This is a genomic window from Myxococcus sp. AS-1-15 (assembly GCF_020037055.1).
GTDB lineage: Bacteria > Myxococcota > Myxococcia > Myxococcales > Myxococcaceae > Myxococcus > Myxococcus fulvus.
Map to the genome: position 1 here is coordinate 114,907 of NZ_JAIQDF010000013.1, position 200,573 is coordinate 315,479.

Sequence of the window (200,573 nt, forward strand, 5' to 3'; positions counted from 1 at the left end):
CCTGGAAGAAGTCACCCCGGTCCTCGTCCGGCAGCTTCTCCGTGGAGAAGTGCCACGTGGCCGACGCGAAGGCGAAGCCCTGGGTCGTCTTCTCCACCACCACGCTGCTCATGGTCTCCGGCTGGAGCTCCGGCCCGGGCACCACGACCTGGTTCTTCTTCCCCGTGTACGCGTCCGGCGCGAACTCCATCCGCACCACGCGCGGGCCCACCGTCACCTTCGCGTCCTCGCGGATTCCCAGCGCACCCTCGGCCTCCAGGTACTTCACCAGCGCGTAGAGCGCCTCGGCCGTGGCCCGCGTGGACTTCCAGTGGTTGAGCTTCTTGTCGAGCAGCAGCCACTGCACCAGTCCCTCGCGTCGGGAATCCTTCGGCCGCAGCTCCGTCAGCGTGCGCAGCGCGAAGGCGTGCGTCTCCGTGGTGTCGTTGTACCAGAGCCAGCTGCGGTCCTCGGGGGCCCAGTACGTGCCCAGCTCCTCGCTCGTCTTCGCCGAGTCCATCACGCTGTCCCAGACCTTCAGCGCGTCCGGGTTGCGCCCGGCGCGCTTGAGCGTCAGGGCCAGGTAGCCCTTCAGGTACGGCGAGTGCTTCTTCCAGTGCGTGAAGCTGAAGGCGAGCATCGCCTTGCGCTCGTCCTCGGTCAGCGCGTCGCCCGTGTAGCTCGCGTTCGGATAGTTGGACGCCACGTAGTTGAGGAAGGTGAGGAACTCCCAGCCCACCCCCTTCTTCATCAGCTTCTCGGAGTACTCCTCGCGGTAATGCCGGGCCACGTACTCCCAGGCACGGCTCGTCATGTCCGCCGGGACCTCCACGCCGTACTCCATGGCGCGCGACAGGCCGTGCAGGATGTAGAGCGTCATGTACGGCGACGGCGGGCCACCCGGCCACCAGGGGAAGCCGCCGCTGGACGTCTGCGCCTTGCGCAGCTTCGCCATCGCCGAGTCCCGCTCCGCCCGAGCCACCTTCGGGTCCAGCACCTTCACCAGGCCCGCGTTGCCCTCGCGGCCGCCCTTGGCCAGCTCGAGCCAGGGCGTCTCCTCCAGGGCCATCTTCCGGTTCGGGTCCACCGCGTCCCAGGTCTCGAACTGGGTCTCCCGCTGGCTCATCTCCTTCGCCATCTTCGCGACGGCCGGGTACTTGTCGTAGAGGCTGCCCAGGATGCCGGAGGACACGAAGCGGTTGAGCGTCTGCTCCGAGCACTCGTAGGGGTAGTCCACCAGGTAAGGCAGCGCCTGGAGCGCGGAGTAGAAGAGCTGCGTGTCCACCGTGACGACGAGCTGCTCGTTCACCCGCGTGGAATCTCCGCCCTTCTTCAAGTCGTCGAAGCGCATCGTCTTCGAGCCCGGTCCCTTGAGCGTCACGAAGCGCGACTGCGCCAGGTGCACGCGGCCGGGAAGCACGGGCAAGGGCCGCAGCTCTCCGTCGCTCAAATCCCCGGAGCGGGCCTCCACGCGGAAGGCCACCTGTCCCACGCGCGTCGGCGTGGTGAGCGGGAAGCGCAGGCTGGTCCCCCGCCCCGCCGCCACCGTGAAGGCCTGCGACGCGTTCTTCACGCCGAACTCCGACAGCAGGCTCTTGCGAGTATCCGGGTCGACGATGTCCAGCGTGAGCGTGCCCTGCTTCTGCTGCTCGGAGGCGTTGTTCACCACCACCTCCAGCACCGCGCGGTCTCCCTCGCGCAGGAAGCGCGGCACATACGGCCGCACCATCAGCTCCTTGATGCTGCGCGTGGTGCGCTGGGCCGAGCCCCCCTTCAAGTCCCTCGTGAGGCCGTGGACCCAGACATTCCAGGCCGTCACCGAGTCGGGCACCGTGAACTCCAACGACGCGGACCCGTCGTTGCCCGTGATGAGGTGCGGCACCCAGAACGCCGTCTCCGCGAAGTTGGAGCGCAGCCCGCTGGACGGCGCCTCGGCCTGACCGCCGCCCGGGTTGGGCTTCTCGGCCTTCGCCTTCTGCTCCATCGGCGGCGCCGGAGGAGGCGGCGGAGGAGGAGCCCCCGGAGCATCCTGCTCGCGCATCACCCTCGACTCGTTCCGGACCATCTCCGGAGCCGCCGCGGACGGACTGGCGACCCCCCCGAAGCTCATGCGCGAGGACCGGTGCCGACGCCCGGGTCCTCCCACGCCGTAGCCGTCATCGAACCGCAGCCGGTCCGACGAAGGCTGCGTCCACGAGGAGAACTCTCCGTAACCCTGTGACACCAGCCACTGGGCATGCGACATGGACAGCGAGGTCCCCAGCTCCACCGCCGTCGCGCGGTTGGGATAGAGGCTGGAGGCGCTCGGCGGCGAGTGCGGCGCGAACAGGTCCAGCGACTGGTCGTACATATACGCGAGCAGCTCCGCGGCGCCCGCCTCCACCTTCGCGCCCTTCGGGCCCTTCACCGTCACGCGCCAGGTCTCCTTCGCGCCGGGGCGGATCTTGTCGCGGAACGTGGAGAACTCCAGCTGCAGCTCCTTGTTGTCCCACGGGACGAAGACGTGCTCGGTGAAGCGCACGAACTGCCAGTCACGCACGGCCACGAGCACCGCGGTGAAGCCGCCGCGCATCGCCTCCGTCACCGGAATCTCCACCACCGACGCGCCCTCGCCCGCCACCAGCGCCTTGCGCAGGATGCGCGTGTCTCCCTGGTACAGGTCCAGCATCAGCGGCTGTCCTTCGAAGCCGGACGTGGCCAGCAGCCGCGCCTTCTCGCCCACGCGCACCGAGGACCGCTCCACCACCAGCGCCGCGGCGAGCTCGGCCGGCGACTTCGTTCCGGCCACCAGCAGCTCGCGCGCCACGGTGAAGGTCTGCCCGAAGGCATCCTTCGTCTCGTAGTGCAGCCGATAGGCGCCCGCCTCGAGCGCGGGCAGCGTCACCTTGGCCACGCCGTCCTGACCGTGCTGGACACTGCCCTTGGCGCGCTCCGCGCCATCCGCCCAACGGGCCAGCACCGACTCGGGCTTGTAGTCCTGCGCCCAGCGCGGCTGGAGCGCGTCCCCCGGCGTGGGCGAAGGCGCGGCGGCGGGGTCTTCCTTCAGGTTCGGCGGCGTGGGAATCGGCTCGTCCGCCGGCAGCAGCGGCTGCGCGGGCTGCTTGAGCGCCACCAGGCGCCAGCGTCCCTCACCGGGCTGCGGCGCGCCGTCCAGCGTGGAGCGGACCAGCCGCACCTCCGACTTCGCGCCCTGGGAGAGGAAGCCCGTGTCCGTCTCCACGCGGCCCTCCACCGCGACGAAGCCCAGGCGGAACGCCCGCTCCGCCGAGCGCGTCTCGCCGCCCTCGTCGGTGGCATCCGCCTCCACGCGGTAGCGCCACGTCAGCCCGGGCGTGCTCGCGGAGCGCTCGTCCGCCTCCGGCGTGAACGTGATGTCGAAGCCGCCGTCCTCCTTCACCGACGACGAGCCCGCGGCGACCAGCTGCCGCTGCTGCGAGATGAAGCGCGTGTCGTACCACCACCACCAGGGCAGCACCGGCTCGCGGTACGCGCGCCAGCGCACCGTGCCGGACGCCACGGGCAGCCCGAAGTAGTAGCGCGCTTCGCCCTTGAAGGTCGCCGGCCGGTTGAGCCGCATCGGCGAGTCCGGGTCCTTCAGCGTCACCTCGAAGGTCGGCCGCTTGTACTCCTCCACGCGCACCGCCGCGCTGCCACCCGACTCGACCTGGACCTGCCACGCGCCCAGCAGCCGGCCCGTGGGAATGGTGAACTCGCCCGCCGCCGAGCCGAAGTCGTTCGTGCGGACCTCCTTCGACGCGACCTCCTGGTAGTTCGGGTCCATCAGCCGCACCTTCACCGAGGTGTGCGGCATCGTCTCGTAGCGCGACTGGCTCGTCTGTCCGCTGTACGCCACCACCTTCCACTGCAGCTTCTGCAGCGGCCGGTAGACGCTGCGGTCCGTGAAGACGAGCGACGACACGACCTGCTGCGGCTCCGAGAAGGGATAGAAGTTCACCCCGTTGAGCAGCATCAGCGCGGACTTCCCCTCGCCCAGCACCACGATGTAGCTCTGGTAGTTCTGGCCCTTGGGCGCGTCGAACGACACCTCGCCCTGGGCATTGCTCTTCGCCCGGGCCACGGTGCGCGGGCCCTGGCGGTAGTCCATCTGGACCAGACGCACGGCCACGTCCGGCGCGGCGACGCCCGTGTCGCCCTTCACGATGCGCGCGTCCACGCCCCGGCCGCGGATGTTGCGGGTGATGGCCACCCACGGCGTCACCGACAGGAACGACGCCTGGATGCGGTTGCCCTTCTCACGAAAGTCCTCCCGCGCGGACGCGACGATGACGTACGTGCCCACGTCCTTCAGCGGCGGCGTGACGAAGGTGCGGTGCGGCTGGAAGTCGGGCGTGGCGGGCAGCTGCGTGGTCCACGTGGCCACGGGCTTCGTGCTCCGGACGAGGCGCAGGAGCGCGTCCCCGTACGGCAGCAGGTTGTAGTCGTCGATCTTCTTCAGCCGCGCCTCGACATCCAGCGGGTACGCCCGGAAGTGGAGCGCCGGCACGTTGCGGTGCGTGACCTCCACCGAGCGACGGTTCGCGCCGTCCGACTGCATGGAGACGACACGGAAGTCCGGCGCCTCCAGCGACTCCACCAGCGTCCGGCACCGCGAGGCGCCCAGCGACTTGGGGAACGCCGCCATGCCCGCCTTGCCGAGCGCGTGCGCCCGCACCGCGTGGCCCGCCGCGTTCTCCTGCTCCGCCAGGAGCCCCTGCCCCATGGACCACCAGGGCACGTCCTTGAACCCCGCCAGGTGCGCGGTCAGGTGCTCGCGGATGCGCGCGCGGTCCTCCGCGTCGGTGATGTGCTGATGCAGGACCTCGTAGCGACGCAGCCGCGCCTCCAGCGCCGCCTCGCGCCGTCCGCCCGCGCGGTGCCAGGACTCCAGATCCCCCAGCACCGCGGCCACCTTCACCAGCGGGTGGATGTTCGGGTCCGTCAGGTCCACCACCGGCGTGCCCTCCAGCAGCGAGCGCAGGTCCAGCTTGAAGACCTCGTTGGCCTGCTCGGGCAACCAGTGCGTGCTGTCGGCGAGCAGCTCCACGCGCAGGTACGTGACGGCGTCGCGCAGCGTGGGCCGGATGCCTTCCGGGTACGTGTTCAGCTGCAGGTACTCGGACAGCGCCTTCACCGGCTCCTGGCCCAGCGCCTGCCGCTGCTTCCAGAGGTCCTCGTACGCGCGCTGCGCCTCGGTGATGAGCTGCGAGTACGTCCACGCCTTCAGGTCCACCGGCCCCGAGGACGCCACCTGCTCGCGCTGCCGGACCTCCCAGCTGTAGACGCGCGCGTACGTGACGAGCGAGTTGGCGTAGTAGAGGTTCAGCGCGGCGCGAGACAGCTGCCCCTTGGGCCAGGGCTCCTCGCGCAGGAAGCGCACCGCCGTCTCGTACCCGTGCAGCGCCCTGCGCAGGCGCACCGTGCGGAGCAGCGCGCGCGTCCACTCGGCCTCGTCCTGACCTTCACGCGCCTTGATGAGCCGGGCCTCCGCGCCCTTCGCGGCGGCCTCGTACTGCTGATTCGACTCCAGCGCGTCGATGTCCTTCCACGAGGGAGGCGCCTTCGCCGCCGCGGCGCCGAGCGCGGGCGGGGCGAAGAGCAGCAGGGACACGAACAACAGCGCGACAGTGGATGCCCAGGTGCGAAGGGTGTGGTGCATGGTCGGCACTCTAGACACAGGTGGCCGCCCCACCGTTCCACAATGCGGATCAACTCGCGGGGGGCGCCCCCTCCGACGGCGCCTTGCGGCGCAGCCCCACCAGGTAGACCTCCATGCTGGCGCCGCGCGTCGCCTCGGGGCGCACCACCTTCACCTCCTCGAAGAGGGCGCGCACCTGGTCGCGGAAGTCCTCGAAGTCGCCCCCCATGAACACCTTCGCCACGAAGGAAGAGCCGGGCCGGCCCCGCTTCTGGGCCAGCTCCAGCGCCTTGCCCGCCAGCCGCAGGCTGCGCGCCTCGTCCGTGGCCTTGATGCCGCTCGTCTTGGGCGCCATGTCGGAGATGACCGCGTCGAACAGGCCGTCATGCAGCGCGGTGAGCTTCGCGTCGAAGTCGTCCGCGAGCACGTCCAGCACCGCCGTGCGCACGTGCCGCTGGGTGAAGGGACGGATGGCGACGATGTCCACGCCAATCACCTGCCCCGTGCCTCCCACCGCGTCCGCGAGGATCTGGAGGAACCCTCCAGGCGCGGCTCCCAGGTCCAGCACCACATGGCCCTTCTTCACCATGGGGAAGCGTTTGATGAGCTCGTCGACCTTGAAGGCGGACCTCGCTCGGAGGCCCTCCTGCTTGGCTTTCTGGAAATAGTGGTCTTTAGGACGGTAGGGCTTGCCCATGTCAGGGGGGCTCCCTACCATCCGCTACTGTCTTCGGGAAGCCGGGGCAGGCGTGGGTGTCGAGGCCCGCGCAATGGCGATTCCGGAGGACGAGGCGATGGGCACCCGGAGCTTGACGCTGGCGCTGTGCTTCACCCTGCTCTCCTCGGGCGGGGCGGTCTACTGCTACACCCGGGCGGATGCGCTCCAGGTGCAGGGGCAGTGGCTGATGGAGCGCGGCACCGCCCAGGCCCAGGAGTACGCCCAGCGGCTGGACGACAAGGCCGCCGCCGCCCAGCTCAAGACGTTCTCCGAGCGCCGCGGGGTGATGGAGAAGGCGCACCTGTGGGAGCGCGGGATGATGCTGGCCGTGCTGGCCGCCGCCCTGTCCCTGGTGGGTGCCTACGTGCTGTTCCTCCTCAAGCGCCTGGATGACCAGCTCCTGGATGCCCTCGGGGAGCTGCGCCCCTCCGCGCCGCCCTCGCCCGCTCCCTCGGAGCGCACGCCGGCGCTCGTGTCCAGCCTCCAACGGTAGGCCTCCCGGCCATCACGCCACGCTGGCAGAATGTCCCCCCTGCTCTTTCGCGGAGGTGGTCATGGCCGGCTGTGCGCACTGTGGACACACGCTCGACATCATCGCCAACCAGGTCGGTCGCAGCGACACGTGTCCGAAGTGTGACGAGGACGTGCGCTCGTGCCGCAACTGCCGGCACTACGACGCGAGCTTCGCCAAGGAGTGCAAGGAGCCCTTCGCGGAGGTGCCCTCCGACAAGGACGGCGCCAACTTCTGCGAGCTGTTCCAGATTGGCGAGGGCGGCCTGCACGCGAAGGCGAGCCGCGACGCGCTCATGAGCGCCGCCGAGGCCCTGTTCCGCAAGCGATGAAACGCCCCACGGCGGGCCCGTGATAGACGCTCGGGCATGAACCGAAAGCTCATCGGACTGCTCGCGCTGCTCGTGATCCCCGGCTGCGTCACCGTCGCCGCCACCACCGCCGCCGTGCCCAAGGAGCGGGCCACGGAGTGCGTGAAGATCTGCACCGACCTGGACATGGAGTTGGGCGCGTTGGTCATCATCCGCAACTCCGCGGGGTGCGTGTGCTCCCCCAAGGGCAAGCCGGCGACCCCCGAGGACATGGGCGCGGCGGCGGCGGGAGCGGTGCTCGACGACGAGCAGCAGAGCGGCACCTACGCCTCGCAGCAGGGCGGCGTCCGCTGAAGGAGCACGCCCGGGCGGACCGGACACCACCGTCCGCCCGAGCCGTGCTCACGGCCTCCTAGAAGCCGTAGAGCTTGGAGATGATCTCCTTCATCACCTCGGAGGTGCCGCCGCCGATGGTGATGAGGCGCACGTCGCGCCACATGCGGGCGACGGGCGTCTCCTCCACGTAGCCCATGCCGCCGTAGAACTGCTGGGCGTCGTAGGCCACGCGCTGGGCCAGGTCGCCCGCGAACAGCTTCGCCATGGAGATCTCCTTCACCGGGTTCTCCTTCCGGTCGAAGAGGTCCACCGCGTGGTACGTCAGCCGCCTGGCCGCCTCGATGGCCGTCAGGTGCTCCACGAACTTGTGGCGCCACACCTGGAACTTCATCAGCGGCCGGCCGAACGCCTCGCGCTCGTTGCCGTACTGGATGGCGTCCTCCATCATCCGCTCCATGCCGGCCACCGCGGTGATGGCGCCCACCAGGCGCTCGCCCTGGAAGTTCGTCATGATGTGGTAGAAGCCCTCGTTCTCCTCCCCCAGCACGTAGCGCGCGGGGATGCGGCAGTCCTCGAAGTACAGGACGGCCGTGTCCGAGGACAGGTTGCCCACCTTGTCGAGCTTCTTGGAGACGCCGAAGCCCTTCACGTCCGTGGGGAACGTCACCAAAGAAATGCCGCCGTAGCCGGCCTCACCCGTGCGCACCGCCAGCGTGATGAAGTCCGCGCGCGTGCCGTTGGTGATCCACATCTTCGAGCCGTTGATGACGTAGTCGTCGCCGTCCCTGCGCGCCGTCGTCTTGAGGCTCGCCACGTCCGAGCCGCAGCCCGGCTCGCTCACACCCAGGGCGGCGATCTTCTCGCCCTTGAGCGCCGGCTCCAGGAACTCCTTCTTCTGCTCGTCGGTGCCGATCTCGTTGATGATGGGCGTGGCCATCTGGCTCTGCACCAAGAGCGCCATGTTCACGCCCGCGTTCTTGCTGTAGCTGAGCTCCTCGCAGAACGCCGTGACGTACCAGTAGTCCAGTCCACTGCCGCCGAAGCGTGGATCATGGTTGATGCCGAGGAAGCCCAGCTCCGCGCACTTCTTGAACAGCTCGCGCGGGAAGATGCCGGCCCGGTCCCACTCCAGCCCGTACGGCGCCATCTCCTTGTCGACGAAGGCTCGCACCGTCCTGCGAAACGCCTCGTGCTCCTCGGTGAACGGGTTCGGCATGCACGCTCCTCCCTGGAGAAATCCGGGGGGTACCTCGGGGGATTGATTCGCGAATCAATACGCAGCCCCGTCCGGTGGGCAACACCCGTGACGCAACCGGCAAGGTGACGCAGTGAGCCAACCCGCTCGCCCTCCGGGGCAGGTCCCGCAGAAAGTCCTGCTTGCCCGGTAAGCGGGCGTTAGGTAGGCGCGGCAGGAGATAGTCCGCATCACGGAGTATCCCCTTGACAGACAGTTCAGTCTCTGTAGTTTCTGGGGCGCAGACTTTCCATGGCATCAAGCCGGAGCAGCGACCTGGAGGAGTCCAGGTCACGCGAGCCGGCAGGAGCAGGACGATCGTGATTCGACGCATGTGGATGGCCGCGGTGCTGGCGGCGGTGATTTCGACGGGCTGCGGCAAGGGTGGAGCCCAGCCGACCCTGCCCCAGCAGACGGGCCCGGCGGCGATGGGCGTGAAGGCGATTGCGCCCGCCACGGAGCTGGAGGCCAGCGTGACGCGCGTCACCGGTCAGGTCCGCTCCAAGCAGGAGGCGACGCTCAGCCCGCAGGCCAGCGGCACCATCGCGAAGATGCTGGTGAAGGTGGGCGACAAGGTGAAGAAGGGCCAGGCGCTGGCGGTGCTGGACACGTCCAACATCCTCATCGGCGTGGAGCAGGCGCGCGCGGTGAAGGCGGCGGCGGAGGCCGGGCTGCAGCTGGCGACGAACAACCTGGAGCGCACCCGCAAGGTGGCAGAGGGTGGCGGCATCGCGGCGGCCGGCCTGGACCAGGCGGAGATCGGCCAGAAGCAGGCGGCGGCCCAGGCGGCCCAGGCCACGGCGGCGCTGCGCATGGCGGAGGAGAACCTGCGCGACATGACCATCGTCGCCCCGTTCGACGGCGTCATCACGGCCCGGCTCAAGAACCTGGGTGACTCGGTGGCCATGACGCCGCCCACCGCGGTGTTCACCCTGGTGGACACCACGGGCCTGGAGGTCCGCGCGCTCGTGCCCGAGTCCGTCGTGGACAAGGTCAAGCCCGGCGTGAAGACGCACGGCACGGTGAGCCCCAGCGGCATGCGCTTCGAGGTGCAGGTGGCCACGGTGGGCGCGGTGGTGGACGCCACCAACCGCACCGTGGAGGTGCTGGCGGACGTGGTGGGTGAGACGACCAACCCCCTGCGCCCCGGCGCGCTGGTGGACCTGGACTTCTCCAACGTCGCGGAGCAGGCGGACGACAAGGGCCTGTTCCTGCCGACGCAGGCCGTCTCCGCGCGAGGCCAGGACGGCTTCGTGTGGGTGGTGCAGGACGGCACCGTGCGCAAGCGCGACGTGCGCGTGGAGCGCGTGCTCCCCGGCTACGTGCGCGTCCTCCAGGGACTCAGCGCGGACGAGCGCGTGCTCGCCGACTCCTCCCTGGACGTGAAGGAGGGCACGGCCGTCCGCGTGGTGCAGTGACGCCCTGCCCTTCCCCTTCGAGACTTATAGGGAGCTGCTGAATGAGCCCACTCAAGACATTCATTTCACGACCCATCTTCACCGCCATGTTGATGATGGCGGTGGTCGTGTTCGGCATCAACGCGTACCCGCGCATCGGCGTGGACCAGTTCCCGGACGTCGACTTCCCCGTCGTCACGGTGACGACGGTGCTGCCCGGCGCGGACCCGGAGACCATCGAGAAGAACGTCAGTGATCCGCTGGAAGAGGCGCTCAACACGCTCAACGGCGTGGAGCAGCTTCGCTCCATCAACATGGAGAGCGTGTCGCAGATCGTCGTGCGCTTCACGCTGGACACGGCGGTCGACGTGGCGGCGCAGGACGTGCGTGATCGCGTCCAGGCGACGCTGAGCAAGCTGCCGAACGAAATCGAGACGCCCGTCGTCGAGAAGTTCGACATCGGCGCGGCGCCCATCGTCACCCTGTCGCTGTCCGGCGCGCTGCCCATCCAGGAGCTGACGCGGACGGCCGAGGACATCGTCAAGCCGGCGCTGCAGCGTCAGCCGGGCGTGGGCAGCATCGACGTGACGGGTGGCCGGGAGCGTGAAATCCAGCTCGTGGTGGACCCGGACCGCCTGCGCGGCTTCGGCATGGCCATCAGCGACGTGAGCCAGGCGGTCAAGGCGCAGAGCCTGGACATGCCGGGTGGTCGCACCATGGACTCGGGCCGCGAGCGCGTGCTGCGCCTGACGTCCGAGGCCAAGAGCGTGGACGACATCCGCAACATCATCCTCACCAACACCAACGGCGCGCCGGTGCGCGTGCGTGACGTGGCGGACGTGGTGGACGGCCCGGAGGAGGCGCGCGGCGCGGCGAAGAACGGCGACCGCAGCGCCGTGGCGCTCATCGTGCGCAAGCAGTCCGGCTCCAACACGGTGCAGGTGGCCGAGCTCATCAAGGAGTCGCTGGCGGACATCAACAAGCAGCTGCCCGAGGGCATCCTCATCGAGACGGTGTCGGACAACTCGCGGTTCATCCGCTCGTCCATCGCGTCGGTGCAGTTCGACCTGGTGCTCGGCGGTGTGCTCGCCGTGCTCATCGTGCTGGTGTTCCTGCGCAACCTGAACTCGACCATCGTCGCCGCGATTGCCCTGCCGGTGTCCATCGTCGGCACGTTCGCCGTGATGGCCGCGCTGGGCTTCACGTTCAACATGATCACCATGCTGGCGCTGACGCTCTCCATCGGTCTGCTCATCGACGACGCCATCGTGGTCATCGAGAACATCGTGCGTCACATGGAGGAGGGTAAGTCCCCCATGCAGGCGGCCATGGACGGCGCCGGGCAGATCGCCGTCGCGGTGCTCGCGGTGACGCTGGCCATCGTGGCGGTGTTCATCCCCGTGGCCTTCATGGACGGCATGATGGGCAAGTTCTTCTACCAGTTCGGCGTCACGGTGGCGGTGGCCACGCTCATCTCCTACGCCGTGTCCATGACGCTCACGCCGATGATGTCGTCGCGCCTGCTTCGTCACCACGGCCAGCCGACGGGCATCTCCGCGAAGGTGGAGAAGGTGCTGGTGGGCATGGAGACCGGCTACCGCAACCTGCTGGCGGGCATCCTGCGTCGCCGGGCGCTGACGCTGGTCATCGCGGTGGGCGTGCTGTTCGCCACCTTCGCGATGGCGCGCTTCCTGAAGTTCACGTTCATCCCCGAGCAGGACAACGGCAACATCAAGATGACGGTGGAGCTGCCCATCGGCTCGACGCTGCAGGAGACGCAGGCGGAGCTGGACCGGCTCGACGCCGTCATCCGGCCGTTGCCGGGCATCGCCTCCACCTTCGCCACCGCCGGCGGCGGCGTTCAGGAGGAGGTGCACAAGGGTGAGCTGCTCATCAACCTGGTGAACGTGAAGCTGCGCGGCTACACGCAGGGCGAGCTCAAGACGTACCTGCGCCAGAACATCAAGGCGCCTCCTGGCGTCCACCTCGCGGTGCAGGACATCTCGCCGGTGGCCGGTGGCGGCTCGCGCACGCAGGCGGTGCAGTTCAACCTGCGCGGCGACAACTGGCAGCAGCTCATCGAGACCGCCGACAAGGTGAAGGCGGCCATGGCCAAGAACCCGGGCCTGGTGGACGTCGACTCCACGTACCGCTCGGGCAAGCCGCAGTACGACGTGGAGGTGGACCGCGAGCGCGCCGCCGCCCTCGGCGTGCCGGCCGCGTCCCTGGGCGCCACGCTGCGTGCCTTCCTCGGCCGCGACAAGTTCATGGACTACCGCGAGGGGGGCGAGACGTACGAGGTGAAGCTGAGCCTGCCGCCCTCCACGCTGGCGTCCGCGGACTCGCTGGGCAAGCTCACGGTGCGCTCGCCGAGCGGCCAGCTGGTGGAGCTGCGCAACCTGGCGAAGATCACCCCCGCCGACGGTCCGGTGCAGATCGACCGCGAGGCGCAGAAGCGGCAGATCACCCTGCTGGCCAACCTGGCCAGCGGCTACCAGCTCTCCGAGGCCATCGCGTTCATGAACACGACGGCGCAGGAGCTGGCGCCCGCGGGCGTCATCCACGACTTCGAGGGCAACGCGAAGGAGCTCGGCAAGGCGGTGACGGCGTTCGTCTCCGCGCTGCTGCTCGGCATCATCCTCGTGTACATGATTCTCGCGGCCCAGTTCGAGAGCCTGGTCCACCCGTTCACCATCATGCTGTCCCTGCCCTTCGCCTTCATCGGCGCCATCGGCGCGCTGCTCATCACCGGGCAGGCCATGTCCATGTTCGCCCTCATCGGCGTCATCATGCTCATGGGTCTGGTGGTGAAGAACGGCATCCTCCTGGTGGACTTCACGCTGCAGCTTCGTGAGGAGGGCAAGTCGGCCACGGAGGCGCTGCTCGGCGCCGCCCCGGTGCGTCTGCGTCCCATCCTCATGACCACCATCGCGATGATCGCCGGCATGGTGCCGGTGGCCATCGCCCGCGGCGACGGCGCCGAGACGCGCGCGCCCATGGCCATCACCATCATCGGCGGTCTCATCACCTCCACGGTGCTGACGCTGGCCGTGGTGCCGGTGGTGTACTCGCTGCTGGATCAGCTCACGGAGAAGTTCAAGCGCAAGAAGGGCCCGGGCTCCGCTCCGGACCACGGCACGCCGCACGCCGTGGACCCGCACAGCGGCAAGCCCGCGGTGGCCGCCGCCGCGCGAGTGGAGACGGCCTGATGCGAGTGCCGGCCAACAGACCGGCCCTCCGCGTGCAGCCGACGGGCGCGGGCGAGGAGGAGCTGGAGTCCACCGAGGATTCGGGCGCGGCCTACGAGGCGCCCCCCGAGGAGGACACCTCCACTCCCGCGTCGCGGCGGCTGCACGACCTCATCATCCAGCTCGGGCGCTACCGCTCGTTGAGGGATCCGCTGCACGGAATCTGCGAGAGCAACCAGCTCACCCCCACGCAGATCCACGTGCTGATGTGGCTGGGCAACGACGGCCCCACGCACGTGGGCGTCCTGGCCCAGCGGGTCGGAATCACGAAGAAGACCATCACCGGCGTGGTGGACCGGCTGGAGGACATGAAGATGGTGGAGCGCACGAGGGACGCCGAGGACCGGCGCGCCGTCGTCGCGCAGCTCACCCCGGAGGGCGTCAAGCTCTTCACCCTCATCAGCCGCAGCGTGGACCAGGGGCTGCGGCGAATGCTGGACCTGCTTCCCCCCGATGACCAGGAGGCCCTCTTCGGCCTCCTGGAGCGGGTGCTGAAGCGGCTCGGGACCACGCCCGAGCAGGCCATCTAGGATGGACGAGCGCGCGTCGGTGGCGACCTCCGCCCGACGCGCGCTCCGTCTCCTGGCGTGCCTCCCCTGTCTCTTCTTCACCCCACAGGTTCGAGCCGAGCCCTCGCCGCTCGCGCGTGAGCTGGCATCCAGGTGCCGTGCGTGGGCCTCGGATGCACGGGCTCCGTGGGCGCTCGCGCATGGCATGGCGCTGGACGGGCGTACGTTCCGCGCGGCGGATGGACGGCTCGCCGCCGAGGTCGTGGTGGCGGACTTCCTGCGCCAGGCGCCCGCGCGAGAGCAGACCGCGGCGAGCCGGGTGGACGTCTACTTCGACTCGTTCACGTCCGACGGCACACCGGTGGAGCCGCACCCGGCGCTCCAGGTGAAGACGCTGCTCGCCTCCGGGTTGCCCTTGTCACAGCGCTTCAAGACGGACTGGGGCGAGGTGACGCTGCGGGAGCTGGTGGAGGACGTGAAGCGCGACTTCCGCATGGCGCAGGTGGAGTCCGGTGAGAGCGCGTGGATGTTGGAGGCGCTCTCGCTGAGCTCGCGGCCCGGGGATTCGTTCCGTGACTCGACGGGGCAGCGGGTGCGCGTGGATGAGGTGATGACCCGTGCGCTCACGGCGCTGGAGACGGCGAACGCGGAGCTGGCCGAGGGGATGAAGGCGAAGCGGCCCGAGGTGCCCAAGCGGGGCCAGGGCATCTACGCGCATCCGTGTGGCGGGCTGCACTACTTCCAGGCCGTGGCCGGCTGGGCGCGGCATGCCTCGGTGCGCACGGCATGGAGACGACGGCTCGCGGCCCAGGTGGACGTGCTGCTGTATCGGCTGGATTCGGAGACGCGGCAGTACGAGACCGCGTGGGCCTCGGCGCCCGCGGAGCGCGAGCGCGTCCTCGCGCAGATGCTGAAGTTCCAGGGGCATCTGCTGGAAACCCTCGGGCGATTGAGGGAGGACACGGGCTGGCGCCCTACCCCCGCACAGCAGCAGACGGTGGAGCGGGCACGCCGGTACCTGGAGAACACGGTGCGCCGGATGGACCAGACGGGCCTGCTCGCCGCCCCCGCGGCGGTGGCCGGGCGCGACCCGCAGCTCGCGCTCGACCTGGTGGGCGATACCTGTCACGCCGCTCGAGGAGAGTCCTTCTGGAGCCCCCGAAAGCTCACACGCCCAGCCGCGCCATCTCCTCCTCGGTGAAGCCCGCCTCCGCGAGCACCTCGCGCGAGTGCTGCCCCAGCGCGGGCGGCTCGCGCAGCGGCGTGGGCCCCATGCGCAGCGGCGTCAGCAGGTGCGTCACCTTGCCCAGCCTGGAGTCCTCCGCCTCGACGAAGAGCCCCCGGGCACGCAGCTGCGCGTCCTTCAGCACGTCGTCCCCTTCGGCCACCGGCTCCACGCACAGGTCCGAGCCGGCGAACCGCTCCGCCCAGTGCGCCAGCGGCTTCGAGGCGAACAGCTTCGTCAGCTCCGCCTTCACCCGCGCGCCCGCCTCCCCTGGCGCGTACGCGTCCTCCATCAGGTCCGGCCGCTCCAGCCGCTCGCACACGCCCGAGAAGAACTTGGGCTCCAGCGCGCCCACCGCCAGCCACCGGTCGTCCGCCGTGCGGTACAGGCCGTAGCACGCATACCCGCCGTTGAGCGCCTCGCGCCCGCGCTCCAGGGGCGCGCCCTGGTCACCCATGAAGAGCCGCGCCGCCAGGTGCATGTGCAGGAACGCCGTGGCCCCGTCCGTCATCGACACGTCCACGAACCGGCCCAGCCCCGTGCGCTCGCGCTCGTACAGCGCGGCCAGGATGCCCACCAGCGCGAAGAGGCTGCCGCCACCGATGTCCCCCATCTGCACGCCCGGGAACGCCGGCGCACCGCCCGCCTCGCCGCCGTACCCCAGCAGCCCCGCCCGGGCGATGTAGTTCAGGTCATGCCCCGCCTTGAGCCGGTCCGGCCCCGTCTGCCCGTACCCGGAGATGGAGCAGAAGACGAGCCGGGGGTTCTCCGCGCGCAGCACCGCCTCCCCCACGCCCAGCTTGTCCATGACGCCCGGACGGAAGCTCTCCACCAGCACGTCGTGCGTGCGCGCGAGCTTCTTGAGCGCCTCGCGCCCCTCGGGCGTCTTGAGGTTCAACGTCAACGAGCGCTTGTTCCGGTTGAGCCCGTAGAACAGCGCCCCCACGTCGTCACGCGACGGCGGCATCGCCCGGACGTAGTCACCGCCCTCCGGCTCCTCCACCTTCACCACCGTGGCACCCAGGTCCGCCAGCACCAGCGTGGCGTAGGGACCGGGCAACAGGCGCGACAAGTCCAACACGCGCAAACCCTTCAGCGGCAACGTCGACATGGGAGTCTCTCCAGGAGGTGCTCGGGGGCCCGAAACGACACGCGGCGCGCTCCCGAGGACGGGGGCGCGCCGCACATGACTCACTCAAACGGCCATCAGCCCAGGATCTTCGCCAGCTTCATCGCGAGACCCATGTCCATGGGCTTGAACTTCAGCTTGCCCTGCATGGCCGCCATCTGGGGGTTGAGCGTCTTGTTCTTGATCTTCACGAAGTCGTCGTTGCTCACGAGGATGGTCATCTTCGACGCACCTTCGTGGCCGGCGGAGACCCAGCCCTCGGACTTGGTCAGGTCCAGCGTCCACTTCCCGCCACCCTCACCGGAGACGTCGAAGTGGATGATGGCGTTGACCTCCTTCGCCAGCTCCGGCTTCGCCGTGAGCTTCTGCGGAATCTCGGTCTCGATGATTTCCTTCGCGGTCGTCATGGGGCGCTCCTTGGCCTGGTCGTTGATTGGAGAATCAAGACGGGGGGACCGTAATGTCGCCCCCCTGGCAGGTCAAGGCATCAGATGCGCCGTGTTCATCACGCGCTGGTCGTGTTCGCGGCCGACGAGGGCAGTGAGCGGCGCACCATGTTGAGCAGATCATTGAGCTCGAACGGCTTGGCCAGGTGCCCCACCGCGCCGATGTCCTGGGCCTTGCTGCCCACGTTGCGGTCCGCGCTGAGGACGATGATGGGGATTTCCGCGTGCGTCGTGGGCCGCTGGCGCATGCGCTGGGCGAACTCCCACCCGTCCATCACCGGCATCATCAAGTCCAGCAGGATGAGGTGGGGGGGCTCCGGCTCGAGGCGCTCCAGGGCCTCCTTGCCGTTGCGCGCGCGGCGGATGACGAAGCCCTCGGCCTCGAGGATTTCGGAGAGGGCTTCGAGGATGTCCGGATCATCGTCCACGACGAGGACGACGGGGGCACCATCAGGCTGTGTGTTAGGCGGAGTCAGGGCAGTCTCCCTCGGTGCGACGCTGGGGATTCTTCCACCATCCTCCCACCCGGCGGCGCAACAAAAACGCGCTCCCCGCACGCGACGGGGGTGCACGTTGCAAAACCGACAGTCACGCCCCACCCTTTCCGTGACCTGCTGGACGGGAGGTGGAAAACGTGAGGAGCCCAGGGGAGATGGGAGCTGGCAGCACGGCGGAAGCGCCTGGCCTCGTCCTCGTCCCCACGCAGGGGCCCCCGCGCCTGCTGGGCGGCCTGCTGCTCGAGCATCTGGGCCTCCAGGCGCTGCCCGGGGACGTGAGCTCCCTGGACGCCCTGCTGGGCGCCGCCGGCTTCCAGCGCCGCATGGGGGACGCGCGCCTCTGGGAGAAGGACGACGACCACGTCCTGCTCGCGGGCGAGGAGTCCCTGGGCGACGGGGGGCGCCTGTTCTGGACCTTCCCCGTGGCGTGGGACGAGGCCGACAACCGCCGGCGGGTGCGCTACCTGGGCATGGCGTCCCACGACCTGCGCGGCTCGCTGGCCAACATCCGCTCCTATGCCGCGCTGCTGCTCAACGGCCGCTCGCCGCTGGAGCCCAAGGTGCAGCGCGGGCTGGAGACCATCCTGCGCAACGCGGACCGCTCGCTGTCCTTCTCGCAGGACTTCTTCGACTCCAGCCGCGCCGACCTGGGCTCGCTCGCCTGCGAGCCGGAGCGCCAGCCCCTGTTGCCCCTGCTGGACGCGGCGGTGGAGCGGCAGCGCGCGGCGGCCACCGCCGCCAACGTGGCGCTCGTGCTGGACCTGGACCCGAGCGAGGCCCAGCCCGAGGTGAGCGTGGACGGCGCCCGCATCCAGCACGCCCTGGAGGCCTTCATCCTCTACCAGCTCTCCCGCGCCCAGCCCGGCGAGGTCATCCACCTGCGCATCCATCCCGGCGCGCCCCGGGTGCGGGTGGAGGTGCGCCGCGAGGGGGTGCCCCTGTCGGACGAGGACGCCTCGGCGGTGTTCCGGCGCGAGGAGCGGGCCTTCCGGGAGAAGAAGCTGGAGGATCCGCTGCGCATCTACCTGGCCCGCCAGGAGGTGGAGGCGCACGGGGGGAGCGTGGGGGTGGAGACGGATCCGTCCGGCAGCTCCCTCTTCATCACCCTGACGGCGGTGCCGGGGGCCACGCTCGCAGAGGCAGCGGCCCTCCAGGCATGACTCGTCCGCTCTTGCTGGCGGTCCAAGGCGCCCCCCGGTATGCTCCGCCCGTTTTCACGAAGGAGCCGTGATGCTGGGGCTGAAGCCGATGGAACTTCTTCTCATCCTGTTTGTGCTGCTGCTCCTCTTCGGGGCCACGCGGCTGCCGCAGCTCGGCTCGTCCCTGGGCAGCGCGATTCGCAACTTCAAGCGCGGCTTCGGCGGCGAGGAGGACGCGGGGACGCCCGGCGCCGACAAGAAGGGCGGCAACCTGGCCAGCGGCGGCAACGTGGACAAGGACGTGAAGTCCTCGTCCCCCAGCAGCCACGCCTGAGCCCCGCTTCCTGAAGCACCCTTGAAGCGCGACGCCCGCTCCACCCCTCCTCAAGGGGCCGAGCGGGCGTTGACGTTTCCACCAGCCAGCCGGGCCCCCGGTCGACCGCACCGGGGGCGAGCGGCCTTGAGCGCTACTCGACGACGGCCACGTTGTCGTACATGGCGTCGATCTGCGCCTTGTACTTCTGGCTGCACACCTTGCGCTTCACCTTGAGGGTGGGCGTCAGCTCGCCGGACTCCTGGGTGAAGTCGGCGGACATGATGGTGAAGCGCTTGATGGTGGCGTACGGCGGCGAGTCCGCGTTCACCTTGTCCAGCACCGCCTTCACGGCCGCGTGGACCTCGGGGCGCTTGGCGTTCTCCGCGTAGGTGCCTACCGGGGCGCCCTTCTCCTCCAGCAGCTTCTTCGCCGTGTCCTCGCCCACGGTGATGAGCGCCACCAGGTACGGGCGCTTGTCGCCGTACACCATGGCCTGGCTGAGGATGGGGAAGGTCTTGAGCGTGTTCTCGATGTTCTGCGGCGCCACGTTCTTGCCGCCCGCGGTGACGATGATGTCCTTCTTGCGGTCGGTGATGCGCAGGTAGCCGTCCGAGTCCAGCTCACCGATGTCCCCGGTGTGGAACCAGCCGTCCGCCTCCAGGACCTCGGCCGTGGCCGTGTCGTTCTTGTAGTAGCCCTTCATGATGCAGGGGCCGCGGGCGAGCACCTCGCCGTCGGAGGCGATCTTCACCTCGGTGCCCGGCATGGCGGGGCCCACGGTGCCGATCTTGATCTTGTTCGGGCGGTTCGCGTTGGTGGGCGCGGCCGTCTCCGTCAGGCCGTAGCCCTCCACCACCTTGAAGCCGAGCAGGTCGAAGAAGTAGCCGATCTTCCGCGACAGCGGCGCGCCGCCGGAGACGAACAGGCGCATGTTGCCGCCCAGCTTCTCGTCCAGCGTGCCGCGCACCTTGGTGAACACCAGCTTCTTGGCCAGGGTGAACGCCAGGCCGTCGTAGTCGCGGCCCTGCTGCTTCGCCTCGACGTACTCGTCGAACAGCTTGAAGGCCCAGCGCGCCATCCGGCCCTTGAGGCCCGGGGCCGACGTGCCGTTGGACACCACCGTGTTGTAGACCTTCTCGAACACGCGCGGCACCGACGGCAGCACCGTGGGGCGCGTCTCCACGATGTTCGCCATCAGCTTGTCCACCGACTCCGCGATGATGAGCCGGAAGCCCATGGACAGCCACGCAGCCTTCACCACCTGCGCGAACACGTGCGCCAGCGGCAGGAACAGCATGACCGCGTCGCTGGGCTCCATCATCCCGATGGCCTGCACCGCGTGCGCCTGGTACGTCCAGTTGCCGTGCGTGAGGATGGCGCCCTTCGGGTCACCCGTGGTGCCCGAGGTGTAGATGAGACAGTTGGTGTCCTCGGACTTCACCGAGGCCACCCGCTCCTCGAAGGACGCCGGGTTGGCCTGGTGCGCCTCGCGGCCCTGGGCCATCACGTCCGCCAGCGCGACCTCCTGGCCGCCCGCCACGGCGCCCTCGAAGACGATGACCTTCTGGACGGTGGGGCACTCGGCCAGCTTCTGCCGCACGCGCGTCAGGCGGCCCGCCTGCTTGGCATCCTTCTCGTCATTGTCCACGAAGACGAAGGACGTCTCCGAGTGCTTGATGACGTAGCGGAACTCGTCCGGGAGGTTGGACGAATAGATGGGGACGGTGATGGCCTGCGCCGCCGTGATCGCCAGGTCCGCGACGATCCACATGAGGCTGGTGTTGGCGAACAGCGCCACCCGGTCCCCGGGCTTCACGCCCTGCGCCACCAGGCCCGCGGACAACGCCTTCACGTCGTCCAGCACCTGCCCGAAACTCACGTCCTGCCAGCGGCCGTCCTTCTTGTGCGTCACACCCGCCTTGGAGGCGTTCTGCGCGCGCTGGATCAGCAACTGGACCAGGTTTCCCTCCTGCGCTCCGGCCGCCGAAGCCGAAGGTCCTACCTGATTCTCTGCTCTCACTTGAGCTCCTCCTCGATGTCGGCTTCGACCTTCTTCGCCCACTCCTGGATGCGCCGTCCCTCCGGGGGGTCGTACACGACGCTGCCCTGCTTCACCTTCTGGATGGCGTTGCGCGCCTCCTTCGCCTTGTCGTCCCTGAGGAGCGTCTCGGCCAGGAAGTAGTACGCGCGCAACATCTCCGGATGCTGCTGGATGGCCTTCTCGTAATACTCGGCCGACTTCTTGAGATCTCGCTTCGGCCAGGGCAGCTCGTAGTAGTAGCGCCCCTTGGCCAGCAGCGGCGCGGCGCCGTAGAAGCCGGAGTCCAGCTTGATGGCCGCGTCGAGCCGCTCGTTGAACTTGCCTTCAAGGCCCTCGCCCAGCGCCTTCATCACCCCCACTGCTTGAGAGTAGGCGCCAATCCCCGCCGCCGCGAAGTAGTGGCCTTCCACGCGGTTGGGGGCCAGCTTGACGGCCTTCTCCGCCACGTCCCACGTCTGCCGGCCGAGCACCTTCTTGAGCTTCTCGCTCGCGGCCCCGTCCGCCTGCCACTGGAGCTGTCGCGCCTGGCGCCACACCAGCTCGAAGTCGTCCGGCGTCACCGACAGCGCCGCCTTGAGCTCGGCCTCCAGCGCCTTGCCACCCTCCGCCTCGCCACGTCGCTCATGCAGGGCATCCAGCCGAGCGAGCAATTCCGGCTCCGCCGCCCGTGCCGAAACCGCCACGAACGAGCACAAGGCGAATAAAATCAAGCGCATGGCGGGTGGGCTTAGCACGCACGCTCGGTTGCACGCAAACGACCAGGACCGACTTTTCCACCAAACAGAAGGGGCGGGTCCAGCCAGGGTAGAAGACCCCGCCAGTCCCGCCCCATTCGAGCGCCTCCCCAGGTGGGAAGCGAGGTGGCTCAGGCCACGTCCTGCAGGGCCTGCTCCTCGTTCTCGTTGAACGCCGAGAGGTAGCGCTCGAGGAACGTCTTCGTCTTGAGCTCCACCTGGCGCACGCGCTCGCGCGACACGCCCCAGCGCTGCCCCAGCTCCTCCAGCGTCAGCGGCTTGTCCTGCGTCAGCCGCTCCGTGAGGATGTCCCAGCCCAGGTCGCCGATGCGCTTGCGCACCTTGGTGAGCGCGTCCTGGATTTCGGTATCCTGCTCGTTCGACAGGAACACGTCCTGGGGCGACGGCCCGTTGTCCTCCAGCCGGTCCAGGAAGGTCGTCTCGCCTTCCTCGTCGATGGAGGCGTCGAGCGAGAAGTCCACCATGCTGCCCCGCTCGGCCTCGCCGCCGCGCACCTGGCTGCGGTTGTCCTTCAGATAGCGGGTGATGTAGGCGCGAATCCACCACACCGCGTACGTCGCGAAGCGCACGTTCTTCTTCGGATCGAAATGCTCGATTGCCTTCATCAGGCCGACGTTGCCTTCCTGGACGAGGTCATCCAGGCGAGCGCCGCGATTGGCGAACTTCTTCGCGACGGCGACAACGAAAGCCAGGTTGGAGGTGGCGAGCGTCTGCCTCGCCGACTCGTCGCCCTTGCGAGCGCGCCGAGCCAGCTCGTACTCCTGCTCGCGAGTCAGTTGCTGGTGTCCCCCCAGCTGACGCAGGTATTGCGACAGGCCCTCCGCCGCAAACTTCGTCGAGTTGGCCATGATTTCCCGTCCTCCGTTCGATGCCGGACGCGCCGTCCCCGCCGACTCGCGTCCACCTGTCTCTAGGACGCCCAACGAGCGAAAGGGTTTCTCATTCCATCGCCGAAAGTCGTTTCGACTGTCGAACTTCGCCCTCACGCGGACGCAAGGCTTGCGCTTCCGCTGACTTGCAAGGTCGAGAAGCACCGACTCCCACGGCGATGGCCGCGACGCGGCCACTCACTCATCAACGTTTGAGCGCGGGGAAGATTTTCTCGGGATTGAGCAGCCCTGATGGGTCGAAGAAGGCCTTGAGCCGCCGCTGCAATTCCAGCAGCGCTGGCTGCTGTTCGAGCGCGAGAAATTCCCGCTTCGCGAGGCCCACACCATGCTCGCCTGTGATCGTCCCGCCCAGCTCCACCGTCATCAACAACATGCGGCGCAGCGCCTCATCCACCAGCGGGCGTTGATGCGGGCCTTCATAGAGGATGTTGGCGTGGAGGTTCCCATCGCCCGCATGGCCATACGTGGCCACGGTGAGGCCCAGCTGGGCGCCCATCGCCTTCAAGCGCTCGATGACCTCGGGGATTCTCGAACGTGGGACGACGATGTCCTCGGAGACCTTGCGCGGCTTGAGCGCGCGCAGCGCGGGGGAGATGACCCGACGCACGGCCCACAGTTTCTCGCGTTGGGAATCATCCTGCGCGACGAGTGTTTGACTGGCTCCCTGCTGTGCGCAGATGTCGCCGAGGCGTGACAGCTCCTCGAACAAACCCTCTGCGCCGTGGCCATCGACCTCGGCGATGAGGGCCGCGCCCGCGCCGGGTGGGAACTGGAAGCCGCGTCCGTCCACCGCGCGCAGGGCCACGTCGTCGATGAGCTCCAGGCATCGGGGCAACAGGCCCGCCGCGAGCACGGCCGACACCGCGCGGGCCGCGTCCAGCACCGACGGAAAGACGACCAGGGCGGTCAGCACTTTTCGTGGGAGCGGAATGAGCTGGAGGGTGATTTCGGTGGCCACGCCCAGCGTGCCCTCGGAGCCGACGAAGAGGCCCACCAGGTCGTAGCCGGCCACGCCCTTGATGGTGCGCCGCCCCACCTTGACGACCTCGCCGTCCGGGAGCACCCACTCCAGGCCGATGACGTAGTCGCGCGTGACGCCGTACTTCAGCGCGCGCGGGCCGCCCGCGTTCTCCGCGACGTTGCCGCCCAGCGTGCACGACTCCCAGGAGTTGGGGTCCGGTGGATAGAAGAGCCCCACGGCCTCCACGGCCTTCATCAGGTCGCCCGTCACCACGCCGGGCTCCACCACCGCGGTGAGGTCCTCCACGGAGATGGAGCGGATGCGGTTCATGCGCTCCAGGCTCACCGCCACGCCGCCGCACAGGGGCAGCGAGCCACCGCTCTTGCCCGTGCGCGCGCCACACGGTGTGTAGGGGACTCCGTGCGCCACGCAGGCCTTGAAGATGGCGGAGACCTGCGCGGTGTCCTCGGGGAACACGACGACATCCGGAGGGAAGATGCCGCTGTCGGACTCGTCCCGCGCGTAGGCGGCGAGCGTGGCCTCGTCGCGCTTCAGCTGCCCGGCGGAGAGCACCCGCGAGAGCGCCTCGCACACGCGCTCCACCCGCTCGGGCTCCACGCGGTCCGGCCGCGCGGACACGTCACTCATCGCCGCGCCCCGAGCCGCGCCCACAGCTCGCGTCGCAGCGCACCGTCGCTGCGCAGCTCGCCTTCATAGGCCTCCGCGTGGGTGATGGCGTCGCGCTGCTGGGGACCGCGCATGCGCAGGCACGCCTGCTCCGCCTCGATGATGCACGCGGTGGCGGGGCTGCCCAGCTCACGGGCCAGGGAGCCCGCGACCTCGCGCGCCAGGTCCTCCTGGAGGATGAGCCGGTGCGCGAAGCAGTCCACCAGCGCGGACAGGCCGCCGAAGCCCGCCACGTGCTTGCCCGGGACGTACGCCACATGCGCGACGCCCGTCACCGGCAACAGGTGGTGCGGACACATGGAATGGAAGCGCAGGCCCGTCACCACCACCAGCTCACGCGACGAGCCGCGCGGCGCGGAGAACGTCTTGCCCAGCACCTCTCCGGGCGTCTGGGCATAGCCGTCCAGGAACTCGCGGCTCCAGGCGTCGGCCACGCGCTTGGGCGTGTCCACCAGGTTCTCGTCATCCATCGGCAGGCCGGCGGCCCGGAGGAAGGCCTCCACCGCGCTCGCCATGGCGACGGGGTCTGGCACGCTGGCGAAGGACCTGGGGGCAGGGACTCCGCGGGGACGGACTTTGGACGAGCTCACGGGGCAAGGACTCCTGCGGGGGTGCGGGCGCTCAACGGCCGGGCACCCTATCCGATGCGGCGATGAGGATCTCCCCACCTCGCACGAGCACGTCGTAGATGCGAACCTTCGCCTCCGGGCGCCAGGGGCACAGCCCCGTGCGGACATCGAACGGCCAGGCGTGCAGGGGACAGTGCAGCAGCGTCCCCTCCAGATCTCCCTCATGAAGCGAGCCGCCACGGTGGGGACAGGTGTCCTCCAGCGCGTGCACCTGCCCGTCGACCCGCACCAGGGCCACCCGGGTGTCTCCCACCTGGACCACGGCGCGACCGCGTGCGTCCAACGCGGTGAGCCGCGCCACCGGAATGAAGCGTCCGTCCGGTTGTCCTTCCTCCATCCAGGTGTCTCCCTCGCCCGGGCCCACCGGGCCGCCCTACGTGAATGCGGTGACACGAGTATGCGTCCCACCACCGTGCTAGCCTGCCTTGACTCTCCCGGGGGCCGTCAGTAGAGCACCCGGGCCTCCCCCCTTCCCGCCGATGACCCAGCGCGCCCATACCTTCGCCCGCGGCACCGCGACGCTGTTGGTCGTGCTGTGGGCGTTGCAGCCGCTGGGGACCCTGCTCCATGCCCGGGACGCGCACGCGCACCGCTTCTGTCCCGAGCACCAGACCTTCGAGGAGACGGCCAAGGGCACGGGTGCCATCCAGGCCCGGCTCGCCCCGGAGAAGCTGGCGCAGCTGACCGCCGTTCCTCCCTCGGGCACGGACTCCAGCCGGCCGACCCACGAGACGTGCCCCCTCCTCACGTCGAGCTCGCGCGACGAGGGGTGGTTCGTCGCGCCCTCCTCGTGGGTCCTCGCGCGGCTCGTGGTGAGCCGTCCCACCACCGCGCCGCCCCACGTCACCCCTCCCCTCTCCGTCCTCGACACCGCGCCCAAGTCCTCGCCACCCGCGCACGCCTGAGTCGCGTCCGCAGTGAGCTTGCAGGTCCTGTGCTGTGGGGCGCCACGCGCACGCGTGCGTCCCGTCCGAGGAGCATCACCGGTGTCATCCGTTCCACGTCGTCCGCACGGCGCGCTTTTCGTCGTGTCCCTCTCCGTCCTGTTGTCCACGGCCACGGCCGCGGCGCAGGAGCTTTCCCCACCCTCTCCCGATGCGGGCGTCCCCGCGTCGGACGCGCCCACCGCCGAGCCCGACGCCGGCCCTTCCTCCGACCTGCCCGCCGGCCTGACGCCGGAGGAGATGGCTCAAATCGAGAAGGCCTTCGGCGGCGACACGCAGCAGGGCGTGCCCGCCAGCACCTCCGCCGCGCCGGATGCCACACCCGGCGGGGGCTTTCCGCTGTCCATCCCTGGCGCGAGCAGCGGCACCAACTTCCTGGACATGAGCTTCATCCTGGATGTGGCCGCGGCGGCCTTCACGTCCAAGGAGCCGCTGCAGGGCGGCGCGCATGACCCCACGCGCAACGGCTTCAACCTGCAGCAGTTGGAGCTGTCCATCGGCTCGGTGGTGGACCCGTACTTCCGCTTCGACGCGAACATCGTCTACAGCCAGTTCGGCGTCGAAATCGAGGAGGCCTACGGCACCACGCTGGCGCTCCCCGCGAGCCTCCAGGTGCGCGCGGGTCAGTTCCTCACCCGCTTCGGCCGGCTCAACGCCACGCACCCGCACGCGTGGGACTTCGTGGACCAGCCCTTCGCGATGAGCCGCGTCTTCGGCGGCGAGGGCAACCGGGGCCTGGGCGTGGAGCTGTCGTGGCTCACGCCACTGCCCTGGTTCGTCGAGGTGACGGGCAGCCTCACCGACGCCACCGGCGAGGCCACCGCGCGCAGCTTCCTGGCGTCCTCGGGCGACCGCGTGTTGTCGCCGTTGGACCTGCAGGCCACGGGCGTCGTGAAGCAGTTCTTCCCGCTGTCGGACGACCTGTCCTTCATGTGGGGTCTGTCCGGCGCCACGGGCCCCAACCCCACCGGCTACCGCAACCGCACGGACATCTTCGGCACCGACCTGTACCTGCGCTACCGCCCGATCACGGAGGCGAGCAACACGCTGGTGTCGCTGCAGGTGGAGGCGCTCTACCGACGCAGGCAGGTGCCCGGCGACGTGCTGACGGACTTCAACGCCTACGCCCAGCTCGCGTGGCGCTTCTCCCAGCGATGGGCCACCGCCGCGCGCTACGAGCTGGGGACCGCGGCCAAGGGTGAGGACGGCCAGGTGGCCGTGGACCCGTTGGACCCGGAGTGGACGAAGCGTCGCGACCGCGTCTCGGTGAACCTCACCTTCTGGCCCACCGAGTTCTCCCGCCTCCGCTTCCAGGCCGCGCGTGACAACGCACGGTGGCGCGACGAGGCGGACTACTCGGCGTTCCTCGCCCTCGAACTGGTCACGGGTGCCCATGGCGCCCATGCGTTCTGAACCTCTTTCACGGGAGCCCTTCCCCATGCGTTCTCTTCGATTCGTCGCGGCCCTGTGCGCCGCCCTCTGTGTGCTCGCCGCCGCCCCCGCGCTCGCGGCCGTCAATGTCGTCACCACGCTGCCGGACCTCGCCGCGCTGACCAAGGCGGTGGGCGGAGACCTGGTCAAGGTGCAGTCCATGGCGCTCGGGACGCAGGACCCGCACCGCGTCGACGCCAAGCCCAGCCTCGCGCTCGCGCTGCGCAACGCGGACCTGCTCGTCTGCGTGGGACTGGACCTGGAGGTGGGCTGGCTGCCGAACCTCCAGACCGGCTCGCGCAACCCGCGCATCCAGCAGGGCAGCCCGGGCTTCCTCAACGCCTCGCAGTTCGTGCGGCTGCTCGAGGTGCCCCCCACCAAGGTGGACCGCAGCGAGGGCGACGTGCACCCCGGCGGCAACCCCCACTACCTCTACGACCCGAGGCAGGGCGCGGCCGTGGCGCGCGGAATCGCCGAGCGGCTGGCCCAGCTCGACTCCAAGAACGCGGCCACCTACCGCGCCAACGCGGCGAAGCTGACGGCGGACCTGGATGCGGCGCGCGTGGAGTGGGAGAAGCGGCTGGCGGGCCTGAAGGGCGCGCCCGTGGTCGCCTTCCACCGGACGACGGCGTACCTGGCGGACTGGCTCGGCTTCGACGCCATCGCGTTCCTGGAGCCCAAGCCGGGCATCCCGCCCAACCCGTCGCACGTGGCCGGCGTGCTGGTGCTCGCGCGTCAGCGCAAGGCGCGCATGGTGCTCATCGAGAGCTACTACAACGACCGCGAGGCGAAGATGCTCGCCGGCATGATTCCGGCGCCGCTCGTCGTCCTCCACGGCGGCACGGACTTCCGCGCGGGCGAGACGTACCTCCAGCACATCAACGAGATGGTGGGCAACCTGGAGAAGGGCCTCAACGCCGGGAAGGGGGGCTGACGCCATGAAGCTTGGACGACTGCTTCCCCTGTTGTTGCTGTCCGGCTGCGCGCTGGACGCGGGCGAGGGCTTCGCCGTGCTCGAGCCCACCGTCCACGCGACGTATGTCCCGGCGGTCTCGCGCGATGCGGGCAATGGCTTCCAGCGCCTCGCGTCGGACTACCAGCTGCGACTGGACTCGGCCGCGCTGGGCGTCTCGCATGTCGAGCTGGTGGGTGGCTCGGGCGGTGGTGGGCCGACGACGTTCGACCCCGCCAATCCGCCTCCGGGTTACTCGCTGTGCCACAACGGCCACTGTCACAGCGACAGCGGCGCGCTCGTGGACTACGAGGACATCGAGGCGGAGCTGGGCGGCGGCGCGTCCTCGTCCGTGGTGGCCGCGCTGCACGTGGATGGCACGCTGGACCTGCTGACGTCGGCGGCGACCCCGGTGGAGTGCGAGCCGGACTGCGAGCTGCCTCGCACCGCGCTGTCCCGCGGCGTCTGGGAGGTGACGGCCGTCACGCTGACGGGCGTCGTGCGCGACTCGCGCGCAAGCCCCAGGCTCCAGGAGGTGCCCTTCCGGCTCACGCTCGAGTCCACGGGCGGCGAGGAGGCCGAGCCGCTGTTCACCGTGACGGGGGACGTGGACGTCCCGTCGGACCGGGAGCACAAGCCGCGCGTGAAGCTGGACCTGTCGCTCGCGGTGCCGCCGAGCATCTTCGACACCGTGGACTGGGCCCAGGTGACGCCCGGCGCGGACGGCGTGCTGGACCTGGGCACGGCCGCGAACGAGGCGACCCGCAAGGCGCTGCTCGCGGAGCTGGCGGAGCTGACACCCCAGGCGGAGGTCCGACGTGAAGACCGATGAGCCCGTGCCCTCCGAGGGCACCGCGCACGCCGTGTCGCCGACCTTCACCGTGGGCGAGCCGCTGCTCACCTGCACGGAGCTGGTCATCGGCTACAACGACAAGGCCATGCTGCCGCCCATCAACATGGTCATCCGCCGCGGCCAGTTCATCGCCGTCGTCGGTCGCAACGGCTCCGGCAAGAGCACCTGGTTCAAGACGCTGCTGGGCATGCTCGAACCGGTGTCGGGCACCATCTCCCGGAGCCATCCGACGATGCGCAGCGCGTACGTGCCGCAGACGTCCAGCATCGACTCCATCCTCCCGCTGCGGGCGCGGGAGCTGACGGCGTGGGGGCGGCTGCGCGGGTGGAGCTTCCTGTGGCCCTTCGCGCGCAAGCCGGAGCGCGACGCGGTGGAGGTGGCGCTGGAGACGGCGGGCGCGAAGGCCATCGCCAACAAGCCCTACCGCGAGCTGTCCGAGGGACAGAAGCAGCGCACGCTGCTGGCCCGCCTCATCGCCACCGAGGCGGACCTGGTGCTGCTGGACGAGCCCACCGCCGCGATGGACGCCGTCGCCGAGCGCGAGACGATGCAGCGGCTGTGCTCGCTCGCGCGGGAGCGGGGCCTGGGCGTGGTGGTGGTGTGCCACGACCTGGAGGTCGCCGCCGAGCACGCGGACGTGCTGCTCTTCGTGGACCGGGAGACCTCCGCCTTCGTCGTGGGCGACGCGCGCACCGTGTTCTGCCACCCCGCCTTCCGTCGTCAGTACGGCGACGAGTACTGCCACCGCGCTCCCGAGGGACCCCACCGTGGACCCGATGCTCGCTGAACCCTCCCAGTGGCAGCAGTTCGTCGAGGGGTTCGAGCTGTTCAGAGACCCGCTCCTGTGCGCGCTCCTGGCCGGGGGCGTGCTGGGCTTCCTGAGCGTCTACGTCGTGCTCCGGCGCATGGTGTTCGTCAGCGCCGCGGTGGCCCAGTCCGCCGGCCTGGGCGTGGCGCTCGCGTTCTACGCGGGCATCCACCTGGGCTTCGAGGTGGAACCCGTCATCGGCGCCACCGCGCTCGCCCTGCTCGCGACGATGCTGCTCATGATGGACCCCACGCGGCTGCGCCTGACGCGTGAGAGCCTGCTGGGCATGGCCTATGCCCTGTCCGGCGGCGCGGCCATCCTCGTGGGAGACCGCATCGCCCAGGAGTCTCACGACATCCAGGGCATCCTCTTCGGCACCGCCGTGCTGGTGACGCCCGAGCAGCTGCGCACCGTGGCCGTCGCGGGCATCGCGGTGATGGCGCTCCACCTGTGGTGGTACCGGGGCATCACCTTCGCGAGCTTCGACCGCATCGGCGCGCTGGTGCAGGGGCTGCCGGTGCGACTGCTCGACGGCGTGCTGATGGTGTCCATCGGCGTCATGGTGGGCGTGTGCGCGCGGGCCCTGGGCGCCCTGCCCGTGTTCGCGTTCTCCACGCTGTCCGCCATCGCCGCGCTGATGTTGGACCTGCGGCTGCCGTGGACCTTCGTCGTGGCGACGCTCGCGGGCATCGTCTCCGGCGTGGGTGGCTACATGTTCGCCTACTTCTTCGACTTCCCGGTGGGCGGCTCGCAGACGGTGGTCGCCGCGCTCCTGGTCGGCGTGGCCATGGGTGCACGCGCACTCATCCAGTTCGTTCTGCGCAGAGCCAGTTGAAACCCGTGCGTGCCGGGTGAGGGGTATCCCCCGGCGCGCAGATATGCACCCGCGCGAAGGCCGTTCCCCGTTCATCCCAGCGATGAATGACGCGAGGTTGCACATGGAGCCGCGAAGCGGGTGGTGGTGTCTTGTCTGGCTGCTCTTCGTGGGGTGTGCCCATGCCCCCCGCTCCGAGGAGCCTGACACGCCGAAGTTCGAGCACGTCTTCCAGAAACCCCTGGAGGAGGCGCTGGCCGTGACGCGGGAGCTGCTCGCCAACCGCGGCATGACCTTCGAGCAGACGGAGGACCCGCACCAGTTGCTCACCACGTGGGAGGTCCGTGACTCCATGCGGACGGCGAACAACACCTATACCCGCTACCTGGTGACGGGCATCGCCGTGGGTCCGCGCCAGTCCGTGGTCCGCGTGTTCAAGTCGACGTTCCAGTCGTCCGGGAACGACGCCAGTCGCGGCGACCACTGGTGGAAGATCCTCTGGGAGCGCGCGGAGATGGACATTCAGAGCCCAGCCCAGTTCCAGACGGGTCTCCAGCGTGCCATGCCGCGCAGAGGCGGTCCCATCGAGCTGCGCAACGCGCTCAAGGGGACCCGAGACCTGGACCTGGAGAAGGAGCTGACGCTGCGGCTGGAGTCCGGCCCGTCGCTGGAGGTGGTGAGCGGGAACGTGAAGGAGGACCCGCGTCCACCGGCTCCCGTGCGCGACTCGGACTTCTATCTCACGCGCTGGAAGGAGGACGGCGTGAAGGAGGGCCCCTGCGCAGAGACGATGCGAGGGCTGCATGAGCTCCTGGCTCCGGGGCTCACGCTGCTGGTGGGCGAGCAACTGGGCTCACGCGAGGCGCCCGCGGTGGTGGGCGAGCTGGTGTGTCAGGTGGCCGAGCTGGGGCTGCCCGTCGCGCTGGGCGTGTCCATCCCTCGCAAGGAGCAGGAGCGGCTGGACCGCTACCTCGCGAGCCCCGGCGCGCCGGCGGACCAGGACGCGCTGCTCGAGGGGCGCTTCTGGCATCGGCCCTATCAGGACGGCCGCAGCAGCAGGGCCATCCTGGACCTCATCGACCGCGTGCGCGCGATGCGGCTCGCGGGGCTCGCGGTGTCGCTGGTGGCGTATGACACGGACCTGAAGGGCGGCAGCGAGCGGGACCAGGCGCAGGCGGACCTCTGGAATCGTCGCAGGCAGGCGCTCAAGGACGAGGTGCAGGTGGTCCTCGCGGGCAACACGCACACGCGCACCGTCGCGGGCACGCCGTGGGACAAGGCCTTCACGCCCATGGCCCACCTGCTGAAGGCCTCGCGGCTCGTCGTGCTGGAGATGAGCTACGCGCAGGGCACGCGGTGGGGGTGTGACCTGGACCGCGCCGGGAAGATCCAGTGCGGCTTCGTCGGCGCGACGCCCAGCGGACGCGTGGCGGCACGGCCGGGCCTGTCGCCCCACATCACCCTGTTCGAGGCACCCACGCCCGAGGGCACGCATGGACTGCTCTACGTGGGCGAGCTGTCACCGTCGCTCCCGGCCATCTCGCCCCACAAGGAAGCACCGCCGCCCACGAACATCCGGCCGCCTCGGCCGATGCGCGACGACAAGCCGCCCATGTTCTAGGCGTCAGCGGACCGCGGTGGAGATGGCCTTGAACTCGGGCGTGCCCGCGCGCCCGAGCACGTCGAACAAGGCGGTCTCCACCGTCGCCACCACGGCGCCCGCGTCGCGGCACAGGTCCAGCCCCACCCGGCGGTCCTCCGTCGAGCGCGACAGCAGTGCGTCCGCCAGCAGCACGGGCAGCAGCCCCTTCTGCGCCAGGTCCCTCGCCGTCTGGAAGACGCAGATGTGCGTCTCCATTCCCGCGATGAGCACCTGCTTGCGCTCACCCAGCTGCGCGAGCACGTCCGGCACCGCGGCGCTGAACTCGAGCTTCTCCACGGCCTTGTAGCTCTTCAGGAACATCTTCAGGAGCGAGTGCGTGGGCCCCAGCCCCTGCGGGTATTGCTCCGTGACGATGATGGGCAGTCCCAGCGCGCGGGCCCCCTGGATGGCCGCGTTGGTGCGCGCGAGCATCCGGTCCAGCGCGTCGCGCTCCATGGCCGCGCACAGGCGCTCCTGGACATCGACGATGAGCAGCGCGGTCTGGTCCTGCGTGAGACGGAAGGTGGCCATGCCCCCTCCTCGCGCGAATGGCGCGGGGCCGTCAAGCACGAGGCACGACGGACGCCCGACGCCTCACGCTTCCGCGCGGCCCGCTTCGGGCGGACGACACTCGCGGCACAGCGTCCGGTTGCGACCATGCGCCACGGCCAACAGCACGCCGCCGCCCACGGTGAGTCCCACCTCCCAGGCCTCGTCCATGCCCTCGGGCACCAGGAAGGCCCCGGCGCCGAGCAACCCGAGCCCTCCCACCGCGAGCACCGGCACCCACGCGCGGCGATGCAGCCGCCACCCCGGGAGGAAGGCCGCGAGCGCGCCGAGCAACGCCAACGCCAGCAGCCCGCGGTGAGCTCCCTCCCCGCCCAGCCACCCCGCCAGCGCCGCGGGCAACAGCCCGAGCACCGCGGGGAGCACCAGGCAATGCACGACACACAACGCGGAGAGCAGCTGTCCCACGCCATCCCAGCGCGAGGGCGCGACGGCGCTCCGTTCAAGAGAGCTCAACAGGACACCTTCTCCAGGGGACGGAAGTCGGGAGGAACCGGGGGCGGCACCTCCGCCGTGTGGACCAGTCGCAGGATGCGCCCGCGGCCGGAGATGTACGTGCGCGCGCGCCGCAGCTCCGGCAGGTGCTCGTCCGCGTCACGCCACCGCTCCAGGAAGCGCTCGAAGTCCTGCACCGCGAGCACCCGCTCCCCCATCGCCACGTGCGTCTCCGCCAGGAGCAGCCGGTAGTGGCCACACGCGGGGCGCTCCTCCACCAGCGCGCGCGCCAGCTCCAGCGCCTTCTGCTCGCGCTCGCCGCGCAGCCGCGCCCGCGCCAGCGTCTCCCGCGCGGGGCGGGAGAAGGCCGAGGGCCCCGCGGTCCGCAGCCGCCGCTCCATGCGCCACGCGCGCACCAGCGTGGCCTCGGCGCGGCCACCATCACCCCGGCGTGACTCCAGCGCGCCGCGCAGCTCCTGCTCGGCCACCTCCACGACGCGGGCGACATCGCGCGGACACAGCTGCCGTCCCTCGGCGCGGCGCAGCTCGGACAGGGGCGCGTGCAGCAGCGCGAGCGCATCACACGCGCGCTCCACCTCCGAGAGTCGGCCGGCATCCATCGCGTTGATGCCGCGCGTGTACAGGCGCAGGCCATCGCGCAGGCCCCGCTCGGCCGCGGAGAGCTCGCCCGAAAGCTCCAGGGGCACGTCCGCCGCCGCACGGCAGAAGCCGAAGCGCAGGTGCGTGGACACCAGCGTGGACGCCGCGAACAGGAGCGCCTGGGGCTCGGCGCCCGCGGACTCCACGCGCTGACGCAGCCGCCGCGCCCACGTCTGCGCGTCGCTGTACTGCCCCGCCTCCGCGCAGCCCTGGCTGAGCAGTCGCATGGCCAGCTCCGCGCACGGCGCGAAGGACGCGGGCAGCGACTCCGCCGCCAGGTACGCGTCATCCGTCTCCACGACGGCCTCCAGCACCCGATAGGCCGCGTCCGTCTCCCCCAGCCGGCTCAGCAACCGCCCCGACGCCAGCAGCGCGGGGCTCGCTCCAGGCGCGAGCCGGGGCAGTCGCAGCGCGCTCTCGTGCGCCGCTTCGGGGCGGGAGCTCGGCAGCGTCGCGCACACCCAGGCGAAGTGGACGCCCACGTGGTCCGGACTCGTGCGCATCAAGTCCCGCAACATCGCCTGCGCGTAGGGCTGGCCCTGTCCGGGGCGGCCGTCCGGCTCGTAGCCGTCCACGAGGAAGCCCGCGAGCAGCAGCTTCGCCTCGACGTCCTCGGGATAGCGGTCGATGAGGCTCTCCATCTCGCGGATGAAGGCATGGCGACCGTTGGCGGGCCCCTTGTCCGACAGCAGGCTGGCCGCGACGATGTAGCGCTGCTCCAGGTCCGGCAGGCCCTCGCTCAGCGCGAGCGCGCGGGCCATGGCCTCGGCGCGAGCGGCCGCGAAGCGCGCTCCCGGCCCGCGCGTCAGGGCCAGGCCCCACCACGCCATGGCCAGCTCCGGGTCGTGCCTCGCCGCCTCCGCGAAGGCTCGGCGGGCCTCCGAGCCCCAGCCCAGGTGCAGGAGGCTCAAGCCCTGGTCGAACCAGGCCTGCGCCAGCGGCACACGCGTGCTCACCTTCAGGTGCGAGGCGCCCAGTCCCTCGCGCAGCCGGGGACGCGGAAGCGCCTCGTCCGCGACGTCCTCCCAGGCGGCCTGGACGTAGACGGATGGCTCATCGTTGCGCAGCAGTCGCGACAGCATGATGTCCTCCCAGTGCCCCGGCATCCGAGGCGCCACAGGCTTCGAATTCACAACCCAGTGAGCGAATGCGCGCGCCGAGCCGCCACCACGCGGCGGCCAGCGCTTCCGGTGGAACCGGAGACGCCTTGCGCCGCGACGCGACGCACGCACGCCTCCAGTCCAGTCCCACTTCCCGCAGCACCCAGTCCTCGTGCCCGGCCAACCACTCGGCGAGCTCCACCAGACACTGGTGGACCTCCCGCCGCTCTCCGACGGTGGCCGGAGCCCGCGAGGGGCCCAGCTCACTCGCCTGGAAGGCCGGACGCGCGGGCGCGTGCTCGAGCCAGCGAGGGGTGAAGCCGTCCCGTGGGACGAAGACGGCCTGACCGCACTCGCACAGCGCACCGAAGCCCCAGAGCGACAGCCTTCCGCCGTGCGCCAGCGCGATGGAGTAGGCGCTCTGCCCCTCCACGCCCTCGGGCCGCGCGTGACGCGTGAGCCCTCGACGCAAGAGGAGGTTCCCCTCAGGGCAGCGCACATCCTGTCCGAGACACCACATGGTGACGTCGAACAGGCGGTCCGCGTCCCGGAGGACGTCGCGGGGAAGCAGCTGAAGGGCCTCGGTTCCAGACATGGGGTCTCCGGGGCTCAGCTCGCGGACTTCTTCGCGGGGGCGCCGGAGCGGATGGCCGTGTCACCGAACAGGGCCTTGGAGTCCACCGCCGCGCCGCCCTTCTTCGACAGCACCGCGTTGATGGCCCGCACCAGCTTGCCGCGCACCTTGCGGGGCAACGGCTTGTCCTCGAGCGCCGCCTGGAGCTGCTGCGAGCTCACACCCCGGCCGCTCTTCGGCTTGGCGAGCGACAGCTCCGTGTAGCTCTTGCCCTGCGTCTCCTTGTCCCGCCGCTTCGAGGTCCGCTTGCGCGCGAGCGCGCGGCCATCACTCCCCTGCGCCTCCAGCTGACGGGACAGTCGCAGCAACGCGTCGGAGGCAATCTGCTTCTCGGTCAGGAACTGCTGAAAGGTACCCATGGTCTTCTCTCCAGGAGGGGCCGGCCGGAAGGCCGACCCCGGATTCGGTTGAGGCAGGACACGAGGCCCCTCGCGAGGCCCCGGACACGCGGCCGGCTAGTGCTCGTGGCCCTCGTGCGACGCCTCCTCGATGACGAGGTTCACGGACGCGGAGGTGGTGGGGCCGAAGGTGAAGGTGAACGTGCCGACGGACAGCGGGACGACGTGGCGACCCTTGATGTCGGTGCAGGACTCGGAGCTCTTGGCGCTCTCCTCGATCTCCACCGCCGCGCCGCTGGCGTCGGTGATGACCACCGGCACGTCCGCGCTCAGGTAGAGGACGTAGTCGGTGGCCTCCGCCGCGGCGAACGACACCGAGCCCCGACGGCCGCCCGCGCCATCCACCAGCGAGATGTCGTAGCGGCGGTGGTCGTTCGACACGGAGGGCGGCGTGCCCGTCAGCGTGGCGTTGACGGCCGTGGACGGGCCCTCGGCCAGGTGCTCGCACCCCTCGACATCGACGTCCTCTTCGTGCGGCTCGTCGTCACCGCAGGCGGTGGTCAGGAGCGCGGTGGACATCAGGAGGGCGGCCAGAAGCTTCTTGTTCATGTGTGTAGCTCCACGTGGATGGACTGCGGATACCCAGCCACCAACGCCGCCACGGACCCCACCCGCGAGGGCAGAGCCAAGACAGACATGGGCGACAGGGTGGGAATCGCGCGAACCGTGCGCGACACGGGGGGCGAGAGCGTGCACGCAGGGGAAACGAGTCATCCGGCGGCGCGTCGCGCGACGTCTGACGCGGGGCTCCGAATTCCGGAGCCGGACGTCAGGTGTCGACCACGGACCGCGGCCTTCTCACGGCATGGCTGTGCCGGGAGCGAGGGACGCGTACCCTGGGTGCTGACTCAGGCGCGAGGCGGAGAGGCCTTGGGGGCCAGGTGCAGACGGGCCACGGGCTCCGCGTGGAAGCGGAACACGGCCAGCGCCGGCGAGGAACGGGTGGGCACCCGGGTGACGACCGGGGTGACCTCTGTCGGAGGAGGACCCTCGCGACGGATCAACGTGTGGACGCAGTGGGCCTCGGAGCCGTGGCCCGCAGGAGCGTCGTCACGAGAAGTCAGCCGGACGTCGTCGAAGGACTCCTCGGCGACGGGGGCGGTGTGCGAGCCCCCCTCCTCCACGTGGACCACCTCACCGTGCTCCAGACACGTGGCGTGCTGGACCATGGCGAAGTGGAGCACCGTCCCCATGTACGCCAGCGCACACACAGCCGCGAGCGGCAGCGCCAGGAGGCGCGACCGGACGAGACGCGAGGGCAGCGAGTGGAGGGAGCGGCTCACGGTGATAGGGATTCCAGCGTTGAACGCAACGCGGTTGTAAGCCAGACGGAGCGCGCGTGCAAGTCACACGAGCGAGTCCGTGGCGCGCGCGGGCCCCGCTGCTTGTTGGCGCGCGCGCCGTGAGGGGCCGTGCAGGCGGCGCGCCGATGGACCGGTGAGCCTGTCCGCGCATAGGTTCGCCGCCCCGGGCAGGCCCCGGCATCTCGAGAAGGACAGAAACACCCGTGCAAGAGCTCATCGACGTGCTGCGACATCAGGCGCGCCACTTCGCGCCCGAACTCGCGCAGCTCGCGTACAAGCGCGGACTGGCCGTCACCCAGTCGGACGGCACCACGCGCCCCATCCCCATCACCGCGACGCCCGTCATCCTCGACGCCGCGGAGATCCGCCGCCGCGCGGAGCTGTCCGCGCACCTGGCCTCCGCCACGGTGAAGATGGCGCGCGCGTGGCTCGCCGCGCCCGACGCCGAGCTCCTGCTGGCCTCGCTCTCCCCGCTCGAGCGCGCGCTCGCGGAGCGCACCTGGCCCCAGGCGGTGCGGCTGGCCACCACGCGCGTGGACTACTTCGTCTCCGGCGGAAAGCCGTGGGCGCTGGAGGTCAACGCGACCATTCCAGCCATGCAGGGCTACTCGGACATCGCGGCCCGCACGTTCATCGAGGTGGTGGCGCGCCACTTCCGCTATCCGGAGAAGGCGCTGTCCTCGCTGCTCACGCTCAACGGCAGCAACGCGCTGGCGCTCTATCGCTCGCTGTTGGACGGGTACGCCGCCGAGCGCCCCGGCCGGTTCCCGGACACGGTGGCGCTGTTGTGCCGCCGCAACGACGCGCAGATTTCGGAGCTGCGGTGGCTGTGCGAGCGCTTCCGGGAGTTCGGCGCCGACGCGGACATCGTTCACCCGGATGAGGTGTCCGGCGATGCGGCGTTCGAGGTGCGCGGCAAGAAGTACGACCTGGTCTACCGCCACCTCTTCGTGCGCCGGCTGGAGCAGCAGCCCTCGCCCTGGGTCGAGGACTTCCTCGCCACGGTGCCCGGCAAGAAGGCCGTGTTCCTCAATCCGCCCGCGTCGCAGGTCGAGGTGAAGTCCACCTTCGCGCGCCTGTCGCAGGCGCTGGCGGAGCCCGAGCTCGCCGAGGCCGCGGGGCTCACCCCCACGGAGCTGGAGGCCATCCGCGCCTCCGTTCCCTGGACGCGGCTGTTCCGCGCGGGCCCGACGACGGGGCCGGATGGGACGAAGCTGGACGACGTGGTGGCGGAGGTGGCGCGCACCCCTGCCCGCTTCGTGCTCAAGCGGGCGTGGGACTACGGCGGCAAGGCCGTGTTCCTCGGCCGCTCGGCGGGCACGGTGCCGTACACCGAGCGCGTGACGGCGGCGTATGGCGAGCCCCTGGGCTGGCCGGAATTGTGCGCGCGCGCGGCGAGCGACCCGACGGGCGGCGGCTTCGTGGTGCAGGAGATCGTCGACTCTCCTCCCGAGGACCACCTGCTGGTGGAGCCGCATGGGACGGTGCTGCCCACGTCGTTCTTCGTGGACTACTCGGCCTACGCGTCCGTGGGGCTGGCGAAGCAGCCCGCATGGGGCGGCGTTTGCCGGGGCTCCATGGCGGAAATCGTGAATATCGTGGGTGGCGGCGGCGTGCTGCCCCTCATCACCACCGAGGTCGCCTCGAAGCTTTTGCTCGCGTGGAAGGCGATTTAAGGAAGGGCCTCAGCCAGGGTCCGCGCACGCCCGGGTCGAAGACGCTATAAGCAGTGGCGCCGCCGGGGCGGGTCCCCGGCGCGAAAGGATACGATTCAAATGGCCTGGGAAACTTCCGGATGGCAGACGGCCGAGAGCGACTCGGTCAACTCCGTCCTGGTGCAGGAGTCGAAGCGCGCGTTCATGACGCGCGTGCATGGTTGGATGTTCGCGGGGCTGCTGCTCACGGGCGTGATGGCCATGGTGACGCTGAGCAACGAGGCGCTCCTGCGCACGGTGCTCGAGTGGCGGTTCGGGTTCATGATCGCGCAGCTGGGCGCGGTGTTCGCGCTGTCGTTCCTGGCGCCCCGCCTGTCGGGCCCGGCGGCCGCGGCCCTGTTCCTGGGCTACTCCGCGCTCACGGGGATGACGTTCTCCATCCTCTTCCTCGTCTACACGGCGGGCAGCATCGCGCAGGCGTTCTTCCTGACGGCGGGCGTCTACGGCGCCATGGCGTTGTACGGCACGGTGACCAAGAAGGACCTGAGCGCCTGGGGCACGTTCCTCTTCATGGGCCTCATCGGCGTGGTGCTCGCGGGCCTGGTCAACCTCTTCATGCGCAGTGACATGATGTCGTTCGTCATCGCGTGCGCGTCGGTCCTCGTGTTCGCGGGTCTGACGGCGTACGACACGCAGAAGCTGCGGGAGATGCACGCCAACACCGGCTACAGCAGCGCGGCCACGGTGAGCATCGTCGGCGCGCTGACCTTGTACCTGGACTTCATCAACCTGTTCCTCGCCATCCTCCGTTTGCTCGGCCGCCGTCGGTAGTCAGGCAGGCGACAACCCTCCGTTCGCGACGAGCGGCGGCACGGCCCATGTGGGCACGTGTCGCCGCTTTTTTATTGGGGCGTGTTTGACCCGATTGCCGGCCCTCCCTGCTCCATCCGTGGGCACAGGAGGAAACCCCATGCAGAGGTCTCTCGCATCATCCCTCGTCGTGCTGTCCCTGTTGTCCTCGAGCCTGGCGTCCGCGCACGGCTCCATGGAGGTGCCGCTCAGCCGCGTCTACAGCTGCTTCAAGGAAGGACCGGAGACGCCCAAGTCCGCGGCGTGCAAGGCCGCCATCCAGAGTGGTGGCACCCAGGCGCTCTATGACTGGAACGGTGTCCGGCAAGGCAACGCCAACGGCCGCCACCGCGAGCTCATCGCGGACGGCAAGCTGTGCAGCGCGGCCAACGAGAGCCACCGGGGCCTGGACCTGGCGCGCACGGACTGGCCCGCGACGCTCATCTCTCCGGACGCGAACAACCGCTTCGACTTCGTCTTCCACGCGACGGCGGTGCACGCGACGGCGTACTTCCACCTCTACGTCACGAAGGAGGGCTACAACCCCGCGCTGCCGCTGAAGTGGTCGGACCTGGAGGCCTCGCCCTTCTGCACGCTGACGGCGCCGTCCGCCCCGCAGAACAACCGCTACCGCTTCACCTGTCCGTTCCCCCAGGGTCGCACCGGCCAGCACGTCATCTACGCCATCTGGCAGCGCTCCGACAGCCCGGAGGCCTTCTACGCGTGCACCGACGTGAAGTTCAGCAACACGCCCCCGCCACCCACCACGTGGAAGGAGCTGGGCGCGGTGCTGGCGCGCGAGGACCTGGCCGCGCAGAGCAAGGTGACGCTGCGCCTGTTCGACAGCGGCGGTCGTGACGCGGAGACGCACCCGCTGACGCTCTCCGCCGCGACGCCCGCGGCCACGTGGATCTACCAGCTGGCCCAGCAGGTGAACGCCACCTCCAGCCGGGTGCAGGTGGGTGAGCTCCAGACGAACGGCACCGTGCGGCCTGCCAACAGCGCCACCGCGAACCGCGTCTACTCGCGCGAGGCGAGCGACTCGTTCCAGCTCGACATCGAGAAGCCCACGGGCGGCGGCGGGGACCCGGCGCAGTACAAGTATCCCAATGGCATCGACAGCTACGTGGCGGGGACGCTGGTCGAGGGGACCAACGGCAGCATCTACCGGTGCAAGCCCTTCCCCTACTCCGGCTGGTGCAAGGGCTCCGCGCCGTACTACGCGCCCGGCACGGGCAGCCACTGGAGTGACGCGTGGGAGTTCGTGCGCTGAAGGAGCGCTCGAGGTCGGTCCCGACGCGATGACGCAGTGGATGGGCGGGGGGTTGCCGGGGGCCAGGTGCCTTGCGTCAGCTCCCCGCTTTCTCCTTGCGGGAGAACGGCATCAGCAGCCGCTCCACGGGGCGGCCGTTCATCAGGTGCTCCTCGACGATCTCTCGCACGTCCTCCACCTTCACGCCCGCGTACCAGGAGCCCTCCGGGTAGATGACGACGGACACGCCGAAGGCGCAGGTGTCCAGGCACCCCGCGGCGTTGGCGCGCATGCGGCCCTTCACCCCGCGCTTGTCGAGCTCCTCCTTGAACGCGGCGCGCACCTCCTCCGCGCCCTTGGTGGCGCAACACCCCTTGGGGTGTCCGTCCGGTCGACGGTTGGTGCAGACGAAAACGTGGCGCTGGAAGGGAGGAGGCATGCTGGCCTCCTAACGCGCCGGATGTCCGAAATCGACCCCCTCCTGGCCACCCGGCGACGGGACTGTCGAGCGGCGGGCGCGCGGATCATCGCCCCCACTTGTGGCATCGCGGATCCCATGCACAGACTTTCAGCAAACGTCCCCCAGTGATCACGCCCGTTTGCGTCGGAGTGACGATACATGTCTCGCACGCTGTTATCCGTCAAGGTAGAGCCTGGCTTGCGGTGCCGGCGCCAAGGGTCTAGATCCGCCCTTGCACGCCCTCCGAGCTACAGGTTGCTACGTCCTCTGCCCGCACGGACGGCAGCGGGATAGAGCCCATTTAGTTGTGTGTGCGACAAGGCACAGCACTACCAATAGGGTCTGAGCTGTTCCTTGATCAGCCGAGGCGAAGCGCGTATTGATCCCGGCCGCCCGGTCCTCGGCCGGGCAATCTCCACAACGGAAGTCCGGGGCCAGCAGCCCCCCACGCACCGCTCGCGAGCCTGATCCAGTGCCGCTCACGCCTGTCCGCGTGACGTCCCTGGAACCTCCGGAATCTCGCGCGTTTAGCGTTGCGCAAAATTTTGCATTCCAACTCAGAGTGAACCCGGAGGGTGGCGACATGGAGAAGGAACTGAGTTCGAAGGCCCTGATCAACGGCAAGGAGCGCCGTGCGGCACGCAGCAAGCCGAAGGGGGTTTCGACGGGGCTGGGCCTGGAGCGCTACTTCACGACGCCGGGCGTGGACCCCGCGGACGAGCTGGCGTGGGAGTACCGCAGCGCGAGCATCACCGGTGAGGACGGCAAGGCCGTCTTCGAGCAGAAGAACATCGAGGTCCCCCGCTCCTGGTCGATGCTGGCCACCAACGTCGTGGCCTCGAAGTATTTCCGCGGCACGCCGGGCACGCCCGAGCGCGAGACGAGCGTGCGCAAGCTGGTGGCGCGCGTGGTGGACACCCTCACCCGCTGGGGCGTGGAGGGCGGCTACTTCGCCACGGACGTGGACAAGGAGACCTTCCACGCCGAGCTGACGCACCTGCTCCTGCGCCAGAAGGCCTCGTTCAACTCCCCCGTCTGGTTCAACGTCGGCGTGGAGGCGCAGCCCCAGTGCTCGGCGTGCTTCATCAACAGCGTGGATGACTCCATGGAGTCCATCCTCACGCTGGCCCGTACGGAGGGCATGCTCTTCAAGTACGGCAGCGGCACCGGCAGCAACCTCTCCACCATCCGGGGCAGCAAGGAGCTGCTCGCGGGCGGAGGCACCGCGTCCGGCCCGGTGTCGTTCATGCGCGGCTTCGACGCCTTCGCCGGCGTCATCAAGAGCGGCGGCAAGACGCGCCGCGCGGCGAAGATGGTCATCCTCAACGCGGACCACCCGGACGTGCTCGAGTTCATCCGCTGCAAGTCCGCCGAGGAGAAGAAGGCCTGGGCCCTCATCGAGGCCGGGTATGACCCGTCCTTCAACGGTGAGGCCTATGCCTCGGTGTTCTTCCAGAACTCCAACAACTCCGTGCGCGTCACCGACGACTTCATGAAGGCCGTCGTCTCGGATGGCCCCTGGCAGACGCGCGCCGTGCGCGACGGCTCTCCCCTGGACACCTACCGGGCGCGCGACGTGTTCCGCGAGATCGCCGAGGCCGCGCACCTGTGCGGTGACCCGGGCATGCAGTTCGACACCACCGTCAACGGCTGGCACACGTGCTCGACCACCGCGCGCATCAACGCGTCGAATCCGTGCTCCGAGTACATGTTCCTGGACGATTCAGCGTGCAACCTGGCGTCGCTGAACCTGATGCACTTCCGCGACATCGCGGGTGACTTCGACGTGGCCGCCTTCAAGCACGCCGTCGACGTCATGCTCATGGCGCAGGAGATCATCGTCGGCTTCTCGCGCTACCCCACCGAGCGCATCGCCAAGAACAGCCACGACTACCGGCCGCTGGGGCTGGGCTTCGCGAACCTGGGCGCGCTGCTGATGGCGTCGGGCCTGCCGTATGACTCGGACGCGGGCCGCAACTACGCGGCCGCCATCACCTCGCTGATGTGCGGTGAGGCCTACGCGATGAGCGCGCGACTGGCCGAGAAGCAGGGCCCCTTCGCCGGCTACGCGAAGAACGCCGAGCCCATGCTCGGTGTCATCCGCAAGCACCGCAAGGCCGCCTACAGCGTCCCCCAGGCGGGCGTCACGGCCGACCTGCACGCCGCGCAGAAGGCCGCGTGGGACTCGGCGCTCGCCCTCGGTGAGGTCCATGGATTCCGCAACAGCCAGGTCACCGTGCTCGCCCCCACCGGCACCATCGGCTTCATGATGGACTGCGACACCACCGGCATCGAGCCCGACATCGCGCTCATCAAGTACAAGAAGCTGGTCGGCGGCGGGATGCTGAAGATCGTCAACCAGACGGTGCCGCAGGCGCTCGAGAAGCTGGGCTACCCCCAGACGCAGGCCCAGGACATCGTCGCCGCCCTGGACAAGGCCGACACCATCGAGGGCGCTCCCCACCTCAAGCCCGAGCACCTGTCCGTCTTCGACTGCGCCTTCAAGCCCGCCAACGGCTCTCGCAGCATCCACTGGATGGGCCACATCCAGATGATGGAGGCCTGCCAGCCCTTCCTCTCCGGCGCCATCTCCAAGACCGTCAACATGCCCTCGGACTCCACCGTGGAGGACATCGAGAAGGCGTACATGGAGTCGTGGAAGCGCGGCCTGAAGGCCGTCGCCGTCTACCGCGATGGTTGCAAGCGCACCCAGCCGCTCAACACGTCGAAGGCCGGCGTGAAGGACACGCGCAAGGCCGAGGCGGCCCCCGTGGTGGAGCCGGCCGTGAAGCCGGAGCCTCGCGCGGTGCGCCGTCGCCTGCCGGACGAGCGCCGCTCCATCACCCACAAGTTCTCGATTGGCGGCCACGAGGGGTACCTCACGGTCGGCATGTACGAGGATGGCTCGCCGGGCGAGCTGTTCATCGTCATGGCGAAGGAGGGCTCGGTGGTCAGCGGGTTGATGGACAGCTTCGCCACCAGCATCTCCCTGGCGCTCCAGTACGGCGTCCCGCTGAAGGTCATGGTGGACAAGCTGAGCCACACCCGCTTCGAGCCGAGCGGCTTCACGGGCAACCCCGCCATCCCCATCGCCAAGTCCATCACCGACTACATCTTCCGGTGGCTCGAGCTGAAGTTCCTGCCGAGCGAGGACCTGGTGGAGGACGCGGTCCTGTCTCCCGCGGAGGGCGCGTCCAAGCAGCCCGCCCTGCCCGCCCAGGCGGCCTCGTTGTCGCTCCCGTCGACGAACACGCGCGCGACGTGGCTCAACCAGGCGGATGCCCCGCCCTGCCACACCTGCGGCGCCATCATGGTCCGCAGTGGCGCTTGCTATAAGTGCGGCAACTGCGGCGCGACCAGCGGCTGCAGCTGAACCTCACGCGATGAGCTGAAGCACTCGAGGGCTCCGGAGCGCTGCTTCCGGGGCCCTCGCTGTTCTCGCGCTCGCGGCGGCGGCCACGCGGGTGGCGCGGTACGCCCGCCGTGCCCACTTGGGGCGCGAGGTCCGTGGATGCGGGACCTCGCGCGGGAGCGGACGATGCGTGGCTCAGTCCGCCCGGGTCGCGGGCAGCCGGTCGTAGACCTCCGAAGCCTTCGCGGACACTCGCGTCAGCTCGTCGAGCGTCGTGGTGGCCACCTGCGCGCCTCCCGAATCCGCGACGACGAACGCCACGGGACGCCCACGGGCGCGGATGGGGACGACGAGCAGGTGTGACGTGGGCCCACCGAGCGCGGCGAAGATGGCCTCGTCCTGGACGCAGGACGGAGCATCGAAGCTGCTGGGCCCCAGCTGGCCGAGCGCGGACACGAGCAGCGACGGGGCCTCCAGGTCCACCTTGAGCGAGGCCACCGCGGGGCTGTCACTCCCCGGCCCCCATGCATGGCCGACGCGCACGAGCCCGAAACTCTCCCCGAGCAGGAAGGCTCGCTGGAATCGACCCGCGCAGTAGGCGATCAACACCTTGCCGAGCACGCCTTGTGAGCCGACGTCATCGAGCGCCGTGAGGACCTGGTCCGCGGAGACCCTGGGGCCGTCGGGGCTCGCGTCTGGAGTGGACTCGTCCGCGGCGGCCAGCAGCGTCGTCAGTGCCTCCGAGGGAGCACGGGCCTGGGGCTGCCAGGGCTGCTGGATGAAGTCCCAGGCGGAGGCGAGGGGAAGCTCCGTGGTGGCGCCCGCTGGCGCCGCCGGACGAGCGTTGCCCTCGAGGTCCACCGCGCGGTCCTCCCACGTGTTCTCCGCGGAGTGACCGATGGTTCCGTTGCCTTCGGCCCCCTGCCACCCGACGAACTCCCACGTGGACGCGAGCTGCATCGGCGCATCGTCCGCCGCTGGAAGTTCGTCCAACTCGATGGCCGCGCGGCGCTGCGGGACGGGCCTGGGGGGCGGCGCCGAGGGCGTGGGCTCCGCGTCGGGCACCTGGGGCTCGCGCAGGGCAATCACCTCGGCGCCCGAGTGGGGACTGGGTGACGGTGGATCCACGGGAGCCGAAGCCACGGTCGCGGAGCCGGAGGACTCACCGTGGGACGCGAGCATCGTGCCCGCGGCCTCGAGGGTCAGGGTCTCCCCCACGTCGCCCTCGACGGGCACGGAGGACGACGCACCCGAGTCAATCGCGGAGGCTGGCGTGTCCTGGGCAACCGGGCTCGCGTCACCGAGCGTTGCCTTCATGAGCTTCCAGTGTTCGACCGACGGCGCTTCCGTGCTGTCGGATGCGGCGGCGCCCGAGTGCTCGGCCTCGGGGACCTCCGGTGACGACGGGACCTCGGAGTGAGGCTTCACCTCGGTTTCGTCGAGGTAGGCCACCGCGGAGGACGACTGGACCTCGGGAGCGCTCGACGTCTCCGCGTTGCGCGTCTCTGTCGCGTCGTTCGATAGCGCGGCGGTCTGGAGCGCTCGTGCAGCCGACCCGGTGGTCGATGTGAGAGGCACCTCAGGCGCTGCGCTGTCATCGGACTGCGCGGAGATGGAAGGGGCATCAACGCTCGGCTCGAGCGTGGAGACCTCGCTGGAAGACCGCGCGACGGTTTGGGACGACTCGTCGACAGCTCGGCGCTCTTCCGGCGTGGTCCTCGCCTCTCGCGCGGCAGGCTCCACATTCACGGAAGCCCCCGTGACCTTCGACTCCGGCTGCGCGACATCACCCCAGTCATCAAGCGGGCTCGCGTCCTGGCCGGTGATGCGGCCGTCCGCCCCGGAGACACCCTCCGCCACGGGACGCGCGGAAGGCGCACGGTCGGAAGCCGCGGCGCTCGAATCGACCTCGACCGTCTGGAGCGAACTGCCCTGTGCTGTCTGCGATTCGACCGCGAACGGCGCGGAGGCAATCACCGAGGCGAGGGCCACGTCCGAAACCGTCTCGACATCAGCTGGTGCGGCCCCGTCCAGCGTCGGCACATCGGAGCCCGTGGTGGACGGCGCCACCACCGCGCCCTCCCCGACTTCTTCAGGAGTGGAGAGCCGAACCGCCTCGGCATCCTCGGACGACGATGCGGCTGCGTCCTTGTCCGCGGGAGTGACGTGTTCCTCCAGTCGGGCAGGGACCGGCACATCGGTCGTCGCAGCCGCGCCCTCTCCTTCGAGCGGGTGGGCCGCGCGCGACGTGGCACCGGCCTCATGCGATGAGGCGGGCTCGACCCCATCGACCTGCGCGTTATCACGTGCCTCGATGCGTTCGTCCGCCACACGGGGTTGCGCGAGGTGCGTCTGCGCTCCGCTCAACGGCTCGGGGTGCTTGGCGACGGTCTCGTGCGAGGCGACTTCGCCGCTCGGCGCAGGCTCAGTTCGAGCACCCGCGTCACCCTCACTCCACGGTGACTCGGAGACGTCGGACGTCGTGGCCTGCGGCGACTTCTCCGCGGCACGTTCCCCAGGAGGGAGCTCCTCCTCGGACACGTCCCCCCGTGTCGGGTCGCTCGCGGCTTCGACGTTCAGCGCTGGAGCCGAGCCCGATGCCGTCGGAGGACTCGCTGCTGCGGCCGCATCGTCCAGCCCCTGCGTGTTCGACGACGCGAGCCCCGCCACTTGCGCAGGTCCATCGTCGAGAGCACCGAGCGCCGCTGGAGAGGCGTCACGTGCGTCTGCCTCGCGAACCGACGAGACCTCGGAGGCATCCGCGGCCTTCGCCGGCCCATCGTCGAGAGCGCTGTGCCCCGCTTGAGGGACCCCAGGTGCTCCACCCCCACGAACCGCGGAGACCTCGGAGCCATCCGAGGCTTGCGCCTGACTGCCTTCGCGAGCGCTGAGCACCTCGCTGGAGACTTCGAGCGCGCCTCCATCGAGGACCGCTCCGGCCACGGAGGCATCCGGGCCCGAAGCGGACTGGCTGTCCTCCGTGGAGAGAATCTCCGGACCCGACTCAGACTCCACGCGCGCATCGAGCGCGCTCGGAGGAGCCTGCGAGACATCGCCGACCGAAGGCGTTGCGGGTCCGATGCTCGACGGAACGGAGCTGGCGGCGGCGTGCGGTGGCGCTCCTCTTGGCGCCATCCCCGGAGGTTGTGGCGCGGCGATTCCCTTCATGCCCGGAGGCGGCTGCGGCCCCATCGACGGGCGCGGCGCTGCACCACCCACTTCGGGAGTCATGCCGCCCATGGGCTGGGGCGGACGCACCGTTCCTGGAGGCGGTGGCGCTCCGGGTCCTCCGGACATCGAGGGAGGTCGTCCCCCTTGCATTCCGGGAGGCATCGCACCGTGCGGTGGTCCGGGGACCGTGGGGAAGCCCGTTCCCGAGGGAGGGCGCGCACCCGACATGCCTGGAGGCACGGGGCCTTGTGGGGCCCCCATGCTCGGCATGCCCGGGTTCGAAGGACGCGTCCCCACGACACCCGGAGGCACCGGCCCCTGCGGTCCCGGACCGCCCGCTCCCTGCGGAGGACGAGGTCCCATCCCAGGAGGCACGGGCCCGGGCACCGTGGGAACTCCCGTACGCGACGGAGGCCGTGCCCCCGTCATCCCAGGAGGCACGGGCCCCGACGGAGGCCGAGCGTTCATCATCCCAGGAGGTGCGGAGCCAGGCCCCCCCATCGACCCCGGAGCAGGCGCGGCCCCAGGCATCGGCGGCGCCCCTGGTCCCGGAGGCGGCCCGCCCACGCCCTGCGCGGGTCTCGCCACCATTCCAGGCGGCAGCCCCTGACCTCCCGCTCCGGGTCCACCCGGAACAGGAGGCCCTCCCTGAACGGAAGGCATGCCGCTGCTCGACGGAGGCCGGGCCCCCATCATTCCAGGGGGCCCACCAGGTCCACCGGCGACAGGTCCACCTCCAGGCGCCCTGGGCGGAACAGCCCCCTGCACCGAGGGCACTCCACTGCTCGAGGGAGGACGCGCGCCCGGCATCCCAGGCGGCCCCAGGGGGCCCGGTCCACCCGGCATCCCAGGAGGCACAGGGCCAGGAACCACGGCCGTGCCCGCGCTCGACGGAGGTCTCGCTCCGCTCATCCCTGGAGGAACAGGTCCCTGCGCACCGGACACGACGGGAATCCCCACCCCCGACGGCCGGGCACTTGCGAGCCCCGGCGGGACAGCCCCTGGGCCCCCCGGCGCGCCGGTGTTCGGAGGAGGCCTTGCGCCTGGCGCGGCGGCCGGTCCCCATCCCGGTGACGCAGGCGGCTTCGCGCCTTGAGGCGCCGCGGACGGAGCCACCACCGGAGCGCCCAGGCCCGGCTGCGGCCGCGCTCCCGGTCCCGCCACGGGCCCCAAAGGCACCGCCCCCTGCGTCGCCACGGCCGGCTCGGCAATGCCACCCGCGGCAGCGGACGGCCGCGCCGCAGCCCCCATCCCCGAAGGAATCCCACCCTGCGGTCCCGAGGCAGCGGCCTCCACGACTCCACCGGGAGCAGACGGCGGTCGCGCGGCCATCGCCGGAGACACCGGCGCCTGCGGCTCCACGGGTGCGCCTCCGGCTCCAGGTCCACGAACCGGAGGCAGCCCCGCGCCACCAGGCCCCGCCGCCCGGGCCAACCCCGGAGGTTGGACCGGAGACCACTGCCCCGCGGACTGTCGCGACACCATGCCCGGCGGTTGAGCGGATTGTCCCCCCTGTCCCTCGGGGTTGCCGGCGAGCACCGGGCTCCTCGGGGCGGGAGTCTCCACCACCTCCTCCATCACCCCTTCGAGCACCTCCTCGGTGTCCACCACATCGAGCTCCTCGGTGGGCTCGATTTCCTCCGCCGCCTCGAACTCCTCCTCGGGTTCGATCTCCTCCGCCTCCTCAATCGGCGCGGGAGGAATCGCCGGAGCCAGCCGAGGCGGCTCCGCCGGCGCGAGCCGAGGCGGAGGCCCCGACGGCCGAGCCCCTCGCGCCGCGTCCACGGACGCCAACTGGGGCGGCCCCGGAGGCCGGGCCGACGCCGCGGGCCCCAGCACCGGTGGCCCGGACTTCGTCACCACCGCCGCGGGCGCCTCCGACGCATCCCCCAGCAGCCCCCCCGTTGGCGCCAGCACCGGGCTCGCTCCCGTCCACGGCGTCTCTTCCGTCGTCGCGTCGTCAGAGTCGTCACTCAGGAACTGCCCGGGCGCCAATCCACCGAACATCCCCTCCGTCCCCGGAGCGGCCCGCACGGGCGCGGGCGGGGGCGGAGACTCGGGCTGCTCCACCACCCCGCCCCGCGTCTGCACGGGCGGGGCCGCGGGACGAGGCGGCGGCGCCGGAGCCAACCGCCGGGCCGTCGCCATGCTCAACGAGCGCGACTCGCGCCGGATGCCATAGCGCTGGGCCTGGTAGTGGAACAGCCGCAGCTCGGGCGTGATGTGCGGGAGGATTCGCAGGCCCGTGATGAACCCCAGCGCGTCCGTGTGCTGGATTTCGAAGGGGCTCGCCATGGCCACCCTCAGCCGGCGCCCCTCCTGTCCCAGCGGGAAGGCCAGGTGCTTCTCCGCGAGCGCCGCCGGAAGCAACGTGAGCGTCGCGTCCGTGACGGCCTCGAAGTCGGCCTCCTGCGCCACCGGGTAGCGGGTCTGCTCCCCCAGCACCATCGCCAGGGTGTCGATGTCCAGCATCTCCAGCTCGACGAGGATGGAGCCCAGCCGCCCACCGTAGATGAGCTGTGCCTTCAGGGCTTCGTCGAGCTGCGCCTGCGAGAGGAGGCCCTTGCGGACCAGGATTGCTCCGAGCTTTTCGGCCATGCCTCCCGGAGTCTAGACGGCTTCGCCCCACACCGGACCGGCCCCCGTGCGCCCTCGCGTCATTTCGCCCAGGTCCGCGGGTACCTCGCACACAACCCGGCGGCAACAATCGCGCTCCGTGTGAAATCAGACGGGCGCCCAACCTGCCTGCCCTCCCCCCGAGACAGTGTCAGTTCCGCGTCCAGGACCCTTGCTCCCGGCAAACGCCGCCAGGCCCACATCCCATCGCCTTGTTGCAACCGGGTACTCAACTGCGAGTCGGGGCCCTACGTGACTGCCGCTATAACGGTGCGTGCAGCCCACGCTGCGAAGTCCCATCCCCTGCAGGAGAACCGATGAAACGATTCCAGCTCGCAGGTCTCGTCGCCGCGCTGTCGCTCAGCGCGCCGGCGGCGCTGGCCTCGGCGCCCGTGTGTGAGGCGACCGTGTCGCCCGCCTCCCAGCGCGCCACGAAGGTCGGCGAAGACGTGCACCGGCGTTTCGAGTCGGCCCATCCCTACGCCACCCCGGAGCTGCGCACACGAAGCGGTCCGCTCCACACCGACGTCATCACCCACCCGGGCGCCGCGTACATCGCCGCGCACTTCGAGCGGCTGGAACTCGCGGAAGGCGACTTCGTCGTGGTGCGCGCCCCGGACGGCTCGCGCTCCAAGCGCTACGACAACCGCCACCCCGGCGCGCGCGACGGCTTCTGGGCCCTGCACATCCCCGGCGACACGGCCATCATCGAACTGCACAGCGCGGACCACCCCGGCCGCCAGGGCATCCTGAACCAGCACGGCTACAGCATCGACCGGTTCGCGCGCGGCTACACCAACGAGGAGATGGGCTTCACCTCCGAGCTGAACAAGGCCGTGTGTGGCGCGGACGACTCGCGCTGGGCGCCCTGTTACGCCGCCAGCGACCCCACCCTCTATGGCCGCGCCCGCCCCGTGGCGCGCCTGCTCATCGGCGGCTCCAGCGCGTGCACCGGTTGGCTCGTGGGCAGCCAGGGTCACGTCATGACGAACCAGCACTGCATCGCCACCGCGAGCGACGCGCAGAACACCGACTTCGAGTTCATGGCGGAGGGCGCCAGCTGCGCCACGAGCTGCGGCAGCTGGTTCGGCTGCCCCGGCCACGTCATCTCCGGCGGCACCCTGGTCCAGGCGGACGCGCCCCGTGACTACGCGCTGGTGCGGCTGGCGATGAATCCCACCAACAGCTTCGGCTACCTGCAGCTTCGCGGCTCGGGCGCGGTGGTGAACGAGCGCATCTACGTCCCGCAGCACCCCGCCGGGTACGGGAAGAAGATCGCCGTCGCCTCCACGGACGCCTCGGACGCGTCCGGCTTCGCGGAGGTCTACAGCCTCAACGAGCCGTCCTGCCAGTCTGGCGGCCCCAACGACGTGGGCTACTTCGCGGACACGCAGGGCGGCTCCTCGGGCTCCCCCGTGATTGGCCATGGCGACCACCTGGTGGTGTCGCTGCACCACTGCGCCAACTGCCCCAACCGCGGCGTCCCCATCCAGGCCGTCATCAGCCACCTGGGAGCGAACCTGCCCACGTGCGCCCTGCCCGCCGCCGGCTGCCCCAACCCCAACGGCGACGGCACGCCGCCCCCGGAGGAGCCGCCTCCGCCGGCCAACTCCTTCGTGTACACGGCCTCCAACACCAGCGACGCCCAGCAGAACACGACCAACAAGCGCATCGTCCTCACCGCCGGCCAGACGCTCACCGTGGCCACCTGCGGCCTGACGGGAGCGAAGACCTCCGGGGACACCTATCTGCGCCTGCACAACCCGTCCGGCGCCTCCGTGGCCGCCAACGACGACGCCTGTGGAGGCCGCGGCTCCAGCATCACCCACGTCGCCACCGTCACCGGAGAGTACGAGGTGCGCGCGGGCTGCTACGCCAACGGGAGCTGCGGCGGCACCGTGGTGTGGGAGGTCTCCGGCGGAGGCAATCCCCCCACGCCCCCCACCTCCGGCACCTTCCAGTACAACGGGACGAACACCGACAGCGCCCAGCGCAACACCACCAACCGGGATGTCGTCGTCGCCGCGGGCCAGACGCTCCTGGTGGCCACCTGCGGCCTGCCGAACACGTCCTTCAGCGGGGACACCTTCCTGCGCCTCTACGGCAACGGGGCGCAGGTCGCGGCGAACGATGACGCGTGCGGGGGCCGGGGCTCCAGCGTGAGCTACACCGCCACCGCCAACGGCACGGTCCAGATTCGCGCGGGCTGCTACACCAGCGGGACCTGCAGCGGCACGGTGGTCTGGAACCTCCAGTAGCGCGGGTCCGGTTCCACGGCGCGTCGGGCCCTCGGAATTCCACGGCCCGGCGCGGGAGGGGGCCTCGGATTTCCGAGGCCCGCTCGCCCTCCCGACGTCAGTAGGCGTTCTTCGAGAGGAAGCCGCCGAGCGCGGTGCGCACGAGGATCTTCAGGTCCATCAACAGCGACCAGTTCTCGATGTAGTACAGGTCGTACTCGATGCGCTTCTCGATGCACGTCTGGCCGCGCAGGCCGTTGATCTGCGCCCAGCCGGTGATGCCCGCCTTCACCTTGTGCCGCAGGTGGTAGCGCGGAATCTGGCGCTTGAACTCCTCGATGAAGACGGGGCGCTCGGGGCGAGGGCCCACGAGGCTCATGTCCCCCGTCAGCACGTTGAAGAACTGCGGCAGCTCATCCAGCGAGTACTTGCGCAGGAACGTGCCGATGACGGTGCGGCGCGGGTCGTCCTTGCGCGCCATCATCGCCCCGGAGTGCTCGGCGTCCACGCGCATGGTGCGGAACTTGAGGATGGAGAAGGTGCGCCCGTCCATCCCCATGCGCTCCTGGCGATAGAGCACCGGCCCGCGGCTGGTCAGCCGCACGGCGATCGCGGTGGCCAGGATGAGCGGCGAGGTGGCGAGGATGGCCAGGAGCGAGAAGAGGATGTCGAACGCCCGCTTGGCCACCCGGCTCCAGCCCTCCATCGGGTCGCCCTGCAGCCGGATGATGGGCAGGCCGCCGAACTCCTCCAGGCCGCCATACAGGGTGATGTACTGGTAGAGGTCCGGGACGACGCGGACGTCCACGGTGCGCAGCGCCAGCTGCTCCATGAGCTGCTTGACGTGGGCCTGCTCCTGCAGCGGCAGCGCGAGGATGACCTGGTCCACCGGGTGCGCGTCCAGCACGCGCTCCACGTCGCCCACGTGGCCAATCACGCGCACGCCGTTGACGTACTGGCCCACCTTCTCCGGCCGCAGCGACAGAAGGCCCGTCACCCGGAAGCCCAGCTCCTTGTGGACCTCCACCGTCTCCACCACGCGCTGGCCCAGCTCCCCCGCGCCGATGACGAGGATGGACTTCAGGTTGTGGCCCCGCCGGCGCACCTCGCTGAGCACGTAGCGGAACGCCAGCCGGCTGCACGTGACCAGCACGAAGGCGTAGACGACGAAGATGACCAGCGTCAGGCGCGAGTAGCGCTCGCGCACGAAGTAGGTCACCGCCACCAGGATGAGCGTCGCGGTGATGGTGGACTTGAAGACCTCGAACACCTCACCGGTGTTCGTCCGGGAGCGGATGGCCGCGTACAGCCGCGACTGCTTGAAGGTCACCGGGAAGATGACCAGCAGCATCAGCAGGAAGACGAACGAGTCCTCCCAGGGAGGGATGCCCTCCGTGACGGGGACGATGCCCGAGAACCGCGTGGCGTACGCCAAGGCGAACGCCAGCGCGAGCATCACCATGTCCGCGACAACCTTGATGGACGTGTAGAAGCGCTGGAGACGACTGAACACGCCTAGACTCCTGTAACCTGGTCAACGGGGCGCCACCCCACTGCAAGACTCGCACCCTGGTCCGACGAGCACGCGTCCTGCCCGACTCCCTCTGACGAGACGGCCTCCTAACACGGAAAAACGCGTGAAACCAATGGGTTACCTCCACCCCGGCTGGACAATGGTGGGCAGAGGACACAGCCCGTCGATGAAAGACGGAGGTGGGGATGACAGCCGCGTCACACCGTCGTGGCGCGGGTTGTGGATTTCGTCGACAGGCTGAGGAGCGACTCCACTTCGCGGAGCATCGCCTGCTGGAAGGACTGGCGGCTGAAGCGCTCGGCCTGCGAGCGGGCCTCTCGGGGACTGAAGCTCGCTTCCCAGGAATCGAAGCGGCGGACGGCCTCCGACAACGACGCGGGTGTCTGTTCTGAAAAGAACAGTCCGGTGCGGCTGTTCACCGTCTCCAACGCGCCGCCCTTGGCGAAGGCGATGACGGGGCGGCCGGTGGCCTGGGCCTCCAGCGGGGTGATGCCGAAGTCCTCCTCGGGCGTGAAGATGAGGGCGCGGGCGTCCCGGTACAAGGACGGCAGGGCGTCATCGGAGACGTTGCCCAGGAAGCGGATGTTCGGCGGCGGAGCGCCGGAGGTGAGCCGCGCGGCCTCCTGGCCGGTGCCCACCACCCAGAGGGGAACGCCCAGCTCGCGGAAGGCCTCGAGCGCGATGTCCAGCCGCTTGTAGGGCGCGAAGGCGCCGAGCCACAGGAAGTATCCGCCGCGTCCCCCGCCCTCCAGCGGCGACCGGGTGAAGCGCTCCAGGTCCACCGGGGGATGCACGACGGTGGCCTCGCGCCCCCAGAAGCGCTGGAGCTTGGCGGCGACGTGGTGGCTATTGGCCACGAAGCGGTCCACGCGCGCCGCCGAGGCACGGTCCCAGCGCCGCAGCCAGGGCCGCACCGCGTGCGCCGCCGCGCGCACGGGCAGCCGGGCGCGGCCGGGGCCGAAGTAGTCGTCGAACAAATCCCACATGTACCGCATGGGCGCGTGCACGTAGCTCAGGTGCGGCACCCCCGCGGGCGCGCGCAGGCCCTTGGCCACGCAGTGGCTGGAGGACAGCACCAGGTCGTAGTGCCCCTGGAGGCGCAGCGACTCGATGGCCCGGGGCATCAGGGGCAGCAGGTGCCGGTAGCGGCCGTGGACACCGGGGATGTGCTGGAGGAACGAGGTGAAGATGCGCCGGGACTCGATGGCGGGGGACTGGGTGCCCGGCTGGTGGATGAGGGTGTAGATGTCCGCGTCGGGCAGTGCTTCGCAGAGCGCGTCGAGCACGCGCTCTCCCCCGCGGTGGGTGACCAACCAATCGTGGACCAGGGCGACCTTCACGAGGGCGGCTTCTAGCACCCCCCATGCCGTGCACGGCCAGCAACATGAAGCAGGTGGCTGCCTGCCCCCACGAGGGCCGCGCGTGTGGTACGCGGGAAGCGTGGCTCAAGTCCTCCTCGACCTGCGCATGGTGCGCGGCCGGCTGCATGGAATCGCTCGCTACGCGCTGGAGCTGGCGCGACGTGTGCCGCTCCTCGCGCCGGACCTGCGCTTCTCCGCGCTGGTGCCACCCGAGGGGCTCCCCTCGGACCTGGGGGTGCTCGCGCCCCGGATGCCGCTGCACCGCTCGCTCGCGGGCTTCCTCTCGCCGGTGGAGCAGGCCGCGCTGGCGGCGGAGCTGACGAAGCTGTCACCGGACGTCTTCCACGCCACGTCGTTCTCGCTGCCGCTGTTCTGGCGCGGTCCGCTGGTCGCCACGCTGCATGATGCCAACCACGTCGCGCTCGCCCGCGAGTACACGCCGGCGCAGGCGCTCTACTACCGGCTGGTGGTGGGGCCTCGCGCGAGGCGGGCCTCGGCGCTGGTGACGGTGTCCGAGTTCTCCCGCGAGGAGCTGGCGCGACACCTGGGGCTGTCGCCCTATCGGCTGCAGGTGATCCACAACGGCGTGGACCCGAGCTTCCAGCCGCCGTCCCCGGTGGAGGCCCGCGCGTTCCGCGAGCGGCACGAGCTGCCCGCGCGCTACGTGGCCGCGGTGGGCAACGCGAAGCGGTTCAAGAACCTGGAGCTGCTGCGCCACTTCGCCGCGGACCTGCCGGTGCCCATCGTCCTGCTGGCCGGCAAGGGCGCGGTGGCGCACGAGCTGGGGCTGCACGAGAACGTCCTGGACCTCGAGGAGCTGCCCGAGTCTCAGATGCCGCTGTTCTATGGCGCCGCGGCGGCGCTGCTGTTGCCCTCGAAGTACGAGGGCTTCGGGCTGCCCGCGCTCGAGGCGATGGCGACCGGGTGCCCGGTGCTCGCGGCGGACGCGACGGCGCTGCCCGAGGTGGTGGGGGGCGCCGCGCTGAGGCTGCCTCCGGATGACCCGCACGCCTGGCGCGAGGCGACGCTGCGAGTCCTGCGCGACGATGCGCTGCGCGCGGAGTTGACGGAGCTGGGACGCGAGCGCGCCGCGCGCTTCACCTGGGACGAGTGTGCTCGGCGCACCGTCGCCGTGTACCGGCGTGTCCTCGAGAACCGCGCGCCCTCCACGACCTGAGGAGTCGACCGACGTCACGCCTGCACGTCGCATCCCGCGGGCGGCGACACCTGTTCCTCACGCGGCCTCGAAGCAATTCATGGCGCGAGCCATGGAAAAGCCCTGACACGCGACGACGCGCCAGGCCGAGGCAGGGCGGCGACACGCAACGCCGCTCGGACCTCACTCGCGCGCGGCGGGCGCCGGCGCGGCGGGCCGACGTGGCGCCGCGCCGCGAAGCACCCCGCTCCCCTCGCACAGCCCCAGTCCCCACACGAGCGCGAACGACAGGTGCACGCTGGAGTGGAACGGCAGGTAGTGCACGAGCGCGAGGATGTGGAAGCCCACGAACGACAGCAGCGCGCCGGTGGCCGCGATCGACCCCGCGCGGTGTCGACGGATGAGCGCCCAGCCCAACAGGCCGTGCACCGTGAGCATCAACACCAGCCCCACCAGCCCCGTCTCGGCCCACACCGTGAGCCAGAGGTTGTGCGAGTCCGTGGCCAGCAGGTCCGTGATGCCCGACTCGTCCTGCCGCGCGAGCACCGCCGCCTTGTGGTTGCCGAAGCCCACGCCCACCCAGGGGTGGTCCTGGACGAGGCTCCAACCCACCGTCATCGCCAGCTCGCGCTCGCCGCCGTAGATGTTGTCCGCCGCCTTCCCCAGGCGCGCGCGCCACGCGGGAGACGCGAGCACGACGACAATCAATCCGGCGATGAGCCCCAGCCCCACCCTGCGCGCCAGGCCGCTCACGAGCAGCAGCAGCGCCACCACGCTCACCATCAACGCCGCGCCGAGCGCCGCGCGCGCGAACGCGTTGTAGATGGACACCAACATGCCCAGCACCACCACGCCCGCCAGCAGCCGACGGCGCGCGACCTCGGAGCCTCCGAGGATGGCCAGCGCGGGCCCCAGCGCGGCGATGGCGCCGTGCGCGAAGCGCAACCGGTGGAAGAAGATGCCGCCCGCCGCGTAGCGCGGTGAGGCCTCCGTGCCGAAGTTCTCGTGCAGCCGGGCCAGGTTCAGCTTCAGGAACGCGGGGGGCTCCCAGGGCCAGCGCACGCGGTTCTGGAAGATGCCCAGGCCCGCCGCGAACAACCACCCGCCCAACACCGTCCCGGCAAGCGCCAACCAGGGCACCCCCACCGAGCCCACGCACGCCACCGCCGCGCCCGCCACCGAGTCGAGCACCTGCCCGTAGCGGGAGCTCCGCGGCCACGCCGCCGCCGCGCCCGTCATGAGCGCGAGCGCGGGCGACACCACCTGCCACGCGCACAAGGCCACGCTCGCCAGGACATACGCGCGCACGTCCCTGGCGAGCACGAGCCTCCGCTTCGCCAACAGCACCAGCGAGAGCAGCACCGCGGCGGACGCGGCCACCTGCAGCACGACCTCCGCCAGCACGAGTCCCACGGCCCAGGCGAGCAGCACTCCGGCCACGACGCGACGAAGAAGAATCTCCAGCCGGGGCTGGGAGGGTTGGTCCATGAGGGGGTTCACGCTATCTCACGGCGAGCCAACGACGGGGCACGTGAAGAAACCCCTCCCGACGGAGCCAGAGCGCGGCGGCCACCAGCACGAGGATGACGGGGGGTGTCCACGCCGCCACCGGGGGTGACAGGCGCTCCGTCAGCACCAACGTGCGGCACACCATCATCAGGCCCCACATGCCCACCGCCACGAGCAGGCCCTCGACGATGGCGGCGGTGAGGTGGCCCTTGCGGCTGTTTCGCAGCGCCAGCCCCACCCCCAGCAGCGCGGCCGGCAGCGCCGCCAGCGGATAGGCGAAGCGGTTGTGCAGCGCGAGCTCGAACTGCTTGGTGGCGAGCCCCACCTCGCGCCGCGCGACGATCTGCTCGCGCAGCTCCCGCACGCGCATCTGCTCCGGACGGCCCGGGCGGATGCGGAAGGCCGAGGCGGCGATGCCCAGCTCGTACTCCGCGCTCTCCAGGCTCTTCACCGCCGTGTCCTGCTCCCCGCTGAACGTGCGCTCCACCACGCCCGTCAGTCGCCAGCGGTTGCCGTCCAGCCACTCCATGCGCGCCGCGTCCAGTCGGCTTCGCAGCTCGAACTCGCGCGACAGGGTGAAGATGGACACATCCTGGAAGCCCTCCTGCGCGCTGCCCGCGCGGAGGAAGAAGATGCGGTCCCCTCGGCGGAACCACTGCTTCGGCGTGTAGTAGAAGCGCCAGTCCCCCCAGCGGTTGAAGCGCTGGGTGGTGATTTCGTCCACGCGGCGCCCGGCGTGCGTCGCCACGACCTCGTCGAAGACCACCAGGCCCGAGCAGGCCAACAAGCCGAACGCCAGCACCGGCATGTACAGCGCGGAGGGGCCGAAGGTCAGCGCGCGGATGGCCGTCACCTCCCCCTGCTTGCGCAGCGCGGACACCGTGGTGCCCGCGGCCAACAGCAGCGCGGCCGGCCCCAGCTGCTGGACGGCCATCAGCGCCTTGTAGCCGTAGAGCTTCGCCGCGTCCGTCACCCAGCCCGGGCCCGTGTACGTCTTCGCCCGGTCCACGAAGTCCACCACCACGAACACGAGCACCAGGCCGCCGAGGATTCCCAGCGCGAAGCGCACGTACGTCCGCAGCACATAGCCGAAGAGCGTCAGTCTCACCGGACCGTCCCCGAGCGGCTCACCCGATACAGGGCCACCGCCCCCACCACCATGAACACGACATTGGCCAGCTGTCCCGCGAGCGCCGCCGGCAGCTTGCCCTGCTGTCCCAGCTGCTCGAAGGCCCGGCTGAGCAGGTAGTACAGGACGTAGCCACCCAGCGTCAGCAGGTAGCCCCACGCGCGGCCCGCCTGTCGCCGACCGATGGCCAGCGGCGTGCCCAGCAGCGCGAACGCGATGGGCGCCAGCGCGCCCCCCAACCGGCTGTGCAGCGCCATCCGGAAGCCTCGCGCGTCGCCGCCCTGCGCCTCCGCCTCGCTCGCCGCCTGCATCAACTCCACCGGCGTCAGCTCCTCCTTCGCGGAGGTGAAGCGGCCCCGCTTGCCCATGGACGCACCCACGCCCACGCTGATCTCCGCGCCATCGAAGTGGATGACGCTGTAGTCCTCGCTCGCGCGCCCGGAGCGGTGCACCTCGCCGTCCTCCAGCGCGAAGCGCAGCACCTCGCCGCTGTTGGACGTGCCCACCTGTCCGCGATGCGCCAGCACGAGCAGGGGCGAGCTCGCCTCGCGGTCATCGTGCAGCAGCACGTTCGTCCACTTGCCGTCCGCGGACACCTTCTCCGCGTACAGCGTCAGGTCACTCAGGTCCTCGTAGAAGGTCCCCGACTTCACGTCGCCCACGACGTTCTTGCGGATGACCTCGCTCACCAGCTCCTTCACGCCGGTGAGCCCCCACGGCTGCGCGGTGGAGGTGATGAGCAGCATGAGCGCGCTGAGCGCCACCGCGATGCCCATGGGCGCCGCGAGCAGCCGCGAGGGCCCCACGCCCAACGCCTGGAGCGCCGTCAGCTCGCGGTCCTCGCCCAGCCGCCCCAGCCCCAGCAGGATGGCCAGCAGGAAGGCGATGGGCAGCGCCATCATCAGGAAGTGCGGCGTCAGGTACGCCACCAGCCGGCCCAGGTCCGTCAGCGTCACGGACGAACCCAAGAGCACGTCCGTGCCCCGCAGGAACTGCATCACGAAGAGCAGCAGGAACATGAAGGCCACCCAGACACCGAGCGGCACCAGCAGCTCCTTGAGCAGATAACGCGAGATGCGCGTCACGACGTCGCCTTCAGCCCCTTCGCGCCGATGTCACGACGGAAGTGCATGCCCTCGAAGCGGATCGCCTCCACCGCCGCGTAGGCGCGCTCCCGCGCCCGCGCCAGGTCCTCGCCCCGGGCGCACACCGTCAGCACGCGTCCGCCACTGGTCACCAGCGCCCCACCCCGCTCCTCCGCGCCCGCGATGAACACCAACGCGTCCGCCGGCACCGCGTCCACCCCGTCGATGCGCTGCCCCTTGCGCGGTGACTCGGGATACCCCTCCGCCGCCACCACCACGCCCACCGAAGCGCCGGACGCGGCCACCAGCGGCCTCGACTCCAGCTGCCCCCGCGCGCACGCATCCACCAGCGGCAGCAGGTCCTCACCCAGCTGCATCATCAACACCTGCGTCTCCGGGTCTCCGAAGCGCGCGTTGAACTCCAGCACCTTGGGGCCGCTCCGCGTGAGCATCAGCCCCGCGTACAGCACGCCCCGGAACGCAAGCCCGCGCCGACGCAGCACCGCCAGCGTGGGCGCGATGACGCTCTCGCCCACCTCCGCCAGCTGCCGCGCGTCCAGGAAGGGCGCCGGGCTGTAGGCCCCCATGCCGCCCGTGTTCGGACCGGTGTCGCCATCCCCCACGCGCTTGTGGTCCTGTGACAGGGGCAGCATCACGTAGCGCTCGCCGTCGCAGAGCGCCATGGCGGAGACCTCCTCGCCCTCGAGCAGCTCCTCCAGCACCATGCGCTGACCCGACGAGCCCAGGGCCGCCACGGCCCGCACCGCCTCGCGCGCGGCCTCCACGTCATGCGCGACGATGACGCCCTTGCCCGCGGCCAGCCCGTCCGCCTTGACGACGATGCGGCCCTGCGCCACCGCGTAGGCCTCCGCCTCCGCCGCGTCCGTGAAGGTCCGGAAGGCCGCCGTGGGCACGCCCGCCTCGGCCATGATCTCCTTGGCGAAGGCCTTGGAGCCCTCGATGAGCGCTGCGCCCGCCACCGGTCCGAAGCAGGCGATGCCCGCCTTCGCCAGCGCGTCCGCCACTCCCGCCACCAGCGGCGCCTCCGGCCCCACCACCACCAGGTCCACCGACTCGCGCTTCGCGAGCGCCACCACCTCGTCCGGAGAGTCCGCCTTCACCGGCACGTTCGTGGCCAGCTTCGCGGTGCCCGGGTTGCCCGGGGCACACCACAGCCGCGTCAGGCGCGGGCTCTGCGACAGCTTCCACGCCAGCGCGTGCTCACGGCCTCCGGAACCCAGCAACAGGACCTTCACATCCACCTCATCTGTCCAACAGGTAGAGCATCCGTTTGGCGGGGAGGTACTCGGGGTCCAACCCCACCACGCTCACGAGTTCCTTGCGCGCCTCGGCTCGCCGCTGCGTGGACTCCAGCTCCGCCAGCCGCACCCTCGCGGACCAGAGCGTGGGGGACAACCCCAGCGCATCCCGCAGCGCGCGCTTGGCGGGCTCCACCTGACGGCCGTCCGCCAGCGCCCAGCCATGCGCCAGGTGCGCCACCGGGTGCTGCCGCCCCGCCGACACCGCGCGCGCCGACAGCGCCCGCGCCTCCGTGGTGTTGCCCTTGCGCGAGGCGATGAGCGAGCGGTACGCCAGCGCGTCCGCGTTGTTCGCGTCCGACTCCAGCACGTCGCGCAGGTGCCGGTCCGCCGCGTCCAGATCCCCCTGATGGAAGCGCAGAACCCCCTCGTAGAGGGAGGGGCCCGGGTCATCGGGGTTCTGCGCGAGCGCGAGGATGGTGCCCTCCACGCCCCTCACCGTCTCCGCGGGCCGCAGCCAGAAGCGCGTGCTCACGGGCCGGGGCTCCAGCCGCAGCGGGTCCGCCGCCAGGGCCTGCTTCAGCACCCGGAACGCCTCCGTGCTCCGCTTCGCCGCGGCCTCGGCCACGCCGGCCAGCAACTGCGCGTCCAGCCGCCGCGCATCCAGGCTCGTCGCCGTCTGGAAGCGCTCCAGGGACTCCAGGGGCTTCTTCTCCAGGAGCAGCAGGCGGCCCTCCAGCACCGCCTCCAGCGCGCGGTCCTCGAGCCGACCCTTGATGCCATCCAGGTGCTTGCGCGCCTTCGCCGCGTCGCGCTGCTCCAGCGCCACCAGGAAGACCTGCAGGTGCGCCTCGGGCAGCTCCTTCGCCAGGCCCAGCGCCTCTTCCGCGGCCTTCACGCCCGCGTCGCTGTTGCCCGCGGCGCGCTCTGCGGCGGCCAGGTGCACGAGCACCTGCGCCACGTCGCGGTGGTCATGGCGCTCGCGCGTCTTCAACAGCGCCCGCAGCTCTCGCACGCCCGCGGCGGCATTGCCCTCCGCCTGATAGCGCAGCACCGCGAGCGGCAGCAGCGCCCGCAGCTCCCCGGGGTCCGCCTTCACGCGCGCCTCGTACAGCTTGCGCGCCTCCTGCGGCTCACCGACCTCCTGGTAGATGCGTGACGTGGCCGCCAGGCTGTCCCAGTCCCGGGGGTCCGCCGTCAGGCGCTTGCGCAGCGTCTCCAGCGCGAGCTTGTACTCACCCGCGGACTCGTGCGCGAGCGCCCGGTAGTACTGGATGCGCTTGAGGTCCGGGGCGAGCTTCTGCGCCATGCCGAACTGCTGGTCCGCCAGCCCCCCGGACGACGACAGGTAGACGCGGCCCATCACCAGATGCGCCTCCGCCTTCTGCGCATCCGTCGCCTTCGCGTGCGCCAGCGACTCCTCCGCCAGCACCCGGGCCCGCTCACGCGGCGCGCTCTGCCGCGAGCGCGTCAGCAACAGGTTCGCCTCCGCCAGGAGCAGCTGGGGCACGCGCCCCGCGCGCGACTGGGCGGCCTCGACCAGCTCGCTCGCCTCCTTGAAGGCCCCGTCATCCAACCCCGCGCCGCGCCCCAGCGCGAGCGACTGGACATAGCCCGCGATGGCCTCGTCGCTGCGAGGGTCCAGCAACAACGCCTGCTGGAAGGACTCCTCGGCCTCCGTGTACGCGGAGCGCTCCTCGCGGGCCAGCTGCCGCCGGCCGTCCTCGAGTCGCTGCGCGCTCGTGCCCTCCAGCTCCAGGTACTTCAGCTTCCAGCGCGGGAGCACCGTCTGGATGACCTCGGGGATGGGCGCCACGACGGGCGTCGCGGCCGCCTGCCGCGCCTCTTCCTGATGCTGCAGGTAGAAGTAGCCGCCCACCCCCGCGCCACCGAGCACGAGCACCAGCCCGCCCACCAAGCCCCAGCGCCCCCCACCGCCCGACGAGCCCTGCTTCTGCGCGGAGCCCGAGCGCACGTTGGACGGCGGACGCGCCGCGGCGCGCTTGCCACTGCGCGGCTCCGCGCCCAGCTCCGGCGCGGGCGGGCCCCGCATCGAGCTCACGTCGTCCCGCATGCTCTGCCCCAGCGAGGCGTCCACCCCACCCTCCTCGGGCGCGGTGAGCGGGGGCAGGAAGTCCATGCTTCCCGGAGCAGCGACGGGCGCGGCCGACTTGGGCGCACTGCCCGCGGACTCGCGCTGACGGCACGCATCACAGATGCCGAGCGCCTGGTCGAACGGGTCGACGAGCGGCTTGTTGCAGGTGCGGCACCCCATCGTCGCCGGCTTCGGCGCGGCGGCAGCGGCGGGCGGAGGCGCGGCGGGACGCGGCGGCGCCACGGAGACAGGCACCGCGCCGGGCTCCGAGGAGATGCGAGCCACGGGCGCGGGCGGCGAGGTGGGCGCGGGCCCCAGGAAGTCGAGCAGCGGATCCGCTCCCGCCGAGGGCGCCGGCGCGGGCCCGCCCAGGTCGGCGAACGGGTCCACCGGCGGCGCGCTGCTCGGCGAGGGCTCCGGCATCGCACCGAAGTCTCCGAACAGGTCGGCCTCCGGCGCCGCGGCCTTCGCGGGCCGGGCCGGAGCGGCGGGCGCCTGCGCGGGCGTCGGCGCCGGGGCGCCGAAGTCACCGAACAGGTCATCCGCGGGAGGCGGCGCGGAGGAAGCGGGCGCCGCGGGACGTGACGGGGCCGCTGGCGCGTCCTGTGAAGGCGCGGCCGAGGGATCCCGCCGGACGAGCTGCAGGTTGCGGCAGCGGGGACATTGCGCGCGGACGCCCTTTGCCGTGATCAGTCGATCATCGATGGCATAGGCGGCGGCGCATTTCTGGCAGACGATGCGCATGAGTCAGTGCCGGAAGTGTCGCACTCCGGTCACCACCATGGCCATCCCATGTTCGTCCGCGGCGGCGATGACCTCCGCATCCCGAACAGAGCCGCCCGGCTGGATGACGCAGGTCGCACCCGCCCGGGCCGCCTCGTCCAGGCCGTCCCGGAAGGGGAAGAAGGCGTCCGAGGCCACGGCGCTCCCCTGGAGGGCCGCTCCGCCGCGCTGCATCGCGATCCGGACCGAGTCCACCCGATTCGTCTGTCCGCCGCCCTGCGCCAACAGCTGGCTGCCCGAGGCGAAGACGATGGCGTTGCTCTTGACGTGCTTGCACACCTTCCAGGCGAAGCGCAGGGCGCGCTCCTCGTCCGGTGTGGGGGCCCGCTTGGACACCACCTTCCACCCCAGCTCCGGCTCCACCGCGTCCCGGTCCATCAGCAGCAGGCCTCCGGACACGCTCCGGCCGTCCAGCTGGGCCCTTGGCCGCGCGGTCGGAGACGCGAGCGCCGCGCCCGCCTCCAAGAGCCGCAGGTTCTTCTTGGCCGCCAGCACCTGCAGCGCCGCCTGCGAGTACGAGGGGGCGATGACCGCCTCCAGGAACGTCTCCGCCATCGCCTGCGCGGTGGCCTCGTCCACCTCGCGGTTGAACGCCACGATGCCGCCGAACGCGGAGGTCTCATCCACCGCCCGCGCCGTGCGGTACGCCTTCACCAGCGCGTCATCCACTGCCACGCCGCACGGCGTGTTGTGCTTGATGATGACCGCGGCGGGCCGCTCGGCGAACTCGAGCGCCAGGCCCAGCGCCGCGTCCAGGTCCAGGATGTTGTTGTACGAGAGCTCCTTGCCCTGGAGCACCTTGGCGAAGCCCACCGTCGGCTCCGAGGGCGCCGAGTGCTCGCGGTAGAAAGCACCGCGCTGGTGCGGGTTCTCCCCGTAGCGCAGGTCCTGCGCCTTCTTGAACGACAGCGACAGCTCTCCGGGGAAGGGCTCGCTTGCCTGCGCGGACAGCCACGCGGAGATGGACGCGTCGTAGGCCGCCGTGTGCGCGAACGCCTTGCGCATCAGCTTGCGCCGCGTCGCCTCGCCCACCGCCTTGTGCTGCTCCAGCTCCGCGAGCACCGACGGATAGTCGTCCGGGTCCACCACCACGGCCACGTGGCGGAAGTTCTTCGCGGAGGCGCGCACCATCGCCGGCCCGCCGATATCAATCTGCTCGATGACGTCCGCCTCCGCCGCGCCCGACGCCACCGTCTGACGGAACGGATACAGGTTCACCGCGACCAGGGAGATGGGCTCGATGCCGTGTGCCTTCATCTCCTCGCGGTCCGCCTCCAGTTCCAGGCGGCCGAGGATGCCGCCGTGGATGCGCGGGTGGAGCGTCTTCACGCGGCCGCCGAGAATCTCGGGACTCTGCGTGTGCTCGGACACCTGGGAGGCGGGGATGCCGGCGCCCTTGAGCGCCTCCAAGGTTCCCCCCGTCGACAGCAACCGGAACCCCAGGTGAACCAGCCCCTGGGCGAAGGGAACCAGACCGCGCTTATCGGAAACGCTGAGGAGTGCCAGCACGTGTGCGCCTCGGTGTGCGGGAAGCGGCGGTACTAGCAACCACCCCCTGGGGTGTCAACGCAACACGTCGGCGCGACGTTGGCGGCACCAGGCCGCCGGTCGATTCAGGGCTTGCGGGCCGAGACAGGAGGCTCGGCCTCGGTGGCCTCGCGCAGCTTCATCAGCCCGCGCGTCTCCACCTGGCGGATGCGCTCACGGGTGAGGTTCATGATCTCCCCCACCTCCTCGAGCGTGATGCCGCCCTTCTCCGCCACGTCCAGGGCGCAGGTGTGCTCCAGCTCCCAGATCTCCTTGTCCGGGAAGTTGAGCTTGATGGACCCCGTCTCCGGGTTCACGTCCAGATACAGGTTGTGCTTGCAGGAGACGAACATGCACGGACGCGGTCCGTTCACGCAGTCCGCGCGCGTGCGCGGCCGGGTGTCGTCCATCTGCTTGAGCAGGTCCGCCTCTTCCGGGTCCACCTGCCCGGTGAGCCGACGGCGGCGCAAATCACGCGCCATCTCCTTGCGCGACATCGTCTTGGACCGTCGGCGCTCCTGCGCCAGGTCCTCTTGCGCCTGGTCTCCGCCCTCCTCCACTTGCTTCACTTCCGACATGTCCCCTCCACGTGAGGCCAGTCTAACCGGGTCCACCGGTTGCAGGGCCGGCATCTTATTGCGAACTCATCGTTTCGTCTTCGCGTGCGGTCACCGCGCTGCCCAGCCGGGCCACGTCCCGGACCAGATCCTGCGCTCTTTGCCGCAGCGTTGCCAACTCCGCCTCGAGCGAACGTCGATGCTCCCCCCCGAAGGCGCGCTCTCCCAACTCCTCCTGGAGCCCATCCAATAGACCGCCGAGGTCGCGTTCCACCTGGTCGATGTGGTTGCGGTGGAAGACGAAGGACTTCTTGATGTCCTCCAGGGTGTGCCCCTCCGCCATCATCTTCTTGATGACATTGATCCGGCGCACCGCTTCCACGGGGTAGAGCCCCAGGCTCCCCTGGTGCTTCCCCTTCCGCCCCACCCGGCGACTCCTCGGTAGCAACCCCGCCTGGACGTACTTGCGGAAGGTCGCCTCCGACAGCCTCACGCCCCTCGGACGAAAGATTTCAAGGATGGCGCTCGCGGGCAGACCGCCCGCGTTCTCGCGCTCGATCCGAGCAATCTCGTCGGGAGCCAACAGGTCCATCGGTTCCATTGAATATAAGCCACTCAGTAGAAGACACTGAGTGCCAGAAACGACCATTCGGTGTCAAGGCAGACAGCTACAGGGCTGTTGTGCTGTCGGCCTGTTCACGCTTTCGAGAAAGACGGCGGGTGCGCCCGCGCCCGAGCGAGCGGCGCTTCGAACGGAGTGCTCGCGGACCCGGAGGACCCCTCGGTTTTCCACGAGGCGACGCGCGACGCGGGGTGACGGGAGACCCGGCGTGCGACTCGGACGCGGAGTGATGCGGACGAAGCGAGGCTCCATCGCGCGTGGCGCGAGGGCGGAACGGGGATGCAGGCGGGCCGGGTCAGCTCACGGCGCGCGGCGGAGACGACGCGATGCTTCGGGGGGCGACGTCGCCGCGGAGGTTCAACGACCGCGCGGCGGTCGGAACTCTCGCGTCACCGTGCCGCCCGCGGAGAGGGTGATGACGAAGAGCTTCTCGCCCGCGGGATGATGGAAGAGCAGCTTGTAGGTGCCCGGCGCGAGCTTGAAGGTCGCTCGGCCGGAGACTTCGCCCAGCTTCCGTCCGTCGAGGAAGACCGTGGCATACGGCGTGGCCCGGACGAGCAGCGTGCCCGTGCTCGCGGGGACCTGCGACGAGGGCTCGGGGACGGAGTCTCCTCCCCTCGAGGGAGTCGGTCCCGCCGCGAGCACCTCCTCGCGCTTCATCCCCTCGACCTCGGCCTCTGAATCGGCGGACAAGGGCTCCACCACCGGGCTCGCGGCGTCACCGGTCTCCACGTCGGACTTCGGCGCGGTGGGAGCCTGCCCCGTGCCACCCCGCGCGCTGAACTCGCTCGGCGCGGGAACGGCCTCGGGCGGAGTCTTCACCGCGGAGGAGGAAGGAGTCTGCGCGCCCGTCGGCACCGGGCTCCATCGGTCCTGGGTCACCACGATGGCGGACACGAGCAGCGACAGGCCCAGGCTGCCGACGAGCAGCCACGCCCTCGGCCGCCCCGACTTCGAGGTCGAAGCGCTGCCCGGCGAGGAATCCGTGACGGTGGGGACCTCACTGCCCGACAGGGACTGTGGCCCCCCTGCCCGCGCATCGGGCACCGCGACGTGGTTCCCGCCCGTCGAGGTCCGCGCACGGCCCTGGCTCGCGTCTCGTTGCGCCCAGGCTCCCGAGTCTCCCTCACCGACGGGCTCCGGAGCACCCTCCGGCCGGGGCGAGGATGTCGCCGCCCCCTCGGACGCGTCGGAGACCGCGTCGTCATGCTCCGCGAGGGAGTCCCGTCGCGAGACAGCGGCCACGTCGCCCGGACGGCTCGGCGTCCGAGCGGGCACCGCCGACACGCCGGAGGTCTCCTTCTCGAGCGGCAACGCAGCCGAGGGGGTCCCCTCCGGGCGGCTCGGGCGCACCGAGGCCACGGGCGGAAGCGAAGACGGCGTGGGCCTGCGAGGCACCGGCGACGACGCCACCGCCGGCAGCGGCATCATCGGCGTGGCCATGGGCGGCAACGGGACGAGCGGCGCCTCCATCACGGCCTCGTCGCGCCGGGGCAGCACGAAGGTGGACGCGTCGAAGTCCTCGTCGGGCGAGGACGGCGCCCCACCCGTCCGCCCCGGCCTCATCACCGCGGTGGGCTCCCTGCGCGCCGGAGCCAGCGGCGCGACGTCCTCGTCGTCACCCTCGGGCCCCTGCTCGCCCGGCAGCACCTGCGTGCGCTCCTGCACCGCGGGCAGCGCCATGGTGGGCGTCGTGGGGAACAGCCGCCGCAGGAAGCCCGCCAGGTCCGTGTCATCCACGGAGCGGGCGTGCCGCAACACGCACTGCGCCAGGGCGCGCTCCAGTTCTCCCGCAGTCTGGAACCGCGCGGCCGGATCCCTCTCCAGCGCGCGCATCACCACCGCGTCCAGCTCCGCGGGCACCTCCGGGTTGAGCCGCGCCGGGGGCGGGATGACGCTGTGCTGCACCGCCCGCAGCACCGCCAGCTCCGAGTCCCCGTCGAACAGCCGCCCGCCCGTCAGCATCTCCCACAGCACCACGCCCAGCGCGAACAGGTCCGTGCGCGAGTCCACATCCTCGCCCCGCGACTGCTCCGGGGACATGTACGCGAACTTGCCCTTGAGCATCCCCGGCTGCGTGAGCTTCTTGCCCGCCTTGGCGATGCCGAAGTCCGTCAGCTTCACCGCGCCGTCGTACGAGAGCAGCACGTTGTGCGGCGTCACGTCGCGGTGCACCAGGTCCAGCGGGTGCCCGTTCACCTTCAGCCGGTGCGCGTAGTGCAGCCCCCGGGCGACCTCCGCGCCGATGTGCGCCACCAGCATCGGCGGCATCGGCTCCATCAGCTCCTTGCACTTGCGCCGCAGCTCCCACAGCGAGCAGCCGCGCACGTACTCCATCGCCAGGTAGTACGTGTCCTCGTGCTTGTCGAAGTCGAAGATCTGCACCACGTTCGCGTGGTTGAGCCGCGAGGCCAGCCGGGCCTCCGCGATGAACATCCCCACGAACTCCGGGTCGCTCGCCAGGAACGCGCGCACCCGCTTGATGACCACTTCCTTCTCGAAGCCCTCCGCGCCCCGGGCGGTGCAGAGGTAGATCTCCGCCATCCCGCCCTCCGCGAGCTTGCGGCGGACGACGTACTTGCCGATCTGCGTACCGGCGAGGAGCGTCAAGGGAGCTTCCGGAGCATGTGCGCTATTCGAACTTCACGCTCACGACGTTCAGGTCGATGGGCTTCACTTCGATACGTCGACTGAGCGTCTTCTTGAGGTCGGGATTGAAGAATTTGCAGTCGTAGCTGCCAACGCGCAGCTCTACCGCCTCGAAGGGCGTCTCGCCCAGCTTCTTCCCTCCACACGTCACCTCGGCCCACGGCCTGACGGCGAAGCGCACCTTCGCCATCCGCGTCTCCGCGCGGACCTCCTGCCGGGGCGGACGCGGCGGCGTCACCACCGGGGCCACCCTCGCCTCCGGCTGCAGCGTGAAGCGCTCCACCTGCTCCGGCCCCGAGCCCACCGTCACGGTGCGCTCCAGCGGGTGGTGCTTCGCGGCCTCCACCCGGACGGCCAGCGCCACGCCCGGCGCGGACTCCACCACCAGCGGCGCCGCACCCTGCTGGCGCCCATCCACGTACACGAGCGCCTGCGCGGGCTGCGCCTCCAGCCGCAGGCGGACCTTCTGGGCGACCTGCGCGGGAGGCGCCTCCACGGGCGCCTGCTCCGGCTCGGCAACGGGCTTCTTCTCCGCCGGCGCCACCGACACCAGCTTCAGCACGCCCAGCGGCAAAGGCCCCGAGGCCTGCACCTCCAGCTCCGTCCTCAGCTCCTGGTAGCCCTCCAGGGACACCACGAGCGCGTAGCGCCCCTCGGGCATCCCCGGCAGCGTCAGCGGCGTGCGCTCGGGCAACTCGCGCCCGTCGAACACCACCCGCGCGCCCGCGGGCTCGGTCTCCAGCCGCGCCTGCACCGGCGCCGACTCGCCCGGCTTCATCCACGCCCACAGCAGCACCAGCACCACCAGCCCCAACCCCACCGCGGGGATCCACCAGCCCAGCCGTGACGTGGTCGCCTGCGACACCTCGCCCGTGCGCGCCGCGCCCTTCTTGCGCCCCGGCCGCGACATGCCCAGCGACAAGGTGGGCGCGTCCTCCTCCTGCTCCTCATCCTCCTCACGCGGCACTGGCAGCGCCAGGCGGGAGGGCCTCGAGGGTGACGCCACCTCCGGCAGCGCCAGGCGGGAGGGCCGCGACGGCGTCGACGCCAGCTCCGGCATCGCCAGCGTGGGCGCGTCCTCCTCCACGTGGTGGCCGTGGTGCACGACGACGGGCACGGCCCGCGTCGGCGGCCTGCCCTCGGGCTTGGGCTCGGTGGCCGCCTTCACGTCCGTCAGCGTGGCCCGGGACGCCGCGCGCCCGTCCATCGTCGGCGCGTCCTCCTCCACCCGCGGCGCCGCCGGCACCGCGCCCAGCCCCGAGCGCGACGCCCGCTCCGGCGCGGACGACGACTCCAACGCCCGGCGCTGGCCCGTCAGCCGGCCCGCCGGTGACTCCAGCTCGATGCGCCCCGTGTTCCGCGTCTGCCCGCGAGGCCTGAGCGCCGCCGTCTCTCCCTCGGGCGCCACCGCCGAGCGCGACAACGACGGCCGCAGCCCGCTCCTGCGCGGGCCCTGCTCCTGGCGCCCGGAGCCCGACGCGGGGTCGGAGTCCTCCATCGGCACCTCGCCCGAGCGCGCCTCCGACGCCAGCCGCTCCGCGTAGATGTCCTTCATGTACACGGCGACGTGCGCCGTGGACGAGGGCAGCCGGTTCGCGCTCAGCCAGTCCTCGAGCGCCAGTTGCAGGTGGACCGCCTCCTGGTAGCGGTCCACCGGGTCCTTCGCGAGCGCCTTGAGGACGATGGCGTCCAGGTCCTGCGGCACCCGGGGGTTCACCTGCGAGGGCGGCAGCACCTTGCACTCGGCCACCGCCGCCAGCGTCTGGATGTCGCTGGGGCGCTTGAACAGGCGCGTGCAGGTGAGCAGCTCGTACAGCACCACGCCCAAGGCGAAGATGTCCGCCCGGCAGTCCACGCGCTGACCCGCGGCCTGCTCCGGCGACATGTACGAATACTTCCCCTTCAGCACGCCCGAGCGCGTGACGGTGGCCTGGTCCGCCGCCTTGGCGATACCGAAGTCCACCACCTTCACCCCACCCTCGAACGTCACCAGGATGTTCTGCGGGGACACGTCGCGGTGGACGATGCCCAGGGGCCGCCCCGTCGACGGGTCCGTGCGCTTGTGCGCGTAGTCCAGGCCCGAGCACGCCTCGATGAGGATGCGGCACACCAGCGGCACCGGCACCGGCTGCCCCATCGCCTCCGACTGCTTCCAGATGCGCCGCAGGTCGTCGCCGTGGATGTACTCCATGGCGATGAAGAACGAGTCGTCCTGCGCGCCCAGGTCGAAGATCTGCACCACGTTCGCGTGGTTCAGGCGCGCGGCGATGCGCGCCTCGTCCAGGAACATCTTGACGAAGTCGTCGTTCTCCGCGAGGTGCGGGAGGATCCGCTTCACCACCACCAGCTTCTCGAAGCCCTCCGGGCCCTGCTGGCGCGCGAGATAAAGCTGCGCCATCCCGCCCATGGCGAGTCGCTTCAGGAGCTGGTACCTGCCATACGTTTCAATGGTCACGGCGACCTGACCGGCACTCCCACAGGGATACCCACGGCCCGTGGCCTACCGGAATCCGGGCGCGGCGAAGTCCCGAGCGTAAGCCCACACGACAGGGGGGTCAAACCCTTGTAGGCATGGCGGAACCGGTTAATCGCGGCCCGCGCGCTACCGCCGGGCCACCCGGACCTCGCGCGTCTCGCGCATCAGCGCCTCCAGTTCGTCCAGGTGCCGCTTGAGCACCGGCATCAGCACCGGCGCCCGGTCCACCCGGTCGAACAGGTCCAGGACCCGGTCCACCTTGCGCTCGATTTCCTGGGCTCGCGCCGGAGAGATGCGGCGCAGGAGCAGGTCGGCGCCGGCCTCCATCAGGGCGCGGGCGACGGCATCCCGGGAAGCGAGCGGCTCCTCCTTGCGGCGGCCCTCGCCCTGGATGACCCGCAGGCCCGGCGAGCGCGCCGCGCTGGGGCGGGCCGGGCTCGTCGTCTTGGTTCCTTCGGAGTCTGGGGACATCACCGGGTGCCTCCTCGGCGGGAGCGGGTACGACCTCAGGGTACACACCGTGAGGAGCGCTCCAATTTTCTGGTCATCCGCACAGGCGGAAGCAGACCTGTAGCACCCGGGACCGACATGAACGTCGAGGGCCGGATGACCGGCCCTTCGACTGGCTCACACCTCCTGTCTGGAAGCCCCCGCCCGCGCCCGCCTGCTCACCCGGCGTCGCACGAGCGGCGGTAGCTGATGGACACCTTGGCGCCGGGGGCCGGCACGTTGGTGAAGACCACGCTGTTGGTGGGCGCGTCGTAGCGCCAGCCCGTCGTCACCGGGGCGCCGTTGACCGTCACCGTCACGCTGCCCGGCTCCGGCGAGTCGCTCAGCGGGAAGCGGTCCTGGGCGGAGAAGGCCTTGTTGGCCACCGCGGACAGGAGCGGGCCGTAGTTGGCCGCGCAGACGTTCATCACCTCGCCGCCGGTGCGCGCGGTGGCCTCCGCGTAGCGCGTGCCCGTGCCGCCCGCGGTGCCGCACGCCGTCGCCGTGGGGGCGATGGCGTAGAACGTCGCGCGCTGGGGCTGGTTCTGCCCCTTGAGCTGCTGGGCCCACGCCACGTAGGTGTCCACCGCGTCCGGCGAGTGGTCATCCTCGTCGCCCACGAACACCACCACCAGGGCGGCCGCGTCGCGCAGGAAGCCCAGGTTGCCGTCGCGCGGCAGGGACGTGCGCGGGTCATCCGCGTTGTTCACCAGGGGCGGCGACAGCGCCCGCCGCATCGCCTCGAAGCCCTGCTCCACCTGGGCGCACTGCCCCACCTGCACGTTCTGCTGCAGCAGCGTCGTCAGGTTCGGCGTGTTCTGGGTGAGGATGCGCGGCCGGGCGTTGTCCGCCGGGAAGAAGCGGCCGGCCTCGCCACCCTGCGCGCCGCCCGGGCACGCGTTGGAGACGCTGGTGATGCCCGTCGTCGTCACGGCCACGTGCAGGTCCACCTGCTTGGCCAGCGCCGCGTCCACGAAGGACGGAATCGCCGACACGAGCCGCGGGTGCTCCTCCACCATGGACGCGGTGTTGTCCACGACGAAGAGCACGTCCACCTTGCTCACGTCCTGCTGGGTGAAGTGGTCGGTCTTGTCCGTGCGCTTGGAGGACTCGCCGATGAGCGGCACCAGCAGCGGCGCGGCCAGGTCGTCGGAGCTCACGAACAAGGGCGACAGGTTCATGCCGTACACCTGCGCGGTGTAGTCCAGGTCCACCGTGAAGGCCTCGCCCGGCTGCAGCGTGAAGGGCAGCGGCGTGGGCACGCCGCTCACGGAGAACTCGCCGTCCGTGGTGCCGGGGCCAATCCACACGTTGGACACCGACACGGGCATGGTGCACGCGTTGAGGTAGTTCACCTCGCGCGGCTCGGGCGGACAGTCGCGCCGGGCCACGCCCCAGTCCACGTACCAGGGCGACGGGATGAGGCACGTCGCCTGCGCGTTGGCGATGAGCGGCACCAGCACCACCGGGTTGGCCGGCTCCATCTGCTCCACCTGCAGCGTGCCCGCGAAGGTGCCGCCGGTGACGGGCATCTGCACCGCCACCTGGAAGCTGAACCAGTCGCCCGGGTAGATGATGACGCCGAACAGGTCCCCACCCGGCATGCGGAACACGCCGCCGTCGCTGTCGCGCAGCTGGATGTTCTTCACCGGGCACAAATCGCGCCCCTTGTTCTCCAGCTTCACGCCCAGCACCGCGCCCCGCCCCGGCGGCACCGTGCCGAAGTCCAGCGCCATGGGAGTGATCGCCAGCTCGCAGGGCGCGTGCGCCAGGGCCGTGCCGCGGAAGTCCATCTGCACCGTGGCCGCGGAGTACGCGTTCGTCGTCATCACCAGCACGCCCGACGCGGAGCCCGTGCGCGTGGGCTCGTAGAAGACGGGGATGTTGATCTCCTGCCCCGGCTGCAGCGTATGCGGCATGGCCAGCGGCGTGTGGTTGAACTGCGCCGCGCCCGCGGGGTCCGGCTGCCAGGTGAGCGACTCCAGCGTGAGCGCGCCCGCGTTGGACGAGCCGCAGTTCTTCACGTTGACCATGACGCGCGTCTTGGAGCCCAGCGGCTGCGTGCCGAAGTCGTGCGTCACCGGCGACACGCACAGCTCCGCCGCGCCGCCGAAGCCCTTGAGCTTCACGTCCGTCGTCGGGTGGCGCTTGCTCACCACGTGGTAGCGCGCCATGTCCTCCGCGGGCCCCATGTGGCCGGGGCTGTAGCGCACCTGGAACCCGCGCACCTCGCCGGGCTGGAGCACCAGCGGGAAGCCCGTGTTCGCCTGCGAATAGGACAGGTCCAGCCCGTCCAGCGTGAGCTGGTTCACCGTCATGGGCTCGGTGCTGATGTTGCGGATGCGCGACTCGCGGAAGGCCTCGCGGTCCACCGGCACCGCGGCGAAGTCGAGGACCGGGGGCTCGGCCACCACCGCCTGCTCCAGCGACTCGGCCGCCACCAGCACCGGCACGTCCGCGCAGCCCCGGCACGGCGTGAGCGCCAGCGCCACCTGCTTGCGGCCCACCTTCACCGGGTTGAACTGGATGGGCAGCTCCACCTTGGCGCCCGGCTCCACCACCACGGACTTCGCCACGAACTCGTCCTTGTCCGCGCCGACCAGCCGGGGCGTCACCTCCACCGCCAGCTCCGTGGGGTTCTCCAGCGACAGCGCCAGCGTCTTGCTGGAGTCCGCCTCGATGCGCCCGAAGTCCAGCGAGCGCGGCGACACCCGCGCCCACGCGTCCACGCCCGAGCCAGTGAGCGGGATGCGCAAGAGCGGCTCGATGCGCGTGTCCGAGCGCACCACCAGCATCGCCGGCTGCCCACCCTCCTTCGTCGGCGCGAAGCGCACCTTCAGCGACGCCGCGCTCCCAGGCACCAGGCTGTGGGGCACGTCGCTGGTGAACTCCGCCCGGTAGGCGCCTTCCGGCCCCTCCACCCAGACCTCGTTCACGTCCACCGGCGCACGTCCCACGTTGCGCAGGGAGATCTCCGTCTCGCGCGCGTCGTAGAGCGCCACCTTCTGGAAATCCATCCCGCCCGGGGTCGCCGTCAACCGCCCGTCCGCGAGCGTCGAGCGCTCGCGATCCGCGCACCCCGCAACCAGCCCCAACACCGCGAGGGCCCAAATGCCCAAGCGCCCCGTCATGGCTTCCACCCCTTCCCCGCGCCCATCGCCCTGTGCCGCTTGCTTGCCGCCAGTGAGGCAGCCGAGCGGACCCGATGGCGAAACTAGGCACCCACCCAGGGGCGGGCAACCACCCACGAGGGCCAATCCCGGTGTCAGGGGGGCCTACGACGTCCGGTTTCCCTCAAATCTTCGGGATGCGCAGCGTCTTGGAGATCATCGCGCTGCCGCTGGCCGCGTACAGCAGCACCAACGGGTGCAGCACCAGCGGCCCCACCTCCCAGGTGCCACCCAACAGCGCATCGCCGATGCGGCCCATGTAGGTGGCCACCGCCAGCACCATCACCAGGGCCAGGCTGGTGGGGATGGGCGTACCCTCGAAGTACTTCACCTTCCCCGTCGGGTCGGCCAACTCCGCCGACGTGACGTTGAAGCGCGCCAGCCGGCTGATGCCGCACGCCACGAAGTACAGCAGCACCGCCACGTCCAGCGCCCCGCGCATCCCCACCGCGAACGCCAGCGCCGCCGGCGCCATCCCGAAGGAGATGACGTCCGCCAGCGAGTCCAGGTCCGCCCCCAGCGGCGACTTCTTGAAGCGCCACCGGGCGATGCGTCCATCCAGGAAGTCCATCACCAGCGCCAGGGGCATCAGCGCGAAGGCCACCCACATCCAAATCACCTGCCCGGTCGCCAGGTACTGCATCGCGGCGAGGATGGTCCCCGCTCCCGCGAAGCCGTTGCCCAGCGTCACGAAGTCGGCGAGCACGAAGGTGCGGATCATCGAGAAGTGGCGGCGCGGGCGGCGGGCTCGCGGCTGCTCGGTCGTCATATGCGCGCTCTCCTAGCACAGTGAACCCTCACTGCCGGTCCCTCGCTGTCGTGTTTCATGCCGCGGTGCGTCTGAGTTCAGGCTCTCAGGAATCGTCGAGTTCGAGAAAACTTTTGACGGCTGAATCAGCCCCTTCCTACGCTCGACGACTGCCATGCATCCAAACCCAACCGTGTCCTCCCCGCGAGGGGCGTCCTGGAAGTCCGGGCGCTCTCGCTGGCACCTCACCCTTTTCGCCGGCGTGAGCCTGGCGCTCGCCACCGCCTGTGGTGAGGATGATGACGGCAAGCCCACCCCGCCAGCGCCGGAGGAGCCCGCGAAGTACGAGGCCACCATCCGCCGCACCGCGCATGGCATCCCCCACATCATCGCGGACGACCTGGGCAGCCTGTCCTATGGCCAGGGCTTCGCCTTCGCCAAGGACCACGTCTGCATCCTGTCGGATCAGATCCTCAAGGTCCGCGGCGAGCGCGCCCGCTACCTGGGCGCGGGCCCGGGCAACACGTACGCGGGCAGCGACTTCGGCTACCGGGTGCTGGCGCTGGACAAGAAGGCGGAGGCCGCCTTCCCCAAGCTGCCCACGGACGTGCAGGAGATGTTCAACGGCTACGTGGCGGGCTTCAACCGCTACGTGAAGGAGACGCCGCCGGACAAGCTCCCCGCGCCCTGCACGAACGCGCCCTGGGTCAAGCCCATCAGCGCGGTGGACCTGCTGGCCTATGACATCAGCGTGGGCCTCGCTGGCAGCAGCTACCAGCTCATCCTCGCCATCGCCGCGGCCACGCCCCCCATCCCGGGCGCCGGCAGCGAGGGCCGCCCCGCCCCCGGCAGCTTCAAGGTGGAGCGCCCCGAGTGGAGCAGCGTGGGCAGCAACGGCTGGGCCATCGGCGCGGACCGCTCGGCGTCCGGCCACGGCATGGTGGTGGCCAACCCCCACTTCCCCTGGGAGGGCGAGCTCAAGCTGTGGGAGAGCCAGCTGACCGTCCCCGGCCAGCTCAACGTCTACGGCGTGGGCCTGCTCGGCGTGCCCGCGGTGCTCATCGGCTTCAACGAGCACGTGGCCTGGACGCACACGTTCTCCTCCGGCCAGCGCATGACGCTCTACGGGCTGCAGCTCGTCCCCGGCAACCCCACCCGCTACAAGTACGGCACCGAGGAGCGGGACATGGTGGCCCAGGACATCACCATCCTGGTGAAGCTGCCCGAAGGCTCGCTCACGCACATCACGCAGCGCTTCTACAGCAGCCACTACGGCCCCGTCATCGTCATCCCCGGCACCGCGCCGTGGACCGCGCAGTCGGTGCTCACCTACCGCGACGCCAACCTGGACAACACCCAGCTGGTCAGCCAGTTCGTGGGGATGAACCGGGCCAAGAGCCTGGAGGAGTTCCAGAACGTCTACGCCACCGTCCAGGGCATCCCCTGGGTCAACACCATGGCCGCCGACCGCGCGGGCAACGTCTGGTACACCGACGCGACGCCCACCCCCAACCTGTCGCCCGTCGCCATCGGCACGTGGCGCGCGGCCTCCGCCGGCGCGGACCCGACGACGGCCGCCATCTGGAACAGCATGGGCCTGGTGCTGCTCGACGGCAGCAACCCGGAGAACGAGTGGCGTGACGCCGAGGGCGCGCGCGGCCCCGGCCTGGTCCCCTTCAGCGGCGTGCCCAAGCTCGCCCGCCGCGACTTCGTCTTCAACGCCAACGACAGCTACTGGCTGGCGAACCCCAATCAGCCGCTCACGGGCTTCTCCCCCATGCACGGCCTGGAGAACGTGGGCCAGACGCCGCGCACGCGCATCAACGCCAAGCTCCTGATGGAGGAGAACGGCGCGTCGGGCGCGGACAACAAGTTCACCGTGGCGGAGCTGGAGAACGCCATCCTCAGCAACCGGGGCATGGTCTCCGAGCTGCTCAAGGACCAGGTGGTGGCGCGCTGCACGGGCGTGACGACGGTGCAGTACAACACCACGCAGATCGACATCCGCGCGGGCTGCGCGGCGCTCACGGCCTGGGACGGCCTGTTCAACGCGGACAGCCGCGGCGCGGCGCTGTTCCGCGAGTTCTCCGGTCACCACACCATGGGCACGCTGTCCAACGGCGGCACCCTGTTCGCGGTGCCCTTCAACGCCGCGGAGCCCCTGGCCACGCCGCACACGCTGGCGGCCGCTCCCGCGACGGGCTCGGACCCGGTGCTGCTCGCCCTGGCCGCGGCCGTCTACCGGCTGCAGGTCGCGGGCATCCCCGTGGACGCGCCGCTGGGTGAGTCGCAGTACTCCACCCGCGTGGACGGCAAGAAGATCCCCATCCACGGCGGCGGCAGCTACGACGGCACGGCGAACATCGTGTCGTGGGGCACGCTCAAGTCCACCACGCCGGACTCCGACTACAGCGCGGTGCGCGGCAGCACGGTCATCAACTCCCGCACCAACCTCACGGACCAGGGCTACGTCATCAACAACGGCAGCAGCTTCATCATGGCCATGGGCTTCACCGACACGGGCGTCGAGGGCCGCGCGGTGCTGACCTACAGCGAGTCCAGCGACAAGAGCTCGCCGTACTACGCCGACCAGACGGAGCTGTTCTCCAACAAGCAGTGGCGCAACATCGTCTTCACCGAGGAGGCCATCAACGCCGCCAAGGTCGAGGAGACGAAGATCTCCGGCAACTAGCCCCAAGCCGTCCGGGCGCTCGCTCCTCGCGTGAGGCAGCGCCCCCCTTGAAGCACCCGAGGCCCCTGCCCTTCCACGGCGGGGGCCTTCGTTTTTTCGGGCGCGTGGGGGACACCGCCCCGCACCTTCCCGGGCCGGCCCTATGAAGCCCGCAGTCCACCACGCGACAGCGGCGGGGGCGCGGGCAACCTCGGGGCGACACTCGGCGCGACGTGGGGACGAGCCCCGTGTCCAGCGGGTGATGCCCGCCCCCGTGGGCGGCTGGCGTCACGGCGGGGCGAACCCAGGATGCGCGGGCAGACCGCCCGGCACCGCCAGCAGCACGCGGTGAAACGGCCCCGGGGGCACCGGTACTGCGAAGGAGCGGTAGTGCACCATGACGACGACACCCGTCTTCAAGACAGCCATCATCGACAGGGTCTTCTTCTTGCGGTGGGAGTCCCCTCCCGACCCGCAGGACATCCAGCGCGTGTTCCAGCAGATGCGCGACGCCCACGCGAGGCCCGAGCCACCCCTGGTGCTGGTGGCGAGCCTGTCCTCCAGGTCCGCGGTCCCCAACAGCGAGCAGCGCTCGAACCTGTCCGCGTTCCAGTCGGATGCGCGGCCGCTGTTCACGGAGATCCACGCCATCGTCGAGGGCAATGACCTGCAGTACAACCTCCAGCGCGTCATCATCGCCGGCATCAACATCGTCACGCGCACCTACGACAAGACGCTCCAGCGCGTGCACCAGCGCGCCGAACAGGTGGCGCCGCTGCTCTCCGACACCCTGGGCGTGGACGGGCCCCGGGTCATCGAGGAGGCCAAAAGGCGCGGCGTGGTGTGAGCCACCTGCACGCGCGTCGGCCCGCCCTCACGCGGGCTGGCGCGCGGGCTCCTCGCTCCGGGGCCTCGCGCGGGCCTTGACGTAGCGGTGGTCGAAGAGGTCCACGTAGAGGTACTCCGGCCACGACACCATGGTGTGGGCGCCGAGCATCACCCCCCGCATCAGCTCGCTCACCATCATCCCCGCCGCGGTGGTGGCCCCCACGACACAGGTGGGCGCGGGCCCCTTGCCCGCGAAGCACGCCTCCATGGCGGCCTGATGCAGGTAGTCGCCCAGATGCGGGATGATGGCCGGCAGGTCCACGCGGCCATCCGGAAGGATGTACAGCTCCTCGTACAGCGGGGCATCCGGTTGGAAGACATGCAACGCCGCCCCGAACCCCAGCATCAACCCCGTCATCGCCGGGACGCCGCGCTCGCGGCACGCCTTGTGGAGGGCCTGCTTGGCGCGCGCGCCCGCGATGTCGATGACCTCCACCACGTAGTCCACCGGCGGCAGCACCTGGGTGCCCGCCAGCACGTCGGTGACGTTGTCCTCGGTGATGCCCTCGTGGACCAGCCGCAGGCGCAGGTCCGGGTGGATGTCCAGGCACATGCGCCCCACCACGTCCACCTTGGACGCGCCGAGCGTGCTCTCGAAGCACCCCACCTGCCGGTTCATGTTGTGGACCTCGTAGGTGTCGAAGTCGGCGAGCGTCAGGCACCCCACGCCCAGCCGCGCCAGGTCCACCGCGCACTGGCCTCCGGCCCCTCCCACCCCGGCGACGAGGACGTGCGTGCGGGCCAGACGCGCCATCACCTCGGCGCTCACCACTCCCAGATTGCGCTCGAAACGGGGCTCCACCATGACGCCTCCCCTTTCTTTCCCGGGAGCGTCGAGGTGTGCGTGCGACGTGTCGCCCTCGCGTCATCCCAGGGCCCGTCGATGTGGTCCTCGTCCCCCGCTCCCGGGAGGGGCTGGCGGCCCGGGATGTTCACCAGTCCGCCTCCCCCGGGGACGGTGTCCGGCGCACGGCACTCGGCACGTCCGACAGCCTCAGCCATCCGCCCCGCGCCACACCCGTGATGTGCCTGCTTCAGTCGTGAAGCGGGGTCTTTCCCACCGCACCCGCCAGGGCATGTCAGACGGTTGCTTCACAGTGGACACCAGGCGTGAAGTCCAGGGATAGGAGACACTCCGCGAGTTTCGTGTGTTCAAACTCTGGCGTGGATTCTGCTCAGCGGGTGACACGGCACGGAGGAGCCAGGACACCGACGCGCGGCCTCCTCCGAACCCCTCTTCTTCGATTCGAGGTCCCTATGCGTTTGAGGTTCAGCCTTCTTGTCTGTCTGACATTCTTGTCATTGGGTTGTGGGAATTCCGAGCCGCCCGCCACGCCGGAGGCGCTGCGGGACAGCGCGACGGAGGCGCTCGCGACGAACGGCTCCGAGCTGTTGGGTGTGGCGGGCCCCGCCACCGCGCGGCACGCGACGCGCGAGGTGCTCTTCGGAGACCTGGCGCACTACCGCTTCGAGCTCCAGGTGGGGCCCGGTGAGCATGACGTGGTGACGGTGCACCGCGTGGTGCGGGAGAACGCGCCCTGGTGGCCCGCACGGACGCAGCGGGCGGTGTTCATGCTGCACGGCGACGCGTGGGGTTTCGACGCCGCGTTCCTGTCGAGCGTGGGCTCGGCGCACGTGCCGCGCGAGCAGTCCATCGCCGCGTACCTGGCGGAGGAGGGCGTGGACGTGTGGGGCATGGACATGCGGTGGGTGGGCGTGCCCGCCGGTCAGCAGGACTTCTCCTTCATGGCCGGGTGGAACCTGGGCACGCATGCGAAGGACCTGGGCGCCAGCATCCTCTTGGCCAAGGCGCTGCGGCTGACGAATGGAAGCCTGGGCTCGCTGCACCTGCTCGCCTGGAGCCGCGGCGCCATGGTCGCGTATGCCTATCTGAACGACGAGGCGCGGCTGCCCAGGGGGCTGCGCCAGGTGGATGGGTTCATCCCCGTGGACATGGTGATGCGGCATGCCCCGCAGAACGCGGAGCAGCGGGCCTGGGCGTGCGGGCGTCACGCGGCGATGAAGGCCCGGCGGGACTCGGGCATCTACGAGGGTGGGCTGCTCGGCGCGGCGCCGGGAATCACGCTGCAGGCCATCGGCCAGCTCGCGGCCCTGGCGCCGTCGGCGCCGTCCCCGCTCTTGCCGGATGATGTCTTCGGCCCCGGCACGGGTCGGCCCACCAACCGCCGGGCGGCCATCGTCTCCGCCGCGGCCACGGGCGCGCTGCTCAAGCCGCTGGAGCCGCTCGCCCCGGGCTACCACCTGCTGGCGGGCAAGCCGGACGAGACGGGACTGCCGGGCAGCCTGACGTACACGTCCGAGGCCTACCTCTACGAGTACGCCCAGCGCGCGGCGCCCTACCAGAGCCTCAACGAGGTGGTGGAGTCGGATGCGTGGACGTGCGGGCTGGAGGTGCCCTACGACGACCGGCTGAGCCAGGTGAAGCTGCCCGTGCTGTACGTGGGCGCGGGCGGCGGCGTGGGTGAGTACGGGGTGTTCTCCACGTCGCTCCTGGGGAGCAACGACGTGGTGTCCCTCATCGTGAGGGACCACCCGGTGGCCGAGCGCGCGCTCGACTTCGGTCACGCGGACCTGTTCCTCGCGACCAGCGCCCGTCAGCGGGTGTGGCGCCCCATCCTCCAGTGGGTGCGCGCCCACTGACGCCCGGACGTCAGTCCTGCTTCCACAGGCCGTGGCGCCGGGCCCGGCGGCCCAGCGTCACCGGGTCCATGCCCAGCGCCATGGCCGCGCGTCGGAGCACCCCGCCGTGGCGCTCGAGCGCCTCGCGGATGAGCTCACGCTCCACCCGCTCCAGTCGCGCGCGCAAGGAGCCGTCTCCCGCCAGTTCGTTCCGGGGCGGGGACGCGGACGCCAGGCTCGGCGGCAACAGCCGGCGCGACACCACCTCCCCCGGCCGAGACAGCAGCACGGCGCGCTCCAGCACGTTGCGCAGCTCGCGCACGTTGCCCGGCCACGGGTAGGCCCGCAGCATGTCCTCCACCTCCTGGGACATGCCGCTGGCCGAGCGGCGCAGGGTGCGGTTGAACAGGCCCAGGAAGTAGCGCGCCAGCTCCGGGATGTCCTCGGGCCGCTCGCGCAAGGGCGGGATGTCGATGGTGAAGCTGTTGAGCCGGTAGAACAGGTCCGCGCGGAAGCGCCCCGCGCGCACCTCCTCGCCCAGGTCCTTGTTGCTCGCGGCCAGCACCCGCACGTCCACGTGGCGCACCTGGGTGCCGCCCACCGGACGCACGTCGCCCGTCTCCAACACGCGCAGGAGCTTCGCCTGCAGGTTGGGGGTGGTGTTCTCGATCTCATCCAGGAAGATGGTGCCGCCGTTGGCCAGGACGAACAGGCCCGGGTGGTCCGCCACCGCGCCGGTGAAGGCGCCCTTCACGTGGCCGAACAGCTCGCTCTCCAGCAGCGTCTCCGTGAGCGCGCCGCAGTCCTGGATGACCAGCGGGGCCTCGCCGCGCCCGCTGAGGCGGTGGACGATGCGCGAGAGCACCTCCTTGCCCGTGCCCGTCTCGCCCTGCAGCAGGACCGCCACGCGGTGCGGAGCGACCAGCCGCACCATCTCCATCACCCGCTGCATGGCGGCGCTGCGAAGGCCCACCTCCTCCTCACCCCGTGCCCCTGACACCGAGGGCAGGGCCTGCGACAGCGCGCGCTCACGCAGGAGGTTGCGCTCGAGCTCCAGCGCCATGCGCCACTGTTCGGTGCGCACGCCCCGCTCGCGGCCTGCCTGGAGCACGGCTTGGAGCACGGCCTCGGGAGGGGGAGACTCACCGAGCGCGCGGAAGACGAGCCCCGCGTTGAACAGGGCCACCAGTCGCTCGGGCGCGGCGGGCGCGCAGTAGATGATGCGCGAGGTCAGGTCGGAGGGGGGCCCCGCGGAGGACAGGTCCACGTCCTCGGCCGGCGTGCCCAGCCCCGCGACCAACGACAGCGCGCGCTCCTCGTCACGGCCGCAGACCAGCAGCGCCGCCGCGTCGCCACGGGCCAGGAGCGCCTGGGCCTCCTCGGCGCTCGACGCGAAGTGTGGCACCGCCTGGCCCTCGAGCGCGGCCCGCACGTCCTGGGCCTCCTCGTCGCTGGCGAACGCCACCACCACGTGGAGCCGCGCGGTGGCCAGATAGCGCGCCAGCTTCACCCCGTCCGAGTCCTCGAAGGCGTGGAAGAAGACGCCGAGCGCCGTCACCGGGCCGCCCGTCTCGTGCCGCCAGCGCACGTCGCCCCGGGCGCGGATGTGCTCGCCCGAGTCCGGCAGGGAGAAGGACAGCTCCACGGACTCGCCCTCGCACGGGCCTTCCTGCGGGCCGCGCGGCGTGGCGATGAGGCCGATGCCGGTCTCGCTGATGTTGACGGCCCAGCACCCAGGGAGCGCGGGCTGCGTCACCACCTTCACGTACAACGGCTTGCGTTCGCTTCGAGGGGCGTAGGCGGACACAGGCCGCGTCATGACGCCCGCAGTCTACTTCACGGATGAAGCCTTGCTGGGAAATTGCGGCGGCAGGGGAAAGACAATGTCGCCGTCCGGTCGTCGAGGGGCGGTGCGGGCGAGCCCGGTGGCGGGGTGAGGGTGGAAGCCGACTCAGGGCCGCTCGGGGTGGAGCAGCAGGCCCATGAGGAGGTCGTCGACCCAGACGCCCTCCTCGGTGCGGAGGAAGTCACGGCGCGTGCCCTCGAGGACGAAACCGAACGAGCGATACAGGGCCTGGGCGCGAGGGTTGTCGCCCCGGACCTGGAGCTCCACGCGGTGGATTCTGTCGCCGTTCACGTCGCGATGGGCGCGCAGCCACGCGAGCAGGTGATGCATCAGCGCGCGACCCACGCCCAGGCCCTGGGCGTCGGGGTGGACGCCGATGCCGAGCACGCCGCCGTGGCGCAGCATCCGGTAGCTCGGCCTCAGGAAGGAGGCCTCGCCCAGGAGCGCGCCTCCGGGTGCGGTGGCGACGAGTGGGAACGCGGTGCCGTCCTGACGGTGGAGCCCCGCGGCCTCACGTCGGGCGGTGAAGGCGGCCGCGTCCGCGGGCAGCTCGTCCGGCAGCTTCACCAGCCCCTCGCGAGCCTGGACGACGGCGCGCTCCAGCTCGAACAACGCGGGTCCATCCTCGGGCGTCGCCTCCCGGATGAGACAGGGACGACCCTCCTTCAGCGACAGCGACACGGGCGAAAAGCGCATCGGTGCACCCTTCATCGAGCAAGACTCCAGGGGGAGAGAAGACAGGGGGTCGCCTCACTCGGCAAGAGCGCCCTCGCGAAAGGCGGCATGGCCATGGGATGACGAGATGCCCGAGGGCGCTTCTTCAACAAGCGCGACGGCCGGAGAGACAGTCGACATGGGCTGGAGAGATAGCGCCGGCCGCCTTCAGCAGGAGCAACCGCCGGGGGGAGCATCGACCTGGAATGGCGAGGCAACGGAGCCGCCCCTCGTTCCGCACGCTCCACCCATGGAACGCCCCTCCTTCGACGAGAGCGCCGCTGATGACGAGCCTGTCGACACGGTCTGGCGAGACGGCAGGAAGGCCCCTCCCTCAGTGAGCACGCTCCCGGTAACGGACCTGTCGACATGGGAGGTCGCGACGGGGTGCGGAGACCAGACCTGACTCGCTCGCGGGTTCGGGGCATGATGCGCGCACGCAGATGAGGGGGAGTCCCATCTTGACGATGACCACCACCGCGAGCCCTCGCGGCGAGGAACACGAGCTCGCGCTGCTGCTCAGCGGACGCTGTCGGCGCTGCGCCGAGCGGATTCCGGGAGGGACCGCGCTGCGCGGCCGCCCCTGCCCTCGCTGTGCCGAGGCCACGCTGCCCAGCCCCGAGGACCGGGAGGTGCTCCACCAGCTCGCCACCCAGCGCGCCACGGTGCGCCTGAGCGTCGCGGTGGTGGGCGTCGCGGCCGCGGCCCTGGTGGCCAGCTGGGTGCCGCTGCTCACGTCGTTGCTCCTGGTCGCCGCGCTCGTGTGGCTTCGCGTGACGCTGGTGACGCCCGCGCTCCAGCTCCTCTCGCTCCAGCGCAAGCTCGTCGCACGCTGGACGCTGCGGCTGGCCGCGGGCTGCTTCGTGGCGCTGTCCGTCCTCCTGCTGGAGCTCCTGACGCTGGTGCCCGGCCTGGGCGCGCTGGCGAAGGTGGCGCTGAGCGCGGGACAGGTCGCCGTGGCGGGGCTCTTCGCGCGTCGCTACCTGGCGTGGCAGACCGGACGCGAAGCCCGGGGCGTGCCCATCGCCTGGTGGGAGCTGGGGCTTCTCGTAGCGTGGATGCTCCTGCTACTCGCCTTCACCACGGCGTCGGTGCTGCTGGTGCTCTACGTGCTCCAGTCCCTGGGGTTCGTGAAGGAGTTCCTCGTCATGCCGGTGGGAGGCTGAGCGATGCTCACGTACGCCCTCGTCTCGCAGGCCATCGGCCTGAGCGGTGCTTCGGGGACTCGCGCGGGAGGCAGCCTGCTGCTGCTCGCGCTGGCCGCGCATGCGCAGTACCTCACGCTGCCTCCTGAGCTGACGTGGCTCGCCACGCCGCAGGCGCTCGGCGCCATGGTGGCCCTGCTCGCGTTCGAGATGTACACGCAGCGCGACAGCGACCTGCGCATGGTGCTCGGCCTCGCGCAGTTCGCGTTGAGCGCGGGCAGCGGCGCCACGGTGGCGCTCGCCTCCGTGGGCGTGGGCACCGAGACTCTCCCACCCTGGGCCGTGGGCGCGGTGGGCGCCTTCGTCGCCGTGTCCACGCTGTCGCTGCGCCAGTGGCTGCACACGCGCGTGGACCAACTGGAGACGGAGGTCCTGCGCCCCCGGAAGTGGCTCCTGCGCATCGAGGACTGCTTCGGACTGGGACTCGCGGCGGTCGCCATCCTCTGGGCCCCGCTCGCCCTGGTGCTCGTCCTGCTGTTCACCCTGGCCTGCGCCGTGGCCGGCTGGTTCGCCTACCGGCTGGAGGCACGTGGCCGGCGCCCCTGCCCCGCCGGCTGTGGCGCGCGCATCCGACAGGAGGCCTCGCGCTGTCCGAAGTGTCACGCGGATGTGCCCGTCGCCCGGACGCTGGACCTGCGGCTCGCGGGCCGGATGCGGGACGCGCTCCAGAACGCGCTGGGCTCCGGGACTTCCGGTGTTTCCCACACGGACCCGAGCGTCCGGCGCGGCGGCGGCAAGCTCCCCTCCCGACTGGGGTGATGCGCGGCCCGCGCCGTTCCTGGCATGCTGCGCCCCTCCGCCATGTCCTCGAGCCCGGACACGTCCTCGACCGGCCCGGTGCTCCGGGTCGCCCAGCAGGTTCCTCGCACCGAGGCGGAGGGCCCTGGCCGCCGCTTCGCGCTCTGGGTCCAGGGCTGTCCGCTGCGCTGCCCCGGCTGCTGCAATCCGGAGATGTTCGCGATGGAGCGCGGCGCCGTCGTCACGGTGGAAGCCATGGCGGCCCGGGTGCTCGCGACGCCCGGCATCGAGGGCCTCACGATCCTGGGCGGTGAGCCCTTCTCCCAAGCGGACGCCGTGGCGGAGCTGTGTGAGCGCGTCCGCGCCGGCGGGCTCAGCACCCTCGTCTTCACCGGCTACACGCTGGCCGAGCTGAAGGCGCAGGGCCGCCCCGGAGTCGAGCGCCTGCTCGCCTCGCTGGACCTGCTGGTGGATGGGCGCTACGAGAAGGACCAGCCGGAGACGCGCCGGCGGTGGATCGGCTCTCGCAACCAGGTCATGCACTTCCTCACGCCGCGCTACGCCCCGGAGGACCCAACGTTCACCGCGCCGAACACGGCCGAGGTCCACCTCATCGAGGGGCGCATCATCGTCAACGGCTGGCCCGACCTCGCGGACCGACTGCGCCCATGACGCGCGTCTCGCCCTCCGAGCACCGGCTGCTCACGCTCGCGCGCGCCATCCTGGGCCAGGGCCCCTACGTGGCCGTGGAGGACTTGTTCCGGGGCAGTCACGTCTGTCCTCCCCAGCTCGGCCCCGCGGCGCTCTCCGCGCTGAGGGATTTGCTGTCCAAGGGCACCGTGCTCGTCCTCGCGCGGATGGGCGGGGGTCGCAAGCGCCGTCACCTGCCCTCCACCTCCGGAACGACGCGGCTCTGGGAGCGACACCCGCCCCGCCCGCTCCACTTCTCCGCGCTCTGCTTCCACACCCTGCGCTGGCTGGTGGAGCAGCCGCTCACCGTCCCCGACCACCGTGCCCTGGACGTCGACGCGCCTCCGACGCTCGCGGATGAGCTGTTCCTGTATCTGTGCTGCCGGATGCTCGTGGGGACCTCCTGCGCGCCGGCGCTGGGCAAGGAGCCCCAGTTCCGCCGCTCCGCCCTGTGCCGGCTCGGGTTCCCCGACGTGTTCGCCTCCGTGTCCGATTCGCTCTCGGCCGACGACTTCGCGCCGCTGCTCGCCGAGGGTGGCTGGCTCCTGGAGGCCGTCCAGGACGAGCTGGCCCTGCGCTGGCGGAAGATGGAGGAGTCCAAGAGCCGGCGAATCGAACCCCGGGAGCTCGTCGAGCTGGGGGCCTCGCAGACGCGGGTGCTGGACGCCTTCTTCGATGCGCTGGACCGCGCGCGCCGAAGAGACCTCGCGGGCTTCCTGCTGGACGCGCTGCGCCCCCTCGTGGACCAGCCCGCGGCCCGCTGGGTGGCCCACCTGTCGCCGCGCGCGCCGCTGGGCGCGAAGGTCGAGGCACGCCGTGGCGCTGGCGCGGGATTGCGTGCCCTGGCCCGACTGGCGCGGTGGGACCAGGAGCACCGCGCGGTGCGCTTCTTCGACGATGACCACGATGACGCCCAGTTGCTGCTCTCCGAGTGGTCCTCGTTCGGCGACGCGGGCTTCCGGCTCGCGGCGGACCGGGAGCGCGAGCTGGGCTCGGACCTGATGGTTTCCTCCGAGGTCCCCGAGGACGGGGCCTCTTCGACTTTCACCGGGAGCGCCCCATGAGCCGCGCCTATCGCATCTCCGTCTCCGAGTCCCTCAACCGCATCGTCCACGCCGACGACGGCGTGTGCTCCAAGCTGGAGCTGTTGCCGCTGCTGTCGCGCGAGGAGACGGCGGGCCTGCTCGCCGCGGACCTCGCCGCGCGAGGCTTCGTCCAGGAAGGCGACGTGGCGGTGCGCACGGAGGCGGACGGCGTGCGCGTGGCCGTGGACGTCACCACCGGCGAGGTCAGCGTCACGCTCGCGGCCCAGCAGGAGGTGGAGCTGACGGCCGTGGGCGAGGTCCTCACCAATGCCCCCTCCGGCACCGAGGCCACGCAGAAGCTCGCCCGGGAGAAGGCGCGCGCGAAGCTGGAGGACCGCGCCCAGGACGCCACGGAGGCGCTGCGCGAGGAGGTCACTCGCAAGCTGGAGGGCCGCCTGCGCGACCTCAAGACGGAGCTGGACGCCATCTCCAACAAGGTGACGGCGGAGGCGCTCAAGGTGCGCGCCTCCCAGCTCGGCACGGTGGAGGAGATCCACGAGGACGCGGCGACGGGCTCGCTCACCATCAAGGTCCGCGTATGAGCCAGCGCATCCCCGACGACTCGCTCCCCACGGAGCTGACGCCGTTCCAGGCGGTCGAGGCCGCGTACCCCGCGGAGCTGGAGCGCACCCGCGAGGCGCTCCTGCGCGGCCTGCCCGTCATGGTGGAGGCGGACAAGGAGCTGACGCCCTACTTCTACAAGTGCCTGCGAGACAGGCTGAAGAAGGACGGCAAGCAGTTCCTCTATCTGGACGGACGCGCCGCCGCGGAGCCGCCTCCGGGCATGCCCGCGCCCAGCATGATGGCCACGCTCATCGGCCAGCTGCGGGACGCGGTGCGCGGCGCGGTGCGAGAGCGAATCGTCGTGCTGCCGCACCTCGACCTGCTCACCACCAGCAGCGGAGGGCTTACCTCCGAGGCGCGCGAGGTGATTCCGCTGCTCTACGAGAACCCGGAGATGGTCTGGGTCGGCTTCAAGGACCCGTCCTTCCCGCTGCCTCGGGTCATCGAGAACCTGTTCCCGCACAAGGAGACCCTCCTCGGTGTGAGCCGCGAGCGGCTGCGCCACCTGGTCACCCAGCGCGAGTGCCGCAAGTTCGGCCGGGGCCTCCAGCCCTACGTGCTCTACAAGCACGTGTCCGGAGTGAACGCCGTCCGCCTGCGTCGGCTGCTCGGCGCCATCACTGGCGAGGACTATCCGAGCGACGCGCGGCCCGCGTACGCGCAGCTCCGCTCGGCCACGCTGAGCGGCTCGCTGAACGTGCCGGACCTGGACCTGCGGGCGGACATCGGCGGCTACACGCAGGTGAAGGACCGGCTCCAGCGCGAAATCCTCGACGTGCTCGCGCACAAGGACACGCTGTCGGACCCGGAGGCGGTGAAGCGTGTCGAGGGCCTGCTCCCGCGCGGGATGATCTTCTGGGGCCCGCCGGGCACGGGCAAGACGCTCTTCGCCAAGGCCATGGCGTCCTCGCTGGGCGCGGCGGTGCTCGTGGTGAGCGGCCCGGAGCTCAAGAGCCGCTGGGTGGGCGAGAGCGAGGAGAACCTCCGGCAGATCTTCGTCCGGGCCCGGCAGGCGGCGCCGAGCATCATCATCTTCGACGAGCTGGACTCGTTCGCCTCCGCGCGTGGGACCTATACGGGCTCCGGCGTGGAGCACTCGATGGTGAACCAGCTGCTCACGGAGATGGACGGCTTTCGCAAGGAGGAGCTCGTCTTCGTGGTGGGCACCACCAACTTCGTGGAGTCGCTGGACCCCGCGCTGCTGCGGCCGGGGCGCTTCGAGTTCCAGCTGTGCATCCCCTACCCCAACAACACGGACCGCCGGGCCATCCTGTCCATCTACAACGAGAAGCTGGCCCTGGGCATGACCGAGCGCGCGCTGGACTACGCGGTGAAGCGCACCGGAGACCGCGTCGAGGGCACGGGCACGCGCTTCTCCGGCGACCACATCCAGGCGCTGTGCCGCGCGCTCGCGCGACGCCGGCTGCGTGAAGGCGCCCAGACGCCCACCGAGCCCGTGGACGTCGAACGCGCCCTCACCGACTACCTGGACCGGCCCGCACTCACGCCCACCGAGGAGCGCGTCGTCGCCACGCACGAGGCCGGCCACGCGGTGTGCGCGCTGTTCTGCCCCAGCGCTCCCGCCATCGACCGCATCAGCATCCGCGGTGACCTGGCGGGCACGCTCGGCTTCGTGCAGTACGCGGACCCCGCGCATCGCCACGTCGTCACCCGGGGGCAGCTGCTCGACAGCATCTGCATGCTCTTCGGCGGACGCGAGGCGGAGGCGCTGCTGCTCGAGGACCTGTCCATCGGCAGCGCGCATGATCTGGAGCGCGCAACGGAGATCGCCCGCGAGCTGGTGGAGGAATTGGGCATGGGCGGCGACGGCCTGCCCGTGCGCCGCTTCGACGCGCCGGGCAGGAACGCGGACCGACACGCGCTCTCCGACGCGACGCGCGGCACGCTGGAGGCGGCCATCCTGGAGGTGCTCGAGGTGCAGCGGGCCCGGGCGCGCGACATCCTGCGCCGCGAGAAGCCCCGCCTCGTCGCGCTGCGGGATTTGCTCCTGGAGCGCAAGGTGTTGGACCGCGAGGCATTCGTCCACCTGGCGCCCGAGGCGGCGCCCAAGAAGGAGCCGGCCCATGGCTAGTCTCATCCTCCGCCTGCTCGTCAATCCCCAGACGGGCCGCAAGGACGTCGTCATCCAGTACGAGAGCGACTCCGACGCGCTGCCCATGGAGCACGAGGACGAGCACCGCCGCCTCGTGGACCAGCTCATCGCCGGGGGCGCGTTGAAGGCGTCGGAGCTGGGCCAGGTCATCGTCCAGCGCGACACGCCGTCCGGCCAGGCCGCGAACCCCGAGTCCACGTCCGACGGCAACGCCGAGAAGGTGAGCCAGAAGGCCTGATGTCCACGCTCGTCTTTCCCACCCGGGAAGCGCTCCACCTCGCGCTGACCTCCCGACTCGTCCCTCCCGAAGTCCAGGCCGCGCCGGCCCATCACCACACCCGCGCCGAGGGCCCGCTCTACGTCACGCCGCACGCGCCGCTGACGAAGGCCGCGCTCGCGGAGCTGGCCGCGTTCGGCGTCCGCGTCGACGCGAAGGCCCCTCGCGGTGAGGCCATGGTGCGCTGCTGGGCGGAGCTGCTGCCCACCCACCGCGCCCCGCTGGAGGGCGTGCTCCCCGGCACGGTGATGTTCCTGCCCACCGACGCGGACGCGCTGCTCGCGCTCGCGGGTGAGCTGCTGCGCCTGGGATGCGACCGACAGGAGCTCTGCTTCGCGAAGGGCGAGGTGGGCTCGCGGGCGCTGCTGCGCGCGGTGGCGCCTCCGTACTTCACGCTCACGGGCGCCCTCGACCGCGCGGGCGGGCTGCGCGCCTTCGTCCCCGCCGTCCCGGGTCAGACGTCCGTCTGGGTGGAGCTGGGGCATGTGCATCCGCTGGCGCGAACGCTCCAGCCCGCCGCCGGCAACGTGCTGCTCATCCCGGGCGAGGGCGCGTGGCTGACGGCCGCGGACGGCCCCTGGCTGGACCTGTACCAGCTCACGGACTTGCGGCTCCCGGAGCCCGCGCGCGCCTGGGAGCCCCTCCCCGCGCCCGGCCGGCTGTCCGTCCCGCTGCGCCTCACCCGCGCCGCGCGCACCGAGGCCGCGAGCCTCTGGGTGCTGCGAGAGAACGCCGTGGCCCAGGTGGAGTCACTCGTCCACACGCTGCCCGAGCCCGTTCTCGCGCAGCTCCGCTTCGCGGTGACGGGTCCACCGGACGCGCCCTGCATCATCCTGCGCGCGCGCGCCGGCCGGGAGCGACCTCCGGAGCTGGGCCTGTCCGCGATGGCCTATGCGCCGCTGCCGCAGGTCGCGGAGCTGTACCTGCCGTGCGACGGACTGCTGGAGCCGCCCGTGCGCAAGGAGCGGCTGCGCGCGCTGCTCGTCCCCACGCCGGAGACGGTGACGTGGCTGCACCCCACGGGGGACGGAGGCTTCCGCGCCGAGCGCATCTGCGAGAAGGCCTTCCAGCCACTCGAGACCTGGGTGGACTACGTGGTGGACGCGAGCGCCGTCGCGCTGGAGCCCTGGATGAAGGGCGCGACGTTCGACTTCGACGCCATCGAGCTCGCCGACGGGGAGTGGATTCCCGGCACCACGCGCGCCCCGTCCGCGGAGAAGAAGCCCAAGGACGCGCAGCCCTCGCGGACGGAGCGCCGCGCCCATGACACCGCCGAGCCCGAGCCCGTCGCGGAGCCCTCGCGCAAGGCCTCGAAGAAGGCGGCCACGAAGGCCCCGAGCGCGCCGCTCGTCCCCCTCGCGCCCGAGCGACAGGACGCGGCGGCCGAGGCGCTCGCCCGCGCGGAGAAGGACTTCCTCGCGCTGGACGTCCCGGCCGATGCCCCCGAGAGGCAGGCGCTGTGGGTGCGCATGGCGGAGCTGCAGGTGCAGCTCGGACGCGCTCGCGAGGCGACCCTGTGCTGGACCCGCGCGCTGTGGAGCGCGACGGGCGATGAGGCCACCGAGCTGGCCGAGCGCTGGGCCCGCGCCGAGACTCGCAATGGCCAGCCCCCCGAGCAGCTGTTGACCCGGGACACGCCGTCGGAGGACGACGTCCGCGGCCTCGCGAGCGCGCTCGTGCACGCGGCGCGCGCATCGGGAGGGGCGACCTTCAGCGACGTCCCGACGGTCCAGCGCTGGCTGGACAAGCACGACACCGCGCTCGACGTGCGCACGCTGTGGCTGTCCCGCGCGGCGCTGGACAAGCTCGCGGGGGGAGATCCGCTGAGCCTCGCGAAGGCGGGAGACCGGGTGCAGGAGATGCTCCAGCGCGGCCTCTCCCTGTCGCGCGACGTGCCGCTCTTCCTGCGCGGAGGCACGGACGCGGCGCTGCTGCCCCGGCTGGCGACGCACCTGACGACGCTCCTGGACCGCTTCGAGCGCACCACGCGCCGACGCTCGTCGGTGGAAGCCCCCACCGCGCTCACCCAGGCCTATGTCCGCCTCGTCTTCGCCTGCGGCCTCGCACGGGTGGGCCAGCCGGAGCACGCGCGCACGCTGGTGGAGGCGGCCACGGCGGCGCTCTCCAAGTCGGACCCCATCCACGGCTTCCTCGTCCGGGCGTACGGCGCGCGCGTGACGCAGGCCATGGAGGGCGAGCCCCTGGAGACGCCGCTCCCCGCGGACATCGCCGCGGAGCTCAACGCGCTGGTCACCTTCCAGCGGTACAAGGTGGACCGGCTGCGCCAGGGCTCCGGACTGCTGGAGCCCAGCGAGCGACTGGACCCGGCGCGCGCCTTCGGACGCGGGACGCGCGACCTGCGTGGCGAGGAGTTCGCCGCGCTGCGAGACATCCGCGACCCGGAGGTCGTCGACCGCGAGGTGCGCCAGCTCGTCCAGCGCGCCACCGGGGCGAAGCTGAACGCGGCCGAACGACAGCGGCTCATCGGCGGGCTGCTGGAGACGCTGCCCCGGCTCCCGATGGCGCGCGCGCTGCCGTTGATGGACTCGCTCGTGTCCGCGGTGGACACGCTGCCGGGCGAGGTGCAGGCGCGGCTGCTCGGAGACGCGCTCGCGCTGGCGGCGCTCTTCGGCCGGGTGGACCGCGCCACCACCTTCGCGGGACGCCTGCGCACCGTGCTGGCGGGCCTGCCGCCCGACTCCCACGCGTGGAGCGCGGGCATCCTGGAGGCGAGCCTGCGCGGCCTGCGTCGGGTGGGCCTGACGCGCGAGGCGGGCGACCTGGTGGAGGCGACGCGCGGCCTGCTGACGCGGCCCAAGACGCCGGTGGCCGCGCGACTCGGCGTCGCGTCCGGCATGGCCTTCGTCGGCCGCATGCAGGAGGCGCTGCCCGTGTTCGACGCCGCGTTCGAGGCGCTCGACGCGCTGAAGGGCACGCTCCCGGAGCGGCTGGCGCTGATGCGCAGCCTCGCGGGAGCGCTGTCCCATGCGCCCGCGGACCTGGCGCTGTCGGGCCTGGCGCGCCTGTCCGAGGTGCTGCCCCTGGTGACGGACAGCTACAACACCAACAGCCACTTCTGCCTCTCGGTGGTGGAGCTGGCGGACATGCTGGTGCTGGGACACGTGGAAGTGGCGCGCGGCTCGGGTGAGCGCGCGCGTGGTTGGTTGGATGAGGATGAGTTCCTGGTGCGACGACGCATCCACCAGGAGTTGGAGGAGCGTCTATGAGCAGTGTTCCCCGGCGTGAGGAGCCCGCCGCCGACCCCATCTCCGCGCTGACGTTCGATGCGCTGTCGCGCGAGGCCCAGGGGCTGAGAGACCGACTCAACCGCTTCCGTCAGGCGCTGGGGCGGCACTTCGTGGGCAAGCAGACCCTGGTGGACTTGATGACGGTGGCGGCGGTGGCCCAGGAGCCGCTGCTGCTCGTGGGCCCTCCGGGCACGGCCAAGTCGGACCTGGTGCTCAAGTTCCGCGAGGCGCTGCGCATCCCCTCCGAGGACTACTTCGAGTACCTGCTGACGCGCTTCACCGAGCCGTCGGAGGTGCTGGGCCCCATCGACATCAACCTGCTGCGACAGGGGCGCTACATCCGGCGCGAGGGCGGCAAGCTGCCCACCGCCCGGCTCGTCTTCCTGGACGAGGTCTTCAAGGCGAGCTCCGCCATCCTCAACGCGCTGCTCACGGTCATCAACGAGCGCAAGTTCTACCAGGACGGCGCGCCGCAGCCGGTGCGCCTCAAGGTGCTCTTCGCCGCCACCAACGAGCTGCCCGAGCACGCGGAGCTGGGGGCGCTCAAGGACCGCTTCTGCCTCAAGGCCGCGTGCCGGCCGGTGCAGGACCGCTACTTCCTGGAGCTGCTCGACTCGGGCCTGGAATCGCAGACGAACCGGGAGCTGAACCAGAAGCCCTGGGCGGAGGGGCACGCCACGCTGGAGGACGTGCTCAAGGCGCACCGCTACCTGACGCTGATGATGGGCCGCAAGGAGGCCGGGCCGGAGGGACGCGAGCTGAGAGACCGCGACCTGTTCTTCCGCGACGAGCTCTTGCGTGAGTTCCGCCGCGTGGTGCAGACGCTGACGCGCGAGGACGGCGTGTTCATCAGCGACCGCAAGCTCGTGAAGCTCTACCGGCTCCTGCGCACGCGCGCGTGGATCTTCCACGGCGGCGCGGTGGAGCGGCAGGACCTCCAGCTCCTCTCCTACCTGGGAGAGACGCGAGAGGAGATCGACCTCCTGGAGGAGAAGGTGCCCCGGCTGCTCGGCCTGACGTGAGTCCGGAAGGAGCGGAAGGCGCCCTGCCCTCCACTCCCGTCCCTTCGGCTACGGCGTGCAGCTCACGTTCGAGGGCATGGCCCAGAGCTGGTGGTAGCCCGTGTCATCCCTCGCGCCGAAGTAGATGCGGTTGCCCACCCGGGCGAACGCGGTCGCCAGATGCGTGCGCGACGGGCTCGTGGTGATTTCGGACGAGGTCTCGTCGGTGCCGTAGGACACCCACGGCACCGCGAAGGAGCCCTCGCCGCCCGCGGTGAACACCACCCCGCCATTGTCCGCGGCGATGAGCGGAGACCAGTACTCGTCGGAGGTGCTCAGCGCCGCGGGAACCCGCCGCGTCGTCGCGGCCGTCCCCTGCGTCACCCACAGCCACACCCTGCGCGGCGCGGGACCCGACGTCCCGATGGCGACGGAGAAGTAGAGCGTGTCCCCCGAACGCACGACGCCCTGGACGTAGGTCCCCGCATCCGGGTCATTCCCCCATGGGTTCTCCAACTGGGTGACGTTCGCCTTCCCGCCCCCCGCCAGCGACACGCTGGAGAGCGTCATGATGGGCAGGTAGGCGCTGTCCACCAGGTACACCGAGCCGCCCAGCGAGCCGAGCATCAGCATGCGCTTGCCGAAGGTCTCCAGCCGCACCGTTCCCGCGGCCGTCCCGTCCGTCTTCCAGACCTCCGTGTTGCCGCCATCCAGCAGGGTGAACAGCCCCACGGCGCCATCCTGCGTGGTGCCCACGTCCATCACGGGGACCTGTCCGGCATCCAGCTTCTTGACGAAGACCGTTCCGCCCGCGGTGCCATCCGTGCGCCACAGCGACGTGCCGTCCGTCGCATTGGACATGAAGAAGAAGTGCGCGCTCGTGGTCCGCACGTATCTCTCAGACAGCGTGCTCAGCACGCCCAGGTTCACCTCCATCCGCGTGCCGGGCTCCGTGCCATCCGTGCGCCACAGCTCCACCTGCGTCCGGGGCGGCGTGAGCACCTGCCGGGTGCGGAAGAACGACGCGCTGTTGCCCCACACGGAGACCTGCGACATCGCCGTGCCCTCCGGTCCGGGTGTCACGTCCTTCAGCAGCCGCGTGCCAACCTCCGTCCCGTCCGACACCCACGGCTCGCGGCCCGACTCCGGCGTGTAGACGGTGAACAGCAGCTTGTCGCCGAGCGGCGCCCGGGTGGACAACGCGCGCTCGGGCCACATCGCGGAGAAGGCGCGGACCTGCACGGTGCTGCCCTCGGTGCCCTGCGTGCGCCACAGCACGGAGGCGCCGTCGGGGTAGTTCACGGTGAAGTACGTCGTGCCCTGCACGCCCAGGAAGCCGAAGGGCGACAGCCCCGCGAACGGCGGAGGCTCGGGCGTCCCCGGGGGAATGACGACCTTCACCCGCTGCGCGCCACCGGTCGGGCATGACGGCGCCAGCAGCGGCGCTTCCGCCGTGCTCACGGGACTCTCCGCCCTCGCCTCCGGTCCTCCGCAGCCCAGGGCCCCCAGCAACATCACCGCCCAGCCAGACTTCGCGCGCATGTGGCCTCCTCTCCCGCGAGGGAGCAAGGAAGCGAGGGTGGGAACCGACCCTGGGCTGGACAACTGCCCCGAAGTCGCAGGGGCCTGTCCGCGTCGAGACAGGGACCGCTCCTCCGGTCCCCTGCCGAAACCACGGCGCCTCGGCGCCGCGCACCGACACGCCCCTGCATCCGCCCCCAGCGGGAAGTGATACATGGTGGACGCATGGGAGTCCCCGAGCCGCGAGCCCCCCAGGACCTGGAACGCTGGTTGTGCGCGGGGCTCTGCCTCTCACGGCAGGAGGGGCTCGACGCGGAGGCGCTCGCCGCGAGCATCCCCGGGCTGAGGGCCATGCTCGAGGAGGCCCCCACGCTCCCGCCGCCCGCGCTCATCGCCGACCTGGGGCGGCTCGTCTCGGGGCAACCTCCCGCACCCTCCCTCCCCATCCCGGACACCCTGCCCCGCCTGCGCGACGCCGTGCGGGCCTACGACGACCACGTCCTCGCGCGCCTGGCCGCCGAGCCCACCCTGGAGGCCGTGTCCGCCGCGCTGGCCCGCGTGCCCCAGGCCCTGCGGCCCAAGGGCCTGGCCTTCCTCGTCGGCCGCGTGCTCACGCGCATGGGCTTCACCTCGGGCACGCCCGTCAGCCCCGCGCTGGCGCGGCGCATCCTCGAGAAGCCACCGGGTGAACTGTTGCAATCGGGATACGGCGCCCTGCGCGAGCGGGACTCCGCGCTCGAGTCGCTCGCCCGGGGCTACGAGGCGCTGGCCACCGGGGCGCGTCGCGCCAGCGCCCTGCTCGGCGACGCCGAGGTCTTCACGCTGGAGAACCTGGAGCACCTGAAGGGCAAGGCGCAGCGCCTGGCGTTGGAGCAGGCCGTGGAGGCCGCCGAGTCCCTGTCGCGCACGCTGCCGCCGCGTCTGCGCGCGCGCGCCGTCTCGCAGGGCCCCGCGCCCACAGCGCTGGAGGACGAGGCCGCGTTCCCGCAAGGAGGCTTCTCGTCGGTCTCCAACGTGGGCAGCCTGGAGAACCTGGTCACCTCCGAGCTCGTCTACATGGAGGACGAGCCCACGCTCGACTTGTTCGACGTGCGCTACGTCGAGGGCGAGCTGCTCTACTACACGCGCGACGAGAGCCTCGCGGTGCGCCGCCGTCGGGTGCTCGTGTTCCTGCTGCCCGTGAGCCTCGCGGACGCGCGCGTGAAGGACAGCGGCGTGAGCTGGCAGCGCGCCGTGCTGGCCCTGGGGCTGGTGCTCTGCCTGGTGCGTCGGCTCTCCGTGTGGCTCGGAGACCAGGACCTGCGCTTCCAGGTGGCCTTCCCCTGGGAGGGACAGGGCCCCCACCCGCTCGAGGCCGAGCGCGGCTTGTGCGAGCTGCTCCTGCGCGAGTGGCGCGCCCGCGGCACGGTGGAGATTCTCACCCCGCGAGACAATGAGCAGGTGTTGGAGCAGGTGCGCGTCGACGCGAAGCGGGCGCGCGTGGACGTGCTGTGGCTCGACGCGGTCCGTCAGTCGCCGTTCGACACGCGCGGGCTGCCCACGCACGTGAGCGTGCACCGGGTGGACCTGAGCGGACCGAGCCCCCGGGTGCAGACGTCACGGCCGGGTGTCCCCGCGCAGGGAATTCCGGAAGACGGGCGGGAAGGGCGCGCGCCCGAGACGCCCTGGGAAGCCTGGATGGGCGCGACGCTTGAGCTTGCGCGAGGGCTTCTCTAGCTTCCGGTCGGACGCGCCACGCTCGGCGCAGGAGAGGACGGCCATGCCGCGGTACGAGTTCAAGGAAGGCAGCTCCAGCAAGTTCTGGGAGATCAAGCTCGAGGGCGACTCCTTCACCACGCGTTGGGGCCGCATCGGCACCGACGGCCAGGAGAAGACGCAGTCGTTCGACTCCGACGAGAAGGCCCAGAAGGAGTACGACAAGCTCGTCCGTGAGAAGGAGAAGAAGGGCTACGAGCTGGTGGGCGACGGCGAGGGCGGCGACGACGACGACGAGGGCGAGGCCGTCGAGGGCAAGTCGAACCCGGAGCTCGAGGCCGCCATCCAGAAGGACCCGGACAACGTCGACGCGTACCTCGTCTATGGCGACTGGCTCCAGGCCCAGGGCGACCCGCGCGGCGAGCTCATCGCGCTGCAGCACGCGCTCTCCAAGGCGTCCGGCGCCGAGGCCACCGCGCTCAAGAAGCAGGTGTCCGCGCACATCAAGAAGCACAAGGCGCTGCTGCTCGGCTCCATGGCGAAGGGTTGGAGCGACGAGGAGATCACCCTCGAGTGGCACCTGGGCTTCATCCGCTCGGCGCGCCTGGGCCGCAAGGAGTACGACTCCGAGTTCGACGTGGGCGAGGGCGTCAAGACGCTGCTGACGCACCCGTCGGGGCGCTTCCTGCGCTCGCTCGCGGTGGGCATCGTCGACGCCTCGGATGGCGAGAACAGCTACGAGCCCGTCCTGGAGGCCCTGCAGGAGGCGCCCCCCAAGGGGCTCGAGCACCTGTTCCTGGGCGACTTCGAGTACCCGGACGAGACCGAGATCTCCTGGTCCTACGTGAACGACGTCTCGGCGCTCTACAAGCTGGTGCCGAACCTGCGCTCGCTGCGGCTGCGCGGCGCGGGCGCGGACCTGGGCGACATCGACCTGCCGGAGCTGCGCGAGTTCACCATCGAGACGGGCGGCCTGCCGCTGGGCGCGGTGAAGTCCATCGCCAGCGCGAAGTGGCCCAAGCTGGAGAAGCTGGAGGTGTGGTTCGGCCAGGACAGCTACGGCGCCGAGGGCGGCGTGGCGGACATCCAGCCCATCCTCGACGGCAAGGGCCTGTCGAACCTCAAGGTGCTGGGCCTGCGCAACGCGGAGTTCACCAATGACCTGGTCAAGGTGCTGCCGACCGCGAAGGTGCTCCCCCAGCTCGAGAAGCTGGACCTGTCCATGGGCTGTCTGACGGATGAGGGCGCGAAGACGCTCGCGGAGAACGCGGCGGCCTTCAAGCACCTCAAGCACCTCGATCTGACGGAGAACACGCTCACCGACGCGGGTGAGAAGCTGGTGGCGAAGATCGCCGGCACCGTGGCCGCGGGCAACCAGCGCGAGTACGACCCCGAGTACCACTACGCCGCGGTGGGCGAGTAGCCCTCCCATGTCCGCGTTGCCCGGCTTCATCGTCATCGGCAACGCGGAGAACCGGCGCGTCTCGCTGTTCCAGGACGCGCTGGACCGTCAGGGCCTGCCGCCCGCGAAGGTGGTGCCCTGGCGGGAGCTGCTGGAGTCCCCTGCCCGCCTCGCAGAGCTCCCCGACACGGACGCGTTCGTCCGCATCGACGCCGCGGGCGAGAGCTGGGAGGTGGAGAAGGGCCTGTTGAAGCGGGGCTACGAGGACGCGCTCGCGCACGGGGGACAGGTGCTCGCCCCCGATGAGGTCGACGCGCTCGTCGAGGACCACGGGCGCATCCTCGCCCCCCGGCAGGGACACCTCGGCTTCCTGCGCGTCCTCTCGGAATTGGAGGCCGTGTTCCGCGAGCGCCCGTCGTGGCGGGTGCTCCAGTCGCCCGCGAGCATCCGGGACTTGTTCGACAAGCGCGTCACCTCGCGCCAGTACGCCGCGCTGGGCGTGCCCGTGCCGGAGCCCCTGGACGGGGTGACGGACGTGGCATCGCTACGCGAGCGCATGGACGAGGAGGGCTGGCGCGAGGTGTTCGTGAAGGTGTCCTGCGGCTCGTCCGCGTCGTGCCTGGGCATCTTCCGGCGACTTCGCGGCCACGAGTCGCTGGTGACCACCGTCGAGCAGTCGCCGAGGGGCTGGTTCAACACGCTCAAGGTGCGCCGCATCCGCGAGCCGGAGCCGCTGGAGCAGGTGCTCGGCTTCCTCTTGCGCGAGGGCTCGCAGGTGGAGCGCTCGATTCCGAAGGCGCGGCTGGGCGGAGACCTCTTCGACTGTCGGGTGCTGGCGGTGCGCGGCGAGCCCGCGTTCATCGTGGTGCGCCAGAGCCGGCTGCCCATCACCAACCTGCACCTGGGCGGCTGGCGCGGAGAGCTGGAGGAGCTGGAGGCGGCGGTGCCCCGGAGCGAATGGGAGGCCGCGATGGAGAGCTGCCGCCAGGTGGCGCGCGCCCATGACTGCCTGCACGTCGGCATCGACCTGATGTTCGAGGAGTACTTCACCGGGCACCGCGTGCTGGAGGCGAATGCCTTCGGGGACCTGCTGCCCGGCCTGAAGCGCGACGGCCTCACCGTGTACGAGTGGGAGATTCGCGAGGCCCTGCGGGCCGCGGGCTTCGACGTGCCCGCCTGACACCTCCGTCGCAAAGACAGGCACGGACGCGAAAGAGCAGTTTATCCGCCTCACCGGGCCTAGAGTGCGAACCTTTCTCGAGGAAGGTTCCGCCATGAATTGGAAAGCGTCACTCGGTGCGTTGCTCTTCACGCTGACGGCCTGCTCGGAGTCTCCAGACCCGACGCCCACGCCGCCCCGGCCGATGAAGGCCGTGTTGTTTCCGTACATCCCGGACACGGTGGGGGACAGCTTCGCGAGCCTCGCGGCGCGGCTCGAAGCGGACTTCGAGCGGGAGCACTCGGACATCGACCTGGACATCGTGTTCGATGCCAACCTGGATGTGTATGACCTGGATGATGGCGGCACGCTGAACCAGCTGCTCGGCTCGGGCCCCTCGGCGGCGCAGGTGGTGGAGGTGGACACGCTCATCCTGGGCTCACTGGTGTCGAAGGGCTGGATTCAGCCGGTGACGCCGGCGGCGGGCACGGTGCATCCGGCGGCCGAGGAGGCGGTGCGCATCTCCGGCACCAGCTACGGCATGCCCACGTACCTGTGCACCTACGTGGTGTACTCGCACAGCACGAACATCCGCTCCGCCACGAATGGCGCGACGCTGGTGGACATCCTGCGAGAGGTCTCTCCGGGCAAGCGGCCGCTGGCGGCGAACTTCGACGGGAGCTGGACGCTGCCCTCCTCGTACATCGATGCCTGGGGAGACACGCACCCGGCGGACGCCCTGCCCGGCGCGCTGTCGTTGCCGCTGGATGCGACGACGCTGACCCCGTTCGAGACCGTGGTGGACAGCTGCGCGATGGAGCCCGGCGTCAACCCGTGCCTGGATGGGACGTACGCGGACAACACGGCGGCGGAGGAGGCGTTCGCCACGGAGCAGGCCAACGGGTTCATGGGCTACACCGAGCGCCTGGTGCCCATCCTGAAGGCCCGGCCGGGGATGGCGTTGCCGGACGTCGTCTCGGTGCCGCTGGGTGGCGGCTCGGCGCCCACCGTGTTCGTGGACGCGCTGGTGGTCAACGCGGGCTGCACGGGCACGTGCGCGGAGGACGCGAAGGCGCTCACCTCGTTCCTGGGGAGTCCCGAGGTGCGCGGCCTCATCGCCTTCAGCGGCGAGGGACCGCAGGGCACCCTGCCCCGCTACCTGCTCCAGGCCAACCGCGCCTTCTACCAGCAGGAGCCCGCGCGCTCGGACCCGATGTACCGCAAGTTCGAGCCGCTCATCCACGGCGCGCGGCCCTTCCCCAGCCAGGGCTTCCCGGAGAACCGCAAGGCGATGCAAGCCGCCCTGTTGGAGGCGTTGAAGTAGTAGGGTCCGCCTCGCCATGCGGCGGCTCGGAAACCCAGCGCGTAGACGGTCCGTGGTGACACGGCCCTCTGCATCTCCGGGGTACCCCCGGGGACTCTTCATGAGGAACACACTCCCACGCGAGGCCGGTATCGCGGCGAGCCGCGAGTCTGGCCACGCCGGACGGGACAGGTGGGCCCGAGCCGCCGCATGGCACCCGGAGGCCCGGACGTGAGCACGCGCCACCCCGTGGCGGCGGCGCTCGCGTCCGCGTTCCTCGCGGGTCCCTGGACTCGAGCGGGACTGAGGGAACGAGGCGCCCATGTCGTGGGCGGCCGCCCGCGCTGGCTCGTGCCCGTCGTCCGCGGCATCCTGAGGTACTTTCCTCGCCCGCCCCACGCCCGCATCGAGCTGCTCACCGAGCTGCTCGCCACCCGCCCAGCGCTCATCCGCGCCTGCGGCAACAGCGCCGAGCCCATCCGCATCCGTCACTGGCTGGACGCGGAGCCCCAGATGGGCCGGCGGCCGTGGCCCGTCCCCGAGCTCACGACGCAGGCCGCCCTCGCGCAGTGGCTCGGGGTGACGGACGCCCAGCTGGGCTGGCTCGTGGATGGCGCGGGCTTCGAGCGCACGTCCCGTCCCGGCCAATGGCGACGCTATCGCTACGTCTGGATTCCCAAGCGCACGGGCGGCAAGCGACTCCTGGAGAAGCCAGGGCTGGACCTCGCGCGACTGCAGCGCAAGGTGCTCCACGACATCCTGGACGTCATCCCGCCCCACGCCGCCGCTCGCGGCTTCGTCCGGGGCCTCGGAGTGAAGGACTTCGCAAGCCCCCACGTGGGCCGCGCAGTGGTGGTGCGCGTGGACCTGGAGGACTTCTTCCACGCGGTGCGGCCCGCGCAGGTGTGGGGCGTGTTCCGGACCGCCGGCTATCCCGATGGCGTCATCAACGCGCTCGCCGGGCTCTGCACCAATCGGACGCCGGGCGCCGTCGTTGAACAGGCACGCCGGGCCGAGAGCGCACAGGAGCTTGACGCCTGCTGGCGACTGTCGCGCAGGCTCTCCGCGAGACACCTCCCGCAGGGAGCGCCCACGTCACCGGCGCTCGCGAACCTCGCGGCCTATCGACTCGATGTCCGCCTGTCCGCGCTCGCGGCGACGCTGGGCGCCCGGTACACGCGCTACGCCGATGACCTGGCCTTCTCCGGTGACGAAGCCCTGGCGCGACGCGCGCGCAGGCTGCTCACGTGCGTGACGCGCATCATCCGTGAGGAGGGCTTCACCGTGCGCCACGGCAAGACGCGCGTGATGCACCAGGGCCAGCAGCAGCGGCTCGCGGGCGTCGTGGTGAACGCACACCCCACCGTCCCTCGCGAGGACTACGAGCGCCTGAAGGCCGTGCTGCACCTGTGCCGCACACGCGGCCCCGAGAGCCAGAACACCGAGCAGCATCCCGACTTCCGCGCGCACCTGCTCGGGAGGATTGCCTGGGTGGAGCATCTGCACCCGGCGCGAGGAGCCCGCTTGAGGGCCACCTTCGAGCGCATCACCTGGGCGTCGGAATGAAAAGAGGCCGCCGACAACGCGCCGGCGGCCTCTTCGGGCTTCACGTCGTCCCAGGCTCAGGACGTCGCGTGTGAGTCATCCACCGGGGGCGAGGACTCCGTCTCCGTCTTGCGTCGGGTGAACAGGCGCTGCACCACGACGAAGAACAGCGGCACGAAGAAGATTCCGAGCAACGTGCCCACCAGCATGCCGCCGAGCACGCCCGTGCCGATGGCCCGCTGAGCACCGGCGCCCGCGCCCGAGGCGATGGCCAGCGGCACCACGCCGAAGCCGAACGCCAGCGACGTCATCAGGATGGGCCGCAGACGCGCACGCACCGCGAGCAGCGTGGCCTCCACCAGCTCCATGCCCTTCTCGACGTTCTCCTTCGCGAACTCCACGATGAGGATGGCGTTCTTGCTCGACAACCCCACCGTGGTCAGCATGGCCACCTGGAAGTAGACGTCGCGGTCCATGCCTCGCATGAAGCTGCCCAGCACCGTGCCGAGGATGCCCAGCGGCGCCACCAGCAGCACGGCCGTCGGGATGGTCCAGCTCTCGTACATGGCCGCCAGACACAGGAACACCAGGAGCAGCGACAGCGTGTACAAGAGCGGCGTCTGCGAGCCCGCCTGCCGCTCCTGATACGACTGGCCCGTCCACTCCAGGCTGAAGCCCGGCGGCAGCTGCGCCACCATCTGCTCCACCGCGGCCATGGCATCGCCGGAGCTCACTCCGGGCGCCGCCTCACCGGTCAGCTCCATGGCGGACACGCCGTTGAAGCGCTCGAGCCGGGGAGAGCCCGAGCCCCACCGCACGCTCGCGAACGCGGGGAACGGCACCATCTCCCCCTTCGTGTTGCGCACGGACCACCGGCTGAAGTCCTCCGGCACCATGCGGAACGGAGCGTCCGCCTGGATGAACACCCGCTTCACGCGGCCGCGGTCGATGAAGTCGTCGATGTACTGACCACCCCACGCCGCCGTCAGCGTGTTGTTGATGTCCGCCGTGGAGAGCCCCAGCGCGGTCGCCTTCGCCACGTCCACGTCCACGCGGAACTGCGGCGTGTCCTCCTGGCCGTTGGGCCGCACGTAGGCAATCAGCGGGTTCTGCATCGCGGCGCCCATGAACTGGTTGCGCGCGGCCGTCAGCGCCTCGTGCCCCTGTCCGATGTTGTCCTTGAGGAAGAACGTGAAGCCGGCCGAGTTGCCCAGCTCCGCCACCGCGGGCGGCGGGAAGGCGAACGCGAGCGCGTCCTCAATCTGCCCCAGGGCCCCCGCGGCGCGCCCCGCCACCGCGTTGACGCCCAGCTCCGCCGACTTGCGCTCCTTCCAGTCCCGCAGGTTGATGAACGCGATGCCGGCGTTCTGACCGCTGCCGGCGAAGCTGAAGCCCTGCACGCTGAAGAGCGCCTTGACGGTGTCCTTCTCGTTCTCCAGGAAGTGGTCCTCCAGCTGCTCGATGACCTTCATCGTGCGCTCCTGCGTGGCGCCCACCGGCGTCTGCACCAGGGCGAACAGGAAGCCCTGGTCCTCGGACGGGAGGAACGAGGTGGGCAGCTTGAGGAACAGCACCACCATCAGCGCGACCATGGCCACGAAGGCGACCATGAAGCTCCACGCCCGGCCCAGGATGCCCTTCACCACCGACTGGTAGCGGGCGTTGCTCCAGTCGAACGCGCGGTTGAACGCGCCGAAGAAGCCCTTGCTCGCCGCGTGGTGGCCCTTGGGAATCGGCTTGAGCAGCGTGGCGCACAAGGCCGGCGTGAGCACCAGCGCCACCAGCACCGACAGCGCCATGGACGTCACGATGGTCACCGAGAACTGCCGGTAGATGACGCCCGTGGAGCCCGCCAGGAACGCCATGGGGATGAACACCGCGGAGAGCACCACGCCGATGCCCACCAGCGCGCTGGTGATCTGCGACATCGACTTGCGCGTGGCCTCCTTGGGGGACAGCCCCTCCTCGCTCATCACGCGCTCGACGTTCTCCACCACGACGATGGCGTCATCCACGAGCAGGCCGATGGCGAGCACCATCGCGAACATGGTGAGCATGTTCGCCGAGTACCCCAGCGCGGTGAGCACGCCGATGGTGCCCAACAGCACCACCGGCACCGCGATGGTGGGGATGAGCGTGGCGCGGAAGTTCTGCAGGAACAGGTACATCACCAGGAACACCAGGAGGATGGCCTCCAGCAGCGTGGAGACCACGCCCTGGATGGCGACCCGGACGAACGGCGTGGTGTCGAACGGCACCACCGCCTTGAGTCCCTTGGGCAGCGTCGGCTCCATCTCCTTGAGGGCCGCCGCCACGCCCTGCGCGGTGTCCAGGGCGTTGGCGCCCGTGGCCAGCGACACGGCGATGCCCGTGGCGGGCTTGCCGTTGTAGCGGCTGATGACGCTGTAGTCCTCGGAGCCCAGCTCCACGCGGGCCACGTCGCCCAGCCGCAGCACGGAGCCGTCCGCGTTGCCTCGCAGGACGATGTTCCGGAACTGCTCCGGCGTCTGGAGGCGGTCCTGCGCCGTCACCGTGGCGTTGAGCTGCTGGCCCTTCACCGCGGGCGTGCCGCCCAGCTGACCCACCACCACCTGCTGGTTCTGCCCGCGGATGGCGCCGATGACGTCCGTGGGCGTCAGCGCGTAGGTGTCCAGCTTGTTGGGGTCCAGCCAGATGCGCATGGCGTACTTCGTGCCGAACACCTGCGTGCTGCCCACGCCCGGGACGCGGGAGATGGGGTCCACCATGTTGGTGGCGACGAAGTCCTGGATGTCGTCACCGCCCATGCTGCCGTCCTCGGACACGAAGCCGATGACCTGCAGGAAGCCCGAGGCCGCCTTGGTGACGGCGATGCCCTGCTGCTGCACGGCCTGCGGCAGCAGCGGCGTGGCCAGCTGCAGCTTGTTCTGCACCTGCACCTGCGCGATGTCCGGGTCGGTGCCGTTGGCGAACGTGAGGGTGATGGTCGCCGCGCCGTTCGACTCGCTGGTCGACGACATGTAGAGCAGGTTGTCGAGCCCCTTCATCGTCTGCTCGATGACCTGCGTGACGGAGTCCTCGATGGCCTTCGCCGAGGCGCCCGGGTACACGGCGCCGACCGTCACGGTCGGCGGAGCGATGATGGGGTACTGCGCGATGGGCAGCCGGGTGATGGAGAGCGCGCCAGCCATCATGATGATGATGGCGAGGACCCACGCGAAGATGGGTCGATCAATGAAGAATCTTGCCATGGCTGCGTTCCGTCACTGGTTGGGAGCCGGCGGGACGAGGGGCGCGGCTTCGCCCCCCTTCGTCTCTGTCGGCGGGGCTTCCGTCGCCTGGACGGGCATGCCCGGCTGGATCTTCTGGAGACCGGAGATGATGACGCGGTCGCCCTCGGACAGGCCGCTGTCCACGAGCCAGCGGTCTCCCACGGTGCGGCTCACCGCGACGGTGCGCGGCTCCACCTTGCCGTCCTTGCCCACCACGAGCGCGGAGGCGTTGCCCTTCGCGTCGCGCGCGATGCCCTGCTGCGGGACCAGGAGGCCCTCTTGACGCAGGCCGTTGCCCACGAGCGCGCGCACGTACATGCCGGGCAGGAGCATCTGGTCGGGATTGGGGACGGTGATGCGCAGCGCGAAGGTGCCGGTGCCCGGGTCCACCGTCACGTCGGAGAACGTGAGCGAGCCGGGGTGGGCATAGCGGCTGCCGTCCTCCAACAGGAGCGTGACGGGCGTGCTGTCGGTGGGCTTGAGCGTGCCGGCGCTGAGCTCCTTGCGCAGGCGGAGCAGCTCGCTGCTCGACTGGGTCAGGTCGACGTAGAGCGGGTCCAGCTGCTGCACGACGGCGAGCGCCTGCGGCTGGTTGGCGGTGACGAGCGCGCCCTGGGTGACGGACGACTTGCCGATGCGACCGGCGATGGGCGAGGTGATGCGCGCGTGTCCGAGCGTCACGCCGGCGCGCTGGACGGCGGCCTGCGCGGCCTTGACGTCCGCCTCCGCCTGGGCGAGCGCGGCGACGGCCTTCTCGTTGTCGGCGGGGGTGACGGCCTCGAGCTTGAACAGCTCGGCGGAGCGCTTGGTGGAGAGGGCGACCGAGGTCAGCGTCGCCTGGGCGCGCTCCAGCGCGGCCTTGGCGCTGGCGTAGTCGGCGCGGTAGGTGGCGTCATCGAGCTCATAGAGGGCCTGGCCCTCCTTCACCTGGCCGCCCTCGGTGAAGAGCCGGCGCTGGACCAGGCCGTTGACCTGGGGGCGGACCTCCGCGACGAGGAACGCCTGGGTGCGCCCGGGCAGCTCGCGCGTGAGCAGCACGGACTCCGACTTGAGGGTGACGACGGTGACGGGGGCGGCCTGGGGAGCCTGCTGCTGCTGCTGTTGCTGCTGCTCGGCGGGCTTCTCACAGGCGACGAGCAGCACGGCGCCAGACAGCATTCCAACGAACGCCGGCGTGAGCCGACGTGAACGAGACCACATGAAGTCCTCGGGGGTGGGGGACTGAAACGGGCGGCCGAAATCCTTCCGGCGCGGCCTCTCCTCTACCGAATACGCGCGCTCATGCCACCAAATCCGCATGCGCCCGGAGTGAATCCTCCGAAGCGACGTCAGCAATTCGCGGCGGACGAAATCCCGCTGGAATCCTGACAGGAGTTGTGTGCACGCGAGATTTCCGGTTGTGCGGCGTGCACGCGTTTTCGAGCACGACGAACGGTCGTTCTCGGGCGCGACACGCGCACGTCACGGAGGTGAGGACGGGCGCCACCCCACGAGGGCGCCCGTCCTCAGGAGCCGGAGCTCAGGGCACCGACGCGCGCTGCTGCGCGAGGAGCCAGTCCCAGAAGGCGTAGTTGTTGTAGGTCTGGGTCCAGCAGTCATGCGCGCTGCCGGGAATCACGGTGAGCCGGGCCTGGAGGTTGCCCGTCGACACGTAGCCCGGCTGGGACGTCCACACGTTGCTCGCGGCGCCGGCGAACAGGTACGTCAGCGTCGCGGACGGCTGCGGCACCGTCACCATCTGTCCCTGGTTGAAGTTCTTCGTCACGCCCATCAGCCACGAGCGCTCGGCCAGCAGCGAGTTGCCATCCGCGAACGAGTGCACGGCCCACACCGGCACGTTCTTCAGCTGGGTGATGGTGGGGCCCGGGCCGCCGATGTTGGTCGCCATGGGCGCGAGCGCCGCCAGGCGGTGGCCGTACGTATACGCGTACTGCCAGGCGCCATAGCCGCCGTAGCTCAGGCCCGTGACGTAGATGCGGGACAGGTCCACGCGGTAGTTCGCCACGATGAAGTCGACGAAGGCGTTGACCTCGGCGGGGACCCAGTTCGTCGCCGCCTGCGGCGTGAAGATCATCACCTGCTTCTGACCGAAGTACGTCTTGGCCGTGGGCTCGTGGCGGATCTTCTTCAGCGCCCCGTTGGCCGTGCCCTTCTCGAACAGGGCCGCCTCGTTCTGCGCGGTGCCGAACTCACCCCGGCCGTTGAGGTGGATGATGACCGGGTAGCGCGTCTCCGGAGACGTCAGGTAGCCGGGCGGCAGGTACTCGACGTAGCCATACAGCGTGCCCGTGCTCGCGGGCATGCGCGTCACGAGCTGGTCCTCGGTGGTGACGGTGAGCCGCGAGCCCTGCGCCTCCAGGGACTCGTGCTCCCCCAGCTCCCCTCCGCAAGCAACAACCCCCATCACGAAACACAGCAACATCCAACGTAGCAGCATGGTGTGCTCTCCAGGGTGAACGACGGTAGGCACCTGGAGTCTGCACAAAAGCTGGAATCCCGGAAACAGCCACAGCCCTGCTGATACAATCGGGATTCAAATGCGACACGAGGGCCGTCGACGCACCTGGCCCCCGCTGCCCTCACATCAACCGCCCCAATAGCCCCGGGCAATGCAGGTGCAGCGCACAAACAGACGCGCCATGTCTTGCTTTGCGGCCGCGACGCCCATGCTTCAGCGACTCGCGACAGGCTCACGCCGCCACAGCGGCTCGGCCGGCACGCGCTCCAGGATTCCGGAGCCGAAGACTCGATCCAGCTCCAGGTAGTCCATGTGCACGTAGCCGATGTGGCAGCCGCAGGTCGCCTTCGAGCACGGCCGGGGTCGCAGCGCCTGGTCGAAGTCCGGCGCGTAGATGTTGCCAATCGCCTCGTCGATGAAGTGACACCGCCGCGCCGTGCCCTCCCCGTCCACCGAGATGACCGACTCCCCTCCCCTGCACGCCTTCCCCAGGCTCGGGTGACGCACGTTGTTCACCGGGAACAGGGGGTCCAACCGCGTGAAGCGCGCCACGTCCTCGGGCGTGTAGGGCTCCTCCTGCCCGTCCTTCACCGCGTTGATCCACAGGTACGTCTCGGCCGGCAGCTCGCGGCGCAGCGTCTCCGCCTCCTCCACGAAGCGCAGGAAGCCCACCACGCCCACACTGTGCCGGACGCCCAGCGACACCAACGTCTCACACTGCTTCAGGAAGCGCGGCCGCTTCGTCCACTCCGGGTGGTACGTCGCCCAGAGGCCCAGCTTCTCCGCGCGGCAGTCCTTCACCCAGTCCAGCCGACACGACAGGTTCGTCTGCGCCGCCACCCGCTCCACGTGCGGCAGATGCGTCAGCCGCGCCAGCGCCTGCTGATACCAGGGCCAGATGAGCGCCTCACCCCACGGCGTGAAGAACACCGACACCGTGTCCTGCGTGCGCGCCTCCACCCACGCGATGAACCGCTCCAGGTCCGCGCGGTCCTTCGCCAGCTCCTCGTCCGTGTGCTTCCACTTCCCGAACGGGCAGTACTCGCAGCCGTAGTTGCAGCTCGACAACGGCCCCCGATAGAGCACCGTGAGCTTCATCGCCAGGCATACTCCGACGACAGCGCGCGCACCCCGTCCGAATGCAGCCACGGACCAATCAAGTCCGAGCGCTCCACCCCCGCCGCCGTCAGCCGCAGCCCCGTGGCGTCCCTGCGCCCCAGGCCGTGCGCCTCCAGCTCCAACAGCTCCGGGAAGTCCTCCAGCACCTCCGCGCCGAACCGCGCCCGGTACGCAGCCAGGTCCACTCCCTCCGCGAGCAGCGACAGCAACATGAACCTGCGCCGCCGCTCCCCCTCGTCCAACCGGAAGCCGTACCCCACCTCTCCAAAGGACTCCGCCGTCCGAGCGCTGTACGACGCGATGATGTTGCGCACCTCGCGCGAGCCCACCGCGTACTCGGACGAGTAATGCACCGCCCCCGTGTACGAGCGCGCCCCGCAGCCCAGCCCCACCATCCCGTCCTCCTGGCAGCGGTACACGGGGCCCCCCGCGTCCGGCGCGTGCTTCGCGCGGAACATGCGCATCGACACCTGCGTGTACCCCTGCGACAGGAGGAAGTCCCGACCCGTGCGGTACAGCGACAGCCGCAGGTCATCCCACGCGCGCGCCTTCTTCCCCAGGAACGTCAGCGGACGCACGTACAGGGGATACAGGTAGATCTCCTCGGGCGAGAAGCGCAGCGTCTCCCGCAGCGAGTACAGGAAGCTCTCCGGCGTCTGCCCCTCCATCCCATAGATGAGGTCCAGGTTCAGCGTCGGGAAGCCCGTCGAGCGGATGAGGTCCAGCGCCGACTCCACCTGCGCCGTCTTCTGCGGACGCTTCACCGCGGCCACCTCCGCCTCGATGAAGCTCTGCACGCCCATGCTCACCCGGTCCGTGCCCCGCGAGCGCAGCGTCCGCAGCTTCTCCGCATCCACCGTCTCCGGCGACACCTCCACCGACACCGGGATGTTCCGAGGGTCCGCCCCCAGCACCTTCTCCGCCAGATCGAACACCTTGTTCAGCCCCGCCACGTCCAGCAGCGTCGGCGTGCCTCCGCCCAGCGCCAGCCTGGCGAAGCTCGCCCGACCCAGCGCGTCCTTCACCCGCTGCGTCTCGCGCTCCAGCGCGCCCAGATACCCGTCCACCACGTCCTGCCTGGGGCCCGCCGCGGTGAACAGGTTGCAGAACCCGCAGCGCATCTCGCAGAACGGGACGTGGAAGTAGAGGAACAGCGCGTCGCGCCGCTCCTCGGCCCACACCGACTCCAACGAGAGCGGCGGCGTGAAGGGCCGGTAGGCCGTCTTGTGCGGGTACCCATACAGGTACGCCACGTACGGCGACTCTCCCAACATCTGCTCCAGGCGCGTCATGGTGCGGGCTCTCACGGCAGGGTGAACTCCGCGTAGGGCACCGTCCAGACGACGGGGTGACCCACGCGGTGACCGTTATAACCGTCCTCGCCGTACGCCGTGCCGTGGTCCGAGCAGACGATGCAGAAAGCCGGCCCCCGCCGCCGCAGCGCGGCGAACAGGGGAGGGAGCTGACTGTCCACGTATTCCAGGGCTGCCGCGTGGGTCTCCCGCGAGTCCTCGCTGGCGCCCGGCAGGTAATGACGGTTGGGCTGGTGGAGCGCGGAGATGTTGATGAACAGGAAGACTCGCTGTTGCCTCGGGAGGGCGTCCAGGCGACGGACCGCCAGGGCCACCTGGTGCTCGGTCGAGCGGGGCTCGCGCACCCCCAGCTCCGGCGCCCAGTGGCTCTCCGCGAACAGGCCCGGCAACACGTTGCCCAGCGGGTTCAGCTTGTTGAAGAAGCCCACGCCGCCGATGCACACCGTGTGGTAGCCGCGCCCCGCGAGCCCCGTCACCAGGTCCGGCGCATCCAGCACGCACGTCCCCTGCCCCGTCGTCTCGCTGCCCTCGAAGCGCATGGCGAACAGGCGCGGGTGGCGACCCGGGCGCGCGGGGGTGGGAAGGAAGCCCGCGAAGAAGGCGTGGTGCGCGGCGTAGGTGAAGCTCGCGGGCGAGTGCCGCTCCTCCCACTGTCCTCCGGGCAGGAGCGCGGCCAGGTTCGGGATGCGCCCCGAGGCGGCCAGCTCGGTGGCCACGTCGTGGCGCAAGGTGTCCAGCGTGAGGAGGAGCAGGTCGTGCGAGCCGACCACCTGGTTCATGTCCATGTCGAGAGCACCCGCTCGAGGTCCCGCACGGCCGTGGAGACGCGCTCCACGGTGAAGTCGGGCGGAGGCAGCGACGCGGGCCACTCGCGCCCGTGCGACACCCAGCACGTGGTGATGCCCAGCCGCCCCGCGCCGACGATGTCGCGCACCGGGTCATCGCCCACGTGGAGCACCTCCGAGGGCGCGCGGTTCACGTGCTTCAGCGCCGCCTGGAAGATGGCCGGGTCGGGCTTCTCCACGCCCACCTCGCTGGAGAAGAAGCCCTGCGGCACGCAGTGGTAGAGCCCGGCGTGGAGCAGCTTCATGCGCTGCGTGTCCGCCGCGCCGTTGGACACCACCACCACGGGCTGACGGCCCGCCCGCGCGGCGAGCCACGCCACCAGCTCCGGGTCCGACGTCACCTGCCGCGCCAGCCCCACGTGGAACTCCGCGCGCACCGCCTTCTCGGAGAGCCCCACCGGGAAGCGCTCGAGCAGGTCCTGGAAGAACGCCTGCCGGTCGCGCCCACCCCGCTCGTCGAGCACGCGCAAGGTGGCCAGGTCCTCGGCGCGACGGTGCGCGGGGAAGACGTCCGGGAAGCGGGCCATGAAGCTCTCGAAGTAGCGCGTGAAGGCGCCCCCTCGGTCGACCAACGTGTCGTCGACGTCGAAGAAGAGCGCCTTCGGACGCACCGGGCCGTGCTTCCCGAAGGCCCGGGGCTTGTCCATCCAGCGTCTGTCCGCGTACTGCCCACCCTTCTTTCGCATCGCATCCTCCCGTGCCTCACGGCGCGGGTGAAGTCCAGCGGCTCAGCTGGCGGCCGGCGATGAGCGGTCGTACGCCCGCAGCGCCTCGACGACCTCCTCGCGTGAGTCCGTGAGGAGCAGGTGCCGCGCGTACTCGTGGCCCTGCGCGAGCTGCGCCAGCAGCGGGTACACCGGGCGGGTGCGCGTCCAGAACTCCCGGCCCAGGAAGATCATCGGGCTGATGACGCCCACGCTGTTGTAGTGATTCTGGCAGGCGTCCTGGAACACCTCCTGGATGGTGCCGGCGCTGCCGGGCGCGTACACGATGCCGCCCTTGGCGATGGTGAGCAGGCCGTCCTCGCGCACGCTGTTGGCGAAGTACTTGGCGATGTGCGTGGCGAACGGGTTGGGCGGCTCGTGGCCGTAGTGCCACGTGGGGATGCCCAGGCTCGAGCAGGCGAAGACGTCCTTGGGCCCGAGGGGGAACGCGCCGCGCACCTCGAAGGCCCGCGCCAGCCACTCGCGGTCCGTATAGCTGGGGGCCCTGGCGAGGATCTCGAGCCCCGCGTCGAGCTCCGCCTCCGTGCGCGTGGCGAACCAGGCGCCCACGTGCGTGGCCTCCATCGCGCCGGGGCCGCCGCCGCTCACCAGGAAGAAGCCCGCGCGCGTCAGCTCGCGCGACAGCGTGGCCACCTCGCGATAGTCGGGCATGCCGCGCTTCATGGAGTGCCCACCCATGATGGCCACCACCTTGCGCGGCGGCCCCGCCTTGAAGAGCAGGCCCTCCATCGCGTCCGTCACCGCGTGGTCATGCAGCCGCTGCGCGAGCGTCTCCAGCAGCGTCGGCGGCGTGCCCCGGCCGTGGGATTCCCAGTGGCGATAGATGCGCGCGTCGAGCGTGTCCTCATACGTCTCCGGGCGCGCCGGGTCGAAGCCCGCGTACAGCTCCTCCGGCGTGTAGAGCGTGCCCCGGTACGGCTGATAGGGCACCCCGGAGATGGGCGGGAAGACGAGCGCGCCGTGGGCGAGCGCCGCCTGGAGCGCGTCCTTCTCCAGCTCGCAGCCCAGGAACACGGTGCCCGCCAGCGGCAGCGTGCCCAGCTCGCGCGTGTAGCGCCTCAGGTCCAACCCCTGGATGACGACGTTGGCGAGGCTGTGTCCCTCGCGAAGATGCCGCTCGAAGGCCTCGGGAGTCTCTAGCTCGATCACCCCGGAAGGATTCCACGCCTCGCGGCCATCTTGAAGGCTAGAAGAGGACCACCATGGTGCCCTTGGGCATCTGCTCGTACAGCCTGGTGATGTCCCCCGGGTGGAACACGACGCAGCCCCAGGACAGCCGCCCGCCGCTCTCCTCCAGGGACCACTCGCCCGACCAGCCGTGGAACCCGATGCCGCTGCCCAGCCGGGTGCTCGCGTCCGTCGCCTCGCGCGCCGTCCACGCGCGCGCAATCCTCTCGCGCCCCTTCTCCGTGAGCCACCCGCGCTTCACGCCCCGGCTCGCATCCCACGGGTTCGGGTAGTTCACCCGCAGCCAGTGTCCGCCGTAATAGGCCGCGTACGGCCCGGTGATGTTCCCGCGCACCGTCTGCACGATGAAGTACATGCCCACGGGCGTGCGGTTGTCGCCCCGCTCCTGCTTGGGCCCCTCCCCCTGGCCGAAGCCCACCTCCACCCTCGCCCGCTCGACGCCCCGCTCGTACAACCGGAGCTCGTTCCGAGCGTGCGAGATGAGCACCAGCACCGGCTCCTCCAACGGCTGCGGCAGGCGGGCCCGCTCCCGGGTGAAGCGCCGGGCCTCCGCCGGGGACAGCTCGCGGTCCGTGTGCAGCACCACCGAGGCCCGCGGCCCCACGCGCCCGAGCACCTGTCCACGGGACACCCCGGCTCCGCGGTCAAGCGACACCGACGCCAGTCCCGAGTACACGGCGCGCACGCGCTGGAGCTCGTGGTTCTCGTGATACAGATGTTCCAGGGTGACACTTTCGCCCGTGGCCGCCACCACGCGGCCTCGCGCCAGGGAGCGCGCCTCGGCGCCGGGCTTCGCGCCGCCCAGGTCCGGCCACGCCTCGAACCCGTCCGCGGGAGCGTGGGCCGGACGCAGCCAGGCCTCGAAGACATCCGGCGCCTCGGCGAGCGCGCGTGGGGTGACCAGGGCGAACAGGAGGCAGGACAGGAGCCCGCCACGACGGAGCACGAATCGAGGCACGTGTCCTGGACACTCGGGCCGCGCCGACGGTTCCGTCAACCCCCTCGTCAGCGCCGGGCCTCCAGCGCGCGCAGGGCCGCCTGGGCCTGGAGCAGCTCCGAGTGGGCATTGGCCGCGGCGGCGTCCTGCGCGGCCAGCCGCAACTGTCGCGCGGCCTCCTCGCGCTCTCCCAGCCGCAGGTGGGCGCGCCCCAGGGCGCAGCGCAGGAGCGACTTCAGCTTCCGGTCTCCCAGCATCCCCGCGAGCTGGAGCCCCCGGACGGCGTCCTCCTTCGCCAGCTCCGGCGCGTCCGCCTGGCTGTGCAAGAGCGCGAGGCCATGGTGCGTGTACGCCATGCCGCCCCGGTCCCCCGTGCGCGCCTTCGAGTCCAGCGCGAGCTGGAAGTAGTGCACCGCGCGCTCACGGTCCCCCGAGCGCGCGTAGGCATCCCCCAGGTTGAACAGCGCCGTGGAGTGCTCCCACGTGTCCCCCGCGCGCTCGGTCCAGCGCAGCACCGCCGCGTACTCCGCCGTGGCCTGCTCCGCGCGCCCCTGCCGCATCAGCAGCATCCCCATGGCGCGGTGCAGGGACGCCTCCGCGCTCGCCCGGCCCACGCCGTCCTGCCCCGACACCTGGAGCAGCCGCGCGCGCGCGCTCCCCAGCCGCGCCTCCGCCTCGGTGAAGCGGCCCAGCCAGCACAGCGCGAGCGAGGACAGCGCGTCCAACGAAGCGGCGGCGACGAGCGCCTCCTCGGACGACTCCTCCACGACGCCCACCTCGCCCAGCGCCACCACCTCCTCGTGGCGCTCCAGCGACAACACCACCGAGACCAGCTTGCTCAAGCACTGGAGCCGCCCGGCCGTCCCCCCGCGTCCCCCCACCTCGTCGAGGGACAGGGCGATGCGCCACGCGGACTCCGCCTCCCCCCGCTCCCCCGCCAGCCGGTGCGCATCCCCCATCCGCTCCCACAACACCCGCCCCCACTGACACGCGGACTCCAATGACAGCCGCGAGGACACCTCCAGCGCGAAGCGGTACACCTCCAGCGCGGCCGCGGGCTCCAGCGCGGCCAGGTTCCACCCGGCGACCTCCAACAGGTGCGGCAGCGCGCGCTCCGGCCGCTTCGCCCCCAGCCAGTGACGGGCCACCTCCGCGCACGCGCGCCGACGCGTCTCCTCGGAGAGCGCCTCGTAGGCCTCCGCCACGCGCGCGTGCAAGGCCACCCGCTCCGCTTCCGTCCACGTCGCCTCGAGCCCCGGCGCCCGCGTCGCGCTCGCGTAGCGGCCTCCCGAGACGGGCGTGAGCCACCCGCCCGACTCCAACCCCGCGAGCGACGCGAAGCCCCCCACGAGCGCGCCCAGCACCGCCCGGGGGAAACACGGCCCCAGCAACGCGCCCACCCGCAGCGCCTCGCGCCGCGCGTCCGACAGCGCCTGGAACCGGGCCGACACCACCTGCTCCGCCGTCGCGGGCAACGGCTCCAGCGGCGACTCCTCGTGGAGCGCGAGCGCCTGCAACAACCTGCGCGGATGGCCCGCGCCCACGCGCAAGAGCGCCTCCCGCGGCAGGCCTGCGGGCAGGCGCGCGGAGACCAGCGTGGCGGCCTCGCTCGCGCTCAACGCTCCCACCTCCAGCACCTCGGCCGGTGGCGGCACGGACGCCCCCGTGCGCTCCAGCACGAGCACGAGCACCGGCGCATGCGCCAGCCGCGTCACCAGCACCTCGAGCATCGCCCGGCTGAGGCCATCCGCGTGCTGCCAGTCCTCCAGGACGAGGACGCGCGGCGTCCGGTGTGGCAGCAGCGCATGGCAGAGCGCGTCGAGCAGGGCGATGCTCTCCGCGGAGAGGCTCGCGGGCACGCCTCGCCACCGCCGCCCCTCCAGCCACCCCGCCACCCGCTCCGCCTCGGCGCTCGACATGCGCCCCACGCCCGCCACCGGCCGCAGCGAGCGCGTGGCGTCCAGCAGGTCCAACAGCGGCCCCGCCGGAGTCCCTGGATGGGCCAAGCCGCTGCCCTCCCAGATGTCGAAGCGGTGCGCGGACAGCGACTCCACCAGCGCGTCCTTCAGCCTCGACTTGCCGATGCCCTCTTCTCCCACCAGCCAGATGGCCCGCCCCAGCCCCCGGCGCGCCTCCTCGGCGCACCACTTCAGCCGCTCCAGGTGCGCCACCCGCCCCACGAGCGGCGGCTGACACGAGGCGAGCCCCCAGCGGCGCACCCCGCCCGCCAGGGGCGCGAGCAGCAGCGCGCGCGGGCACGTGGAGAGACCCGGGGAAAGTCGTGTCCCACAGGCCAGGCACACGCCCGACGACGCGGTCATGAGCACCTCCAGAGCCCGAACCTCTAACGCCACGGCCCCTTCACGCGCCTCGCGCCCGGGGGCTGTACGTCTGTATTGAATCCGCCTGTGGGCCTGCCCTCCAGGCCACCGCACGCACGCACGCCCCCGCTGGATGTATGCCCTTTCCCTCACGGCATGGATGGGCTCGCCACCAATGCCAGACATTTCCAGCGCCATCGCCCAAACCCACACGTCGAGTATGCGCGCCGCGTTTCCTGCCCAGCAGGCAGGCTCGACGAGAACTGTTGAATACGAAATAAAATGAGGCGATGGTTGTCCTCCGCTGCAACGCGGCGAACCCCCGCCGTGACCTTGGAGAAGCCCCGCAACTGAAATCACTCGTCGGCCCGTCGTGAGACGTCGCCGGACACACTCCCCGTCTGTCTGTTTTTGAATCCCCCCAGAGGTTCCCACATGAAGCAGTCTCTTCTGCTGGCCGGCGCGTTGCTCGGCCTTGGCGCCACCGCGTGCGGTCCCCAGGACTACAATGAGCTGGGTGAGGCCCCCTCCGGCGCGGAGGCCACCGCGTTCGCGACGTCCGCCGCCGCGCTGACCGCCTCCAACTGCACGCAGCTCACGGCCACCTCCGTCATCGCCAAGGGCCACGACGGCAATGTGCCGGCCAACACGATGGATGACCGGCTCGACACGCGCTGGAGCATGCTCGGCAAGGGCGCGTGGATCGACTACGACCTGGGCGCCATCAAGTCGATCTCCGGCGTCACGGTGGCCTGGCACGAGGGCAACACGCGCTCCAACACCTTCACCGTGTCGGTGTCGCCGGATGGCTATACGTACACGCAGGTCTACAGCGGCACGAGCGCGCTGCAGACCGCGGCGCAGACGTACTCCTTCGGCACCACGTCGGCGCGCCGGGTGCGCATCACCGTCATGGGCAACACCGTGAACGACTGGGCTTCCATCGCGGAGGCCCGCGCCTGCGGCAGCACCGTGACGTCCCCGCCTCCGCCCACCGGCAGCAGCGTGGTGTGGGTGGGTGACTTCGAGACGGGAGACCGCACCCAGTGGACGCGCGCGCAGATGGTGAGCTCGGACCGGCTGGCGCTGGTGTCCTCGCCCAAGCGCCAGGGCGGCTACGCGCTGAAGGCCACGGTGAAGAAGGGCGATGACCCCATCAACTCCAGCGGCAACCGCAACGAGCTGGTGCGCATGACGAAGGAGCCGTCCGGCTCCGAGTACTACTACCGCTGGAGCACGATGTTCGACTCCACGTTCCCCAACGTGAACACGTGGCAGTTGTTCACGCAGTGGCACCAGGAGAGCGACACGGTGGGCGGCTCGCCGCCGGTGGAGTTCTACGTCTACGGCAACGAGGTCCGGCTGAACATCGGCGGCAACCCGGGCACCATCGTCTGGCGGGCGCCGCTGGTGCGCGCCAGGTGGATGGACTTCATCTTCCACGTGCGCTGGTCGGCGGACGCGAAGGTGGGCTTCGTGGAGCTGTACGTGGACGGCAAGCTGGTGCTGCCCAAGCGCTACATCGCCACGCAGTACCCGGGGCAGGTCAACTACTTGAAGATCGGCCTGTACCGGAACGACACCATCACCCCCACCGGCATCGTCTACCACGATGGCTGGGTGATGGCGCGCAAGCTCGAGGACGTGCTGAGCCCCACGGCCATCGTCAAGGCGCCGTAGCCCGGCGACGGCTGTACGGCACTCCACACGGTTTCAACCTCCGGGCCCTGGTCGCGTCCCCACGCGGCCCGGGCCCGGAGTAGTTTCGGGGCATGCCCAACACCCTGCGGGTCGTCCATGTCCACGTCCACGTGAAGCCCGAGCACGTGGACGCCTTCCGGGAAGCCACCCTGGCCAACGCGCGCGAGAGCGTGAAGGAGCCGGGGGTGGCGCGCTTCGATGTCATCCAGGACAGCGAGGACGCCACGCGGTTCGTGCTCGTGGAGGTGTACCGGAGCGTCGAGGCACCGGCCGCGCACAAGGACACGGCGCACTACCTGCGCTGGCGCGACACGGTGGCGCCGATGATGGCGGAGCCGCGCACCAGCCGGAAGTACGTGAACCTGTTCCCAGAGGACGCCGGGTGGTGACGGCGGGCCCCGCGGTCTTCGAGTTCGCCACCGCCACGCGGATTGTCTTCGGACCGGGCAGGTTGTCGGAGGCCCCCGCGTTGGTGCGCGGCCTTGGCGCGGAGCGCGTGTTGCTCGTGACGGGGAAGAGCCCCGGGCGTGCGCGCGGGCTCCAGGCGGCGCTGGAGGCGCAGGGGTTGGTGGTGAGCACGTTCTCGGTGGAGGGCGAGCCCACGGTGGACGTGGTGCGGCGTGGGCTGTCGGTGCTCGCGGCGGCGAGATGCGAGGCGGTGGTGGCGCTGGGAGGTGGCAGCGCGCTCGACGCGGGCAAGGCGCTCGCCGCGCTGGCGACGCAGCGGGGCGACCCGCTGGACTACCTGGAGGTCATCGGCCGCGGACAGCCGCTCACCGGGGTGGCCCTCCCCTTCCTGGCGATTCCGACCACGGCGGGCACGGGCTCGGAGGTGACACGCAACGCGGTGCTGGGGTCGAAGGAGGCGCAGGTGAAGGCGAGCCTGCGCGGACCGCAGCTGCTGCCGCGTGTGGCGTTGGTGGACCCGGACCTGCTCATCGGCGCGCCGCCGTCGGTGCTCGCGTCCAGTGGCATGGATGCGTTGTCGCAGCTCATCGAGCCGTTCCTCTCCGCGCGCGCCAATCCGCTCACGGACGCATTGGCGCGTGAGGGGTTGCGTCGGTCCGCGCGCTCGCTGCGCCGGGCTGTGTTGTCGACGGAGCCGGATGCCGAGGCCCGCGAGGACCTGGCGCTGGCCAGCCTCTTCGGTGGACTGTGTCTGGCCAACTCGGGGCTGGGTGCGGTGCATGGCTTCGCGGCGCCGCTCGGAGGCATGTTCGATGCGCCGCATGGCGCGGTCTGCGCGGCCCTGCTGTCCGCGGTGCTCGAGACCAATCTGCGCGCGCTGCGGGAGCGTGCTCCGGAGCACCCGGCGCTGCCACGTTACCGGGAGCTGGCGACGCTGCTCACGGGCCGCGAGGGCGCGAGCGCCGAGGATGCCATCGAATGGGTGGAGTCCTTGCGAGGAGCGCTGAGCATCCCTGGCCTGGCTCGTTATGGGCTGACCGTGGAGCGGGTGCCGGAGCTGGTGACGAAGGCGCGCGCCGCGAGCAGCATGAAGGCCAACCCGCTTCCACTCACTGACGCGGAGCTCACGCACATCGCCACCCGTGCGCTGTAGCCCCTGGCATTCACGAGGAACCCTATGGAAGACATCGACCTCGACACACCTGATGGAACGATGGACGCGAAGCTGTTCCAGCCGGAGGGGCGCGGCCCGTGGCCCGCTGTGCTGCTGCTCACGGACGCGATGGGCATCCGCCCCGCCTTCGAGCACGCGGCCCAGCGGCTCGCGGACGCCGGCTTTGTCGTGCTGCTGCCCAATGTCTTCTATCGCGAGGGGCGCGCCGCGACCCTGGACCTGAACGGCTCCTTCGCGGATGAGGCCTTCCGCAAGCGCATCTACGCGCTCATCGCCACGCTGACGCCGGAGCGCGTGCGCACGGACGGCGCGGCGGAGCTGGACTTCCTCGCGCGGCTTCCTCAGGTGCGTGGCCCCAAGGTCGGCGTCGCCGGCTACTGCATGAGCGGCGGCATCGCCGTGCGGCTGGCCGCGGACTTCCCTGACGTCATCGCCGCCGCCGTGTCCAATCATGGCGGTCGACTCGCGACGGACTCGCCGGACAGTCCTCACCTGCGCCTGGGCGACGTGAAGGGCGAGCTCGTCTTCGGCCACGCGGACCAGGACGCCTCCATGCCGGCTGATGCCATCCAGCGACTGGAAGCAGCGCTGAAGGCGGCCGGCGTGCGACACCAGTCCCGACTCCACGTGGGAGCCCGCCACGGCTACGCGGTGGAGGACTCGGCCGCCTATCAGCCCGAGGCCGCCGAGGAACACTGGCGCGAGCTGCTCGACGTCATGGGACGCACGCTGGCGAAGTGAGGCCCACCCGAGGCCCTCTTGCCAGCAAATCGCGGGAGCGTTATTCGTACGCCCATGGTTCGCGTCGTGATTGCTCGTCGATTTAGCCGCCCCCCGGCCCCCTTCGGGTGTCGGGAGGCCGTGCTGCTCTGAGCGCGCACGCACCTCTCGTTGGCGAAACGCCGTCTGGCGCGACGCCCACCCGGAGCCGCCGGGGGGCATCCGAGGCCGGTGACGCCTGGCGGACTCCTCGCTCGGCGTGCCGGAGACCGCTGCGTTTCCCGTTCGCTTCCGAGAGGTCTTCCCCATGTCGTCCCTTCCCATCGCCGTCCTCAGCGCCGAGGAGCTTCGGCGCGCCCTGTCCGTTCGCGATTTGACCGACCCCGCCTCGGGTCCCCACGCCCTCCAGCTCCTCGTCGCCTCCGCGCTCGACGCCCTGCGCACCGCCTGGCGCTGCGAGGTCCTGACGCATCGACAAAGCCCCGTCGTCTCCATCGCCGACAACTACGACCGCCTCCACTACCCACCCGGAGGCGTCGCCCGCGACGCGCGCTACACCCGATACGTCTGTGACACCGCCCTTTTGCGCTCGCAGACCTCCGCCATGATTCCCGGCGTCCTGCGCCGCCTCGCCTCCTCCCCACCCGAGGACGTACTGGTCGCCTGTCCCGGCCTCGTCTATCGACGCGACTGCATCGACCGGCTCCACACCGGCGAGCCCCATCAGATGGACCTGTGGCGCATCCGCCGTGGCCCGCCCCTCACCCCCCAGGACCTGCGCCAGATGATCGCCACCGTGGTCCAGGCACTCCTCCCCGGACGAGAGCTGAAGCTCACCGACGCCGTGCACCCGTACACGACCGACGGCCTGCAGATCGACGTCCAGGACGGCGACGACTGGGTGGAGATTGGCGAGTGCGGCCTCGCGCTCCCCGCCCTGCTCGCCGAGAGCGGCTTGGCGGCAGGCCCCGTCACCGGACTCGCCATGGGCCTGGGACTCGACCGCATCCTCATGCTGCGCAAGGGCCTGGACGACATCCGGCTTCTGCGCTCCACCGACCCACGCATCGCCACGCAGCTGTTGGACCTGACGCCCTATCAGCCCGTGTCCTCGATGCCCGCCGTGCGCCGCGACATGTCCCTGGTCATCGACGAGCACCGCACGGCGGAGGAGCTGGGCGACGCCGTCCGCGCCGCGCTGGGCGCACGGGCGGAGCTGGTGGAGAGCGTCGAGGTGGTGAGCCAGACGCCCTACGCCGAGCTCCACCCCAACGCGGTGAAGCGCCTGGCCCTCCGCCCGGACCAGAAGAACGTCCTCCTACGCGTGGTGCTGCGCTCCCTGGAGCGAACCCTCACGCATGACGAGTGCAACGAGCTGCGCGACGACATCTACGCCACGCTGCACCAGGGGACCACGTGGGAGTGGGCCGCGCGCCCACGTCCCAGGGCGCCTCAGACCTTGTAGAGCAGGTCCATGTACTTCTTGAGCAAGTCGCTCACGAGGCCACGGAAGGGGACGGCGGCGGCCATGCCGTAGACGGGCGCCATCGTCCCCTTCTGGCCGGGGTTCGCCTTCACGTGCTCCACCGCGGCGCGCAGATCCGACAGGAAGCGCTCCGCCACACCCGGCTGCGCGTGCCGCAACGTCACGCACAGATGCACCGCCGCGGGCTTGTGCAGCCCGTTGAGGCTCCACCCCTGCTCCCCCAACCGCTCCATCACCTTGAAGATGTCCACCGTCTCGGAGCCGAACGCGATGACGAACAGCGGGTCTCCCAGCACGTGCAGCTCGGGGATGGCCCGGATGCCCTGCTTGATCGTATCCGCCGTCTCGAGGATGCGGCGCGTGGCCTCCAGGTAGCCCTGCTCCCCCATGCTGACCAGCGACGCCCACGCCACCGCGATGAGCGCGCCGGGACGACTTCCGGAGAACGTGGGCGAGAAGTAGATGCCGCCGGGCCACTCCGTGGCCGTGAAGTACTGATGGGAGCGCAGCTCGGTGCCCCGATACAACACCACCGACGAGCCCTTCGCCGCGTAACCGAACTTGTGCGTGTCCGCGGACATCGACGTCACGCCCGGCAGCCGGAAGTCGAACGGCGGCACCTCGCGCCCCAGCTTCCTCGCGAAGGGCAGCACGAAGCCGCCCAGGCACGCGTCGGTGTGGAAGCCGATGCGCTTCTTGCGCGCCAGCTCGGACAGCTCGGCGATCGGGTCGATGACACCATGAGGGAAGCCCGGCGCCGAGCCGATGAGCACGATGGTGTTGCGCGTGATGGCCTTCTTCGTCGCGGCCACGTCCGCGCGGTAGTCGGCCCCCACCGGCACGCGCACCATCTTCACGCCGAAGTAGTGCGCCGCCTTGTCGAAGGCCGGGTGCGCGCTGGAGGGCGCCACCATCTCCGGCTTCGTGATTCCCTTCGTCTCCCGCGCCCAGTCCCGGTACGTCTTGATGGCGAGCATGATGCTCTCGGTGCCACCCGAGGACATCGAGCCACAGACGTGCTCGGAGGCCGGGCGCCCCGCGTTCGCCGCGTCCGCGCCCAACATCGTCGCGGCCATGGCGATGACCTCGGCCTCGAACTTGGTGGCGCTCGGCCACAGGTCCGCGTGCAGCGGATTGCTCTGCGAGTGCAGCGCGTAGACGCGGTTGAGGAAGTCGATGTGCTCCGAGTCGCCGCTGTACACGGCGCCGGACACCTTGCCGTCGCGCCAGCGCTCCTCCTCCTGCGACTCCAGCGCCTGCAGCTCGCGCAGCACCTCCTCGCGCGAGCGCCCCGTCACCGGCAGCCGGTCGAACGCGGGCATCTTGCCCCGGTACGGCTTGAGCCCTCCCTCCAGCTCCGACAGCAGCGTGTCCGTCTCCTTCGAGAGCAGGTCGCGCACCAGCGGCACGGCCTTGAGATAGCGCTCGGCCGCCGACAGCAGGCGGGGCGGGACGTGGTTCAGCAGGTTCAGCGACTTGGGGTCGGGCAATGCCATGCGCGGCTCCTGGGCCTTCAGGCGCTTCGCGCGCGGTTGAGCCGCGCGAAGATGGCCTTGTTGCTCTTGTAGAGGTTGACGAATTCGCGGAACAGCTCGTCGTACAGCGCGCGGTTCGCGGGGTCCGGCTCGAAGGTCCGCGCCACGGGGACGAGCGCGGGCAGTTGCTCCACCGTCAGCTCCCCCAGCGCCACGGCCGCCTGGAACGCGGCGCCGCGCGCGTTGGCCAGCACCGGCTCGTCCACCTGTTGGATGGAGCGGCCCAGCACGTCCGCGTGAATCTGGCACCAGAGCGCCGAGCGCGCCCCTCCGCCGATGATGCGCAGCGACTCCAGCTTGCGCCCGACGAACTGCTCCACGTAGGTGAACAGCCAGCGCGAGTTGAAGGCCACGCCCTCCATCACCGCGCGCACCAGGTGCGCCCGCGTCGTCTTCAGCGACTGGTTGAAGAACCCGCCGCGCAGCGACTTGTCGTCCACCGGGCTGCGCTCGCCGTTGAGCCAGGGCAGGAAGATGAGCCTGTCACTTCCGGCGGGCACCTGGCTCGCCTCGCGCTCCATCAACCGGTACACCTCCGCGGAGTCCTCCTCCTGCCCCTCGGGCCGGCCCGCCTGGCCATACAGGATGTTGTCCTTGAGGAAGGTGAGGCAGATGCCCGCGGACTCCTGCTCGTTCGCGAGCAGGTAGCGCCCCGGCAGCGCGGAAGGAACGGACGCCATCTGGTGGAACAGGTCCGACTTCTTGTACGGCACGTGGCAGCACAGCCACGACGACGTGCCCACGCACAGGTGCGCCTCGAAGTCGCGCACCGCGCCCGAGCCCACCGCCGCGGCGAGGATGTCCGGCGCCCCCGTCACCACCCGCACGTCCTCGCTCAGCCCCAGCTCGCTCGCGGCCCGGGGGCTCAGCGGCCCCAGCACGCTCGCGGCGGGCACCAGGTCCGGCAGCTTCTCGCGGTGCAGGCCCGACATGCGCAACAGCCCCGCGTCGTAGTCCACGCGGCCCAGCGTCCGATTGTCCGTCACCCAGTGCAGGGTGATGGAGTCGTACGACGCCGCGAAGCGTCCGCTCAGCTTCAGGTTGAGCCAGTCCTTGGGCTCCAGGAACTTGTACGTCGCGCGGTAGACCTCCGGGTGCTCCGCCTGGAGGTAGAGGATGTGGCCCACCGGGTCCTTCCCGGACAGGCTCGGCACGCCGCCCGTCAGGCGGATCCACTGGAACAGCCGCGTGACGCCATAGCCCTCGATGGGCACCAGGCCCCCCGCCACGCGCTTCACGTGGGGCGCCCCGCGCGAGTCCATCCAGATGAGCGCCGGACGCAGCGGCGTCCCCTGCTCGTCCACCGCCACCGTGCCGGACCACTGCGAGCTGCAGTTGACGCCGATGATGTCGCGCGCGGACACCGTCCCCGAGCCGAGCAGCCTGCGCGTGCCCCGGACGATGGCGCTCCACCACGCCTCCGGGTCCTGCTCCGCGCCGCCGTCCGGCAACAAATCCAGCGCCAGCGGCTCCACCTCGCCCCCGAGGATGCGCCCGCGCAGCGTGACGACCGCCAGCTTCACGGCGGAGGTGCCCAGGTCGATGGCCAGGATGGACTTGTCACCTGCGTGGGACACTCGGCCCTCCGAGCCGGAATGAGGAGCCGCCCGAGCACGACGGCGGGCCGGACTCTAGGAAGCGCGTCGTGCCCCTTGCCATCCACAAGTCGGGGCAAGGGCGCTTTTCTGAACGACGGGCCCCGCCCCGGGCCTTGGTGCTAGCGTGCACGCCTCCCCTGGGGGTGGCATGCGCCGGTTCGTCGTCAGCGCGAGGGAGCTGTGGCAGCGGCACCCGGTGGCGCTGGGTGTCGCGGTGACGTTCTCGCTCAGCCTGCTGTTGCGCTGGCTGTATCTCCAGTCCGCGCCGGACCGCGCCTGGCCCTTCTCCATCTTCTTCTACGGCGACTCGCGCTTCTTCCACACGTACGCGCTCGAGCACGCCCGGGGACTGGAGAGCTCCGCCACCCTGCCCTACCACCCGCCCCTGTTCCCGTGGCTCCTGGGCCTGCTGTACCGCGTGCTGGGCGAGCCCCAGGGCAACGCCTATCCGTACAAGCTGTGCCTCGCCGCGCTCAGCGCCTCCACCGTGGCGCTGTCGTGGACGTGGTGGCGGGGCCTGCTGGGCACCGCGTGGAGCTTCGTGGCCGCGGGCCTGTTCGCCGCGAGCTTCGGCTGGCTGGTGCTGTCCACCACGTACAGCAACGAGGTCCTGTACGCCTTCTTCCTCACCGCCACGCTCGCGCTCGTGCTGCGCCACCGCTCGGGGCCCACGCCCGTCGGCGCCGTGCTGCTGGGACTCGCGATGGGACTGGGCTCGCTCACCCGCGCCGAGCACCTGTACCTGTGGCCCTTCCTGCTCGCGTGGGCCTGGCTGTACCGGGGCTCCACGCCGCTGACGTCGCTGGCCACCCGCTGGGGCGCCGCGGTGCTCGTGTCCGCGCTGGTGCTCGCGCCGTGGGCCCTGCGCAACGCGCGCGTGCTCCAGGAGCTCAACGCGAGCACGCCCGCGCTGGAGCCCCTGCCCGTCATGGCGCCCGTCACCGTGTACGGCCCCATCAACTTCGCCATGGCGAACCACGCCGGCGCCACCGGCGGCTTCACCCCGGACTCCGTCAACCAGCTGGGCCAGGACGGCCACCTGGACGTGGCCAACACCGCCCAGCGACACCTGCTCCTGCACGGCTACGCGGTGGGCCTGGCGTGGATGCGCGAGCACCCCGCCGACGCCGCGCGGCTGTGGAGCGCCAAGCTGGGACGGTGGCTGGATGGACTGAGCCTGGGCCTGGGCGCGTCCAACCTGCCCTCGGGCCTGAGCGGCTCGCGCGCGCCCGTGGACCTCTTCGTCCCCGAGGGCGGCGCGCTCAAGTGGCCGCTCGTCGCGCTCCTCGTCGCGGGCGTCCTGTTGTCCGTGACGCCCCGCTGGCGCGCCTTCAGCCTGCTGTCGCTCGTCGTCCTGCACCGGGCGCTCATCACCGCCGCCTTCTTCGGCTACACGCGCGGCCTGCTCACCATCTTCCCCGCCCTGCTCCCGCTGCTGCTGCTGCCCCTCGTCGCGCTCACCGCGCGAAGGCCCGCGCTCGCCCTGCGCGTGCCCGCGGTCGCGGGCGTCCTGCTGCTCCTGTTGTGGGTGGAGGCCGGGGCGCTCGCGCTCGGCGCGCCCCGCGGCTTCATGGCCAGCGGCAGCACGGACCGCACCAGCGGCAAGCTCATCCAGGACGACTGGGTGCGCATCTGGCCGAAGTGAGCCAGAACAACCTGTCAATAAAATTTGGATGAGGGTGGCACAAATACGCGCCCAGCGCCATAGCGGTATTCACTTAGGGTGCGTCGAAGTGTTCGCCAGTCAACACTCCTACCCCGCGTTTTCCCTAGAGCACATGTCTGGAACGAATCTCTGGGAATAAGCCATATTCAATTTTCTGCGGGGCATCAGTAAGGCGTCTGCGGGCTCCGCACCGGAGCCTTCGGGGTCCGCCCCTCGGGACCCCCATAGAGGAGAACCGCATGCGCCACACCCAGGTGTCAGCAGCATGTCTTGCCTTGCTCCTGTCAGGGACGAGCTGGGCGGTCCAGCCCCCCCAGGCGGGACCGAGCGCCGTCGCCGACAAGGCCTTCTTCAAGCCGGAGTTCTACCTTCCCATCCAGAACATGCCGCTGCAGCAGGCCCAGCAGACGCTGGACAAGGCGGCGGTGGGAGGCTGGGACGACTTCTTCAAGCGCAACGGGAGGGACTTCCGCGTCCACATCGACCCTCGCACCGGCACGCCGTCGGGCATCGAGGGCGCCTACCCCATCATCCCCGGCAAGGGCGTGCGCAACCGCGTCACGCTCGACAGCGTGCGCGAGGCCATCGGCCGCTCCGTGGCGGAGGTGGACGAGTCCGTCGTGGGTGACCTGGTGTTCAAGTACATCGCGGACAACCAGGCCGCCTTCAACCTCGACGTGATGCAGATGAGCGCGCCGCGCGTCACGAAGATCAACGACAACCTCTGGCAGGTGCACATCGGCCAGGTGGTCAACGGCATCCCCGTGCGCCACGCGCGCATCGCGGCGACCATCAGCCACGGCAACCTCATCCTCGTCGGCACCGAGGCGTGGGCCACGGTGGGCATCGAGACCCGCCCGGCGCTCTCCGCCGGTGACGCGCTGGTGGCCGGCAACGGCTTCGTGGGCCTGAACACCAGCCCCCAGGGCCTGTGGCAGCAGCCCACGCTGGAGATCGCCCCCGTCGCGCCGGAAGGTGAGTCCTTCGCCGGCGCCGTGGGCACCGGCTACAAGCACCAGCTGGTCTACGCCTACGGGTTCCAGGACCCGGACAGCCACCAGCGCTGGAAGGTCACGGTGGACGCGAACTCGGGCGAGACGCTCGCCATCGAGGACGACAACCACTACTTCGACGCGCAGATCAACGGCGGCATCTACCCGTCCACGAACATCGGCACGTGCACGGACAACACCGTGTGCGGCACCATCAAGCCCAACTCTCCCATGCCCTGGGCGAACACGGGCCTGGCCTCACCGAACAACTTCACCGACGGCGCCGGCATCTTCAACTACAGCTCCGGCACCGTCACCACGTCGCTCGCCGGTCGCTACGTCCGCGTGTCCGACAGCTGCGGCGCCATCAACGTCAGCTCCACCACGGGCAACATCGCCCTGGGCGGCGTGAACAACGACCACGACTGCACCGTGCCCACCGGCACGTCCGCGGGCAACACCGCCGCGTCGCGCTCCAGCTTCTACGAGCTCAACAAGCTGGCGGAGCAGGCCCGCGGCTACCTGCCCAACAACACGTGGCTGCAGCAGCAGCTGCTCGCCAACGTGAACATCAACAGCACGTGCAACGCCTTCTGGAACGGCACGTCGGTCAACTTCTACCGCAGCGGCGGCGGCTGCCGGAACACGGGTGAGATTGGCGCCGTGTTCGACCACGAGTGGGGCCACGGCCTGGATGACTTCGACGCCAACGGCTCGCTGTCCAGCTCCAGCGAGGGCTACGCGGACATCGCGGCCATCTACCGCCTGCAGACCTCCTGCGTCGGCTACGGCTTCTTCCACACGACCAACCTGGGCTGCGGCCAGACGCCGGACGGCTCGGGCTACAACCAGCAGGAGTCGCAGGTCTCCGGCTACAAGTGGTGCGACACGCGCTGCTCCGGCGTGCGCGACTCCGACTGGGGCGCGGCGCTCTACGCCACCCCGTCCGCCCCGACGCTGGTGCCGGCGCCCCCGGCCACCCCGCAGAACTTCGTGTGCCCCATGTGCTCCTCCGGCACGGGCCCCTGCAGCAAGCAGGTGCACTGCGCCGCGTCGCCCGCGCGTCAGGCCGCCTGGGACCTGGTCGCTCGTGACCTGACGGCCGCGCCGTTCAACTACGACTCCAACACGGCGTTCATCGTCGGCAACAAGCTGTTCTACCAGGGCTCCGGCAACATCGGCGCCTGGCACGCCTGCAACTGCTCGGGCGGCACGTCCGACGGCTGCGGCTCCACCAACGGCTACATGCAGTGGCTGGCGGCGGACGACGACAACGGCAACCTGAACGACGGCACGCCGCACATGACGGCCATCCACGCCGCGTTCAACCGTCACAACATCGCCTGTAACACCATCACCCCGGTGAACTCCGGTTGTTCGTCCGGTCCCACCGCGGCGCCCACGCACACCGCGACGCCGGGTGACGGCCAGGTGGCCCTCAACTGGACGGCCTCCGCGGGCGCCACGGAGTACTGGGTGATGAAGACCGAGGGCATGGGCTGCGACTTCGGCAAGGCGAAGGTCGCCACCGTCTCCGGCACCAGCTACACGGACACCGAGGTCGCCAACGGCCGCGAGTACTGCTACTCCATCGTCCCCGCGTCCTCCAACGCCTGCTACGGCGCGGCGAGCACCTGCTCGTGCACCACGCCGGTCTGCGCGGCGCCGGGCGTCGCCACCCTGTCCACGCCGTCCAACGGCGCCACCGGCGCGGAGCTGGCCACGGTGCTGGACTGGAACGACGTGACGGGCGCGTCCACGTACGAGGTGCAGGTCTCCACCAGCCCCACGTTCGCCACGGTGGTGGCGTCCGCCAACTCGCTGGTGGGCAGCACCTGGACGGTGACGCCGTCGCTCAACGTGAACACGACCTACTACTGGCGCGTGCGCGCGAACAACTCGTGCGGCGGCGTGGGCACCTGGTCCACGGCGTCCAGCTTCACCACGCGCGGCTGCGTGGCGCTCTCCGCGCCCACGCTCGCGTCCCCGGCGGATGGCGCCACGGGCGTGGCCTCGGCCACGGCGCTGGACTGGACCGACGTGCCGAGCGCGGCGACGTACGAGGTGCAGGTGGCCACGGACGCGGGCTTCGCCAACATCGTCCGCTCCGCCAACGCGCTGACCACCAGCAACTGGACGGTGTCCCCCAACCTGAGCAGCGCCACGACGTACTACTGGCGGGCCCGGGCGGCGGACGTCTGCGGCACCAGCGCCTTCAGCGCCGTGCGCAGCTTCACCACGTCCACCGTCTGCACGCCGACGCTCGCCACGTTCGACACCACCCGCCAGGCCCCCACGTGCGGCACGGTGTGCGGCTGCGACACCGGCCCCACGCTGGTCAACGGCCGCGGCTCGATGTCCGGCGGTATCGAGCCGAACCAGCCGAACACCATCAATGACTCGTGCGCGGACGGCACCTCCGGCTCCTACCACGGCGACGAGAGCATCGACCGGGTCGTCATCAAGACGGTCGACCAGGGTCCGTTCGCCGCGGGCAAGCAGGTGACGGTGGAGGTCACGGTGTGGTGCTACAGCACCGGCTCCTCCGACTTCTTCGACCTGTACTACACGACCAACGCCGCGTCCCCGACGTGGACGGCCCTGGTCACCGGCGTGGTCTGCCCGGCGGGAGGCGTGCAGAAGTTCACGCACACGTTCAACCTGGCCAACACGGCGGGCACGCACGCCATCCGCCCGCAGTTCCGGTTCACCGGCACGGCGAGCGCCTGCGCCAGCGGCAGCTACAACGATCGCGACGACATGGTCTTCTCCGTCGGCGCGGCCGTGGCCTCCGCGGACTCGGGCAAGTCCACCACGTCCCAGGGCCGCGCGGCTCCCGCCGGCCGCTGACCGACGCCTCCCGTCCCCTCCGGTGCAAGCGGGCCGGAGGGACGCGGGTGAGTGACAGCAGGGATGGATGACGAGGGCTTCCGGGCGGTCCGCCGGAGGCCCTCTGTCTTTCAGTGGCGCTCGCCGGGGCCCTGCTCCGACGGAGGCTCGCCGCCTTCCAGCGGGCCCGCGAGCAACAGCCCCTCCTCCACCGCGCCCTTGCCCACCTGGCGGCGCGCGCGCTCGCGGTGGTGGGCGCGCCTGAAGCGCAGCTGCCGCTCGCGGAGGACCTCCTGGAGCAGCACCTGCGCGGCGGCGGCCAGCGGCACGGCGATGACCGCGCCGAGCAGCCCCGCCAGGGCGCCACCACACAGCACCACCAGCGAGATGAGCAGCGGGTTCATCCGGATGGCGCGCCGCTGCACCATGGGGCCCAGCACGTTGGACTCAATCTGGTTGTAGACGACGAAGATGATCAGCGCGATGACCGCCGAGCGGAACCCCACGGTGGCCAGCGTGGTGAGGCTCACCAGCACACCGCTGACGATGCTGCCGATGTAGGGGATGACGCCCAGCACCATCACCGCCAGCCCCAACGGCAGGAAGTACGGCACGCCCTGGGCGAGCGCGACGATGGCCGCCACCACGCCGCCGATGGTCATCACGAACAGGGTGCCGGCGATGTAGTTGCTCACCGCCTCGCGCATGCGGCCCACCAGCTGGCGCACGTGGTGCTGCCGCCGCGGCGCCACCCACTGGAGGATGCTCTCGTACAGTTCGCCGCCGAACAGCAGGCCGAACACGGTGAGCGCCACCACCGTGATTCCACCGGCGAGCAGTCCCAGGGAGGAGGACAGCACGCCCACCGCGCGACCCGCCAGGTCCAGCGGCTCGAAGCGCAGCAGCTCCTCCGGCTTCAGCTCGAAGCCGTAGCGCGTCCCCAGCTCCTGGAGCCACTTCGACTGGGAGAGCTTCTCCAACAGCCCCGGCGCGGACTGGACCAGGCCCTCCAACTGCTGCACCAGCGCGGGCACCAGCGTCCCCACCAGCACGCCCATCAACCCCAGCAGGAGCAGCGCCACCGCCGCCACGCCCAGGCCGCGGCGCACGCCCCAGCGCTCCAGCCTGCGCACCAGCGGGTCCAGCGCGAGCGACAGCAGGAGCACGACGGCCAGCAGCGTCAGGAGCGGATAGAGCCTGCGCAGCACCAGCCAGCAGACGGCGAGCAACAGCACCTGAAGCCCCACGGCCCACACCGTGCGGGCGGGCACGTAGACGGGGAGCTGGCGTCCTGAGTCCTTCATGCGCGACAAGGTAGGAAGTGGCGCGCCGCCAGTCAGTCCCCCACCCACACGAGCGCGGGACGCTCGCGCGCACGAGCGCCCGGGCCCAGGGGCGTCGACGCTCGGTGTCTCGTGGAGCAGGCGGACGGCCGAGCCCCCGTGCGCGCGCTGACTCCACGGGGCGGTTGGCGGCGCGCCGGAACGAACCTGTGCCGTGAGGGTGCTGGCGCCCCACCCTTCAGTCCGACAGCGACGGGACACAACCGGACTGCGCCATGTCCGATAATCTTCAAGCAGACCTGGAATCACGCCCGGAAGGAGGCGACGCGATGTGGGTCGAAGCCATCGTCATGCCCCGAGAGAAGCCCGCGGAGGTTCGAGCCGCTCCACGCGGCGAGGCCAGGCGTGCGTCCGCGGCCGCGCCCCTGGAGAGCCGCGCGGCCATCCACCAGCGTGCGGGGGAGGAGAGCCGCCAGTTCCGCGACCAGGTGCTCGGCTTCCTGCGGGCGCACCAGTTGATGAGCGCGGTGCGCTGGGTGAGCGAGCCCGGGGTGTTTCCGTTGGTGACGCTGCACTGCACACGCGGCGTGCTGGAGCGGCTGCGCCGCGAGCCGGGCTTCGAGGCGGGCCAGGCCATGTCGTTGGAGCTGACGACCTGAGGCCCTGTCGCGCCCCGGGAGCATCCCTACGTTTCCCTTGAGACATCACAGTCGGGCCACGGGTTCCGGGGCGCTCCGGCGCTCCTCCGCAGGCTCGCAGGGGGGAACATCATGAGCGAGCTCAGCATCAAGCGCTTCTCCACGCCCGACGAGCGTCGGCCGTTCGCCGACCACGGGCACGCGGAGATCCTCCGCTTCGACGACGACACGACGGTGGGAAGGGTCGTCTTCGAGCCGGGTTGGAAGTGGTCCCAGGACGTCAAGCCGCTGGCGGGAACCGACTCCTGCCAGGTGGCGCACGCCTGCTACATCGTCAGCGGGCGCATGGTGATCCGGATGGATGACGGCACCGAGCTCGAAGCGGGCCCGGGAGACGTGGCCATCATCCCGCCGGGCCATGATGGCTGGGTGATTGGCGACGAGCCCTGCATCGCGGTGGACTTCGAGGGCATGGGCCACTACGCGGAGCGCGGCGCGTCCCAGGGCCGCGCGCGCGTGCAGTCCTCCACCCAGCAGCCGCCGGGCGTTCACTGACTCGGGGAGCGGGGCGGGCCCTCGGCTACAGCCGGGGGTCCACCGGTTCACTCTCCAGCGCGAGCACGCCGAAGACACACTCGTGCACGCGCCGCAGCGGCTCCCGGCGCACGAAGCGCTCCAGGGCCTCCAGGCCCAGTGACAGCTCCCGCATGGCCAGCGAGCGCTTGGTGGACACGCCCCGCTGGCGCAGGCGCGACAGGTGCTCGGGCGCGGTGTACTCGGGGCCGTAGATGATGCGCAGGTAGTCGGGCCCGCGGCACTTGATGGCCGGCTGGAGGTAGCCCTTCTTGCCACGCGCCACATAAGCCCGGGGCTTCACCACCATGCCCTCGCCGCCGTTCGCCGTCAGCGACTCCCACCACCGCGTCGCCGCCGCCACCTCCTCCGCGTCCGCCAGCGACACCACGCGATAGGGCGTGGCCACCAGCCACCCGGCATCCGCGCGGCACACCCTGGCCAGCGACTCCATGTGCCACACGTGGTCCTTGTCCGTGTGCACGGCGCCCTCCGTCGCCAACAGGTGGAACGGCGCGAGCCGCACGTCCTCCAGCGAGGCCACCGGCCAGCAGTAGCGCCGATAGGCCGCGACATAGCGCCCCACGCCGTCCGCCTTGCGCTCGAAGCGGCTCACCAGCGCCGACAGGTCCAGCCCCCGCGCCGCCGCCTGGGCCACCGCCTCCCGGGCCGCGCCCACCGAGGCCAGCGCCGCCGCGCCCACCGCCGCGTACTGTTCGCGCACCAGCTCCCGCGCCTTCAGCGACCACGGCATCAGTTCGCAGTCCAGGCAGGCCCAGTCCGTCTGGTGCTCCCCCCAGAACCCGGAGGCGTCGAAGGCCGCGCCCAGCCGCGCCAGGAACGCCGCCTCCAGCGCCTCGTCCTGGAAGAACCGCCGCCCGGTCCGCGTGTAGCACGCGCCCCGCTCGTCCCCGTCGAGCCCGAAGCGCCGGCGGGCCACGTCCGCGTCGCGGCACAGCACGACGACGGCGCGCGAGCCCATGTGCTTCTCCTCGCACACCACCTCCAGCACGCCCTCGCGCTGGAAGTAGGCGAACGCCTCCTCCGGGTGCTCCAGGAGCCCGGGGCGCGCGCTCGTCTCCGACGGCGACATGGTGGGCGGCAGGTAGATGAGCCACTTGGGGTGCACCGCGAAGCGGCTCATCACCTCCAGCGCGGCCGCGGCGTTCTCCTCGCGGAGGGTGATGTTGCGCATCAGCCCCGTGGTCACGATGCGCTTGCCCAGCACGTCCGCCACGTCGAGCACGTCGTCGTCCTGCTGCTGCGCCGTCAGCGCGGCGGGAGCGCCTCCGATGCCCGGCGGCCTGCGCGCCTCGCAGTACACGCGCGCCGCCTGCACGGAGCACAGCTCCCGCTCCGGATAGCGCAGCGCCGTCAGCTTCCCGCCGTAGACACAGCCGGTGTCCACGCAGAGCGTGTTGTTGAGCCACTCGGCCTCCGGCACGGGCGTGTGGCCGTAGACCACCATCGCCTTGCCCCGGTACTCGGAGGCCCAGTCGTGGCGGACGGGCAGCCCGTACTCGTCCGTCTCCCCCGTCGTCTCGCCGTAGAGCGCGAAGTCGCGCACCTTGCCCGAGCCGCGCCCCTGCATGGACTCCTTGAGCCCCGCGTGCGCGACCACGAGCCTTCCACCGTCCAGCACGTAGTGGGACACCAACCCGTCGATGAACTTCACCACCTGGGCGCGGAACTCCGGGGGCTCGCGCTCGAGCTGCTCCATCGACTCCGCGAGGCCGTGGGACAGCTTGACGTCACCGCCCCGCAGCTTCCGCATCAGCTTGATTTCGTGGTTGCCCGGCACGCAGAGCGCCGTGCCCGCCTCCACCATCCCCATCACCAGCCGCAGCACCCCGACGACTCCCGGCCCCCGGTCGACCAGGTCGCCCAGGAACACCACCTTGCGGCCCTCGGGCGGGCGCACGTCGAAACCAGGGTCCCCCACCGGTTGGGGCGTGACGACGTAGCCCAGCTTCGTCAGCAGCAGCACCAGCTCGTCCAGACACCCGTGGATGTCGCCGATGATGTCGAAGGGCCCCGTCTCCTGCTTGCGGTTGTTCCACAGCGGCTGACGCTCGATGACCAGGTCCTCGAGCTGCTCGGGCTTGAGGATGTGGACGTGGCGGAAGCCCTCGCGCTCCAGGCCGCGCAGGGACTGGCGCAGCTGCTGGAGCTGGTGGCGCACCACCCGGAGTCCGAACTGACGGTTGGGCCGCAGCGCGTTGCGCGCGTGGCAGGTGGCCTCGGGCACGTCCAGGACGATGACCACCGGCAGCACGTGGTACTCGCGCGCCAGGGCCACCAGCGGCTTGCGCGCCTCGGGCTGGGTGTTGGTCGCGTCGATGACCGTCAGCCGGCCGCGCGCCAGCCGCTTCGCCGCGATGAAGCGCAGCACGTCGAACGCGTCGCGCGTCGCGTCCTGGTCGTTCTCGTCGTCGGACACGAAGCCGCGGCAGGTGTCGGACGAGAGGACCTCCGTCGGGAGGAAGTGCTTGCGCGCGAAGGTGGACTTGCCAGCGCCAGAGGGGCCGACGAGCAGGACCAGGGACAGCTCGGGAAGGGAGATTTTCATCGTGTGAACACCGCCATCTGGGTCGGCGCGCCGACCTCCGCATCCAGCGTCCCGACGGGCACGAAGCGCACGCCGTAGCCGAAGCGCTCCGCCTGCCGCCGCGCCCAGGACTCGAACTGCGCCCGCGTCCACTCGAAGCGGTGGTCCTTGTGCCGGAACGCGCCCGGGGCCAGGCCCTCGAAGCGCACGTTGTATTCCGCGTTGGGCGTCGTCAGCACCACGACGCCCGGACGCGCCCACTCGAACAGCACCCGCTCGAACGCGGCCAGCCGGGACGGCTCCAGGTGCTCGATGACCTCCACCACCGTCGCGGCGTCATGGCCCGAGAGCCGCGCGTCCCGGTACAGCAGCGAGCCTTGCAGCAGCTGGATGCGCTGACGTTGGAGGTCGGGGAGCCGCTCCAGCTTCAGCCGCTCGGCGGCGACCTCCAGCGCCCGCGTGGACACGTCCATGCCGGTGATGCGCGTGAAGCGACGCTCCTGGAGCAAGGCCCGCAGGAGCTTGCCCTCGCCGCAGCCCACGTCCACCACCGACGCCGCGCCCTGCTCGACGAGCGCCGTCAGCACGGCCTCCCGCCGCTGCTCGTCCAGGCTGACCCGCCGCTCCAGCGTGGCCTCGGCCTCGTCGCGGGCCGTCTCGACCGCGTCCGTCACACCGGTGTCCTCGCCCTCCAGCAGACGCGACATCGCCTCGCGCGCGAGGCTGCGCTGGTGGCGCAGGTAGCGCCGCGTGATGACCTCCCGCTCCGGATGCGACGCGAGCCAGCCCTCGCCGTGGCGCAGGAGCTTGTCGATCTCATCCTCCGTCACCCAGTAGTGCTTGTCGTCGTCCAGCACCGGCACCAGCACGTACAGGTGGCTGAGCAGGTCCGACAGCGGCTTGTCCCCCTGGAGCGTCACCGTGAAGTAGCGGCTGGGCCCCCACTCCGGCACCGTCTCGTCGAGCACATGGCGGGTGGCCGTCACGGTGTAGCCGAGCGGCTCGAAGAGGCGCCGCAGGAAGGGCTCGCCTCCACGACACGGCAGCACGGACAGCCGCGCGGTGAGCGGCAGCGCCCGGGACGCCAGCTCGGGCCGCTCGCGGCTGCGGCCGGAGAGGGCCGCGCCGAAGACGCGCGAGAGCGCCACGCTCAGGAACGACGAGGCCACGTAGGGGCGGTCATTGACGTACTGCTCCAGCGCGCCGCCGTCGCCGGAGGGGCCCTTGCGCTCGCGCACCAGCGCCACCGGGTCCACCTCCAACAGGAGCGCGGCCGTGCAGCGCTGCTCGGTCGCCTCCGGGTAGAAGACGTGCGCCGTGCCGAACGACACGTCGAACGACTGGGGCTTGTGCGGGCTCTTGTGCAGCAGGTAGCCCAGGTCCGTCGCGGGAGAGTGGGTCGTCGAGAGTGTCAGGAGCATTCAGTGCCAGACCCGGGCCGAGGCCACGAGGGTGTCGAGGTCGATGCGAAACGCGCGAGTGCCTTCGCCGCCATACAACCAGGGCCCACGCCCGCGCATCCACGTGGGCTGCCAGCGCTCGCCGTCCGGGTCCACGAAGACGAAGGTCCCCGCGGAGGCCAACGTCTTCTCGCGGCGACCGTGCAGCACGTACAGCTCGAACTGGGAGCGCGCCGAATACGAGCCGCCGAACAACACGTGCGTAGAGCCCACCGCCATCGCGCTCGCTCCCGCGACGGGTGTCTTCCAGGTCACCGGCTTCGCGCCGTCGCGCAGCCGCACCAGCGGGAAGTCCGTGTAGAAGTACAGCCAGGTCTCGTCGTCCGACGCGACGTTGAGCGCATAGCAGTCGATGATGATGTCCGTCCCGGCGGCGCGCGGGTCGAACTCACTCAAGCGCCGCCCCATCGCATCGAATTGCACCAGCCCGCTGCGGCCGATGGGCTCGCTGTCGATGTCACCCTGACCCCAACCCCGGTTGCCGAGCACACCTTCGTCGAAGTAGCTCACCCACAGCCGACCATCGCCCGTGGCCTGGATGTCCTGGATGCCATCACCGAGCGTCAGTTCGCGCCGGGCCACGCCTTGTCGCGAGTAGACGATGGCGTTGCGCGCGTGGGCGTCCTTGTCCACGTAGGCGCACCGGGCCCCCGCCAGCAGCAGGTCTCCATCGGGCAGGGGTTGGACGAAGTGGAAGTTGAGGCGCTCGGGTGGAAGGAGGATGGACTCGGGCTCGGCGTCTGGGAAGGGATAGCGCAGGACCTCGTAGGACTGCGGAGCGTCCGCGTGGGACTTGGCGAACGAGGCACCTCCTGGAGTGAAGGACATCCGGTCGTCGCGCTTGCCGTCCAGTGCCACGAGCCACAGGTCGAGGTCGGGCCCAACTCCCTGCGCCACCACCTCTCGGCCCGCCAGGGCCTCCGAGAAATCGACGAAACACGGCACCTCGAGATGGGTCAACTCGCGTTCTGACATGGCTTTTTCCTGGTCTGGGAACCGAGCTCGGGGGGGCCGGTTTCGAGGCCGCAGACGCCAGGTCCGGAGGGGACCTGACGCTCCCCGCGGGCGCACACCTCCCCCCATGACAGGCACTCGCGCTACAGTGGAAACACCCCCCGCGCGCTTCGTTGTTCAAGCCGCACAACGTCGTGTCCCCCACGGGCCTCACCTCGTCGCCGGGTCTGCGCGCGGACGGCACCGCGTTCTGACGCGGTGCGAGGGCGCCCGGAATGACGCGGGCGCCCTCATCCCCGCGCTACACGACCACCGCGCGGAGGAGTAGGAAGCGGTGCATGCGCACCCTGCTCTCCTCTTCCGTGCTGCTGTCGCTGCTGCTGACTCCCACGCTCGGCGCCGCCCAGGCCGAGCGCCCCAGGCCTCGCGCCAGGGACCTGGGCATCACCTTCGGGGGGCAATCAGGCCCCGTCAACGCCATCACCGACGTGCCGGGCGTGGAGGTGGGCCACACCACGCTCATCTCCGGCCAGGGCCGCATCGAAGCGGGCAAGGGCCCCGTGCGCACCGGCGTCACCGCCGTGCTGCCCCGAGGCAAGGCCAACGTGGGCGAGCCCGTCTTCGCCTCCACCTACGCCCTCAACGGCAACGGCGAGATGACCGGCACGCACTGGATTCAGGAGTCCGGTGAGCTCAACGGCCCGGTGATGATCACCAACACCAACGACATCAGCGCCGTGCGCGAGGCCGTCATCACCTGGGCGGTGAAGAAGGACCTCGCGTGGGACCTGGGCCTGCCCGTCGTCGCGGAGACGTGGGACGGCATGCTGCACGACGTGTATGGCTTCCACGTCAAGCCCGAGCACGCGCACCAGGCGCTCGAGACGGCGCGCACCGGCCCCGTCCCGGAGGGCTCCGTGGGCGGCGGCACGGGCATGGTGTGCCACAACTTCAAGGGCGGCATCGGCACCGCGTCGCGCAAGCTGCCCGAGTCCGCCGGCGGCTACACGCTCGGGGTGCTGGTGCAATGCAACTACGGCTCGCGCCGCCTCTTCTCCGTCGAGGGCGTGCCCGTGGGTGAGGAACTCGCGGACCAGCGGCCGTGCTTCCTCGGCTCCCAGAAACCCAGCAGCCCCATGATGCAGGCGGTGCCGTCCTGCGACGCGAAGGGCGCCCCGTCCAAGGTACCCAACCCCTTCGAGGGCGCGGGCTCCATCATCGTCATCGTCGCCACGGACGCGCCGCTCCTGCCCCACCAGCTCAACCGGCTCGCCCGCCGCGTGCCGCTGGGCATCGCCAAGATGGGCGGTCTGGGTGAGAACTACTCGGGCGACATCTTCCTCGCCTTCTCCACCCAGCACCTGAAGCCGCCGACCCAGGCACACGTCGCCAACGTGGCGGTGCTCGGAAATGATCGCCTCAACCCCCTCTTCGCGGCCACCGTCCAGGCCACGCAGGAGGCCATCCTCAACTCCATGCTGGCCTCCGACACCATGACCGGGGCGGACAACATCCGCGTCTTCGGCCTGCCGCACGACGGCCTGGTCAAGGCGATGAAGAAGTACGGACGGCTCAAGCCCGCCGCGCCCGCGCCGGCGACCCGCAAGACGGCGAAGCCCTGACCGGACTCGGGCGGCGGCTCGCATGGGCTCCAGGCGGCCACTCGGAGACCCACCCGCCGTCGCCCGGGCCACAGTCATTCTTTGTCATGCAAGTATCGAGTGACGACATTGTCACGTCCGTGATTAAGGAACGGGAATGCGCTTCTCGTTCTTCGCGACTTCCACCACCCTGAAGAAGCTCTATGCCCCCGAGATGTCCAAGGTCCTCCTGGCCGGAGGATTCAACGGATACTGGAACTTCGGGGACATCCTCATGCTGCAGGGCGCCGTGCGCTGGCACCTGGGGCGCAAGGAGTCGGCGGTCGTCTCCATCCACGAGCTGGGGCGGGTGCAGGACGCGCAGTACCTGCGTCAGCTCCCCGTGGTGCTCGGGACGGAGGACTTCGTCTTCTTCTCCGCGGACAGCGGAGACACCGCGTCCACCAAGGCGAGGGAGCTGGGCCTGGAGCCCGTCTCGCCCACGCGCCTGAGGGGCGCGGCCCGGCTGCATGTCTATGGCGGTGGCTACTTCAATGGCCGCTGGGGCGACGGGATGCTGGCGCTCGTGGAGTCGCTGCTGCACGCCTGGCTGCCGGGGCACTACGTGCTGTCGGGGCTGCAGGTCGGTCCCGAGTTCGCGAGCCGGCTGGCCGCGCACGCGCACCAATGGCAACCGCTGCTGCTCGGGTGTCGGGACCCCGAGTCCGTCCAGGCGTTGGTGGAGCATGGCGCCCCGGCGCTCCTGTCCGGGGATGACGCGCTCGAGGAACTGGACCGCGCGGCCCAGGAGGCCTCGCGTCAGGAGCCCCGGCCGAAGGCGCCCGGTCGCTTCGCGCTGCACATGAACCTGTCCACCTACGCGTATACGGACCCCGGCGTGGACCCGGACTCGCTGCCGCCTCCCGCCGCGACGATGAACGAGCAACTCCAGGCGCTGCGCGCGCACTTCGGCGAGGCCGCGGCGCCGGTGGTGCTCAATGCGTATATCGACGAGCGCCCCGTGGTGGAGGACAGCCTCGCGGCCATGCGCAAGACGGCCTTCACGGAGCACTTCCCGCAGGCGGACGTGGTGGACCTGGTGGGGCTGCTCTTCCAGGGGCGCCTGTCCCAGGCGGTGGAGCGCATCCGCGAGTGCGAGGCGCTCGTCGCGTCCTCGTACCACGTGACGCTGCTGGGCAAGGTGTCCGGCGTGCCCAGCCACCTGTTCGCCTTCAACGAATACTACCGGCAGAAGAAGGCGGGGCTGGCCGAGTCGGAGGCGTCGCTGAAGGACTTCCTCGAGGGCGGCCTGCCATCGTCGGTGGAGCGCGGCGGCGCATACATCGAGGAGCAGCGGAGGCTCCGGCGCGAGTGGCTGTCACGGCTGGAGGCGAGCCTCGCGCAGCCGGTGGCCAACGTGAACTGGGTGTCGCGCGCGGCGACGTGGCTGGAGGAGGTCCGCGCCGAGCTGCGGCAGGAGAAGCAGCTGCGCGCCGAGGAGACCCACGCGACGCGCTCCGCGCTCGAGGAGCTCCAGGCGCGCCACCACGCCCTGCTCGCGCGCTGCGAGGCGGGTGAGGCGCGGGTGAGGGAGCTGGAGCAGCAGCTCGCCCACCGGGACGCGGAGGGCACGGCGCTCAGGGGAGAGCTGCACGGCGTGCGCGAGCTGCTCGCGTCGAAGGAGTTCGAGCTCGAGTGCTCCACGAGGCGCGAGGAGGAGCTGCGCGCCAGCTACGAGGCCCTGCTCACCACCGAGCCGCCCCTGCGCCACCGACTGGTGGATGACCTGAATGACCGGCTCATCAAGTCCGCCGGAGGCCAGCGCGCGCACCGGGCCATCAAGCACCTGGTGCGCGTCACCGTGGGGCGCGGCAAGTAGCCCGCGCTCCCCTACTTCGCGAGGGCCTTCTGGCGGGCCACCCACGCGTCCACCTTGCGCTCGAGCACGTCGAGCGGCAGCGAGCCGCTCAGCAGCACCACGTCGTGGAACTCGCGCACGTCGAAGCGCTCACCCAGCGAGGCCTCGGCGCGGGTGCGCAGCTCGCGAATCTTGAGCTGCCCCACTTTGTACGCCAGCGCCTGTCCCGGCCAGGCGATGTAGCGGTCCACCTCGTTGGTGATGTCCAACGCCTGGCGGGGCGCGTTCTCCATGAAGTAGTCGAGCGCCTGCTGACGCGTCCACTGCTTCGCGTGCATGCCCGTGTCCACCACCAGCCGCACCGCGCGCCACATGTCGTACGAGAGCTGGCCGAACTTGTCGTACGGGTTCTCGTACAGGCCCATCTCGTCGCCGAGCGTCTCGCAGTACAACGCCCAGCCCTCGCCGTACGCCACGTAGTAGCCGAAGCGACGGAAGTCCGGCAGCGCCGTCTGCTCGGTGGCCAGGGACGTCTGCAGGTGATGCCCGGGCACGGCCTCGTGCAGCGTGAGGGGCACCATCTCCCAGTGCGGCCGCGTCTCCGGACGGTACAGGTTCACCAGGTACGTGCCAGGGCGCGAGCCGTCCGAGGAGCCCGCGTAATAGAAGCCCGTCGTCACGTCCGGCGCCATGGCCTCCGGCGTCGGCTCCACCGCGTACGGCTGACGGGGCAGCGTCTTGAACAGCCGCACCAGCAGCGGGTCGATCTGCTTGGCCAGGCTCCGGTAGCGCATCAACAAATCGTCACCGGTGCGCGAGTAGAAGCGCGGGTCCGTGCGCAGGAACTGGAAGAACTCCGGCAGCGTGCCCTTGAAGCCCGTGCGCTTCATGATGGCGTCCATCTCCGCCCGGATGCGCTTCACCTCCGACAACCCGAGCGCGTGGATCTCCTCGGGCGTCAGCGACGTGGTGGTGAACCGGCGCGCGAAGAAGCCGTACGCGGCCTCGCCGTCGGGGAACTGCCAGATGCCCACCGCCTCGGGCGCTCCGGGCAGGTACTCCTCGACCAGGAAGCGGTGGAAGGCACGCAGCGCGGGCACCACGCCCTCGCGCACCGCCTTCTGCCCCGCCGCCGCCAGACGCTGCTGGTCCTGGGCGGACAGCTTCGCGGGGAAGCGCAGGAAGGGCGTGTAGAAGCCGCTCTTCGTCGGGTCCTCCACCAGTTGCCGCTCGATCTGCGGCGGCACGCGCTGGAGGATGACGCGCGGGTGCACCTTCTTCTGGCGCACCCCCTCGCGCATCAGCGCCGTCACCTGCTCCACGTAGGTCCGAAAGCCCTCCAGCCGGGCCACCCAGTCCTCGTAGTCCTTCACCGTGTCGAAGCGCAGCGTGTCCGCGAGCTGGTAGGCCGTCTGCACGCCCGGAGGCTGGCGGATGCCCTCGGGGATGCCGCCCACCTGGTTGACGGGCAGCAGGTGCCAGCCGAAGCGGAACTCCTCCAGCCACGTCTCGTGCTCCTTGCGGAACAGGTCCAGGTTGAGCTGGTCCTCCTCGGACAGCTTCGCGCGGTCCACCTTCTTCAGCTGCTCGAGCACCTGGCGCGAGTGCGTGTTGTCCGCCTGGAGCGCGGTGAGGCTCAGGTCATCCCAGCGCGTGTTCCAGCGCCGGTCTCCGGCGACGGACGCGTACGTCGGGCTGCGCTCCAGTTGGTATTGCCAGTCGCGCTCGAGGATGGTGCGCAGCGTGGTGGCCGCGTCCTGCTTCTTGGCTTCGGCATCCATGGACAGCATCAGGAAGAACCCCAGGGTGAGTCCGAGCAACCGCTTCACGAGAACAGCTCCAGCAGGTCTTCACGGGTGATGGCCGCCGCGCCGCCGGCCTCGCTCAGCGCGGCCTCCATCAGCGCGCGCTTCTTGTCCTGCAGCCCGAGGATGCGCTCCTCGACGGTGCCCTGCGACACCAGCCGGTAGACGTTCACGGGCCGCTCCTGGCCGATGCGATGCGCGCGGTCCGCCGCCTGCGCCTCCGCGGCCGGGTTCCACCACGGGTCCACCAGGAACACGTGGTCGGCCGCCGTCAGGTTCAAGCCCGTGCCGCCCGCCTTCAGCGACATCAGGAGCACCGGCGGGCCGTCGTCCGCCTGGAAGCGCGCCGTCACCTCGCCCCGGTTCGCCGTGCTGCCGTCCAGCCGGTCGAAGCCGATGCCCGCGCGCTTGAGCGCCGGCTCGATGAGGTCCAGCAGCGACGTCCACTGCGAGAACACCAGCGCCTTGTGGCCCTCCGACACCGCCGTGTCGAGCGCCTCCACGAGCGTGTCCACCTTCGACGACGAGGTGGCCTTCTGCCCGGGCACCAGCGCCGGGTGGCACGCGGCCTGACGCAGGCGCAGGAGCGCCTCCAGCGCCTTGAGCACGCTGCCGCCCTCGTTGAGCAGGGCCACCACCTCCGCGCGCGTGGCCGCCATCACCGCGTCGTAGATGGAGCGCTCGCGCTCATCCAGCGACACGTGCATCACCGACTCGATGCGCGGCGGCAGCTCCGGCGCCACGTCGCGCTTGAGGCGGCGCAGCACGAAGGGACGGATGCGGCGGCGCAGCTCGCTCGCGGCGCCCGCGTTGCCCTCGGAGATGGGGCGCGCGAGCTTCTCCTCGAACTGCCGCCGTCCTCCGAGCAGGCCCGGGTTGGTGAAGTGCATCAGGCTCCACAGCTCGTCCAGGCGGTTCTCCAGCGGCGTGCCGCTGAGCGCCAGCCGGAAGCCGGACTTGATGCCGAAGGCGGCGCGCGCCACCTGGCTCTCCGGGTTCTTGATGGCCTGCGCCTCGTCCAGCACCACCATGGCCCAGTCCTGCGCGCCCAGCACCGCCGCGTCCAGGCGCAGGATGGAATACGTGGTGAGCGTCACGTCCGCCGCCGCGTCCAGCGCGCGGCCGGGGCCGTGGTAGACGCAGACCTTCAGCGAGGGACGGAAGCGCTTGAGCTCCGCCGCCCAGTTGGGCAGCACGCTGGTGGGGCACACCACGAGCGAGCCCTTTCCCAGGACGCAGATGGTCTGGAGCGTCTTTCCCAGGCCCATGTCGTCCGCGAGGATGCCGCCCAGACCCGCGCTCTTGAGGAAGCCCAGCCAGCTCACGCCCGTCTGCTGGTAGTGGCGCAGCGACGCGTTGAGCTCCTCCGGCAACACCGGCGGCGGCAGCTTCTCGAAGCCCTCGACGAGCGGCGCCAGCTTGTCCAGGCCCGGCGGAGGCGGCTGCTCCAGCGTCTCGCACAGCTGCGACAGCTGCGGCAGCGCGTGGTTGGACACGCGGCCATCCGACTGACGCGCGGCCAGGAGGTCCGCCACGCGCTGGCCGTTCTTCTCCAGCCAGGCGCGAGGCAAGGGCGCCCAGCCCCCGCCCACCAGCGGCACCAGGCCCAGCCCCTCCTGCCACGCGCGCACCACCGCGGCCGCGTCCACCGAGCGCGTCTCGCCGCCCTTGCCCCCCTCCACCTGGAAGTCGAGCGTGAAGCGCACCTCCGGCACGCCGAGCGCGTTGGTGGCACCCTCCACGGACAACGAGGGCTTGAGCCGCACGTCCGGGCTCACCACCGACGCGCCGTCACCGGCGAGGTCCCCGCCCCACCGCCGCAGCTTGTCCGCCCAGCGCACCATCTCCGGCCCCTGCACCGTCACCCGACGGCCCGGCACCAGGTTCAGCTCCTCGCGCAGCTCGTGCACCAGGCGCTGCTCCACGGCCTCGTCGCGCAGCGGCACCGCGCCGCGCAGGTACACCATGCGGCCGTTGTCGATGCGCACCGCCGGCGGCGCGCCGTAGACCAGCGTCGGCAGCACCGACAGCCCGGACTCCAACTGGTGCAGCTCCAGCAGGATGCGCGGCTTGAGCTCGCGGTCGATGGACGGCACCCGCTTCGTGCGCACGTCCACGGGCATGCGACGCCCCAGCTCCGGCAGCACCTTGGAGGTCAGCTCGCCGAGCTGCTCCGCGCCGTAGGTGCGGACGATGGGCAGGTTGTTGAGCCACGGGCCCGTCATGCCCGTCTCGCCCAGCCGCGCCAGCGCGTCCCCCACCAGCGCGACGCCGGGGCTCACCACCTCCGTCACGCGGGAGTCCCTCGCCACCGTCACCACCAGCTGCCCGCCACGCTCCTCCACCAGCGCCCGGGGCACGACGACCTCGTCGGGGATGGCCACGGGGCGGCCATCGAGCAGCACGTTGCGCGCCTGCACCAGGACCTTGAGCAGCGCCTCCAGCGTCTCGGGGGCCAGGGCGCCGCGCGTGCGGCGCTGCTCGAGGATGCGGTCGGCCAGCAGGTCGGCCTGCTCCACCTGGAGCTGCGCGGCCTGCGCCGGCTTCGCCATGTACGAGGCGAGGCTGCCGTCGAGCGCCTCCTCGCGTCCGTCCGCGTGGGCCAGCGTGCGCTTGAGCTGGAGGCCGTCGCCCGTGCGCGCGAAGTGGTACACCACGCGCGACCAGCGGGTGGCCGCCGTCTCCATGGGCGCGTCCGTCTTCTCCGCCTGCTGGAGCGACAGGGCCGCGGCCACCACGTGCTCGCACGGGTCCACGCGGCTGGGGCAGTCACACTCCCAGGCCTCGTCGGCCGGATAGAGCGTCACCGTGAAGGGAACCGGGCGCCCCGACGAGCGCACCCTCAGCTCCAGCTCGCTCTCCGTCTTCGACTGGAGGACCACCGCCCCGGCGCGGGAGAGGTTCACTCCGTTGGACCAGATACCGGGGCGGGCTTCCTTCCGGACGGCTTCGAGCAGTTGGACGGTGGCGGACATAGGGGATGGGAACTCCCTACGCCCCCGGGGTGCGCCGCGCAACGGCGATGCGCACCCCGGCCCCCCGGCTCAGCCGCAGGTCAGCGTCCAGCGGCAGCTACCCGACAAGCACTCCTTCCCGTACAGGCAGGTGGCCCCTCGGGCCTTCTTCGGCTGGCACTTGCCGCTGTTGAGACCCCAACCACAGTACTGCGTCGACGCGCAGTCGGCCTCCTCGTCGCAGATGCAGGTGCCGGAGCTGTTGCAGCCGGACGCGGTGCACGCGTCGCTGATGCACTCCTCCTTGAAGCGGCAGGACTCGCCCACGGCCTTGGAGTCCGGCGCATAGCGCACGCCGCACAAGAGCGGGTACTGCGTCTCGCGGGTGGCCTTGTCCACGTAGGTGGCCACGCCGCTGGTGTCGATGTCCGCCGCCGCGTCCGCCATGCCCGTGCGCGGGTTCACGGCGCGCTCCCACGTCTTCAGGAACGTCTCCGCCGAGCCCGACAGGCCCGCGGTGTTCGCGCCCACGCGGCCCAAATCCTTGAGCAGGTCCGGCAGGTAGCCCACGTGCGCGAGGCCGTACTCGTCGAAGCCCGTGCCCAGGCGCGTGGGGCCGGCGACGTTCTGCTGCCGCAGGTGCGCGTCCGCCTCCGCCTGGAACGTGGCCGAGCACGCGCCGTTGTTGCCGAAGCGCGGACGGGTCTGCTGGATGAAGCCGTTCAGGTCCGCGCCGAAGGCCATGGGCACCTTGAGGCCCTGGCGGCCGAACTCGACCGCCTGCGCCAAGGAGCGCGTGGAGCCGTGGCAGTTGTTGGCCACGCCCGAGCGCGAGTACGTGCGCGTCTCGTCATGCGCCGTGCGCAGGCCGAAGATGCCGCCCGTCTGGCGCAGGTAGCGCACCACCCACGCGGGCGTGGTCTTCTCGTCGTCCGCCAGCTTCGGGTTCATCACCTCGCGGAAGTGGCCGTGGGAGATGACCAGCGGGTAGTACGTGTTCGCCTGCGCCAGGGCGAAGGCGTCCTGCAGGCCCTTCTCCGACAGGTGCGCCACGTCGATGAGCATCCCGCGGCTCATCATCGCCTGCACCAGCGCCTTGCCGTCCGCGGTGAGGCCCTTGGTGTTGCGGCAGTTGCCCGCCGCGTCGCGGTACACGTCGAAGCCGAGCGTCATCGTGTCGGTCGTCACGCCGCAGTCGGTGTCCACGTGGCACGTCTCCAGGAACTGCGCGGCCTGGAAGATGGCGTTGTGCAGCGCCGCGCCGCCGAAGCGGTTGTCCAGCTGGTGCACCGGCTGGAGCGAGCGCACACCCAACGAATAGAAGCGGTCCAGCTCCGTGCGCCAGTCCTTGGTGCCGAACAGCTTGCTCGTCTCGATGGAGAGCACCATGGCGAGCTTGCCGGAGGCGATGATGTTGCGCGCGTGCGAGGGCGTCAGGGCGATCTCCACCCAGTCGTTGCGCGCGTCGAAGTCACGCGCCATCTGGAGTTGGAGCTCCACGTCCACCATCTCGTCGCACGGCCGCGAGATGTTCTGGTACGGCAACACCTTGCAGAGGAACTCGTTGCTGACCAGCGACACCATCACCAGCGACATGCCGCCCTGGTGCGCCTGCCGCAGCCACCCCTCCCACGACTGCTGATGGGCGATGGTGTCCCAGCGCGGCCACTGGGTGTTGACGGACATGCGGCCCAGGTGGATGCCGGTGTCGCCCTCGGTGCCCTCAATCTTGCCGATGAACTCCGAGCCCACCGCGCCGCCCAGGCCGAAGAGCGCCGCGAGCAGCGGGTTGCCGCCCAGGTTGATGCCTCCCGAGTTCGGGCACAGGTTGAGCAGGTTGCTCAAGTCCATGCGCACGCGGGCGTGGTCGCTCTCCGGAAGGCCGCCGTCACAGCTCGTCAGCGAGCCGGTGTGGCTGCCGTGGAACCAGCCACCGCCGAAGGCCTCCTCCGCGAACATGTGGTGGTGCAGCTCCGCGAAGCCCGGGGCCGTCAGCGGCTGGGATTCGGACTCGGTCGCGGGCGCTTCGGACGGCGCCTCCTCCTGCACGGGACCGCAGGCGAGCCCCAGACACAGGCTCAAGGGAAGAAGGGCCAGGACACCCTGGCGTCGATGACGCGGGGACATGAACATAAGCGGGGGATTCCTTCTCGGGATGCGGGCGGATGGCTCCGCGGCCGCGGTGGTGAGGATACTCCTCGCTCAACGCGCATTTCGAGCCGCGTCCGTGCTGCTTGAAACATTCGGTGACAGTTGTCGCCGCCTTGCGTCATCGGCTTCGCGTGGTGGTGCGGTGGCGACCCGGCGCGGCGCGCGCGAGCAGCGGCGAGAGGTGTAGCGGTATCCTCTCGCGCCGCACCTGGGCCGCGTCCCGTCGGCCGGTGCGCCACGAGGACTCATGCACCTGGACGACTACACGCGATACGACGCGCTGGGGCTGGCGGAGCTGGTGCGTCAGAAGGAAGTCAGCCCCGACGAGCTGCTGCGCGCGGCGCTGGAGGCCATCGCCCGCGTCAATCCGAAGCTGAACGCGGTCATCGACGTCCGGGAAGCCGACGCACGCGAGGCCTTGAAGCGGGGGGTGGCCGATGGGCCCTTCCGTGGGGTGCCCTTCCTCATCAAGGACCTGGTGGTGCACGCCGCGGGAATCCCCACGGAGCTGGGCAGCCGGCTGGCGCGTGGCCTGGTGCTCCCGCATGACACGGTGTTGATGGAGCGCTATCGCCGCTCGGGCATGGTGCTGATGGGGCGGACGAACACGCCGGAGTTCGGCAACAACGCGACCACGGAGCCGGTGACGTACGGCCCCACGCGCAACCCGTGGGACCTGTCGCGCAGCCCGGGTGGCTCGAGCGGCGGCTCGGCGGCGGCGGTGGCGTCGGGCATCGTCCCGGTGGCGCACGGCAACGATGGCGGCGGCTCGCTGCGCATCCCGGCCTCGCTGTGCGGTGTGTTCGGCATGAAGCCCACGCGCGGGCGCGTCTCGGTGGGTCCGGACGGGGGCGACGCGGTCAACGGCCTGGGCATCGAGCATGTCATTACCCGCTCGGTGCGCGACAGCGCGGCGATGCTGGATGCCACGCAGGGCGCGGCGCCGGGTGACCCGTACTACGCGCCGCCGCCGGAGCGGCCGTTCCTGGAGGAGGTGCGTCGGGAGCCGGGGAAGCTGCGCATCGCGATTTCACGCAAGGCGGCGTCGGGCGTGCCGGTGCACCCGGACAACGTGGCGGCGGTGGAGGACGCGGCGAAGCTGTGCGCGTCGCTGGGGCACGACATCGTGGAGGCCGCGCCCGTCTATGACGACGCGGTCCTGGTGGAGGCCATGGTGTCGGTGTGGTGCGCGAGCAACGCGGCGCTCGCGGAGATGCTCGGCGGGGCGCTGGGGCGCACGCTGGGGCCGGACACGCTGGAGGCCACGACGTGGGCCGCCGTGGAGCACGGACGGCGTCTGCGCGCGCTGGACCTGCAGGCGGCGTTCGCGGTCTTCAACCAGGTGAGCCGCGCGGTGGGCGCGTTCTTCGTGGACCACGACGCGCTGCTGACGCCCACCGTGGCCGTGCCGCCCTACCCGCTCGGCGTGCTGGACTCGAACAAGCCCATGGGCGCGGGCGAGTGGTACCGGCACGTCTTCACGCTGATTCCCTTCACGCCGCTCTTCAACGTGACGGGGCAGCCGGCCATGTCCGTGCCCCTGCACTGGAACGCGCAGGGTCTGCCCATCGGCGTGCAGTTCGTCGGCCGCTTCGTGGAGGAGGCCACCCTGTTCCGGCTCGCGGGCCAGTTGGAGCACGCCCGCCCCTGGTCCGTGCGCAGGCCGCCCGTGCACGCGGCGCGGGACACCTCCGCCTCCTAAACCGAGGTTCGTGATTCTCGATCAGGTTGGAGAGTAGGCGGGCGTGTAGCGAGCGGGAAGAGAGAGCAGGGGCACCTCTCGTTCGGCTCTGTGTGCGCAGAAGACCTGAGAGCGAGAAGGCCCTGCCCGAGGGTAAAGGTAGGCAGTGGATGAAGAGGAAGCAGCGCCGGGCGCTGCTTCGGTGGGCAGCCAAGAGTGGCTGCCTGCTCACCTATCGGAGCTGCGAGGCGGTCGCCGCGGTGGGACGAGGCGCCTCGTGTCGCGCTGCGGCTCGGTGGCTGGAGTGCGCGACCTCGACGGTGGTGGCGGCGGTGCGGAGGTATCGAGAGGGCGGACGCCATGCCCTGCGAGACAAGAGGGCAGGAAACGGACGAGCCATCCAACTGCTCTGGCGCCTGTCGAATGTCCACCGGCGGGCTCGCCGCATCCACCTCGCCCTCGACAACGCCTCGGTCCACTCCAGCAAGAAGACGTGCCTCGCCGCTCCTAACCGCCAGCGCTCCGCCAGTCCATCCCTGCGCCGCACCGACCTCAGGCGTGTCGTCTGAGGTCGTTCGAGAATCGCGATCGTTGGTTTAGCGACTGGGGCAGGCCCAGTGACTCAGACTTCCTCGAACTTCCCCCCCAAGATGCCGGTTGCCTCCAGGGCGTCTTTGACGTCCTCGTCGACAATGAGCGCGGGCCCCCAGCCCCACGTTCGGAACACACGCGCGTTCCCCACCTGCGACTTGTGGATCCGCATGCCGGCAACGGACCAGTATTCGCCAATCCGGTCGGCAAACTCCTCAGCGGTGCGGTATTGAACTTCTTCGCTGGCAGCATCATCGATACAGCGAATCGTCCGCGCCACATTGAGCACGAAGAAGGGACCCGACGCGCCCTCGACTGCCACGGGGAAGAGCTGAACATCCGCAGGAGCCCATTCGCGAAAGACAGACGCCACCCGTTCACTGACGACGGGTGTCCCCCCCGCCCCCGCGAATTCGATATCCAGGGGGATTCCGGGCCGGTGGAGGGGGACTCGTAGCCGCTCATTGACTTCGACCCGCGCCCCTTTCCGGAAGAGCCAGATATCGTCGATCTCCGTCCCCTCTGCATCGGTCGGATCCGAGAGATACCAACGCCCCTTCACATAGACGTCGACAGACAGGTTGAAGAATCGTCGCTCCACGACCTAGTCCTCCACGCCTTTCGCAATGAGCCTTCGGAGCCTCGACCCGTCCCGTACGAGGTCTCGGGCAATCCTGGCAAGCGCCTCACTCAACGCGACCCGGCATTGAGCAGGCCTACCACAACCTTGTGTTGCGAACTCCAGCATCCTGAAAACCTCTTCGTGGTACTCACGAGGATGGGGCCCCTGATGCCCCTTGATACGAACGAGATTCTCGGGGTCGCTCAGTTTCATCCCTGCTCGCGCGAATATTCGTTCGAACTGCGGCGTCCAGGGCCCACCGCTCGCATCCGAGACCGTGTTCTTGTCCGTGCAGATGTGATGCACGTTTCCCTCCGGGTCTCCCCGGATGCCTCCAACAGTCCCCGTCGCAGCTCCTGCCCCTGTTGCGGCCGCTGCGACCGCTGTTGGCGCCAGCGTCACGCTCAACACCCCAGCCGACGTGATGGAGATGGCCTGGACCTCGCCCGCCATGGCGCCCGCGAGCTGGAATCCCCCCTCCATCTGTGCCCGAGTTGCCGCGTGTGCGAAGCCCGGCATCCTGGGTCCCTGAGAGGCCATGGCGCTCTTGCCACCGAGCGCGGAGAGAGCAACGACCACCAGGACGCGGGCGACATTGTCTCCCAGCAATTTCCCGAAGCGATGTCCAACCCGCATGAGTTCCTGGACGGTCACCGCGTCGCGAGACTCATCCATGAGCCGCAGGAACCCTTGCCCCAGGTTCCAGACAGGCCCAGTCCCCAGATAGGCGATCAGGGATGCGGTGAGGGCTACCGCCACCAGCTTTGTCACTGGTTCGGGGGCAACCAGCATCACGAGGGCTGTCCCGATCATCGTCGTGACCATGGCGCGCAGAGCAGCGGCGTTCACCATTCCGCGAATCGCCTCTTCAACGCCCTCCCACACCGTGTCGAGGGCGAAGTAGAGCGCCATCATCCTCCGCTCCATGGCACCGAGCGTCAATCCACCGGCGAGCATGCTCATGCAGGTCAATGGCTCCTCCTGCCGCTGACAAATTCGCTCATAGGAAGAAGGCCGCGGCCGTATGCCATCGACAAGCCCTGTCGAGGACGCCAACAAAGCACGGTGGTCGTCCTGTTCATCTTCTCGGAAGGCAACGTCCAGTTGCATATCGAGGACGAGCCGAGTCACCGTGCGTTTGAATGCGTCCTCGTCAACCTCGACAGGGGCTGACTCGATGGGTTCGTACGTAATGACTTCGCCCTGTCCCGTCCTGAGATGGACAACGCGCGTCGACGCACACCCACTCGCCAATAACAACAGCGCGGCAATTCCTACAGCTCTCATGAGGCCCCCACTCTTGGCCGCCAGCGCATCGGCAGGCAAAGCGGGGAATAGCAACCCACGCCTGCGCCCTCAAGGGTTCATGTCATTGAACGCTGGGGCGGCAGGTATCGGCCGAGTCCATCCATCACCAGGGCCTCGATTCGGACCACGGTCCGGTCGGGCCCGATGACGAGCGTCTCGACGCGCTGGAACTGGGAGGTCTCACGCCGCCGCTCCTTGATTTCAGACCAGGGGATGAGCAGCGGCGGATGGAACGGTGTGAAGCTGGGCATCATCGCGAGATAGAGCCCCGCTTCACTCGCGCCCACCGTCAGGCAGCGGTTGTAGTGCGTCCAGCCCATCCGCCCGGTCGACATCTTCATGAACAGGTCCGGCCGGGGCGCGCTCGTCCGGTAGCGCTTCGCGAGCCCGGACCAGCCGCCCTTGACCGACGCGAAGAACGAGATGCCCACGAGGCCCAGCACGAACAACGGAGGAAACAGCCAGCCCGGTAAGGCCCCCGTCGCCAGCAGGAGCATGTCTCGTGACTCCAGCATCTGAATCCCTCCTCACTCGCCCCGGCGCGGAGCACGCGCCCAGAGCACATCCCAGGTCAGCTCCAACCCCGCGGAGCCGGGGGTCTCGATGACGACCTGCACCTCGGTGGCCGCCACCTGTGCCCCCTCCGCCCTGGCCCGATTGAAGAGCTGCTGGAGCAGCTTCGGCCCATCGACATACGTCGCGAAGAGGAACCCCGAGGCGCCCACCGGCGTCAGCGGCTCCGCCTCCGGAGAGTCCACCCCCAACCCCCACGCGGCCAGCAGCTCGTCGTACAGCTCATCCAGGTCATACAGCGGCGCATGAATCCCCAGCGCGCCACAGCCACACTCCCACCCGAAGCTCCCCGCCAGCGCGCCCTCCTCGAGCAGCCGCCCCTTCGCCGGCGCGGCGCACAGCCCGCACGACACCGGGGGCACCTCCCCCACCAGCTCCCGCTGCTCATCGAAGACGAGTCTGAACGCGTCCATCGCGGCCGTCCTCCAGGTAGGCAGTGAGCGACTCCATCGCGGACGAGGGAACGGTCAGCCGAAGGTGCGTCGGGCCGAGGAGGAGCGTGTCGGTCCACCGGAACAGGAACTTCTTGCGCTCCCACGCACGAATCTCCGACCAGGGGATGCGCAGCGGGGAATGGGAGAGCCGCAGCGGCAGGATGGGACACAGGTAGAGCCCTCGCGCGTCGCCTCCCATCCGGAGACAATTGTTATACGAGGTCCACCCCAACCGGGCCGAGCGCAACCACCGCATCGACTCGGGCGGGTCCTCGGTGTCCGTCGCGAAGTCCCGCGCCAGCCCACGCCAGCCACTCATCCACGACAAGCCCCACATCACGAACGCGAACCACAGCGCCGCGAGCGGCAGGATGAGCACGAGAGGGGGACCTGACAGGGACAGGGACGCCATGACACCTCCCTAGGCGGGCGCTACCAACCGCGAAAGCGCTTCTCTCAATCGCTCGGGAATCGCCGTGGACTTGCGCGTCTGTCGGTCCACGAACACATGGACGAAGTGGCCGTGGGCCGCGGCCTCCGCCTCGCCCTCCTTGAAGATGCCAATCCCATACGTCACCGAGCGCGTGCCCAGCTTGTCCACCCGCAGCCCCGCCCGGAGGCGGTCCGGATACGCGAGCGGCGCGCGGTACTGGCACTTCGACTCCACCACCAACCCGATGATGGGGCTCGTGTGGATGTCCAGCCCTCCCTCGTGGATGAGGAAGTGGTTCGCCACGGTGTCGAAGTAGCTGTAGTACGTGACGTTGTTGATGTGACCGTAGACGTCATTGTCCATCCACCGCGTGGTGATGGGCAGGAAGTAGGTGTAGCGCTCGGCGGTCTCGACGTCACTCACGGCACAATCCCTCGCATCACGGCGACCAGTATCCCAGGGCCTGCTGGAAGAGCCCTTCCAGCACCGGCCGCGTCATCTCTCGGGGCGCGTTCTGGAGCAGGCGCTGCTGGGGCAGCGCCCCCGATGCGAGCGCCGATACGTCCTCCTGCGTGTACCCCACCCCTCGAAGCCCGTTCGGCATCCCCACCGCGCGCATGATGCGGATGAGCTTGTCCGCCAGCACCTCGCCCGCGTCCCCAGGCCCCGCGCCCCGCGCGTCCGCGCCCAGCCACGTGGCCGCCTCCAGATGACGCTCCGGGCTCTCGGCCGCCGTGTAGCGGAACACCGCCGGCGCGTTGAGGATGACCGCCATGCCGTGTGGCACCAGCGGCTCCTCCTGGGGATAACCCGAGGGACGGAAGTCCCGCACCAGCCCCGCCACCGCGTACGCCATGCCGTGCGGCGCATGCACGCCCGCGTTGCCGAACGCGATGCCCGCCAGCGTCGCCGCCCACATCAACTGCTCTCGAGCCTCGTGGTCCGTCGCGTCCGCCACACCCCGCTCCAGATACAGCCCCATCAACCGCAGCGCCTCACGGCAGCCCAGATCACTCCAGGGATTCGCCCCCTGACTCATCGGCCGCAGCGTCGGACGCGCGGGCGCGGGCCGGCGCACATAGGCCCGGGCCGTATAGCTCTCCAGCGCGTGGGACAGGACATCCAGTCCACTGGCCGCCACGACCTCGCCCGGCAGCGTGGCGGTGCAGTCCGGGTCCACCAGCGCCTCGGTGGGCCGCAGCGCATTCGACGCGATGCCCGTCTTCGCGCCCAGCGAGCGCAAATCGAAGATGGTGATGCCCGTCACCTCGCTGCCCGTGCCGGACGTGGTGGGACACGCGATGTGGGGCTTGAGCGGCCCGGGCACCGGCCGGCCCTCGCCCACCGGCGCATTCACATACGTCAGGAAGTCGGACGGCCAGGTGGCGAAGAGGTTCGCCGCCTTGCACGTGTCGATGACGGAGCCACCGCCCAGGGAGACATAGCCATCCGGACGCAGGTCCGCGGCGAAGCGGATCGCCTCCAGGAAGGACTGGTCCGTGGGCTCGATGCTCACGTCCTTGAAGACGCCAATCTCCAGCCCCGCCGCGCGCAGCGACTCCACCACGGTGCCGAAGATGGGCAGCCTGGCCACCCCCGCGTCGGTGAAGAGCGCCACGCGCCGCATCCCGAGCGCCCTCGCCCTGTCCCCCACCTCCGACAGGCAGCCCCGTCCGAAGGTGACGCGCGAGGACTCCATGGTGAAGGCGGAGTCACATCCCTCCCCCACCTCCTGGTAGTGGCAGCACCCGAAGCCCATGACGTCCTCCCGCGAGGGTCCAAGCCGCAATCTACCGTGGCTCGACGCCCCAGGGGCGCGCCGTCGTCAGCAGTCGTAGTCGGGAGGTGTCCCCCCGTCCTCGATGACCACCGGCGCGGGGCCGCCCTGCTTCGCCAGCGCCTCCCCGCAGTCGAGCGATGCCTCCCCCGACAGCGTGCGGTAGAGCACACATGACGCGCGCTCGACGAAGAACGCCTGACGTGGCCAGTCCGGCCCGCGCGCCACCAGGATGGCCACGGTGTAGTGCCCGCCGTCCGGCAGCCGCACCACGCCCACCTCGTTGAGCACGTTGTAGCGCGCGTCGTCCGAGCAGCACCCCGGAGGCAGCCACCCCGCCTTGTGCCGCAAGCTCGCGCGGGCCTTCGCCGGCAGGCGCGTGCCCAGCCACCCACCGCAGCCCTCGCGAGGCGTCAGCTCCATCCACTTCAACAGGCGCGACGTCGGCCGGGGCTTCAGCAGCTCGCCCGCCGCCAGGCGATGGAGGAAGGCCACCGCGTCCGCCGCGCAGAGGTAGTTGTCGTTCCCCATCACCTTCGGGGAGTTGGTGGCCCAGCGCGGCTTGCCGTAGTTCCACTTCGTCAGCGCGGTGTTCTTCACCTCGAGCGAGCGCAGATAGTCGTTGATGGCGTCCGGCCCACCCACCAGGTCGATGACCGCGCCCGAGGCCTCGTTGTCCGAGGTGCGGAAGACCTTCTCCGCCAGCGGGGCCACCTTCTTCTCCTCGGCCTTCTTCAGCGCCGCGGCCACCCAGAACACCTTGGCCGAGCTCGCGGAGATGTGCGGCACCGTGTCCGAGAACCCGGCGTACTCCCCCGTCCTCGAGTCCCGCACCGCCAACGCGATGTCCGAGCCCGGCGACAGGCTCGCCGCCTCCGCCGCCAGCGAGTCCACGACGGACTGGAGCGAGGCACGCGCGGGGCCCGCATCCGTCGCCTGAGCGGTCCCCACCGCGAGCAGCCCCAGCACCAACGCTCCCACCCGAAACATCAGCGCTCCACCTGGGGCTGCGGCGTGACGAGCGGAATCCCCGCGGCCGCCACGTACGCGCCGTAGTCATAGGGAGGCAGGCGCTGGGCGCCGTCGTAGTCGAAGTCCACCACGCCGGTGAGCGTCACGCCCTTGTCCACCGCGGCCGAGGAGGCCAGCAGGTGGAAGTCCTTCGCCGCCGCGTCCCTGAAGCCCGCCGCAGACAGCTGCGTGGACACCAGGTTCGCCCTCGCGAGCAGGTCCAGGCACGCCGTGTTGTTGCCATTGCCCGCGTGCGTCGTCGGCGCGCCCGCGACGATGTTGTTGGAGAAGGTGACGTTGAAGCGCGTCCCCGTCCGGGCTCCGAGGATGATGTTGTTCATCACCAGCGAGCCGCCCAGGCCCTGGAACATGATGCGCTCGGGGCCCGCGCTGGAGCCATCCACCCAGATGGAGCCGCTGCCAGCGCCGATGAGCTCCGAGCACCCGCCCCCCACGACGAGGACTGCCCATCCCACGGCCGCAGTGAAGATGCTCGAGCGAGTCGTCATGGACCTGCTCAATACAACTTTTCACGGTTTGTCGGGAGTTTCCTGAAAGAGCCAGCCGAGGAAATGGGAGAACTGGCTGGAGCCGTAAGCGGCGAGCGCACATTCGGCGACGAGCTCACGCGAGCCCTCGACGACGAGGTCATGTCGCGTCTGAGCGAGCGCGCGGTCCACCTCGGTGAGCGGACTCTCCTGCGCCCGCAGCAGCTCGATGAGCGCGGCGGCCCGGGACATGGCCTCACGGAAGGCCCTGGAGAGGACGCCAGAGGTCCGAGCCTGGGCCGCCGCGGTGTCCTCCTCCGCCTCCAGCGCGGCGCGGCGCTCGTCGAACCGGGCCTCGAGCGCAGCCAGGCGCTGCTTGAAACGCAGCAGCGCCTCGTCGCGCGCGCGGGCTGAGAGCGATTGTTGAAGCTCCGCGTCGTCCTCCCAGCGTCGACGTTCGACCTCCAGGTCCTTGCGAGCGTTGAGCTCCTCGCGCTCCACCTGCGCCCGCCGTCCCTCGATGCGCTCCAGCTCGGAGCTGTCCACGTCCAGGTTGCGTCGACGCACGTCCTCCATCCACGCGTGCAGGGCGTCCTGCTCCGTGAGCAATGGAGCGCGCGCGGCCTGGGACTCGCGCAGGATGGCGGGACGGGACTGGGTCAGCCGACGCAGCTGCTCCTCCAACCGGGCGCGCGCCGTGGCCGCCTCGGTCCGCTGGCGTTCCCACGCGAGGCGCTCACGCGCCAGTGCGTCGCGCAGGTACAGCGCTCGACTTCGCACCGCCCCCACGCTCCCGACGAACCCCGCGCCCAGCAGCCACCACGGCGAGAACACCACGGCGGGCACCAGGCCCAGCGCCGCGGTGACCAGCAGCCCGCCGACCATGCCGCGCTCCAGCGAGCCCTCGCGGGAGAACTCCCGCACCACGAGCTTGTCGAGGGGAAGGAATCGCGACAGCTCGCGCAGCCAGGCCATCGTCGGCGACGCCTCGCCCTCCCTGGGCGGCGACACGTCCAGCGACACCTCGGGCACCGCGTCGGCGCGCATCGCCAGCAGTCGCGACAACATGGGGGCCACGTACTCGCGCACCCGCGCGTGGGGCGAGGTCCGCAGCGCCTGGAGCAGCGGGGAGCGCTCCGGCTCGACGAAGTCCCTGCGGCGCAACAGCAGACAGTCATCCCCGCCCTGGAAGCGCTCCCAGAGCGACGGCTCGTGCGCGAGCGCCACGAGCGACAGCCACACCACCCAGCCCGAGAAGTGGTCCAGCCGCAGGTCGAAGAACGCCGCGTCGCGGCCGGGGTGCTGGTAGTTCGGGTGACCCGTCTCGTGGCCCGTGCGCCCGACCAGCGCGGGTACGCACATGCCGTCGTAATCGATGAGCCGCAGCCCCCGCTCCGTGACGAGCACATTGCCGTGCTGCAAATCGCCGTGCGCGATGCCGGCGTCACGCAGGGCCGACAGCAGCCCCAGCCACTCCGCGGCGAGCCTGAACAACGTCAGCGGCTCATGCAGGTGTCGGCCGACGTAGCGCTCCAGGGACTCGCCCTGCACCCACTCCATCATGACGATGGGCAGCCAACGGCCACGGACGTGGATGCCACGAGGCTGGAACCAGACCCCCACGGACGATGGCAGCCAGCGCTGCTCCAGATGCCGCCGGATCTCGAGGTAGCGCGACTCCTGGTCCCGGGGATACGGGCGCGTGAAGCAGCGCACGGCGTAGACCTGGTCGCCGCAGGTCACCTTGTACGTGGTGGCGAAGTTGCCCGCGCGAGGCCGGGGCAGCCCCGCCATCGCCCCCGTCCCCTGCTCGACGACGCCCGCCTTCAGCCGAGCGTCGGAGAAGGCCTGTCCCGGATGCTGAAGGGCGGCTTGATAGTCGCTGTCGGAAGGCAGGGCCATGACGTCACGCCCCCACCGACAGGCGCATCAGCGTGGTGTCGTCATTGCGGATGCTCCGCGCCGCGCGCAGGCCCGCCACGAACGACTCGAATGAAGCCCGGGCGGGCAACGCCAGCCAGGGCCGCGCTCCCCGCTCATGCTCCCCCAGGAACCAGTGGGCCAGCGCATCCGTCATCAGGAGCAGCATGTCACCCGCGCGCACCTCGCCCGTCGCCCCGCGCGCCTGCTCGACGACGCGTGCGTTCTGCGCGCCGTGCGTGGACACCAGGAAGGGACGCGAGCCGAACGACGACGCGAGCTCCAGGGGGAAGCTCCGCACCAGCTGCTCGTCGCGCACCTGGAACAGACACGAGTCCCCCACCGCCAGCGCGGACCACGTGCCCACGACGCCGTCCCCTCGCGCCGGCGTCCCCACGAGGCTCACGCCCAGCAGCGTGGCGAAGGCCCCCTCGCGGAGCTTCTCCTGGGCGTACCAGGGCAGCTCCCGCCCCTCGACCTCCGCGAGCCAGCGACGCTGCAGTCCCGGCAACGCCTGGAGCAGGTCCGGGGGCGCCCGCAGCGGGCCCTGGGCGTACTCACGCGCGAGCAGCCGCGCCCACAGACCGGAGAAGAGGCTCTCCGTCGCCCCGTCCGCGACGGCCACGTGCAGCGTGTCCTCTTCGATGACACAGGCGTGCTCGGGCGCCGCGGCGTCCTCGTTCTCCGAGGGCGCGTTGCCGTCCTTCTGGACGCCCATCACCTCGAGCCCGATTCGCATGCTCAACGCAGGTTGCTCGGCCGCGTCCCGATGTTCAGGAACTTGATGAGCGAGAGGATGTCCGCGTTGAAGACGAAGCCGCGCGCGCCCTCGCGCACCGCGTGGCCCTCGTCCCTGGCCGCGGCGAGCATGCCCTGGGTGAGCGGGCTGGAGAGCGCGAAGAGCCTGCGCGCGTGCGCGTCCGGCAGGTTCGTCTCCGAGTCGGGGAACTGGATGGGCACGGCCGGGTTCGAGGACAGGTGCACGTTGAGCAGCAGCACCGCGCCGTCCGCGCCCTGCACCGAGCGGAGCGCCGCCGCGGCCTCCGTCGGGTCGCCGTCCGTGGGCTCGCCGTCGGAGATGTTCACCACGATGGGCGGGAAGCTCTCCGGGTGCTCGCGCCTCCAGGTCGTCACCAGCTCGCGGGCCCGGAGGAGCACCTCGCACATGGGCGTGGGGCCGTGCGCGTGCGGCTCGACCCAGATGGGGAAGCGGACCTTCTCGCGCACCAGGCCCCCCATCCCGTCCTCGCGCTCGCGCGTGCGCTCTTCCAGCCTCGCGGGCGCATGCCCCACCTCGCTGATGGGCACCAGCCCCCGCCCCGCGAGCGCGCCGGAGAAGGCCGGGGCGACCTTCTCGCCATACCCGAGCACGCCCAGGTGGAAGTAGTCCCGGATGCCCTCCTCGCGGGCGCACCGCACCACCAGGTTCTGCAACAGGCGGTTGGTGACGTCCGCCACACCCTCGGCCTTCTTGCGCGTGCCGCCCTGCCCCCCGAAGGGGTCGTCCATCGACCCCGACTGGTCGATGAGCAGCAGGATGCAAGCGGGCTGGGTGCGGCTGATCTCCGACGAGTAGGCCATGGGTCCTCGCACTGCGCGGTCCAAGCTGCGCGCGCGAGCCTACAGTGCCCCCTGCCGACGGGGACGACGATTCGACGCCCTCCGCCGCGCCCCGGGACAGCCGGCGCGGCGGAGGACGGACGGCCTAGTTCGTCACGCCCTTGGCCAGCTCACCCACGAAGCCCGCGGCGATGCGCGAGAACTTCAGGGCGTGGTTGGCGTTGTTACCCGACTGGGCAATCGTGTCGTTGACCGTGTGGATGTAGGGGTTGCCCGAGCTGACCGTGGACTCGTGCGGGATGGAGGCGGCGAAGCCCTGGTTCGTCCACGACGCGTGGTCCGAGCACGCGTAGCCACACGTGGTGTCGCGCTGGACGATGCCACCGCCGTAGGTGGTGATGATGTTGCGCAGGAACGTGTTCTGCGCGGCGTTGGTGTAATCCGTGACCACGCCCACGTCATGGGTGTTGCCGGCGCGCTTGTAGTTGGTCATGTCCAGTTGGAGCACGCCCACCACGTTGATGCCGTTGTTCTTGTGCCAGGCAGCGATCTCCTTCGAGCCGCGCAGGCCGACCTCTTCGGCCGCGTAGCCGATGAACTTCACCGTGCGCAGCGGACGGTAGTTGCAGGACACCGCGGCGCGGATGACCTCCGTGAAGGACGCGATGCCGGAGGCGTTGTCATCCGCGCCAGGCGCCGTGGAGCCCGAGGAGATGGAGTCCAGGTGGCCGCCCACCACCACCACCTCGCTGGCCAGCGTGGAGCCAGGGATGGTGAGGACCACGGAGGGCTGCGCCCACGCCGCGTGGGTGAACAGCGACGCGGTGATGTCGCTGCGCGACGCGGCGATGTTCGCCCAGAGGGTGCGCAGCGCGTTCGCCGCGTTCACGCCCGTCGTGTGCGTGTAGTAGCGCGTGGTGTACCCCGACAGCGTGGTGATGGTGGAGCGCACGCCGGGCTCGGTCAGCCGGCCAATCATGCAGTTGACGGCGGTGGCGTTGTCGATGGTGTACGTCACCAGCTCCTGCGTGGCCGCCAGCGGCTCGGGCACCAGCGACTTCTCCGCCTCGTCCCGGGTCTCGAACGTGACGAAGCCCGCACACCGGTTGAACTTCTCGTGCATGACATGCGCGATGCGCTCCAGCTGCGACTCGCGCACCGCAATCACCGACACCTCCTTCTTCGTCAGCGACGGAGGCGGCATTTTCCAGCCTTCCTTCGCGAACGCCTCCGCCACGGGCTCCATGGCGTCGGCGCCCAACGAAATCCACAGCTCCCGGTCCTCGGCCCCCGCGAACGACGCGGTAGGGCTCAGCAACATCAGGGCAAACGGAATCAACCGCTTCATGGGCAGCGCTCCTTGCTGGGTGGGTGGTGCGTCGCGGATCACCGCGGCCAGCCGCATCGCACGGCCTCCGCGTGTGGACTCCACATGGCGCGCGCACTGCTGCCACGCGCGCCCTCGGGAGACGGAACCGCACTTTCCGCTTAATCCGCGATTGCGGACAACCTACCCCACCCCGGAGACGCAGGGTGAACTATCCACCATTCAACATGGACGCTCCGTATGGGCGTTGCGCCTCCACGGCCCCACCTGCACGGCCGTGGAGTGCGGGCCAGTCACTCGCTGGGGAGCGCGGCCACCACATTCGTGCCCGGCCGGGCGCCGTTGTGGGAGGACGGCTCGTGCTCGGTGAGGCAGGCCTCGGTGCGGACCATGGGCAGGCCGTAGGGCTGCTCGCGCAGGAAGGCCATCAGCCGCTCGCGCACCAGGCACCGCAGGTCGAACGCCTTGCCGGAGTCCGCCGCGCTCACCAGGGCGCGCAGCTTCATGGTGCGCTCGGACATGTCCGTCACCTGCAGCCCGCCCACCTTGCCGTCCCACAGCCCGTTGGACTCCTGCTCCAGGATGCGCCGCAGCTCGGCGCGGACCGCGGGCACGTCCGTGCGGAAGTCCACGTAGAACTCCGCGGTGCCCATGATGTCCGGAGACACCTTGCTCCAGTTCTGGAAGGGCTTCTCCAGGAAGTGACCCATGGGAATCACCAGCCGGCGCAAATCCCACACCTTCACCACCACGTACGTGAGGGTGATCTCCTCCACCCACCCCCACTCGTTCTCCACGATGACGGTGTCGCCGATGCGGATGGGCTGGGTGATGGACAGCTGGATGCCGGCCAGCAGCGTGGAGATGGACTTCTGCGCCGCCAGGCCGATGAACAGGCCGGCGATGCCCGCCGAGGCGAGCAGCGACACGCCCACGTTCCGCACCGCCTCGAACTGCAGCAGCATCAGCGACGCGCCGATGAGCACCACGGCGACCTCGACGACCCGCCGCAGCACCGCCAGCTGCGTGCGCAGGCCGCGGGCCCGGCCCACGTTGCCGCCCTTCTCCTCGCGCACCACCGTCTGCTCGACGAAGCCCGCGGCGAGCTTCACGAAGCGCAAGAGGAACCACGCCACCGCCACCAGGCCCACCGAGCGCGTCACCAGCTCCACGCCGTGCTTCGCCACCGGCGGCAGCTTCAGCGCCCACAGCCCCGAGGCCACCAGCACCGCGAACAGCACGTAGCGCGTGGGGCCTCGCGCGGACGTCGCCAGCTGGTCATCCCAGCCCGACTTCGTCATGGCGGTGGCCCGGTCCACCAACCTGAGCACCAGCCACTCGAGGGCCCGCCCCAACAGCCACGCCCCCACGAACAGCACCGCCAGCCCCGCCCACTGCCACAGCTCCAGGCCCCACGCGCTGCCCTCGGGCACCGGGACGGGCAACGGAGGCGGCGGGGTGCTCGCCACGGGTGCTTCGGGAGTCGCGGCGGAGAGCCAGGGCAAGGGGATGGAACGCACCATGTCTGGGACCTTTCGAGTCGGGGCGCACGGCGAGCCCCGGTCCCGCGCCTCCCTCTCGCGTGGACTCCGTGCTCCCGGGCTTAATGTTTGAGGTCAAACCTACTAACGGTACGAGCGGGGATGGTCCAGGACCTTTTTGGAGGGAGGTTCCCCTGGACCCGGCGCGGCTTTCCGGGATGACCGGGTTGAGGGAGACTCGGGCCCCACGCTGTCCACGCGGAACCACGGCCCGGGCCGTGTGCTTCCTGAGCGCAGGAGATGGTGATGAGCATCTGGAATGTCGCGGGCCGTTGGGCCCGGAGCGTCGTTCAGCAGCCGCCCGCCCCCTCCACGGCCAACGAGGCGCGGCCCAAGGATGGCGCGGGCGCGGCGTCGGGCTCGGCGCAGGCGAAGGACTCCTTCACGCCGTCTCCGTCACCGGGCCCCAGCCCCACGCGGCCGGACTTGTCTGGGGGAGCGAACGAGGGGCCGAGCGGGTACTCGAAGCCGGTGCACGCGGACGAGCTGCCGAACATCCAGAACGGCACGGGGGTGCTGACGCTGAACCTGGCCAACGGCGCGGGCTCCGAGTACCGCACGGCGAAGAACCGGGAGGAGCAGGCGGAGCTCATCCGCGAGACGGGCGCGACCATCGCCGGGTTCCAGGAGGTGGACATCGGCGTGGACCGCAGCGGGAACGCGAACACGGCGTTGGACATCGCGCGGCACCTGAACCCGGCGTTCGAGGCGTTCAAGTCGGGCACGGTGCCCACGGTGGGGCTGCACGAGGACGCGCCGGCCACGGCGATCCGCAAGGGCGCGGATGGGACGACGCTGTACCAGACGCCCGAGGGGACGCTGGTGACGGGCGAGTCGTTCTCCGGGGACGACAGGAGCATCAAGGGCGACACGGACGCGGACGCGACGTACGGCAACGCCATCTACGTGGGGGCGCCGGACAAGGTGGTGGACGCGTACACGGTGACGCTGCCGGCGGCGGAGTCCGGAGGACCCGCGGTGTCGACGAAGGAGGACCTGGCGGCGCTGGGAGACGGCAAGCTGACGGAGTCCGAGCGCAAGGCGCTGGGGGAGCGCAACGAGGCGCTCAGGAAGAACAGTCCCTCCGAGCCGCGCACGGCGCTGGTGACGCGCGTGGTGGGGCCGGATGGCCAGGAGAAGAGCATCATCAACGTGCACCTGGCCGCGGGGAAGGAAGGCGCGGGGCTGCGTGAGAAGCAGCTCCAGTTCCTCGCGGAGGTGGCGCGCGCGGAGGCCAAGGGGCCGCCGGCGCGCGAGCTGGTGGTGATGGGTGACTTCAACGACTCGACCGAGAACGTGGGCAAGGCGCTCGAGGGCGCGGGGCTGCACCGCGTGGTCGGCGGCAAGAAGGCCAACGGCGACAACTTCGACCAGGTCTGGGTGTCGGGCGGGCTGGACACGCACAACGCCGCGCAGGTGAAGACGGACGGCGTGAGCGACCACGCGCACGCCGGTTACGCCATCATCCGCTGACGCGGGGTCACTTCGCGCCGGTCTTCGCGGCCGGCGCGGGCCCGGGCAGTCGCGAGACGTGGCTCGCGACGATGCGCCACCGGCCCTCGCGCTTGATGAGGGTGTCGGTGAAGCGCAGGTCCGCCGCGAAGGAGGAGCCGCCCGCGACGCCCTTGACGGAGGTGATGCCAATCACCACGGCGGTGTCTCCGTACAGGCGGACCTTCATGTCGTGGTTGCGGAACACCTCGTAGCGAGGCTCCCGGGTGCGCACCTCGGCGAGCGTCGCGGCGCGGTCCGTGAGGTTGCCGGAGGAGTCGAGCAGCGTGAAGCCGTCGGCGAGGAAGCCCTCGAGGAAGGCGACGTCCCCCTTCTCGAAGGCCGCGCAGCCGGCGTGCAGCGCGTCGAGCACGGCCTTCTCCTCCGCGCTCGCGGCGGAGGCGGGGGTGGACAGTGCAAGCAGGACGAGGACGAGCAGCGTGCGGACCATGGGAGGACCTCCTGGGGAGCGAGGCCCCCTGGCGTACAGCGACCTCCGCGCGCTGTCGAACCATCGTTGCTCCGTGATGCCCGGGCTACTCGATGATTTTGACGTGCTGCGCGCCGCCGGCCTTCAGGTAGTCGGCGATGCGCTGGATGATGACCTCGCGCTCCGCGTCGGTGACCTTCTTGCCGTCGTCCCAGCGCCGGATGGACTTCTTGACGATGAAGCCGAAGCCGGCGCTGAACTCGAACAGCAGGGCCCTGTCGTTCTGCTGGTAGAAGCCCATCTCGCCGCGGCCGAGCGCCGTGACGCGGTACGCCTCCGAGTCACTCACGCGCACGCGGAGCCCCCGGGAGGGCTCCTCCTTCTTGATGCGCTCGATGAAGTCGCGCTCGTCCTGGTCCATCCGGGCATCTTGGCCACGCTCGCGCCGCGCCTCAATCCTCCTGGGGCGCGCGCTGGCGCAGCACCAGCAACCGCAGCTCGGTCATGTCCTCGATGGCGTACTTCACGCCCTCGCGCCCCAGGCCGGAGCCCTTCACTCCGCCGTAGGGCATGGTGTCCACGCGGAAGCTCGGCACGTCCCCCACCACCACGCCGCCCACCTCCAGCTCGTCCCAGGCGTGCATCGCGCGTGAGAGGTCGTTGGTGAAGAGCCCTGCCTGGAGCCCGTACCGCCCCGCGTTGACCTGGGCCATCGCCTCCGTGAAGGACGTGAAGGGCTGCAAGAGCACCACCGGACCGAACGCCTCCTCCGCGCTCAGCGGCGCGTCCTCGGGCACCCCCTCCAGCACCGTGGCCTCCAGCAGCGCCCCCTTGCGTCCACCGCCCGTCAGCACCCGGGCGCCCCGCTCCACCGCGTCCTGGATCCACCCCTCGAGCCGCTTCGCCGCCGGCTCGTCGATCATCGGCCCCAGCGTCGTCGCCTCGTCCCGAGGGTTCCCCGAGCGCAGCGCCCGCGCCCGCGCGACGATGAGCGCCTTGAATGCGTCGTAGTGCGACGCATGCACCAGCACCCGCTGCACCGAGATGCAGCTCTGCCCCGACTGGAAGAACGCCCCGAGCGCCACGCGGTCCGCCACCGCCTCCAGCGGCGCGCCCGGCTCGCGGTCCACCACGCACGCCGCGTTGCCGCCCAGCTCCAGCACCACCTTCTTGCGCCCCGCGCGCGCCTTGAGCTCCCAGCCCACCTTCTCCGAGCCCGTGAACGACAGGAGCTTCAGCCGCTCGTCCTCGATGAGCGGACCGATGTCCTGCAGCGTCGGCGTGACGACGGAGAACGCGCCCTCGGGCAGGTCCGTCTCCGCGAGCACCTCCGCCAGAATCATCGCGCTCACCGGCGTGCGGTCCGACGGCTTCAGGATGAACGGGCAGCCCGCGGCAATCGCGGGGGCGACCTTGTGCGCTACCAGGTTGAGCGGGAAGTTGAATGGCGTGATGAGCGACACCGGCCCCACCGGCACCCGACGCGTGAAGCCCCGATAACCCTCGGCCCGCGCGGACACCTCCAGGTTCAGCACCTCGCCGCCTCCGCGCACCGCCTCCTCGGCGGCGGCCTTGAACGTCTCGATGAGCCTCGTCACCTCGCCGCGCGCGTCACGCAGGGGCTTGCCCGCCTCGATGCAGAGGACCCGGGCCAGCTCCTCCGCGCGCGCCTGGAAGCGACGCACGCAGTGCTCCAGCACCGCCTGTCGGGCATGCGCGGGCAGCCGCCGCATCGGCCCCGCCGCGCGCACCGCGGCGGCGATGGCCTCCTCCACCGCGGCCGCGTCCGAGAGCGCGACGCGCGTCACCACCTCACCCGAGTACTTGTCCACCACGGGCAGGTCCGTGTTCGGCCAGCGCGGCCGGTTGGCCACGTAGTACGGGTAGCGTTCAGCCAACATGGAGCACCTCGCCTTCCTTCTCCCCGACGCCGAGCGCGCGGGTGTTGTCCGAGTAGTCGATGGGCAGGTCGATGACATGCACGCCGCCCGACTCCAGGCAGCGTGACAGGGTGGAGCCGAACTCCGACGCGCTCGTGGGTCGATGCCCCCTGGCGCCGTACGCCTCCGCGTAGCGGACGAAGTCGGGGTTGCCCAACGCCATACCGAAATCCGGCAGGCCCATCTCCCCCTGCTTCCAGCGAATCATCCCGTAGCCGTCGTCACGCACGACGACCACCGTCAGGTCCAGCCCCAGCCGCACCGCCGTCTCCAGCTCCTGCGAGTTCATCATGAACCCACCGTCACCGCAGACCGCCACCACCTTGCGGCGCGGATGCACCAGCTTCGCCGCAATCGCGGAGGGCAGCCCCGCCCCCATCGTCGCGAGCGCGTTGTCCAACAGGAGCGTGTTGGGCCGCCGCGTGCGGTAGTACCGGGCGAACCACAGCTTGTACATGCCGTTGTCCAGGCACACGATGCCGTCATCCGGCAGCGCGCGGCGCACCTCCGCCACCAGCCGCGCGGGGTAGATGGGGAAGCGGTCATCCGCCGCGCCTCGCGCCAGCTGCGCCTCCAGCCCCGCCCGGGCCTTCTCGAACGGCGCGAAGTCCCAGCTCGCCCCACGCTGTCCCAGCCCCTCCGCGATGCGCCACACGGCGTTGGCGATGTCCCCCGTCACCTCCAGCTTCGGGAAGTAGACCGGGTCCACCTCCGCCGAGGAGAAGTTCAGGTGGACGACGGCGCGGCTGCTGTCGCGCATCACGAACGGCGGCTTCTCGATGACGTCGTGTCCCACGTTGATGATGCAGTCGGACATCTCGATGGCGCGGTGGACGAAGTCTCCGTCCGACAGCGCGGCGGTGCCCATCCACAGCGGGTGGGACTCATCGACGACGCCCTTGCCCATCTGCGTGCTCGAGAAGGGAATCCCCACCCGGTCCACCAGGACGCGCAGCATCTCCGAGGTGAGCTTCCGGTTCGCGCCCGCGCCCACCATCAGCAGCGGCCGGCGCGCGGAGGCAATCGTCTCCACCGCCCGCGCGATGGAGCCCTCGTCCGCCACGGGCCTGCGCCACGCGCTGGGCGCGAGCAACGGCGCCTCGGTGGCCTCGCGCGCGACGTCCTCGGGCAGCTCCAGATGGGTGGCGCCGGGGCGCTCCTCCTCCGCGCGGCGGAAGGCCTCGCGCACGGCGGACGGGACGTGCTCCGCGGAGACGAGCGTGCGCGTCAGCTTGGTGAGCGGGCGCATCATCCCCACCACGTCGACAATCTGGAAGTGGCCCTGCTTGCTCGCCTTGATGGGCTTCTGCCCGGTGAGCATCACCATGGGCATGGCGCCCAATTGCGCGTACGCGGCGGGCGTGACGAGGTTGGTGGCGCCCGGCCCCAGCGTCGCCAGGGTGACGCCCGCCTTGCCGGTCAGCCGCCCCCACGTCGCCGCCATGAAGCCGGCCGCCTGCTCGTGGCGGGTCAGCACCAGCTTCAGGCTGGAGCCGCGCATCGACTCCAAGAGGTCCAGATTCTCCTCGCCGGGCAGCCCGAAGACGTAGCGCACGCCCTCGGCCTCCAGCGCTTTGACGAACAGGTCCGATGCCTTCATCTCGCGGTCCTTCCTTCCGGTGACACCGAAGTTCTACGGACCGGGCTCGATTCGTACATTCGTTTGTTCACATCACTTCGATAGGCACCATCTATGATGGACCCATGGAGCTCCGACACCTGCGCTACTTCACCGCCGTGGCGGACACGCTGCACTTCGGCCGGGCCGCGCGGCGGGTCCACGTCTCGCAGCCCACGCTGTCCCAGCAGATCCGCCAGTTGGAGGAGGAGCTGGAGACGCCCCTCTTCGAGCGCTCCCGCGCGGGCGTGCGCCTGACGCAGGCCGGAGAGCTGTTCCGCAGCTACGCGTCGCGCGCGCTGGAGGACGTGGACGCGGGACGGATGGCGGTGGGCGCGCTGCGAGGCCTGGCCACGGGCGCGCTGCGCGTGGGCTATCCCCCCAGCATGCGAGGCCTGGTCGTCCCCGCGATCGCCGCCGTCCTGCGCCGGCACCCCGGCCTCGCGCTCAGCGCGGAGGAGCTGGTGGTGCGCAGGATGGAGCGGCGCTTGACGGACGGAAAGCTGGACGTGGGGCTGGGCTACGCACCGGCGCGCGCGCCGGACCTGGACACGGAGCCGGTGTTCGACAGCCGGCTCGCGCTCGTCGTCGCGCGAGGCCACGGGCTGGCGGGCGCGGAGACGGTGGGCGTGAAGCAGCTCACGGACGAGCCCTTCGCCCTGCTCTCCCCGGGCCTGCGGGTGCGCTCGCGCGTGGACGCGTACTTCGCCACGCTGAAGCTGTCCCCACGCATCGCGCTCGAGTCCAACGCCGTGGGCACGGTGCTCGCCATCGTCCGCGCGGGGCTCGCCGTCACGATGCTGCCCGAGCCACGTCTCGCCGACGTGGAGCGGCTGGTCGTCAAGCGGCTGTCCCCGGCGCCGCGCTCCGAGCTGGCCGCCCTCCTCTGGCGCAAGGGTGCGCCCCGAGCCCCCGCCGCCGAGCTGTTCGCCGCCGAGGTCCGCGCCCGCGCCAGGGAGTCCGGAAGCTGACCCCCTTCACGCCCGAGCCGCACTCACAACCAGATGGTTGACTGTCCCATCTCCATCGCTATTCTCAACAAAATGGTTGAACGTCACGCGGGAGGACCGCGTCGACGACGTTGTCCCCTCTTGGAGGAACCGATGCGCATCTCGATGAATAGCGTGTTCGTCGACGACCAGGCCAAGGCCCAGAAGTTCTACACGGAGAAGCTGGGCTTCGTGACGAAGGTGGACGTGCCCGCGGGCGGAGCGCGCTGGCTGACGGTGGTGTCGCCGGACGACCCGAACGGCACGGAGCTGCTGCTGGAGCCCAACGGGCACCCGGCGGCGACGGCGTACCAGAAGGCCATCTTCGCGGATGGCATCCCCGCCACGGCCTTCACGTCGACGAACATCCACGAGGAATATGAGCGACTGAAGGCACGCGGCGTGGTGTTCACCAAGGCGCCCACCCAGTTCGGACCCGCCATCATCGCCACGTTCGAGGACACCTGCGGCAATCTCATCCAGATGCTCCAGGTCGTGGGACAACCCTGACGTCCCCGCGCGGGACCTGTCAGGATCAGCGCGTCCCTTCGTCCCCGCGCCCCATGCCCCCTGAATCCTCCCCGGTCCTGAGTGCGTCCCAGCTTCAACAGTTCATCGAGCAGGGCTTCGTCCGGCTCGATGACGCCTTCCCGAAGGAGGTCGCCGCCGAGGCGCGCGCCCTCCTCTGGAAGGACACCGGCTGTTCACCCGACGACCCTTCGAGCTGGACCCGCCCCGTGGTCCGGCTCGGCGAGTACACGCAGGACGTCTTCCGGAGGGCCGCGAACACCCCCAGGCTGAAGGCCGCGTACGACCAGCTCGTCGGCTTCGAGCGATGGTGGCCGAGGATGAGCCTGGGCTCCTTCCCGGTCCGCTTCCCCAGCACCGAGAACCCCGGTGACGACGGCTGGCACGTCGACGTCAGCTTCCCTCCACCGGGCGGCACCGACTCCTTCTTCGAGTGGCGCAGCAACGTCTCCACCCAGGGGCGCGCACTCCTGATGCTCTTCTTGTTCTCCGATGTCGGAGAGAGCGACGCTCCCACGCGACTCCGTGTCGGCTCACATCACGACGTCGCGCGGATGCTGGCCCCCATGGGCGATGCGGGTCTTTCGTTCATGGAGCTGGCGCAGCGGATGGAGCAGACGGCGTCACGACCGGAGGCGCTGGCCACGGGCGACGCGGGGACCGTCTACCTCTGCCATCCGTTCATCGCTCACGCCGCGCAGCCGCACCGGGGCACCCGCCCCCGCTTCATGGCGCAGCCTCCCCTCTTCCCTCGCAAGCCCTTCGACCTGGAGAAGGACGACTGCCCCCTGGTGGTCGCCATCCGACAGGCGCTCGCGACGACGAAGGCCTGAGCGCACGCTCGAACAAGGAGCGTGGAGAGGCCCCCCGCGGACCTTCTCCACGCTCCCCTCGAATTCCCGACCAGGAGCGGTCAGCCGTCCCCGGGTCCGCGCAGGGGGTGTGGGGAAGCAAGCGCGGCTTCGGGGCACATCACCCTCTCGACACGCCCCGGCGCGAAGTGGCGCATTCGCGCCTCGCTTTTCCCCAAGAGTCCGGGCGCGCCAGCGCTCAAGACGGCGTCGCGTCGCGCATCACCGAGCGGATGCTCAGGTCCAGCTGGCTCTGGAGCACCCGCAACAGGCTGGTGAGCCCCTCGGAGTTCTCGCCCAGCCGGGCCGCGAGCCGCTCGCGCACGTCCTGCCGCAGCCGCTCGCGGAACTGCGCCAGCCACCGCTTCACCGTGGAGCGGTCCACCTGGTACGCGCGGGCAATCTGCGCCGTGCCCATCCCCTCCACCAGGTGCAGCCGCAGCAGCGTCCGCCCCCGGGGCTCCAGCGCGCCGAGCGCCTCCTGGAACGCCACCGTGAAGTCCTCGCGGTAGCGCTCCTGGATGAAGCGCCGGTCCATGTCCACGTCTTGAACGCTCGTCTCCGCGAGCTTGGAGTCATCCAGGTCGAGCGAAATCTTCCGCTCCCGCATCAGGTTGAGCGCGGTGCGCAGGGCGGCCACGCGGAGCCACGCCAGCAACGAGCCCTGCCCCTCGTAGTCGGCGATGCGCGGCGCGCGCTCTCCGCTGGGAAGGAAGAGCTTCACGCGCAGCAACTGGAGCGCCTCATCCGCCACCGTGACTTCCAGCCCCCGGTGCAGCAGCGCCTTGCGGAGCGACGGGATGAAGCGCGACTCGAACTCGGTCAGGGCGCTGGCGTCCTGCCGCGCGCAGGCGCGCGCGAAGGCCAGGTCCTCATCATGCTCGGAGCCACTCATCGTCTTGACCGCCCACGTCGGTTATCTTCGCCACGGTCATGGAATGCATCGAGACACGACGACTCTTCGCCTTCGCACTGGGTGAGCTGGACGTCGAAGCGACGCATGAGGTGGAGCAGCATCTTGATTCCTGCGCCTCCTGTCGAGCACTCCTGGCGGAGGCTGCGCGTTCGCGGGACGAGGAGGCAAGCCCTCCGTCCTCGACGCCCGCGACGCCCACCTCCGCGCGCTCGTGGATCGAGCGCGGGGCGCTGCTCGGGCGCTACGTGGTACTCGAGCGCATCGGCTCCGGGGGCATGGGCGTCGTCCACGCGGCGTATGACCCGGAGCTGGACCGGCGCGTCGCGCTCAAGCTGATCCGCATCGACTCCAGCAGCTCCGCCCACCTCGAGCGCGCCCAGGCGCGGCTGTTGCGCGAGGCCCAGGCCACCGCCCGCGTCATCCACCCGAACGTCATCACCATCCACGACGTGGGCCGCTTCGGTGAGCACGTCTTCCTGGCCATGGAGCTGGTGGACGGCACCACGCTGCGCGCGCACATCCGCGCGAGCAAGGGCCCCAAGGACTGGCGCGAGACGCTGGGCCTGTTCATCCAGGCCGGGCGCGGGCTCGCGGCGGCGCACGCGCAGGGGCTGGTGCACCGGGACTTCAAGCCCGACAACGCGCTCGTCGGCAAGGACGGGCGCGTGCGCATCACCGACTTCGGGCTGGCGCGCATCGTCGAGGGCGTCGAGGACACGCCCACGCCCACCCCGAGCGGCCCGCCCGCCCCGCTGCGCAGCGAGTGGCACACCCGCTCGGACATGGTGCTGGGAACGCCGGCCTACATGGCGCCCGAGCAGAAGCGCGGCGAGCCCTCCGACGCGCGCAGCGACCAGTACAGCTTCTGCGTCGCGCTGTACGAGGCCCTCTATGGCAAGCGCCCCTTCACCCCGGCCGAGCCCGCGAGCCCCGGCACGCAGATGCCTGTCCGCGTGCCGCCCGGACCTCGGCCACCACCGGGCTCGGATGTCCCGGTGTGGCTGCATCAGGTGTTGCTGCGAGGACTCGCCGCCTCGCCGGAGGCGCGCCACGAATCCATGGACGCGCTTTTGCGCGGGCTCAGCCATGCCCCCGGGACCCGGTGGCGCCGCGCCGCGCTCGCCACGGCCGCGGGGCTGGTGTTGCTCGTGGGAGGCGCCGTCCTGCACCGCACCACGTCCGCGTCGCCCTGCGCCAGCAACGAGCAGGCCCTCGTCGGCGTCTGGGATGAGGCCCGCGGGGCCGCCGTGCGCGCGCGCTTCACCCAGAGCCCCCTGCCCTACGCCGCGGGCGCGTGGAGCGAGGTGGAGCGCACGTTGAACGGCCAGGCACGGGCCTGGCTCACCGCGAGCCACGAGGCGTGTGTCGCCACGCGCGTGAAGGGACAGCAGACGGAGCGGCTGCTCGAGCGACAGGTCATCTGCCTGGACCAGCGGCTCAAGGACCTGGGCGCCGTGGTGGACACGCTCGCCGCCGCGGACGCGCAGGTCATCCAGAACGCGACGCGCGTGGTGCACTCGCTGGAGAGCGTGTCCGTCTGCGCCAACCTGGCCGCGCTGGCCGCGCCCGAGCCGCCGCCCACCGACGAGGCCAGCCAGAAGCGCATGGAGGCCCTGCGCACCCGACGGGCCCAGGTGCGCGCGAAGCTCAACGCGGGCCAGGTCGCGCCCGCGCTCCTGCTGGCGAACGAGGTGGCGGCCGAGGCCCACGCCATCGGCTACGGGCCGCTCGAGGCGGAGGTGCTGGACCTGCTCGCCGAGACGCAGGGGAAGAACCTCGCGTACCGCGACGCCATCAAGACCCTGCACCAGGCCATCCAGGTGGCCACCGCCAGTCGCCATGACCGACAGGCCGCCGAGTCGTGGGCGGGCATGATCCGCCTGCTCAGCCTGGTGGGGCCGGAGGTGGACCCGGACGGCGCCGTGCCCGGACACGCGGAGGCGGCGCTGCGCAGGCTGGGCGGCGACGCGCGCATCGAGGCGATGTACTTCCGCAACCTCGCCAGCCTCCACCGCAGGCGCGGGCGACGCGAGGAGGCGCTGGCCGCGAGCCAGCGCGCGGTGGAGCTGGCGCGCAAGCTCTACACCTCGAACGAGCCGGAGCTCGGCACGGCGCTGTTGACCATGGGCCACGCGCTCCACGAGTTCGACCGCCACGCGGAGGGGCTTCGCTTCCTCACCGAGGCGGAGGCCATCTACCGGGAGAAGTACGGCCCCGAGCATCCGTACCTCGCCACCGTGCTCAGCAACCTCGCCGTCTTCAACGTGCGGCTCGGCGACATCGAGGCCGCGCTCCGATACGGACGGGAGGCGCTGGCCATCAACCAGCGCGTCTACGGCGAGGAGAGCGAGGCGGTGGCCAGCGCGTACCACAACCTGGCGGGGTTCCTGATGGAGCAGGGGCGCCCGGAGGAGAGCCTCCAGCACTACATCAAGGCGGCGCGCATCCACGAGAAGGTGCAGGGCCCCGACGCCAGCGACGTGGGCGCGTCCCTCTCACGCATGGGCCTGGTGCTGGCCTCGCTGGGGCGGCACGAGGAGGCGCTGAAGCACCACCAGCGCGCGGTGACCATCCGCGAGAAGCGCTACGGTCCCCAGGATGCCCGGGTGGGGATGGAGCTGATGAACGTCGCCGATGACCACCTGGGCCTGGGGGAGTCGCGCAAGGCCATCCCCCTGCTGGAGCGGGCCCTCGGCCTGCTCGAACAGCCCTCCGCCGAGCGCTACGCCGATGAGCTGGCCAGCGCCCGCTACTCGATGGCCCGAGCGCTCGAGGCCGAGCCCGGCCAGCGCCAGCGCGCCCTCACGCTGGCGAACGCCGCGCAGCGCTACAACCAGTCCCACCTGCCCGCCCGTACCCAGCAGTTCAAGGACGTCGAGCGCTGGCTCGTGCGACACACCGCGCCTCGTCTATCCTCCCAGCACCATGGCAAGCCCCTATGAGGTGACGGCGGTGCGCGGCCCGTCGGAGCTCCCGCGAATCCTGGAGCTGCAGCGCAGGAACCTGAAGCAGGTGCTCGAGGATGACGAGATGCGCTCGCAAGGCTTCGTCACCGTGGAGCACGACGTGACGGCCCTGGAGCAGATGCACGCGCTGGCGCCCAGCATCGTCGCGCACCACGGCGACGAGCTGGTGGCGTACGCGCTGACGATGCCCCGCGAGTGCCGGGCGCTGATGCCCCTGCTCGTGCCCATGTTCGACCTGCTCGACACGCTGGAGTACCGGGGGCGCGCGCTGCGAGAGCAGCGCTTCTACGTCATGGGGCAGGTCTGCGTGGACAAGGCCCACCGGGGCAAGGGGCTCTTCGACCAGCTCTACGCGAAGCACCGGGAGCTCTACCGCGGCCGCTTCGACCTGCTCGTCACCGAGGTGTCGGCGCGCAACACGCGCTCGCTGCGCGCCCACGAGCGCGTGGGCTTCAGGACGCTGCACACCTATCGCGACGCCACGGACGAGTGGGCCGTGGTGGCGTGGGACTGGAGCGCGGCGCCCTGACGGCGGCTACCACCACGCGGAGCAGCGCCCCGTGCTCGTGTTGCACAGCCGCAGCAGGAAGCGCTGGACGCCCGAGTACTCGCCGCTCCAGGCCGCGTTGAAGACGTAGCCGTCCGCATAGAACTGGAGCCGGGTGCCACTGGCGTGGCTGCTGGTGGACCACGTGCCCCGATAGACGCCACCACCCATCGCCGTCCACGTCTTGCAGACGTTCGCCCGGCGGTTCCCGGGCGCCGTCAGCGTGGTGCAGGCCCGCGCCAGCTCCGCGGCGGCGTCGGGAGGCGCCTCGGGGACGGGTTGTGAACCGGCGACACCCGCCGCGGCGAGGATGCCTGCGAGGACCTGGAACATGGTGTGACGCTCCTGCCCGGGGCCCGTGCGGCCCACAGCGGGCTGTCGAGGGAGCGGCCAAGCTGCCTCCGGTCATGCATCGCGGCAACGAGCCCCGAAGGGACGGCCACGCTCCGACGCGTGACACCTGACTGCGGGACAGTTGCGCATGCGGGGCGCGCGGGGACCGCCTCCGTCGCCCGGGAGGAGCGGACCGCCGCCGTATGTCATTGCCCCGCGTGTCATCCCGGCCCGGCGCACGCTTCGCGCCAACGCGCTCCGCCCGGTTTCTTCGAAAGCGCGGGGCCCGCGGCGTCGATTCCTCCCTGGCGGAAATCACGGGGTCCGGCCGCTTGCGCAGTCCCTCGGTGATCCGGGTCGTCATCACACCATGGGAAACCACGAGGTCTCTCCTACCCTCTACCACCCAGGGTCTGGAGGCGGCGCACGGGGCGTCACCATTCCGGACGGCACGCTCGCGCGCTCGTGGCCCAGGGCCCTCGACGCGGAGTCGACCCGTGGGCGGGCGGCGGCCACCTCCCCACCGGCCATGCGAGCGCGCCATCCGCCCCACCCCTCTCGGCCCGGTGCGGGCGCGGCGTAGCATGAGCGAGTGAATGCGCGGGTGCCCTGTCTCGTCCTCGGAGGCAACGCCCCATCGGAGCCAATTGTCTCGTATATGATGCTTTGGTAGAGGACCGCCGCAGGCAGCACCCGCCTTTCTTCCCCGCCATCATGGTTTTTTCCGTCCACCACTGGGCCGCGTGGGCTCCTGGGCTTTTCGGGCAAGACGCCTGGAGGTCCTGGCTCTCCAAGCCCCATCCACTCCCGTCCGAGGGAACGCCTCCCCTGACGGAGATGCCGCCGATGATGCGCCGTCGGGTGGACAGGCTGGGCCGCATCGCGCTCCAGGCGGCGTACACGTGCCAGGCGGACGCCCCCGCGTGTCCCCTGGTGTTCGCGTCCCGCCATGGGGACATGGGCCGCTCGGTGGACCTGCTGGAGCAGCTCGCGAGGTCCACCCCGCTGTCGCCCACGTCCTTCAGCCTGTCGGTGCACAACGCCATCGGCGGGCTGTACTCCATCGCCCGGGGGGATTTGACGGCGCAGAGCGCGGTGGCCGCGGGCGCGGAGACGGTGGAGGCCGCCTTCGTGGAGGCGTGCGGGCTGCTCGGCGAGGGCGCTCCGGAGGTCGTCGTCATCGTCTACGACGAGCCCCGCCCCGCGCCCTTCCAGCACTTCCCGGAGCAGACGTCCCTGGCGCACGCCTGGGCCTGCAGCGTGAGGCCCGCGGGCGACGGCCCGCGCTTCCGGCTGTCCTGCGGCGCCGCGGAGGGTGTCCATCCCGCGCCGACGCCGGAGGGGCTCCCGGAGGAGCTGTCCGTGCTGCGCTTCCTCGTCCTGGGCGACGCGCGCCTGGAGCGGGTCCTGGGCTCGCGCCTGTGGCGGTGGGAACGCGATGTCTGAGCGCCTCAACTACTACTGGCGCGTGTTCGCCACGGGCTTCTGCTTCGCCACCTTCGGGCTGGGCGGGCTGGCCCTGCGCATCTTCTTCTTCCCGCTGCTGTCGCTGCTGGTGCGCGACCGGCCCCGGCGCACGCGGCTGGCCCGGCTGGCGGTGCACCACGCGTTCCGCTTCTTCATCGAGCTGATGCGCGTGGTGGGCGTGCTGGCCTACCGCATCGAGGGCGTGGAGAAGCTCGCGCGCCCCGGCCTGCTCATCCTCGCCAACCACCCCACGCTCATCGACGTGGTGTTCCTCATCTCGCTGGTGCCCAACGCGGACTGCGTGGTGAAGGCGAGCCTGGCCAACAACCCCTTCACCCGGGGGCCCGTGGAGGCCACCGGCTACCTGTGCAACGACTCCGGCCCGGAGCTGGTCAAGGCGTGCATCGCGTCCGTGAAGGCGGGCAACAACCTCATCATCTTCCCCGAGGGCACCCGCACGCCGGTGACGGGGCCCATGAAGCTGCAGCGCGGCGCGGCCAACATCGCGGTGCGCGGGCCCTGTGACATCACCCCCGTCACCATCCGCTGCCAGCCGCTGAGCCTCACCAAGGGCCTGCCCTGGTGGCGCGTGCCCCCCTCGAAGATGAACTTCACCATCGTGGTCCAGGACGACCTCCAGGTCGCGTCCATGGTCGACGAAGCGCACGGAGAGGCGCTCGCGGCCCGCCATCTCACCGAGAGATTGCACGACTACTTCTCCACGGAGACACAACGTCATGCAGGTGCTTGAGCAGGAGATAAAGAAGCTGGTCATCGAGACCTTGAATCTCGAGGACGTCAAACCCGAGGACATCGACCCGGGTGCGCCGCTGTTCGTCGAGGGCCTGGGGCTGGACTCCATCGATGCCCTGGAGCTCGGCCTGGCGCTGCAGAAGACCTATGGCGTCGCCCTGGCGAGCGATTCCCAGGAGAACCGTCGTCACTTCGCCAGCGTGCGCGCCCTCGCGACCTTCGTGAGCGCCCACCGCAAGTCCTGAGCATCCACCATTCATTCGAGGGGGCCCTTATGCACCACATGACCAAGAACCAGCTCTTCGAGAACCTGCGCACGCTCCTGCAGGACACCTTCGACATCGACCCGGCGCGAATCACCCCCGAGGCCCGCCTCCGGGACGACCTGGACATCGACAGCATCGACGCGGTGGACCTGCTGGTGAAGCTCAAGCCCGTGACGGGCAAGCGCATCTCGCCGGAGGTCTTCAAGTCGGTCCGCACCATCCAGGACGTCGTCGACGCGCTGCACAGCCTGCTCGACGAATCCGTGGCGGCGTGAAGCACCTGCGTCCAGCGCTGCTCGGCGTGCTGAGCCTCGCGTACCCGCTGTTGATGTACAGCGGGCTGGGCCGGTTCGAGCCTCGCTGGATGGCGATACCCCTGGTGGTCATGGCCGTCCTGCGCGCCGTGGCCACGAAGGAGCGCGTGTGGCTCGTCACCGCCGCGCTCGCGCTCGTGCTCGCGGGCACCAGCATGCTGGGCAACCACGCCCTGCCGCTGAAGCTCTATCCGGTGCTCGTGAACTCGATGCTGCTCGCCGTCTTCGCCACCAGTCTGGTGTATCCGCCCACCGTCATCGAGCGGCTGGCGCGGCTGCGCGAGCCCCAGCTCCCGGCGTCGGGCGTGGCCTACACGCGGCGGGTGACGCAGGTGTGGTGCGGCTTCTTCGTCGTCAACGGCGGCATCGCGCTCGCCACGGCCCTGTGGGCGAGCGACGCCACGTGGGCGCTGTACAACGGGCTCATCTCCTACGGCCTGATGGGGCTGCTCTTCGCCGGCGAGTGGCTGGTGCGCCGACGCGTGAGGGCGGGCCACGTCCATGGCTGAGAGCGTCGCCCTCGAAGAGCTCCTCACCCACGGCCGCCCCTCCGACTTCCCGGTGGCGCTGCGGGACGGGCACGTGCTGGGGTTCGCGGCCTTCCAGGCCCGGGCCGCCGGCTGGCGCGCGGCCTTCGAGCGGCGCGAAGGTCGGCGCCTGGCGCTGTACTTCGAGGACACGTACGAGTTCGCCGCCGCGCTCCTGGGCGCCTGGCACGCGGGGAAGTGTGTCTACCTGCCGTCCGACGTCCAGCCCGCCACGCTGGAGCGGCTCGCGCGCGAGGTGGAGGGCTTCGCCGGACAGGTCCCCGCCTCGCTCTCCCCGCTCGTGCCCGAGGAGGCCCGGCGCTCCGACTGGAGGCCGCTGTCCTCGGGGGCGCGCTCGCTGGTGGTCTACACCTCCGGCTCCAGCGGCGAGCCCGCGGCCATCGACAAGCACCTGGGCCAGCTCACGCGCGAGGTCCACACGCTGGGCCGCCTGTTCGACGCGCGCGTCGGCGACGCCCGCGTGCTCGCCACCGTCTCGCATCAGCACATCTACGGGCTCTTGTTCCGGGTGCTCTGGCCGCTGACGGCGGGCCGGCCCTTCCTCGCGCGGAGCCTGCCGTATCCGGAGGAGCTGCTCGCGGAGCTGACGAAGGGCCCGGCCGTGCTCGTGGCCAGCCCCGCCCACCTCAAGCGGCTGCCCGGGACGCTGGCGTGGGAGCGCGCGCGCGGGAGCCTTCGCGCGGTGTACTCGTCCGGAGGGCCGCTGCCCACCGAGGCGCTGCACGCGTGCCGGACGCTCCTGGGGCAGGCGCCGGTGGAGGTCTACGGCAGCTCGGAGACGGGCGGCATCGCGTGGCGACAGCGCTCGCGCGAGGACGACGCGGGATGGACGCTGATGCCGGGCCTGGAGGTCCGCCTGGAGGACGACGCGCTCGCGGTCCGCTCCCCGCACCTGCCTGAGGACAGCTGGTTCCAGACCGAGGACCGGGCGCGGCTCCTGCCGGAGGGCTTCGAGCTGCTGGGGCGCAAGGACCGCCTGCTCAAGCTCGAGGAGAAGCGCGTGTCGCTGAGCGCCATGGAGCGAACGCTCGTGGCGGGCGGGCTCCTCACCGAGGCGCGCGTGGTGCCGCTGCAAGAGGGCCTGCGGGTGACGCTCGCGGTGGTGGCGGTGCCCACGGCCGCTGGCGGGAGGCTCCTCACGGAACAGGGCAAGCGCTCGCTGAACCAGGCCCTGCGGGAACAGCTGGCCCACGGCTTCGAGCCTGCTGTCCTTCCGCGTCGATTCCGGTATCTGGAGGCGATGCCAGTCAACAGCCAGGGCAAATCCACCGAGGCGGCACTCACCGCCCTCTTCGACTCCCGCAGGCCGCCCCTGCGCGTGCTCGAGCAGGGTCCGGAGAAGGCCGTGCTGAGCCTGGAGACGCCGGCGAGCCTGCCCCAGTTCAAGGGCCACTTCCCCCAGAAGGCCATCCTGCCCGGCGTGGCGCAGATTGAATGGGCCATCCAGTTCGCCCGCGAGCTGTTCACGCTGCCGCCCCACTTCCTGCGCATGGAGGTGGTGAAGTTCCAGCAGCTCATCGTCCCCGGGACGCAGGTGACGCTGGAGCTGACGTGGAGCGCGGCCAAGGGCAGCCTCCACTTCAAGTACACCTCCGAGGCCGGCACCCACGGGAGCGGCCGCATCCTGTTCACCGAGGTCCACGGATGAAGGTCTGCGCGGTGATTCCCGTCTACAACCACGGCGAGGCCGTGGGCGCGGTGGTGCACGCCGTGCGCTCGCATGGGCTGCCGTGCGTGCTGGTGGACGACGGCAGCGAGCCGGGCTGCGCGCGGGTGCTGGACTCGCTCGCGGCAAGCGACACGTCCGGTGTCTCCGTGGTGCGCCTGCCCCAGAACGAGGGCAAGGGCGGCGCGATGATGGCGGGCCTCAAGGCGGCCCAGGCCGCGGGCTACAGCCACGCGCTGCAGATCGACGCCGACGGTCAGCACGACACCGGCGACATCCCGCGCTTCCTGGAGCTGGCGAAGGGCGCGCCCGACAAGCTCGTCTGCGGCACGCCCGTGTACGACGAGTCGGTGCCCAAGGGCCGGCTGTACGGCCGCTACGCCACGCACATCTGGGTGTGGATCAACACGCTGTCCCTGGCCATCCGCGACTCGATGTGCGGCTTCCGCGTCTATCCGCTGGCGCCCACCGTGGCGCTCATCGAACAGGTGCGCATCGGCAAGCGGATGGACTTCGACGTGGAGGTGCTGGTGCGGCTGTACTGGCGGGGGATGGGCATCCTCAACCAGCCCACCCGCGTGCGCTACCCCACCGACGGCATCTCCCACTTCGACGTGCTCTGGGACAACGTGCGCATCTCCGGCATGCACGCGAAGCTGTTCTTCGGGATGCTGGCGCGGCTGCCGCTGCTCCTCTGGAGGAAGGTCTCCTCATGAGGGCGCGGCACTGGGCGGAGATGGGAGAGAGCACGTTCGTGCTCGGCATCTGGCTCCTGTACTGGGTCCACCGGCTCCTGGGCCGCTGGCCGTTCCGCCTGTGCCTGTACCCCGTCGTGTTCGTCCACTGGCTGTCGCGCCCCGTGGTCCGCGACGCGTCGCTGCAGTACCTCACGCGCGTCCAGGCGGCCACGGGCGCCATCGGCCACACCCCGGGCCGGAAGGACAGCCTCAAGCACCTGGTGACCTTCGCGGAGACGATGCTCGACAAGCTGCTCGCCGTCAGCGGCCGCTACCGCTTCGAGCAGGTCCGCACCGAGGGGCGCGAGCAGTTCTACGAGGTCGTGAAGCAGGGCAAGGGCGGCATCATCGTCACCGCGCACATGGGCTGCCTGGAGCTGTGCCGGGCCATGGCGGAGAAGCGCGGCGAGGTGAAGCTCCACATCCTGGTGCACACCCGCCACGCCGAGCAGTTCAACCGGCTGCTCAAGCGGCTCAACCCCGACAGCATGTTCCAGCTGGTGGAGGTCACGGACATGGGGCCGGGCACCGCCGTCGCGCTGGAGAAGTACGTGGCGGCGGGCGAGTTCGTGGTGATTGCCGGGGACCGCGTGCCGGTGAACGCCAGCCAGACGGTGGACGTGGAGTTCCTGGGGCACCCGGCCGCCTTCCCCGTGGGGCCGTACGTGCTGGCCTCGCTGTTCAAGTGCCCGCTGTACCTCTTGGGCTGCATCCACGAGAACGGCGGCTACACCATCCACTTCGAGTGCCTGGCGGAGAAGGTCGAGCTGCCCAGAGGCAGGCGCGTGCCCGCGCTGACGGAGCACGCCAGGCGTTATGCCGGACAGGTGACGGCGCTCTTGAAGCGCTCACCGTTCGATTGGTTCAACTTCTTTCCCTTCTGGGATCAGGCGAATGTCTCCGCCAGGAATCAAGAGTGAGCGCGCGGTCCGGTTCGATGGGAGCCGGCTCGCCATCGAGGACGTGTCCGCGCTGTCGCGCCGCGAGCGCGAAGCCGAGCTGAGCACCGCCGCGGAGTTCCGGGGACGCATCACCCGGGGCGCGGAGTTCCTGGACCGGCTCTTGGCCGAGGACGGGCACATCTACGGGGTGACGACGGGGTACGGAGACTCGTGCACCGTCACCATCCCCCCGGAGCTGGTGGCCGAGCTGCCGCACCACCTCTACGCCTACCATGGCATCGGCGCGGGCCGCTTCCTCACCCCCGAGGAGACGCGCGCGGTGCTCGCGGCCCGGCTGGCGTCGCTGTCGCAGGGCGTGTCCGGCGTGGGCCTGGGGCTGCTCCACCAGTTGGAGCAGTTCCTGCGCCTGGACATCCTGCCGCTGATTCCGGCCGAGGGCTCGGTGGGCGCCAGCGGTGACCTGACGCCCCTGTCCTACGTGGCCGCCGCGCTGTGCGGTGAGCGCGAAGTCCTCCACCGGGGTGAGCGCCGTCCCGCGGCCGAGGTGCTGGCGAAGCACGGGCTTGTGCCCCTGAGGCTGCGCCCCAAGGAGGGGCTGGCCATCATGAACGGCACGGCGGTGATGACCGCCCTGGCCTGCCTCGCGTGGGAGCGCGCGGAGTACCTGAGCCGGCTGGCCACGCGGCTGACGGCCTTCAACGTGGTGGCGAGCGCCGGCAACGCGCACCACTTCGACGAGGCCCTGTTCGCCGTCAAGCCGCACGTGGGCCAGCAGCGCGTGGCCGCGAGGCTGCGGCAGGACCTGGCCACCGAGCGCCCCAGCCGCAACGAGCAGCGCCTGCAAGACCGCTACTCGCTGCGCTGCGCGCCCCACGTCATCGGCGTGCTCGAGGACGCCCTGCCCTTCTTCCGCGCGCAGATTGAGAACGAGCTCAACAGCGCCAACGACAACCCGCTCATCGACCCGGACAGCGAGCGGGTGCTGCACGGCGGGCACTTCTACGGCGGCCACATCGCCTTCGCCATGGACGGGCTGAAGAACGCGGTGGCCAACGTGGCGGACCTCTTGGACCGTCAGCTCGCGCTGCTGGTGGACACCCGCTACAACCACGGCCTGCCGTCCAACCTCTCCGGGGCCACGGGCCCGCGCGCGGCCATCAACCACGGCCTCAAGGCGGTGCAGATCAGCGTGTCCGCGTGGACGGCGGAGGCGCTCAAGCAGACGATGCCCGCGTCCGTCTTCTCCCGCTCCACCGAGTGCCACAACCAGGACAAGGTGAGCATGGGCACCATCGCCGCGCGCGACTGCCTGCGCGTCCTCGAGCTGTCCGAGCAGGTGGTGGCCGCCATGCTCATCGCGGCGCGTCAGGGAATCGCGCTGCGGCAACGCGTTGCTCAAGGTTTGAATCTCACGGCGTCTCTGGCGTCGATGCAGGCCGAGCTGGAGCAGCGAATCCCGTTGGTGGTGGAGGACCGCGCGTTGGACCGTGAGCTGCAAGCGCTGCTGGGGGCCATCCGCGCCCGTGAGTGGAGGCTCTATGAAGCCTGACCTCAGCCACGAAATCGAGCTGACGCCGCCCTTCCATGACATCGACCTGATGGAGGTCGTCTGGCATGGCCACTACGTGAAGTACCTGGAGCTGGCGCGGTGCGCGCTCCTGGCGAAGTTCGACTACGACTACCCGCAGATGCTGGCGTCCGGCTACGCGTGGCCCGTGGTGGACATGCGGCTGAAGTACGTGCGCTCGGCGACGTACGGGAAGGCGCTCAGGATTCGCGCCGAAATCACCGAGTGGGAGAACCGGCTGCGCATCGACTACGTGCTGCGCGACGCGGCCACGGGCCAGAAGGTGAACCAGGCCCACACCATCCAGGTCGCCGTGTCCATCGCCACCAAGGAGATGCTGTACGTCTGTCCGCCGGTGCTCTGGCAGCGGCTGGGGGTGAAGCCCGAATGAAGCGCGTGCTCCTGCTCGTGGCGCTGCTCTGGGGAGCGGCGGCGAGCGCCCGTGACGTCGTGTCCCAGGTCCGCGAGCGGCTCGTGGATGTGCCGCTGCTGCGCGGCGACTTCGAGCAGAAGAAGACGGTCTCCGGCTTCAAGAAGCCGCTGGTGTCGCGCGGGGTCTTCCTCCTGTCGCGCGAGCAGGGCGTGCTGTGGGACACGAAGGCGCCCTTCGCCTCCACCCTCACGCTGACGCGCAAGTCGCTGAGCGCCGAGCAGGGCACGGGCGCGGCGGCGTACCACCTGGACGCGAGCAAGGAGCCGGGGCTCGCCGCGGTGAACGAGGTGATGTTCGCGCTGCTGTCCGGCGACGTGAAGGCGCTCTCCAGGCGCTTCAAGGTCGAGGGGGAGCTGGTGGGCGCGGCGGGCTGGAAGCTGACGCTCACGCCCACGGACACGGGCCTGCAGCGCGTGTTCCGGAGCATCCACCTGGAGGGCGACCAGTACGTGCGGCGAGTGCAACTGGAGGAGGCCCGAGGCGACTCGAGCGTCATCCTCTTCGACAAGCTGAGCCAGACGCCTCCTCCCAGCGACGCGGAAGCCGGACGCCTTGCGAAATAAGTGGGCCATCCTGTGGCTGCTCGTGGTGCTCGTCGTGGGCGCGCACCAGGTCCGGTTCTGGCGCTCGGCGCGCCTGGACACGGATGTGCTGGCGCTGCTGCCCGAGGACGAGCAGGCCCCCGAGGTCGGCGCCGCCACGCGCAAGCTCGCCGACCAGGCCGGCCGTGAGCTGGTGATGCTGGTGGGCGCGGCGGACTGGGAGTCCGCTCAGCGCGCGGCGGACGTCGTCAAGGCGGAGCTGTCGCGCGAGGACTCGCCGCTGAAGGCCTCCGCGCTGGATGCGTCCTCGCTGGAGACGGCGCTGGAGCTGTACCGGCCCTATCGCGACAGGCTGCTCACCGCCTCGCAGCGCGAGTGGCTGGCGAAGGCGAGCCCGGAGGAGCTGGGCGGCACCGCGCTGATGAAGCTGTACCAGCCCGCGGGCCCCAAGCTGACGGACTGGGAGGCGGACCCGCTGGGACTGTGGCCCGACTGGTGGGCGGCGCGCGCATCGGAGAGCACCGCGCGTCCGCGGGATGGACGCCTGTGGTTGTCGGGCGAGGGGCGTGAGTGGGTGCTGCTCGCGTGGCACAGCCAGGTGTCCGCCTTCGCGCTGGGCGACGAGGGGAACATCACCTCCGCGGTGGCGCGAGCGCGCGCGACCATGGAGGCCCAGGTGCCCGGCAGCCGGATGGTGTCCGCGGGCGTGCCGCTGTACGCGGAGGCTGCCGCGTCCCAGGCCAGCTCGGAGATGTCCACCATCGGCATCGGCTCGCTCGCGGCGGTGCTGTTGCTCGTCTGGCTCACGTTCCGCTCGGTGCGGCCCATCGTCCTGGTCGGCGTGTCGCTGGCGCTCGGGTGCGCCGTGGCGCTGAGCGTCACGGCCCTGGTCTTCGAGCGGGTGCACCTGCTCACCCTGGTGTTCGGCTCCAGCCTGGTGGGCGTGGCGGAGGACTACGGCTTCCACTACTTCGCCGCGCGCCAGGGCAGGCCGCCCTCGGAGCGCTGGCCGCTGATGCGCGGCCTCCTGCCTGGCATGGTGCTGGCGCTCGCCACCAGCGTGGTGGCGTACCTGGCGCTGGGCGTGGCGCCCTTCCCCGGCCTGCGGCAGATGGCGCTCTTCTCCGCCACGGGCCTGGTCGCCGCGTTCCTCACCGTCGCGTGCTGGTTCCCCCTGCTGGACACGGGTGAGCTGCCGGTGACGTCCTTCGCCACCCGCTTCGGCGCGTCGCTGTCGCGCTGGCCGCGCTTCACGCACACGCCCGCGTGGTGGGTGGGCACGGCGGTGCTCGGCCTGTTCGTCGTCGGCGGCCTGTGGCGGCTGGGCACGCGCGACGACGTGCGCCAGCTCCAGAACGCGCCCGCGCACCTCATCTCCGACCAGCGCGAATTGGGGCGCCTGCTCGGCCTGCCCAGCCCCGCCCAGTTCTTCCTGGTGGGCGGTGACGACGCGGAGCAGGTACTGGAGCGGGAGGCCGCGCTCAAGGCGAAGCTGGACCCGCTCGTCATGCAGAAGGTGCTCTCGGGCTACCGCGCGGTGTCGGACTGGCTGCCCAGCATGGCGCGGCAGCGCGCGGACGCGGAGCTGAGCGCGCGCGCGGAGGCGCAGGCGGTGGCCGCGGTGGCCGAGGCCACGGGCGAGGCCCCCACGCGCGCCCGCTTCGCCGACGACGTGCTCACCCCCGAGCGGCTGTTGGCCAGCCCCGCCTCGGCGGCCATCCGCCAGCAGTGGCTGGGCCAGCTGGGCGACGGCCACTTCAGCATCGTCATGCTGCGCGGGCTCAATGACCCGTCCGTGCTGCCGCGCGTGGCCGATGCCGCACAGGGGCTGGAGGGCGTGCGCTGGGTGGACAAGACGCGGGAGATCTCCAGCCTGCTGGAGCGCTACCGCCGGCTCATGGGCGGGCTCATCGTGCTGGGCTACGTCGCGGTGCTGCTGCTGCTCGTCGCGCGCTTCGGCCGACAGGCCTGGCGGGCGTGGGTGCCCACCGCGCTGGGGACACTGGTGACGCTGGCCTGCTTCGGCTGGGTCGGCGAGCCGCTCCAGCTCTTCACGGTGCTCGGCTTCATGCTCCTTTTGGGCATGGGCGTGGACTACGGCATCTTCATGCTGGAGCACCCCGGGGACAACTCCGCCTGGCTCGCGGTGGCGCTGGCGGGCGTGAGCACCCTGCTCTCCTTCGGACTCCTGGGACTCTCCGCCACGCCGGCGCTGCGCTCCTTCGGACTCACCATGTTGTTGGGCGAAGTCACCATCTGGGTGCTCACGCCCTGTTGCAGACTGCCATCAGGCAAGGACGTGTCGTGAAGATCGAAAAAACGGAAGTCGTCATCATCGGGGCGGGTCCGTCGGGTTCAGTGGCGGCGGGCATCCTGCGCAAACAAGGCCGTCAGGTGTTGATCCTGGAGCGCGAGGAATTCCCCCGCTTCTCCATCGGAGAGAGCCTGTTGCCGCAGAGCATGCAGTACATCGAGGAAGCGGGGATGCTCCGCGACGTCGTGGAGGCGGGCTTCCAGTACAAGAACGGCGCGTCCTTCGTACGCGGCGACAAGTACACCGACTTCGACTTCCGCGAGAAGTTCTCCCAGGGCTGGGGCACCACGTACCAGGTGCAGCGCGCACACTTCGACCACGTGCTGGCGCTCGCCGCCGAGCGCATGGGCGCCACGCTGCGCTTCCGCCACACCGTGGAGTCCGTGGACGTCTCCGGCCCCACGCCGGAGCTGACGGCGCGCGGCCCCGACGGTGAGCCCTACCGCGTCCAGGCCCGCTTCCTGCTCGACGCCAGCGGCTTCGGCCGCGTGCTGCCCCGCCTCCTGTCGCTGGAGACGCCGTCCAACTTCCCGGTGCGCGGCGCGCTCTTCACGCACGTGGAGGACCGCGTCGCGCCGGGCACGTTCGACCGCAGCAAGATCCGCATCACCGTGCACCCCCAGCACGTGCACGTCTGGTACTGGACCATCCCCTTCTCCAACGGGCGCTGCTCGCTGGGCGTGGTGGCCAGGCGCGAGTACCTGGAGCAGTTCAAGGGCACGGAGACCGAGCGGCTCAAGGCCATCGTCGCCGAGGACCCTTCGCTGTCCGGCCTCCTGAAGGACGCCGTCTGGGACACGCCCGCGCGCGCCATCACCGGCTACGCGGCCAACGTGAAGTCGCTGTGGGGCAACGGCTTCGCGCTGCTCGGCAACGCGGGCGAGTTCCTGGACCCCGTCTTCTCCTCGGGCGTCACCATCGCCGTGAAGTCCGCGAGCCTGGCGGCGAAGTGCATCGCCCGGGAGTTCGCGGGTGAGAAGGTCGACTGGGAGGCCGACTACGCGGTGCCCCTCAAGGGCGGCGTGGACACGTTCCGCACCTTCGTCGAGTCCTGGTACCAGGGCGGCTTCCAGGACGTCATCTTCCACCCCAACGCCTCGCCCGAGGTGCGCAAGATGATCTCCGCCATCCTCGCCGGCTACGCGTGGGACAAGGAGAACCCCTTCGTGGCCGACAGCAAGCGCCGGCTCGGCGTGCTCGAGAAGCTGTGCGCGGCCTGAGCGCCACCCTCGCCCTGGTGGGGCTCGCCTCCTGCGTCACCCCGGCCCCGCGCCGGGGCGCGCCGGAGGTGGCCTTGCCCGCGCTCGCCCTGCCGCCGGCCTCGCTCGGCGCCAGCGTCAGCCTGACGCAGCGGCTGAGCTTCGCCCACGAGTTGGACCCGGGCGGCCCGCGCTCGCTGGAGGCCCTGCTGGAGGTCGACCCGGCGGCGCTGCGCCTGGCCGGCTTCGCGCTGGGCCAGCGGGTCTTCACCATGGAGTGGGACGGTGAGCGGCTGGAGGAGCAGCGGGACGCGCGGGTGCCCGAGCAGTTCCAGGCTCGGACGGTGCTGCGCGACATCCAGTGGGTCTACTGGCCCGCCCCCGCGGTGCGGGATGCGCTCCCGCCAGGATGGACGCTTGAGGACGGCCCGGGCCAGCGGGTCCTGCGGTATGGAGACAAGGAGTGGATGTCGGTGCGCTATGGTGGAGAGCCCCGCTGGAAGGGCCGCGCGGAGCTGGTCAACGCGGCGGAACACTACCGGCTGACCATCGACTCCCAACCCACGGAGGAGTGAGCCCGTGACGCCGCCCGTCTTCCTCAACCACCTCGGCGTGGTGTGCGCCCTGGGCCATGGCACCACCGAGGTGGCCCAGGCCCTCTTCGGCGCCCAGCCGACGGGCGTGGCCCCCAGCCCCGACTTCGCCTCCCGCGTGCTGCACGTGGGGCAGGTCACCTCGCCGCTCGTGGCCACGGACGCGCTGCCGGTGCACCTGCGAAGCCGCAACAACGCGCTCCTGCTCACCGCGCTCGCCCAGGTGCGTCCCGCCGTGGATGAGGCCCTGCTGCGCTACGGGCCCCAGCGCGTGGCCGTGGTCCTGGGCACCAGCACCTCCGGCATCGGCGAGAGCGAGGCCGCCATCAAGGTCCGCGAGGCCACGGGCGAGCTGCCCGCGCACTTCGACGTGCGACAACAGGAATTGGGCTCGCCCGCGCTGGCACTCAACCACGTGCTCGGGGTGAACGGGCCGTCGTTCGTCATCTCCACCGCGTGCTCGTCCAGCGCCAAGTCCCTGGCCACCGCGGCCCGGCTCCTGCGCTCGGGAATCGCCGACGCGGTCATCACCGGCGGCGCGGACGCGCTGTGCGCCTTCACCGTGGCGGGCTTCGCCTCGCTCGACTCGGTGAGCGAGGCCCGGTGCAACCCGATGAGCGTCCACCGCCGGGGCATCAACATCGGGGAAGGCGCGGCGCTGTTCCTGATGACGCGCGAGCCGGGGCCCGTGCGGCTCGCGGGCTGGGGCGAGTCCTCCGACGCTCACCACCTCTCCGCGCCCGAGCCCGGGGGACGGGGCGCCCTGGTCGCCATGCGGACGGCGATGGAGCGCGCGGGCGTGACGGCGGCCGACGTGGGCTACGTCAACCTCCACGGCACGGCGACGCCGCAGAACGACGCCATGGAGAGCCGCGCGGTGGCCTCGCTCCTGGGGCAGGCCGTGCCGTGCAGTTCCACCAAGCCGCTCACCGGGCACACGCTGGGGGCCGCGGGCGCGCTGGAGGCGGCCCTGTGCTGGCTGACGCTCACCGACGCCCACGGGCGGCTTCCGCCCCACTGGTGGGACGGCGAGGCGGACCCGGAGCTGCCCGCGCTGGCGCTGGTGAAGCCGGGAACGGCGCTGGGGCGCCCGCCGCGCTATGTCCTGAGCAACTCCTTCGCCTTCGGCGGCAGCAACGCCGCGCTTCTGTTGGGGACGGCCTGATGCGCACGCCCATTGCCTTCGACATCTCGGAGATTGTCCCCCACGCCGACCGCATGCGGCTGATAGACAGGGCGGTGGAAGGCGACGAGGAGGGCCTGGTGGCCGAGGTGACGCTGCGCGAGGACTGCCTCTTCCAGGAAGGGGGCGAGGTGGGCGGCTGGGTGGGCATCGAGTTCATGGCCCAGGCCATCGCCGCCTACGCCGGCTGGCGGCAGCGGCTGCAGGGACAGCCCCAGCGGATGGGCTTCCTCCTGGGCACGCGCAAGTACGAGTGCAGCCGCCCGTCGTTCAAGGTGGGCGAGCACCTTCGCATCGAGGTCCGCCGACAATTCTGGACGGACGAGGGCATGAGCCAGTTCGACTGCACCCTGGGCGTGGGCGGGGAGACGGTGGCCACCGCGGCGCTGACGGTGTTCCAGCCGCCGGCCTCGGTGGACCTGACGAAGGTGGGCAAGGATGAGTGAGAAGACGGTACTGGTGACGGGCTCCAGCCGGGGCATCGGCCGCGCCATTGCCCTGCGGCTGGCGCGCGACGGCTTCGACGTCGTGGTGCACTGCCGCGCCAAGGTGGAAGAGGCGGAGGCGGTGGCCGCGGGCGTGCGCGAGCTGGGCCGCGCGTCGCGGGTGCTGCGCTTCGACGTGGCCGACCGCGCCGACACGGAGAAGGTGCTGCTCGCGGACATCGAGGCCCACGGCTGCTACTACGGCGTGGTGTGCAACGCGGGCATCGCCCGGGACAACGCCTTCCCCGCCATGCCCGCGGAGGACTGGGACGCGGTCATCCACACCAACCTGGACGCGTTCTACAACGTGCTCAACCCGCTGAGCATGCCGCTGGTGCGCAGGCGCAAGCCCGGGCGCATCGTCACGCTGTCCTCGGTGTCCGGCCTCATGGGCAACCGGGGCCAGGTGAACTACAGCGCGGCGAAGGCGGGCATCATCGGCGCCACGAAGGCGCTGGCGGTGGAGCTGGCCAGCCGTGGAATCACGGTGAATTGCGTGGCGCCGGGCCTCATCGACACGGAGATGGTGGAGCCGCACGTCGTCGAGGAGGCGCTGAAGATGATTCCGGCGAAGCGGCTGGGCAGGCCCGAGGAGGTCGCCGCCGCGGTGAGCTTCCTGATGAGCGAGGACGCCGCGTACGTCACGCGGCAGGTCATCTCCGTGAATGGAGGGCTGCTGGGATGAAGCGGGTCGTCGTCACGGGCGTGGGCGCGCTGAGCCCCCTGGGCCATGACTGGCCGCAGGTGGAGGCCCGGCTCAGGTCGCTGCGCAATGCCGTGCAGGTCATCGAGGACTGGAAGCAGTACGAGGGGCTCAACACCCAGGTGGGCGCGCCCACCGCGCCGTTCGAGCTGCCGCCGCAGACCTACTCGCGCAAGACGATGCGCGGCATGGGCCGGGTGGCGCTGCTGGCCACGCGCGCCAGTGAGCTGGCGCTCGTCGACGCGGGGCTCCTGGGCGACGCGCTGCTCTCCAGCGGGAGGATGGGCGTGTCGTACGGCTCGTCCACCGGCTCGCCGCCGAGCATCGGCGACTTCGGCCGGATGCTGATGAACAAGAGCACCGAGGGCATCACCGCCACGTCCTACGTGCGCTCCATGTCCCATACGGCCGCCGTCAACATCGGCGTCTTCTTCGGGCTCACCGGGCGCATCATCACCACGTCGAGCGCGTGCACGTCCGGCAGCCAGGGCATCGGCTACGCGTACGAGGCCATCAAGATGGGCCGGCAGGTGGCCATGCTCGCCGGAGGCGCCGAGGAGCTGGATGCCACCGGCGCCGCCGTGTTCGACACCCTGTTCGCCACCAGCACGAAGAGCAACGGCACCCCGGAGCTGACGCCCCGCCCCTTCCACGCCCAGCGCGACGGCCTGGTGCTCGGCGAGGGCGCGTGCACGCTGGTGCTGGAGGAGCTGGAGCACGCCCGGGCCCGGGGCGCGCGCATCTACGCGGAGCTCATCGGCTACGGGACCAACAGCGACGGGCGCCACATCACCCAGCCGCACTCGGAGACCATGGCCCTGGCGATGCGACTGGCCCTGGAGGACGCGGGCGTGGAGCCGGGCGCGGTGGCCTACGTCAACGCGCACGGCACCGCCACCGACACGGGCGACGTGGCGGAGAGCGTGGCCACGAACCAGGTCTTCGGCGAGCGGATGCCCATCTCGTCCCTCAAGAGCTACATGGGACACACGCTGGGCGCCTGCGGCGCGCTGGAGGCGTGGATGACGGTGGAGATGATGCGCTCGGAGTGGTTCGCCCCCACGCTCCATCTGGATGAAGCGTCGGTGGACCCCCGCTGCGCCCCGCTGGACTACGTGACGGGAAATGGCCGAAGGATCCAGGCCGACGTCGTCATGTCGAACAACTTCGCCTTCGGTGGCATCAACACCTCGTTGATCTTCCGCCGGTGGCAGTGACGGAGAACTCCATGAAGAAGGCAATGCTGCTGTCGCTGCTCGCGCTCACCGTCTCCACCCCGGCCCTGGCGCGCGACACCGTGGTCATGATTCCGCTCAAGGAAGTCCTGGCCATGCCCCAGGCCCAGGAGAAGCTGGACGGCACGGTGCGCTTCTACCTGGCCGGCGCCAAGACGCCCGACATCGTCAAGGAGATGGGCGAGGACGTCTCCAACAAGAAGACCAACGGCCTCAACAAGTCCGACGAGGAGGGCTGCAAGTGGGCCACCCTCTCCGCGCTCATCGCCCTCCAGGAGGGCGCCAAGAAGCGCGGCGCCAACGCCGTGGTCGGCATCGTCAGCTACTACAAGAAGAACGAGCTGCAGCACGCGACCGAGATCGAGTGCCACGCCGGCACCTTCGCCATCGGCGTCGCCCTCAAGGGCACGTACGCGAAGGTCGCGGGCAAGAAGTAGCGCCTTTCCACGGGGGTCCTCGACCACCCCGGTGGCTTGGTTTGAGCCCCGTCCAAGTCGTAATTCGCGAGGAGCGGGAGGCCTGGACTAGGCTCCCGCGTCGTGACGCCCTACACGATGTTGCATCTGGCATTGGCCGGCGCCTTCCTGGTGCTCGCGCTGGTGCACCTGGCGACGTGGGGCGCGGTGCGCTCCCAGCGGGTGCAGCTGTGGCTGGCCACGAGCTTCCTGGGCTTCGCGGCGCTGAGCTTCTCCACCGGCGTGACGAGCCACGAGGCGGGGCGGCTGTTCATCGACACGCGCCCCTGGTTGCTGTTGGGCGCGCTGATGGCCATCCCCCTGCCCTACACGCTGCTGCGGGTGCTGTGGGCGCTGTTGGACCTGCCGCTGACGCCCTGGCGCAAGGTGTTGGTGGCGCTGGCGGTGGCCTTCGGCGCGCTGCGCATCGTGGACGTGCTGGGCTCGGTGCTTTCGAGCGCGAGCGTGCGGATGACGCCGGCGGAGCTGGGCCAGGCGACCTCCAGCCTGGGGTTGCCCATGTTCTGGTTGCTCGCCTTCACGGTGGGCGGGACGTGGGCGGTGGAGGCGCTGCGGGCGCTCAAGCGGCGCGGGGCCATGGCGGTGGCGGTGCTGTTCGCCGCGCTGTGCGCGCTCGGCATCCTGGGGCGGGAGCTGGCGGTGGACCTGGGGTGGACGCAGGGGCCGTCCTTGACGACGCTGGTGGGGATTCCCTTCCTGATGCTGGCGACGACGGCGCTGGCCATCCTCACCGCGCGCTCGCTGAGGGGCGCGGACCTGGGCACGGGCATCCACCGCTATCGGCGCTTGTCGCGGTTGGGGCGTGGCGGGATGGGCGAGGTGTGGCTCGCGGTGCGCACGGGGCGGGCGGGGTTCCACCGGCTGGTGGTGCTCAAGCGGATGGTCGACGAGGGGGGCGAGGACCTCGCGGTGCGGCTGCAGCGCTTCATCGGTGAGGCGCGCACCGCGGCGCGACTGCATCACCCGAACATCGTCTCCGTGCACGACCTGGGACAGGTCGACGGCGCGTGGTTCATCGTCATGGAGTACCTGAGCGGCGTGAATGCGCTGAAGCTCGCGCGGCAGGTGCGGCGCGGGAGCGTGGTGCCGCTCGAGGTCGTGGTGGAGATCTGCGTGCAGGCGCTGCGGGGGCTCGCGTACGCGCACGAGCGCGGCGTCATCCACCGGGACATCAGCGCGGACAACCTGGTGGTGACGTTCGACGGCGTGGTGAAGGTGGTGGACTTCGGCATCGCGCACGGGCTGGGCGCGCCGCAGGAGTCGTCCGTGTCCACCGCGTCCGTGCCCGCGCTGAGCCACCTCACCCAGGAAGGCGACGTCATCGGCAAGGTCGCGTACATGCCGCCCGAGCGGAGGGCGGGGGCCCCGGCGACGGTGTCCGGGGATGTGTATGCGCTCGGCTGCGTGCTGCATGAGCTGCTGTGGGGTGAGCTGCCGGGCATCGGCATGAGCCTCCAGCAGCGCGCGCTGTGGGATGGGCCCGAGGCGGCCGAGGTGAACCGGAAGCTGCGGGCCATCGTCGACCGGGCGCTGCACCCCATGCCCGCGCGGCGCTTCGAGGATGCGCGGCAGATGGAGCTGGCGCTGGAGGGGCTGAGGCCCGCGCTGCCTGCGGTGAATCTGGCGCGGTGGCTGCGCGAGGACTTCGTGGAGAAGTACGCGCATGAGTGCGCGCTCGCGGACTTGAGCGACCCCACGCCCGAGCAGGTGGAGGCGCTCCAGTCGCGCGCGCCCGGGGTGGCTCCGGTGGAGCTCGTCCCCACCCAGTTGGTGGCGCCAGTGGAGGCCGCGCCCACGGAGCTGCAGGCCACGCGCAAGCTGCGCGCCCCGAGCTGATGAAGCCGAGCGGCTCGTGCCAGCATGGCGTCCACAGAAGCCCTGCCGCGAGCGGCACGCCGAGCCTCGAGGTCCTCATCGCTCCGACCTGGCACAGACCAAGGCCGCCCCCTGGTGAGCTGCGGCGCGCGCGCTCCGAGCCGGAGCGCCCCTCGCGGCGTGGGGACGGAGGACCTCGTCGGTTGCGAGTGCCGCGCGTCTCCTCGGGGCGCTATGGGCCGGGGCGCTCCTGTACCGGGTAGATCCACCCCTCTCCCGAGCGCACCACGGAGGCGGGAGCACCACTGAACCCCGAGGCCCAGGCCGACGCGGCCGACAGCGCCGCGAAGAGCGAATCGAGCGCGTCGCCATCCGCGTCGGAGACCAGGGTGAGCTGGTCGCGGGTGGAGATGACCAGCCCGGTGGATGCACGAACGCATCGGAGGAGGTCGCGGCGGCGCTCGGCGAAGTCGCGGCCCTTGTATGGCCTGGGCAATCCCAACCAGCGGACGACCTCCGCGGGGAGCACCTCCACCACCGCCGGCCCGGGGTACATGCTCCACGGAGGAACGGCCCCGCGCCAGCCCGCGAGCGCACGCAGGCCCCAGTACGTCTGTCTGAACATGCGCAGGTTCGTGGGCGCGAACGGCGCCGAGCACGTCACGTCCGTGACGCGCTTCTTCTCCGGCCCCACCGCGTCCCTGAACGCTTCAGCCGAGGCATGCACCTTCGCCACCGCGGCCCCCAACCGCGAGGGGCCCGTCACGGGGAGCCCCAGGCGCTGGAGCTGGCTCGCCTCCAGGCTGAAGCAGAAGTCGAGCCCGGCCACGTCGGCGCCGTGGGACGACAACCAGGGCCCCAGCCCCTCCGCCACCACGAGCGCGCCTCCGGAGGAGAACGGGCGCACGAGCGACACGAGCCTCGCCCGCCCCGCCTCGAACTCCACGGTGGCGGCCCAGACCTTCCGGTGGGCGTGGACCGCGCCACTCCAGTCCACTCCCACCGCGCGCCCCTGCCGCGGGAGCCACATGCGGCGCGACGTCACGACCCGAAGCTCCCGCGCACGCTCACCCCAAGGGCCTCAGAAGTAGAGCCACCGCGCGCCCGTGGGCGAGCTCGAATACGCCGAGCACAGCAACGCGTCCGCGAAGCCACTGCCACTACAGCACGCCATCTGCGTCCCAATCTGACTGCGCAGGCAGGACTGGTTCGCATACTGGCTGCACGCGGGCAGCCCCGAGCAGGTGGACTGGGAGCACGCCGTGAACACCCCATCACACGTGACGCCCTGCCCGTCCGTGCCCGAGCACGTCGTCCCCGAACACGACACGGACGTGGACCCGGGACACGACACGGAACAGACGGCGAGCTGGGAATGCGTCGCGCCCTCCTCCGAAGGCGCCGCGGAGCCGGGCTCCAGCTCCGTCCCACCACATCCGATGAACGAAAGCGCGACGAACAACGCCAACATGACTCCCGACGGCTTCATGTGCGTACCCCCGGCTTGGACGGACAGCCGCGCGACTCTAACGCGCGAGGTCCGGGAGTTCGATGTGCCCCGCCCCACTCACCCTCACGATGAAGTGTCATCGGAAACGGGTGACCGCATCGTCAGCCCACGAAGCACCAGCTCGAGCATCTCCGAGAGCGCCGCACGCTGACGGGCGCCCTCCGCTGACGTGAGGAGCATTCCGGTGATGCCGTGGAGCCCGGCCAACAGCCCCATCGCGACGCTCCGGGGCTCGCGGACGACGAAGGCCCCCCGCGCCTTCCCCTCGACGATGATGGACTCCAGCAGCGCGAGCTCCCGCGCCCGGTCCTCCCGGAGGAAGGGCTCGGCGACGGGGATGAACTCCAGCATCGCGGTTTCAGGGAGCGAGAGCGTCCGCGTGACGCGCGTGAGCTGCGCCTCGCGCACCTCGATGAACGTGCGCAGCTTCGCTTCCGGAGTCGCCGCCCTGCGCACCGCGGCCTCCAGGTGGACGAGCGCCTCGCCCCGGTTGCGGTCGATGACGGCGCCGAGCAGGGCCTCCTTGCTCTCGAAGTGGAGGTAGACGGTCCCCTTGCCGATGCCCGCGCGCTTCGCGATGTCCTCGATGGAGGTCTTCTTGAAGCCGAGCCGGGAGAAGCTGTCCGTGGCGGCGTCGAGAATCGCGGTGCGGTGCTCGGAGCTCATTGGTAGATGGGTGGCGCGGTACCGGTCAGCGGCCCGTTTCCACCCGCCTCCTTTCAAACCGTACGTGCGGTTTT

General features: G+C 70.6%; 161 protein-coding genes and 1 pseudogene (1 of these 162 running past the window's edge). 78 read left to right on the forward strand and 84 right to left on the reverse strand.

Translation table 11 applies throughout. The features are described from left to right. Nucleotides 1–5,635, reverse strand: partial view of an alpha-2-macroglobulin gene (locus tag K8625_RS30425; RefSeq protein WP_223784681.1) — the 5' portion only. It extends 419 nt beyond the left edge of the window; only the first 5,635 of its 6,054 coding nucleotides appear in the window; the start codon lies at nucleotides 5,633–5,635; its stop codon lies off the left edge, out of view. A 49-nt stretch (nucleotides 5,636–5,684) separates the two neighbouring features. After that, nucleotides 5,685–6,332: an RlmE family RNA methyltransferase gene (locus K8625_RS30430; RefSeq protein ID WP_074957450.1), complete on the reverse strand. Its 648-nt coding sequence runs from the start codon at nucleotides 6,330–6,332 to the stop codon at nucleotides 5,685–5,687. Nucleotides 6,333–6,384: 52 nt separating this feature from the next. On the opposite strand from K8625_RS30430, the gene K8625_RS30435 reads away from it, so the two are divergent. The 3 genes from K8625_RS30435 to K8625_RS30445 all read left to right on the forward strand — a co-directional run bounded on the left by K8625_RS30435 (nucleotide 6,385) and on the right by K8625_RS30445 (nucleotide 7,507). Beyond that, nucleotides 6,385–6,825, forward strand: coding sequence for a hypothetical protein (locus K8625_RS30435; RefSeq protein ID WP_223750062.1), 441 nt, complete (start codon nucleotides 6,385–6,387; stop codon nucleotides 6,823–6,825). Between the two features lie 61 nt (nucleotides 6,826–6,886). Then, nucleotides 6,887–7,174 carry a hypothetical protein gene (locus K8625_RS30440; RefSeq protein ID WP_046713217.1) on the forward strand — a complete coding sequence of 96 codons (288 nt, stop codon included), beginning with the start codon at nucleotides 6,887–6,889 and terminating at the stop codon, nucleotides 7,172–7,174. Nucleotides 7,175–7,210: 36 nt separating this feature from the next. Beyond that, nucleotides 7,211–7,507, forward strand: a complete 297-nt coding sequence (locus K8625_RS30445; protein ID WP_223784682.1) for a hypothetical protein — start codon at nucleotides 7,211–7,213, stop codon at nucleotides 7,505–7,507. Between the two features lie 58 nt (nucleotides 7,508–7,565). On the opposite strand, the gene K8625_RS30450 is transcribed toward K8625_RS30445, so the two are convergent. Further along, nucleotides 7,566–8,705 carry an acyl-CoA dehydrogenase family protein gene (locus K8625_RS30450; RefSeq protein ID WP_141322803.1) on the reverse strand — a complete coding sequence of 380 codons (1,140 nt, stop codon included), beginning with the start codon at nucleotides 8,703–8,705 and terminating at the stop codon, nucleotides 7,566–7,568. Between the two features lie 350 nt (nucleotides 8,706–9,055). Here K8625_RS30450 and K8625_RS30455 point away from each other — a divergent pair, with 350 nt between their 5' ends. From K8625_RS30455 to K8625_RS30470, 4 genes are read left to right on the forward strand one after another with little or no spacing between them, the layout of a single operon-like run. Beyond that, nucleotides 9,056–10,141, forward strand: a complete 1,086-nt coding sequence (locus tag K8625_RS30455; protein ID WP_255653572.1) for an efflux RND transporter periplasmic adaptor subunit — start codon at nucleotides 9,056–9,058, stop codon at nucleotides 10,139–10,141. Nucleotides 10,142–10,182: 41 nt separating this feature from the next. Then, entirely contained in the window at nucleotides 10,183–13,329 is a 3,147-nt protein-coding gene (locus K8625_RS30460; RefSeq protein ID WP_223784683.1) for an efflux RND transporter permease subunit, read from the forward strand. Continuing rightward, on the forward strand, nucleotides 13,329–13,898 hold the full coding sequence (locus tag K8625_RS30465) for a MarR family winged helix-turn-helix transcriptional regulator (protein WP_141322801.1): 570 nt from the start codon (nucleotides 13,329–13,331) through the stop codon (nucleotides 13,896–13,898). The genes K8625_RS30460 and K8625_RS30465 overlap by 1 nt, the downstream gene beginning before the upstream one ends. A 1-nt stretch (nucleotide 13,899) precedes the next feature. After that, the gene (locus tag K8625_RS30470; protein ID WP_223784684.1) at nucleotides 13,900–15,078 is read left to right on the forward strand and encodes a hypothetical protein; all 1,179 of its coding nucleotides are present in this window, start codon (nucleotides 13,900–13,902) and stop codon (nucleotides 15,076–15,078) included. Here the strand turns inward: K8625_RS30470 and K8625_RS30475 are convergent. The 3 genes from K8625_RS30475 to K8625_RS30485 all read right to left on the reverse strand — a co-directional run bounded on the left by K8625_RS30475 (nucleotide 15,044) and on the right by K8625_RS30485 (nucleotide 17,105). Further along, nucleotides 15,044–16,213: a CaiB/BaiF CoA-transferase family protein gene (locus K8625_RS30475; protein ID WP_223784685.1), complete on the reverse strand. Its 1,170-nt coding sequence runs from the start codon at nucleotides 16,211–16,213 to the stop codon at nucleotides 15,044–15,046. The genes K8625_RS30470 and K8625_RS30475 overlap by 35 nt on opposite strands. Before the next feature lie 95 nt (nucleotides 16,214–16,308). Then, a complete protein-coding gene (locus tag K8625_RS30480) occupies nucleotides 16,309–16,638 on the reverse strand; it encodes an SCP2 sterol-binding domain-containing protein (RefSeq protein WP_223750067.1) in 330 nt (109 codons plus the stop codon). Between the two features lie 98 nt (nucleotides 16,639–16,736). Continuing rightward, complete coding sequence (locus tag K8625_RS30485) at nucleotides 16,737–17,105, reverse strand: response regulator (protein ID WP_174816746.1); 369 nt, start codon at nucleotides 17,103–17,105, stop codon at nucleotides 16,737–16,739. 224 nt (nucleotides 17,106–17,329) lie between these two features. On the opposite strand from K8625_RS30485, the gene K8625_RS30490 reads away from it, so the two are divergent. Together K8625_RS30490 and tatA are read left to right on the forward strand one after the other, a co-directional pair. Beyond that, nucleotides 17,330–18,334, forward strand: coding sequence for a sensor histidine kinase KdpD (locus K8625_RS30490; protein WP_223750068.1), 1,005 nt, complete (start codon nucleotides 17,330–17,332; stop codon nucleotides 18,332–18,334). A gap of 88 nt (nucleotides 18,335–18,422) precedes the next feature. After that, complete coding sequence (gene tatA / locus K8625_RS30495) at nucleotides 18,423–18,647, forward strand: twin-arginine translocase TatA/TatE family subunit (RefSeq protein WP_223750069.1); 225 nt, start codon at nucleotides 18,423–18,425, stop codon at nucleotides 18,645–18,647. Between the two features lie 133 nt (nucleotides 18,648–18,780). Here tatA and K8625_RS30500 read toward each other — a convergent pair whose 3' ends face one another. From K8625_RS30500 to K8625_RS30525, 6 genes are all read right to left on the reverse strand, one after another. After that, nucleotides 18,781–20,649, reverse strand: coding sequence for a long-chain fatty acid--CoA ligase (locus tag K8625_RS30500; protein ID WP_223784686.1), 1,869 nt, complete (start codon nucleotides 20,647–20,649; stop codon nucleotides 18,781–18,783). Continuing rightward, complete coding sequence (locus K8625_RS30505) at nucleotides 20,646–21,386, reverse strand: tetratricopeptide repeat protein (RefSeq protein ID WP_223784687.1); 741 nt, start codon at nucleotides 21,384–21,386, stop codon at nucleotides 20,646–20,648. The genes K8625_RS30500 and K8625_RS30505 overlap by 4 nt, the downstream gene beginning before the upstream one ends. A 149-nt stretch (nucleotides 21,387–21,535) precedes the next feature. After that, nucleotides 21,536–22,273 (reverse strand): RNA polymerase sigma factor RpoD/SigA, encoded by a 738-nt coding sequence (locus K8625_RS30510; protein WP_046713205.1) that lies wholly within the window; start codon nucleotides 22,271–22,273, stop codon nucleotides 21,536–21,538. Between the two features lie 226 nt (nucleotides 22,274–22,499). Next, complete coding sequence (locus K8625_RS30515) at nucleotides 22,500–23,924, reverse strand: FAD-binding oxidoreductase (RefSeq protein WP_223784688.1); 1,425 nt, start codon at nucleotides 23,922–23,924, stop codon at nucleotides 22,500–22,502. Then, a complete protein-coding gene (gene folE / locus K8625_RS30520; RefSeq protein WP_046713204.1) occupies nucleotides 23,921–24,478 on the reverse strand; it encodes a GTP cyclohydrolase I in 558 nt (185 codons plus the stop codon). Before folE ends, K8625_RS30515 begins: the two co-directional genes overlap by 4 nt. 106 nt (nucleotides 24,479–24,584) lie before the next feature. Then, nucleotides 24,585–24,929: a Rieske 2Fe-2S domain-containing protein gene (locus tag K8625_RS30525; protein ID WP_223750073.1), complete on the reverse strand. Its 345-nt coding sequence runs from the start codon at nucleotides 24,927–24,929 to the stop codon at nucleotides 24,585–24,587. 142 nt (nucleotides 24,930–25,071) lie between these two features. Here K8625_RS30525 and K8625_RS30530 point away from each other — a divergent pair, with 142 nt between their 5' ends. The 7 genes from K8625_RS30530 to K8625_RS30560 all read left to right on the forward strand — a co-directional run bounded on the left by K8625_RS30530 (nucleotide 25,072) and on the right by K8625_RS30560 (nucleotide 32,015). Continuing rightward, nucleotides 25,072–25,497 carry a hypothetical protein gene (locus K8625_RS30530; RefSeq protein ID WP_223750074.1) on the forward strand — a complete coding sequence of 142 codons (426 nt, stop codon included), beginning with the start codon at nucleotides 25,072–25,074 and terminating at the stop codon, nucleotides 25,495–25,497. An 81-nt stretch (nucleotides 25,498–25,578) separates the two neighbouring features. Further along, nucleotides 25,579–26,949, forward strand: coding sequence for a zinc-regulated TonB-dependent outer membrane receptor (locus K8625_RS30535; protein ID WP_223784689.1), 1,371 nt, complete (start codon nucleotides 25,579–25,581; stop codon nucleotides 26,947–26,949). 25 nt (nucleotides 26,950–26,974) lie between these two features. Then, nucleotides 26,975–27,901, forward strand: a complete 927-nt coding sequence (locus tag K8625_RS30540; RefSeq protein WP_223750076.1) for a metal ABC transporter substrate-binding protein — start codon at nucleotides 26,975–26,977, stop codon at nucleotides 27,899–27,901. Nucleotides 27,902–27,905: 4 nt separating this feature from the next. After that, nucleotides 27,906–28,751: a hypothetical protein gene (locus K8625_RS30545; RefSeq protein ID WP_223750077.1), complete on the forward strand. Its 846-nt coding sequence runs from the start codon at nucleotides 27,906–27,908 to the stop codon at nucleotides 28,749–28,751. Then, nucleotides 28,738–29,559, forward strand: coding sequence for a metal ABC transporter ATP-binding protein (locus K8625_RS30550; RefSeq protein ID WP_223750078.1), 822 nt, complete (start codon nucleotides 28,738–28,740; stop codon nucleotides 29,557–29,559). Before K8625_RS30545 ends, K8625_RS30550 begins: the two co-directional genes overlap by 14 nt. Continuing rightward, a complete protein-coding gene (locus tag K8625_RS30555; RefSeq protein ID WP_223750079.1) occupies nucleotides 29,540–30,415 on the forward strand; it encodes a metal ABC transporter permease in 876 nt (291 codons plus the stop codon). The genes K8625_RS30550 and K8625_RS30555 overlap by 20 nt, the downstream gene beginning before the upstream one ends. A 103-nt stretch (nucleotides 30,416–30,518) precedes the next feature. Continuing rightward, nucleotides 30,519–32,015 (forward strand): hypothetical protein, encoded by a 1,497-nt coding sequence (locus tag K8625_RS30560; RefSeq protein WP_223784690.1) that lies wholly within the window; start codon nucleotides 30,519–30,521, stop codon nucleotides 32,013–32,015. A 3-nt stretch (nucleotides 32,016–32,018) separates the two neighbouring features. On the opposite strand, the gene K8625_RS30565 is transcribed toward K8625_RS30560, so the two are convergent. The 7 genes from K8625_RS30565 to K8625_RS30595 form a co-directional block, all read right to left on the reverse strand. Further along, on the reverse strand, nucleotides 32,019–32,567 hold the full coding sequence (locus tag K8625_RS30565) for an isochorismatase family protein (RefSeq protein WP_141322786.1): 549 nt from the start codon (nucleotides 32,565–32,567) through the stop codon (nucleotides 32,019–32,021). A gap of 63 nt (nucleotides 32,568–32,630) precedes the next feature. Continuing rightward, the gene (locus K8625_RS30570; protein WP_223750081.1) at nucleotides 32,631–33,059 is read right to left on the reverse strand and encodes a MerC domain-containing protein; all 429 of its coding nucleotides are present in this window, start codon (nucleotides 33,057–33,059) and stop codon (nucleotides 32,631–32,633) included. Next, nucleotides 33,056–34,780: a hypothetical protein gene (locus K8625_RS30575; protein WP_223750082.1), complete on the reverse strand. Its 1,725-nt coding sequence runs from the start codon at nucleotides 34,778–34,780 to the stop codon at nucleotides 33,056–33,058. Before K8625_RS30575 ends, K8625_RS30570 begins: the two co-directional genes overlap by 4 nt. Next, nucleotides 34,752–35,393 carry a hypothetical protein gene (locus tag K8625_RS30580; protein WP_223750083.1) on the reverse strand — a complete coding sequence of 214 codons (642 nt, stop codon included), beginning with the start codon at nucleotides 35,391–35,393 and terminating at the stop codon, nucleotides 34,752–34,754. Before K8625_RS30580 ends, K8625_RS30575 begins: the two co-directional genes overlap by 29 nt. A 14-nt stretch (nucleotides 35,394–35,407) precedes the next feature. Then, complete coding sequence (locus K8625_RS30585; protein ID WP_223750084.1) at nucleotides 35,408–35,791, reverse strand: hypothetical protein; 384 nt, start codon at nucleotides 35,789–35,791, stop codon at nucleotides 35,408–35,410. A 96-nt stretch (nucleotides 35,792–35,887) separates the two neighbouring features. Further along, nucleotides 35,888–36,379, reverse strand: coding sequence for a hypothetical protein (locus K8625_RS30590; RefSeq protein ID WP_223750085.1), 492 nt, complete (start codon nucleotides 36,377–36,379; stop codon nucleotides 35,888–35,890). A 299-nt stretch (nucleotides 36,380–36,678) separates the two neighbouring features. Next, complete coding sequence (locus tag K8625_RS30595) at nucleotides 36,679–37,113, reverse strand: hypothetical protein (protein WP_223750086.1); 435 nt, start codon at nucleotides 37,111–37,113, stop codon at nucleotides 36,679–36,681. 224 nt (nucleotides 37,114–37,337) lie between these two features. Between K8625_RS30595 and K8625_RS30600 the strand changes: the two genes are divergently transcribed. The 3 genes from K8625_RS30600 to K8625_RS30610 all read left to right on the forward strand — a co-directional run bounded on the left by K8625_RS30600 (nucleotide 37,338) and on the right by K8625_RS30610 (nucleotide 40,911). Further along, nucleotides 37,338–38,810: a hypothetical protein gene (locus K8625_RS30600; protein WP_223750087.1), complete on the forward strand. Its 1,473-nt coding sequence runs from the start codon at nucleotides 37,338–37,340 to the stop codon at nucleotides 38,808–38,810. 99 nt (nucleotides 38,811–38,909) lie between these two features. Continuing rightward, complete coding sequence (locus tag K8625_RS30605) at nucleotides 38,910–39,620, forward strand: Bax inhibitor-1/YccA family protein (protein WP_046713189.1); 711 nt, start codon at nucleotides 38,910–38,912, stop codon at nucleotides 39,618–39,620. 139 nt (nucleotides 39,621–39,759) lie between these two features. Continuing rightward, on the forward strand, nucleotides 39,760–40,911 hold the full coding sequence (locus K8625_RS30610) for a lytic polysaccharide monooxygenase (protein ID WP_223784691.1): 1,152 nt from the start codon (nucleotides 39,760–39,762) through the stop codon (nucleotides 40,909–40,911). Nucleotides 40,912–40,987: 76 nt separating this feature from the next. Here the strand turns inward: K8625_RS30610 and K8625_RS30615 are convergent, their stop codons facing one another. Further along, nucleotides 40,988–41,329 (reverse strand): ferredoxin, encoded by a 342-nt coding sequence (locus K8625_RS30615; protein ID WP_223750089.1) that lies wholly within the window; start codon nucleotides 41,327–41,329, stop codon nucleotides 40,988–40,990. 604 nt (nucleotides 41,330–41,933) lie between these two features. Between K8625_RS30615 and K8625_RS30620 the strand changes: the two genes are divergently transcribed. Next, nucleotides 41,934–44,723 (forward strand): vitamin B12-dependent ribonucleotide reductase, encoded by a 2,790-nt coding sequence (locus K8625_RS30620; protein ID WP_223784692.1) that lies wholly within the window; start codon nucleotides 41,934–41,936, stop codon nucleotides 44,721–44,723. 174 nt (nucleotides 44,724–44,897) lie between these two features. On the opposite strand, the gene K8625_RS44295 is transcribed toward K8625_RS30620, so the two are convergent. After that, entirely contained in the window at nucleotides 44,898–50,471 is a 5,574-nt protein-coding gene (locus K8625_RS44295; protein ID WP_305070928.1) for a hypothetical protein, read from the reverse strand. A 335-nt stretch (nucleotides 50,472–50,806) separates the two neighbouring features. On the opposite strand from K8625_RS44295, the gene K8625_RS30635 reads away from it, so the two are divergent. Continuing rightward, nucleotides 50,807–52,747: a serine protease gene (locus tag K8625_RS30635; RefSeq protein ID WP_223784693.1), complete on the forward strand. Its 1,941-nt coding sequence runs from the start codon at nucleotides 50,807–50,809 to the stop codon at nucleotides 52,745–52,747. 97 nt (nucleotides 52,748–52,844) lie between these two features. Here K8625_RS30635 and K8625_RS30640 read toward each other — a convergent pair whose 3' ends face one another. Continuing rightward, the gene (locus tag K8625_RS30640; protein WP_223750093.1) at nucleotides 52,845–54,239 is read right to left on the reverse strand and encodes an undecaprenyl-phosphate glucose phosphotransferase; all 1,395 of its coding nucleotides are present in this window, start codon (nucleotides 54,237–54,239) and stop codon (nucleotides 52,845–52,847) included. 218 nt (nucleotides 54,240–54,457) lie between these two features. Next, the gene (locus K8625_RS30645; RefSeq protein ID WP_223784694.1) at nucleotides 54,458–55,600 is read right to left on the reverse strand and encodes a glycosyltransferase; all 1,143 of its coding nucleotides are present in this window, start codon (nucleotides 55,598–55,600) and stop codon (nucleotides 54,458–54,460) included. An 82-nt stretch (nucleotides 55,601–55,682) separates the two neighbouring features. Here K8625_RS30645 and K8625_RS30650 point away from each other — a divergent pair, with 82 nt between their 5' ends. Next, nucleotides 55,683–56,798, forward strand: coding sequence for a glycosyltransferase family 4 protein (locus K8625_RS30650; RefSeq protein WP_370642000.1), 1,116 nt, complete (start codon nucleotides 55,683–55,685; stop codon nucleotides 56,796–56,798). A gap of 162 nt (nucleotides 56,799–56,960) precedes the next feature. On the opposite strand, the gene K8625_RS30655 is transcribed toward K8625_RS30650, so the two are convergent. The 13 genes from K8625_RS30655 to pssA form a co-directional block, all read right to left on the reverse strand. Continuing rightward, a complete protein-coding gene (locus tag K8625_RS30655) occupies nucleotides 56,961–58,265 on the reverse strand; it encodes an O-antigen ligase (protein WP_255666073.1) in 1,305 nt (434 codons plus the stop codon). Between the two features lie 13 nt (nucleotides 58,266–58,278). Then, nucleotides 58,279–59,394 (reverse strand): LptF/LptG family permease, encoded by a 1,116-nt coding sequence (locus K8625_RS30660; RefSeq protein WP_223750096.1) that lies wholly within the window; start codon nucleotides 59,392–59,394, stop codon nucleotides 58,279–58,281. Continuing rightward, nucleotides 59,391–60,500: an LptF/LptG family permease gene (locus K8625_RS30665; protein ID WP_223750097.1), complete on the reverse strand. Its 1,110-nt coding sequence runs from the start codon at nucleotides 60,498–60,500 to the stop codon at nucleotides 59,391–59,393. The genes K8625_RS30660 and K8625_RS30665 overlap by 4 nt, the downstream gene beginning before the upstream one ends. Continuing rightward, nucleotides 60,497–61,762 carry a phosphoribosylamine--glycine ligase gene (gene purD, locus K8625_RS30670; protein WP_223784696.1) on the reverse strand — a complete coding sequence of 422 codons (1,266 nt, stop codon included), beginning with the start codon at nucleotides 61,760–61,762 and terminating at the stop codon, nucleotides 60,497–60,499. Before purD ends, K8625_RS30665 begins: the two co-directional genes overlap by 4 nt. Before the next feature lies 1 nt (nucleotide 61,763). Further along, nucleotides 61,764–64,598: a zinc-ribbon domain-containing protein gene (locus tag K8625_RS30675; protein WP_223784697.1), complete on the reverse strand. Its 2,835-nt coding sequence runs from the start codon at nucleotides 64,596–64,598 to the stop codon at nucleotides 61,764–61,766. A gap of 3 nt (nucleotides 64,599–64,601) precedes the next feature. Next, complete coding sequence (gene purH / locus K8625_RS30680) at nucleotides 64,602–66,146, reverse strand: bifunctional phosphoribosylaminoimidazolecarboxamide formyltransferase/IMP cyclohydrolase (RefSeq protein WP_223750100.1); 1,545 nt, start codon at nucleotides 66,144–66,146, stop codon at nucleotides 64,602–64,604. A gap of 104 nt (nucleotides 66,147–66,250) precedes the next feature. Continuing rightward, entirely contained in the window at nucleotides 66,251–66,742 is a 492-nt protein-coding gene (locus tag K8625_RS30685) for a sigma factor-like helix-turn-helix DNA-binding protein (protein ID WP_141322767.1), read from the reverse strand. Nucleotides 66,743–66,797: 55 nt separating this feature from the next. Continuing rightward, nucleotides 66,798–67,322, reverse strand: a complete 525-nt coding sequence (locus K8625_RS30690) for a MerR family transcriptional regulator (RefSeq protein WP_223750101.1) — start codon at nucleotides 67,320–67,322, stop codon at nucleotides 66,798–66,800. A gap of 378 nt (nucleotides 67,323–67,700) precedes the next feature. After that, nucleotides 67,701–69,953 (reverse strand): serine/threonine-protein kinase, encoded by a 2,253-nt coding sequence (locus K8625_RS30695; RefSeq protein ID WP_223784698.1) that lies wholly within the window; start codon nucleotides 69,951–69,953, stop codon nucleotides 67,701–67,703. 22 nt (nucleotides 69,954–69,975) lie between these two features. Next, nucleotides 69,976–72,447, reverse strand: a complete 2,472-nt coding sequence (locus tag K8625_RS30700; protein WP_223784699.1) for a serine/threonine-protein kinase — start codon at nucleotides 72,445–72,447, stop codon at nucleotides 69,976–69,978. Nucleotides 72,448–72,594: 147 nt separating this feature from the next. Next, complete coding sequence (locus tag K8625_RS30705) at nucleotides 72,595–72,939, reverse strand: hypothetical protein (protein WP_046713170.1); 345 nt, start codon at nucleotides 72,937–72,939, stop codon at nucleotides 72,595–72,597. Nucleotides 72,940–73,136: 197 nt separating this feature from the next. Next, nucleotides 73,137–76,088, reverse strand: coding sequence for a choice-of-anchor D domain-containing protein (locus tag K8625_RS30710; RefSeq protein ID WP_223784700.1), 2,952 nt, complete (start codon nucleotides 76,086–76,088; stop codon nucleotides 73,137–73,139). Nucleotides 76,089–76,251: 163 nt separating this feature from the next. Continuing rightward, entirely contained in the window at nucleotides 76,252–76,896 is a 645-nt protein-coding gene (pssA, locus tag K8625_RS30715) for a CDP-diacylglycerol--serine O-phosphatidyltransferase (protein WP_223784701.1), read from the reverse strand. Nucleotides 76,897–77,050: 154 nt separating this feature from the next. Between pssA and K8625_RS30720 the strand changes: the two genes are divergently transcribed. Further along, nucleotides 77,051–79,567, forward strand: coding sequence for a penicillin acylase family protein (locus K8625_RS30720; RefSeq protein WP_223784702.1), 2,517 nt, complete (start codon nucleotides 77,051–77,053; stop codon nucleotides 79,565–79,567). Between the two features lie 376 nt (nucleotides 79,568–79,943). Then, a complete protein-coding gene (locus K8625_RS30725; RefSeq protein ID WP_141322761.1) occupies nucleotides 79,944–80,393 on the forward strand; it encodes a DofA protein in 450 nt (149 codons plus the stop codon). A gap of 27 nt (nucleotides 80,394–80,420) precedes the next feature. On the opposite strand, the gene K8625_RS30730 is transcribed toward K8625_RS30725, so the two are convergent. Next, a complete protein-coding gene (locus K8625_RS30730; protein WP_223750107.1) occupies nucleotides 80,421–81,239 on the reverse strand; it encodes a ThiF family adenylyltransferase in 819 nt (272 codons plus the stop codon). Nucleotides 81,240–81,736: 497 nt separating this feature from the next. Here K8625_RS30730 and K8625_RS30735 point away from each other — a divergent pair, with 497 nt between their 5' ends. Further along, nucleotides 81,737–83,095, forward strand: coding sequence for a hypothetical protein (locus K8625_RS30735; protein WP_223784703.1), 1,359 nt, complete (start codon nucleotides 81,737–81,739; stop codon nucleotides 83,093–83,095). Between the two features lie 10 nt (nucleotides 83,096–83,105). Here the strand turns inward: K8625_RS30735 and K8625_RS30740 are convergent, their stop codons facing one another. Beyond that, entirely contained in the window at nucleotides 83,106–84,893 is a 1,788-nt protein-coding gene (locus K8625_RS30740) for a sigma 54-interacting transcriptional regulator (RefSeq protein WP_223750109.1), read from the reverse strand. A gap of 132 nt (nucleotides 84,894–85,025) precedes the next feature. Further along, a complete protein-coding gene (locus K8625_RS30745) occupies nucleotides 85,026–85,631 on the reverse strand; it encodes a GNAT family N-acetyltransferase (protein WP_223784704.1) in 606 nt (201 codons plus the stop codon). Nucleotides 85,632–86,095: 464 nt separating this feature from the next. Here K8625_RS30745 and K8625_RS30750 point away from each other — a divergent pair, with 464 nt between their 5' ends. From K8625_RS30750 to K8625_RS30790, 9 genes are read left to right on the forward strand one after another with little or no spacing between them, the layout of a single operon-like run. Next, nucleotides 86,096–86,800, forward strand: coding sequence for a hypothetical protein (locus K8625_RS30750; RefSeq protein ID WP_223784705.1), 705 nt, complete (start codon nucleotides 86,096–86,098; stop codon nucleotides 86,798–86,800). A 3-nt stretch (nucleotides 86,801–86,803) separates the two neighbouring features. Beyond that, entirely contained in the window at nucleotides 86,804–87,598 is a 795-nt protein-coding gene (locus K8625_RS30755; RefSeq protein WP_223784706.1) for a DUF4126 domain-containing protein, read from the forward strand. Between the two features lie 24 nt (nucleotides 87,599–87,622). After that, the gene (locus K8625_RS30760) at nucleotides 87,623–88,249 is read left to right on the forward strand and encodes a 4Fe-4S single cluster domain-containing protein (protein WP_223784707.1); all 627 of its coding nucleotides are present in this window, start codon (nucleotides 87,623–87,625) and stop codon (nucleotides 88,247–88,249) included. Continuing rightward, on the forward strand, nucleotides 88,246–89,331 hold the full coding sequence (locus K8625_RS30765) for a hypothetical protein (protein ID WP_223784708.1): 1,086 nt from the start codon (nucleotides 88,246–88,248) through the stop codon (nucleotides 89,329–89,331). Before K8625_RS30760 ends, K8625_RS30765 begins: the two co-directional genes overlap by 4 nt. After that, nucleotides 89,328–89,894 carry a hypothetical protein gene (locus tag K8625_RS30770; RefSeq protein ID WP_223784709.1) on the forward strand — a complete coding sequence of 189 codons (567 nt, stop codon included), beginning with the start codon at nucleotides 89,328–89,330 and terminating at the stop codon, nucleotides 89,892–89,894. Before K8625_RS30765 ends, K8625_RS30770 begins: the two co-directional genes overlap by 4 nt. Then, a complete protein-coding gene (locus K8625_RS30775; protein ID WP_223784710.1) occupies nucleotides 89,891–92,008 on the forward strand; it encodes an AAA family ATPase in 2,118 nt (705 codons plus the stop codon). Before K8625_RS30770 ends, K8625_RS30775 begins: the two co-directional genes overlap by 4 nt. Further along, a complete protein-coding gene (locus K8625_RS30780) occupies nucleotides 92,001–92,267 on the forward strand; it encodes a hypothetical protein (protein ID WP_046713159.1) in 267 nt (88 codons plus the stop codon). Before K8625_RS30775 ends, K8625_RS30780 begins: the two co-directional genes overlap by 8 nt. Beyond that, entirely contained in the window at nucleotides 92,267–95,533 is a 3,267-nt protein-coding gene (locus K8625_RS30785) for a hypothetical protein (RefSeq protein WP_223750116.1), read from the forward strand. The genes K8625_RS30780 and K8625_RS30785 overlap by 1 nt, the downstream gene beginning before the upstream one ends. Continuing rightward, on the forward strand, nucleotides 95,530–96,576 hold the full coding sequence (locus tag K8625_RS30790) for an AAA family ATPase (protein WP_223750117.1): 1,047 nt from the start codon (nucleotides 95,530–95,532) through the stop codon (nucleotides 96,574–96,576). Before K8625_RS30785 ends, K8625_RS30790 begins: the two co-directional genes overlap by 4 nt. Nucleotides 96,577–96,624: 48 nt before the next feature. Here K8625_RS30790 and K8625_RS30795 read toward each other — a convergent pair whose 3' ends face one another. Then, entirely contained in the window at nucleotides 96,625–98,097 is a 1,473-nt protein-coding gene (locus tag K8625_RS30795; protein WP_223784711.1) for a hypothetical protein, read from the reverse strand. 204 nt (nucleotides 98,098–98,301) lie between these two features. Here K8625_RS30795 and K8625_RS30800 point away from each other — a divergent pair, with 204 nt between their 5' ends. The 5 genes from K8625_RS30800 to K8625_RS30820 all read left to right on the forward strand — a co-directional run bounded on the left by K8625_RS30800 (nucleotide 98,302) and on the right by K8625_RS30820 (nucleotide 105,201). Then, a complete protein-coding gene (locus K8625_RS30800; protein ID WP_223784712.1) occupies nucleotides 98,302–99,792 on the forward strand; it encodes a hypothetical protein in 1,491 nt (496 codons plus the stop codon). 43 nt (nucleotides 99,793–99,835) lie between these two features. Further along, nucleotides 99,836–101,194, forward strand: coding sequence for a WGR domain-containing protein (locus K8625_RS30805; protein WP_223784713.1), 1,359 nt, complete (start codon nucleotides 99,836–99,838; stop codon nucleotides 101,192–101,194). A gap of 7 nt (nucleotides 101,195–101,201) precedes the next feature. Next, the gene (locus K8625_RS30810) at nucleotides 101,202–102,353 is read left to right on the forward strand and encodes an STM4014 family protein (protein ID WP_223784714.1); all 1,152 of its coding nucleotides are present in this window, start codon (nucleotides 101,202–101,204) and stop codon (nucleotides 102,351–102,353) included. Nucleotides 102,354–102,447: 94 nt separating this feature from the next. Continuing rightward, a complete protein-coding gene (locus tag K8625_RS30815; protein WP_223784715.1) occupies nucleotides 102,448–103,656 on the forward strand; it encodes a hypothetical protein in 1,209 nt (402 codons plus the stop codon). A gap of 210 nt (nucleotides 103,657–103,866) precedes the next feature. Then, nucleotides 103,867–105,201 (forward strand): reverse transcriptase family protein, encoded by a 1,335-nt coding sequence (locus K8625_RS30820; RefSeq protein WP_223784716.1) that lies wholly within the window; start codon nucleotides 103,867–103,869, stop codon nucleotides 105,199–105,201. Nucleotides 105,202–105,257: 56 nt separating this feature from the next. Here the strand turns inward: K8625_RS30820 and K8625_RS30825 are convergent, their stop codons facing one another. The 12 genes and pseudogenes from K8625_RS30825 to K8625_RS44620 form a co-directional block, all read right to left on the reverse strand. Continuing rightward, nucleotides 105,258–108,410, reverse strand: a complete 3,153-nt coding sequence (locus K8625_RS30825) for an efflux RND transporter permease subunit (RefSeq protein WP_223750124.1) — start codon at nucleotides 108,408–108,410, stop codon at nucleotides 105,258–105,260. 12 nt (nucleotides 108,411–108,422) lie between these two features. Further along, entirely contained in the window at nucleotides 108,423–109,589 is a 1,167-nt protein-coding gene (locus K8625_RS30830) for an efflux RND transporter periplasmic adaptor subunit (RefSeq protein WP_305070929.1), read from the reverse strand. Between the two features lie 361 nt (nucleotides 109,590–109,950). Beyond that, on the reverse strand, nucleotides 109,951–110,868 hold the full coding sequence (locus K8625_RS30835; protein ID WP_223750125.1) for a PHB depolymerase family esterase: 918 nt from the start codon (nucleotides 110,866–110,868) through the stop codon (nucleotides 109,951–109,953). A gap of 234 nt (nucleotides 110,869–111,102) precedes the next feature. Beyond that, nucleotides 111,103–111,987 (reverse strand): STM4011 family radical SAM protein, encoded by an 885-nt coding sequence (locus K8625_RS30840; protein WP_223750126.1) that lies wholly within the window; start codon nucleotides 111,985–111,987, stop codon nucleotides 111,103–111,105. Next, the gene (locus K8625_RS30845; protein WP_223750205.1) at nucleotides 111,984–113,300 is read right to left on the reverse strand and encodes an STM4012 family radical SAM protein; all 1,317 of its coding nucleotides are present in this window, start codon (nucleotides 113,298–113,300) and stop codon (nucleotides 111,984–111,986) included. Before K8625_RS30845 ends, K8625_RS30840 begins: the two co-directional genes overlap by 4 nt. 11 nt (nucleotides 113,301–113,311) lie before the next feature. Then, a complete protein-coding gene (locus K8625_RS30850; protein WP_223750127.1) occupies nucleotides 113,312–114,106 on the reverse strand; it encodes an STM4013/SEN3800 family hydrolase in 795 nt (264 codons plus the stop codon). Next, the gene (locus tag K8625_RS30855; protein ID WP_223784717.1) at nucleotides 114,097–114,852 is read right to left on the reverse strand and encodes an HAD family hydrolase; all 756 of its coding nucleotides are present in this window, start codon (nucleotides 114,850–114,852) and stop codon (nucleotides 114,097–114,099) included. Before K8625_RS30855 ends, K8625_RS30850 begins: the two co-directional genes overlap by 10 nt. A gap of 42 nt (nucleotides 114,853–114,894) precedes the next feature. After that, nucleotides 114,895–116,040 (reverse strand): LOG family protein, encoded by a 1,146-nt coding sequence (locus K8625_RS30860; RefSeq protein WP_223750129.1) that lies wholly within the window; start codon nucleotides 116,038–116,040, stop codon nucleotides 114,895–114,897. 37 nt (nucleotides 116,041–116,077) lie between these two features. Next, the gene (locus K8625_RS44605) at nucleotides 116,078–117,025 is read right to left on the reverse strand and encodes a L,D-transpeptidase family protein (RefSeq protein ID WP_223784718.1); all 948 of its coding nucleotides are present in this window, start codon (nucleotides 117,023–117,025) and stop codon (nucleotides 116,078–116,080) included. A gap of 59 nt (nucleotides 117,026–117,084) precedes the next feature. Next, a complete protein-coding gene (locus K8625_RS44610; protein ID WP_223784766.1) occupies nucleotides 117,085–117,975 on the reverse strand; it encodes a tetratricopeptide repeat protein in 891 nt (296 codons plus the stop codon). Between the two features lie 656 nt (nucleotides 117,976–118,631). Continuing rightward, nucleotides 118,632–118,715 carry an SWIM zinc finger family protein gene (locus K8625_RS44615; protein ID WP_223750207.1) on the reverse strand — a complete coding sequence of 28 codons (84 nt, stop codon included), beginning with the start codon at nucleotides 118,713–118,715 and terminating at the stop codon, nucleotides 118,632–118,634. After that, nucleotides 118,711–119,535, reverse strand: a pseudogene (locus K8625_RS44620) (ATP-binding protein); the annotation flags it as partial. The gene K8625_RS44615 and the pseudogene K8625_RS44620, both read right to left, overlap by 5 nt. A 237-nt stretch (nucleotides 119,536–119,772) precedes the next feature. Here K8625_RS44620 and K8625_RS30885 point away from each other — a divergent pair. The 5 genes from K8625_RS30885 to K8625_RS30905 all read left to right on the forward strand — a co-directional run bounded on the left by K8625_RS30885 (nucleotide 119,773) and on the right by K8625_RS30905 (nucleotide 124,805). Further along, nucleotides 119,773–121,017 carry a heparin lyase I family protein gene (locus K8625_RS30885; RefSeq protein ID WP_223784719.1) on the forward strand — a complete coding sequence of 415 codons (1,245 nt, stop codon included), beginning with the start codon at nucleotides 119,773–119,775 and terminating at the stop codon, nucleotides 121,015–121,017. A gap of 92 nt (nucleotides 121,018–121,109) precedes the next feature. Further along, nucleotides 121,110–121,427, forward strand: a complete 318-nt coding sequence (locus tag K8625_RS30890) for a putative quinol monooxygenase (protein ID WP_223784720.1) — start codon at nucleotides 121,110–121,112, stop codon at nucleotides 121,425–121,427. Continuing rightward, entirely contained in the window at nucleotides 121,424–122,599 is a 1,176-nt protein-coding gene (locus K8625_RS30895) for an iron-containing alcohol dehydrogenase (RefSeq protein ID WP_370642001.1), read from the forward strand. Before K8625_RS30890 ends, K8625_RS30895 begins: the two co-directional genes overlap by 4 nt. Before the next feature lie 24 nt (nucleotides 122,600–122,623). Continuing rightward, complete coding sequence (locus tag K8625_RS30900; protein ID WP_141327136.1) at nucleotides 122,624–123,361, forward strand: dienelactone hydrolase family protein; 738 nt, start codon at nucleotides 122,624–122,626, stop codon at nucleotides 123,359–123,361. Nucleotides 123,362–123,647: 286 nt separating this feature from the next. Beyond that, a complete protein-coding gene (locus tag K8625_RS30905; RefSeq protein ID WP_223784722.1) occupies nucleotides 123,648–124,805 on the forward strand; it encodes a hypothetical protein in 1,158 nt (385 codons plus the stop codon). Here the strand turns inward: K8625_RS30905 and K8625_RS30910 are convergent. Together K8625_RS30910 and K8625_RS30915 are read right to left on the reverse strand one after the other, a co-directional pair. Beyond that, nucleotides 124,793–126,322, reverse strand: coding sequence for an aminotransferase class V-fold PLP-dependent enzyme (locus K8625_RS30910; RefSeq protein WP_223784723.1), 1,530 nt, complete (start codon nucleotides 126,320–126,322; stop codon nucleotides 124,793–124,795). The genes K8625_RS30905 and K8625_RS30910 overlap by 13 nt on opposite strands. Before the next feature lie 17 nt (nucleotides 126,323–126,339). Next, a complete protein-coding gene (locus tag K8625_RS30915) occupies nucleotides 126,340–127,938 on the reverse strand; it encodes an FGGY-family carbohydrate kinase (RefSeq protein WP_223784724.1) in 1,599 nt (532 codons plus the stop codon). 169 nt (nucleotides 127,939–128,107) lie between these two features. Here K8625_RS30915 and K8625_RS30920 point away from each other — a divergent pair, with 169 nt between their 5' ends. Together K8625_RS30920 and K8625_RS30925 are read left to right on the forward strand one after the other, a co-directional pair. Further along, nucleotides 128,108–129,604 carry a glycosyltransferase family 39 protein gene (locus K8625_RS30920; protein WP_223784725.1) on the forward strand — a complete coding sequence of 499 codons (1,497 nt, stop codon included), beginning with the start codon at nucleotides 128,108–128,110 and terminating at the stop codon, nucleotides 129,602–129,604. Nucleotides 129,605–129,864: 260 nt separating this feature from the next. Further along, the gene (locus K8625_RS30925) at nucleotides 129,865–133,467 is read left to right on the forward strand and encodes an endopeptidase (RefSeq protein WP_223784726.1); all 3,603 of its coding nucleotides are present in this window, start codon (nucleotides 129,865–129,867) and stop codon (nucleotides 133,465–133,467) included. A gap of 110 nt (nucleotides 133,468–133,577) precedes the next feature. Here K8625_RS30925 and K8625_RS30930 read toward each other — a convergent pair whose 3' ends face one another. After that, nucleotides 133,578–134,750 carry an AI-2E family transporter gene (locus tag K8625_RS30930; protein WP_223784727.1) on the reverse strand — a complete coding sequence of 391 codons (1,173 nt, stop codon included), beginning with the start codon at nucleotides 134,748–134,750 and terminating at the stop codon, nucleotides 133,578–133,580. Nucleotides 134,751–135,058: 308 nt separating this feature from the next. On the opposite strand from K8625_RS30930, the gene K8625_RS30935 reads away from it, so the two are divergent. Both K8625_RS30935 and K8625_RS30940 read left to right on the forward strand, forming a co-directional pair. Continuing rightward, complete coding sequence (locus tag K8625_RS30935; protein ID WP_223750139.1) at nucleotides 135,059–135,388, forward strand: hypothetical protein; 330 nt, start codon at nucleotides 135,059–135,061, stop codon at nucleotides 135,386–135,388. A gap of 111 nt (nucleotides 135,389–135,499) precedes the next feature. Further along, the gene (locus K8625_RS30940) at nucleotides 135,500–135,922 is read left to right on the forward strand and encodes a cupin domain-containing protein (protein WP_223750140.1); all 423 of its coding nucleotides are present in this window, start codon (nucleotides 135,500–135,502) and stop codon (nucleotides 135,920–135,922) included. 25 nt (nucleotides 135,923–135,947) lie between these two features. Here the strand turns inward: K8625_RS30940 and K8625_RS30945 are convergent, their stop codons facing one another. The 3 genes from K8625_RS30945 to K8625_RS30955 are packed head-to-tail and all read right to left on the reverse strand — an operon-like array spanning nucleotide 135,948 to nucleotide 140,923. Next, nucleotides 135,948–138,509 carry a polynucleotide kinase-phosphatase gene (locus K8625_RS30945; RefSeq protein ID WP_223784728.1) on the reverse strand — a complete coding sequence of 854 codons (2,562 nt, stop codon included), beginning with the start codon at nucleotides 138,507–138,509 and terminating at the stop codon, nucleotides 135,948–135,950. Continuing rightward, the gene (locus K8625_RS30950) at nucleotides 138,506–139,909 is read right to left on the reverse strand and encodes a 3' terminal RNA ribose 2'-O-methyltransferase Hen1 (RefSeq protein WP_223750142.1); all 1,404 of its coding nucleotides are present in this window, start codon (nucleotides 139,907–139,909) and stop codon (nucleotides 138,506–138,508) included. The genes K8625_RS30945 and K8625_RS30950 overlap by 4 nt, the downstream gene beginning before the upstream one ends. Further along, entirely contained in the window at nucleotides 139,910–140,923 is a 1,014-nt protein-coding gene (locus K8625_RS30955; RefSeq protein WP_141327113.1) for a hypothetical protein, read from the reverse strand. It lies immediately after the preceding gene. A 317-nt stretch (nucleotides 140,924–141,240) separates the two neighbouring features. On the opposite strand from K8625_RS30955, the gene K8625_RS30960 reads away from it, so the two are divergent. Both K8625_RS30960 and K8625_RS30965 read left to right on the forward strand, forming a co-directional pair. Next, nucleotides 141,241–142,524: a P1 family peptidase gene (locus K8625_RS30960; RefSeq protein ID WP_223784729.1), complete on the forward strand. Its 1,284-nt coding sequence runs from the start codon at nucleotides 141,241–141,243 to the stop codon at nucleotides 142,522–142,524. A gap of 136 nt (nucleotides 142,525–142,660) precedes the next feature. After that, the gene (locus tag K8625_RS30965; RefSeq protein ID WP_223784730.1) at nucleotides 142,661–144,361 is read left to right on the forward strand and encodes a hypothetical protein; all 1,701 of its coding nucleotides are present in this window, start codon (nucleotides 142,661–142,663) and stop codon (nucleotides 144,359–144,361) included. An 11-nt stretch (nucleotides 144,362–144,372) separates the two neighbouring features. Here the strand turns inward: K8625_RS30965 and K8625_RS30970 are convergent, their stop codons facing one another. The 3 genes from K8625_RS30970 to K8625_RS30980 form a co-directional block, all read right to left on the reverse strand. Next, nucleotides 144,373–146,130 carry a DUF885 family protein gene (locus K8625_RS30970; protein WP_223784767.1) on the reverse strand — a complete coding sequence of 586 codons (1,758 nt, stop codon included), beginning with the start codon at nucleotides 146,128–146,130 and terminating at the stop codon, nucleotides 144,373–144,375. 35 nt (nucleotides 146,131–146,165) lie between these two features. Next, nucleotides 146,166–149,120 (reverse strand): DEAD/DEAH box helicase, encoded by a 2,955-nt coding sequence (locus tag K8625_RS30975; protein WP_223784731.1) that lies wholly within the window; start codon nucleotides 149,118–149,120, stop codon nucleotides 146,166–146,168. A gap of 69 nt (nucleotides 149,121–149,189) precedes the next feature. Continuing rightward, entirely contained in the window at nucleotides 149,190–151,226 is a 2,037-nt protein-coding gene (locus K8625_RS30980; protein ID WP_223750209.1) for a membrane dipeptidase, read from the reverse strand. A gap of 271 nt (nucleotides 151,227–151,497) precedes the next feature. Here K8625_RS30980 and K8625_RS30985 point away from each other — a divergent pair, with 271 nt between their 5' ends. Continuing rightward, the gene (locus K8625_RS30985) at nucleotides 151,498–152,952 is read left to right on the forward strand and encodes an amidase (protein ID WP_223784732.1); all 1,455 of its coding nucleotides are present in this window, start codon (nucleotides 151,498–151,500) and stop codon (nucleotides 152,950–152,952) included. 149 nt (nucleotides 152,953–153,101) lie between these two features. Beyond that, nucleotides 153,102–153,500 (forward strand): helix-turn-helix domain-containing protein, encoded by a 399-nt coding sequence (locus tag K8625_RS30990; RefSeq protein ID WP_223784733.1) that lies wholly within the window; start codon nucleotides 153,102–153,104, stop codon nucleotides 153,498–153,500. A 53-nt stretch (nucleotides 153,501–153,553) separates the two neighbouring features. Here the strand turns inward: K8625_RS30990 and K8625_RS30995 are convergent, their stop codons facing one another. From K8625_RS30995 to K8625_RS31060, 14 genes are all read right to left on the reverse strand, one after another. Then, entirely contained in the window at nucleotides 153,554–154,123 is a 570-nt protein-coding gene (locus K8625_RS30995) for an imm11 family protein (RefSeq protein WP_223784734.1), read from the reverse strand. A gap of 3 nt (nucleotides 154,124–154,126) precedes the next feature. Beyond that, entirely contained in the window at nucleotides 154,127–155,431 is a 1,305-nt protein-coding gene (locus tag K8625_RS31000; protein WP_223784735.1) for an AHH domain-containing protein, read from the reverse strand. A 77-nt stretch (nucleotides 155,432–155,508) separates the two neighbouring features. Further along, the gene (locus K8625_RS31005; RefSeq protein WP_141329756.1) at nucleotides 155,509–155,967 is read right to left on the reverse strand and encodes a hypothetical protein; all 459 of its coding nucleotides are present in this window, start codon (nucleotides 155,965–155,967) and stop codon (nucleotides 155,509–155,511) included. Between the two features lie 12 nt (nucleotides 155,968–155,979). Continuing rightward, the gene (locus K8625_RS31010; RefSeq protein WP_223784736.1) at nucleotides 155,980–156,438 is read right to left on the reverse strand and encodes a hypothetical protein; all 459 of its coding nucleotides are present in this window, start codon (nucleotides 156,436–156,438) and stop codon (nucleotides 155,980–155,982) included. Next, nucleotides 156,410–156,871: a hypothetical protein gene (locus K8625_RS31015; protein ID WP_223784737.1), complete on the reverse strand. Its 462-nt coding sequence runs from the start codon at nucleotides 156,869–156,871 to the stop codon at nucleotides 156,410–156,412. Before K8625_RS31015 ends, K8625_RS31010 begins: the two co-directional genes overlap by 29 nt. A 9-nt stretch (nucleotides 156,872–156,880) precedes the next feature. Beyond that, the gene (locus K8625_RS31020) at nucleotides 156,881–157,315 is read right to left on the reverse strand and encodes a thioesterase family protein (RefSeq protein ID WP_223784738.1); all 435 of its coding nucleotides are present in this window, start codon (nucleotides 157,313–157,315) and stop codon (nucleotides 156,881–156,883) included. Between the two features lie 16 nt (nucleotides 157,316–157,331). Then, entirely contained in the window at nucleotides 157,332–158,651 is a 1,320-nt protein-coding gene (locus K8625_RS31025) for a hydroxyacid-oxoacid transhydrogenase (protein ID WP_223784739.1), read from the reverse strand. A 66-nt stretch (nucleotides 158,652–158,717) separates the two neighbouring features. Continuing rightward, nucleotides 158,718–159,659, reverse strand: a complete 942-nt coding sequence (locus K8625_RS31030; protein ID WP_223784740.1) for a serine hydrolase — start codon at nucleotides 159,657–159,659, stop codon at nucleotides 158,718–158,720. Continuing rightward, a complete protein-coding gene (locus K8625_RS31035; RefSeq protein WP_223750154.1) occupies nucleotides 159,659–160,189 on the reverse strand; it encodes a choice-of-anchor Q domain-containing protein in 531 nt (176 codons plus the stop codon). The genes K8625_RS31030 and K8625_RS31035 overlap by 1 nt, the downstream gene beginning before the upstream one ends. A 21-nt stretch (nucleotides 160,190–160,210) precedes the next feature. Continuing rightward, entirely contained in the window at nucleotides 160,211–162,070 is a 1,860-nt protein-coding gene (locus tag K8625_RS31040; RefSeq protein ID WP_223784741.1) for a hypothetical protein, read from the reverse strand. 4 nt (nucleotides 162,071–162,074) lie between these two features. Continuing rightward, on the reverse strand, nucleotides 162,075–162,827 hold the full coding sequence (locus K8625_RS31045) for a protein phosphatase 2C domain-containing protein (RefSeq protein ID WP_223784742.1): 753 nt from the start codon (nucleotides 162,825–162,827) through the stop codon (nucleotides 162,075–162,077). Nucleotides 162,828–162,829: 2 nt separating this feature from the next. Beyond that, entirely contained in the window at nucleotides 162,830–163,669 is an 840-nt protein-coding gene (locus tag K8625_RS31050; RefSeq protein WP_223784743.1) for a vWA domain-containing protein, read from the reverse strand. Nucleotides 163,670–163,793: 124 nt separating this feature from the next. After that, the gene (locus K8625_RS31055; RefSeq protein WP_223784744.1) at nucleotides 163,794–164,996 is read right to left on the reverse strand and encodes a M20/M25/M40 family metallo-hydrolase; all 1,203 of its coding nucleotides are present in this window, start codon (nucleotides 164,994–164,996) and stop codon (nucleotides 163,794–163,796) included. A gap of 272 nt (nucleotides 164,997–165,268) precedes the next feature. Further along, a complete protein-coding gene (locus K8625_RS31060; RefSeq protein ID WP_223784745.1) occupies nucleotides 165,269–166,498 on the reverse strand; it encodes a mechanosensitive ion channel family protein in 1,230 nt (409 codons plus the stop codon). A gap of 264 nt (nucleotides 166,499–166,762) precedes the next feature. On the opposite strand from K8625_RS31060, the gene K8625_RS31065 reads away from it, so the two are divergent. Then, nucleotides 166,763–167,989, forward strand: coding sequence for an endonuclease/exonuclease/phosphatase family protein (locus K8625_RS31065; RefSeq protein WP_223784746.1), 1,227 nt, complete (start codon nucleotides 166,763–166,765; stop codon nucleotides 167,987–167,989). Nucleotides 167,990–167,996: 7 nt separating this feature from the next. Here K8625_RS31065 and K8625_RS31070 read toward each other — a convergent pair whose 3' ends face one another. From K8625_RS31070 to K8625_RS31085, 4 genes are all read right to left on the reverse strand, one after another. Next, nucleotides 167,997–168,458 carry a nuclear transport factor 2 family protein gene (locus tag K8625_RS31070; RefSeq protein WP_223750160.1) on the reverse strand — a complete coding sequence of 154 codons (462 nt, stop codon included), beginning with the start codon at nucleotides 168,456–168,458 and terminating at the stop codon, nucleotides 167,997–167,999. Between the two features lie 85 nt (nucleotides 168,459–168,543). Then, nucleotides 168,544–168,858, reverse strand: a complete 315-nt coding sequence (locus K8625_RS31075) for a hypothetical protein (RefSeq protein WP_223784747.1) — start codon at nucleotides 168,856–168,858, stop codon at nucleotides 168,544–168,546. 31 nt (nucleotides 168,859–168,889) lie between these two features. Beyond that, the gene (locus K8625_RS31080; RefSeq protein WP_223750162.1) at nucleotides 168,890–170,338 is read right to left on the reverse strand and encodes an aldehyde dehydrogenase family protein; all 1,449 of its coding nucleotides are present in this window, start codon (nucleotides 170,336–170,338) and stop codon (nucleotides 168,890–168,892) included. Next, complete coding sequence (locus K8625_RS31085; protein ID WP_074957532.1) at nucleotides 170,328–171,977, reverse strand: acetolactate synthase large subunit; 1,650 nt, start codon at nucleotides 171,975–171,977, stop codon at nucleotides 170,328–170,330. The genes K8625_RS31080 and K8625_RS31085 overlap by 11 nt, the downstream gene beginning before the upstream one ends. A 104-nt stretch (nucleotides 171,978–172,081) precedes the next feature. Between K8625_RS31085 and K8625_RS31090 the strand changes: the two genes are divergently transcribed. From K8625_RS31090 to K8625_RS31100, 3 genes are all read left to right on the forward strand, one after another. Continuing rightward, on the forward strand, nucleotides 172,082–172,966 hold the full coding sequence (locus K8625_RS31090) for a LysR substrate-binding domain-containing protein (RefSeq protein WP_223784748.1): 885 nt from the start codon (nucleotides 172,082–172,084) through the stop codon (nucleotides 172,964–172,966). A 132-nt stretch (nucleotides 172,967–173,098) separates the two neighbouring features. Continuing rightward, complete coding sequence (locus K8625_RS31095) at nucleotides 173,099–173,494, forward strand: VOC family protein (RefSeq protein WP_223750164.1); 396 nt, start codon at nucleotides 173,099–173,101, stop codon at nucleotides 173,492–173,494. A 53-nt stretch (nucleotides 173,495–173,547) separates the two neighbouring features. Further along, nucleotides 173,548–174,345, forward strand: coding sequence for a phytanoyl-CoA dioxygenase family protein (locus K8625_RS31100; RefSeq protein WP_223750165.1), 798 nt, complete (start codon nucleotides 173,548–173,550; stop codon nucleotides 174,343–174,345). 217 nt (nucleotides 174,346–174,562) lie between these two features. On the opposite strand, the gene K8625_RS31105 is transcribed toward K8625_RS31100, so the two are convergent. Then, nucleotides 174,563–175,258, reverse strand: a complete 696-nt coding sequence (locus K8625_RS31105) for a sigma-70 family RNA polymerase sigma factor (RefSeq protein ID WP_223784749.1) — start codon at nucleotides 175,256–175,258, stop codon at nucleotides 174,563–174,565. Between the two features lie 38 nt (nucleotides 175,259–175,296). On the opposite strand from K8625_RS31105, the gene K8625_RS31110 reads away from it, so the two are divergent. Both K8625_RS31110 and K8625_RS31115 read left to right on the forward strand, forming a co-directional pair. Continuing rightward, nucleotides 175,297–178,221 carry a tetratricopeptide repeat protein gene (locus K8625_RS31110; protein WP_223784750.1) on the forward strand — a complete coding sequence of 975 codons (2,925 nt, stop codon included), beginning with the start codon at nucleotides 175,297–175,299 and terminating at the stop codon, nucleotides 178,219–178,221. After that, complete coding sequence (locus tag K8625_RS31115; protein WP_223784751.1) at nucleotides 178,205–178,774, forward strand: GNAT family N-acetyltransferase; 570 nt, start codon at nucleotides 178,205–178,207, stop codon at nucleotides 178,772–178,774. Before K8625_RS31110 ends, K8625_RS31115 begins: the two co-directional genes overlap by 17 nt. A gap of 6 nt (nucleotides 178,775–178,780) precedes the next feature. Here K8625_RS31115 and K8625_RS31120 read toward each other — a convergent pair whose 3' ends face one another. After that, nucleotides 178,781–179,125 carry a hypothetical protein gene (locus tag K8625_RS31120; RefSeq protein WP_223784752.1) on the reverse strand — a complete coding sequence of 115 codons (345 nt, stop codon included), beginning with the start codon at nucleotides 179,123–179,125 and terminating at the stop codon, nucleotides 178,781–178,783. Nucleotides 179,126–179,839: 714 nt separating this feature from the next. On the opposite strand from K8625_RS31120, the gene K8625_RS31125 reads away from it, so the two are divergent. The 20 genes from K8625_RS31125 to K8625_RS31220 all read left to right on the forward strand — a co-directional run bounded on the left by K8625_RS31125 (nucleotide 179,840) and on the right by K8625_RS31220 (nucleotide 198,344). Continuing rightward, complete coding sequence (locus tag K8625_RS31125; RefSeq protein WP_223784753.1) at nucleotides 179,840–180,571, forward strand: beta-ketoacyl synthase chain length factor; 732 nt, start codon at nucleotides 179,840–179,842, stop codon at nucleotides 180,569–180,571. After that, nucleotides 180,564–181,343 (forward strand): 1-acyl-sn-glycerol-3-phosphate acyltransferase, encoded by a 780-nt coding sequence (locus K8625_RS31130; protein ID WP_223784754.1) that lies wholly within the window; start codon nucleotides 180,564–180,566, stop codon nucleotides 181,341–181,343. The genes K8625_RS31125 and K8625_RS31130 overlap by 8 nt, the downstream gene beginning before the upstream one ends. Then, nucleotides 181,330–181,590: a phosphopantetheine-binding protein gene (locus K8625_RS31135; RefSeq protein WP_046713101.1), complete on the forward strand. Its 261-nt coding sequence runs from the start codon at nucleotides 181,330–181,332 to the stop codon at nucleotides 181,588–181,590. The genes K8625_RS31130 and K8625_RS31135 overlap by 14 nt, the downstream gene beginning before the upstream one ends. Nucleotides 181,591–181,619: 29 nt before the next feature. Further along, complete coding sequence (locus K8625_RS31140; RefSeq protein ID WP_223750172.1) at nucleotides 181,620–181,886, forward strand: acyl carrier protein; 267 nt, start codon at nucleotides 181,620–181,622, stop codon at nucleotides 181,884–181,886. After that, the gene (locus tag K8625_RS31145; RefSeq protein WP_223750173.1) at nucleotides 181,883–182,434 is read left to right on the forward strand and encodes a hypothetical protein; all 552 of its coding nucleotides are present in this window, start codon (nucleotides 181,883–181,885) and stop codon (nucleotides 182,432–182,434) included. The genes K8625_RS31140 and K8625_RS31145 overlap by 4 nt, the downstream gene beginning before the upstream one ends. Continuing rightward, complete coding sequence (locus tag K8625_RS31150) at nucleotides 182,427–184,121, forward strand: AMP-binding protein (RefSeq protein ID WP_223784755.1); 1,695 nt, start codon at nucleotides 182,427–182,429, stop codon at nucleotides 184,119–184,121. Before K8625_RS31145 ends, K8625_RS31150 begins: the two co-directional genes overlap by 8 nt. Then, the gene (locus tag K8625_RS31155; RefSeq protein WP_223784756.1) at nucleotides 184,118–184,855 is read left to right on the forward strand and encodes a glycosyltransferase family 2 protein; all 738 of its coding nucleotides are present in this window, start codon (nucleotides 184,118–184,120) and stop codon (nucleotides 184,853–184,855) included. The genes K8625_RS31150 and K8625_RS31155 overlap by 4 nt, the downstream gene beginning before the upstream one ends. Further along, nucleotides 184,852–185,796 (forward strand): acyltransferase, encoded by a 945-nt coding sequence (locus K8625_RS31160; RefSeq protein ID WP_223750176.1) that lies wholly within the window; start codon nucleotides 184,852–184,854, stop codon nucleotides 185,794–185,796. Before K8625_RS31155 ends, K8625_RS31160 begins: the two co-directional genes overlap by 4 nt. Continuing rightward, entirely contained in the window at nucleotides 185,771–187,327 is a 1,557-nt protein-coding gene (gene hutH / locus K8625_RS31165) for a histidine ammonia-lyase (RefSeq protein WP_223784757.1), read from the forward strand. The genes K8625_RS31160 and hutH overlap by 26 nt, the downstream gene beginning before the upstream one ends. After that, a complete protein-coding gene (locus K8625_RS31170) occupies nucleotides 187,317–187,736 on the forward strand; it encodes a thioesterase family protein (protein ID WP_046713096.1) in 420 nt (139 codons plus the stop codon). The genes hutH and K8625_RS31170 overlap by 11 nt, the downstream gene beginning before the upstream one ends. Beyond that, complete coding sequence (locus K8625_RS31175) at nucleotides 187,733–188,341, forward strand: outer membrane lipoprotein carrier protein LolA (RefSeq protein WP_223784758.1); 609 nt, start codon at nucleotides 187,733–187,735, stop codon at nucleotides 188,339–188,341. Before K8625_RS31170 ends, K8625_RS31175 begins: the two co-directional genes overlap by 4 nt. Beyond that, nucleotides 188,331–190,628, forward strand: coding sequence for an MMPL family transporter (locus K8625_RS31180; protein WP_223784759.1), 2,298 nt, complete (start codon nucleotides 188,331–188,333; stop codon nucleotides 190,626–190,628). The genes K8625_RS31175 and K8625_RS31180 overlap by 11 nt, the downstream gene beginning before the upstream one ends. Further along, entirely contained in the window at nucleotides 190,625–191,854 is a 1,230-nt protein-coding gene (locus K8625_RS31185) for an NAD(P)/FAD-dependent oxidoreductase (RefSeq protein WP_223784760.1), read from the forward strand. Before K8625_RS31180 ends, K8625_RS31185 begins: the two co-directional genes overlap by 4 nt. After that, nucleotides 191,842–192,408, forward strand: a complete 567-nt coding sequence (locus K8625_RS31190) for a DUF3261 domain-containing protein (RefSeq protein ID WP_223750181.1) — start codon at nucleotides 191,842–191,844, stop codon at nucleotides 192,406–192,408. Before K8625_RS31185 ends, K8625_RS31190 begins: the two co-directional genes overlap by 13 nt. A 4-nt stretch (nucleotides 192,409–192,412) precedes the next feature. Then, nucleotides 192,413–193,591, forward strand: coding sequence for a beta-ketoacyl-ACP synthase (locus K8625_RS31195; RefSeq protein ID WP_223784761.1), 1,179 nt, complete (start codon nucleotides 192,413–192,415; stop codon nucleotides 193,589–193,591). After that, nucleotides 193,591–194,055, forward strand: a complete 465-nt coding sequence (locus tag K8625_RS31200; protein ID WP_141325833.1) for a 3-hydroxylacyl-ACP dehydratase — start codon at nucleotides 193,591–193,593, stop codon at nucleotides 194,053–194,055. Before K8625_RS31195 ends, K8625_RS31200 begins: the two co-directional genes overlap by 1 nt. Beyond that, nucleotides 194,048–194,779, forward strand: coding sequence for a 3-oxoacyl-ACP reductase FabG (gene fabG, locus K8625_RS31205; RefSeq protein WP_223750183.1), 732 nt, complete (start codon nucleotides 194,048–194,050; stop codon nucleotides 194,777–194,779). The genes K8625_RS31200 and fabG overlap by 8 nt, the downstream gene beginning before the upstream one ends. After that, the gene (locus tag K8625_RS31210) at nucleotides 194,776–196,014 is read left to right on the forward strand and encodes a beta-ketoacyl-ACP synthase (protein WP_141325835.1); all 1,239 of its coding nucleotides are present in this window, start codon (nucleotides 194,776–194,778) and stop codon (nucleotides 196,012–196,014) included. Before fabG ends, K8625_RS31210 begins: the two co-directional genes overlap by 4 nt. Nucleotides 196,015–196,025: 11 nt before the next feature. Next, nucleotides 196,026–196,469: an excinuclease ATPase subunit gene (locus tag K8625_RS31215; protein ID WP_223750184.1), complete on the forward strand. Its 444-nt coding sequence runs from the start codon at nucleotides 196,026–196,028 to the stop codon at nucleotides 196,467–196,469. Nucleotides 196,470–196,571: 102 nt separating this feature from the next. Continuing rightward, nucleotides 196,572–198,344, forward strand: a complete 1,773-nt coding sequence (locus K8625_RS31220) for a serine/threonine-protein kinase (protein WP_223750185.1) — start codon at nucleotides 196,572–196,574, stop codon at nucleotides 198,342–198,344. Between the two features lie 211 nt (nucleotides 198,345–198,555). Here the strand turns inward: K8625_RS31220 and K8625_RS31225 are convergent, their stop codons facing one another. The 3 genes from K8625_RS31225 to K8625_RS31235 all read right to left on the reverse strand — a co-directional run. Then, complete coding sequence (locus K8625_RS31225) at nucleotides 198,556–199,368, reverse strand: DUF429 domain-containing protein (protein WP_223784762.1); 813 nt, start codon at nucleotides 199,366–199,368, stop codon at nucleotides 198,556–198,558. A 36-nt stretch (nucleotides 199,369–199,404) separates the two neighbouring features. Next, on the reverse strand, nucleotides 199,405–199,812 hold the full coding sequence (locus K8625_RS31230; RefSeq protein WP_223750187.1) for a hypothetical protein: 408 nt from the start codon (nucleotides 199,810–199,812) through the stop codon (nucleotides 199,405–199,407). Nucleotides 199,813–199,896: 84 nt separating this feature from the next. Then, nucleotides 199,897–200,573, reverse strand: a 677-nt coding sequence (locus K8625_RS31235) for a TetR/AcrR family transcriptional regulator (RefSeq protein ID WP_223784763.1), incomplete at its 5' end; no start/stop codon positions are given.

Coding starts and splice junctions, on each gene's coding strand:
- hutH (WP_223784757.1), top strand. CDS start 185,771: ATGTCTCCGCCAGGAATCAAGAGTGAGCGCGCGGTCCGGTTCGATGGG.
- K8625_RS30505 (WP_223784687.1), bottom strand. CDS start 21,386: ATGCGCTTGATTTTATTCGCCTTGTGCTCGTTCGTGGCGGTTTCGGCA.
- tatA (WP_223750069.1), top strand. CDS start 18,423: ATGGAACTTCTTCTCATCCTGTTTGTGCTGCTGCTCCTCTTCGGGGCC.
- K8625_RS30435 (WP_223750062.1), top strand. CDS start 6,385: ATGGCGATTCCGGAGGACGAGGCGATGGGCACCCGGAGCTTGACGCTG.
- K8625_RS30540 (WP_223750076.1), top strand. CDS start 26,975: ATGCGTTCTCTTCGATTCGTCGCGGCCCTGTGCGCCGCCCTCTGTGTG.
- K8625_RS31085 (WP_074957532.1), bottom strand. CDS start 171,977: ATGAAGGCATCGGACCTGTTCGTCAAAGCGCTGGAGGCCGAGGGCGTG.
- K8625_RS31155 (WP_223784756.1), top strand. CDS start 184,118: ATGAAGGTCTGCGCGGTGATTCCCGTCTACAACCACGGCGAGGCCGTG.
- K8625_RS30925 (WP_223784726.1), top strand. CDS start 129,865: ATGCGCCACACCCAGGTGTCAGCAGCATGTCTTGCCTTGCTCCTGTCA.
- K8625_RS44615 (WP_223750207.1), bottom strand. CDS start 118,715: ATGCGCCGGTGCTCGTGCTCGTGCTGGAGCGCACGGGGGCGTCCGTGC.
- K8625_RS30510 (WP_046713205.1), bottom strand. CDS start 22,273: ATGGCCAACTCGACGAAGTTTGCGGCGGAGGGCCTGTCGCAATACCTG.
- K8625_RS30900 (WP_141327136.1), top strand. CDS start 122,624: ATGGAAGACATCGACCTCGACACACCTGATGGAACGATGGACGCGAAG.
- K8625_RS30935 (WP_223750139.1), top strand. CDS start 135,059: ATGTGGGTCGAAGCCATCGTCATGCCCCGAGAGAAGCCCGCGGAGGTT.
- K8625_RS31045 (WP_223784742.1), bottom strand. CDS start 162,827: ATGCGAATCGGGCTCGAGGTGATGGGCGTCCAGAAGGACGGCAACGCG.
- K8625_RS30530 (WP_223750074.1), top strand. CDS start 25,072: ATGACCCAGCGCGCCCATACCTTCGCCCGCGGCACCGCGACGCTGTTG.
- K8625_RS31140 (WP_223750172.1), top strand. CDS start 181,620: ATGCACCACATGACCAAGAACCAGCTCTTCGAGAACCTGCGCACGCTC.
- K8625_RS44610 (WP_223784766.1), bottom strand. CDS start 117,975: ATGGGGGATGCGCACCGGCTGGCGGGGGAGCGGGGGGAGGCGGAGTCC.
- K8625_RS30990 (WP_223784733.1), top strand. CDS start 153,102: ATGAAGAGGAAGCAGCGCCGGGCGCTGCTTCGGTGGGCAGCCAAGAGT.
- K8625_RS31065 (WP_223784746.1), top strand. CDS start 166,763: ATGAGCATCTGGAATGTCGCGGGCCGTTGGGCCCGGAGCGTCGTTCAG.
- K8625_RS31110 (WP_223784750.1), top strand. CDS start 175,297: ATGGAATGCATCGAGACACGACGACTCTTCGCCTTCGCACTGGGTGAG.
- K8625_RS30970 (WP_223784767.1), bottom strand. CDS start 146,130: ATGCTGTCCATGGATGCCGAAGCCAAGAAGCAGGACGCGGCCACCACG.
- K8625_RS30720 (WP_223784702.1), top strand. CDS start 77,051: ATGCATCCAAACCCAACCGTGTCCTCCCCGCGAGGGGCGTCCTGGAAG.
- K8625_RS31175 (WP_223784758.1), top strand. CDS start 187,733: ATGAAGCGCGTGCTCCTGCTCGTGGCGCTGCTCTGGGGAGCGGCGGCG.
- K8625_RS31115 (WP_223784751.1), top strand. CDS start 178,205: ATGGCAAGCCCCTATGAGGTGACGGCGGTGCGCGGCCCGTCGGAGCTC.
- K8625_RS31210 (WP_141325835.1), top strand. CDS start 194,776: ATGAAGCGGGTCGTCGTCACGGGCGTGGGCGCGCTGAGCCCCCTGGGC.
- K8625_RS30765 (WP_223784708.1), top strand. CDS start 88,246: ATGACGCGCGTCTCGCCCTCCGAGCACCGGCTGCTCACGCTCGCGCGC.
- K8625_RS30455 (WP_255653572.1), top strand. CDS start 9,056: ATGTGGATGGCCGCGGTGCTGGCGGCGGTGATTTCGACGGGCTGCGGC.
- K8625_RS30705 (WP_046713170.1), bottom strand. CDS start 72,939: ATGTCCCCAGACTCCGAAGGAACCAAGACGACGAGCCCGGCCCGCCCC.
- K8625_RS30480 (WP_223750067.1), bottom strand. CDS start 16,638: ATGACGACCGCGAAGGAAATCATCGAGACCGAGATTCCGCAGAAGCTC.
- K8625_RS30445 (WP_223784682.1), top strand. CDS start 7,211: ATGAACCGAAAGCTCATCGGACTGCTCGCGCTGCTCGTGATCCCCGGC.
- K8625_RS30830 (WP_305070929.1), bottom strand. CDS start 109,589: ATGCTGTCTGGCGCCGTGCTGCTCGTCGCCTGTGAGAAGCCCGCCGAG.
- K8625_RS31160 (WP_223750176.1), top strand. CDS start 184,852: ATGAGGGCGCGGCACTGGGCGGAGATGGGAGAGAGCACGTTCGTGCTC.
- K8625_RS30770 (WP_223784709.1), top strand. CDS start 89,328: ATGAGCCGCGCCTATCGCATCTCCGTCTCCGAGTCCCTCAACCGCATC.
- K8625_RS31230 (WP_223750187.1), bottom strand. CDS start 199,812: ATGAAGCCGTCGGGAGTCATGTTGGCGTTGTTCGTCGCGCTTTCGTTC.
- K8625_RS31150 (WP_223784755.1), top strand. CDS start 182,427: ATGGCTGAGAGCGTCGCCCTCGAAGAGCTCCTCACCCACGGCCGCCCC.
- K8625_RS30795 (WP_223784711.1), bottom strand. CDS start 98,097: ATGCGCGCGAAGTCTGGCTGGGCGGTGATGTTGCTGGGGGCCCTGGGC.
- K8625_RS30840 (WP_223750126.1), bottom strand. CDS start 111,987: ATGAAGCTCACGGTGCTCTATCGGGGGCCGTTGTCGAGCTGCAACTAC.
- K8625_RS31105 (WP_223784749.1), bottom strand. CDS start 175,258: ATGAGTGGCTCCGAGCATGATGAGGACCTGGCCTTCGCGCGCGCCTGC.
- K8625_RS30545 (WP_223750077.1), top strand. CDS start 27,906: ATGAAGCTTGGACGACTGCTTCCCCTGTTGTTGCTGTCCGGCTGCGCG.
- K8625_RS31010 (WP_223784736.1), bottom strand. CDS start 156,438: ATGGACGCGTTCAGACTCGTCTTCGATGAGCAGCGGGAGCTGGTGGGG.
- K8625_RS30800 (WP_223784712.1), top strand. CDS start 98,302: ATGGGAGTCCCCGAGCCGCGAGCCCCCCAGGACCTGGAACGCTGGTTG.
- K8625_RS30760 (WP_223784707.1), top strand. CDS start 87,623: ATGCTGCGCCCCTCCGCCATGTCCTCGAGCCCGGACACGTCCTCGACC.
- K8625_RS30620 (WP_223784692.1), top strand. CDS start 41,934: ATGGAGAAGGAACTGAGTTCGAAGGCCCTGATCAACGGCAAGGAGCGC.
- K8625_RS31215 (WP_223750184.1), top strand. CDS start 196,026: ATGAAGAAGGCAATGCTGCTGTCGCTGCTCGCGCTCACCGTCTCCACC.
- K8625_RS31015 (WP_223784737.1), bottom strand. CDS start 156,871: ATGGCGTCCCTGTCCCTGTCAGGTCCCCCTCTCGTGCTCATCCTGCCG.
- K8625_RS30710 (WP_223784700.1), bottom strand. CDS start 76,088: ATGACGGGGCGCTTGGGCATTTGGGCCCTCGCGGTGTTGGGGCTGGTT.
- pssA (WP_223784701.1), bottom strand. CDS start 76,896: ATGACGACCGAGCAGCCGCGAGCCCGCCGCCCGCGCCGCCACTTCTCG.
- K8625_RS30910 (WP_223784723.1), bottom strand. CDS start 126,322: ATGGCATTGCCCGACCCCAAGTCGCTGAACCTGCTGAACCACGTCCCG.
- K8625_RS31080 (WP_223750162.1), bottom strand. CDS start 170,338: ATGTTGGCTGAACGCTACCCGTACTACGTGGCCAACCGGCCGCGCTGG.
- K8625_RS30690 (WP_223750101.1), bottom strand. CDS start 67,322: ATGGAACCGATGGACCTGTTGGCTCCCGACGAGATTGCTCGGATCGAG.
- K8625_RS30975 (WP_223784731.1), bottom strand. CDS start 149,120: ATGTCCGCCACCGTCCAACTGCTCGAAGCCGTCCGGAAGGAAGCCCGC.
- K8625_RS30945 (WP_223784728.1), bottom strand. CDS start 138,509: ATGAAAATCTCCCTTCCCGAGCTGTCCCTGGTCCTGCTCGTCGGCCCC.
- K8625_RS30575 (WP_223750082.1), bottom strand. CDS start 34,780: ATGCTGTCGCGACTGCTGCGCAACGATGAGCCATCCGTCTACGTCCAG.
- K8625_RS31060 (WP_223784745.1), bottom strand. CDS start 166,498: ATGGTGCGTTCCATCCCCTTGCCCTGGCTCTCCGCCGCGACTCCCGAA.
- K8625_RS31025 (WP_223784739.1), bottom strand. CDS start 158,651: ATGGGCTTCGGGTGCTGCCACTACCAGGAGGTGGGGGAGGGATGTGAC.
- K8625_RS30960 (WP_223784729.1), top strand. CDS start 141,241: ATGCGCACCCTGCTCTCCTCTTCCGTGCTGCTGTCGCTGCTGCTGACT.
- K8625_RS30955 (WP_141327113.1), bottom strand. CDS start 140,923: ATGTCAGAACGCGAGTTGACCCATCTCGAGGTGCCGTGTTTCGTCGAT.
- K8625_RS31035 (WP_223750154.1), bottom strand. CDS start 160,189: ATGACGACTCGCTCGAGCATCTTCACTGCGGCCGTGGGATGGGCAGTC.
- K8625_RS30460 (WP_223784683.1), top strand. CDS start 10,183: ATGAGCCCACTCAAGACATTCATTTCACGACCCATCTTCACCGCCATG.
- K8625_RS30850 (WP_223750127.1), bottom strand. CDS start 114,106: ATGGACATGAACCAGGTGGTCGGCTCGCACGACCTGCTCCTCCTCACG.
- K8625_RS30885 (WP_223784719.1), top strand. CDS start 119,773: ATGAAGCAGTCTCTTCTGCTGGCCGGCGCGTTGCTCGGCCTTGGCGCC.
- K8625_RS31005 (WP_141329756.1), bottom strand. CDS start 155,967: ATGCTGGAGTCACGAGACATGCTCCTGCTGGCGACGGGGGCCTTACCG.
- K8625_RS31030 (WP_223784740.1), bottom strand. CDS start 159,659: ATGTTTCGGGTGGGAGCGTTGGTGCTGGGGCTGCTCGCGGTGGGGACC.
- K8625_RS30815 (WP_223784715.1), top strand. CDS start 102,448: ATGAATTGGAAAGCGTCACTCGGTGCGTTGCTCTTCACGCTGACGGCC.
- K8625_RS30905 (WP_223784722.1), top strand. CDS start 123,648: ATGTCGTCCCTTCCCATCGCCGTCCTCAGCGCCGAGGAGCTTCGGCGC.
- K8625_RS30430 (WP_074957450.1), bottom strand. CDS start 6,332: ATGGTAGGGAGCCCCCCTGACATGGGCAAGCCCTACCGTCCTAAAGAC.
- K8625_RS31050 (WP_223784743.1), bottom strand. CDS start 163,669: ATGGCCTACTCGTCGGAGATCAGCCGCACCCAGCCCGCTTGCATCCTG.
- K8625_RS31200 (WP_141325833.1), top strand. CDS start 193,591: ATGCGCACGCCCATTGCCTTCGACATCTCGGAGATTGTCCCCCACGCC.
- K8625_RS30950 (WP_223750142.1), bottom strand. CDS start 139,909: ATGCTCCTGACACTCTCGACGACCCACTCTCCCGCGACGGACCTGGGC.
- K8625_RS30685 (WP_141322767.1), bottom strand. CDS start 66,742: ATGTCGGAAGTGAAGCAAGTGGAGGAGGGCGGAGACCAGGCGCAAGAG.
- fabG (WP_223750183.1), top strand. CDS start 194,048: ATGAGTGAGAAGACGGTACTGGTGACGGGCTCCAGCCGGGGCATCGGC.
- K8625_RS31055 (WP_223784744.1), bottom strand. CDS start 164,996: ATGAAGCGGTTGATTCCGTTTGCCCTGATGTTGCTGAGCCCTACCGCG.
- K8625_RS30920 (WP_223784725.1), top strand. CDS start 128,108: ATGCGCCGGTTCGTCGTCAGCGCGAGGGAGCTGTGGCAGCGGCACCCG.
- K8625_RS30805 (WP_223784713.1), top strand. CDS start 99,836: ATGCCGCGGTACGAGTTCAAGGAAGGCAGCTCCAGCAAGTTCTGGGAG.
- K8625_RS31170 (WP_046713096.1), top strand. CDS start 187,317: ATGAAGCCTGACCTCAGCCACGAAATCGAGCTGACGCCGCCCTTCCAT.
- K8625_RS30725 (WP_141322761.1), top strand. CDS start 79,944: ATGACGACGACACCCGTCTTCAAGACAGCCATCATCGACAGGGTCTTC.
- K8625_RS30890 (WP_223784720.1), top strand. CDS start 121,110: ATGCCCAACACCCTGCGGGTCGTCCATGTCCACGTCCACGTGAAGCCC.
- K8625_RS30615 (WP_223750089.1), bottom strand. CDS start 41,329: ATGCCTCCTCCCTTCCAGCGCCACGTTTTCGTCTGCACCAACCGTCGA.
- K8625_RS30985 (WP_223784732.1), top strand. CDS start 151,498: ATGCACCTGGACGACTACACGCGATACGACGCGCTGGGGCTGGCGGAG.
- K8625_RS44295 (WP_305070928.1), bottom strand. CDS start 50,471: ATGGCCGAAAAGCTCGGAGCAATCCTGGTCCGCAAGGGCCTCCTCTCG.
- K8625_RS30785 (WP_223750116.1), top strand. CDS start 92,267: ATGTCCACGCTCGTCTTTCCCACCCGGGAAGCGCTCCACCTCGCGCTG.
- K8625_RS30825 (WP_223750124.1), bottom strand. CDS start 108,410: ATGGCAAGATTCTTCATTGATCGACCCATCTTCGCGTGGGTCCTCGCC.
- folE (WP_046713204.1), bottom strand. CDS start 24,478: ATGGCGAGCGCGGTGGAGGCCTTCCTCCGGGCCGCCGGCCTGCCGATG.
- K8625_RS30790 (WP_223750117.1), top strand. CDS start 95,530: ATGAGCAGTGTTCCCCGGCGTGAGGAGCCCGCCGCCGACCCCATCTCC.
- K8625_RS31125 (WP_223784753.1), top strand. CDS start 179,840: ATGGTTTTTTCCGTCCACCACTGGGCCGCGTGGGCTCCTGGGCTTTTC.
- K8625_RS30580 (WP_223750083.1), bottom strand. CDS start 35,393: ATGTCTGGAACCGAGGCCCTTCAGCTGCTTCCCCGCGACGTCCTCCGG.
- K8625_RS31070 (WP_223750160.1), bottom strand. CDS start 168,458: ATGGTCCGCACGCTGCTCGTCCTCGTCCTGCTTGCACTGTCCACCCCC.
- K8625_RS30565 (WP_141322786.1), bottom strand. CDS start 32,567: ATGGCCACCTTCCGTCTCACGCAGGACCAGACCGCGCTGCTCATCGTC.
- K8625_RS30930 (WP_223784727.1), bottom strand. CDS start 134,750: ATGAAGGACTCAGGACGCCAGCTCCCCGTCTACGTGCCCGCCCGCACG.
- K8625_RS30515 (WP_223784688.1), bottom strand. CDS start 23,924: ATGAGTGACGTGTCCGCGCGGCCGGACCGCGTGGAGCCCGAGCGGGTG.
- K8625_RS30775 (WP_223784710.1), top strand. CDS start 89,891: ATGAGCCAGCGCATCCCCGACGACTCGCTCCCCACGGAGCTGACGCCG.
- K8625_RS30675 (WP_223784697.1), bottom strand. CDS start 64,598: ATGCGCATCGTCTGCCAGAAATGCGCCGCCGCCTATGCCATCGATGAT.
- K8625_RS30475 (WP_223784685.1), bottom strand. CDS start 16,213: ATGTCGACGTTGCCGCTGAAGGGTTTGCGCGTGTTGGACTTGTCGCGC.
- K8625_RS30730 (WP_223750107.1), bottom strand. CDS start 81,239: ATGGTGGAGCCCCGTTTCGAGCGCAATCTGGGAGTGGTGAGCGCCGAG.
- K8625_RS30855 (WP_223784717.1), bottom strand. CDS start 114,852: ATGCGAAAGAAGGGTGGGCAGTACGCGGACAGACGCTGGATGGACAAG.
- K8625_RS30965 (WP_223784730.1), top strand. CDS start 142,661: ATGCGCTTCTCGTTCTTCGCGACTTCCACCACCCTGAAGAAGCTCTAT.
- K8625_RS30635 (WP_223784693.1), top strand. CDS start 50,807: ATGAAACGATTCCAGCTCGCAGGTCTCGTCGCCGCGCTGTCGCTCAGC.
- K8625_RS30810 (WP_223784714.1), top strand. CDS start 101,202: ATGTCCGCGTTGCCCGGCTTCATCGTCATCGGCAACGCGGAGAACCGG.
- K8625_RS30585 (WP_223750084.1), bottom strand. CDS start 35,791: ATGGGTACCTTTCAGCAGTTCCTGACCGAGAAGCAGATTGCCTCCGAC.
- K8625_RS30745 (WP_223784704.1), bottom strand. CDS start 85,631: ATGAAGGGTGCACCGATGCGCTTTTCGCCCGTGTCGCTGTCGCTGAAG.
- K8625_RS31040 (WP_223784741.1), bottom strand. CDS start 162,070: ATGGCCCTGCCTTCCGACAGCGACTATCAAGCCGCCCTTCAGCATCCG.
- K8625_RS30980 (WP_223750209.1), bottom strand. CDS start 151,226: ATGTCCCCGCGTCATCGACGCCAGGGTGTCCTGGCCCTTCTTCCCTTG.
- K8625_RS30780 (WP_046713159.1), top strand. CDS start 92,001: ATGGCTAGTCTCATCCTCCGCCTGCTCGTCAATCCCCAGACGGGCCGC.
- K8625_RS30940 (WP_223750140.1), top strand. CDS start 135,500: ATGAGCGAGCTCAGCATCAAGCGCTTCTCCACGCCCGACGAGCGTCGG.
- K8625_RS30470 (WP_223784684.1), top strand. CDS start 13,900: ATGGACGAGCGCGCGTCGGTGGCGACCTCCGCCCGACGCGCGCTCCGT.
- K8625_RS31000 (WP_223784735.1), bottom strand. CDS start 155,431: ATGAGAGCTGTAGGAATTGCCGCGCTGTTGTTATTGGCGAGTGGGTGT.
- K8625_RS30610 (WP_223784691.1), top strand. CDS start 39,760: ATGCAGAGGTCTCTCGCATCATCCCTCGTCGTGCTGTCCCTGTTGTCC.
- K8625_RS30525 (WP_223750073.1), bottom strand. CDS start 24,929: ATGGAGGAAGGACAACCGGACGGACGCTTCATTCCGGTGGCGCGGCTC.
- K8625_RS31135 (WP_046713101.1), top strand. CDS start 181,330: ATGCAGGTGCTTGAGCAGGAGATAAAGAAGCTGGTCATCGAGACCTTG.
- K8625_RS31130 (WP_223784754.1), top strand. CDS start 180,564: ATGTCTGAGCGCCTCAACTACTACTGGCGCGTGTTCGCCACGGGCTTC.
- K8625_RS30450 (WP_141322803.1), bottom strand. CDS start 8,705: ATGCCGAACCCGTTCACCGAGGAGCACGAGGCGTTTCGCAGGACGGTG.
- K8625_RS30440 (WP_046713217.1), top strand. CDS start 6,887: ATGGCCGGCTGTGCGCACTGTGGACACACGCTCGACATCATCGCCAAC.
- K8625_RS31095 (WP_223750164.1), top strand. CDS start 173,099: ATGCGCATCTCGATGAATAGCGTGTTCGTCGACGACCAGGCCAAGGCC.
- K8625_RS31100 (WP_223750165.1), top strand. CDS start 173,548: ATGCCCCCTGAATCCTCCCCGGTCCTGAGTGCGTCCCAGCTTCAACAG.
- K8625_RS31120 (WP_223784752.1), bottom strand. CDS start 179,125: ATGTTCCAGGTCCTCGCAGGCATCCTCGCCGCGGCGGGTGTCGCCGGT.
- K8625_RS30465 (WP_141322801.1), top strand. CDS start 13,329: ATGCGAGTGCCGGCCAACAGACCGGCCCTCCGCGTGCAGCCGACGGGC.
- K8625_RS30590 (WP_223750085.1), bottom strand. CDS start 36,379: ATGAACAAGAAGCTTCTGGCCGCCCTCCTGATGTCCACCGCGCTCCTG.
- K8625_RS31090 (WP_223784748.1), top strand. CDS start 172,082: ATGGAGCTCCGACACCTGCGCTACTTCACCGCCGTGGCGGACACGCTG.
- K8625_RS30835 (WP_223750125.1), bottom strand. CDS start 110,868: ATGCTGCTACGTTGGATGTTGCTGTGTTTCGTGATGGGGGTTGTTGCT.
- K8625_RS30490 (WP_223750068.1), top strand. CDS start 17,330: ATGGGAGCTGGCAGCACGGCGGAAGCGCCTGGCCTCGTCCTCGTCCCC.
- K8625_RS30740 (WP_223750109.1), bottom strand. CDS start 84,893: ATGACGCGGCCTGTGTCCGCCTACGCCCCTCGAAGCGAACGCAAGCCG.
- K8625_RS30655 (WP_255666073.1), bottom strand. CDS start 58,265: ATGGACCAACCCTCCCAGCCCCGGCTGGAGATTCTTCTTCGTCGCGTC.
- K8625_RS30560 (WP_223784690.1), top strand. CDS start 30,519: ATGGAGCCGCGAAGCGGGTGGTGGTGTCTTGTCTGGCTGCTCTTCGTG.
- K8625_RS30755 (WP_223784706.1), top strand. CDS start 86,804: ATGCTCACGTACGCCCTCGTCTCGCAGGCCATCGGCCTGAGCGGTGCT.
- K8625_RS30845 (WP_223750205.1), bottom strand. CDS start 113,300: ATGACGCGCCTGGAGCAGATGTTGGGAGAGTCGCCGTACGTGGCGTAC.
- K8625_RS30605 (WP_046713189.1), top strand. CDS start 38,910: ATGGCCTGGGAAACTTCCGGATGGCAGACGGCCGAGAGCGACTCGGTC.
- K8625_RS31075 (WP_223784747.1), bottom strand. CDS start 168,858: ATGGACCAGGACGAGCGCGACTTCATCGAGCGCATCAAGAAGGAGGAG.